Source organism: Streptomyces mangrovisoli (assembly GCF_000974985.2).
GTDB classification, from domain to species: domain Bacteria; phylum Actinomycetota; class Actinomycetes; order Streptomycetales; family Streptomycetaceae; genus Streptomyces; species Streptomyces mangrovisoli.
In genome coordinates this window covers 1-200,766 of sequence record NZ_LAVA02000026.1, presented here as the reverse complement: position 1 = coordinate 200,766, position 200,766 = coordinate 1, and the positions used below count along the sequence as shown (strand labels likewise).

The 200,766-nt window shown below is 71.8% G+C and carries 184 protein-coding genes, 4 tRNA genes, 3 pseudogenes and 1 riboswitch; of the genes and pseudogenes, 136 read left to right on the top strand and 55 right to left on the bottom strand.

What is annotated here, in order from left to right; genetic code table 11:
* Window positions 1–45 precede the first annotated feature (45 nt).
* The 10 genes from WN71_RS13365 to WN71_RS13320 all read left to right on the top strand — a co-directional run bounded on the left by WN71_RS13365 (window position 46) and on the right by WN71_RS13320 (window position 9,816).
* Window positions 46–1,014, top strand: coding sequence for a complex I subunit 1/NuoH family protein (locus tag WN71_RS13365; RefSeq protein ID WP_046583520.1), 969 nt, complete (start codon window positions 46–48; stop codon window positions 1,012–1,014).
* 2 nt (window positions 1,015–1,016) lie between these two features.
* Window positions 1,017–1,610, top strand: coding sequence for a NuoI/complex I 23 kDa subunit family protein (locus WN71_RS13360; protein WP_046583522.1), 594 nt, complete (start codon window positions 1,017–1,019; stop codon window positions 1,608–1,610).
* Window positions 1,607–2,308, top strand: a complete 702-nt coding sequence (locus WN71_RS13355; RefSeq protein WP_046583524.1) for an NADH-quinone oxidoreductase subunit J family protein — start codon at window positions 1,607–1,609, stop codon at window positions 2,306–2,308. The genes WN71_RS13360 and WN71_RS13355 overlap by 4 nt, the downstream gene beginning before the upstream one ends.
* Window positions 2,308–2,694, top strand: coding sequence for an NADH-quinone oxidoreductase subunit NuoK (nuoK, locus tag WN71_RS13350; RefSeq protein ID WP_046583526.1), 387 nt, complete (start codon window positions 2,308–2,310; stop codon window positions 2,692–2,694). Before WN71_RS13355 ends, nuoK begins: the two co-directional genes overlap by 1 nt.
* Window positions 2,691–4,685 (top strand): NADH-quinone oxidoreductase subunit 5 family protein, encoded by a 1,995-nt coding sequence (locus WN71_RS13345; protein ID WP_046583528.1) that lies wholly within the window; start codon window positions 2,691–2,693, stop codon window positions 4,683–4,685. The genes nuoK and WN71_RS13345 overlap by 4 nt, the downstream gene beginning before the upstream one ends.
* Window positions 4,686–4,691: 6 nt before the next feature.
* A complete protein-coding gene (locus tag WN71_RS13340) occupies window positions 4,692–6,293 on the top strand; it encodes an NADH-quinone oxidoreductase subunit M (protein ID WP_046583529.1) in 1,602 nt (533 codons plus the stop codon).
* A 72-nt stretch (window positions 6,294–6,365) separates the two neighbouring features.
* Complete coding sequence (locus WN71_RS13335; RefSeq protein WP_046583531.1) at window positions 6,366–7,865, top strand: NADH-quinone oxidoreductase subunit N; 1,500 nt, start codon at window positions 6,366–6,368, stop codon at window positions 7,863–7,865.
* Window positions 7,866–8,050: 185 nt separating this feature from the next.
* Window positions 8,051–8,914, top strand: coding sequence for a zinc metalloprotease HtpX (htpX, locus tag WN71_RS13330; RefSeq protein ID WP_046583534.1), 864 nt, complete (start codon window positions 8,051–8,053; stop codon window positions 8,912–8,914).
* The gene (locus WN71_RS13325; RefSeq protein ID WP_046583536.1) at window positions 8,911–9,303 is read left to right on the top strand and encodes a YccF domain-containing protein; all 393 of its coding nucleotides are present in this window, start codon (window positions 8,911–8,913) and stop codon (window positions 9,301–9,303) included. The genes htpX and WN71_RS13325 overlap by 4 nt, the downstream gene beginning before the upstream one ends.
* A 246-nt stretch (window positions 9,304–9,549) precedes the next feature.
* Window positions 9,550–9,816, top strand: coding sequence for a GlsB/YeaQ/YmgE family stress response membrane protein (locus tag WN71_RS13320; RefSeq protein WP_046583538.1), 267 nt, complete (start codon window positions 9,550–9,552; stop codon window positions 9,814–9,816).
* Between the two features lie 130 nt (window positions 9,817–9,946).
* Here the strand turns inward: WN71_RS13320 and WN71_RS13315 are convergent, their stop codons facing one another.
* Window positions 9,947–10,435 carry a YajQ family cyclic di-GMP-binding protein gene (locus tag WN71_RS13315; protein ID WP_046583540.1) on the bottom strand — a complete coding sequence of 163 codons (489 nt, stop codon included), beginning with the start codon at window positions 10,433–10,435 and terminating at the stop codon, window positions 9,947–9,949.
* 222 nt (window positions 10,436–10,657) lie between these two features.
* On the opposite strand from WN71_RS13315, the gene WN71_RS13310 reads away from it, so the two are divergent.
* A tRNA-Tyr gene (locus WN71_RS13310) sits at window positions 10,658–10,739 on the top strand.
* A 225-nt stretch (window positions 10,740–10,964) separates the two neighbouring features.
* Here WN71_RS13310 and WN71_RS13305 read toward each other — a convergent pair.
* A complete protein-coding gene (locus WN71_RS13305) occupies window positions 10,965–11,105 on the bottom strand; it encodes a hypothetical protein (RefSeq protein ID WP_240529641.1) in 141 nt (46 codons plus the stop codon).
* A gap of 442 nt (window positions 11,106–11,547) precedes the next feature.
* Between WN71_RS13305 and WN71_RS42690 the strand changes: the two genes are divergently transcribed.
* Window positions 11,548–11,760 (top strand): hypothetical protein, encoded by a 213-nt coding sequence (locus tag WN71_RS42690; protein ID WP_079177837.1) that lies wholly within the window; start codon window positions 11,548–11,550, stop codon window positions 11,758–11,760.
* A gap of 241 nt (window positions 11,761–12,001) precedes the next feature.
* Here WN71_RS42690 and WN71_RS13300 read toward each other — a convergent pair whose 3' ends face one another.
* A complete protein-coding gene (locus tag WN71_RS13300; protein ID WP_046583542.1) occupies window positions 12,002–12,658 on the bottom strand; it encodes an SDR family oxidoreductase in 657 nt (218 codons plus the stop codon).
* A gap of 78 nt (window positions 12,659–12,736) precedes the next feature.
* Window positions 12,737–14,008, bottom strand: a complete 1,272-nt coding sequence (locus WN71_RS13295; RefSeq protein WP_052742926.1) for an amidohydrolase family protein — start codon at window positions 14,006–14,008, stop codon at window positions 12,737–12,739.
* Window positions 14,009–14,274: 266 nt separating this feature from the next.
* Between WN71_RS13295 and WN71_RS13290 the strand changes: the two genes are divergently transcribed.
* The 8 genes from WN71_RS13290 (at window position 14,275) to WN71_RS13255 (ending at window position 19,401) form a co-directional block, all read left to right on the top strand.
* A tRNA-Thr gene (locus WN71_RS13290) sits at window positions 14,275–14,347 on the top strand.
* A gap of 46 nt (window positions 14,348–14,393) precedes the next feature.
* A tRNA-Met gene (locus WN71_RS13285) sits at window positions 14,394–14,466 on the top strand.
* Between the two features lie 89 nt (window positions 14,467–14,555).
* Window positions 14,556–14,720, top strand: a complete 165-nt coding sequence (gene rpmG, locus WN71_RS13280; protein WP_003948671.1) for a 50S ribosomal protein L33 — start codon at window positions 14,556–14,558, stop codon at window positions 14,718–14,720.
* A gap of 173 nt (window positions 14,721–14,893) precedes the next feature.
* Window positions 14,894–15,349, top strand: a complete 456-nt coding sequence (locus WN71_RS13275; RefSeq protein ID WP_046583545.1) for a MaoC family dehydratase N-terminal domain-containing protein — start codon at window positions 14,894–14,896, stop codon at window positions 15,347–15,349.
* A 7-nt stretch (window positions 15,350–15,356) separates the two neighbouring features.
* Entirely contained in the window at window positions 15,357–15,785 is a 429-nt protein-coding gene (locus WN71_RS13270; protein WP_046583547.1) for a MaoC family dehydratase, read from the top strand.
* 198 nt (window positions 15,786–15,983) lie between these two features.
* Window positions 15,984–16,553, top strand: a complete 570-nt coding sequence (locus WN71_RS13265) for a TetR/AcrR family transcriptional regulator (RefSeq protein ID WP_206300068.1) — start codon at window positions 15,984–15,986, stop codon at window positions 16,551–16,553.
* A gap of 113 nt (window positions 16,554–16,666) precedes the next feature.
* Entirely contained in the window at window positions 16,667–18,133 is a 1,467-nt protein-coding gene (locus WN71_RS13260; RefSeq protein WP_046583551.1) for a DHA2 family efflux MFS transporter permease subunit, read from the top strand.
* 212 nt (window positions 18,134–18,345) lie between these two features.
* Complete coding sequence (locus WN71_RS13255; protein ID WP_046583553.1) at window positions 18,346–19,401, top strand: UDP-N-acetylmuramate dehydrogenase; 1,056 nt, start codon at window positions 18,346–18,348, stop codon at window positions 19,399–19,401.
* 85 nt (window positions 19,402–19,486) lie between these two features.
* Here WN71_RS13255 and WN71_RS13250 read toward each other — a convergent pair whose 3' ends face one another.
* Complete coding sequence (locus WN71_RS13250) at window positions 19,487–20,119, bottom strand: NAD(P)-dependent oxidoreductase (protein ID WP_046583555.1); 633 nt, start codon at window positions 20,117–20,119, stop codon at window positions 19,487–19,489.
* 120 nt (window positions 20,120–20,239) lie between these two features.
* Between WN71_RS13250 and WN71_RS13245 the strand changes: the two genes are divergently transcribed.
* Window positions 20,240–20,848 carry a TetR/AcrR family transcriptional regulator gene (locus WN71_RS13245; protein ID WP_046583557.1) on the top strand — a complete coding sequence of 203 codons (609 nt, stop codon included), beginning with the start codon at window positions 20,240–20,242 and terminating at the stop codon, window positions 20,846–20,848.
* A gap of 102 nt (window positions 20,849–20,950) precedes the next feature.
* Window positions 20,951–21,622, top strand: coding sequence for a hypothetical protein (locus WN71_RS13240; RefSeq protein ID WP_046583560.1), 672 nt, complete (start codon window positions 20,951–20,953; stop codon window positions 21,620–21,622).
* Here the strand turns inward: WN71_RS13240 and WN71_RS13235 are convergent.
* Both WN71_RS13235 and WN71_RS13230 read right to left on the bottom strand, forming a co-directional pair.
* Window positions 21,603–22,643, bottom strand: coding sequence for an adenosine deaminase (locus tag WN71_RS13235; protein ID WP_046583562.1), 1,041 nt, complete (start codon window positions 22,641–22,643; stop codon window positions 21,603–21,605). The genes WN71_RS13240 and WN71_RS13235 overlap by 20 nt on opposite strands.
* A gap of 141 nt (window positions 22,644–22,784) precedes the next feature.
* A complete protein-coding gene (locus WN71_RS13230) occupies window positions 22,785–24,011 on the bottom strand; it encodes a pyridoxal phosphate-dependent aminotransferase (protein ID WP_046583624.1) in 1,227 nt (408 codons plus the stop codon).
* Between the two features lie 260 nt (window positions 24,012–24,271).
* Here WN71_RS13230 and WN71_RS13225 point away from each other — a divergent pair.
* From WN71_RS13225 to tuf, 15 genes are all read left to right on the top strand, one after another.
* Window positions 24,272–24,344, top strand: a tRNA-Trp gene (locus WN71_RS13225).
* A 106-nt stretch (window positions 24,345–24,450) separates the two neighbouring features.
* A complete protein-coding gene (secE, locus tag WN71_RS13220; RefSeq protein ID WP_046583563.1) occupies window positions 24,451–24,738 on the top strand; it encodes a preprotein translocase subunit SecE in 288 nt (95 codons plus the stop codon).
* Between the two features lie 80 nt (window positions 24,739–24,818).
* On the top strand, window positions 24,819–25,703 hold the full coding sequence (gene nusG, locus WN71_RS13215) for a transcription termination/antitermination protein NusG (RefSeq protein WP_046583565.1): 885 nt from the start codon (window positions 24,819–24,821) through the stop codon (window positions 25,701–25,703).
* 168 nt (window positions 25,704–25,871) lie between these two features.
* Window positions 25,872–26,306 (top strand): 50S ribosomal protein L11, encoded by a 435-nt coding sequence (gene rplK / locus WN71_RS13210; protein WP_046583567.1) that lies wholly within the window; start codon window positions 25,872–25,874, stop codon window positions 26,304–26,306.
* A gap of 99 nt (window positions 26,307–26,405) precedes the next feature.
* A complete protein-coding gene (gene rplA / locus WN71_RS13205) occupies window positions 26,406–27,137 on the top strand; it encodes a 50S ribosomal protein L1 (protein ID WP_046583569.1) in 732 nt (243 codons plus the stop codon).
* 200 nt (window positions 27,138–27,337) lie between these two features.
* The gene (locus WN71_RS13200) at window positions 27,338–28,261 is read left to right on the top strand and encodes an SCO4651 family lipoprotein (protein ID WP_046583571.1); all 924 of its coding nucleotides are present in this window, start codon (window positions 27,338–27,340) and stop codon (window positions 28,259–28,261) included.
* A 311-nt stretch (window positions 28,262–28,572) separates the two neighbouring features.
* Window positions 28,573–29,103, top strand: coding sequence for a 50S ribosomal protein L10 (gene rplJ, locus WN71_RS13195; RefSeq protein ID WP_046583574.1), 531 nt, complete (start codon window positions 28,573–28,575; stop codon window positions 29,101–29,103).
* 121 nt (window positions 29,104–29,224) lie between these two features.
* Window positions 29,225–29,608 carry a 50S ribosomal protein L7/L12 gene (rplL, locus tag WN71_RS13190; protein ID WP_167382925.1) on the top strand — a complete coding sequence of 128 codons (384 nt, stop codon included), beginning with the start codon at window positions 29,225–29,227 and terminating at the stop codon, window positions 29,606–29,608.
* Window positions 29,609–30,210: 602 nt separating this feature from the next.
* Window positions 30,211–33,696, top strand: a complete 3,486-nt coding sequence (gene rpoB, locus WN71_RS13185) for a DNA-directed RNA polymerase subunit beta (protein ID WP_046583578.1) — start codon at window positions 30,211–30,213, stop codon at window positions 33,694–33,696.
* Between the two features lie 100 nt (window positions 33,697–33,796).
* Window positions 33,797–37,696 carry a DNA-directed RNA polymerase subunit beta' gene (locus WN71_RS13180; RefSeq protein WP_046583580.1) on the top strand — a complete coding sequence of 1,300 codons (3,900 nt, stop codon included), beginning with the start codon at window positions 33,797–33,799 and terminating at the stop codon, window positions 37,694–37,696.
* 170 nt (window positions 37,697–37,866) lie between these two features.
* Window positions 37,867–38,562, top strand: a complete 696-nt coding sequence (locus tag WN71_RS42685) for a DUF1707 domain-containing protein (RefSeq protein ID WP_420856495.1) — start codon at window positions 37,867–37,869, stop codon at window positions 38,560–38,562.
* A gap of 397 nt (window positions 38,563–38,959) precedes the next feature.
* The gene (gene rpsL, locus WN71_RS13170; RefSeq protein WP_003948652.1) at window positions 38,960–39,331 is read left to right on the top strand and encodes a 30S ribosomal protein S12; all 372 of its coding nucleotides are present in this window, start codon (window positions 38,960–38,962) and stop codon (window positions 39,329–39,331) included.
* A gap of 2 nt (window positions 39,332–39,333) precedes the next feature.
* Entirely contained in the window at window positions 39,334–39,804 is a 471-nt protein-coding gene (gene rpsG, locus WN71_RS13165) for a 30S ribosomal protein S7 (protein ID WP_003992340.1), read from the top strand.
* 39 nt (window positions 39,805–39,843) lie between these two features.
* Window positions 39,844–41,970 carry an elongation factor G gene (gene fusA / locus WN71_RS13160; RefSeq protein ID WP_046583583.1) on the top strand — a complete coding sequence of 709 codons (2,127 nt, stop codon included), beginning with the start codon at window positions 39,844–39,846 and terminating at the stop codon, window positions 41,968–41,970.
* A gap of 157 nt (window positions 41,971–42,127) precedes the next feature.
* Window positions 42,128–43,321 (top strand): elongation factor Tu, encoded by a 1,194-nt coding sequence (tuf, locus tag WN71_RS13155; protein WP_046583584.1) that lies wholly within the window; start codon window positions 42,128–42,130, stop codon window positions 43,319–43,321.
* A 149-nt stretch (window positions 43,322–43,470) separates the two neighbouring features.
* On the opposite strand, the gene WN71_RS13150 is transcribed toward tuf, so the two are convergent.
* On the bottom strand, window positions 43,471–44,997 hold the full coding sequence (locus tag WN71_RS13150) for an MFS transporter (RefSeq protein ID WP_046583585.1): 1,527 nt from the start codon (window positions 44,995–44,997) through the stop codon (window positions 43,471–43,473).
* Between the two features lie 219 nt (window positions 44,998–45,216).
* Here WN71_RS13150 and WN71_RS13145 point away from each other — a divergent pair, with 219 nt between their 5' ends.
* The 4 genes from WN71_RS13145 to WN71_RS13130 all read left to right on the top strand — a co-directional run bounded on the left by WN71_RS13145 (window position 45,217) and on the right by WN71_RS13130 (window position 48,789).
* Entirely contained in the window at window positions 45,217–45,696 is a 480-nt protein-coding gene (locus WN71_RS13145; protein ID WP_046583586.1) for a MarR family winged helix-turn-helix transcriptional regulator, read from the top strand.
* 90 nt (window positions 45,697–45,786) lie between these two features.
* Window positions 45,787–46,140: a hypothetical protein gene (locus WN71_RS41895; protein ID WP_167382923.1), complete on the top strand. Its 354-nt coding sequence runs from the start codon at window positions 45,787–45,789 to the stop codon at window positions 46,138–46,140.
* Window positions 46,141–46,177: 37 nt separating this feature from the next.
* Complete coding sequence (locus tag WN71_RS13135; protein ID WP_240529640.1) at window positions 46,178–48,238, top strand: hypothetical protein; 2,061 nt, start codon at window positions 46,178–46,180, stop codon at window positions 48,236–48,238.
* Between the two features lie 221 nt (window positions 48,239–48,459).
* Window positions 48,460–48,789: a hypothetical protein gene (locus WN71_RS13130; protein WP_143074834.1), complete on the top strand. Its 330-nt coding sequence runs from the start codon at window positions 48,460–48,462 to the stop codon at window positions 48,787–48,789.
* On the opposite strand, the gene WN71_RS13125 is transcribed toward WN71_RS13130, so the two are convergent.
* The 5 genes from WN71_RS13125 to WN71_RS13105 all read right to left on the bottom strand — a co-directional run bounded on the left by WN71_RS13125 (window position 48,780) and on the right by WN71_RS13105 (window position 53,359).
* Window positions 48,780–50,078 carry a YrhB domain-containing protein gene (locus tag WN71_RS13125; protein ID WP_046583590.1) on the bottom strand — a complete coding sequence of 433 codons (1,299 nt, stop codon included), beginning with the start codon at window positions 50,076–50,078 and terminating at the stop codon, window positions 48,780–48,782. The genes WN71_RS13130 and WN71_RS13125 overlap by 10 nt on opposite strands.
* Window positions 50,075–50,380: a YrhB domain-containing protein gene (locus WN71_RS13120; RefSeq protein WP_046583591.1), complete on the bottom strand. Its 306-nt coding sequence runs from the start codon at window positions 50,378–50,380 to the stop codon at window positions 50,075–50,077. The genes WN71_RS13125 and WN71_RS13120 overlap by 4 nt, the downstream gene beginning before the upstream one ends.
* Window positions 50,381–52,102, bottom strand: a complete 1,722-nt coding sequence (locus WN71_RS13115) for a putative T7SS-secreted protein (protein WP_046583592.1) — start codon at window positions 52,100–52,102, stop codon at window positions 50,381–50,383. It abuts the gene before it with no gap.
* Window positions 52,102–52,752 carry a hypothetical protein gene (locus tag WN71_RS13110; protein WP_046583626.1) on the bottom strand — a complete coding sequence of 217 codons (651 nt, stop codon included), beginning with the start codon at window positions 52,750–52,752 and terminating at the stop codon, window positions 52,102–52,104. The genes WN71_RS13115 and WN71_RS13110 overlap by 1 nt, the downstream gene beginning before the upstream one ends.
* An 88-nt stretch (window positions 52,753–52,840) precedes the next feature.
* Entirely contained in the window at window positions 52,841–53,359 is a 519-nt protein-coding gene (locus WN71_RS13105) for a hypothetical protein (protein ID WP_046583593.1), read from the bottom strand.
* Window positions 53,360–53,888: 529 nt separating this feature from the next.
* On the opposite strand from WN71_RS13105, the gene rpsJ reads away from it, so the two are divergent.
* The 31 genes from rpsJ (at window position 53,889) to truA (ending at window position 71,239) form a co-directional block, all read left to right on the top strand.
* Window positions 53,889–54,197 carry a 30S ribosomal protein S10 gene (gene rpsJ, locus WN71_RS13100; protein WP_003948644.1) on the top strand — a complete coding sequence of 103 codons (309 nt, stop codon included), beginning with the start codon at window positions 53,889–53,891 and terminating at the stop codon, window positions 54,195–54,197.
* A 17-nt stretch (window positions 54,198–54,214) separates the two neighbouring features.
* The gene (gene rplC, locus WN71_RS13095; RefSeq protein WP_046583594.1) at window positions 54,215–54,859 is read left to right on the top strand and encodes a 50S ribosomal protein L3; all 645 of its coding nucleotides are present in this window, start codon (window positions 54,215–54,217) and stop codon (window positions 54,857–54,859) included.
* Window positions 54,860–54,866: 7 nt separating this feature from the next.
* On the top strand, window positions 54,867–55,523 hold the full coding sequence (gene rplD, locus WN71_RS13090; protein WP_046583595.1) for a 50S ribosomal protein L4: 657 nt from the start codon (window positions 54,867–54,869) through the stop codon (window positions 55,521–55,523).
* A complete protein-coding gene (rplW, locus tag WN71_RS13085; RefSeq protein WP_046583596.1) occupies window positions 55,523–55,942 on the top strand; it encodes a 50S ribosomal protein L23 in 420 nt (139 codons plus the stop codon). Before rplD ends, rplW begins: the two co-directional genes overlap by 1 nt.
* A 38-nt stretch (window positions 55,943–55,980) precedes the next feature.
* On the top strand, window positions 55,981–56,817 hold the full coding sequence (gene rplB, locus WN71_RS13080; protein WP_046583597.1) for a 50S ribosomal protein L2: 837 nt from the start codon (window positions 55,981–55,983) through the stop codon (window positions 56,815–56,817).
* A 12-nt stretch (window positions 56,818–56,829) separates the two neighbouring features.
* Entirely contained in the window at window positions 56,830–57,111 is a 282-nt protein-coding gene (rpsS, locus tag WN71_RS13075; protein ID WP_003992359.1) for a 30S ribosomal protein S19, read from the top strand.
* 44 nt (window positions 57,112–57,155) lie between these two features.
* On the top strand, window positions 57,156–57,503 hold the full coding sequence (gene rplV, locus WN71_RS13070; protein WP_019329637.1) for a 50S ribosomal protein L22: 348 nt from the start codon (window positions 57,156–57,158) through the stop codon (window positions 57,501–57,503).
* Entirely contained in the window at window positions 57,503–58,324 is an 822-nt protein-coding gene (gene rpsC, locus WN71_RS13065) for a 30S ribosomal protein S3 (RefSeq protein ID WP_014674374.1), read from the top strand. Before rplV ends, rpsC begins: the two co-directional genes overlap by 1 nt.
* A 5-nt stretch (window positions 58,325–58,329) precedes the next feature.
* Window positions 58,330–58,749 carry a 50S ribosomal protein L16 gene (rplP, locus tag WN71_RS13060; RefSeq protein WP_004927269.1) on the top strand — a complete coding sequence of 140 codons (420 nt, stop codon included), beginning with the start codon at window positions 58,330–58,332 and terminating at the stop codon, window positions 58,747–58,749.
* On the top strand, window positions 58,749–58,973 hold the full coding sequence (gene rpmC / locus WN71_RS13055; RefSeq protein ID WP_018564811.1) for a 50S ribosomal protein L29: 225 nt from the start codon (window positions 58,749–58,751) through the stop codon (window positions 58,971–58,973). The genes rplP and rpmC overlap by 1 nt, the downstream gene beginning before the upstream one ends.
* On the top strand, window positions 58,973–59,257 hold the full coding sequence (rpsQ, locus tag WN71_RS13050; protein ID WP_046583598.1) for a 30S ribosomal protein S17: 285 nt from the start codon (window positions 58,973–58,975) through the stop codon (window positions 59,255–59,257). Before rpmC ends, rpsQ begins: the two co-directional genes overlap by 1 nt.
* Before the next feature lie 129 nt (window positions 59,258–59,386).
* Window positions 59,387–59,755 (top strand): 50S ribosomal protein L14, encoded by a 369-nt coding sequence (gene rplN, locus WN71_RS13045; RefSeq protein WP_003998823.1) that lies wholly within the window; start codon window positions 59,387–59,389, stop codon window positions 59,753–59,755.
* A gap of 2 nt (window positions 59,756–59,757) precedes the next feature.
* Window positions 59,758–60,081, top strand: a complete 324-nt coding sequence (rplX, locus tag WN71_RS13040) for a 50S ribosomal protein L24 (RefSeq protein WP_046583599.1) — start codon at window positions 59,758–59,760, stop codon at window positions 60,079–60,081.
* Window positions 60,081–60,638, top strand: a complete 558-nt coding sequence (gene rplE, locus WN71_RS13035; protein ID WP_046583600.1) for a 50S ribosomal protein L5 — start codon at window positions 60,081–60,083, stop codon at window positions 60,636–60,638. The genes rplX and rplE overlap by 1 nt, the downstream gene beginning before the upstream one ends.
* A 5-nt stretch (window positions 60,639–60,643) precedes the next feature.
* A complete protein-coding gene (locus WN71_RS13030; protein ID WP_003948630.1) occupies window positions 60,644–60,829 on the top strand; it encodes a type Z 30S ribosomal protein S14 in 186 nt (61 codons plus the stop codon).
* 212 nt (window positions 60,830–61,041) lie between these two features.
* Window positions 61,042–61,440 carry a 30S ribosomal protein S8 gene (rpsH, locus tag WN71_RS13025; RefSeq protein ID WP_007384075.1) on the top strand — a complete coding sequence of 133 codons (399 nt, stop codon included), beginning with the start codon at window positions 61,042–61,044 and terminating at the stop codon, window positions 61,438–61,440.
* A 24-nt stretch (window positions 61,441–61,464) separates the two neighbouring features.
* The gene (gene rplF / locus WN71_RS13020) at window positions 61,465–62,004 is read left to right on the top strand and encodes a 50S ribosomal protein L6 (protein ID WP_046583601.1); all 540 of its coding nucleotides are present in this window, start codon (window positions 61,465–61,467) and stop codon (window positions 62,002–62,004) included.
* A gap of 3 nt (window positions 62,005–62,007) precedes the next feature.
* Window positions 62,008–62,391 carry a 50S ribosomal protein L18 gene (gene rplR / locus WN71_RS13015; protein ID WP_046583602.1) on the top strand — a complete coding sequence of 128 codons (384 nt, stop codon included), beginning with the start codon at window positions 62,008–62,010 and terminating at the stop codon, window positions 62,389–62,391.
* A gap of 39 nt (window positions 62,392–62,430) precedes the next feature.
* A complete protein-coding gene (gene rpsE, locus WN71_RS13010; protein WP_009190144.1) occupies window positions 62,431–63,036 on the top strand; it encodes a 30S ribosomal protein S5 in 606 nt (201 codons plus the stop codon).
* Window positions 63,037–63,038: 2 nt separating this feature from the next.
* Window positions 63,039–63,221 (top strand): 50S ribosomal protein L30, encoded by a 183-nt coding sequence (gene rpmD, locus WN71_RS13005; protein ID WP_003974250.1) that lies wholly within the window; start codon window positions 63,039–63,041, stop codon window positions 63,219–63,221.
* 2 nt (window positions 63,222–63,223) lie between these two features.
* On the top strand, window positions 63,224–63,679 hold the full coding sequence (rplO, locus tag WN71_RS13000; RefSeq protein ID WP_046583603.1) for a 50S ribosomal protein L15: 456 nt from the start codon (window positions 63,224–63,226) through the stop codon (window positions 63,677–63,679).
* A 187-nt stretch (window positions 63,680–63,866) separates the two neighbouring features.
* Complete coding sequence (secY, locus tag WN71_RS12995) at window positions 63,867–65,180, top strand: preprotein translocase subunit SecY (protein ID WP_046583604.1); 1,314 nt, start codon at window positions 63,867–63,869, stop codon at window positions 65,178–65,180.
* Window positions 65,180–65,842 carry an adenylate kinase gene (locus WN71_RS12990; protein ID WP_046583605.1) on the top strand — a complete coding sequence of 221 codons (663 nt, stop codon included), beginning with the start codon at window positions 65,180–65,182 and terminating at the stop codon, window positions 65,840–65,842. The genes secY and WN71_RS12990 overlap by 1 nt, the downstream gene beginning before the upstream one ends.
* A gap of 125 nt (window positions 65,843–65,967) precedes the next feature.
* Window positions 65,968–66,804: a type I methionyl aminopeptidase gene (gene map, locus WN71_RS12985; RefSeq protein ID WP_046583606.1), complete on the top strand. Its 837-nt coding sequence runs from the start codon at window positions 65,968–65,970 to the stop codon at window positions 66,802–66,804.
* Between the two features lie 258 nt (window positions 66,805–67,062).
* Complete coding sequence (infA, locus tag WN71_RS12980; RefSeq protein ID WP_003948620.1) at window positions 67,063–67,284, top strand: translation initiation factor IF-1; 222 nt, start codon at window positions 67,063–67,065, stop codon at window positions 67,282–67,284.
* Between the two features lie 59 nt (window positions 67,285–67,343).
* Window positions 67,344–67,457: a 50S ribosomal protein L36 gene (gene rpmJ / locus WN71_RS12975; RefSeq protein ID WP_003998809.1), complete on the top strand. Its 114-nt coding sequence runs from the start codon at window positions 67,344–67,346 to the stop codon at window positions 67,455–67,457.
* A gap of 188 nt (window positions 67,458–67,645) precedes the next feature.
* Window positions 67,646–68,026 carry a 30S ribosomal protein S13 gene (gene rpsM, locus WN71_RS12970; RefSeq protein ID WP_031167100.1) on the top strand — a complete coding sequence of 127 codons (381 nt, stop codon included), beginning with the start codon at window positions 67,646–67,648 and terminating at the stop codon, window positions 68,024–68,026.
* A gap of 64 nt (window positions 68,027–68,090) precedes the next feature.
* Window positions 68,091–68,495: a 30S ribosomal protein S11 gene (gene rpsK, locus WN71_RS12965; RefSeq protein ID WP_003956432.1), complete on the top strand. Its 405-nt coding sequence runs from the start codon at window positions 68,091–68,093 to the stop codon at window positions 68,493–68,495.
* Window positions 68,496–68,628: 133 nt separating this feature from the next.
* Window positions 68,629–69,651, top strand: coding sequence for a DNA-directed RNA polymerase subunit alpha (locus tag WN71_RS12960; protein ID WP_046583607.1), 1,023 nt, complete (start codon window positions 68,629–68,631; stop codon window positions 69,649–69,651).
* A gap of 163 nt (window positions 69,652–69,814) precedes the next feature.
* On the top strand, window positions 69,815–70,309 hold the full coding sequence (gene rplQ, locus WN71_RS12955) for a 50S ribosomal protein L17 (protein ID WP_046583608.1): 495 nt from the start codon (window positions 69,815–69,817) through the stop codon (window positions 70,307–70,309).
* Window positions 70,310–70,381: 72 nt separating this feature from the next.
* Window positions 70,382–71,239 (top strand): tRNA pseudouridine(38-40) synthase TruA, encoded by an 858-nt coding sequence (gene truA, locus WN71_RS12950; protein WP_046583609.1) that lies wholly within the window; start codon window positions 70,382–70,384, stop codon window positions 71,237–71,239.
* A 34-nt stretch (window positions 71,240–71,273) separates the two neighbouring features.
* Here truA and WN71_RS12945 read toward each other — a convergent pair whose 3' ends face one another.
* Complete coding sequence (locus WN71_RS12945; RefSeq protein ID WP_046583610.1) at window positions 71,274–72,155, bottom strand: hypothetical protein; 882 nt, start codon at window positions 72,153–72,155, stop codon at window positions 71,274–71,276.
* Window positions 72,156–72,502: 347 nt separating this feature from the next.
* Between WN71_RS12945 and rplM the strand changes: the two genes are divergently transcribed.
* The 3 genes from rplM to glmM all read left to right on the top strand — a co-directional run bounded on the left by rplM (window position 72,503) and on the right by glmM (window position 75,088).
* The gene (rplM, locus tag WN71_RS12940; protein WP_046583612.1) at window positions 72,503–72,946 is read left to right on the top strand and encodes a 50S ribosomal protein L13; all 444 of its coding nucleotides are present in this window, start codon (window positions 72,503–72,505) and stop codon (window positions 72,944–72,946) included.
* Between the two features lie 42 nt (window positions 72,947–72,988).
* Window positions 72,989–73,501 carry a 30S ribosomal protein S9 gene (gene rpsI, locus WN71_RS12935; RefSeq protein ID WP_046583613.1) on the top strand — a complete coding sequence of 171 codons (513 nt, stop codon included), beginning with the start codon at window positions 72,989–72,991 and terminating at the stop codon, window positions 73,499–73,501.
* A 228-nt stretch (window positions 73,502–73,729) separates the two neighbouring features.
* A complete protein-coding gene (gene glmM, locus WN71_RS12930; protein ID WP_046583614.1) occupies window positions 73,730–75,088 on the top strand; it encodes a phosphoglucosamine mutase in 1,359 nt (452 codons plus the stop codon).
* 196 nt (window positions 75,089–75,284) lie between these two features.
* Here the strand turns inward: glmM and WN71_RS12925 are convergent, their stop codons facing one another.
* Both WN71_RS12925 and coaA read right to left on the bottom strand, forming a co-directional pair.
* The gene (locus WN71_RS12925; protein WP_046583615.1) at window positions 75,285–76,226 is read right to left on the bottom strand and encodes a DUF389 domain-containing protein; all 942 of its coding nucleotides are present in this window, start codon (window positions 76,224–76,226) and stop codon (window positions 75,285–75,287) included.
* 16 nt (window positions 76,227–76,242) lie between these two features.
* Window positions 76,243–77,211 (bottom strand): type I pantothenate kinase, encoded by a 969-nt coding sequence (gene coaA, locus WN71_RS12920; RefSeq protein WP_046583616.1) that lies wholly within the window; start codon window positions 77,209–77,211, stop codon window positions 76,243–76,245.
* A gap of 232 nt (window positions 77,212–77,443) precedes the next feature.
* Here coaA and glmS point away from each other — a divergent pair, with 232 nt between their 5' ends.
* The 8 genes from glmS (at window position 77,444) to WN71_RS41890 (ending at window position 86,750) form a co-directional block, all read left to right on the top strand.
* A complete protein-coding gene (gene glmS, locus WN71_RS12915; protein WP_046583617.1) occupies window positions 77,444–79,291 on the top strand; it encodes a glutamine--fructose-6-phosphate transaminase (isomerizing) in 1,848 nt (615 codons plus the stop codon).
* Window positions 79,292–79,386: 95 nt separating this feature from the next.
* Entirely contained in the window at window positions 79,387–79,758 is a 372-nt protein-coding gene (locus tag WN71_RS12910) for a holo-ACP synthase (RefSeq protein ID WP_046583618.1), read from the top strand.
* Window positions 79,759–80,018: 260 nt separating this feature from the next.
* Window positions 80,019–81,455, top strand: a complete 1,437-nt coding sequence (locus WN71_RS12905) for a bifunctional ADP-dependent NAD(P)H-hydrate dehydratase/NAD(P)H-hydrate epimerase (RefSeq protein ID WP_071369839.1) — start codon at window positions 80,019–80,021, stop codon at window positions 81,453–81,455.
* Window positions 81,456–81,901: 446 nt separating this feature from the next.
* On the top strand, window positions 81,902–83,065 hold the full coding sequence (locus WN71_RS39745; protein ID WP_079177833.1) for a L,D-transpeptidase: 1,164 nt from the start codon (window positions 81,902–81,904) through the stop codon (window positions 83,063–83,065).
* Between the two features lie 98 nt (window positions 83,066–83,163).
* Window positions 83,164–84,351 (top strand): alanine racemase, encoded by a 1,188-nt coding sequence (alr, locus tag WN71_RS12895; protein ID WP_046587089.1) that lies wholly within the window; start codon window positions 83,164–83,166, stop codon window positions 84,349–84,351.
* A 165-nt stretch (window positions 84,352–84,516) separates the two neighbouring features.
* Window positions 84,517–85,758: an alpha/beta fold hydrolase gene (locus tag WN71_RS12890; protein WP_046587087.1), complete on the top strand. Its 1,242-nt coding sequence runs from the start codon at window positions 84,517–84,519 to the stop codon at window positions 85,756–85,758.
* Window positions 85,724–86,248, top strand: coding sequence for a tRNA (adenosine(37)-N6)-threonylcarbamoyltransferase complex ATPase subunit type 1 TsaE (gene tsaE, locus WN71_RS12885; protein ID WP_046587085.1), 525 nt, complete (start codon window positions 85,724–85,726; stop codon window positions 86,246–86,248). The genes WN71_RS12890 and tsaE overlap by 35 nt, the downstream gene beginning before the upstream one ends.
* Before the next feature lie 325 nt (window positions 86,249–86,573).
* Complete coding sequence (locus WN71_RS41890; RefSeq protein WP_167382922.1) at window positions 86,574–86,750, top strand: hypothetical protein; 177 nt, start codon at window positions 86,574–86,576, stop codon at window positions 86,748–86,750.
* Between the two features lie 54 nt (window positions 86,751–86,804).
* Here WN71_RS41890 and WN71_RS12880 read toward each other — a convergent pair whose 3' ends face one another.
* Window positions 86,805–87,362 carry a hypothetical protein gene (locus tag WN71_RS12880; protein ID WP_046587116.1) on the bottom strand — a complete coding sequence of 186 codons (558 nt, stop codon included), beginning with the start codon at window positions 87,360–87,362 and terminating at the stop codon, window positions 86,805–86,807.
* 138 nt (window positions 87,363–87,500) lie between these two features.
* On the opposite strand from WN71_RS12880, the gene tsaB reads away from it, so the two are divergent.
* From tsaB to WN71_RS12860, 4 genes are read left to right on the top strand one after another with little or no spacing between them, the layout of a single operon-like run.
* The gene (gene tsaB, locus WN71_RS12875; protein ID WP_046587083.1) at window positions 87,501–88,157 is read left to right on the top strand and encodes a tRNA (adenosine(37)-N6)-threonylcarbamoyltransferase complex dimerization subunit type 1 TsaB; all 657 of its coding nucleotides are present in this window, start codon (window positions 87,501–87,503) and stop codon (window positions 88,155–88,157) included.
* On the top strand, window positions 88,154–88,663 hold the full coding sequence (gene rimI / locus WN71_RS12870) for a ribosomal protein S18-alanine N-acetyltransferase (RefSeq protein WP_046587082.1): 510 nt from the start codon (window positions 88,154–88,156) through the stop codon (window positions 88,661–88,663). Before tsaB ends, rimI begins: the two co-directional genes overlap by 4 nt.
* Complete coding sequence (gene tsaD, locus WN71_RS12865; protein WP_046587079.1) at window positions 88,656–89,825, top strand: tRNA (adenosine(37)-N6)-threonylcarbamoyltransferase complex transferase subunit TsaD; 1,170 nt, start codon at window positions 88,656–88,658, stop codon at window positions 89,823–89,825. The genes rimI and tsaD overlap by 8 nt, the downstream gene beginning before the upstream one ends.
* Window positions 89,822–90,079 (top strand): hypothetical protein, encoded by a 258-nt coding sequence (locus tag WN71_RS12860; protein ID WP_046587077.1) that lies wholly within the window; start codon window positions 89,822–89,824, stop codon window positions 90,077–90,079. The genes tsaD and WN71_RS12860 overlap by 4 nt, the downstream gene beginning before the upstream one ends.
* Before the next feature lie 232 nt (window positions 90,080–90,311).
* Here the strand turns inward: WN71_RS12860 and WN71_RS12855 are convergent, their stop codons facing one another.
* From WN71_RS12855 to WN71_RS12840, 4 genes are read right to left on the bottom strand one after another with little or no spacing between them, the layout of a single operon-like run.
* Window positions 90,312–92,621, bottom strand: a complete 2,310-nt coding sequence (locus tag WN71_RS12855) for a beta-xylosidase/alpha-l-arabinosidase (RefSeq protein WP_046587076.1) — start codon at window positions 92,619–92,621, stop codon at window positions 90,312–90,314.
* 25 nt (window positions 92,622–92,646) lie between these two features.
* A complete protein-coding gene (locus tag WN71_RS12850) occupies window positions 92,647–93,546 on the bottom strand; it encodes a carbohydrate ABC transporter permease (RefSeq protein WP_046587075.1) in 900 nt (299 codons plus the stop codon).
* A gap of 4 nt (window positions 93,547–93,550) precedes the next feature.
* The gene (locus tag WN71_RS12845) at window positions 93,551–94,447 is read right to left on the bottom strand and encodes a carbohydrate ABC transporter permease (protein WP_046587073.1); all 897 of its coding nucleotides are present in this window, start codon (window positions 94,445–94,447) and stop codon (window positions 93,551–93,553) included.
* Entirely contained in the window at window positions 94,444–95,754 is a 1,311-nt protein-coding gene (locus WN71_RS12840; RefSeq protein ID WP_046587071.1) for an extracellular solute-binding protein, read from the bottom strand. The genes WN71_RS12845 and WN71_RS12840 overlap by 4 nt, the downstream gene beginning before the upstream one ends.
* A gap of 122 nt (window positions 95,755–95,876) precedes the next feature.
* Between WN71_RS12840 and WN71_RS12835 the strand changes: the two genes are divergently transcribed.
* The 4 genes from WN71_RS12835 to WN71_RS12820 all read left to right on the top strand — a co-directional run bounded on the left by WN71_RS12835 (window position 95,877) and on the right by WN71_RS12820 (window position 100,076).
* Window positions 95,877–96,929 carry a LacI family DNA-binding transcriptional regulator gene (locus tag WN71_RS12835; RefSeq protein ID WP_046587069.1) on the top strand — a complete coding sequence of 351 codons (1,053 nt, stop codon included), beginning with the start codon at window positions 95,877–95,879 and terminating at the stop codon, window positions 96,927–96,929.
* A 166-nt stretch (window positions 96,930–97,095) separates the two neighbouring features.
* Window positions 97,096–98,172: an LCP family protein gene (locus WN71_RS12830; RefSeq protein WP_206300067.1), complete on the top strand. Its 1,077-nt coding sequence runs from the start codon at window positions 97,096–97,098 to the stop codon at window positions 98,170–98,172.
* A gap of 151 nt (window positions 98,173–98,323) precedes the next feature.
* The gene (locus WN71_RS12825; protein WP_046587067.1) at window positions 98,324–98,680 is read left to right on the top strand and encodes a YciI family protein; all 357 of its coding nucleotides are present in this window, start codon (window positions 98,324–98,326) and stop codon (window positions 98,678–98,680) included.
* A 139-nt stretch (window positions 98,681–98,819) separates the two neighbouring features.
* Window positions 98,820–100,076 carry an RNA polymerase sigma factor gene (locus WN71_RS12820; protein WP_046587112.1) on the top strand — a complete coding sequence of 419 codons (1,257 nt, stop codon included), beginning with the start codon at window positions 98,820–98,822 and terminating at the stop codon, window positions 100,074–100,076.
* A 93-nt stretch (window positions 100,077–100,169) separates the two neighbouring features.
* On the opposite strand, the gene WN71_RS12815 is transcribed toward WN71_RS12820, so the two are convergent.
* A complete protein-coding gene (locus WN71_RS12815) occupies window positions 100,170–101,345 on the bottom strand; it encodes a class I SAM-dependent methyltransferase (protein WP_046587065.1) in 1,176 nt (391 codons plus the stop codon).
* Window positions 101,346–101,480: 135 nt separating this feature from the next.
* On the opposite strand from WN71_RS12815, the gene WN71_RS12810 reads away from it, so the two are divergent.
* The 5 genes and pseudogenes from WN71_RS12810 (at window position 101,481) to groL (ending at window position 106,811) form a co-directional block, all read left to right on the top strand.
* Window positions 101,481–102,542 carry a polysaccharide deacetylase family protein gene (locus WN71_RS12810; protein WP_079177830.1) on the top strand — a complete coding sequence of 354 codons (1,062 nt, stop codon included), beginning with the start codon at window positions 101,481–101,483 and terminating at the stop codon, window positions 102,540–102,542.
* 110 nt (window positions 102,543–102,652) lie between these two features.
* Window positions 102,653–103,015, top strand: a pseudogene (locus WN71_RS43340) (hypothetical protein); the annotation flags it as partial.
* 339 nt (window positions 103,016–103,354) lie between these two features.
* Window positions 103,355–103,777: pseudogene (locus WN71_RS43335) on the top strand (polysaccharide deacetylase family protein); the annotation flags it as partial.
* Between the two features lie 974 nt (window positions 103,778–104,751).
* Window positions 104,752–105,060, top strand: a complete 309-nt coding sequence (gene groES, locus WN71_RS12800; protein WP_020132158.1) for a co-chaperone GroES — start codon at window positions 104,752–104,754, stop codon at window positions 105,058–105,060.
* 125 nt (window positions 105,061–105,185) lie between these two features.
* Window positions 105,186–106,811 (top strand): chaperonin GroEL, encoded by a 1,626-nt coding sequence (gene groL, locus WN71_RS12795; RefSeq protein WP_046587060.1) that lies wholly within the window; start codon window positions 105,186–105,188, stop codon window positions 106,809–106,811.
* Window positions 106,812–106,934: 123 nt separating this feature from the next.
* On the opposite strand, the gene WN71_RS12790 is transcribed toward groL, so the two are convergent.
* Both WN71_RS12790 and WN71_RS12780 read right to left on the bottom strand, forming a co-directional pair.
* Entirely contained in the window at window positions 106,935–107,711 is a 777-nt protein-coding gene (locus tag WN71_RS12790) for a hypothetical protein (RefSeq protein ID WP_240529642.1), read from the bottom strand.
* Between the two features lie 854 nt (window positions 107,712–108,565).
* A complete protein-coding gene (locus WN71_RS12780; protein ID WP_046587055.1) occupies window positions 108,566–109,066 on the bottom strand; it encodes a DUF3293 domain-containing protein in 501 nt (166 codons plus the stop codon).
* Window positions 109,067–109,409: 343 nt separating this feature from the next.
* On the opposite strand from WN71_RS12780, the gene WN71_RS12775 reads away from it, so the two are divergent.
* Window positions 109,410–109,805 (top strand): hypothetical protein, encoded by a 396-nt coding sequence (locus WN71_RS12775; protein ID WP_046587053.1) that lies wholly within the window; start codon window positions 109,410–109,412, stop codon window positions 109,803–109,805.
* Between the two features lie 186 nt (window positions 109,806–109,991).
* Here the strand turns inward: WN71_RS12775 and WN71_RS12770 are convergent.
* The 3 genes and pseudogenes from WN71_RS12770 to WN71_RS12760 all read right to left on the bottom strand — a co-directional run.
* Window positions 109,992–110,285, bottom strand: a pseudogene (locus tag WN71_RS12770) (ester cyclase); the annotation flags it as partial.
* 172 nt (window positions 110,286–110,457) lie between these two features.
* Window positions 110,458–111,231 (bottom strand): SDR family NAD(P)-dependent oxidoreductase, encoded by a 774-nt coding sequence (locus WN71_RS12765; protein ID WP_046587050.1) that lies wholly within the window; start codon window positions 111,229–111,231, stop codon window positions 110,458–110,460.
* A 116-nt stretch (window positions 111,232–111,347) separates the two neighbouring features.
* A complete protein-coding gene (locus tag WN71_RS12760) occupies window positions 111,348–112,031 on the bottom strand; it encodes an MOSC domain-containing protein (RefSeq protein ID WP_046587048.1) in 684 nt (227 codons plus the stop codon).
* Between the two features lie 80 nt (window positions 112,032–112,111).
* Here WN71_RS12760 and WN71_RS12755 point away from each other — a divergent pair, with 80 nt between their 5' ends.
* Window positions 112,112–113,026, top strand: a complete 915-nt coding sequence (locus tag WN71_RS12755; RefSeq protein WP_046587046.1) for a LysR family transcriptional regulator — start codon at window positions 112,112–112,114, stop codon at window positions 113,024–113,026.
* A 211-nt stretch (window positions 113,027–113,237) separates the two neighbouring features.
* Here the strand turns inward: WN71_RS12755 and WN71_RS12750 are convergent, their stop codons facing one another.
* Window positions 113,238–113,567 (bottom strand): WhiB family transcriptional regulator, encoded by a 330-nt coding sequence (locus WN71_RS12750; RefSeq protein WP_046587045.1) that lies wholly within the window; start codon window positions 113,565–113,567, stop codon window positions 113,238–113,240.
* Between the two features lie 382 nt (window positions 113,568–113,949).
* Between WN71_RS12750 and WN71_RS12745 the strand changes: the two genes are divergently transcribed.
* The 4 genes from WN71_RS12745 to WN71_RS12730 all read left to right on the top strand — a co-directional run bounded on the left by WN71_RS12745 (window position 113,950) and on the right by WN71_RS12730 (window position 118,387).
* Window positions 113,950–114,561: a response regulator transcription factor gene (locus WN71_RS12745; RefSeq protein ID WP_003948568.1), complete on the top strand. Its 612-nt coding sequence runs from the start codon at window positions 113,950–113,952 to the stop codon at window positions 114,559–114,561.
* A gap of 261 nt (window positions 114,562–114,822) precedes the next feature.
* Entirely contained in the window at window positions 114,823–115,410 is a 588-nt protein-coding gene (locus WN71_RS12740; RefSeq protein ID WP_046587043.1) for a sigma-70 family RNA polymerase sigma factor, read from the top strand.
* A 210-nt stretch (window positions 115,411–115,620) separates the two neighbouring features.
* A complete protein-coding gene (gene guaB, locus WN71_RS12735) occupies window positions 115,621–117,126 on the top strand; it encodes an IMP dehydrogenase (RefSeq protein WP_046587040.1) in 1,506 nt (501 codons plus the stop codon).
* Between the two features lie 136 nt (window positions 117,127–117,262).
* Window positions 117,263–118,387, top strand: coding sequence for a GuaB3 family IMP dehydrogenase-related protein (locus WN71_RS12730; RefSeq protein ID WP_046587038.1), 1,125 nt, complete (start codon window positions 117,263–117,265; stop codon window positions 118,385–118,387).
* Between the two features lie 105 nt (window positions 118,388–118,492).
* Here WN71_RS12730 and WN71_RS12725 read toward each other — a convergent pair whose 3' ends face one another.
* From WN71_RS12725 to WN71_RS12715, 3 genes are all read right to left on the bottom strand, one after another.
* A complete protein-coding gene (locus WN71_RS12725; protein ID WP_046587036.1) occupies window positions 118,493–118,759 on the bottom strand; it encodes a hypothetical protein in 267 nt (88 codons plus the stop codon).
* A 1-nt stretch (window position 118,760) separates the two neighbouring features.
* Complete coding sequence (locus WN71_RS12720; protein ID WP_046587033.1) at window positions 118,761–119,357, bottom strand: hypothetical protein; 597 nt, start codon at window positions 119,355–119,357, stop codon at window positions 118,761–118,763.
* Between the two features lie 176 nt (window positions 119,358–119,533).
* Complete coding sequence (locus tag WN71_RS12715) at window positions 119,534–120,742, bottom strand: nucleotide sugar dehydrogenase (protein ID WP_046587031.1); 1,209 nt, start codon at window positions 120,740–120,742, stop codon at window positions 119,534–119,536.
* Between the two features lie 285 nt (window positions 120,743–121,027).
* Here WN71_RS12715 and WN71_RS12710 point away from each other — a divergent pair, with 285 nt between their 5' ends.
* Window positions 121,028–122,734, top strand: coding sequence for a glycerol-3-phosphate dehydrogenase/oxidase (locus WN71_RS12710; protein WP_079177828.1), 1,707 nt, complete (start codon window positions 121,028–121,030; stop codon window positions 122,732–122,734).
* Window positions 122,735–123,061: 327 nt separating this feature from the next.
* Here WN71_RS12710 and WN71_RS12705 read toward each other — a convergent pair whose 3' ends face one another.
* A complete protein-coding gene (locus tag WN71_RS12705) occupies window positions 123,062–124,105 on the bottom strand; it encodes a serine hydrolase domain-containing protein (RefSeq protein ID WP_046587029.1) in 1,044 nt (347 codons plus the stop codon).
* Window positions 124,106–124,274: 169 nt separating this feature from the next.
* On the opposite strand from WN71_RS12705, the gene WN71_RS12700 reads away from it, so the two are divergent.
* The 5 genes from WN71_RS12700 to WN71_RS12680 all read left to right on the top strand — a co-directional run bounded on the left by WN71_RS12700 (window position 124,275) and on the right by WN71_RS12680 (window position 135,522).
* Window positions 124,275–126,485, top strand: a complete 2,211-nt coding sequence (locus tag WN71_RS12700) for a serine/threonine-protein kinase (protein WP_046587027.1) — start codon at window positions 124,275–124,277, stop codon at window positions 126,483–126,485.
* 190 nt (window positions 126,486–126,675) lie between these two features.
* A complete protein-coding gene (locus tag WN71_RS12695; RefSeq protein WP_071369838.1) occupies window positions 126,676–129,825 on the top strand; it encodes a protein kinase in 3,150 nt (1,049 codons plus the stop codon).
* A gap of 249 nt (window positions 129,826–130,074) precedes the next feature.
* The gene (locus WN71_RS12690) at window positions 130,075–131,730 is read left to right on the top strand and encodes a serine/threonine-protein kinase (protein WP_046585749.1); all 1,656 of its coding nucleotides are present in this window, start codon (window positions 130,075–130,077) and stop codon (window positions 131,728–131,730) included.
* A 92-nt stretch (window positions 131,731–131,822) separates the two neighbouring features.
* On the top strand, window positions 131,823–133,673 hold the full coding sequence (locus WN71_RS12685; protein WP_046585751.1) for a serine/threonine-protein kinase: 1,851 nt from the start codon (window positions 131,823–131,825) through the stop codon (window positions 133,671–133,673).
* Window positions 133,674–133,788: 115 nt separating this feature from the next.
* Window positions 133,789–135,522 carry a serine/threonine-protein kinase gene (locus tag WN71_RS12680; RefSeq protein ID WP_079177827.1) on the top strand — a complete coding sequence of 578 codons (1,734 nt, stop codon included), beginning with the start codon at window positions 133,789–133,791 and terminating at the stop codon, window positions 135,520–135,522.
* A 72-nt stretch (window positions 135,523–135,594) separates the two neighbouring features.
* On the opposite strand, the gene WN71_RS12675 is transcribed toward WN71_RS12680, so the two are convergent.
* Window positions 135,595–136,551 (bottom strand): AraC family transcriptional regulator, encoded by a 957-nt coding sequence (locus tag WN71_RS12675; RefSeq protein ID WP_046585827.1) that lies wholly within the window; start codon window positions 136,549–136,551, stop codon window positions 135,595–135,597.
* Between the two features lie 72 nt (window positions 136,552–136,623).
* Here WN71_RS12675 and WN71_RS12670 point away from each other — a divergent pair, with 72 nt between their 5' ends.
* The 3 genes from WN71_RS12670 (at window position 136,624) to WN71_RS12660 (ending at window position 141,238) form a co-directional block, all read left to right on the top strand.
* Window positions 136,624–137,526, top strand: coding sequence for an MBL fold metallo-hydrolase (locus WN71_RS12670; RefSeq protein ID WP_046585755.1), 903 nt, complete (start codon window positions 136,624–136,626; stop codon window positions 137,524–137,526).
* Between the two features lie 133 nt (window positions 137,527–137,659).
* Entirely contained in the window at window positions 137,660–139,309 is a 1,650-nt protein-coding gene (locus tag WN71_RS12665) for a succinic semialdehyde dehydrogenase (RefSeq protein ID WP_046585758.1), read from the top strand.
* Window positions 139,310–139,408: 99 nt separating this feature from the next.
* The gene (locus tag WN71_RS12660) at window positions 139,409–141,238 is read left to right on the top strand and encodes a GMC family oxidoreductase (RefSeq protein WP_046585760.1); all 1,830 of its coding nucleotides are present in this window, start codon (window positions 139,409–139,411) and stop codon (window positions 141,236–141,238) included.
* 100 nt (window positions 141,239–141,338) lie between these two features.
* Here the strand turns inward: WN71_RS12660 and WN71_RS42270 are convergent, their stop codons facing one another.
* Both WN71_RS42270 and WN71_RS12650 read right to left on the bottom strand, forming a co-directional pair.
* Complete coding sequence (locus WN71_RS42270; RefSeq protein ID WP_240529639.1) at window positions 141,339–142,301, bottom strand: LPXTG cell wall anchor domain-containing protein; 963 nt, start codon at window positions 142,299–142,301, stop codon at window positions 141,339–141,341.
* Between the two features lie 897 nt (window positions 142,302–143,198).
* Window positions 143,199–143,495, bottom strand: coding sequence for a chorismate mutase (locus WN71_RS12650; protein ID WP_046585765.1), 297 nt, complete (start codon window positions 143,493–143,495; stop codon window positions 143,199–143,201).
* Window positions 143,496–143,800: 305 nt separating this feature from the next.
* On the opposite strand from WN71_RS12650, the gene guaA reads away from it, so the two are divergent.
* The gene (gene guaA, locus WN71_RS12645) at window positions 143,801–145,381 is read left to right on the top strand and encodes a glutamine-hydrolyzing GMP synthase (protein WP_046585767.1); all 1,581 of its coding nucleotides are present in this window, start codon (window positions 143,801–143,803) and stop codon (window positions 145,379–145,381) included.
* 24 nt (window positions 145,382–145,405) lie between these two features.
* On the opposite strand, the gene WN71_RS12640 is transcribed toward guaA, so the two are convergent.
* On the bottom strand, window positions 145,406–145,885 hold the full coding sequence (locus WN71_RS12640) for a pyridoxamine 5'-phosphate oxidase family protein (protein WP_046585768.1): 480 nt from the start codon (window positions 145,883–145,885) through the stop codon (window positions 145,406–145,408).
* A 221-nt stretch (window positions 145,886–146,106) separates the two neighbouring features.
* On the opposite strand from WN71_RS12640, the gene WN71_RS12635 reads away from it, so the two are divergent.
* Window positions 146,107–146,916, top strand: a complete 810-nt coding sequence (locus WN71_RS12635) for a class II aldolase/adducin family protein (RefSeq protein WP_046585770.1) — start codon at window positions 146,107–146,109, stop codon at window positions 146,914–146,916.
* A gap of 32 nt (window positions 146,917–146,948) precedes the next feature.
* Here the strand turns inward: WN71_RS12635 and WN71_RS12630 are convergent, their stop codons facing one another.
* Window positions 146,949–147,833 carry a DUF4429 domain-containing protein gene (locus WN71_RS12630; RefSeq protein WP_046585772.1) on the bottom strand — a complete coding sequence of 295 codons (885 nt, stop codon included), beginning with the start codon at window positions 147,831–147,833 and terminating at the stop codon, window positions 146,949–146,951.
* Between the two features lie 154 nt (window positions 147,834–147,987).
* Between WN71_RS12630 and WN71_RS12625 the strand changes: the two genes are divergently transcribed.
* Entirely contained in the window at window positions 147,988–149,265 is a 1,278-nt protein-coding gene (locus WN71_RS12625) for a hypothetical protein (protein ID WP_046585774.1), read from the top strand.
* 152 nt (window positions 149,266–149,417) lie between these two features.
* On the top strand, window positions 149,418–149,975 hold the full coding sequence (locus WN71_RS12620; RefSeq protein ID WP_046585777.1) for a DoxX family protein: 558 nt from the start codon (window positions 149,418–149,420) through the stop codon (window positions 149,973–149,975).
* 57 nt (window positions 149,976–150,032) lie between these two features.
* On the opposite strand, the gene WN71_RS12615 is transcribed toward WN71_RS12620, so the two are convergent.
* Together WN71_RS12615 and WN71_RS12610 are read right to left on the bottom strand one after the other, a co-directional pair.
* A complete protein-coding gene (locus WN71_RS12615; RefSeq protein WP_046585778.1) occupies window positions 150,033–150,281 on the bottom strand; it encodes a hypothetical protein in 249 nt (82 codons plus the stop codon).
* Window positions 150,268–151,656: a PspC domain-containing protein gene (locus WN71_RS12610; RefSeq protein WP_046585780.1), complete on the bottom strand. Its 1,389-nt coding sequence runs from the start codon at window positions 151,654–151,656 to the stop codon at window positions 150,268–150,270. Before WN71_RS12610 ends, WN71_RS12615 begins: the two co-directional genes overlap by 14 nt.
* A gap of 179 nt (window positions 151,657–151,835) precedes the next feature.
* Between WN71_RS12610 and WN71_RS12605 the strand changes: the two genes are divergently transcribed.
* Together WN71_RS12605 and WN71_RS12600 are read left to right on the top strand one after the other, a co-directional pair.
* On the top strand, window positions 151,836–153,128 hold the full coding sequence (locus tag WN71_RS12605; protein ID WP_046585781.1) for an ATP-binding protein: 1,293 nt from the start codon (window positions 151,836–151,838) through the stop codon (window positions 153,126–153,128).
* Window positions 153,125–153,844: a LuxR C-terminal-related transcriptional regulator gene (locus WN71_RS12600; protein ID WP_046585783.1), complete on the top strand. Its 720-nt coding sequence runs from the start codon at window positions 153,125–153,127 to the stop codon at window positions 153,842–153,844. Before WN71_RS12605 ends, WN71_RS12600 begins: the two co-directional genes overlap by 4 nt.
* Before the next feature lie 51 nt (window positions 153,845–153,895).
* Here the strand turns inward: WN71_RS12600 and WN71_RS12595 are convergent, their stop codons facing one another.
* Window positions 153,896–154,987, bottom strand: coding sequence for a C40 family peptidase (locus tag WN71_RS12595; protein WP_046585829.1), 1,092 nt, complete (start codon window positions 154,985–154,987; stop codon window positions 153,896–153,898).
* 512 nt (window positions 154,988–155,499) lie between these two features.
* On the opposite strand from WN71_RS12595, the gene WN71_RS12590 reads away from it, so the two are divergent.
* The gene (locus WN71_RS12590) at window positions 155,500–155,853 is read left to right on the top strand and encodes a hypothetical protein (RefSeq protein WP_046585785.1); all 354 of its coding nucleotides are present in this window, start codon (window positions 155,500–155,502) and stop codon (window positions 155,851–155,853) included.
* Here WN71_RS12590 and WN71_RS12585 read toward each other — a convergent pair.
* Window positions 155,831–156,835 (bottom strand): tellurite resistance/C4-dicarboxylate transporter family protein, encoded by a 1,005-nt coding sequence (locus WN71_RS12585; RefSeq protein WP_046585786.1) that lies wholly within the window; start codon window positions 156,833–156,835, stop codon window positions 155,831–155,833. The genes WN71_RS12590 and WN71_RS12585 overlap by 23 nt on opposite strands.
* Before the next feature lie 113 nt (window positions 156,836–156,948).
* The gene (locus WN71_RS12580) at window positions 156,949–158,304 is read right to left on the bottom strand and encodes a C40 family peptidase (RefSeq protein WP_046585788.1); all 1,356 of its coding nucleotides are present in this window, start codon (window positions 158,302–158,304) and stop codon (window positions 156,949–156,951) included.
* Between the two features lie 536 nt (window positions 158,305–158,840).
* On the opposite strand from WN71_RS12580, the gene pcrA reads away from it, so the two are divergent.
* Window positions 158,841–161,375: a DNA helicase PcrA gene (pcrA, locus tag WN71_RS12575; protein WP_046585789.1), complete on the top strand. Its 2,535-nt coding sequence runs from the start codon at window positions 158,841–158,843 to the stop codon at window positions 161,373–161,375.
* A 102-nt stretch (window positions 161,376–161,477) separates the two neighbouring features.
* Here the strand turns inward: pcrA and WN71_RS12570 are convergent, their stop codons facing one another.
* Both WN71_RS12570 and WN71_RS12565 read right to left on the bottom strand, forming a co-directional pair.
* The gene (locus tag WN71_RS12570; RefSeq protein WP_079177825.1) at window positions 161,478–163,241 is read right to left on the bottom strand and encodes a M23 family metallopeptidase; all 1,764 of its coding nucleotides are present in this window, start codon (window positions 163,239–163,241) and stop codon (window positions 161,478–161,480) included.
* A 142-nt stretch (window positions 163,242–163,383) separates the two neighbouring features.
* The gene (locus WN71_RS12565) at window positions 163,384–164,253 is read right to left on the bottom strand and encodes an esterase/lipase family protein (RefSeq protein WP_046585794.1); all 870 of its coding nucleotides are present in this window, start codon (window positions 164,251–164,253) and stop codon (window positions 163,384–163,386) included.
* A gap of 626 nt (window positions 164,254–164,879) precedes the next feature.
* On the opposite strand from WN71_RS12565, the gene WN71_RS12560 reads away from it, so the two are divergent.
* On the top strand, window positions 164,880–165,296 hold the full coding sequence (locus WN71_RS12560; protein WP_046585796.1) for a coenzyme B12-dependent isobutyryl CoA mutase small subunit: 417 nt from the start codon (window positions 164,880–164,882) through the stop codon (window positions 165,294–165,296).
* 293 nt (window positions 165,297–165,589) lie between these two features.
* On the opposite strand, the gene WN71_RS12555 is transcribed toward WN71_RS12560, so the two are convergent.
* Window positions 165,590–167,233 (bottom strand): DUF5691 domain-containing protein, encoded by a 1,644-nt coding sequence (locus tag WN71_RS12555; RefSeq protein ID WP_046585799.1) that lies wholly within the window; start codon window positions 167,231–167,233, stop codon window positions 165,590–165,592.
* A gap of 218 nt (window positions 167,234–167,451) precedes the next feature.
* Window positions 167,452–168,807, bottom strand: coding sequence for an SWIM zinc finger family protein (locus WN71_RS12550; RefSeq protein WP_046585801.1), 1,356 nt, complete (start codon window positions 168,805–168,807; stop codon window positions 167,452–167,454).
* Window positions 168,808–168,970: 163 nt separating this feature from the next.
* Here WN71_RS12550 and WN71_RS12545 point away from each other — a divergent pair, with 163 nt between their 5' ends.
* The 5 genes from WN71_RS12545 to sucD all read left to right on the top strand — a co-directional run bounded on the left by WN71_RS12545 (window position 168,971) and on the right by sucD (window position 177,112).
* Window positions 168,971–170,101 carry an ATP-binding protein gene (locus WN71_RS12545; RefSeq protein ID WP_046585803.1) on the top strand — a complete coding sequence of 377 codons (1,131 nt, stop codon included), beginning with the start codon at window positions 168,971–168,973 and terminating at the stop codon, window positions 170,099–170,101.
* A gap of 270 nt (window positions 170,102–170,371) precedes the next feature.
* Window positions 170,372–172,912: a DUF5682 family protein gene (locus WN71_RS12540; RefSeq protein WP_240529638.1), complete on the top strand. Its 2,541-nt coding sequence runs from the start codon at window positions 170,372–170,374 to the stop codon at window positions 172,910–172,912.
* A complete protein-coding gene (locus WN71_RS12535; RefSeq protein WP_046585805.1) occupies window positions 172,909–174,072 on the top strand; it encodes a VWA domain-containing protein in 1,164 nt (387 codons plus the stop codon). The genes WN71_RS12540 and WN71_RS12535 overlap by 4 nt, the downstream gene beginning before the upstream one ends.
* A gap of 951 nt (window positions 174,073–175,023) precedes the next feature.
* The gene (sucC, locus tag WN71_RS12530) at window positions 175,024–176,202 is read left to right on the top strand and encodes an ADP-forming succinate--CoA ligase subunit beta (protein WP_046585806.1); all 1,179 of its coding nucleotides are present in this window, start codon (window positions 175,024–175,026) and stop codon (window positions 176,200–176,202) included.
* A 25-nt stretch (window positions 176,203–176,227) separates the two neighbouring features.
* Window positions 176,228–177,112, top strand: coding sequence for a succinate--CoA ligase subunit alpha (gene sucD, locus WN71_RS12525; protein WP_046585808.1), 885 nt, complete (start codon window positions 176,228–176,230; stop codon window positions 177,110–177,112).
* Window positions 177,113–177,389: 277 nt separating this feature from the next.
* On the opposite strand, the gene WN71_RS12520 is transcribed toward sucD, so the two are convergent.
* Entirely contained in the window at window positions 177,390–178,238 is an 849-nt protein-coding gene (locus tag WN71_RS12520) for an RNA polymerase sigma factor (protein WP_046585809.1), read from the bottom strand.
* A 69-nt stretch (window positions 178,239–178,307) separates the two neighbouring features.
* Here WN71_RS12520 and WN71_RS42670 point away from each other — a divergent pair, with 69 nt between their 5' ends.
* Window positions 178,308–180,578, top strand: a complete 2,271-nt coding sequence (locus WN71_RS42670) for a cell division protein PerM (protein ID WP_071369837.1) — start codon at window positions 178,308–178,310, stop codon at window positions 180,576–180,578.
* Window positions 180,579–180,642: 64 nt separating this feature from the next.
* Here WN71_RS42670 and WN71_RS12510 read toward each other — a convergent pair whose 3' ends face one another.
* Window positions 180,643–181,488: a hypothetical protein gene (locus WN71_RS12510; RefSeq protein ID WP_046585811.1), complete on the bottom strand. Its 846-nt coding sequence runs from the start codon at window positions 181,486–181,488 to the stop codon at window positions 180,643–180,645.
* A 293-nt stretch (window positions 181,489–181,781) separates the two neighbouring features.
* On the opposite strand from WN71_RS12510, the gene purN reads away from it, so the two are divergent.
* Together purN and purH are read left to right on the top strand one after the other, a co-directional pair.
* On the top strand, window positions 181,782–182,411 hold the full coding sequence (gene purN, locus WN71_RS12505; protein WP_046585812.1) for a phosphoribosylglycinamide formyltransferase: 630 nt from the start codon (window positions 181,782–181,784) through the stop codon (window positions 182,409–182,411).
* Window positions 182,408–183,982: a bifunctional phosphoribosylaminoimidazolecarboxamide formyltransferase/IMP cyclohydrolase gene (purH, locus tag WN71_RS12500; protein WP_046585814.1), complete on the top strand. Its 1,575-nt coding sequence runs from the start codon at window positions 182,408–182,410 to the stop codon at window positions 183,980–183,982. The genes purN and purH overlap by 4 nt, the downstream gene beginning before the upstream one ends.
* Window positions 183,983–184,083: 101 nt before the next feature.
* On the opposite strand, the gene WN71_RS12495 is transcribed toward purH, so the two are convergent.
* Complete coding sequence (locus WN71_RS12495; protein WP_046585815.1) at window positions 184,084–184,632, bottom strand: RDD family protein; 549 nt, start codon at window positions 184,630–184,632, stop codon at window positions 184,084–184,086.
* Window positions 184,633–184,887: 255 nt separating this feature from the next.
* On the opposite strand from WN71_RS12495, the gene WN71_RS12490 reads away from it, so the two are divergent.
* The 5 genes from WN71_RS12490 (at window position 184,888) to WN71_RS12470 (ending at window position 190,815) form a co-directional block, all read left to right on the top strand.
* Window positions 184,888–185,742 carry a bifunctional methylenetetrahydrofolate dehydrogenase/methenyltetrahydrofolate cyclohydrolase gene (locus WN71_RS12490; RefSeq protein ID WP_046585817.1) on the top strand — a complete coding sequence of 285 codons (855 nt, stop codon included), beginning with the start codon at window positions 184,888–184,890 and terminating at the stop codon, window positions 185,740–185,742.
* 334 nt (window positions 185,743–186,076) lie between these two features.
* Entirely contained in the window at window positions 186,077–186,520 is a 444-nt protein-coding gene (locus WN71_RS12485) for a DUF3017 domain-containing protein (protein ID WP_046585835.1), read from the top strand.
* Between the two features lie 333 nt (window positions 186,521–186,853).
* Window positions 186,854–188,137: a helix-turn-helix domain-containing protein gene (locus WN71_RS12480; RefSeq protein ID WP_046585818.1), complete on the top strand. Its 1,284-nt coding sequence runs from the start codon at window positions 186,854–186,856 to the stop codon at window positions 188,135–188,137.
* Window positions 188,138–188,594: 457 nt separating this feature from the next.
* Window positions 188,595–189,584: a malate dehydrogenase gene (locus WN71_RS12475; protein ID WP_046585820.1), complete on the top strand. Its 990-nt coding sequence runs from the start codon at window positions 188,595–188,597 to the stop codon at window positions 189,582–189,584.
* 184 nt (window positions 189,585–189,768) lie between these two features.
* Window positions 189,769–190,815, top strand: a complete 1,047-nt coding sequence (locus WN71_RS12470; RefSeq protein WP_046585822.1) for a hypothetical protein — start codon at window positions 189,769–189,771, stop codon at window positions 190,813–190,815.
* A gap of 112 nt (window positions 190,816–190,927) precedes the next feature.
* On the opposite strand, the gene WN71_RS12465 is transcribed toward WN71_RS12470, so the two are convergent.
* Both WN71_RS12465 and WN71_RS12460 read right to left on the bottom strand, forming a co-directional pair.
* Window positions 190,928–191,614, bottom strand: a complete 687-nt coding sequence (locus WN71_RS12465; RefSeq protein WP_046585824.1) for a siderophore-interacting protein — start codon at window positions 191,612–191,614, stop codon at window positions 190,928–190,930.
* Window positions 191,615–191,783: 169 nt separating this feature from the next.
* Window positions 191,784–192,674, bottom strand: a complete 891-nt coding sequence (locus tag WN71_RS12460) for a bifunctional helix-turn-helix transcriptional regulator/GNAT family N-acetyltransferase (protein WP_046585826.1) — start codon at window positions 192,672–192,674, stop codon at window positions 191,784–191,786.
* 787 nt (window positions 192,675–193,461) lie between these two features.
* On the opposite strand from WN71_RS12460, the gene WN71_RS42665 reads away from it, so the two are divergent.
* The gene (locus tag WN71_RS42665; protein WP_143074833.1) at window positions 193,462–194,871 is read left to right on the top strand and encodes a hypothetical protein; all 1,410 of its coding nucleotides are present in this window, start codon (window positions 193,462–193,464) and stop codon (window positions 194,869–194,871) included.
* Between the two features lie 13 nt (window positions 194,872–194,884).
* Here the strand turns inward: WN71_RS42665 and WN71_RS12445 are convergent, their stop codons facing one another.
* The 3 genes from WN71_RS12445 to WN71_RS12435 are packed head-to-tail and all read right to left on the bottom strand — an operon-like array spanning window position 194,885 to window position 196,580.
* Window positions 194,885–195,616: an isocitrate lyase/PEP mutase family protein gene (locus WN71_RS12445; protein WP_206300066.1), complete on the bottom strand. Its 732-nt coding sequence runs from the start codon at window positions 195,614–195,616 to the stop codon at window positions 194,885–194,887.
* A complete protein-coding gene (locus tag WN71_RS12440) occupies window positions 195,610–196,083 on the bottom strand; it encodes a carboxymuconolactone decarboxylase family protein (protein ID WP_046584841.1) in 474 nt (157 codons plus the stop codon). The genes WN71_RS12445 and WN71_RS12440 overlap by 7 nt, the downstream gene beginning before the upstream one ends.
* Entirely contained in the window at window positions 196,080–196,580 is a 501-nt protein-coding gene (locus WN71_RS12435; protein WP_046584842.1) for a carboxymuconolactone decarboxylase family protein, read from the bottom strand. The genes WN71_RS12440 and WN71_RS12435 overlap by 4 nt, the downstream gene beginning before the upstream one ends.
* A 46-nt stretch (window positions 196,581–196,626) precedes the next feature.
* Between WN71_RS12435 and pdxR the strand changes: the two genes are divergently transcribed.
* The gene (gene pdxR, locus WN71_RS12430) at window positions 196,627–198,030 is read left to right on the top strand and encodes a MocR-like pyridoxine biosynthesis transcription factor PdxR (protein ID WP_046584843.1); all 1,404 of its coding nucleotides are present in this window, start codon (window positions 196,627–196,629) and stop codon (window positions 198,028–198,030) included.
* A 184-nt stretch (window positions 198,031–198,214) separates the two neighbouring features.
* Here the strand turns inward: pdxR and WN71_RS12425 are convergent, their stop codons facing one another.
* The gene (locus WN71_RS12425; protein WP_046584937.1) at window positions 198,215–199,054 is read right to left on the bottom strand and encodes a DMT family transporter; all 840 of its coding nucleotides are present in this window, start codon (window positions 199,052–199,054) and stop codon (window positions 198,215–198,217) included.
* 88 nt (window positions 199,055–199,142) lie between these two features.
* Window positions 199,143–199,236, top strand: a riboswitch (ZMP/ZTP riboswitch).
* Between the two features lie 33 nt (window positions 199,237–199,269).
* Between WN71_RS12425 and WN71_RS12420 the strand changes: the two genes are divergently transcribed.
* Window positions 199,270–200,718: a glycine hydroxymethyltransferase gene (locus WN71_RS12420; RefSeq protein ID WP_046584938.1), complete on the top strand. Its 1,449-nt coding sequence runs from the start codon at window positions 199,270–199,272 to the stop codon at window positions 200,716–200,718.
* The last annotated feature ends 48 nt before the right edge of the window (window positions 200,719–200,766 follow it).

Genomic DNA, 200,766 nt, shown 5'->3' with positions numbered 1-200,766 from the left:
GCCCCCCGACCCCGCATCCCCCGAAGACCCCGCTGGAGGCCCGCAGTGAACGACGCTCTCGACGTCGCCCTGCGACTCGTCGTCGTCTTCGTCGTGTTCCTCACCTTCCCCCTGATCGTCGGTCAGACCGAGCACAAGGTGATGGCCCACATGCAGGGCCGCCTCGGCCCGATGTACGCGGGCGGCTTCCACGGCTGGGCCCAGCTCGTCGCCGACGGCGTGAAGTTCGCGCAGAAGGAGGACGTGGTCCCCACGGGCGCGGACCGCCGTATCTTCCAGCTCGCCCCGGCCGTGGCGCTGCTGCCGTACCTCCTCGTCCTGCTCGCCATCCCGATCGGGCCCGGCGACGGCGCGGTGGGCCAGGTCCTGGACGCGGGCATCTTCTTCGTCCTCGCGGTCATGGGCGTCGGCGTCCTCGGCTCGCTGATGGCCGGGTGGGCCAGTGCCAACAAGTTCTCCCTCCTCGGCGGACTGCGCACCGCCGCGCAACTCCTCGCCTACGAGCTGCCGATGCTGCTCACCGCCGCCTCCGTGGCGATGGCGGCCGGCACGGTGTCCCTGCCCGGCATCCTCGACGCCTTCCACTGGTGGTGGGTGCCCTGGCAGATCGTCGGCGGGATCGTCTTCTTCGTGGCCGGACTGGCCGAGCTCCAGCGGCCCCCGTTCGACATGCCCGTCGCCGACTCGGAGATCATCTTCGGCGCGTACACCGAGTACACCGGACTGCGTTTCGCACTGTTCCTCCTCGCCGAGTACGCCGGGATCGTCGTCCTGTGCGGCCTGACCACCGTCCTCTTCCTGGGCGGCTGGCACGGCCCCTGGGGCGCCGACGGTCTCGGCTGGGTGTGGACCCTGCTGAAGGCGGCCGTCCTCGCCTTCGTCGTCATCTGGCTGCGCGTCACCTACCCCCGTCTTCGTGAGGACCAGCTCCAGAAGCTCTCCTGGACCCTGCTGGTCCCGCTCTCCCTCGCCCAGATCGCCCTCACGGGCGTCGTCAAGGTGGTGATCCAGTAACCATGGCCCCCATCCCCGGCTCGGGCCTGGCCAAGGGCCTGGCGGTCACCCTCCGCACGATGACGAGGAAGACCGTCACCGAGCAGTACCCGGACACCCAGCCCGACCTGCCGCCCCGGACCCGCGGCGTGATCGGCCTGTTCGAGGAGAACTGCACGGTCTGCATGCTGTGCGCCCGTGAGTGCCCCGACTGGTGCATCTACATCGACTCCCACAAGGAGACGGTGCCGCCCGCCGCGCCCGGCGGCCGCGAGCGCAGCCGCAACGTCCTCGACCGTTTCGCCATCGACTTCTCCCTCTGCATGTACTGCGGTATCTGCATCGAGGTCTGTCCCTTCGACGCGCTGTTCTGGTCACCGGAGTTCGAGTACGCCGAGACCGACATCCGCGACCTCACCCACGAGCGCGACAAGCTGCGCGAGTGGATGTGGACCGTGCCGGCCCCACCGGCCCTGGACCCCGGCGCCGAGGAGCCCAAGGAGGTCTCCGCCGCCCGGAAGACCGCCGAGAAGCTCGCAGCCGCCCAGGCCGCCGCCCAGGACACCGAGCGGCCGGCCGACGCACAAGCCACCCAGGACCAGGAGGGGGACGCGTGACGCCCACCGCAACCGCCGTGTCCGTGGCCCATGCCACCGCCTCGCGCGGTTTTCTCTCGCCGTCCGGTGTCGAGGTCGCGTTCGTCCTCGTCGGCCTGGTCACCTTCGGCGCCGCGCTGGTCAGCGTCACCACCCGTCAACTGGTGCACGCCGCCCTGTGGCTGGTGGTCGCCCTCGGCGGGCTCGCCATCGAATACCTCCTGCTCACGGCCGAGTTCATCGCCTGGGTACAGGTCCTCATCTACGTCGGTTCCGTCGTCGTCCTCCTTCTCTTCGGTCTGATGCTCACCAAGGCCCCCATCGGCCGCTCCCCGGACGCCGACTCGGGCAACCGCTGGGCCGCCCTCGCCGTCGCGGTCGCCGCGGCGGCGGCGCTGGTCTGGGTGGTCGTCGACGCCTTCCGCACCACGTGGATCGATTTCGGCGGCGCGGCCGCCGGTTCGACGAAGGCCACCGGCGCGAGCCTCTTCCAGAACTGGGTCCTCCCCTTCGAGGCCCTCTCCGTCCTCCTCCTCGCGGCCCTGGTCGGCGCGATCGTCCTGTCCCGCAAGGCGAAGGCGGAGACGAACGCTCCCCCTGTCTCTCGCTCTGTGAACTCCCGGACCGTGCCCGGTGGTTCCCCATCTGTCCCGGATTCCCGTAATCACCCGATAGAGGGAACCGGCCGGGAAGCCGCCCAGCAGGAAGGCGCCCGCTGATGCACCTCGCCTATCCCGCCGTGCTCTCCGCCCTCCTCTTCTGCACCGGCCTGTACGGCGTGCTGGCCCGGCGCAACGCGATCCTGGTCCTGATGTCGGTGGAGCTGATGCTCAACGCCGTCAACCTCAACCTCGTCGCGTTCGACGTGTGGCTCAGCAAGGCCGCCCGGGACACCCTCCACTCCGGCCAGGCACTGACCCTGTTCACGATCACCATCGCCGCCGCCGAGATCGGCATCGGCCTGGCGATCGTCCTCGCCGTCCACCGCAACCGCGGCACGGCCGACATCGACCGGCTCCGCGACACCGCCGAGGGCCACGGCCCCGACGGTGACGACGACGGCGACGCCGCCGCCGCGGCGAAGAAGGCTGAGGCCAGCGCGTGACCACGACCACCCTCGCCGTCCTCGTCCCCCTCCTGCCGTTCCTCGGGGCCCTCGCGGGCCTGCTGCTGGGCCGCACCGCCCCCGGGTTCGTCCGTCCGCTCGCCGTCGTACCGGTCCTCGCCGCCTTCGTGCTGGCGGTCCTGGTCGCCGTACGACAGGGCGGCGGCAGCCCGATCGAGGCGCACACCCAGCTCACGCCGACCGGTTCCGTCCCGATCGATCTCGCCCTGGACATCGACGGGTTCGCCGCGCTCGTCGCCGTACTGGTGACCGTCGTCGCGTCCTGCGTGCAGATCTACTCGACCGGCTATCTGCGCGACGACCCCCGCTACCCCTCCTACGCGGCGCTCGTCTCCCTGTTCACCTCCGCGATGCTGCTCGTCGTCTACTCCGGCGACCTGATGGTGCTGCTGGTCGGCTGGGAGGTCATGGGCATCTGCTCCTACTTCCTGGTCGGCCACTACTGGGAGACCCCCGAGGCCCGCGCCGCCTCCATCAAGGCCTTCCTCGTCACCAAGCTCGGCGACGTGCCCTTCCTGATCGGCCTGTTCGCCCTCGCCACCGACGCCGGCTCCTTCCGCATCACCCGGATCCTCGACACCGTCGCGCACGGCGGGCTCCACCACCCGACGGTGGTCGCGCTGCTGCTCCTGGCGGGCGTGGCGGGCAAGTCGGCGCAGTTCCCGCTGCACACCTGGCTCCCCGACGCGATGGCCGGCCCCACGCCGGTCTCCGCGCTGATCCACGCCGCGACGATGGTCGCCGCCGGTGTCTACTTCGTCGCCCGTCTCCTCCCGGTGTTCGAGGCATCGCAGGCCGCGATGGTCGTCCTCGCGGTCATGGCCGGCGTGACGATGGTCGGCTCCGGTCTGTCCGCGCTGGCCCAGGACGACATCAAGCGCGTCCTCGCCTACTCGACGATCGGCCAGCTCGGCTACATGACCGGCGCACTCGCCGTCGGCGACCGCGGGGCCGCCGTCTTCCACCTCCTCACGCACGGCGCCTTCAAGGCGCTGCTGTTCCTCGCGGCCGGCGTGATCATCCACGCCGCGGGCACCAACTCCCTGGCCGCCATGGCGCGGATGAGCGACCTGCGCCACCGCATCCCGGACGCCTACTGGACGATGACCGTGGCGCTCCTCTCACTCGCCGCGATCCCGCCGTTCAGCGGCTTCTTCTCCAAGGAGTCCGTGCTCGGCGCCGCCGAGCACGCCGTCCACGGCGACACCGCGCACGTCCCGGACGCGGCCGGCTGGATCGTCCTCGTCACCGGCCTGCTCACGGCCCTGCTCACCGCCGCCTACGCCACCCGTCTGTGGCTGCTGGCCTTCCACGGCCGCGGCGCGGAGGCCCCCGACCACGGCCGCCAGCCCCGCACCATGACCCTGGTGCTCTGGGTGCTCGCCGTGCCCTCACTGGCCCTCGGCGGGTTCGCCTACCGGACGCTGCCCGACTGGTTCGACGGGCAGGACCTCACCCCGGCCCTCACCACCTCCGTCATCGGCACGGGCGTCTCCCTCGTCGGCGTGGTCCTCGCCTACGGAGCCTGGCGGCACCTCGCCGCACGCGCCGCCGGCACCCCGCTCGGCGCCGTCGCGGCGCACCCCGAGGGCGACGCCGCGCTGGTCGAGGCCGAGGCCATCGCGAGCCACGCCGCCGCCTACGGCGACCTGGCCTCCGCTCCCGACCCCGCGGACCCCGGGCGGCTGCTGCTCGGCCCGCTGCACCGCCACGCGGCCGTCGGCTTCCACCTCGACGCCGTCTACGCGGCGCTGTTCGTCCGGCCCGTCCAGGCCGGCGCGAGCCTCGTCCGGTTCCTGGACCGCGAGGTGGTCGAGACCTACGTACGCGGCGCGGCCGCGCTGCCCCGGCTGCTCGGCACCGCCGTACGACGGTCCCAGACCGGCAATCTCCAGACCTATGTGAGCGCGCTGCTCGCCGGCACCGTCGTCCTCGCGGTCGCCGTAGTCCTCGTCGCCACGGGAGCGTGAGCAGGCGTGATCGATATCAACGAGTCCGTGATGCAGGTCCTTCTGGCGTTCGTCGTCGTCGGGCCGCTGCTCGGCGCCGTCGCCGCCCTCCTGCCGGCCCCGCCCGGACTGAAGGGGAAGTCACCCGAGCAGGCCGTGCTGCGCCACGGCGTCACCGTGACCGGCGTGATCCTCCTCGCCGCGATCGTCCTCGCGCTCGGCTTCGACCACGACCAGGCGTCGAAGATGCAGGCCACGACCGACATCAGCTGGATCCCCGCACTCCACGTGCGCATCCACCTCGGCGTCGACGGCATCTCGCTCCCCCTTCTGGTGCTGACCGCGCTGCTGACCTTCCTCTGCGCGCTGTACTCCTACTTCAAGCCGCCCGCGGGCCCCGGCCCGAAGGCGTTCGTCGCCCTGGTGCTGCTGCTCGAGTCCGGCACCCTCGCCACCTTCGCCGTCCTCGACCTGCTGCTGTTCTTCCTCGCCTTCGAGACCGTCCTCATCCCGATGTACTTCCTCATCGCCCGCTGGGGCGGCGAGGGCCGGGAGCGGGCCGCCTGGCGCTTCATCCTCTACACGGTGCTCGGTTCCGTGGTCATGCTGCTCGGCCTGCTCCTGATCGGGATCAAGGCGGGCACGTTCGACATGGTGGCACTCGCCACTGACAACGGCCGCTCGCTCAGCGCGTCCGTGCAGGTCATCGCCGTTCTGGCGATCGGGATCGGGCTCGCCGTGAAGACGCCGATGTGGCCGCTGCACAGCTGGCTGCCCGACGCCCACACCTCCGCGCCGACCGTCGGCTCGGTCCTGCTGGCCGGCGTCCTGCTGAAGATGGGCACGTACGGGTTCGTGCGCATCCTGCTGCCGGTGGCGCCGCACGGCTTCCACACCTTCGCGCCCTACCTCGCCGCGTTCGCCGTCGTCGGGATCATCTACGGGTCCCTGGCCTGCCTCGCCCTCGCCCGGCAGGGCGCGAAGGGCGACCTCAAGCGCCTGATCGCCTACTCGTCCGTCGGCCACATGGGCTTCGTGCTCCTCGGCATCGCGACCATGACCGCGACCGGCGTGAACGGCGCGCTGTTCGCGAACATCGCCCACGGCCTCATCACCGGCCTGCTCTTCTTCCTCGTCGGCGCCCTGAAGGACCGCACCGGCACCACCGACCTCGACACCCTCGCCGAGGACACCGGCCTCGCCCTCTACGGCAAGGCCCCGCGCCTCGGCGGGCTGCTCGCCTTCGGCGCGGTCGCCTCCCTCGGCCTGCCCGGCCTCGCCGGGTTCTGGGGCGAGATGCTGGCCCTGTTCGGCGCGTTCAGGCCCGCCGCGGACCTCGACCGCGGGGCCTACCTCACCTTCATGGCGATCGCCGCGTTCGGCACCCTGCTGACCGCCGCGTACATGCTCGCCGTCGTCCGCCGCGTCTGCATGGGCGCCGTACCCGAGCCCGGCCCGCACCTGGACGGCGTACCGCAACGCCCGCTCCTGGACGACGTACGGACGTACGAGTTCGCCGCGTGGACGCCGCTCGTCGCCCTGACCGTCGTCGCCGGACTGTGGCCGAAGGCCCTGCTCGGCCTGACCGACCCGGCCGTGCAGCAGCTCCTCGCGGGAGGCACCCGATGAGCTCCCACGCCCCGTTCCCCGCGGGAGGCACCCGATGAGCTCCTCCGTCCAGCTCCTCGCAGGAGGCACCCGATGAGCTCCCTCGTCCAGTCCGTCGACTGGCTCGCCATCGCGCCGCCCGTCGTCGCCGCGGCCGTCGGTCTGGCCATCCTGGTCGCCGATCTCTTCCTGCCCGACGCGCGCAAGCCGCTGCTCGGCTGGACGGCCGTCGCCGGACTCGCCGCCTCCGCCGCCCTGCTGCTGCCGCTCCTGGACCACGACCGCAGCACCTTCTGCCTGACCGGCTCCCCGCACGCGTGCAGCTACACCGCCGACCGCTTCACCCTGGTCGTCCAGTTCCTCGTCCTCGGCGGGGCCCTGCTGACCGCGCTGCTGTCCGTGACCTCCCTCAAGGACGAACGCGGCAACCTGCCCGAGGGGGAGTTCTGGTTCCTGCTGCTCTCCTCCGCCGCGGGCGCGGCCCTGCTGCCCGCCTCCCGTGACCTCGCGACCCTGATCGTCGCCCTGGAGGTCGCCTCCCTGCCCGCCTTCGCCCTGGTCGGCCTCAGGCACGGCGACCGGAGGTCCTCGGAAGCCGCCCTGAAGTTCTTCCTGTCGTCGGTCACCGCCACCGCGGTCTCCCTGATGGGCATCAGCTTCGTCTACGCCACCACCGGCACCCTCTACCTCACCCAGGTGGCCGACCGCCTCCCGCACGTCGACGGGCAGTTCCACACCCTCGCGCAGACCGGCGTCGTCCTCACCCTCATCGGCTTCGCCTTCAAGACGGCGGCCGTCCCGTTCCACTTCTGGGTGCCCGACACCTACGTCGGCGCGCCCCTGCCCATCGCCGCCTACCTGTCGGTCGTCGGCAAGGCCGTGGGCTTCTCCGGGCTCATCCTGGTCACCGTCGTCGCGTTCCCCTCGTACGCCGACGTCTGGGGCCCCGCCCTCGCCGTGCTGGCCGCCCTCACCATGACCGTGGGCAACGTCGGCGCGCTGCGCCAGCAGGCCACGCGCGCGTACAGCGCCGTACGACTGCTCGCCTGGTCCTCGGTCGGCCAGGCCGGCTACCTCCTGGTGCCGATCGCGGCCGCCGGATACGCCGACGACCCCCAGAAGGCGGTCGGCTCCACGGTCGCGTACGCCCTCATGTACGGCGCCGTGAACCTCGGCGCCTTCGCGGTCGCCGCACTGGTCGGCCGTACGACGTCCGGCAACCGGCTCGCCGACTACCGCGGCCTGTACGCCTCGAACCCCCTGGCGGCGCTGCTCCTGGCGTTCTTCCTGCTCTGCCTGGCCGGTCTGCCGCCGGGTGTCATCGGGCTGTTCGCCAAGGTCACGGTGTTCTCGACGGCCGTCGACGCGGGCCTCGGCTGGCTCGCCGTCGTCATGGCCGTCAATGTCGCGATCGCCCTGTACTACTACCTCCAGTGGACCGCGCTGCTGTTCCGCGCGCGGGAGGGCGAGCCGGTGAAGCACCGCGTCCCCGTCCCCCTCACGGCCGCCCTCGCCCTCACCGGCGTGATCGGCGTCGTCCTGTCGGGCGCACCGCAGCTGGTGCTGCGCTTCACGGCCACCGGGCTGTTCTGACCGCTCACCCGGACGGCCCACCCCGCGCCGCCGCGCACAAGGGAACTAGTGGCTCCCGCCTGGCGTTGACCAGTGCGGGAGGGTCCACTGGAAGTGACATCACCGCACCAGTGGCACCGCGGACCACGACCAGCAAGCGAGACCAAGCAAAGGGTTCCCCTGCTGCACGACTTGGAGGGCGTACCGTGCACCGCCGGCACAACGGGCTCAGGACGGCAGTACTCCTCGGCGTACTGTCCGCGCTCATCATCCTCATCGGCAGCTTCTTCGGCCGGGTGGGCCTGGTCGTCGCCCTCGTCGTCGCCCTCGGCACGAACGCGTACGCGTACTGGAACAGCGACAAGCTCGCACTGCGCGCGATGCGCGCCCGGCCGGTGAGCGAGTTCGAGGCGCCGGCCCTCTACCGCATGGTCCGCGAACTCTCGACGCAGGCGCGCCAGCCCATGCCGCGCCTGTACATCTCCCCGACGGAGGCGCCCAACGCCTTCGCGACGGGCCGCAATCCGCGCAACGCCGCTGTGTGCTGCACGGAGGGCATCCTGCGCATCCTGGACGAGCGCGAGCTGCGCGGCGTCATCGGCCACGAGCTCAGCCACGTCTACAACCGCGACATCCTGATCTCGTCGGTCGCCGGCGCCCTCGCCTCGGTGATCATGTTCCTGGTCAACTTCGCCTGGCTGATCCCGATCGGCCGCTCGGACGACGACGACGGCCCCGGCATCATCGGCCTGCTGCTGATCATGATCCTCGGCCCGCTCGCGGCCACCCTCATCCAGCTCGCCATCAGCCGCTCCAGGGAGTACGAGGCCGACGCCTCCGGCGCTCGTGTCACCGGCGACCCGTTGGCCCTGGCCAGCGCCCTGCGCAAGCTCGACGCAGGCACCAAGCAGCTCCCGCTGCCGCCCGAGCCGCGGATCGAGACCGCCAGCCACATGATGATCGCGAACCCCTTCCGCCCCGGTGAGGGGCTGTCGAAGATGTTCTCCACCCACCCGCCGATGGCGGAGCGCATCGCCCGGCTCGAGAAGATGGCAGGTCGATCCCAGTGAGAACCATCCTGAACGTCATCTGGCTGATCCTGAGCGGCTTCTGGCTGTTCCTCGGGTACATCCTCGCGGGCATCCTGCTCTGCATCACGATCATCGGCATCCCCTTCGGGATCGCGGCCTTCCGGATCGGCGTCTACGCGCTGTGGCCCTTCGGGTACACCACGGTCGAGCGGCACGACGCGGGCGCGCCGTCCTGCGTCGGCAACGTGCTGTGGCTGGTCCTCGCGGGCTGGTGGCTGGCCCTGACCCACATCGTCACGGGCATCGCGATGTGCATCACGATCATCGGCATCCCGTTCGGCATCGCGAACTTCAAGCTGATCCCGGTGTCGCTGCTGCCGCTGGGCCGCGAGATCGTCCGCACGGACGAGCCGTTCGCGGGCCGCTGACCCGCCGGTCCGCGGTCCGCCGATCCCTGGTCTGCTGACCCACGGGCCCGCCGGTCCGCTCGCCACGGGGAACCGACCGCCCTCCCGCCACGTCTCTCCCTCCGTAGGGCAACGAACACGCGCACGGAGCGGGAGAAGCGGCCCGGTGAGGTTCCGCGGCGCGGTCGGCGCGGCACACAGCCGTCGCGGACCCGATTCACAGGGACCGGACGGTGCGAACACAGCGTGGGAGGGCAGGTTCACGGCATGGGCATCATCAGTTGGATCATCCTGGGCCTGTTGGCCGGCGCCATCGCCAAAGTCCTGCTGCCGGGCCGTGACCCCGGCGGCTTCATCGGCACCACCCTCATCGGCGTCGCGGGCGCGTTCATCGGCGGCTGGATATCCAGCCGCTGGCTGGACCACCCCATCAGCAAGCACTTCTACGACGGCGCCACCTGGGTGGCCGCCATCGGCGGCTCACTGGTCCTGCTGATCGTCTACCGGCTCCTGTTCGGCAACTCGCGCGACTGAACGACCCCCGGACCGCGGCCAGCAGGCAGGAAGGGTGGGCACCGACGGGTGCCCACCCTTCTTGTGACTCCGCGGCGCGCACGATGCGGCGCACCCGGCCGTCTCGGGACGGCCTCGCGGGCGTCCGTGCCTACCGGTAGTTCACGAACTGGAGCGCGAAGTCGAAGTCCCTGCCCTTCAGCAGCGCGATGACGGCCTGGAGGTCGTCACGGCTCTTGGAGCTCACCCGCAGCTCGTCACCCTGCACCTGGGCCTTGATGCCCTTCGGGCCCTCGTCACGGATGATCTTCGCCACCTTCTTGGCGTTCTCCTGGGAGATGCCCTCCTCGATGGAGGCGAAGATCTTGTACTCCTTGCCGGAGAGCTGCGGCTCGCCCGCGTCCAGCGACTTCAACGAGATGCCCCGCTTGACCAGCTTGGTCTCGAAGACGTCGAGGACCGCCTTGACCCGGTCCTCGGAGTTCGCCTCCATCAGGATCTTCTCGCCGGACCATGAGATCGAGGCGCCCACGCCCTTGAAGTCGTAGCGCTGCGAGATCTCCTTGGCGGCCTGGTTGAGGGCGTTGTCGACCTCCTGCCGCTCGACCTTCGAGACGATGTCGAAACTGGAGTCGGCCATGTCCTGTGGCTCCTTGTGTCCGGATGTGTATCGGGGTGCGCAACGGCGTACTGGGCCGCAGCCGAGCCCGGTGTCGACCCGGGCCGCATTCGGACAAGCCTAGCCACCCGGCGTCCCCCGGGCGCAGATCAATCGAGTGGCGAAGCACCCCCACGCATCGGGTATTGTTTACGTCGTTGCCAGGGAGCGCCGCGGAACCGCGGTACGACCGGCTTCAACCCCGGCGGTGTGCCCGAGCGGCCAAAGGGAGCAGACTGTAAATCTGCCGGCTCAGCCTTCCCAGGTTCGAATCCTGGCGCCGCCACACTGGGGAAGACCCCCTTCGTTCCGTGGAAACACGGAGTGGAGGGGGTCTCTTCGTGTTGCGGGTGATGCCTCGCGTGGAATCGGCGCGGGGCGGCGAGCTGACCTGCCTCACGGCGGCTGAACCGTCGCCGCGTGCCGTCGGGCGGTCTGGGGGGGGCGGGTCCCACGGCTGGGCCGGAGGAAGGGGCCGCACCAGGCTCGGTGGGCCCCGGGAATCCGTCGGTCAATCGCCCACGGTGACGGCCCACCGCACGGTGGAGGGCGCCGTCACGCTCACGGTCCCCTGCGTGCGGGGATGCTTCAGGGTCAGCTGGTTGTAGGTGCTGCTGACTTCCCCCGCGACGCATTCCAGCGGGAAACTCATGCCGACCGGGCTGACCGTGACGGTCAGTTTCCCCTGCCCTGGCAGTTCACCACGTCCGTGCCGGAGAGGGCGAGCTGCTGGGCGAAGCGGCGGGAGCGGTGTTGTGGCTCTCGCCGTCACCGGTGCAGCCGGCGACGAGGGTTCAAGGAACTGCCCATCCGGTGGGGATCGCTCAAAGGCGGTCGGACGGTGGTGACCGTATGGCAGGGGCATGACGGAGGCGAAGGTTCCGTGTCGTCCTTGAGGAAGTGCTGAGGTTGAGGTCGGAGGGCCATTCGCCGCGACGCCGGACGCCGTCCTGTTCGGCGAATCCCTAACGCCCGATGCATGGCCGGGGATCCATGGGCGCGGTCCGGGCCGGGCGGGCTGGGCGTCGGGAGGGGGCGGTGCGATGCCTCGCGCCATGTGTGACGTGCGGTGCGCGGCAAGGCACACTGATCCCATGTCCGCGCGCCGTAGCCGTTGCCCCGAGTGTCGTCGGGAGATCGCTGTCGTCGCCGGGCGGTTCGCTCGGCATGATCCGCCCGGGGCCCGTGAGTACGCGCGGTTCGTGTCCTGTCCCGGCTCGCGTCGGTCCGCGGAACTCGACGGGCCCCAGCCGTCGTTGGACGGGTACGTCGTCCCCGAGTTCCCGGGTCAGCTGCCGCTGTTCTGACGGAGCCCTGACGTCAGGTCAGCGTGGCGCGCCCCGGCGCCAGTTGCCCAGGCGGGGCATGCCTTGGTGTCGGTGTCGGTTGCCCCGACGTGGCGCGTCCCGGTCGCTCGGTTGCCCAGGCGTGGGCGCGTCCCGGCTGCTCAGGTGTCCAGCCAGGCGTGGCGCGCCCCGGCTGCTGGGTTGCCCAGGCGTGGGCGCGTCCCGGTCGCTCGGTTGTCCGGGCCCGGCCCGTCCCGGTCTCTCAGTTGCCCGCCACCGACTTCACCGCCACCGACACCGGGGTCGTACCGCCGATCAGTTCCAGTGTCAGGCCCGCCGTCGCCGAGGAGTCGACCAGCTCCGCGAGTACGGCCGCCACGTCGTCCCGGGAGACCGGGCCGCGGCCGGTGTGCGCCTCCAGGCGGACCAGGCCGGTTCCGGCGTCGTCCGTCAGCGCGCCGGGGCGCAGGATCGTCCAGTCCACCCCGCGCAGACCGCGCACATGGGCGTCGGCCTCGCCCTTGGCCCGCAGGTAGATGTCGAAGACCTCGTCGCCCGCGTGGTCCGCGTCCGCGCCCATCGACGAGACGATCACCAGGCGCGGCACGCCGGCGGCCACCGCCGCGTCCGCGAACAGCACCGCCGCGCCGCGGTCCACGGTGTCCTTGCGGGCCGTTCCGCTGCCCGGGCCCGCCCCCGCCGCGAACACTGCCGCGTCCGCGCCGCGCAGGCGCTCCGCGACCTCCTCGACCGAGGCCGACTCCATGTCCAGGACGACCGGTTCCGCGCCCGCCGCCCGTAGGGCGTCCGCCTGCTCGGCCTTGCGGATGATCCCCGCCACCTCGTCACCGCGCCCGGCGAGCAGCCGCTCCAGCCGCAGCGCGATCTGACCATGACCTCCAGCGATGACAATGCGCATGATTCCGACCGTACGCCCACGCGGGCGCCCGCGCCGTACGACTTCCGGCCCCGGTCGGGCGGGGTCCGCCCCGCGCCGTCAGGAGACCTCGCTGCGGCCCTGTCTCGGCAGTCCCGGTTCCGCCGCCGCGGCCGAACTGCAGTACTCCCGGACCGCGCTGGTCCGCGCCACCACCCGGCCCCGGTGCACCACGATCCTGCTGTACGCCAGCGACAGCGCCCCGGCCAGCCGGTCGCCGCGGACCGCCAGCAGGTCGGCCGGGAAGCCCGCCTCCACCCGTACCTCGGGCAGGCCCAGCGCCGCCCGCGCGGACGTGCTCACCGCGTCGTACGCGTCCTCGGGGCGCAGGCCGTGCCGGGAGGCGAGGAGGTAGGCCGCCTCCAGCGGGTCCCCCCGGCCCACCGGGTTCGAGACGTCCCGCAGCGCGCCGCTGCCCGCCGCCAGCCGCACCCCGGCCGCGCGCAGCAGCCGTACCGGAGCCGTGGCCCGCCGGTTCGCGCCGGCGCAGCCGCCCTGCGGCAGGCACACCACCGTCACGCCCGCCGCGGCGAGTTGGTCCGCGGTGCGGGCCGCCACCTCGCCGGGCAGCCGGCCGAGCCCGCCGCAGGGGCTCAGCGTCACGCCGGGGCGCAGCCCGCCCGCCATCGCCGCGAGCCGGGCCAGCCGCGCCGGATCGTCCGCGTCGGTGTGCAGGTCGACCGGGCAGCCGTGCTCGGAGGCCAGTTCCAGGACCGCCTCCGCGTAGCCCGTGGGGTCGGGGTCGGCGTCCGGGCAGCCGCCCACCACCGAGGCGCCCATCTTCAGGGCGTCCCGCAGCATCGCGAGCCCGTCCGCCCCGGCCAGCCCGGTCAGCAGCCGCGGCATCGCCACGGTCGTCAGTTCGGCCAGCCCGCGCAGCGAGCGGCGCGCCCGGAGCACGGCGGCGAGCGCGCCGAGGCCCTGCACGTCGTCCACCCGCACCTGCGCGCGCAGCGCCGTCGCGCCGTGCCCCAGCTGCAGCAGGGCCGCCTCCGTCGCGCGCCGCTGGACGTCGTCGGGGTCGTACGACACCGGGCCGTCCGTGTCCGCCGACAGCGCGGTGTCGGCGTGCGCGTGCGGCTCCGCCGGGGCCGGCAGCAGCAGGTAGCCGCCGAGGTCCACCCGGGCGCACCGGCCGGTGCCGGTGCCGGCCGTGAGACTGCCGGCCGTGCCGACCGCCTCGATCCGGCCGCCGCCCAGCCGTACGTCCACGGTCCGGCCGTCGGTCAGCCGGGCCCCGCAGAGCAGGAGGGGAGCGGGCGGCGGACACGACGCGGACGATCCCGAGGACGGCGAGGACGAGTGGGGCGGCTGCGGCTGGCTGTCGGGCATCGCGCTCCAAGGGCTCGGCGGCTGCGGGCACGGGCTGGGGTGGGGACGCGTCCTGCTCCACGTCCACCACGCAAGATCACGCAGAGTGAGTCGAGCCTAGGGTGGAGATCCGCTCACGGCCGGGAGGAGCGCAATAGTCGTACCGGTGTGGTCCGCCGTGCGGGAGGGGCCGACAGGGCCGCCAGGGCCTGCTGTGACGGCCCGGAGGGGCGGCTCGAAACGGATTTGGGCGAACGGCTGCCTACCGTGTAATGTCTTCATCGCTCGCCCCAATAGCTCAGTCGGCAGAGCGTCTCCATGGTAAGGAGAAGGTCTACGGTTCGATTCCGTATTGGGGCTCTGGTGAGGGAGGTTCCCGTCGCGAGGCGGGAACCGAACACATCAAAGCGGTGTAGCTCAGTCGGTAGAGCAAGCGGCTCATAATCGCTGTGTCACCGGTTCAAGTCCGGTCACCGCTACACATAGTAGCCGATTGTGGGGTCGGTCCTCCGATCGGCTACTCTTTTTTTGCGTTCAATCTGTCTACCGTCCGTCAAGGAGCACTCACGTGGCTGCCACCGACGTCCGCCCGAAGATCACGCTGGCCTGCGTGGAGTGCAAGGAGCGGAACTACATCACCAAGAAGAACCGGCGTAACAACCCGGACCGACTGGAGATGAAGAAGCACTGCCCGCGTTGCAACGCGCACACCGCGCACCGCGAGACGCGATAAATCAGGCTCGTACACGAGGCCGCCCCCGCAGTCGGGGGGCGGCCTCGTGTCGTTTCGGCCCGGGTTACCGGCCGGTTGGGGCCACCGTGCGGCGACCGCCGTGCGGTCGGGGCCCGGATCCGGCCGCCGGGTGCCCAGAGCAGAGTTCAGGCGACAGCAGGAGGTGCCGGGCCATGGCGCTCGACCAGTCCTTCGTGGGGCGGACCTACCCGCCCACCGACCCCTACGAGGTGGGCCGGGAGAAGATTCGCGAGTTCGCGGAGGCCGTGGGTGACGCCAACCCGGCGTACACGGACCCGGACGCCGCCAAGGCGCTCGGCCACGCCGATGTGATCGCCCCGCCGACCTTCGTGTTCGCGATCACGTTCAAGGCCGCCGGCGAGGTCATCGCCGACCCGCAACTGGGCCTGGACTACAGCCGTGTGGTGCACGGCGACCAGAAGTTCGCCTACACCCGGCCGGTGCGCGCGGGCGACCGGCTGACCGTCACCTCCACCATCGAGGCGATCAAGTCGATGGCCGGCAACGACATCCTGGACGTCCGGGGCGAGGTGCACGACGAGGCGGGCGAGCACGTCGTCACCGCCTGGACCAAGCTCGTGGCCCGTGCCGCGGCCGAGGAGGCGTGAGACACCGATGACGGCGAAGATCGCTTACGACGAGGTCGAGGTCGGCACCGAGCTCCCGGCCCAGAGTTTCCCGGTGACGCGCGCCACGCTGGTGCAGTACGCGGGCGCCTCCGGGGACTTCAACCCGATCCACTGGAACGAGAAGTTCGCCAAGGAGGTCGGGCTGCCGGACGTCATCGCGCACGGCATGTTCACCATGGCCGAGGCGGTCCGTGTGGTCACCGACTGGACCGGGGACCCGGGCGCGGTCGTCGAGTACGGCGTCCGCTTCACCAAGCCGGTCGTCGTGCCCAACGACGACCAGGGCGCCCTGATCGAGGTCAGCGGCAAGGTCGCGGCGAAGCTCGACGACAACACCGTGCGGGTGGATCTGACGGCGACCAGCGCCGGGCAGAAGGTGCTGGGGATGTCCCGGGCGGTCGTGCGGCTGGCCTGACGGCCAGGTTCCGAGCCCGGTCCTGTGACGGAGCCACGTTCAGAGCCCGGTCCTGTGGCGGAGCCACGTTCCGAGCCCGGTCCTGTGACGGAGTTCGAGGTAAGGGGCGCCCTCGTTTGAGGGCGCCCCTTACTCGTCGTCAAACGTCTCCCAGAGCCCCCCTTGCGAAGTTAGTGATTGCGTACTAACTTACTTCCCATGGCCAGGATGAGTGCAGAGGAGCGGCGCGAGAGCGTCATCCGCGCGGCGACCGCCGAGTTCGCCCGTGGCGGATATCACGGCACGAGCACCGAGGCGATCGCCAAGCGCGTCGGGGTCTCGCAGCCGTATCTCTTCCGGCTCTTCCCGGGCAAGAAGGCGATCTTCCTCGCCGCCGCCGAGCGCTGCGTCGAGGACACCATCCGGACCTTCCAGGAGGCCGCCAAGGGCCTGGAGGGCGAGGAGGCGAAGCACGCCATGGGGGACGCGTACGTCGAGGTCATCGCGGAGCGGCCCGAGCGGCTGATGATGCAGATGCAGATGTACGTCGCCGTGGCCGCCGCCGAGCAGGAGGGCGACCACGAGTTCGGCGAGGCCGTGCGGGCCGGCTGGATGCGGCTGTGGGACACCGTCCATCTGCCGCTCGGCGCGGACCCGGGCGAGACCACGACGTTCCTGGCGACCGGAATGCTCATCAACACGCTGGTGGCGATGGGGTTCCCGCCCGGACACCGGGTGTGGGAAGGGCTGTTCGAGGGTCCGGGCGCCGCCTGCGGGCCCGGGGAGTAGGCGGGAGGACCGGGGGTCACGGCTCCCGGTCCGGGGTCGTCCATGATCGTAGAAGTTAGTCATCAATAACTAACCAAAGATCCCAGTCAACCAACGATCTCTCTGGGGGAGAGATGTCACAGCAGACCGAGACCGAGACCGTGGCACGCCGCGGGGGCGCCGCCTGGGCCCTCGTCATCACCAGCGTCGCCGGATTCATGGCGGCCCTCGACAACCTGGTCGTCACCACCGCGCTGCCCTCCATCCGCAAGGACCTCGGCGGCGCGCTGGACGACCTCGAATGGACCGTGAGCGCCTACACGCTCACCTTCGCCGTGCTGCTGATGTTCGGCGCCGCCCTCGGCGACCGGTTCGGGCGCCGCCGGCTCTTCCTGGCCGGGCTCACCGTCTTCACCGGGGCCTCCGCCGCAGCGGCCATGGCACCCGGCATCGACTCCCTCATCGCCGCGCGGGCGATCCAGGGCGTCGGCGCCGCCGTGATGATGCCGCTGACGCTCACCCTGCTGACCGCCGCCGTGCCCGCCGCCAAGCGGGGCCTCGCCTACGGCATCTGGGGCGCCGTCAACGGCCTCGCGGTCGCCTCCGGGCCGCTGATCGGCGGCAGCCTCACCGAACACGTCTCCTGGCACTGGATCTTCTGGCTGAACGTGCCCCTCGGCCTCGCCGTGCTGCCGCTCGCCCGGCTGCGCCTCGCCGAGTCGTACGGCACCGGCGCCCCGCTGGACGTGCCCGGCACCCTGCTCGCCAGCGGCGGCCTCTTCGGCATCGTCTACGGCCTGGTCCGCGGGCCCGCCGACGGCTGGACCGACTCCCTGGTGCTGACCGGCCTGTTCGCGGGCGGCGCGCTGCTCGTCGGCTTCGTCCTGCACGGCGCCCGCGCCGAGAACCCCATGCTGCCGATGCGGCTCTTCCGCTCCCGCGCCTTCGCCGGCATCAACGCCGCCAGCCTGCTGATGTTCCTCGGCATGTTCGGCTCGATCTTCCTGCTCAGCCAGTACATGCAGGGCGTGCTCGGCTACTCGCCCACCGAGGCGGGCCTCAGGATGCTGCCCTGGACCGGGATGCCGATGCTGGTCGCGCCGATCGCGGGCATCCTCTCCGACCGCATCGGCGGCCGCCCGGTCGTCGCCGCCGGCCTGTTCCTCCAGGCGGCCGGGCTCGGCTGGATGGCGTCCGTGGTGGCCGCCGACGTCTCCTACGCCGCCCAGCTGCCCGCCCTGATCATCAGCGGCGTCGGCATGGCCCTGTACTTCGCCCCGGCGGCCAACCTGGTCATGTCCAGCGTGCGGCCCCAGGAGCAGGGCATCGCCTCCGGCGCCAACAACGCGCTGCGCGAGGTCGGCGGCGCCCTCGGCATCGCGATCATGTCGTCGATCTTCGCGGCCCAGGGCGGCTACGCCTCCGGGCAGGACTTCGTCGACGGACTGCGGCCCGCGCTGGTCACCGGCTCCGCGGTGGTCGCGCTCGCCGGGATCGCGGCCCTGCTGATCCCCACCCGGCGGCGCGCCGCGCAGATCGTCGCGGCGGGGGAGGAGACCCCGGCCGCCGACCTGGACGACCTGGAGACGGCCGGCCGCTGAGCCCTGCCGCACCCACCGCCACACGCGCGTAGGGCCCCTTCCACGGCGAAGGGGCCCTACGCGCGCGTACCGACGTCCTCGAAGCCGTATGCGCGGACGCGTGCCCGGCCCGGTGGGGCCCGTTCGCGGGGAACCGCGAGACCAGCCCCCACCGGCCCGCGCGGCGCGTGCGCCCCGCGGTGCTGTCGGTCCCGTCTCGTACTCTTGGGCGCGTGCAGGAACTCCACGATGCCCCCCTCGCCCCGCTGACCACCTTCCGCCTGGGCGGGCCCGCGACCCGGCTCGTCACCGCGGCCACCGACGCCGAGGTGATCGCCGCCGTGCGCGAGGCCGACGACAGCGGGACCCCGCTGCTGCTCATCGGCGGCGGGTCGAACCTGGTCATCGGCGACAAGGGCTTCGCGGGCACCGCCCTCGTCGTCGCCACCAAGGGCTTCGCCCTCGACGGCACCACCCTGGAGCTGGCGGCCGGCGAGGTGTGGACCGACGCCGTCGCGCGCACGGTCGAGGCCGGGCTCGCCGGTGTCGAGTGCCTGGCCGGCATCCCCGGCTCGGCCGGCGCCACCCCGATCCAGAACGTCGGGGCGTACGGCCAGGAGGTGTCCGCCACCATCACGGAGGTCGTCGCCTACGACCGCGAGGCCCGCGAGACGGTCACCCTCACCAACGAGGAGTGCGCGTTCTCGTACCGCCACAGCCGCTTCAAGGCGCACCCCGAGCGCTTCGTCGTGCTGCGCGTCCGGTTCGCGCTGGAGGACGCGGGCGGCCTGTCCGCGCCGATCCGGTACGCCGAGACGGCCCGCGCCCTCGGCGTGGAGCCCGGTGACCGGGTGCCCCTCGATGCGGCCCGCGAGACCGTGCTGAAGCTGCGGTCCGGCAAGGGCATGGTGCTCGACCCCGAGGACCACGACACCTGGTCGGCGGGTTCCTTCTTCACCAACCCGATCCTCACCGACGAGCAGTTCGCGGCCTTCCACGCGCGCGTGGAGCAGCGGCTCGGCGACGGCACCGAACCGCCCGCCTACCCGGCGGGGGAGGGGCACATCAAGACGTCGGCGGCCTGGCTGATCGACAAGGCGGGCTTCACCAAGGGCTACGGCACCGGGCCCGCCCGCATCTCCACCAAGCACACCCTGGCGCTCACCAACCGGGGCGAGGCCACCACCGAGGACCTGCTCGCGCTGGCCCGCGAGGTGGTCGCGGGCGTGCGCGAGGCGTTCGGGGTCACGCTGGTCAACGAGCCGGTGACGGTGGGTGTGAGCCTCTAGGGCCTGTCCGGGGCGCGACCGGCCCTGGACCGGTCGTGTGCGGGTGCCCGGCCCCAGGGTCTGCCGCGCGCAGGCCCCCGTACGCCTAGTACGCCACCCCCACCCCCTGCTTCACCGTCGCCGGGTCCGCGGCCGCCGCGAGCATCGCGTGGGCCACGTCCGCCCGGCCGATGAAGCGTCCCTTGGGCGGGAAGCCGGCGATCGTCATGCGGTAGGTGCCGGTGACCGGCTTGTTCTGGAGCCGCGGCGGCCGCACCGACGTCCAGTCCGTGCCGCTGCGGGCCAGCTCCGCCTCCATCTCGCGCAGGTCGTCGTAGACGTCCTTGAGGAGCGCGGAGATCGCGCCGCGTGCGGCCCGGTCCAGCAGCCCCGCGCCCGCCGGCTCCGGGCCCACCGGGCCCGCGCTGACCACGACCAGCCGCCGTACGCCCTCCGCGTCCATGGCGCGCAGCACCGTGCGGGTCAGCCGGGTGGCCACCCCCGCGTCCTTGCGGCTGCGCGGGCCGAGGCCCGACAGGACCGCGTCCCGGCCCGCGACGGCCGGCCGTACGGTCTCCGGGTCGCCGAGGTCCGCGCGGACCACCGTGAGCCGTTCGCCCTGGACCGGCAGCCGTGCCGGGTCCCGTACCACCGCCGTGACCTCGTGTCCCGCGGACAGGGCCTGGCGGACGATTTCCTGGCCGACGCCTCCGGTGGCGCCGAAAACGGTGAGTTTCATGACTGCTCCCGTGTCCCCGCAGCGCGGCGGGTGAGAATCAGGTGGGTGAGTATTCACTCACCTCGCTTCCTCTAGAGTGGGTAAGCATTCACTCACCCGTCAACCCCTGGAGACCCCGCAATGGAGAGAACGGCCCGAGTCCGCATCCTCGACGCAGCTCACCAGCTGATGCTCACCGTGGGGCTGGCCCGCGCCACCACCAAGGAGATCGCCAAGGCGGCCGGCTGCTCCGAGGCCGCGCTCTACAAGTACTTCCCGAGCAAGGAGGAGCTGTTCATCCACGTACTGGGCGAACGGCTCCCGCAGCTGACCCCGCTGCTGCGCAGCCTGGTGGCCGAGCCGGGCCGCGGCACCCTGGAGGAGAACCTCACCGCGATCGCCCGCCAGGCGGCCCTCTTCTACGAGCAGAGCTTTCCGATAGCCGCCTCGCTCTACGCCGAACAGGGTTTGAAGAAGCGCCACGACAACGCCATGCGGACCATGGGCTCCGGGCCGCACAAGCCCATCGAGGGTCTCGACGCCTATCTGCGCGCCGAACAGGACGCGGGCCGGATCCGCCCGGGCGCGGACACCTTCGCGGCCGCCTCCCTGCTGCTCGGCGCCTGCGCGCAGCGCGCCTTCGCCTACGAGGCGAGCCCGACCGGCGAACGCCCCCCGGTGGACGACTTCGCCGCCCGCCTCGCACGCACCCTGCTGAGCGGAATCTCCGTTGCGGACGGCTCCGCCTGAGCGCGACCCTGACGCCATGGAGACAGCCCTGGAAGCAGCCAAGGAGACAGCCCTGGAAACAGCCATGGGGACAGCCAGGGAGAAAGCCATGGCGGCGGCGCCGTGCGGCTGAGGCTGCGTGAGTTCCGGCCGCGGACCGGCCCGCACGAGCACCGCGTCGTGCAGCCGCGGAGCCCGCTGCGCCACGCCTCACTGCGCGATCCGGCCCCCATCGGCACCCTCATGGCCGACCACGACGGGCTGAACCGGCTGGCCGGCCTCTTCGCCTTCGCCGCCTGCTCGCGGCACACGGTCGTACACCTGCCGCTGCGCGACGCGGTCCCGCCCGACGAGGGCGTGGGAGAGTTCGTGGACCTGGTCCTCGCGCATCACTCCTACGGGCTGCGCGCGAGCGGGTGGCCGGCGCTGCGGCGCGGGCTCGGGCCGGGCAGGCCGCTCACCGTCGAGACCGACGAGGCGCGCACCCGGCGCGACGCGGCGGCCTGGCGGGCGCGGGCGCGGCACGCGGACTTCCGGGACGACCTGCGCCACCTCACGCACGCCCGCACGTACTTCCTGTTCGGCAGTCGCGGCGTGTTCGCCGAGGCGGCCGACTCCTTCGCCCACGCGGCCGCGCGGGGGCCGTACGCCGAGCGGGTCGCCCGGGGGCACGCCTCCCTGGCCGCCAGGGTCGACGGGCTGCGGCAACCACCCGGCGGCGGTCATCCCTTCGAGGTACTGATCCTCTTCAAGGCGTATCCGCCCTACGCCCACTTCAGGCGGCCGGGCCGCTGAGCCAGTCGTCCACGCCCGACAGCAGCTTCTCCTTCACGTCCTGCGGGGCAGCCGAGGCGCGCACCGACTGCCGTGCCAGCTCGGCCAGTTCGGCGTCCGTGAAGCCGTGGTGGCGGCGCGCGATCTCGTACTGGGCCGCGAGCCGGGAGCCGAACAGCAGCGGGTCGTCGGCGCCCAGGGCCAGCGGGACGCCCGCCTCGAACAAGGTGCGCAGCGGGACGTCCGCGTGCTTCTCGTACACGCCCAGGGCGACATTGGAGGCCGGGCACACCTCGCAGGTGACCTGCCGGTCGGCGAGACGCTTCAGCAGTCGCGGGTCCTCGGCCGCGCGCACGCCGTGGCCGATGCGGTGGGCGTGCAGGTCGTCCAGGCAGTCGCGGACGGAGGCCGGGCCGGTCAGCTCGCCGCCGTGCGGCGCGGAGAGCAGGCCGCCCTCCCGGGCGATGTGGAAGGCGCGGTCGAAGTCGCGCGCCATGCCCCGGCGTTCGTCGTTGGAGAGGCCGAAGCCGACCACGCCCCGGTCGGCGTAGCGCACGGCCAGGCGCGCCAGTGTGCGCGCGTCCAGCGGGTGCTTCATGCGGTTCGCCGCGACCAGCACCCGCATCCCGAGCCCGGTGTCCCGCGACGCCGTGTCGACGGCGTCCAGGATGATCTCCAGGGCCGGGATGAGACCGCCGAGCCGGGGCGCGTACGACGTCGGGTCCACCTGGATCTCCAGCCAGCCCGAGCCGTCCTTCAGGTCCTCCTCGGCCGCCTCACGGACGAGCCGCCGGATGTCGTCCGGCTCGCGCACGCAGGAGCGCGCGGCGTCGTACAGGCGCTGGAAGCGGAACCAGCCGCGCTCGTCGGTGGCGCGCAGCCGTGGCGGCTCGTCGCCGGTGAGGGCCTCGGTCAGGGCGTCGGGCAGCCGTACGCCGTACTTGTCGGCCAGCTCCAGGACGGTGCCCGGCCGCATCGAGCCGGTGAAGTGCAGGTGGAGATGGGCTTTCGGCAGCTCAGAGACATCACGTACACGCTCCATTGGAGGATCCTGCCGTATGTCCGCGGTGTCCTGGTAGCCGTTTCCCCGAACGTGGTCTTGCTCGCACACGGATACGAGGACGACGGGCCGCCTCCCCGGAGGGAGACGGCCCGTACGCGCGCGTGCGGAGTGACCCCGAGGTCAGTCCCGCGCCTCCGCGAGGAGCTTCTGGATGCGGCTGACGCCCTCGACGAGGTCCTCGTCACCGAGGGCGTACGACAGCCGCAGGTAGCCCGGCGTGCCGAAGGCCTCGCCCGGGACCACCGCGACCTCGACCTCGTCCAGGATCAGCGCGGCCAGCTCGACCGTGTCCTGCGGGCGCTTGCCGCGGATCTCCTTGCCGAGCAGCGCCTTCACCGACGGGTAGGCGTAGAACGCGCCCTCCGGCTCCGGGCAGTACACGCCGTCGATCTCGTTCAGCATCCGCACGATGGTCCGGCGGCGCCGGTCGAAGGCCTCGCGCATCGTCGCGACGGCCTCCAGGTCGCCGGAGACGGCGGCCAGGGCGGCGACCTGCGCGACGTTGGAGACGTTCGAGGTGGCGTGCGACTGGAGGTTCGTCGCGGCCTTCACGACGTCCTTGGGGCCGATGACCCAGCCCACGCGCCAGCCCGTCATGGCGTACGTCTTCGCCACGCCGTTGACGACGATGCACTTGTCGCGCAGCTCGGGCAGGAGCGCGGGCAGCGAGGTGAACTCGGCGTCGCCGTAGACGAGGTGCTCGTAGATCTCGTCGGTGAGGACCCACAGGCCGTGCTCGACGGCCCAGCGGCCGATCGCCTCGGCCTCGGCGCGGCTGTAGACGGCGCCCGTCGGGTTGGACGGGGAGACGAACAGGACGACCTTGGTCCGCTCCGTGCGGGCCGCCTCCAGCTGCTCCACGGTGACGCGGTAGCCGGTGGTCTCGTCCGCGACGACGTCGACGGGGACACCGCCGGCCAGCCGGATCGACTCCGGGTACGTCGTCCAGTACGGCGCCGGGACGATGACCTCGTCGCCCGGGTCGAGGATCGCGGCGAAGGCCTCGTAGATGGCCTGCTTGCCGCCGTTGGTGACCAGGATCTGCGACGGGTCGACCTCGTAGTCCGAGTCGCGCAGGGTCTTCGCGGCGATCGCGGCCTTCAGCTCGGGCAGACCGCCGGCCGGCGTGTAGCGGTGGTACTTGGGGTTCTTGCACGCCTCTACGGCGGCTTCGACGATGTAGTCCGGGGTCGGGAAGTCGGGCTCACCGGCGCCGAAGCCGATCACCGGACGCCCGGCGGCCTTGAGGGCCTTGGCCTTGGCGTCCACGGCGAGGGTGGCGGACTCGGAGATCGCGCCGACTCGGGCGGAGACCCGGCGCTCGGTGGGAGGGGTTGCAGCGCTCATGAGGCCCATCGTTCCAGACCGGAAACACGCCCGGCACGCAGGTTTCACGGACTGAACAGGTTCGGGCAAATCACTGAACATCCGTCCGGATTCCCGCCCCGGCCTGGGCGATCTTCGGTCCCGTGGCCGCGCACCGGCACTTTCTGTTCGACGCCCGGCGCAGGAACACGTACACTCTCACCTCGTTGGCCTCCGACGGCCCGCGCCAGACGGTGCACATCGAGCACCCGCCCGGATGCGGTACGTTGGGGAGCAACCAAAGGGTCGTAGCTCAATTGGTAGAGCACTGGTCTCCAAAACCAGCGGTTGGGGGTTCAAGTCCCTCCGGCCCTGCTACACACACCGCCAGGATGTGTGCACATGTACGTACAGCGATGCACCGCCGTGCGGCTCCGACCGGGCGCGGCACGGCCACGACCCGGAATCAGGTGAGGATGTTATGACGGACGCCGTGGGCTCCATCGACACGCCTGATGCCCAGGACGAGATCACCGAGTCGACGAAGAAGGCCCGCAAGGGTGGCAAGCGTGGCAAGAAGGGCCCCCTCAAGCGGCTCGGCACGTTCTACCGCCAGGTAGTCGCCGAACTCCGCAAGGTTGTCTGGCCGACGCGCAACCAGCTCACGTCGTACACCACTGTGGTGATCTTCTTCGTCGCGATCATGATCGCCCTGGTGACCGTGATTGACTATGGGCTCAACCACGCGGCCAAGTACGTCTTCGGCTGAGCCAAGAGCGAAGGGCGCCGTGGTACCGGCGCCCGTTTTCGCATGTTCCAAAACTATGTATCCAGGAAGAAGCAGCCACCGTGTCTGACCAGAACCTGAACGACGCCATCGAGCCGGACGAGCAGGTCGACGACGAGCTGGACATCGTCGAAGGCGCGGACGAGGACCTGGACGAGTTCGAGGCTGCCGACGCCGAGGCGGGCGAGCCCGCCGAGGAGGCCGCGCTGAGCGTCGAGGACGAGGACGCCGCGCTGGACACGGAGACCGACGAGGCGGACGAGGACGCCGCCGACGTCGCCGAGATCGAGGCCGAGGCCGAGGAGACCGAAGAGGAGCCGGCCGAGCCGGTGGACCCGGTCCAGGCCCTGCGCGAGGAACTGCGCACCCTGCCCGGCGAGTGGTACGTCATCCACACCTACGCCGGCTACGAGAACCGCGTGAAGACCAACCTGGAGCAGCGCGCGGTCTCCCTGAACGTCGAGGACTACATCTTCCAGGCCGAGGTGCCGCAGGAAGAGGTCGTCCAGATCAAGAACGGCGACCGCAAGACGATCCGCCAGAACAAGCTTCCCGGCTATGTCCTGGTGCGCATGGACCTCACCAACGAGTCCTGGGGCGTCGTCCGCAACACGCCCGGCGTCACGGGCTTCGTCGGCAACGCCTATGACCCCTACCCGCTGACCCTGGACGAGATCGTCAAGATGCTCGCCCCGGAGGCGGAGGAGAAGGCGGCCCGCGAGGCCGCCGAGGCCGAGGGCAAGCCCGTGCCGCAGCGCAAGGTCGAGGTCCAGGTGCTGGACTTCGAGGTCGGCGACTCGGTCACCGTCACCGACGGCCCGTTCGCCACGCTCCAGGCCACCATCAACGAGATCAACCCCGACTCCAAGAAGGTCAAGGGTCTGGTGGAGATCTTCGGTCGCGAGACTCCGGTGGAGCTCTCCTTCGACCAGATCCAGAAGAACTAGCACTTTCTGGACGAACTGCTTCCGCGCAGGTCAGACAGGGGCTCACGCCCGGTCTGACCTGCTCGGTTTTTGGCCGCGCATCCATACCCGTTATCGTTGTGCGGTATGCCTGCGTTCGGGTGCTCCCCGGAAGCAGGCAGGACCCGAACCGAAAGGACCCGGAGAGCTATGCCTCCCAAGAAGAAGAAGGTCACGGGGCTCATCAAGCTCCAGATCAACGCCGGTGCGGCGAACCCCGCCCCGCCGGTCGGCCCCGCGCTCGGTCAGCACGGCGTCAACATCATGGAGTTCTGCAAGGCCTACAACGCCGCGACCGAGTCGCAGCGTGGCTGGGTGATCCCGGTGGAGATCACGGTCTACGAGGACCGCACCTTCACCTTCATCACCAAGACGCCGCCGGCCGCGAAGATGATCCTCAAGGCCGCTGGTGTCGAGAAGGGCTCCGGCGAGCCCCACAAGACCAAGGTCGCCAAGATCACCGAGGCGCAGGTCCGCGAGATCGCGACGACCAAGCTCCCCGACCTCAACGCCAATGACCTGGACGCCGCGTCGAAGATCATCGCCGGCACCGCGCGTTCCATGGGCATCGTCGTCGAGGGCTGAGCCCACACCAGTAGTCATGCGGCCCCGTAGGGCCGCGCGTGGCAGGGCCTGCTCGGCCCGTACACCCACGACTCCTTACAGCACACACAGGAGCAGATAGTGAGCAAGCGCAGCAAGGCTCTCCGCGCTGCGGACGCCAAGGTCGACCGGGAGAAGCAGTACGCCCCGCTCGAGGCCGTCCGTCTCGCCAAGGAGACCTCCACGACCAAGTTCGACGGCACCGTCGAGGTCGCCTTCCGCCTGGGTGTCGACCCGCGCAAGGCCGACCAGATGGTCCGTGGCACCGTGAACCTCCCGCACGGCACCGGTAAGACCGCCCGGGTCCTGGTCTTCGCGACCGGTGACCGTGCCGAGGCCGCGCGTGCCGCGGGCGCCGACATCGTCGGCTCCGACGAGCTCATCGACGAGATCTCCAAGGGCCAGCGCCTGAACGAGTTCGACGCCGTCGTCGCCACCCCGGACCTCATGGGCAAGGTCGGCCGCCTCGGCCGCGTCCTCGGCCCCCGTGGTCTGATGCCGAACCCGAAGACGGGCACCGTCACCCCCGACGTGGCGAAGGCCGTCAACGAGATCAAGGGCGGCAAGATCGAGTTCCGCGTCGACAAGCACTCGAACCTGCACTTCATCATCGGCAAGACGTCGTTCGACGACGACAAGCTGGTGGAGAACTACGGCGCCGCGCTGGAGGAGATCCTCCGTCTGAAGCCGTCCGCCGCCAAGGGTCGCTACATCAAGAAGGCCGCCATCAGCACCACGATGGGCCCCGGCATCCAGGTCGACCCGAACCGCACCCGTAACCTCCTCGTCGAGGAGGACCCGGCCGCCGTCTGAGCCCCGCGCTCACCCAGGTAGCCGCGTCAGGAACGCGTCAAAAAGAGGCGGGCCCCGCAACCTTCACCGGTGCGGGGCCCGTCTTTTCGTTGTGCGCCCGCCGTGAACGGCGGCCGGGCAGCCGGGCGTTAATGGGCGCGCGTGATGTCAGTGCCCGCGATTAACCTGCGTGGCACAGCGAATGCATAGGGGTGGGACGGATGAAGAGCACGACCGTGCGGGGGATGGCCCTGTCGATCGCGGTGGGGACCGCGCTGACCGGGGTGGCCGCATGCAACTCCTCCTCGGGGGGCTCCGGAAAGGCCGCGGACGACAAGGCGGTGCACCGGGGCACCACGCATGTGAGCCCGATCGCCGCGCTGCGCTCTGCGGAGCACTCCACCGACCAGGCGGACTCCGCCGAGGTCGAGTCGACGACCAGCATCGGCTCGGTGATGTCCATGACCGGCGACGGCTCCCTCGCCTGGGGCGACGGCGTCACCGGCGCGCTCACCATCACCTACACGGGTGGTACGACGGCCGAGACGATGCGCAAGCTCGGCAGCGACACCATGCAGGCGCGCTACCTGCCCGACGCCTACTACGCGAAGATGGGCGACGTCTTCGCCCAGCAGGCCGGCGGCAAGCACTGGGTGCGCTACGGCTACGACGACCTGGAGGCGCTCGCCGGCAGCTCGGGGGCGTATCTCAAGGACCAGATGCAGAACACCACGCCGAACCAGTCGGTGAAGCTGCTGCTCGCCTCCGGGGACGTCCAGAAGGTCGGCACGGCCACGGTGCGCGGCCAGGACACCACGCACTACTCCGGCACGGTGGACGTCGCGGACCTGGCGGGCAAGAACTCCGATCTCAGCGCCGCCCAGCTGAAGGCCCTCAAGGAGCAGCTGACCCAGGCCGGGGTGAGCACCGAGCAGATCGACATCTGGGTCAACGGCGACGACCTGCTGGTGAAGAAGACCGAGCGGGCGGAGATGACGGCCGGTCTGATGACCCAGACGGCGTACTACAGCCACTACGGCGTGAAGGTCTCGGTGCAGAAGCCCCCGGCGGGCGACACGGTGGACTTCACGAAGCTGGTCAACCAGGGCGACGCGAGTTCGGGCTCGGGCACCAGCGCCTCCTGATCCCGCCGAAAACGTCGTCGCGGTGGCGCCGTACGGGCGGATTTGCTCGACGGCGCCCCGTTCACGTACTCTCCTTCTGAAGCCAAAGACCGCTGGTCGTTGCCGTGTTCTCGCAAGAGGGTGCGGTAGCCGAAGGATCCGCTGAACAGTGGACGACCCGCGCAGGTGTCAGTGGAAGTGCTCCCGGAGATCGCCGCCCCCACAGGCGTGTGAACAACGGTCGAGCTACGCCCCGTGCGCCTGCGCCGGGGCGTTTTGTTTGTTCAGTCCCTTCCGAGCGGTCCCATCACCCGGAAGGAGGCCGACGCTCTATGGCAAGGCCCGACAAGGCTGCCGCGGTAGCCGAGCTGACGGAGCAGTTCCGTAGCTCGAACGCCGCCGTGCTGACCGAGTACCGGGGTCTCACCGTGGCGCAGCTCAAGACGCTGCGTCGTTCGCTCGGTGAGAACGCCCAGTACGCCGTGGTGAAGAACACGCTGACCAAGATTGCGGCCAACGAGGCCGGGATCACGACGCTCGACGACCTGTTCAACGGTCCGACGGCGGTCGCCTTCGTCACCGGTGACCCGGTGGAGTCGGCGAAGGGTCTTCGTGACTTCGCCAAGGACAACCCGAACCTCGTCATCAAGGGCGGTGTCCTTGACGGCAAGGCGCTGTCCGCCGACGAGATCAAGAAGCTTGCGGACCTCGAGTCCCGCGAGGTTCTGCTCGCCAAGCTGGCGGGCGCCATGAAGGGCAAGCAGACGCAGGCTGCGCAGCTCTTCCAGGCGCTCCCCTCGAAGCTCGTCCGCACCGTGGACGCGCTGCGCGCCAAGGTCGACGAGCAGGGCGGTGCCGAGTAACTCGGCTCGCGAAATGACCGCCGCCCGAAGGCTCCTTGCCCGGGGCGGAGGTCGTAGCGGGCCGAACGTACGCCCGCCATACATGTACATCCGGCACCAGCCGATTTAGCGAAGGGAAGCCATCATGGCTCTCACCCAGGACGAACTGCTCGCCGAGTTCGAGGGCATGACCCTCATCCAGCTCTCCGAGTTCGTGAAGGCGTTCGAGGAGAAGTTCGACGTCACCGCCGCCGCGGCCGTCGCCGTCGCGGGCCCGGCCGGTCCGGCCGCCGCCGCCGAGGCCGAGGAGGAGAAGGACGAGTTCGACGTCATCCTCACCGGTGCCGGCGACAAGAAGATCCAGGTCATCAAGGTCGTGCGCGAGCTCACCTCCCTGGGTCTCAAGGAGGCCAAGGACCTCGTGGACGGCGCCCCGAAGCCCGTCCTCGAGAAGGTCGCCAAGGACGCCGCCGAGAAGGCCGCCGAGGCCCTCAAGGGCGCCGGTGCGGCCGTCGAGGTCAAGTAACACCTCACGAAGGCCTGACGGCCTTCAGCGGGTCCTGACGGGCCTGTAACGCGCGAGCGAGAAAGAGCGATCATCCATCCGGGTGGTCGCTCTTTCGCGTTCCCGGGGGGCGCGACCACGGTCACCCTGCACCGTGACGGCGGGGGGTATGGTGATCTTCGTCGTGTCTCCGGACACCCCTGTTCGTCCTGGTTCGGGCAGGGGGTGAGTAGGGGGGCCTTGACGAACCGCACGCAGCGCGCAATTCTCAGGACGCGTCGTCACAAGGATCCGAATCCGAGGCATGGATCGACGGCGAAGAGGGCAGTATCACCGTGCGTTGAAGGCAGGCATGCCGCAGGCGTTGACAACAACGAGGGATCCCTGGAGTTGGGTTGAAAACCGGGGCTGGACATCAGTGTGCCAAGTGGCTACACTGACCCTTTGCGCTGCCTGTTAGCTGTCCCCTGCCCGTCACCAGGGGTCTGCCCTCGCCTCGGCATTGTCGACCGGACCGCATCTCACCTGGCCTCTTCGGCCGGATCGGGTGCCGTCGGCCGCGATGCGGACGGTGGGGGGCCGGTACGCGCGTAGTGAGTCCGAGCCCTCGGAAGGACCCCCTCTTGGCCGCCTCGCGCACTGCCTCGACCGCGAATACGAACAATGCCGCCAGCACCGCCCCGCTGCGCATCTCCTTTGCAAAGATCAAGGAGCCTCTCGAGGTTCCGAACCTGCTCGCGCTGCAGACCGAGAGCTTTGACTGGCTGCTCGGCAACACCGCCTGGCAGAGTCGGGTCGAGGAGGCTCTCGAGAACGGTCAGGACGTCCCCACCAAGTCCGGCCTCGAGGAGATCTTCGAGGAGATCTCCCCGATCGAGGACTTCTCCGGGTCGATGTCGCTGACGTTCCGCGACCACCGTTTCGAGCCGCCGAAGAACTCGATCGACGAGTGCAAGGAGCGCGACTTCACGTACGCCGCGCCCCTCTTCGTGACGGCCGAGTTCACCAACAACGAGACCGGCGAGATCAAGTCCCAGACGGTCTTCATGGGCGACTTCCCGCTCATGACGAACAAGGGCACGTTCGTCATCAACGGCACCGAGCGTGTCGTGGTGTCGCAGCTGGTCCGTTCGCCCGGTGTCTACTTCGACTCCAGCATCGACAAGACGTCCGACAAGGACATCTTCTCGGCCAAGATCATCCCCTCCCGGGGTGCCTGGCTGGAGATGGAGATCGACAAGCGCGACATGGTCGGTGTCCGCATCGACCGCAAGCGCAAGCAGTCCGTCACCGTCCTGCTCAAGGCGCTCGGCTGGACCACCGAGCAGATCCTCGAGGAGTTCGGCGAGTACGAGTCGATGCGCGCCACCCTGGAGAAGGACCACACCCAGGGCCAGGACGACGCGCTGCTCGACATCTACCGCAAGCTGCGTCCGGGCGAGCCCCCCACGCGTGAGGCCGCGCAGACGCTGCTCGAGAACCTCTACTTCAACCCCAAGCGCTACGACCTGGCCAAGGTCGGCCGCTACAAGGTCAACAAGAAGCTGGGCGCCGACGCCCCGCTCGACGCGGGCATCCTGACCGTCGAGGACGTCATCTCGACGATCAAGTACCTGGTCAAGCTGCACGCCGGCGAGACCGAGACGACCGGGGACTCCGGCGAGATGATCGTCGTCGAGACCGACGACATCGACCACTTCGGCAACCGTCGTCTGCGCAGCGTCGGCGAGCTCATCCAGAACCAGGTCCGCACCGGCCTGGCGCGTATGGAGCGCGTCGTCCGCGAGCGTATGACCACGCAGGACGTCGAGGCGATCACGCCGCAGACCCTGATCAACATCCGGCCGGTCGTCGCCTCCATCAAGGAGTTCTTCGGCACCAGCCAGCTGTCGCAGTTCATGGACCAGAACAACCCGCTGTCGGGTCTCACCCACAAGCGCCGTCTGTCGGCTCTTGGCCCGGGTGGTCTCTCCCGTGAGCGGGCCGGCTTCGAGGTCCGTGACGTGCACCCCTCGCACTACGGCCGCATGTGCCCGATCGAGACGCCCGAAGGCCCGAACATCGGTCTGATCGGCTCGCTCGCCTCCTACGGCCGGGTCAACGCGTTCGGTTTCGTCGAGACGCCGTACCGCAAGGTCGTCGACGGCCAGGTCACCGACGAGGTGGACTACCTGACCGCCGACGAAGAGGACCGATTCGTCATCGCCCAGGCCAACGCCGGTCTGACCGACGAGCTGCGCTTCTCCGAGGCGCGCGTGCTGGTCCGCCGCCGTGGCGGCGAGGTCGACTACGTCGCCGGTGACGACGTGGACTACATGGACGTCTCGCCGCGCCAGATGGTGTCGGTCGCGACCGCCATGATCCCGTTCCTCGAGCACGACGACGCCAACCGTGCCCTCATGGGCGCGAACATGATGCGTCAGGCCGTGCCCCTCATCAAGAGCGAGGCCCCGCTCGTCGGCACCGGCATGGAGTACCGCTCCGCCGTCGACGCCGGCGACGTGGTCAAGGCCGAGAAGGACGGTGTGGTGCAGGAGGTCTCGGCCGACTACATCACCACCGCGAACGACGACGGCACGTACATCACGTACCGCCTGCACAAGTTCTCCCGGTCCAACCAGGGCACCTCGGTCAACCAGAAGGTCGTCGTCAACGAGGGCGACCGGATCATCACGGGCCAGGTGCTCGCGGACGGTCCGGCCACCGAGAACGGCGAGATGGCCCTGGGCAAGAACCTGCTCGTGGCGTTCATGCCGTGGGAGGGTCACAACTACGAGGACGCGATCATCCTGTCGCAGCGCCTCGTGCAGGACGACGTCCTCTCCTCGATCCACATCGAGGAGCACGAGGTCGACGCCCGTGACACCAAGCTCGGCCCCGAGGAGATCACCCGGGACATCCCGAACGTCTCCGAGGAGGTCCTCGCCGACCTCGACGAGCGCGGCATCATCCGCATCGGTGCCGAGGTCATCGCCGGCGACATCCTCGTCGGCAAGGTGACCCCGAAGGGTGAGACCGAGCTGACCCCCGAGGAGCGCCTGCTGCGCGCGATCTTCGGCGAGAAGGCCCGTGAGGTCCGCGACACCTCGCTGAAGGTGCCGCACGGCGAGACCGGCAAGGTCATCGGCGTGCGCGTCTTCGACCGCGAGGAGGGCGACGAGCTTCCCCCCGGTGTCAACCAGCTGGTGCGCGTGTACGTGGCGCAGAAGCGCAAGATCACCGACGGTGACAAGCTCGCCGGCCGTCACGGCAACAAGGGCGTCATCTCCAAGATCCTGCCGATCGAGGACATGCCGTTCCTGGAGGACGGCACCCCGGTCGACATCATCCTCAACCCGCTGGGTGTCCCGTCCCGAATGAACCCGGGACAGGTCCTGGAGATCCACCTCGGCTGGCTCGCCAGCCGCGGCTGGGACGTCTCCGGCCTCGCGGACGAGTGGGCCCAGCGCCTCCAGGCGATCGGCGCCGACCAGGTCGACCCGGGCACGAACGTCGCCACCCCCGTCTTCGACGGTGCGCGCGAGGACGGGCTCGCGGGTCTGCTCCAGCACACCATCCCGAACCGCGACGGCGAGCGCATGGTGCTCCCGACCGGCAAGGCGCGGCTGTTCGACGGCCGCAGCGGTGAGCCGTTCCCGGACCCGATCTCGGTCGGCTACATGTACATCCTGAAGCTCCACCACCTGGTCGACGACAAGCTGCACGCCCGTTCGACCGGCCCGTACTCGATGATCACCCAGCAGCCGCTGGGTGGTAAGGCCCAGTTCGGTGGCCAGCGGTTCGGCGAGATGGAGGTGTGGGCCCTCGAGGCCTACGGCGCCGCGTACGCCCTCCAGGAGCTGCTGACGATCAAGTCCGACGACGTCACCGGCCGCGTGAAGGTCTACGAGGCCATCGTCAAGGGCGAGAACATCCCGGAGCCCGGCATCCCCGAGTCCTTCAAGGTGCTCATCAAGGAGATGCAGTCGCTCTGCCTGAACGTGGAGGTGCTGTCCAGCGACGGTATGTCCATCGAGATGCGTGACACCGACGAGGACGTCTTCCGCGCGGCGGAGGAGCTCGGCATCGACCTGTCCCGGCGCGAGCCGAGCAGCGTCGAAGAGGTCTGACGGGAGTCCGGCCGGAGGAACTGGTGAGGAACCTCCGGCCGGCCCCAGGACCCCCGTATCAGACCCCAAGACTTACAACCCTGAGAGGGATTGACGCATAGTGCTCGACGTCAACTTCTTCGATGAGCTCCGGATCGGTCTGGCCACCGCTGACGACATCCGTCAGTGGAGCCACGGCGAGGTCAAGAAGCCCGAGACCATCAACTACCGCACCCTCAAGCCCGAGAAGGACGGACTCTTCTGCGAGAAGATCTTCGGTCCGACCCGGGACTGGGAGTGCTACTGCGGCAAGTACAAGCGTGTCCGCTTCAAGGGCATCATCTGTGAGCGCTGTGGCGTCGAGGTCACGCGCGCCAAGGTGCGCCGTGAGCGGATGGGCCACATCGAGCTCGCCGCTCCCGTCACCCACATCTGGTACTTCAAGGGCGTCCCGTCGCGCCTGGGCTACCTGCTCGACCTGGCGCCGAAGGACCTCGAGAAGGTCATCTACTTCGCGGCGTACATGATCACGTTCGTCGACGAGGAGCGCCGCACCCGCGACCTGCCCTCCCTGGAGGCGCACGTCTCCGTGGAGCGCCAGCAGGTCGAGAACCGCCGCGACTCCGACCTGGAGGCCCGCGCCAAGAAGCTGGAAAGCGACCTGGCCGAGCTCGAGGCCGAGGGCGCCAAGGCCGACGTGCGCCGCAAGGTGCGCGAGGGCGCCGAGCGCGAGATGAAGCAGCTGCGCGACCGCGCGCAGCGCGAGATCGACCGTCTCGACGAGGTGTGGACCCGGTTCAAGAACCTCAAGGTCCAGGACCTCGAGGGCGACGAGCTGCTCTACCGCGAGCTGCGCGACCGCTTCGGCACGTACTTCGACGGCTCGATGGGTGCCGCGGCGCTGCAGAAGCGCCTGGAGTCCTTCGACCTCGAGGAGGAGGCCGAGAAGCTCCGCGAGATCATCCGCACCGGCAAGGGCCAGAAGAAGACCCGTGCCCTGAAGCGGCTCAAGGTCGTCTCCGCGTTCCTGCAGACCTCCAACAGCCCCAAGGGCATGGTCCTGGACTGCGTCCCGGTCATCCCGCCGGACCTGCGTCCGATGGTGCAGCTGGACGGTGGCCGCTTCGCGACCTCCGACCTGAACGACCTGTACCGCCGTGTCATCAACCGCAACAACCGCCTGAAGCGGCTTCTCGACCTCGGCGCGCCCGAGATCATCGTGAACAACGAGAAGCGCATGCTCCAGGAGGCCGTGGACGCCCTCTTCGACAACGGTCGTCGTGGTCGCCCGGTCACCGGTCCCGGCAACCGCCCGCTGAAGTCCCTCAGCGACATGCTGAAGGGCAAGCAGGGTCGTTTCCGTCAGAACCTGCTCGGCAAGCGAGTCGACTACTCGGCGCGTTCCGTCATCGTCGTCGGCCCGCAGCTGAAGCTGCACCAGTGCGGTCTGCCGAAGGCCATGGCGCTGGAGCTCTTCAAGCCGTTCGTGATGAAGCGCCTGGTGGACCTGAACCACGCGCAGAACATCAAGTCCGCCAAGCGCATGGTGGAGCGCGGCCGCACCGTCGTGTACGACGTCCTCGAAGAGGTCATCGCCGAGCACCCGGTGCTGCTCAACCGTGCTCCCACCCTGCACCGCCTCGGCATCCAGGCCTTCGAGCCGCAGCTGGTCGAGGGCAAGGCCATCCAGATCCACCCGCTCGTCTGCACCGCGTTCAACGCGGACTTCGACGGTGACCAGATGGCCGTGCACCTGCCGCTGTCCGCGGAGGCGCAGGCCGAGGCCCGCATCCTGATGCTGTCCTCGAACAACATCCTCAAGCCCGCCGACGGCCGCCCGGTGACGATGCCGACCCAGGACATGGTCCTCGGTCTGTTCTTCCTCACCACCGACGGCGAGCTGCGCGACACCAAGGGCGAGGGCCGCGCGTTCGGCTCCACGGCCGAGGCGACCATGGCGTTCGACGCCGGCGAGCTGGCGCTCCAGTCGGCGATCGACATCCGCTTCCCGGTGGGCACCATCCCGCCGCGCGGCTGGACCCCGCCGGCCGTGGAGGAGGGCGAGCCGGAGTACCAGACCGGTGACACCTTCCGCCTGCGCACCACCCTGGGCCGCGCGCTCTTCAACGAGCTGCTGCCCGAGGACTACCCGTTCGTCGACTACTCGGTGGGCAAGAAGCAGCTCGGCGAGATCGTCAACGACCTCGCGGAGCGCTACCCCAAGGTCATCGTGGCGGCGACGCTCGACAACCTGAAGGCGGCCGGCTTCTACTGGGGCACCCGCTCCGGTGTCACCGTGGCCATCTCCGACGTCGTCGTCCCCGAGGCGAAGAAGGCCATCGTCGCGGGCTACGAGGCCCAGGACGAGAAGGTCCAGAAGCAGTACGAGCGCGGTCTGATCACCAAGGAAGAGCGCACTCAGGAGCTCATCGCGATCTGGACCAAGGCGACCAACGAGGTCGCCGAGGCGATGAACGCGAACTTCCCCAAGACGAACCCCATCTTCATGATGGTTGACTCGGGTGCCCGAGGAAACATGATGCAGATGCGGCAGATCGCCGGTATGCGTGGTCTGGTGTCGAACGCCAAGAACGAGACGATCCCGCGTCCGATCAAGGCGTCCTTCCGTGAGGGCCTGTCCGTGCTGGAGTACTTCATCTCCACGCACGGTGCCCGTAAGGGTCTGGCCGACACCGCTCTGCGTACCGCCGACTCGGGTTACCTGACCCGTCGTCTGGTGGACGTCTCGCAGGACGTCATCATCCGCGAGGAGGACTGCGGCACCGAGCGCGGCCTCAAGCTGGCCATCGCCGAGCGCGGCGCCGACGGCATCCTGCGCAAGGCGGACAACGCCGAGACGTCCGTGTACGCGCGCTGCCTCGCCGAGGACATCGTCGTGGACGGCAAGGTGCTCGCCCCGGCGGGCGTCGACCTCGGCGACGTGCTCATCGACCAGCTGGTCGCGGCCGGCGTCGAGGAGGTCAAGACCCGCTCGGTCCTGACCTGCGAGTCCGCCGTCGGCACCTGCGCGATGTGCTACGGCCGTTCGCTGGCCACCGGCAAGCTGGTCGACATCGGTGAGGCGGTCGGCATCATCGCCGCCCAGTCCATCGGTGAGCCCGGTACCCAGCTGACGATGCGTACCTTCCACACCGGTGGTGTGGCCGGTGACGACATCACCCAGGGTCTGCCGCGTGTCGTCGAGCTCTTCGAGGCCCGTACCCCGAAGGGTGTCGCCCCGATCTCCGAGGCCCAGGGCCGCGTGCGGATCGAGGAGACCGAGAAGACCAAGAAGATCGTCATCACGCCGGACGACGGCAGCGACGAGACGGCGTTCCCGATCTCGAAGCGCGCCCGACTCCTGGTCAGCGAGGGCGAGCACGTCCAGGTGGGCCAGAAGCTCACCGTGGGTGCCACCAACCCGCACGACGTGCTGCGCATCCTGGGTCAGCGTGCCGTCCAGGTCCACCTGGTCGGCGAGGTCCAGAAGGTCTACAACTCGCAGGGTGTGTCGATCCACGACAAGCACATCGAGATCATCATCCGGCAGATGCTGCGCCGCGTGACGATCATCGAGTCCGGCGACGCCGAGCTGCTGCCCGGCGAGCTGGTCGAGCGCTCGAAGTTCGAGACCGAGAACCGTCGTGTGGTCACCGAGGGCGGTCACCCCGCCTCCGGCCGTCCGCAGCTGATGGGTATCACCAAGGCCTCGCTGGCGACGGAGTCCTGGCTGTCGGCCGCCTCCTTCCAGGAGACGACCCGAGTGCTGACGGACGCGGCGATCAACGCCAAGTCCGACAGCCTCATCGGCCTCAAGGAGAACGTCATCATCGGTAAGCTCATCCCGGCCGGTACGGGTCTGTCCCGTTACCGCAACATCCGGGTCGAGCCGACCGAGGAGGCCAAGGCCGCGATGTACTCGGCCGTCGGCTACGACGACATCGACTACTCGCCGTTCGGCACCGGCTCCGGCCAGGCCGTTCCGCTGGAGGACTACGACTACGGTCCGTACAACCAGTAAGCGGGTATCTGTTTGAACCGATGGGCGGTCACCTTCCGGGGTGGCCGCCCTTCGGCGTGTCCTGGGCCTCCCGGGCCGGCCCCTGGGCGCGTCCTGGCCAACCCATGTGCCGTAATTGCCCACTTGGCGCATCATGGAAGGAACTCGGGGGTTCCTGGGGGAGGTGCTCCGTGTCCGAACCGTCGTCGACATCGCCGGACGACCGGCCGTACGACGAGCCGTACCGGCCGTACGACCAGCCGTACGCGCCGCAGGGCCGGCCGTACCGCGCGGCCGGGCAGCCGTACCGCGCGGCCGGGCCGGGCCCGTACGCGGCCGGGCCGGGCCTGCCGCTGTGGTCGCAGGGGCCGGGTCCGGTGCAGCCGTGGGCCGGGCAGGGCGGCCCGCCGGCCGCGCCGTCGATGCTGGCCTCGCACGCCGACCGCGAGCGCGCGGTGGACGTGCTCAGGGCCGGCTACGGCGAAGGACGGCTGGAGCAGCCCGAGTTCGAGAAACGGGTGGCCCGCGCCTACGCGGCCCGCACGGTCGGGGAGCTCGCGCACATCGTCGCGGATCTGCCGCAGGGGCCGGTCCCGGTGACGGTGCCCCTGGCCGTCGTGCCGGGGACGTTCCGGCCGCAGCCGGTCCCGACGACCAACGGGAAGGCCGTGGGGGCGTTCGTGTGCGGGCTGCTGTGCGTGCCCACCGGGGGGCTCACGGCCATTCCGGCGGTGGTGCTCGGACACACCGCGCGCTCCGAGATCAGGCACGGCGCGGAGGCCGGCGACGGGCTCGCGGTCACCGGACTGGTCCTCGGCTGGATGGCCATCGGGTTCTGGGCACTGCTCCTGGTGCTGGCGCTGATGGCCGCGGTCTTCGCGGGGTGAGGTTCCACCCTCATGGCGGCAACCCGCGCGGCATGTCGTGCCGTCACTCCCCCGGAAGAGTGGCGGAGATCACCCATGCCCGCACTCACGTGCGGAAATCATGGATTCGAAGATCGATCCCGACGCATGGTCTTGACACCGGCCGTACGGCGATGCGGGCGAGGCCCATTTGTTTTGACCGTAGCTCTTGAGGTAGGTACGCTCAGACCTTGTGCCTGGGGTGTGCCCTGGCTCTCGTGCGTGCCTTCAACCGCATAGCGAGCTGTGAGTGGCCACCGCAATCTGCGCCCTTTTGCCTCGCGGCAGGAGTCTGCCGGATTCGACACACCCGACCGCGTGGGTCGGCGAATGTTCCAGGTTAGCTTTACCTATTCGGCACACAGAAACCGGAGAAGTAGTGCCTACGATCCAGCAGCTGGTCCGTAAGGGCCGGCAGGACAAGGTCGAGAAGAACAAGACGCCCGCACTCGAGGGTTCGCCCCAGCGTCGTGGCGTCTGCACGCGTGTGTTCACGACCACCCCGAAGAAGCCGAACTCGGCCCTGCGTAAGGTCGCGCGTGTGCGTCTGACCAGCGGGATCGAGGTCACCGCTTACATTCCGGGTGAGGGACACAACCTGCAGGAGCACTCCATCGTGCTCGTGCGCGGCGGCCGTGTGAAGGACCTGCCGGGTGTTCGCTACAAGATCATCCGTGGCTCCCTCGACACCCAGGGTGTCAAGAACCGCAAGCAGGCCCGCAGCCGCTACGGCGCCAAGAAGGAGAAGTAAGAATGCCTCGTAAGGGCCCCGCCCCGAAGCGCCCGGTCATCATCGACCCGGTCTACGGTTCTCCTCTGGTGACCTCCCTCATCAACAAGGTGCTGCTGAACGGCAAGCGCTCCACCGCCGAGCGCATCGTCTACGGCGCCATGGAGGGTCTGCGTGAGAAGACGGGCAACGACCCGATCATCACGCTGAAGCGCGCGCTGGAGAACATCAAGCCGACCCTCGAGGTCAAGTCCCGCCGTGTCGGTGGTGCGACGTACCAGGTCCCGATCGAGGTCAAGCCCGGTCGTGCCAACACGCTCGCCCTGCGCTGGCTCGTCGGTTACTCCCGCGCCCGTCGCGAGAAGACCATGACCGAGCGTCTGCTCAACGAGCTCCTCGACGCCTCCAACGGCCTGGGTGCCGCTGTGAAGAAGCGCGAGGACACGCACAAGATGGCCGAGTCCAACAAGGCCTTCGCGCACTACCGCTGGTAGTCGCAGTCCACATCGAGACCGAGAGAAGACTGAAGCCTCATGGCTACCACTTCGCTTGACCTGGCCAGGGTGCGCAACATCGGCATCATGGCCCACATCGACGCGGGCAAGACGACCACCACCGAGCGGATCCTGTTCTACACCGGCGTTTCGTACAAGATCGGTGAGGTCCACGACGGCGCCGCCACCATGGACTGGATGGAGCAGGAGCAGGAGCGTGGCATCACGATCACCTCTGCTGCCACCACCTGCCACTGGCCGCTGGAAGACGTCGACCACACCATCAACATCATCGACACGCCGGGTCACGTGGACTTCACCGTCGAGGTGGAGCGCTCCCTGCGCGTGCTCGACGGTGCCGTGACGGTGTTCGACGGCGTCGCCGGTGTCGAGCCCCAGTCCGAGACTGTCTGGCGTCAGGCGGACCGCTACGGCGTTCCGCGTATCTGCTTCGTCAACAAGCTCGACCGCACGGGTGCCGAGTTCCACCGCTGTGTCGACATGATCTCCGACCGCCTGGGCGCTCAGCCGATCGTCATGCAGCTCCCGATCGGCGCCGAGGCGGACTTCAAGGGCGTCGTCGACCTGGTGACGATGAAGGCGTTCGTCTGGTCCGCCGAGGCGACCAAGGGCGAGATGTACGACATCGTCGACATCCCGGCCACGCACACCGAGGCTGCCGAGGAGTGGCGCGGCAAGCTGCTCGAGGCCGTCGCGGAGAACGACGAAGAGATCATGGAGCTGTACCTGGAGGGCGAAGAGCCTTCCGTGGAGCAGCTGTACGCCGCGATCCGTCGTATCACCATCGCGTCCGGCAAGGGCACGGGCACCACGGTGACCCCCGTGTTCTGCGGCACCGCGTTCAAGAACAAGGGCGTCCAGCCCCTGCTCGACGCGGTCGTGCGCTACCTGCCGTCGCCGGTCGACATCGAGGCCATCGAGGGCCACGACGTCAAGGACCCGGAGACGGTCGTCAAGCGCAAGCCGTCCGACGAGGAGCCCCTGTCGGCGCTGGCGTTCAAGATCATGAGCGACCCGCACCTCGGCAAGCTCACCTTCGTGCGCGTCTACTCCGGCCGCCTCGAGTCCGGCTCCGCCGTGCTCAACTCGGTCAAGGGCCGCAAGGAGCGCATCGGCAAGATCTACCGCATGCACGCGAACAAGCGTGAGGAGATCGAGTCGGTGGGCGCCGGCGACATCGTCGCCGTCATGGGCCTGAAGCAGACCACCACCGGTGAGACGCTGTCCGACGAGAAGAACCCGGTCATCCTGGAGTCCATGGACTTCCCGGCGCCGGTCATCCAGGTCGCCATCGAGCCCAAGTCGAAGGGTGACCAGGAGAAGCTGGGCGTCGCGATCCAGCGCCTGGCCGAGGAGGACCCGTCCTTCCAGGTCCACTCGGACGAGGAGACCGGCCAGACCATCATCGGCGGCATGGGCGAGCTGCACCTCGAGGTGCTGGTCGACCGTATGCGCCGTGAGTTCAAGGTCGAGGCCAACGTCGGCAAGCCGCAGGTGGCCTACCGCGAGACGATCCGCAAGGCCGTCGAGCGCGTCGACTACACCCACAAGAAGCAGACCGGTGGTACCGGTCAGTTCGCGAAGGTGCAGATCGGCATCGAGCCCATCGAGGGCGGCGACGCCTCGTACGAGTTCGTGAACAAGGTGACCGGTGGCCGTATCCCGAAGGAGTACATCCCTTCGGTCGACGCCGGTGCGCAGGAGGCCATGCAGTTCGGCATCCTCGCCGGTTACGAGATGACCGGCGTGCGCGTCATCCTGATCGACGGTGGCTACCACGAGGTCGACTCCTCCGAGCTCGCCTTCAAGATCGCCGGCTCGCAGGCCTTCAAGGAGGCCGCGCGCAAGGCTTCGCCCGTGCTCCTCGAGCCGATGATGGCCGTCGAGGTCACCACGCCCGAGGACTACATGGGTGAGGTCATCGGCGACATCAACTCCCGCCGTGGCCAGATCCAGGCCATGGAGGAGCGGGCCGGTGCCCGCGTCGTCAAGGGCCTCGTGCCCCTGTCGGAGATGTTCGGCTACGTCGGCGACCTCCGCAGCAAGACGTCGGGTCGCGCGAGCTACTCGATGCAGTTCGACTCCTACGCCGAGGTTCCCCGGAACGTCGCCGAGGAGATCATCGCGAAGGCCAAGGGCGAGTAACGCTCCGCGTTCCCACGCCGTAGGCTTGACCCCGGAGCCTCTCGGGGCGAACCACCGCAAACCGTGGCGGTCCGCCCCGGGGCCCGGGACCTGACAGCAAAGATCACCTGGCGCCGATGAAGTAAGGCGTACAGAACCACTCCACAGGAGGAACCCAGTGGCGAAGGCGAAGTTCGAGCGGACTAAGCCGCACGTCAACATCGGCACCATCGGTCACATCGACCACGGTAAGACGACCCTCACGGCCGCCATTACCAAGGTGCTGCACGACGCGTACCCGGACCTGAACGAGGCCACCGCGTTCGACAACATCGACAAGGCGCCCGAGGAGCGCCAGCGCGGTATCACCATCTCCATCGCGCACGTCGAGTACCAGACGGAGACCCGTCACTACGCCCACGTCGACTGCCCCGGTCACGCGGACTACATCAAGAACATGATCACCGGTGCCGCGCAGATGGACGGCGCGATCCTGGTTGTCGCCGCCACCGACGGCCCGATGCCGCAGACCAAGGAGCACGTGCTCCTGGCCCGCCAGGTCGGCGTTCCGTACATCGTGGTCGCCCTGAACAAGGCCGACATGGTGGACGACGAGGAGATCATGGAGCTCGTCGAGCTCGAGGTCCGTGAGCTTCTCTCGGAGTACGAGTTCCCGGGCGACGACCTTCCGGTCGTGCGCGTCTCGGCGCTGAAGGCGCTCGAGGGCGACGCCCAGTGGACGCAGTCCGTGCTCGACCTCATGAGCGCCGTCGACACCGCGATCCCGGAGCCCGAGCGCGACGTCGACAAGCCGTTCCTGATGCCGATCGAGGACGTCTTCACGATCACCGGTCGTGGCACGGTCGTCACCGGTCGTATCGAGCGTGGTGTCCTCAAGGTCAACGAGACCGTCGACATCATCGGCATCAAGACCGAGAAGACCACCACCACGGTCACCGGCATCGAGATGTTCCGCAAGCTGCTCGACGAGGGCCAGGCCGGTGAGAACGTCGGTCTGCTGCTCCGCGGCATCAAGCGCGAGGACGTCGAGCGCGGCCAGGTCATCATCAAGCCGGGCTCGGTCACGCCGCACACCTCGTTCGAGGCCCAGGCGTACATCCTGTCGAAGGACGAGGGTGGCCGTCACACCCCCTTCTTCAACAACTACCGCCCGCAGTTCTACTTCCGTACGACGGACGTGACCGGCGTCGTGACCCTCCCCGAGGGCACCGAGATGGTCATGCCGGGTGACAACACCGAGATGTCGGTCGAGCTCATCCAGCCCATCGCCATGGAAGAGGGCCTGAAGTTCGCCATCCGTGAGGGTGGCCGGACCGTGGGCGCCGGCCAGGTCATCAAGATCAACAAGTGATCTGACTGACCAGGTAGGTCTCTGGAAGGGCCCGTACGACTTCGGTCGTACGGGCCCTTTCGTGTGCGCGGGCCCATGCAAGGAAAAGACGCGTCCCGCCCCCGATTCCTCGGGGGCGGGACGCGTCCGTGTGCGGTGCGGGCCGGGCGTCAGTGGGCGGCCGCGGCCGCGCCCTCCGGGGCGCCGTGACCGTTCGGACGGGCGACGACCAGCAGGCCGGAGACGACCGCGGCGATCAGCATCGCGCCGACGCCCCACCAGATGGCCTGGGTGTACCCGTGGACGATGCCCTCGCTCAGGACCTGCGCCTTGCGGGAGGGGTCCGTCAGATGCGTGCCGACGTACGTCGTGGTCGCCGAGGTGGCGATCGTGTTCAGCAGCGCCGTACCGAGCGAACCGCCCACCTGCTGCGAGGTGTTGACCATCGCGGAGGTCACGCCGGCGTCCTGCGGCCGGACCCCGTGGGTCGCGGTGGAGAAGACCGGCATGAAGGTCAGGCCCATGCCGAGGCCGAGCAGCAGCTCGGCGGGCAGGACGTGGGTGGCGTACGCCGAGTCCACGCCGAGCTGGGTGAGGACCCCGAGGCCCGCGGCGGCGAGCAGCATGCCCGGCACCATGAGCCGCCGCGGCGGCGTGGTGGGCAGCAGCCGCGCGGAGATCTGCGTCGAACCGATGATGATCATCGCGGACATCGGCAGGAACGCCAGGCCGCTGCGGACCGGGGAGTAGCCCAGGATGCCCTGGAAGTAGTACGTCATGAACAGGAACAGGCCGAACATGCCGATCGTGGCCAGGCCCATGGTGAGGAAGCAGCCCGCGCGGTTCCGGTCGGCGAGGACGCGCAGCGGCAGCAGCGGGTGCTTGGCCCGGGTCTGCCAGAAGACGAACGCGGCCAGCAGGACCACGCCGCCGATCAGCAGCGCGAGCACCCGGCCGTCGCCCCAGCCGCGCGGCTCGGCCTCGGAGAAGCCGTAGACGACGGCGACCAGGCCGCCGCAGCCGAGGATCACGCCGGGGATGTCGAGCTTGGCCTCGCTGTGCCCGGGGCGGTCGTGCAGCAGGATCAGCGCGCCGACGACGGCGATGGCGGCGATCGGCACGTTCACGTACAGACACCAGCGCCAGTTCGCGTACGACGTGAGCACGCCGCCGAGCAGCAGGCCGAGCGCGGCGCCCGCGCCGGCGATGGCGCCGTAGATGCCGAACGCCTTGCCGCGCTCGCGCGGGTCGGTGAACGTCGTCGTCATCAGCGACAGCGCGGACGGCGCGAGGACGGCGCCGAAGACGCCCTGGAGGGCGCGGGCGGCGAACAGCACGCCGGGGGTCTCGGCCGCGCCGCCGATCGCGGAGGCGAGGGCGAAGCCGATCAGGCCGATGATGAACGTGCGCTTGCGGCCGACCAGGTCGGCGATGCGGCCGCCGAGCAGCAGCAGGCCGCCGAAGGCGAGGGTGTAGGCGGTGATGACCCACTGCCGGCTGCCGTCGGACATGTCCAGCGCCTTCTGGGCGGACGGCAGGGCGATGTTCACGATGGTCGCGTCGAGGACCACCATCAACTGGGCCAGGGCGATGACGACCAGACCCCACCAGCGGCGCGGGTCGGCGGTGCCGGCGGTCGGGTGGTCGGGGGAGGACGGGGCCGTCCGTATGGCCTCGGCCGGGGGTGAATCGCTCATGACGGGATGGTCGCTTTCCTTGGCTGGTCGAGTGGGACGGGTGGGGCGGTGCCGGGTACGGTTCCGGGCTGGTCCGGGCTGGTCCGTGTCGATCGGGGCCGGTCCGTGGCGGTCCGTGACATGTCCCCCTGGCCCCTGCGCCGTGCGCGCGCCCCCGCATCCATCACCACTGGAGATCATCAGCAGTGCTGATTGTCGGTGCCAGTGTACGCTTTGCGTATGAAGGACGTGCAACCGCCGGATGTCCTGGCGGGTCGCCTCGGGTATCTCCTGAAGCACGCCTATGTGGCGCTCGCGGCCGAGCTGGAGCAGGCGCTCGCGCCCTACCGGCTCATCCCGCGGGAACTGGGCGTGCTGGCGTTGATCGCCTCCGCCGGGCAGCAGCTCTCCCAGCTGGAGATCGCCGAGAGCCTCGGCGTCGACCGCACGACGATGGTCGGCGTCGTCGACTCGCTGGAGAAGAAGGGCTACGTCGAGCGCCACCGCAGCGACCGGGACCGGCGCCGCAACGTCGTCACGCTGACGCCGGACGGCGAGCGCAACCTGGCCGACGCGGAGCAGGCCCGCGAGCGGGTCGAGCGGGACTTCCTGGCCCCGCTGGACGATACGGCCGCACAGGCGCTGACGAGCGCTCTGCTCGCCCTGCACCTGTCCCGCCGTCAACTCGGCGCAGCCCAGACCCACCGTGACACACCGTGACAAAGTCCTGCGTGCGCCGGTTGAAGGGTCGACGGGCCGTCGGCCCGGTGCGGCACATCCGGCGCGGTGCGGGACGGGACGGTGGAGTACGTGGTGGCAGTCGGCGCCCGATCGAAGGACCTGGCCTCCTCACCGGCTGAGAAGCGGGCCGCGGCCCGCGCCCTGGAACGGCACATCGAGCCCGACACCGGGCGGGCGGGCCGGTGGGCGGAGGAGGAGACCGCGGCCGCGGTGCGGGCCTTCGGCACCCGGGACGGCGACGGCTGGCTCACCTCCGCGGCCCTGCGCGGGGCGCACGAGACCTGGACCGGCCAGGTGCGCGACCTGCTGCACCGGCTGTCCGCCGAGCGGGAGTCCCTGCACGGCGCGAACGTGCTGCTGACCGACGCGGACCTGACGGCGGCCTCGGCGGCACGCCGGGTGTCGGCGCTGGACCGGTACTGAGACGGCGGCGCGGGCGATGCCGTCGTACCACGAGATCATGACCGCCGACCTGGCCGCGCTGACCACCGCGGCGGAGCGCTGGGACGGCATGGCGGGGGAGTTCGCCCGCCAGGAGAAGGCCTACCGCCGGGATGTGCACGGCGTCGTCATGGGACCGGCCTGGCAGGGCCTGAGCGCGGACGCGGCGCACGCGCGCTTCGAGATCACGCTCAAGGAGTTCGGGTACGCCCAGACCGAGGCCAAGGCCGTCGCCTCGCTGCTGCGGGACGCGCACGCGCAGTTCACCGAGTTGCGCGGCCGGGTGGTGGCGGCACGGAGCGAGGCCCGGGCGGCGGGGATGCTGGTCTCCGAGCGCGGGCGGGTGACGCTCGGCCTGCTGGAGGCGGAACAGGCGGAACGGGCGACGGTCCACGGGGACGCCGACCACTCCAAGGCCCTGCGGCACTGGCAGGACCGTATCGACAAGGCGGTGCGGGACGTCGCCGACGCGGACGCCGGGGTGCGGCTCGCCCTGAAGGCGGTGGTGGCCGACTCGGACGTGATCGCGGGCGGGCGCGGCTTCAACGGCCGGGCGGTGGGCGACATCGAGCGCTACGAGGCGGGCCGCGCGCGGGATCTGCTGCGCGGCCTCGCGGACGAGGACCGGCTGTCGGTCAATCAACTCCACGAGCTGGAACGCCTGTTCAGGGACAACGACCTCGACACCGGCTTCTCCCGCACGGTTCTGGACGGCCTCGGCCCGGCCGGCACGATCACGTTGACGAACACTCTGGACGACCTGATGCACGGGCCGGCCGCGGGCGCCGGCGCGGCGGCGGGCAGGGCGGGGGACTACGCGTCACTGGAACGCGGCCTGGCCGACGCGCTGGCGACGGCGACCAAGGACACGCGGTCGCCGTGGTACCGGAAGTGGCGGGCGGGGATGCGCAGGGCGGGCGTACGGCGGTTCGCCACGCAGGCCCAGGGCGCCCGTCTGGACCAGGCGGTGGGCTACCAGTCGCTGGTCACGCTGCTGCGCAAGGGCCACGGGTACGCGCCGCGGGTGCTGACGGATCTGACGGACGACATGATCGCGGCGGAGCGGCGGGAGCCGGGCATCTGGCGGCTGAAGGAGGCCTGGGCCGGCCGGGACGGGGGCTGGTTCGCCAACGACCCGGTCGACGGGATGCTCGGCGTGATGAGCCACCACCCGGAGACGGCGGCGCACTATCTGAGCACCGGCGACCACATGAAGTACCTGGTCAGGGACCGCGACTGGAACGTCGTCCTGCACGCGCACGACGGCGTGAAGGCCGACCTGTACACCGCCGGCCCGGACCGCGACGACCGCGCGGGCCTCGGGGCGGCGCTCCAGGCGGCGGCCACGGGCATCGACCCGTCGTCCCGCGCGGGCCACTACGTGGCGCACACCCCCGCGAACGGGGCGGTGCTGCGCTCGGCGGTCGAGCACCTCGCCGCGACGGGCGACGACTTCCCGCCGTCGCTGCGGCGGCCGATGGCGAACATCCTGGTCAACCACGGGGCGACGGTGCACGCGGCGATGAGCGAGGTGGACATCTCCAGGTCCCCGCTGAACCAGCACGAGCTCTTCGAGGTGACGAAGCAGGTGTCCAAGTCCGAGGGGGCGTACGGGACGTTGAACGGGGGGTTGAACCAGGCGATGGTCTCCGCGATTCACGGTCACCACACGGACTCCCCGGAGCCGCTGGTCCGCGCGGGCCGCACGGTCGGCTTCCTGGAGGAGGCCCGAACCCAGGCCCAGGGTGACCCCCAAACAGCCGAGTTCAAGGACAAGCCGCTGTTCGACAAAGCGATTGGCTTCATCCCGGTGGTCAATGGCCAGGTGCAGCAGGGGTTTGACTATGTGACGGAGCGGTGGTTGGCGGATGAGCAGAAGCGGTTGGACGACGGTGCTTCCAAGGAAGCCGTGTCTAGCTATCAGGATCGAAACGGTCAGCTGACGGCCCTCGCTGCGGAGTGGGCGAAGACGCATCAGCAAGGTGGTCGGCAGCCTTATGAGCGACAGGACCTGGTGGAAAAGTCCGCCGAAGCCGGAATTGACCACGCACGGGGTGTTTCCGGGGGCGTCGGTAAATGAGCCGCATCGCGAAGACCGTGCTCACAGCGACGCTGCTCGTATGTCTTGGCCTTGCTGCCTCGTACATCAGCCGGCCCAGCCACGAGTCCTCGCCTCGTTCGCTGTGTGGAACTGCTGTGAGTCGAAGCTTGGCCAAGCCGCTCCTCCGAGTGGGAACGGTCGTCGAGCGGAACCGCGTGAGTCGTCAGAATCCTCAGCCTTCGGCGTACTGCGAGGTCCTCGTGGATGACGAAGCGCAGCTCATGATGAGATTCGCCTGGCACTCGGACCAGGTGAGCCCCCTGCACATTGCGAGATCGGTCAATTCCGTTTCTCTTCTCGAATCGCCCACGCTGCTTGATGCTGACTACGAGACGGCTGTGGGTGACAACGGGGCAATTTCTACAGCCCCCTGCAAGACCAAAGGTGGCAACTACTTCACCCTCACCCTCCAGCTCCCCCAAGTCCCCCCAGGTACCCGTTCGTACCGGCACGACATCGAACGCTTCATGCGCGCCTACTTCCCCGCCACCCTCAAGACGCTCGGGTGCCGGGATGCGGGTCAGCGGTAGCGGATGACGTGGAGGCGGTGGACGCCGGTCGGGTCGAAGGTGAACGGGGCGTCGGAGGAGCCGTCGATGACCAGGACTCCCTCCTCCCGGCGTACCGCGTTGAGCAGCAGGCCCACCGCCTCCCGCCCACGCCCGTCCGTGCGGCGGATCCAGACCAGGCTCCGGGCACCGACCGGCAGCGCCGCCAGCGCGTTCATCGCCGTCTGCCAGTCCGGGTGCTCGGAGGTGGACAGCACCTGGCCGAGCTGCGCGAGCGTGGGTTCGAACCAGGACGCGTGCCCCGGAGCCGGAGGCCGCGGCAGGTCCGCCGTGCCGGGGGTCTCGCCGGCGTCCCAGCGGGCCAGCCAGGCCCAGGGCGCGGTGTTCGGCAGACCGAAGGGCGCGCTGTCGTCCTTCGGTACGACCACCGTGGCGTCCAGCATGGCGTGCTGCCAGTTCCCGTCGCCGAGGAAACGCCTGCTGTTGCAGGAGAAGACCCAGGCGCGCAGCGTCTCGTCCTGCGCGGTGGGCCGGTCCAGGTCGACCTGCCCCTTGTAGGCGTCGTCGAGCCAGTGCCGGGCCTTCGCGACGGCGGAGGCGAAGTCGGGGGCGGCCTGCTGCCAGGGGGCGCGCGGAGAGGAGGACGCGCCCGGCACCGCCCGCAGCAGGACCAGTTCGCGCAGCAGGGGCGGCACGTCCAGGCGGGCGAGCGAGGACGTGAGGCCGTCGAGGAAGACGACCTGGCCCTTGTTGTTGTGCGCGTAGAGAAGGTTGCCGCTGGCCTCGTGACCGCCGATCTCGCGACGGACCCAGATGACACCGCGGGTGTCGGGGCCGGTCGCCGCGACGGCCTTCACCAGGTCGTCCCAGTCCCCGACGGGAACCGGCTGGAACTCCGGGAAGTACCGACGTCCGAGCCGGTCCCACCAGCCGGGGGCCTCGTCGGAGGGGCGCCAGGGCAGCGGTACGGACGGGGTGCCGTTGATCGCGCAGTGCATGGCGACGACACAGCCGCGCGCGTTGATCCGCCGGGCCTGGCCTTCGGCGCGGTTGGCCGCTTCACCGGGCGGCGCCGGCTCCAGGTCGCCGAGCGGCATGCTGGGCGCCGGATGGAAGGGACAGCTGCCGTCCTTCGGCACCACCAACGAGCCCGCGAGCATCGGCGTGGCGGGATATCCCGGCTGCGTCAGGGTGCGACAGGCGTACAACCAGGCCGCAGCCGTCTCGTGCACCGGCCGAGGGGACGCGAGTTCGACGAGGCCGCCATAGGTGTCGTTCAGCCACGTAGTCGCTTGGCGGACGGCGCTCATCGCGGAAACTCCTTCGGCGGCCATTCACCGGACGCGCGTCGATTCATGTAATCGGCAACGGGAATGATGCTCGGCGGGAAGTGGGCCTTCCCGCCGTCGTGCGGGACGACCACGACGGTGGTGACGGGGGACTGGAGCCAGTCGCCTGTCTCGATGTGCTGCGCGAAGTCGAAGGAGATCAGCCAGCCATATGGATGGTCGACGCTCTTCTCCGGAAACAGAACGATGGAGTCCGCCTTTTCGGGATACACCCTCCGGAGAAGCGTAGTGGCGGATTCCACCGCATCCAGCCGACTGATCATCTACGGTGCTCCCTTGCCATAGGGCACGTGCATTATTTCCTTTGCGTCCTTCTCCAACGTGCCGAGGGTTCCGCTCTGACCATCGAGGAAGACGACCCCGTGCTCGGTGTTCACCGCGTTGAAGAAGTGACCCGAGCCTGTTCGTCCGACAAATACCGCGCTTCTCGCGCCCTCGCCACGGGCTTTGAGGTCGCGGATGATGTCATCGTAGCTGTCCACCTTGTGCCAGGCGGTCGCCGGATCCTTGACTCCGAGGGGTTCGAGGGGAAGCTGACCAGGGCCTTCCCGGCGCGCCGCGCTGACCTCGATGCCGTCCAGTCGATGGTTCACGGAGACCGTCGTATACGCACAGTTCTCGGTATAGCCGTCTTCCCAGCGGTTGTTGACGTCCTTCAGCCAGGGGTATTGATCGTCGAGGAATTCTTGCGCCGTCTTCGGGTCGACCGAGTCGTAATGGATCGCCTTCTCCGACACATGCTCCGTAGAGCTCGCCAGATCCCCCCACTTGCTCGCCCCGGCCGCCTGGCCGCCGTATTCCGCGCTCTCCTTGGCCACGTTCACGGCCGTGAGTTCCGCGCCCTCCTCGGCCGCCATGCGCAGCCCCCCGGCCGCGAGGCCCGCGCCGTCGGTGCCGAGGAGTTGCGGGACCAGTCGGCCGGCGAACTCGGACGGGTCCTTCTCGAAGCCGTCCACGACGGCCTTGAGCGTCCGCTCGGGGTGCGCCGCGGTCGAGACCAGGCCGGAGAGCGTCGTGGAGACGCCCTGGAGGTACTCGGCGGGGTGGGTCAGGTTGTACGGGTCCATCGGGTCGAGCCCGCGTACGAAGTTGACCAGGCCGGCCGTGCCCTTGATGATCCCGCCGGTGAAGTGGGTCAACTCCGTGTTGGCTGCCTGGAATCCGTCCACGAGGTCGTTGCCGAGTCGGTCCAGCGGCGGCGGCTCGGCCGGGGCGTGCGACAGGGCCCCCTTGATCCGCGCGTTGGCGGCCGTCGCGGCGGAGTTGCGCTGCTTGCGCGCCTCCGCGAGCTTCTGCCGCGCCGCCGCGATGCCGGCCTTGCCCGGGTCGTGAAACGGCTCGGGCTCGGGCCCGGGGTCCTCGTTCGCCTTGATCTTCGCGTTGTAGGCGTCGATGCGCTTGTTGTACGCCTCGACCGCCTTCTCGGACGAGCTCTTGCCCTTGGCATACAGGTCGATGGCGTCCTGCGCCTGCGCCTGCGCCCACTTCACGGTCGTCGCGTAGCTCTGCAGCGCGCCCGCGGCGGTCTCGCAGGCGTCGGCCGCGTGCAGCCACTTCGCCGGGTGCACGCCCAGCTTCTTGCGGAAGGCGTCGCCGCCCTCGCCCTTCCAGCCGGTGGAGTCCACCCGCTTCAAGCCGGTGCTGACCTTCTCGAAGGCGGTGAAGAACGCCGTCAGGTGCTTCGCGGTCCCCACGATCCTGTCGTGGTTGCCGTGGACGAGGTCCTTGGGATCGTCGCTCTCGCCGAGCTGCTGTTCGCCGGGTGTCGCGCCGAGGTCCGAGGCGAGTTCGTCGCCCCAGTCGTCCACCGTGTCGGCCGCGCCGTGCAGACCGACGCGGTCCAAGCCGTCGCCGAGCTTGTGGGCGCCGTAGTCGATGCCCTCGCCGACCGCCTTCTTGCCGTCGTCGACGAGCTTGCCGCCCTTGTCCAGCGCCCAGTTGGCGCCGTCCTCCAGGCTGTTGCCGAGGTCCCCGAGAATCCCCATCAGCCCGCGGCACCGTTCTGCTGCGTCCGGGCCCGCTCCTCGGGGGAGGGGCCGAAGGTGTCGTCGAGGAAGTCGTCGTACTCGCTGTCCGACACGCCCAGGGCGCTGTGCAGGTTCTCCGGGTCGAGCCCCAGGGGCCCGACAGTGTGCGAGGTCATCACGTCCCGGCCGGCGTCCTTCCAGCCCTGGAGGCTGTTGGCGTACGCCTGGTCGAACGACTCCTTGCTGTAGTCCGCGTGCGCGGACTGGGTGGCTATGTCGCCCCAGCCCTGCTGGGCGACCGCGTCCTCCGAGGCGTGCGGATTCCCGACGAGCGAGTTCAGCCCGATCTTGAGCGTGCCCTCGACGTACTGGTCCGTCTCGTAGTACGTGCCGGCCGACATGCCGGTCTTCACGGCCAGGGTGTTGCCCTCGTTGATCAGCGACCGTACGCCCCACTCCCACCGCTCGCAGAAGGACTGGAACGTCGCCGTGAGCGTCTCCTCGCCGAGTTCGAGGCCGGACAGTTCGAGCTCCCCGAAGCCCCGGCCGGTGCCCGCGGTGCCCACCATCCCGAGGTCCCCGAGTTCGCCCAAGGCCAGCGTCAGCCCTTGCGCTATCTCGTCGAGCCCTCCGGTGGCGAGGTCCTTGCCGTCCGGCTGTCCTCCCATGCCCCCGTTCACCACTGCCCCTCCCGGCCGGTCACGACCGCTTCGTCGACATCCATCACGCCCGTCTTGTCCAACGCGCGGGCGTGGCTCACCTGTTCACCGCGCAGGCGTCGGGAACGATTCCGGTGACGGGCGGGAGCAGCAGCGCCCGCTCCGCTCCGTCGGCCGCGTCCAGCGCCACTCCGCACGGCAACCCGGCCTCCGGGACCGCGACATCGAGAAGTCGGGCCCCGAGCACCGTCTGATACGCCCACTCCTCGCGGCCCTCGCCCCTGGCCAGGGCGTAGCGCGCGAGGGCCGCCTCGTCCGAGAAGGCGAGAATCCAGCGGACTCCGCCGAAGTCGGCCGTCAGCCAGCCGTTGTCCCGGACGGGCACGAGCACGGCGGTCTCCCGGAAGGCCTCCAGCGCCCCGGCGAACCGGCGCCGACGCGCGTCGGTCTCGGCCGGGGAGGCGGGAGTGGTCGGTGAGGAGGGAGGGGTCGCGAGCGGCCGCGGGTCGCCGAGCGGTGCGTGCGGCGCGTCATCGGCGGGTGCCGTCATCGCCGCGTAGTCGGCCAGCTTCGAGCGTCGCCGCGGCGCCTGAGCGCCGCCCCCCGGTTCCGTCATACCGGCACCGTGGCACACCGGCGCTCTTCGTCTCCACCCGGTCGCCGGGAAGGTCTGTTCCTGCCCGGGGGTGTTCACCGAAGCTCCACACCCCGGCCCCCGCCACCCCGTGTTTGACCTACGTCACTCCCGGGGTATTCTCTCCGGCTCGATTGGCGGGACCCCCGCCCCATATGGCAGACTGTCCGAGTTGCTCGGTCGAGTGTTGATGCTGCGCGCCTCCCGCCGGGAGGACCGAAAGCGAGTCCCACAGTACTCGTCGCCCTAACTGCCTCACGGCAGCGCTGGGGCGGACGTACGGGAATCTTTCGGGAAGTGTAGGTGCGGCACCGGCCAGGCACCCGGTGGGTTTTTCGCCCCCGGTCTGCGGTTCCGGTAGGGCCGTGTGCAGTCCCCGCAGGGATGTGGATGTTCGGACAAGGGACATCCGTGTCAGCGGGAGCGCGACACGCCCGACCGCGTGGGTCGGAGAAGAAGGTATGGAACACCGGGTTCCAGAGCGTTACAGAGACAGGACTACTGAGTAGCCATGGCGGGACAGAAGATCCGCATCCGGCTCAAGGCCTACGACCACGAGGTCATCGACTCCTCGGCGAAGAAGATCGTCGAGACGGTGACCCGCACTGGTGCGTCGGTCGCGGGCCCGGTGCCGCTGCCCACTGAGAAGAACGTGTACTGCGTCATCAAGTCGCCGCACAAGTACAAGGACTCGCGCGAGCACTTCGAGATGCGCACGCACAAGCGTCTGATCGACATCCTCGACCCGACCCCCAAGACCGTTGACTCTCTGATGCGACTCGACCTCCCGGCCGGTGTCGACATCGAGATCAAGCTCTGAGGGCCGGTGATCTGAAGATGACGAAGCAGATCAAGGGCATCCTGGGCGAGAAGCTCGGCATGACGCAGGTGTGGGACGAGAACAACCGTGTTGTTCCGGTCACCGTCGTCAAGGCCGGCCCCAACGTCGTCACCCAGGTCCGTACGAACGATGTCGACGGCTACGAGTCGGTCCAGATCGCCTTCGGCGAGATCGACCCGCGCAAGGTGAACAAGCCCCTCAAGGGCCACTTCGCCAAGGCCGACGTCACCCCCCGTCGCCACCTCGTCGAGATCCGCACCGCGGACGCCTCCGAGTACACGCTGGGCCAGGAGATCACCGCTGAGGTGTTCGAGGCCGGCGTGAAGGTCGACGTGACCGGCAAGAGCAAGGGCAAGGGCTTCGCCGGTGTCATGAAGCGTCACAACTTCAAGGGCCTCGGCGCCGGACACGGCACCCAGCGCAAGCACCGCTCGCCCGGTTCCATCGGTGGCTGCGCCACCCCGGGCCGCGTGTTCAAGGGCCTCCGCATGGCGGGTCGCATGGGCAACGAGCGGGTCACCACCCAGAACCTGACCGTCCACGCCGTTGACGCGGAGAAGGGTCTGCTGCTCATCAAGGGCGCTGTCCCCGGTCCGAACGGCGGCCTCGTCCTGGTCCGCACCGCGGCCAAGGGGGCCTGAGGTACCGATGAGCACTGTTGACATCCTTTCGCCTGCCGGCGAGAAGACCGGAACCGTCGAGCTCCCCGCGGAGATCTTCGGCGTGGAGAAGATCAGCATTCCGCTGATCCACCAGGTCGTCGTCGCGCAGAACGCGGCTGCCCGCCAGGGCACGCACAAGACGAAGACCCGTGGCGAGGTCCGTGGTGGTGGCAAGAAGCCTTACCGCCAGAAGGGCACCGGTCGCGCCCGTCAGGGCTCGACCCGCGCTCCGCAGTTCGCCGGCGGTGGCGTCGTCCACGGCCCGCAGCCGCGTGACTACTCGCAGCGGACCCCGAAGAAGATGAAGGCTGCCGCCCTGCGTCACGCCCTCACCGACCGGGCCCGCGCCAACCGCATTCACGTCGTCTCCGGCGTGATCGCGGGTGAGACCCCGTCCACGAAGGCCGCCAAGAGCCTGTTCGGCAAGATCTCGGAGCGCAAGAACCTGCTCCTGGTCGTCGAGCGCGCCGACGAGGCCGCGTGGCTGTCCGCCCGCAACCTGCCCCAGGTCCACATCCTGGAGCCGGGCCAGCTGAACACGTACGACGTGATCGTCTCGGACGACGTGGTCTTCACCCAGGCCGCTCTCGAGTCCTTCGTCGCCGGCCCGAAGGCCAACGACACCGAAGGGACCGAGGTCTGATGGCTACCCGTCACCCGAGCATCGCCTCGAAGGCGGCCAAGGCCGCCAAGGCCGCGCGCGTCGCCAAGGCGAAGCGCCACGAGGCCGAAGGCAAGAACACTGTCGAGACCCCGCTGAGCAAGTCGTACACGGACCCCCGTGACGTGCTGCTCAAGCCGGTCGTCTCGGAGAAGAGCTACGCGCTCCTCGACGAGAACAAGTACACGTTCATCGTCGACCCGAACGCCAACAAGACCCAGATCAAGCAGGCCGTCCAGGCGGTCTTCGACGTCAAGGTCACCGGGGTCAACACGATCAACCGCCAGGGCAAGCGCAAGCGGACCCGCACGGGCTTCGGCCAGCGTGCCGCCACCAAGCGCGCGATCGTGACCCTCGCCGAGGGCGACCGTATCGACATCTTCGGCGGTCCGACCGCGTAAGCGGGTCGGATCGTCCGATATCGGACGAGGACTGAGAAATGGGAATCCGCAAGTACAAGCCGACTACGCCGGGCCGTCGTGGCGCCAGCGTCGCCGACTTCGTCGAGGTCACGCGGTCCACGCCGGAGAAGTCGCTGGTCCGCCCGCTGCACAGCAAGGGCGGCCGTAACAACGCCGGTCGTGTGACCGTTCGCCACCAGGGTGGCGGACACAAGCGCGCCTACCGAGTGATCGACTTCCGTCGTCACGACAAGGACGGCGTGCCGGCGAAGGTCGCGCACATCGAGTACGACCCCAACCGCACCGCGCGCATCGCGCTGCTGCACTACGCGGACGGCGAGAAGCGCTACATCCTCGCCCCGCGCAACCTGCAGCAGGGCGACCGGGTGGAGAACGGTCCCGGGGCCGACATCAAGCCGGGCAACAACCTGGCCCTCCGCAACATCCCGGTCGGTACCACGGTCCACGCGATCGAGCTCCGTCCCGGTGGCGGCGCCAAGTTCGCCCGTTCCGCGGGTGCCTCGGTGCAGCTGCTCGCCCGTGAGGGCGCCATGGCGACCCTCCGTATGCCGTCCGGCGAGATCCGCATGGTGGACGCGCGCTGCCGCGCCACCGTCGGTGAGGTCGGCAACGCCGAGCAGTCGAACATCAACTGGGGCAAGGCCGGCCGCAAGCGGTGGCTGGGCGTTCGCCCGACCGTCCGTGGTGTCGTGATGAACCCGGTCGACCACCCGCACGGTGGTGGTGAGGGCCGGACCTCCGGTGGTCGCCACCCTGTGTCCCCGTGGGGCAAGAAGGAAGGCCGTACTCGTTCGCCCAAGAAGGCGTCGAACAAGTACATCGTCCGCCGCCGCAAGACGAACAAGAAGCGCTAAGGACGGGTTGAGATGCCTCGTAGCTTGAAGAAGGGGCCCTTCGTCGACGACCACCTCATCAAGAAGGTGGACGCCCAGAACGAAGCCGGCACCAAGAACGTCATCAAGACCTGGTCCCGCCGCTCGATGATCGTCCCGGCCATGCTGGGTCACACCCTCGCGGTGCACAACGGCAAGACCCACATCCCGGTGTTCGTCACCGAGTCGATGGTCGGCCACAAGCTCGGCGAGTTCTCGCCGACCCGCACCTTCCGGGGCCACGTCAAGGACGACCGGAAGTCGAAGCGCCGCTAACAGCGGATCGCATTCAGACACGTAAGTAACTGAGAGGGACAACCATGGAAGCCAGGGCCCAGGCGCGGTACATCCGCGTTACGCCCATGAAGGCCCGCCGCGTGGTGGACCTTATCCGTGGCATGGATGCCACGGAGGCTCAGGCTGTTCTGCGATTCGCTCCGCAGGCAGCCTCCGTGCCGGTCGGCAAGGTGCTCGACAGCGCCATCGCCAACGCCGCGCACAACTACGACCACACCGACGCCGACAGCCTCTACATCTCCGAGGCGTACGTCGACGAGGGCCCGACCCTGAAGCGGTTCCGGCCGCGCGCCCAGGGCCGTGCCTACCGGATCCGCAAGCGGACCAGCCACATCACCGTGGTCGTCAGCAGCAAGGAAGGAACCCGGTAATGGGCCAGAAGGTTAACCCGCATGGGTTCCGGCTCGGTGTCACGACCGACTTCAAGTCGCGTTGGTACGCCGACAAGCTGTACAAGGACTACGTCAAGGAAGACGTCGCCATCCGTCGGATGATGACGTCCGGCATGGAGCGCGCCGGCATCTCGAAGGTTGAGATCGAGCGCACCCGTGACCGCGTGCGGGTGGACATCCACACCGCTCGTCCGGGCATCGTCATCGGCCGCCGTGGCGCCGAGGCCGACCGCATCCGCGGCGACCTCGAGAAGCTCACGGGCAAGCAGGTCCAGCTGAACATCCTCGAGGTCAAGAACCCCGAGACGGACGCTCAGCTCGTGGCCCAGGCCGTCGCCGAGCAGCTCTCCTCCCGCGTCTCCTTCCGTCGGGCCATGCGCAAGAGCATGCAGTCCGCCATGAAGGCCGGCGCCAAGGGCATCAAGATCCAGTGCGGTGGCCGCCTCGGCGGCGCCGAGATGTCCCGCTCGGAGTTCTACCGCGAGGGCCGCGTGCCCCTGCACACGCTCCGCGCGAACGTGGACTACGGCTTCTTCGAGGCCAAGACGACCTTCGGCCGCATCGGCGTGAAGGTCTGGATCTACAAGGGCGATGTCAAGAACATCGCCGAGGTCCGCGCCGAGAACGCTGCGGCCCGTGCGGGTAACCGCCCGGCCCGCGGTGGTGCCGACCGCCCGGCCCGTGGTGGCCGTGGTGGCGAGCGGCGCGGTCGCAAGCCGCAGCAGGCTGCCGGCGCCGAGGCCCCCAAGGCCGAGGCTCCCGCCGCCGCTCCGGCTGAGAGCACCGGAACGGAGGCCTGACCGACATGCTGATCCCCCGTAGGGTCAAGCACCGCAAGCAGCACCACCCGAAGCGCCGCGGTCAGGCCAAGGGCGGTACGACGGTCGCGTTCGGCGAGTACGGCATTCAGGCCCTCACGCCGGCGTACGTGACCAACCGCCAGATCGAGGCGGCCCGTATCGCGATGACCCGCCACATCAAGCGTGGCGGCAAGGTCTGGATCAACATCTACCCGGACCGCCCGCTGACGAAGAAGCCTGCCGAGACCCGCATGGGTTCCGGTAAGGGTTCTCCGGAGTGGTGGATCGCGAACGTGCACCCGGGCCGGGTCATGTTCGAGCTGTCCTACCCCAACGAGAAGATCGCCCGTGAGGCCCTCACTCGCGCAGCCCACAAGCTGCCGATGAAGTGCCGGATCGTCAAGCGCGAGGCAGGTGAAGCGTGATGTCGGCCGGTACCAAGGCGTCCGAGCTGCGCGAGCTGGGCAACGAGGAGCTTCTGGGTAAGCTCCGCGAGGCCAAGGAAGAGCTGTTCAATCTCCGTTTCCAGGCGGCGACCGGACAGCTCGAGAACCACGGCCGTCTCAAGGCGGTCCGCAAGGACATCGCGCGGATCTACACCCTGATGCGCGAGCGTGAGCTGGGCATCGAAACGGTGGAGAACGCCTGATGAGCGAGAAGAACGTGACTGAGACTGCAGAGGCGCGCGGGTTCCGCAAGACCCGTGAGGGTCTCGTCGTCAGCGACAAGATGGACAAGACCGTCGTCGTCGCCGTCGAGGACCGCGTCAAGCACGCGCTGTACGGCAAGGTCATCCGCCGTACGAACAAGCTCAAGGCGCACGACGAGCAGAACGCCGCCGGCGTCGGCGACCGCGTCCTCCTGATGGAGACCCGGCCGCTTTCCGCCAGCAAGCGGTGGCGCGTCGTCGAGATCCTCGAGAAGGCCAAGTAAGCAACTCCCGCAAGGGAGTTCTTAAGCAGGGTTCCTGCGGGGCATCCCTCGCAGGACAGTTCCGCCAGGCTCCGGGAGCCGCTTCGCTGAGCGGCTCCCGGGGAACCGGCAGACACACAGGAGATAGACGTGATCCAGCAGGAGTCGCGACTGCGCGTCGCCGACAACACTGGTGCGAAGGAGATCCTTTGCATCCGTGTGCTCGGTGGCTCCGGTCGCCGCTACGCGGGCATCGGTGACGTCATCGTCGCCACCGTCAAGGACGCGATCCCCGGCGGCAACGTGAAGAAGGGTGACGTCGTCAAGGCGGTCATCGTTCGCACCGTCAAGGAGCGCCGCCGTCCGGACGGCTCGTACATCCGCTTCGACGAGAACGCCGCCGTCATTCTGAAGAACGACGGCGACCCTCGCGGCACCCGCATCTTCGGCCCGGTCGGCCGAGAGCTGCGCGAGAAGAAGTTCATGAAGATCATCTCGCTCGCGCCGGAGGTGCTGTAAGCATGAAGATCAAGAAGGGCGACCTGGTTCAGGTCATCACCGGTAAGGACAAGGGCAAGCAGGGCAAGGTCATTGCCGCTTACCCGAGCGACGAGCGCGTCCTGGTCGAGGGTGTCAACCGGGTCAAGAAGCACACCAAGGCCGGTCCGACCGCTCGCGGTTCGCAGGCCGGCGGCATCGTGACCACCGAGGCCCCGATCCACGTCTCCAACGTCCAGCTGGTCGTGGAGAAGGACGGTCAGAAGGTCGTCACGCGTGTCGGTTACCGCTTCGACGAAGAGGGCAACAAGATCCGCGTTGCCAAGCGGACGGGTGAGGACATCTGATGGCTACCACCACCACTCCGCGTCTGAAGACGAAGTACCGCGAGGAGATCGCGGGCAAGATGCGTGACGAGTTCAAGTACGAGAACGTCATGCAGATCCCCGGCCTCGTCAAGATCGTGGTCAACATGGGTGTCGGCGACGCCGCCCGTGACTCGAAGCTGATCGAGGGCGCGATCCGCGACCTGACCACCATCACCGGTCAGAAGCCGCAGGTCACCAAGGCTCGCAAGTCCATCGCGCAGTTCAAGCTGCGTGAGGGCCAGCCGATCGGTGCCCACGTCACGCTCCGTGGCGACCGCATGTGGGAGTTCCTGGACCGCACCCTGTCGCTCGCGCTCCCGCGCATCCGCGACTTCCGCGGCCTGTCCCCCAAGCAGTTCGACGGCCGTGGCAACTACACCTTCGGTCTCACGGAGCAGGTCATGTTCCACGAGATCGACCAGGACAAGATCGACCGTACCCGGGGCATGGACATCACCGTGGTCACCACGGCGACCAACGACGCTGAGGGCCGCGCGCTCCTTCGTCACCTCGGCTTCCCGTTCAAGGAGGCGTGAGCGAGATGGCGAAGAAGGCTCTGATTGCCAAGGCTGCTCGTAAGCCCAAGTTCGGTGTGCGTGGCTACACGCGCTGCCAGCGCTGCGGCCGCCCGCACTCCGTGTACCGCAAGTTCGGCCTGTGCCGCGTCTGCCTTCGTGAGATGGCTCACCGTGGCGAGCTGCCGGGCGTGACCAAGAGCTCCTGGTAATCCCCACTTTCAGGGATTCCGGAGTCTCTCGGTAAGCATCTGGGTGGGCAGGGGCCCTTCTCCGCATGCCGTAGGCTTGTGGGGTTGGGCGCCTGCTGCGCCCGTACGACTTACTACGCCGTAGGTCCACCGCGCCGCACCCGTCCCGTCTCGGATCGGGGAGAGGGATGGCGCACCAGGAAACCCCGGCGAGAGAGGCCGAAGGCCAATTCATGACCATGACTGATCCGATCGCAGACATGCTTACGCGTCTGCGAAACGCGAACTCGGCATACCACGACTCCGTGACGATGCCGGCATCGAAGATCAAGTCGCACATCGCGGAGATCCTCCAGCAGGAGGGCTTCATCACGGGCTGGAAGGTCGAGGACGCCGAGGTCGGCAAGAACCTCGTTCTCGAGCTGAAGTTCGGCCCGAACCGTGAGCGCTCCATCGCGGGCATCAAGCGGATCTCCAAGCCCGGTCTCCGGGTGTACGCGAAGTCCACCAACCTGCCGAAGGTGCTGGGCGGCCTCGGCGTGGCGATCATCTCCACGTCGCACGGGCTCCTCACCGACAAGCAGGCCGGCAAGAAGGGCGTGGGTGGGGAAGTCCTCGCCTACGTCTGGTAGCGGAAGGGAACGGAGGAAACAGCTATGTCGCGTATTGGCAAGCTCCCCATCACGGTTCCCGCCGGCGTGGACGTCACCATCGACGGCCGTACGGTCAAGGTCAAGGGCCCCAAGGGCGAGCTGACCCACACCGTCGTGGCGCCGATCGAGATCGTCAAGGGTGAGGAAGGCGTTCTGAACGTCACCCGCCCGAACGACGAGCGTCAGAACAAGGCCCTGCACGGCCTGTCCCGCACGCTGGTGGCGAACATGATCACCGGCGTGACCCAGGGTTACGTGAAGAAGCTCGAGATCAGTGGTGTCGGTTACCGCGTGACCGCCAAGGGTTCGAACCTCGAGTTCGCGCTCGGCTACAGCCACCCGATCACCGTCGAGGCCCCCGAGGGCATCACCTTCAAGGTGGAGGCCCCCACCCGGTTCTCGGTCGAGGGCATCGACAAGCAGAAGGTCGGCGAGGTTGCGGCCAACATCCGCAAGCTGCGCAAGCCTGACCCGTACAAGGCCAAGGGCGTCAAGTACGAGGGCGAAGTCATCCGCCGCAAGGTCGGAAAGGCGGGTAAGTAAGCCATGGCATACGGGCAGAAGATCCTCAAGGGCGACGCCTACAAGCGCGCCGCGATCAAGCGCCGTCACATCCGGATTCGTAAGAACCTTTCCGGTACTGCGGAGCGTCCCCGCCTGGTCGTTACCCGCTCCAACCGCCACATCGTGGCCCAGGTGATCGACGACCTCAAGGGGCACACCCTTGCGTCGGCGTCCACCCTGGACACCACGATCCGCGGTGGCGAGGGTGACAAGTCGGCCCAGGCCAAGCAGGTCGGCGCGCTTGTCGCCGAGCGTGCCAAGGCCGCGGGCGTCGAGGCTGTCGTGTTCGACCGTGGTGGCAACCAGTACGCCGGGCGCATTGCCGCTCTGGCGGACGCCGCCCGCGAAGCCGGGCTCAAGTTCTGAGCCTGCCGTAGCTAGCGGAAACAGAGAGAGGTAATTCCAATGGCTGGACCCCAGCGCCGCGGTGGCGGTGCCGGTGGCGGCGAGCGGCGGGACCGGAAGGGCCGTGACGGCGGCGCTGCTGCCGCCGAGAAGACCGCGTACGTTGAGCGCGTTGTCGCGATCAACCGCGTCGCCAAGGTTGTGAAGGGTGGTCGTCGCTTCAGCTTCACCGCGCTGGTCGTGGTGGGCGATGGTGACGGCACCGTCGGTGTCGGTTACGGCAAGGCCAAGGAGGTGCCGGCCGCCATCGCCAAGGGTGTTGAGGAGGCCAAGAAGCACTTCTTCAAGGTCCCCCGTATCCAGGGCACCATCCCGCACCCCATCCAGGGTGAGAAGGCTGCCGGCGTCGTCCTGCTCAAGCCCGCGTCCCCCGGTACCGGCGTCATCGCCGGTGGCCCGGTGCGTGCCGTGCTCGAGTGCGCCGGTATCCACGACGTGCTGTCGAAGTCGCTCGGCTCCGACAACGCGATCAACATCGTGCACGCGACCGTGGAGGCCCTGAAGGGTCTGCAGCGTCCCGAGGAGATCGCGGCCCGCCGTGGTCTGCCCCTCGAGGACGTCGCTCCCGCGGCTCTTCTCCGTGCGCGTGCCGGGGCGGGTGCGTAATCATGGCGCAGCTCAAGATTACGCAGGTCAAGTCCTACATCGGCAGCAAGCAGAACCACCGTGACACCCTGCGTTCCCTTGGTCTCAAGGGCATCAACACGCAGGTCGTCAAGGAGGACCGCCCCGAGTTCCGCGGCATGGTGCACACCGTCCGCCACCTCGTGACGGTCGAGGAGGTCGACTGATCATGGGTGAGCAGAACCCGCTCAAGATCCACAACCTTCGTCCCGCCCCGGGCGCCAAGACCGCCAAGACCCGTGTCGGTCGTGGTGAGGCGTCGAAGGGTAAGACGGCCGGTCGTGGTACCAAGGGTACGAAGGCCCGTTACCAGGTTCCGGAGCGCTTCGAGGGTGGCCAGATGCCCCTCCACATGCGCCTCCCGAAGCTGAAGGGCTTCAAGAACCCCTTCAAGGTCGAGTTCCAGGTCGTGAACCTCGACAAGCTGGCCGCGCTCTACCCCGAGGGTGGCGAGGTCACGGTCGAGGGTCTGGTGGCGAAGGGTGCCGTTCGCAAGAACAGCCTCGTCAAGGTCCTCGGCCAGGGCGAGATCACCGTGGCGCTCCAGGTGACGGTCGACGCCGTCTCCGGTTCCGCCAAGGAGAAGATCACCGCCGCCGGCGGCACGGTCACCGAGCTCGTCTGAGTCCTTCAGGCGCCTCTATGACCTAGAACGACCCGACCGGGGATACCTCACAATGGGGTATCCCCGGTTGGTCGTTCCTAGGGGGGCAGTGTCGCCGGTAAGGTGGCCTGCACTGTTGTTTTCCTCATTCGTCGAACCTCAAGACCGTCACCCTTGACGCACTTGCGCGGGGGTCGCAGGAGGCACCGTGCTCACCGCGTTCGCCCGGGCGTTCAGGACGCCCGACCTGCGCAAGAAGCTGCTCTTCACGCTGGGCATCATCGTGGTCTACCGGGTCGGTACCCACGTTCCGATCCCCGGCGTCAACTACAAAGCCGTCCAGACGTGCGTCACGGAGGCGTCGGGCAACCAGGGTCTGTTCGGCCTGGTCAACATGTTCAGCGGTGGCGCGCTGCTGCAGATCACGGTCTTCGCGCTCGGCATCATGCCGTACATCACGGCCAGCATCATTCTTCAGCTGCTGACCGTCGTGATCCCGCGTCTGGAGGCCCTCAAGAAGGAGGGTCAGGCCGGCACGGCGAAGATCACCCAGTACACCCGGTACCTGACGCTGGCGCTCGCCATCCTCCAGGGCACGGGTCTGGTGGCCACCGCGCGCAGCGGTGCGCTCTTCTCCGGCTGCACCGTCGCCACGAGCATCGTCCCGGACCAGGCGATCTTCACCACCATCACGATGGTGATCTGCATGACCGCCGGCACCTGTGTCGTGATGTGGCTCGGCGAGCTGATCACCGACCGCGGCATCGGCAACGGCATGTCGATCCTGATGTTCATCTCGATCGCCGCGACCTTCCCGTCCGCGCTGTGGTCGATCAAGAAGCAGGGCAAGCTGGCCGACGGCTGGATCGAGTTCGGCACGGTGATCCTGATCGGCCTGGTCATGGTCGGCCTGGTCGTCTTCGTCGAGCAGGCCCAGCGCCGCATCCCGGTGCAGTACGCGAAGCGGATGATCGGCCGCCGTTCCTACGGCGGCACGTCGACCTACATCCCGCTGAAGGTCAACCAGGCGGGTGTCATCCCGGTCATCTTCGCGTCGTCGCTGCTGTACATCCCGGCGCTGGTGGCGCAGTTCTCCGGCGGCAACTCCAGCTGGAAGACGTGGATCGAGCAGAACCTCACCAAGGGTGACCACCCGATCTACATCGTCTCCTACTTCTTGCTCATCGTGTTCTTCGCCTTCTTCTACGTGGCCATCTCCTTCAACCCCGAAGAAGTCGCCGACAACATGAAGAAGTATGGTGGCTTCATCCCGGGCATCCGGGCTGGCCGACCGACCGCTGAGTACCTCTCCTACGTGCTCAACCGGATCACCTGGCCGGGTTCGCTGTACTTGGGTCTGATCGCTCTTGTTCCGACGATGGCGTTGGTTGGCTTCGGGGCAAGCCAGAACTTCCCGTTCGGCGGTACCAGCATCCTCATCATCGTGGGTGTCGGTCTGGAGACGGTGAAGCAGATCGAGAGCCAGCTCCAGCAGCGCAATTACGAAGGGTTCCTCCGCTGATGCGTATCGTCCTCGTCGGGCCGCCGGGCGCCGGTAAGGGAACGCAGGCTGCGTTCCTCGCCAAGAACCTGTCGATCCCGCACATCTCCACGGGCGACCTCTTCCGCGCCAACATCAGCCAGCAGACGGAGCTCGGCAAGCTGGCCAAGTCCTACATGGACGCGGGCAACCTGGTGCCGGACGAGGTCACCATCGCGATGGCCAAGGACCGCATGGAGCAGCCGGACGCCGTGGGCGGCTTCCTGCTCGACGGGTTCCCGCGCAATGTCTCGCAGGCCGAGGCGCTGGACGAGCTGCTGAAGACCGAGGGCATCCGGCTGGACGCGGTGCTCGACCTGGAAGTGCCCGAGGAAGAGGTCGTCAAGCGCATCGCGGGCCGCCGCATCTGCCGCAACGACTCCGCGCACGTGTTCCACGTGACGTACACGCCCCCGAAGAAGGACGGCGTCTGCGACATCTGCGGCGGCGAGCTGTACCAGCGCGACGACGACTCCGAGGACACGGTCCGCACGCGGCTGGAGGTCTACCACACGCAGACCGAGCCGATCATCGACTACTACAAGGCCCAGGGCCTGGTGGTCACGATCTCGGCGCTCGGCAAGGTGGACGAGGTCACCGCGCGGGCCATGGAGGCGATAAAGCGCAAGGACGACGACCGGTAGGTCGACGGATCGTCTCGGCCGTGGCGCCCGGCCCCCGGGTCCTTCCCGGGGAAACCCGGGCGCCACGGCCGTACTGTTGGGTACGTAACCGGTGGACGCGAGTGACGGAGAGCGCAGGACCCCCCATGGTGCAGATCAAGAGCCCCGAGCAGATCGCCAGGATGCGCGAGGCGGGGCTGGTGGTCGCCGCCATCCACGCCGCCACCCGTGAGGCCGCCGTGCCCGGGGCCACCACCCGGGATCTGGACCAGGTCGCCCGCAAGGTGCTCGCCGAGCACAACGCCAAGCCGAACTTCCTCGGCTACGGCGGCTTCCCGGCCACCATCTGCACCTCCGTCAACGAGGTCGTGGTCCACGGCATCCCCTCCGACGAGGTCGTCCTGAAGGACGGCGACGTCATCTCCATCGACTGCGGCGCGATCATCGACGGCTGGCACGGCGACGCGGCGTACACCGCGTTCGTGGGCTCCGGCCACGCGCCCGAGCTGATCGAGCTCTCCCGGGTGACCGAGGAATCGATGTGGGCGGGCATCGCGGCGATGAAGCAGGGCAACCGGCTCGTCGACATCTCCCGCGCGATCGAGACGTACATCCGCCGCCAGCCGAAGCCCGGCGGCGGCAAGTACGGGATCATCGAGGACTACGGCGGCCACGGCATCGGCACCGAGATGCACATGGACCCGCATCTGCTGAACTACGTCGACCGCCGCCGCGGCAAGGGCCCCAAGCTGGTCCCCGGCTTCTGCCTGGCCATCGAGCCGATGGTCTCCCTCGGCACCGCGCGCACGAAGGTCCTCGAGGACGACTGGACGGTCATCACGACCGACGGCACCTGGTCCTCCCACTGGGAGCACTCCGTCGCCCTCACCGAGCAGGGCCCCCTGGTCCTGACGGCCCCCGACGGGGGCCGGGCGAAGCTCGCCGAGCACGGCGTCGTCGCGGCGCCGGACCCGCTGGCCTGAGGGCCGGCCGGAACCCTGTCCCACCGGCCCGAGCGGCCGGTGGCGCGGAGGCGCGCCCGCTCTCGGCGGCGGGCGGAAGCCCTCTCTCGAACAAAGCCCGCATGGTGATCTCCGACATGGGGCAGACTTTCTCGATTCGTCTTTCCGGGTGCGCTGACGTAGACTGACTCGTCGGCTCTCGTGCACCCGCATGTCCGCATGCGCCCGTAAGGGAAACGCAAGTGAGTCGATCAAGGTAGTCGATTCGAAGGGCGAAGCGTGGCCAAGAAGCAAGGTGCCATCGAGATCGAGGGCACTGTCGTCGAGTCTCTTCCGAACGCCATGTTCAAGGTCGAGCTCCAGAACGGCCACCAGGTCCTGGCACACATCAGCGGCAAGATGCGTATGCACTACATCCGCATCCTCCCTGACGACCGGGTCGTGGTGGAGCTGTCTCCGTACGACCTGACGCGTGGCCGGATCGTCTACCGCTACAAGTAGATCTTGCCCGCGCCTCGTTCCGGCGAGGCGGTGGCACTGACCCGGAGAACCTCAATCCCATGAAGGTCAAGCCGAGCGTCAAGAAGATCTGCGACAAGTGCAGGGTGATCCGCCGTCACGGTCGGGTCATGGTCATCTGCGAGAACCCGCGCCACAAGCAGCGCCAGGGCTGACGCAGGACCGATCCCTCTGCACGATTCGCAGAGATTCGCGCGACGCAAGCTGAATTGTTCATACGCAGAATCCGAGCCCTCGTGGCTCGACACCCCCGGTTCGGAGGCCGGGGACCCAGTCCGTACCTCGTACGGCGGCTGGGAGCCGGTTCTGCGGAAGACCTCCGAAGATCAACTGGAGCCATTGAATGGCACGCGTTTCCGGTGTTGACATCCCGCGCGAAAAGCGCGTGGAGGTCGCCCTCACCTACGTGTTCGGCATCGGCCGCACGCTCTCCCAGCAGACGCTGGCCGAGACCGGCATCGACCCGAACACTCGCGTCCGTGACCTGACCGAAGAGCAGCTGGTCGCGATCCGCGAGTACGTCGACAACAACATCAAGACCGAGGGTGACCTCCGTCGCGAGATCCAGGCCGACATCCGCCGCAAGGTCGAGATCGGCTGCTACCAGGGTCTGCGTCACCGCCGCGGCCTGCCCGTCCGCGGTCAGCGCACCAGCACCAACGCCCGCACCCGCAAGGGCCCGCGTCGCGCCATCGCCGGCAAGAAGAAGCCGGGCAAGAAGTAGTCCGCAGCGGACACCTGTCCACGGTCTTCGCTGTAGGACCGACCACCTCCCGTAGGAGTTAAGGATGCCCCCCAAGGGTCGTCAGGGCGCTGCCAAGAAGGTGCGCCGCAAGGAAAAGAAGAACGTCGCTCACGGCCACGCGCACATCAAGAGCACGTTCAACAACACGATCGTCTCGATCACGGACCCGTCCGGCAACGTGATCTCCTGGGCCTCGGCCGGCCACGTCGGCTTCAAGGGCTCCCGGAAGTCCACGCCGTTCGCCGCGCAGATGGCCGCCGAGTCGGCTGCCCGCCGCGCTCAGGAGCACGGCATGCGCAAGGTCGACGTGTTCGTGAAGGGCCCGGGTTCCGGTCGCGAGACCGCGATCCGCTCCCTGCAGGCCACGGGCCTCGAGGTCGGCTCCATCCAGGACGTCACCCCGACCCCGCACAACGGCTGCCGTCCGCCGAAGCGCCGCCGCGTCTGACGCGCGTCGCTCCGCGGATTCCGCGGTTTCGGGTTCCGGGCGGTACGACTCCGAAAGGGGCGTACCGCCCGTACCCTTGCAGTACAGAGTCGGGCGTCAAATAGCGGGCGCCCCTGACTGAAGGATTGACTTCATGCTGATCGCTCAGCGTCCCTCGTTGACCGAAGAGGTCGTAGACGAGTTCCGCTCCCGGTTCGTGATCGAGCCGCTGGAGCCGGGCTTCGGCTACACGCTCGGCAACTCGCTCCGCCGTACCCTCCTGTCCTCGATCCCGGGTGCCGCCGTCACGAGCATCCGCGTCGACGGCGTCCTGCACGAGTTCACCACCGTGCCGGGTGTCAAGGAGGACGTCACCGACCTGATCCTCAACATCAAGCAGCTGGTCGTCTCCTCGGAGCACGACGAGCCGGTCGTGATGTACCTGCGCAAGCAGGGCCCGGGTCTGGTCACCGCCGCCGACATCGCGCCCCCGGCCGGTGTCGAGGTGCACAACCCCGACCTCGTCCTCGCCACGCTCAACGGCAAGGGCAAGCTGGAGATGGAGCTGACCGTCGAGCGCGGTCGCGGCTACGTCTCCGCCGTTCAGAACAAGCAGGTCGGTCAGGAGATCGGGCGCATCCCGGTCGACTCGATCTACTCGCCGGTCCTGAAGGTCACGTACAAGGTCGAGGCCACGCGTGTCGAGCAGCGCACCGACTTCGACAAGCTGATCGTCGACGTCGAGACCAAGCAGGCGATGCGTCCGCGTGACGCCATGGCCTCCGCCGGTAAGACGCTGGTCGAGCTGTTCGGTCTCGCCCGCGAGCTGAACATCGACGCCGAGGGCATCGACATGGGTCCGTCCCCGACGGACGCCGCCCTGGCCGCCGATCTGGCGCTGCCGATCGAGGAGCTCGAGCTCACCGTTCGGTCGTACAACTGCCTCAAGCGCGAGGGCATCCACTCCGTGGGTGAGCTCGTCGCCCGCTCGGAGGCCGACCTGCTCGACATCCGCAACTTCGGTGCGAAGTCGATCGACGAGGTCAAGGCGAAGCTGGCCGGCATGGGCCTCGCGCTCAAGGACAGCCCGCCCGGATTCGACCCCACGGCTGCGGCTGACGCCTTCGGCGCGGATGACGACGTGGATGCCGGGTTCGTCGAGACCGAGCAGTACTGATCGCTCCGCGAGGATCGGCAGCACTGCCACTGCGGGTCGGCTGTGGCTGGTCGCGCAGTTCCCCGCGCCCCTCTGGGGCGCGGGGTCTCCGACAGACAACCGTCTGCTCGGATACTGACCTCGGTACCTGACACGGCCGGGGCAGACACACAGGAGAAGAACCATGCCGAAGCCCACCAAGGGTGCCCGTCTGGGCGGCAGCGCCGCGCACGAGAAGCTGCTCCTCGCGAACCTCGCGAAGGCGCTGTTCGAGCACGGCCGTATCACCACCACCGAGGCGAAGGCCCGCCGCCTGCGCCCGTACGCCGAGCGTCTGGTCACCAAGGCGAAGAAGGGCGACCTTCACAACCGCCGTCAGGTGCTCCAGGTCATCACGGACAAGAGCGTCGTCCACACGCTCTTCACCGAGATCGGCCCGCGCTACGAGAACCGCCCCGGTGGCTACACCCGCATCACCAAGATCGGTAACCGCCGTGGCGACAACGCGCCCATGGCCGTCATCGAGCTGGTCGAGGCCCTGACCGTCGCCCAGCAGGCGACCGGTGAGGCCGAGGCCGCCACCAAGCGTGCGGTCAAGGAGACCGAGGCGGCCAAGGTCGAGGAGACCCAGGTCGACGAGGTCACCGAGGACGCGGCCGAGGAGTCCAAGGACGCCTGAGGCTCTGCCTTGCAGTGAACGGGTCCGCCCCTCGGGGCGGGCCCGTTCCGCGTTTCCTGAGAGGATCCAGGGGTGAGTGACGAAGTACAGCCCGGACACGTTCGTATTCGGCTCGATCTGTCCTACGACGGGGCCGGCTTTCACGGGTGGGCCAAGCAGGCCGGTGGCAAGCGGACCGTGCAGGGGGAGATCGAGGACGCGCTGCGGACGGTGACGCGGTCGGGGGAGACGACGTACGAGCTGACCGTCGCCGGGCGCACCGACGCCGGGGTGCACGCGCGCGGCCAGGTCGCGCACGTGGACCTGCCGGCCGGGCTGTGGGAGGAGCACCGCGAGAAGCTGCTGAAGCGGCTCGCCGGGCGGCTGGCCAAGGACGTCCGGATCTGGTCGCTCACCGAGGCCCCCGCGGGCTTCAACGCCCGCTTCTCGGCGATCTGGCGGCGCTACGCGTACCGGGTCACGGACAGCCCGGGGGGCGTCGACCCGCTGCTGCGCGGGCACGTGCTGTGGCACGACTGGCCGCTCGACGTCGACGCCATGAACGAGGCCGCCCGGCGGCTGCTCGGCGAGCACGACTTCGCGGCGTACTGCAAGAAGCGGGAGGGCGCGACCACCATCCGCACGCTGCAGGAGCTGAGCCTGGTGCGTGGCGAGGACGGGATCGTGACCGCGACCGTGCGGGCCGACGCGTTCTGCCACAACATGGTGCGCTCGCTGATCGGCGCGCTTCTGTTCGTGGGTGACGGGCACCGCGGTCCCGAGTGGCCGGGCAAGGTGCTCGCGGCGGGCGTACGGGACTCGGCGGTGCATGTCGTACGACCGCACGGGCTGACCCTGGAGGAGGTCGGCTACCCCGCCGACGAGCTGCTCGCGGCGCGCAACAAGGAGGCGCGCAACAAGCGGTCGCTGCCCGCGGCGGGGTGCTGCTGAGAGGGGTCCGGCCCCGGTCGGGGGCCGGAACCGGTCACTGGGCGGCGGCCGACGCCTGGGCCTGACCGCGGCGGGCGATCTGGCGGAAGGTGAACTCGGCCAGGTCGTCGCCGGCGGAGAAGACCTTGGTGTCCTTGGTCGTGACGTCCTTGCCGTTGGTGAAGCCGGCGAGGGTGAAGTAGTCGTAGCGGCCGTAGGAGTTCGTGGTCGAGCGGCAGATCGCGGAGTTGCAGAAGGACTTCACGCCCTCCCCGGCGACCGCCTTCACGATGCTCTTGGTGTCGGCCTGCCCCTTGGCCTTGGTGGCCTGCGCCTCGGTGTCGAAGACGGCGACACCGACGGTGACCGCGACGCCGTCCTTGACGTACGTCACCCGGATCACGCGGGTGCAGTGGTTGGCGGTCAGGACCTTCGCCAGGGTGCCCTGCACGGCCGAGGCGCACTTCTGCGTGTCGGCGGTGGCGCCCTTCTTGTAGACGGTGTCGCCCACGGTCAGCTGGGTGCCCGGGAAGAGGGTGTCGGCGCTCAGCGGGGCCGTGTCCTTCTTCACATCGGCGATGAAGTCCTTGGGGTCCAGCGGAGGCGGCGCCGTGGTCGGCTCGAAGGACGGCGCGGACGAGGCCGAGCCGCTGGGTATGGAGCCGCTCGCGGGCAGGTCGCTCGGACCGTTCGACGCGTTGTCGTCGCCGTTCGCCGAGACCACGCCCATGGCGACCGCGGTGGCGATGCCGACCGTGGCGAGGACGCCGCCCCCGATGAACAGCAGCTTGCGCCGCTTGTTGCGGTTGTCGCGCTCGTCCGCGAGTGCGGCCCAGTCCGGGGTCTGGTCGCTGCCGCCCTCACCGGTCCAGGGCTGCTGCGAATTCGGTTTCCAGGGATCCCACTGTGACTGAGGTCCCCCCTGCCCATAGCTCATGGGGCGCATCTTAGACGTGGGTACGGGGGTGCCGGTGGGCCCGTACCGGAGGTGATAGAGGACCTTTGGCGCAGGGCGGACCATCTCGCCCACGGACCCGTGGCGAGGGGTGTCCGACGTGGCCGCCGGGAGCTCGTTTTGACCCGTACGGGGACTCACCGGTATTCTGCTTCTTCGTTGTGTATTGGCTTGGCTCTTCTCACGGACCCGGCCCTTACACCGGTCCACCGGGCCGATGACCAGCGACCAGCACGCGGTTTGCGTCACCGCAGTGCAGTCAGGGCTGTCGTGATCGTCTTCGGTGACCTTGTCAGGACCATTCTCCGAAGAAGCGAAGGCTACGAACCGTGCGTACGTACAGCCCCAAGCCCGGCGATGTGACGCGCCAGTGGCACGTCATCGACGCTCAGGACATCGTCCTGGGCCGTCTCGCCTCCACCGCAGCGTCCCTCCTCCGGGGCAAGCACAAGCCGATCTACGCCCCGCACGTCGACACCGGTGACTTCGTCGTCATCATCAACGCCGACAAGGTGCACCTCTCCGGCAACAAGCGGACGCAGAAGATGGCGTACCGTCACTCCGGCTACCCGGGCGGTCTGCGCTCGGTGCGCTACGACGAGCTGCTGGACAAGAACCCCGAGAAGGCCATCGAGAAGGCCGTCAAGGGCATGCTCCCCAAGAACACGCTGGGCCGTCAGATGCTCTCGAAGCTGAAGGTCTACAAGGGTGACCAGCACCCGCACGGCGCGCAGCAGCCGCAGCCGTTCGAGATCACCCAGGTCGCGCAGTAGTTCCGGCCACCCCCTAAGACTGAAGAGAATCTGAGGAGCATCGTGGCCGAGACCACTGCCGAGCAGCCGCTCGAAGAGATCGACATCGACAGCTACACCACCGAGTCCGAGGTGCCCGTCGAGGGCGAGTACACCTCCGAGTCGCTGGCCTCCCGCTTCGGCGAGCCCCAGCCGGCCGCCGGCCTGGGCCGTCGCAAGAACGCCATCGCCCGCGTCCGGATCGTTCCGGGCACCGGCAAGTGGAAGATCAACGGTCGCACCCTTGAGGACTACTTCCCCAACAAGGTGCACCAGCAGGAAGTCAACGAGCCCTTCAAGGTGCTCGAGCTCGAGGGCCGCTACGACGTCATCGCCCGCATCGCGGGTGGCGGTGTCTCCGGTCAGGCCGGTGCGCTCCGTCTCGGTGTCGCCCGTGCGCTGAACGAGGCGGACGTCGACAACAACCGCGGCCCGCTCAAGAAGGCCGGCTTCCTCAAGCGCGACGACCGCGCGGTCGAGCGCAAGAAGGCCGGTCTGAAGAAGGCCCGCAAGGCCCCGCAGTACAGCAAGCGTTAATCTCGCTGCCTGCTCGTACTTCTCGAACGCCCCGGCGGCACGCCAGTGCCACCGGGGCGTTCGTCTATCGCTCGGCGATGGAATATCACATGAACATGGGTCTTTGGCACAAGATGGTCAGAGACTTGTGTGATCGGATGCTCGGGCATGGAATGCCTGGGATGCGAAGTCGCGTGCGCGGGCCGCACCGGCGCTGCTTCGGGTACTGACGCTTTCTCGGGAGGACAAGTGGGACGACTCTTCGGCACGGACGGTGTGCGCGGTGTCGCCAACGCGGATCTGACGGCAGAGCTCGCGCTCGGCCTCTCCGTGGCGGCGGCGCACGTGCTCGCCGAGGCGGGCACCTTCGCCGGCCACCGGCCCACCGCGGTGGTCGGCAGGGACCCGCGCGCGTCCGGGGAGTTCCTCGAGGCCGCCGTGGTCGCCGGACTGGCGAGCGCGGGCGTGGACGTCCTGCGGGTCGGCGTGCTGCCGACGCCCGCCGTCGCGTATCTGACCGGCGCGCTCGGCGCCGACCTCGGCGTGATGCTGTCCGCCAGCCACAACGCGATGCCCGACAACGGCGTCAAGTTCTTCGCCCGGGGCGGCCACAAGCTGGCCGACGAGCTGGAGGACCGGATCGAGGCCGTCTACGAGGAGCACCGCACCGGCGCGCCCTGGCAGCGCCCGACGGGTTCCGGCGTCGGCCGGGTGAAGTCGTACGAGGAGGGCTTCGACCAGTACGTCGCCCATCTCATCGCGGTGCTGCCCAACCGGCTGGACGGGCTGAAGATCGTCCTGGACGAGGCGCACGGCGCGGCCGCCCGGGTCTCGCCGGAGGCGTTCTCGCGGGCCGGCGCCGAGGTCATCACCATCGGTGCCGAGCCGGACGGGCTCAACATCAACGACGGCTGCGGCTCCACCCACCTCGACAAGCTGAAGGCGGCCGTCGTCGACCACGGCGCCGACCTCGGCATCGCGCACGACGGTGACGCCGACCGCTGCCTCGCCGTGGACCACACGGGCGCGGACGTGGACGGCGACCAGATCCTCGCGGTGCTCGCGCTGGCCATGCGGGAGCGTTCGGTACTGCGTTCGGACACCGTTGTCGCGACGGTCATGTCGAACCTGGGCTTCAAGCTGGCCATGGAGCGCGAGGGCATCCAGCTGGTGCAGACCGCGGTCGGCGACCGCTATGTGCTGGAGGAGATGAAGCAGCACGGCTTCGCCCTCGGCGGCGAGCAGTCCGGCCATGTCATCGTCCTGGACCACGCCACCACCGGCGACGGCACGCTGACCGGTCTGATGCTGGCCGCGCGGGTCTGCCAGAGCGGCCGTACGCTGCGCGAGCTCGCGTCGGTGATGGACCGGCTGCCGCAGGTGCTCATCAACGTGCCCGACGTCGACCGCACGCGGGTCAAGACGTCGGCGGAGCTGGCGGCCGCGGTCTCCGACGCGGAGCGGGAGCTCGGCGAGACGGGGCGGGTGCTGCTGCGGCCCTCCGGTACGGAGCCGTTGGTGCGGGTCATGGTCGAGGCGGCCGACATCGACCAGGCCCGGTCTGTCGCCGGGCGGCTGGCCGATGTCGTCAAGTCGGCCTTGGGGTAGTCCTCTTGGGCCCCGGGGAGTCTCCTGGGGCCAGTCCCCTTCGGGGTGGCGGGGAACGTGCGTGACGGGTCCGACGGTACGTCGGGGCTGGTCGCGCAGTTCCCCGCGCCCCTTTTCGGGGCGGTGCGGATCGCGGTGAGTCCGCGGGTTCGTCGTGGCCGGTCGCGCGGTTCCCCGCGCCCCTTGGGGGCGCGCCCTAGTGGCCGGAGCTGTTGAGGGCGCGCTGGCGGGACCAGAGCCATTTCTGGGTCAGCAGGGTGCAGACACCGGCCAGGACGATGCCCAGGAGGTTCAGGCCGAGCTGTTCGGTCGAGCCCCAGGCCTGCCGGTACTCGCCGAAGGAGAAGGCGACGGCCGCGTTGGCGGCCGCCGGGACCGTCGTCACCGAGATCGCCACGCCGACCAGCGCACCGGACTTGGCGGAGGTCAGCGAGAGCATCCCCGCCGCGCCCGCCAGGGCCGCCACCACGAACGAGAAGGCGTCCGGGCGGTAGATGAAGTTGGTGTTGGGCCGTTCCGCCTCCAGCTGGACCTTGGTGAACAGACCGGCCGCCTCCATGGCGAACGTGAAGCCGACCGTCACCAGCATCGCCACGGCGAAGCCCGCCACCAGCGCCACCAACGAGCGCCCCGCGAGCCGCGGATGGCGCTGCACCAGCGCGGTGCACACCCCGGCGAGCGGCCCGAACTCGGGGCCGACGGCCATCGCGCCCACGATCAGGATCGCGTTGTCGAGCACCACACCGCACGCGGCGATCATCGTGGCGAGCGTGATGAAGGCGACGTAGGTGGCCGAGAGGGTCGACTCCTCGTGCGTCGCGTCCGTCAGGTGCTCCCACAGCACCGCGTCCGCGGCCTCGCCGGGCGCCTCCTCCGCGGCCCGGTCGGCGCGCCGGGAGAGCGACAGGTCGATGTCCTCCACGGCGATCGAGCCGGTGTCGTCGATGCCCAACCGGCGCAGCCCGGCCAGGAGTTCGTCCCCGGCCTCGCGGGCGACGTCGCACAGGACGAGGTCCCCCGCGGGATCGCGGGCGGCACCGGGCAGCACCACCAGGTGCGTGGTGCCGACCGTCTCCTCGATCAGACGTACCACGTCGTCCGTGGCCCCGGCCGGTGTGATCAGACGCAAGTGCAGCATGGCCGCAGCGTAGAGGTCAGAGCTTGCGGAGCCTGAGGCGCTGGACCTTGTGGTCGCTTCCCTTGCGGATGACGAGCCCGGCGCGGCCCCGGGTGGGGGCGATGTTCTCCACCAGATTGGGCTTGTTGATGGTCCGCCAGAGCGTGCGCGCGTAGTCGAGGGCCTCCTCCTCGGAGACCTGCGTGTACTTGCGGAAGTAGGAGTCGGGGTTCTGGAACGCGGTCTGCCGCAGTTTCCTGAACCGGTTGAGGTACCAGCGCTCGATGTCCTCGGTGCTCGCGTCGACGTACACGCTGAAGTCGAAGTAGTCGGCGAGGCCCACCCGGGTGCGGCCGTCGGTGCCGGGCAGGGCGGGCTGGAGGACGTTGAGCCCCTCGACGATCAGGATGTCGGGCCGGCGCACCGTCAGCCGCCGGTCCGGCACGATGTCGTAGATCAGGTGGGAGTACACCGGCGCGGTGACCTCGTCCTTGCCGGCCTTGATGTCGGCGACGAAACGGGTCAGGGCGCGCCGGTCGTACGACTCGGGGAAGCCCTTGCGCGACATCAGGCCGCGGGCCTCCAGTTCGCGCGTCGGCAGCAGGAAGCCGTCCGTCGTCACCAGTTCCACGCGCGGATGCTCGGGCCAGCGCGACAGCAGGGCGCGCAGCAGGCGGGCCACGGTGGACTTGCCGACCGCCACCGAACCCGCCACGCCTATGACGAACGGCGTACCGGACTGGGAGCCCTTCTCGCCGAGGAAGGTGTTCAGCGCCCCTCTGAGGCCGTCGGTGGCCCCGACGTACAGATTGAGCAGCCGGGACAGCGGGAGATAGATGTCCCGCACCTCGTCGAGGTCGATGACGTCGCCGAGGCCGCGCAGCTGCTCGACCTCGTCGGCGGTGAGCGGCAGCGGCGTCTTGTCGCGCAGCGCGCTCCACTCGGCACGGGTGAGGTCGACGTAGGGAGTCGCCTCCGGCCGCTGCCGGTGGGCGCTCCGGGGCATCGAGGAGACCGGAGAGATCACAGTCCATTGTTAACGGAGTTTGAACGCCGTGGCGGGTGGGGTCGGTCACGCTCCGCCGGGACGCGAGCCGCGGTCGTCCGCAGCCGGGCGTCGGCACCCCCGGCGCGCGGGCGCGTTCGGCGGAGTTCGGGGGGCGTACGGCGGTGGGAATTTCCGATTTCGGGCACGGAGAGCCGGGTATCGGCGGCCGAACGCCCGTAGGCTGCCGCGCATGTGCGGAATCGTGGGATACGTGGGGCCTCAGTCGGCGCTCGATGTCGTGACGGCCGGACTGAAGAGGCTGGAGTACCGGGGCTACGACTCGGCGGGCGTCGCGGTGCTCGCCGACGGCGGGCTCGCCGCCGCGAAGAAGGCGGGCAAGCTCGTCAACCTGGAGAAGGAACTGAGCGACCGGCCGCTGCCGACGGGCTCGACCGGCATCGGGCACACGCGCTGGGCCACGCACGGCGGGCCGACGGACGCCAACGCGCACCCGCACCTCGACAACGCGGGCCGGGTCGCCGTCGTCCACAACGGCATCATCGAGAACTTCGCGGCGCTCCGCGGCGAGCTGGCCGGGCGCGGCCACGACCTGGCGTCCGAGACGGACACCGAGGTGGTCGCGCACCTGCTGGCGGAGGAGTTCTCCGTCACCGGCGACCTCGCGGAGGCGATGCGGCTGGTGAGCCGGCGCCTCGAGGGCGCCTTCACGCTGGTCGCGGTGCACGCGGACGAGCCCGGCGTGGTCGTGGGCGCGCGCCGCAACTCGCCGCTGGTGGTGGGCGTCGGCGAGGGCGAGGCGTTCCTCGCCTCGGACGTCGCCGCGTTCATCGAGCACACCCGCTCGGCGATCGAACTGGGCCAGGACCAGGTCGTGGAGCTGCGCCGCGACGGGGTGACGGTGACCGGCTTCGACGGCACCCCGGCCCAGGTCACGCCGTACCACGTGGACTGGGACGCGTCGGCGGCGGAGAAGGGGGGCTACGACTACTTCATGCTCAAGGAGATCGCCGAGCAGCCGAAGGCGGTCGCGGACACCCTGCTCGGCCGGATCGACGCGTCCGGCTCGCTGACCCTGGACGAGGTCCGGATCTCCGCCTCGGAGCTGCGCGAGCTGGACAAGGTCGTCATCGTCGCGTGCGGCACGGCCTTCCACGCGGGGATGATCGCGAAGTACGCCATCGAGCACTGGACGCGCATCCCCTGCGAGGTGGAGCTGGCCAGCGAGTTCCGCTACCGCGACCCGATCCTCGACTCGCGCTCCCTGGTGATCGCCATCTCCCAGTCCGGGGAGACCATGGACACCCTGATGGCGCTGCGGCACGCGCGCGAGCAGGGCTCCAAGGTGCTGGCGATCTGCAACACCAACGGTTCCACGATCCCGCGCGAGTCGGACGCGGTGCTGTACACGCACGCCGGTCCCGAGGTCGCGGTCGCGTCCACGAAGGCGTTCCTGACGCAGCTGGTGGCCTGCTACCTCGTCGCGCTGTACCTGGGTCAGGTGCGCGGCACCAAGTGGGGCGACGAGATCCGCGCGGTCATCCGCGACCTGGCGTCGATCTCCGGCTCGGTCGAGCGGGTCCTTGAGACCATGGAGCCGGTACGGGAGCTCGCCCGCTCCCTCGCGGACAAGGGGACGGTGCTGTTCCTGGGGCGGCACGTGGGTTACCCGGTGGCGCTGGAGGGTGCGCTGAAGCTCAAGGAGCTGGCCTACATGCACGCGGAGGGGTTCGCGGCGGGCGAGCTGAAGCACGGCCCGATCGCCCTGATCGAGGAGGACCTCCCGGTGGTGGTGGTCGTGCCGTCGCCGCGCGGGCGGTCCGTGCTGCACGACAAGATCGTCTCCAACATCCAGGAGATCCGGGCGCGGGGGGCGCGCACCATCGTGATCGCGGAGGAGGGGGACGAGGAGGTGGTCCCGTACGCCGACCATCTCATCCGCATCCCCGTCACACCGGTGCTGCTCCAGCCGCTGGTGGCGACGGTCCCGCTCCAGGTCTTCGCCTGCGAACTGGCCACGGCCCGCGGCAACGAGGTGGACCAGCCGCGCAACCTCGCGAAGTCGGTGACGGTGGAGTAGCTCCGCCGGGATCTCGGCGGCGGGGTGTCCGGGTCCCGACGCGTTCGAAGATCTTCGCGGGGCCCCGGCCCGTCGCCGGCCGTAGGGTGCTGACCATGAGCATCATCGGGGTCGGCATCGACGTGGCCGAGATCGAGCGGTTCGAGGCGTCGCTGAAGCGCACGCCCGGGATGGCCCGGCGCCTGTTCCTGGACAGCGAGCTGCTGCTGCCCAGCGGGGAGCGCCGGGGCATCGCCTCCCTGGCCGCCCGCTTCGCCGCGAAGGAAGCGCTGGCGAAGGCGCTGGGGGCGCCGGCGGGGCTGCTGTGGACCGACGCCGAGGTCTACGTCGAGGACAGCGGCCGCCCCCGGCTGCGGGTGAAGGGCACGGTGGCCGCACGGGCCGCGGAACTCGGGGTCGTGTCGTGGCACGTCTCGCTCAGCCATGACGCGGGGGTGGCGTCGGCGGTGGTGATCGCGGAGGGGTGAGGCCGACGGGCCGGATGCGCGCGGGGTGATCGGCGCGGGGGCGGACCGGGGCGCCGGAATGGCCCGGGCGCCGGACCGGCCCGGGCGCCGGACCGGCTGGGGTGATCGGCGAGCGGCGAACGGGGCGCGCCGGACCGGCCGGGTGATCGGCGAGCGAGGAATGCGGCGTGTCGGGCGTGCTGGGGTGATTGCCGAGCGGTAAATGCGGCGCGTCGGGCGCGCTGTGGTGATCGCCTCGCCGGGCGGGCAGACTCGACGGCATGCGGACTGCGTACAGCGTCGACACCGTCAGGACGGCCGAACGGGAGCTGATGGCACGGCTCCCCGAGGGCACACTCATGCAGCGCGCCGCCGCCGGGCTCGCCGCCGCCTGCGCCGATGTCCTCGGCAGGGTCTACGGCAGCAGGGTCGTGCTGCTCGTCGGCAGCGGCGACAACGGCGGTGACGCCCTCTACGCCGGCGCCCGCCTCGCCCGGCGCGGCGCCGGCGTCACGGCGGTGCTGCTCGCCCCCGACAGGACCCACCCCGGCGGACTCGCCGCGCTGCGCCGGGCGGGCGGCACGGTGGCGGCCCCCGAGGCGGGCGGCGCGCTGATCGACCGCGCGGACCTGGTGCTCGACGGCATCGTCGGCATCGGCGGGAAGGGCGGGCTGCGGCCGGACGCGGCGCCGCTCGCCGAGCGCGCGGCACGTTCACGGGCCGCCGTCGTCGCGGTCGACCTGCCGAGCGGGGTCGAGGCGGACACCGGCGAGGTCCGCGGCGCGGCGGTACGCGCCGATCTCACGGTCACCTTCGGCACCCACAAGCCGGGCCTGCTCATCGACCCGGCGCGGGAGAACGCGGGCTCCGTCCGGCTCGTCGACATCGGCCTCGAACTGCCCGACGAACCCGACCTCGAAGCGCTCCAGCACGCGGATGTGGCCCGGCTGCTGCCGGTCCCCTCCGCCGAGAGCGACAAGTACCGGCGGGGCGTCGTCGGCATCGCCGCCGGGTCCGCGCGGTACCCCGGCGCGGCGGTGCTCGCCGTCTCCGGCGCGCTGCGGGGTGGCGCGGGGGCCGTGCGCTATGTCGGTCCCGCCGCCGACGGGGTCATCGCCCGCTTCCCGGAGACCCTGGTCTCGGACCACGGTCCGGCGAAGGCGGGGCGGGTGCAGGCGTGGGTGGTCGGACCCGGCGTGGGCGACGACGCGGCGACCGTGGCGGAGGTGCTCGCGGCGGAGGTGCCGGTCCTGGTCGACGCGGACGGTCTGCGCCTCGCCGACCTGGACGCGGTGCGCGCGCGTACGGCGCCGACGCTGATGACCCCGCACGCGGGGGAGGCGGCCGCGCTGCTCGGCGTGGCGCGCGAGGAGGTCGAGTCGGCGCGGCTGGAGTCCGTGCGCGAGCTCGCTGCCCGCTATGGGGCGACGGTGCTGTTGAAGGGCTCGACGACGCTGGTGGCGGACGCGCCGGGCGGTCGTACGGGGGTGCGGGTGAACGCGACGGGCACGTCCTGGCTGGCCACGGCGGGCAGCGGGGACGTCCTGTCGGGTCTCGCGGGCTCGCTGCTGGCGGCGGGCCTCACGGCGCTCGACGCGGGGAGCGTGGCGGCGTATCTGCACGGGCTGGCCGGCCGGTACGCCTCGGACGGTGCGCCGGCCGGTGCGCACGATGTGGCGGAGTCCTTGCCGGAGGCTTGGCGAGACACCCGCGGCTGACCTCCGGTCGGGTCTGTGGCGGCCTGAACTTCGGTCGGGTGTTTGTCTGCGGTCCGGTGGGGGCCATTCGCGCAGTTCCCCGCGCCCCTGGAGGGGCGGTTGGCCTTCGGTCGGGTTTTTGGCTGCGGTCCGGTGGGGGCCATTCGCGCAGTTCCCCGCGCCCCTGAGGGGGTGCTGGGCGAGGCCCCCCAGGGGCGCGGGGAACTGCGCGACCAGCCACGACGCTCCCGCACGGGGTATGGAAGGGGCGCGGGGAACTGCGCGATCAGGCACGACGCTCCCGCACGGGGTATGGAAGGGGCGCGGGGAACTGCGCGAACGCCTCCACCAACTCGCCGCCCCCCATCACCGCAGCCACCCGTCTGCTGAGCCAACGCGCCGCCGTCCCGGTGACCCCTCCGCGCGCCAGACCCGGAGCCGACCGGCTGGCGGGTTTCTCTGATCGCATGATCAGTGGACGAGATGCCCGCCGCCCCGCCCCCCGCCGCCGCGCCGCCCCGCGCGGCACGGCGCTGCTTCTGGCCGTCGTCGCCCTGCTCCCCGCCGGTACCGCGTACGCGGCCGCGCCGGTGCCGCCCGCCCCGGGCGCCGAACCCGGAGCCGGGCGGGTGCCGGGGGCGCCCCCGGGGCCGCCTCCGGAACCCGAACAGCCCTGGCCGGACGGCGCCCCCGGTCAGGCGCCCGATCCGGATCAGCCCTGGGGGACCGACCCCCTCGGCGAGCTCCAGTCCCAGTCCCTGTCTCAGTCCCAGTCGCAGTCGCAGTCCCAGGCCCCGGCCCGAGCCCCGGCCCCGGCGCCGGAGACCTCCGGTCAGACAGCCACATCGAGCCCCACCACCCAGGTCACGACACCGGACACCCCCTCCGCCCAGCCGCCCGCCCAGGGCCCCGGCTCCGGTACCTCCGCCCAGCCGCCCGCCCAGGGCACCCGCCGGACCCCCCACGCCGTAGCCGCGAAGGCCCGTTACCGGCCCGCGTACGACGTCGAGGAGGCCGTGCCCGCCGGGCAGGCCGTGGGCGGGACGGCGTGCACCAAGCTGACCGGGCCCTATCAGCGGCAGGTCGAACGGTGGCTCGGGCTGAAGGCCGACGGGCGGCAGTCCGCGGCCGACTGCAAGGAGATCGCCGCGTTCCAGAAGGACCAGCGGATCAAGCCCGCCGTCGGCTACGCGGGCCCCGCCACCTGGTCCCGGATGATGCTGCTGGCCGCCCGCGAGGCCCCGAACGCCGCCGGCAAGTGCCCGGTGCGCACCTACCGGGTGGCCTGCGTCGACCTCGACCGGCAGCTCACCTGGGTGCAGAAGGGCGAGAAGGTCGTCTTCGGGCCGGTCCCCATGCGCAGCGGCAAGGCCGGCTACCGCACCCGGCGCGGCTGGCACACCGTCTACTGGAAGCACAAGAACCACTGGTCCACGCTGTACAACTCGCCCATGCCCTACGCCCAGTTCTTCGACGGCGGACAGGCCTTCCACGCCGTCTACGGCAGCATCTTCACCACCGTCGGCTCCTGGGGCTGCGTGAACCTCACCCTCGGCGACGCCAAGAAGCTGTGGAACGTGCTGAAGAAGGGCGACCATGTCTATGTGTGGGGGCGACGCCCGGGGACGTAGCGCATGGGCCCGTCACGGGGACCGGCCGGGCGCGCCGCACGCGAGCGCGGCCCCGGTGCCTCGGGGCCCTCGCGCGGCTCTGAGAGACTGGGGGCGCCATGACTGAGAATGCATCCGCGCCGGCCGAGCCCCGACGCGCCCGCGCCGAGATCGATCTGGCCGCCCTGCGGGCCAACGTGCGTGCCCTGCGCGCGCACGCGCCCGGCGCCGCCCTGATGGCCGTGGTGAAGTCCGACGCCTACGGCCACGGCGCGCTCCCGTGCGCCCGCGCGGCCGTCGCCGCGGGCGCGACCTGGCTGGGCACGGCCACCCCGCACGAGGCGCTCGCCCTGCGCGCGTCCGGCCTGCTGCCGGACGACGTACGGATCATGTGCTGGCTGTGGACGCCCGGCGGCCCCTGGCAGGAGGCGATCGAGGCCCGCCTCGACGTCTCGGTCTCCGCGCTGTGGGCGCTGGACGAGGTCACCGCCGCGGCCCGCCGCGCCGGACGCCCCGCGCTGGTGCAGCTGAAGGCCGACACCGGCCTCGGCCGCGGCGGCTGCCAGCCCGGCGCGGACTGGACGGAACTGGTCGCCGCCGCGCTCGGCGCCGAGGCCGAGGGCCTCGTGCGGATCACCGGCCTGTGGTCGCACTTCGCCTGCGCCGACGAGCCCGGACACCCCTCGATCGCCGCCCAGCTCGCCCTCTTCCGCGAGATGGTGGCCTACGCGGAGGGCCGGGGCGTGCGCCCCGAGGTCCGGCACATCGCCAACTCGCCCGCCGCGCTCACCCTCCCGGAGAGCCACTTCGACCTGGTCCGCACCGGCATCGCGGTGTACGGCGTCTCGCCCAGCCCCGAACTCGGCGCCCCGGCCGACTTCGGACTGCGCCCGGTGATGACCCTCACCGCCTCGCTGGCCCTGGTGAAGCAGGTCCCCGGCGGCCACGGCGTCAGCTACGGCCACCACTACGTCACCCCCGGCGAGACCACCCTCGGCCTGGTCCCGGTCGGCTACGCGGACGGCGTCCCGCGGCACGCCTCCGGCACCGGACCCGTCCTGATCGGCGGGAAGTGGCGTACGGTCGCGGGGCGGGTCGCGATGGACCAGTTCGTCGTCGACCTCGGCGGGGACGAGCCCGCCGCCGGCGAGGAGGCGGTCCTCTTCGGGCCGGGTGACCGGGGCGAGCCCACCGCCGAGGACTGGGCGCAGGCCGCGGGCACCATCGCGTACGAGATCGTCACCCGGATCGGAACCCGCGTGCCGCGCGTCTATGTGGACGGGGAGCAGGACGGGCGGAACGGGTGACCCGCGCGGTCACTCGTCCCTTCCGGTACCGGGGACCGGCCGTACGGCGTCCCTGACCCCCGAAGTGGGCAGTACGGCAGGGGCACCGCGGCAACAGCGGTCCGGCAACGGCGGATCGCGGCACCCGCGGTCCGGCAACGGCAGCACGGCGACAAGGAGCGGTTCGTGAGCGAGAGCAGCGCGGAGGCCGTCGCGGCCGTCGCCTCCGCCGTGGGGGAGTCCGGCGGCTGGCGCAGGGCGACCGGCATCGCCGGCGCCGCGATAGGCGTGATCGCCGCCGGTGCGGCCGTCGGCGTGGGCATCGAGCGGATGACCGTCGGCCGCGGGATGCGGATGAAGGCGCGGCTCGCCCTGGACTCCACGGGCCCCTACGGCTCACTGCGCGGCACGTCCGGCAGGGCGTACGCCGACGACGGCACCGAGCTGTACTACGAGGTCGACGACCTCGACCCGGCGGCGGCCCCCGCGCTCTCGCCCCGCCGCCGCCGGCTGTTCGGCCGCAAGGCGCCCGCCCCGGTCACCGTCGTCTTCAGCCACGGCTACTGTCTGAACCAGGACTCCTGGCACTTCCAGCGCGCGGCCCTGCGGGGCGTGGTGCGCACGGTCCACTGGGACCAGCGCAGCCACGGCCGGTCCGGGCGCGGGGTCGCCCAGACCCAGGACGGCGTGCCGGTCAGCATCGACCAGCTCGGCCGCGACCTGAAGGCCGTCATAGACGCCGCCGTGCCCGAGGGCCCGATCGTGCTGGTCGGGCACTCGATGGGCGGGATGACGGTGATGGCGCTCGCCGACCAGTTCCCCGAGCTGATCCGGGACCGGGTCGTCGCCACCGCCTTCGTCGGCACGTCGTCCGGGCGGCTCGGCGAGGTCAACTTCGGGCTGCCCGTCGCGGGCGTCAACGCGGTGCGCCGGGTGCTGCCCGGAGTGCTGAAGGTGCTCGGGCAGCGGGCCGAACTGGTGGAGCGCGGGCGCAGGGCGACCGCCGATCTGTTCGCCGGGCTGGTCAAGCGGTACTCGTTCGCGTCCCGGGACGTCGACCCGGCGGTCGCGCGGTTCGCCGAGCGGATGATCGAGGGCACGCCCATCGACGTGGTCGCCGAGTTCTACCCGGCCTTCACCGATCACGACAAGACCGAGGCGCTCGGCTGTTTCACGGACTTCCCGGTGCTGGTGCTGGCCGGCGTGCAGGACCTGGTCACGCCCAGCGAGCACAGCGAGGCCATCGCCGGGCTGCTGCCGGAGGCGGAGCTGGTCCTGGTGCCGGACGCCGGTCATCTGGTGATGCTGGAGCACCCCGAGGTGGTCACCGACCGCCTCGCCGACCTGCTGACCCGCTCGGGCGCGGTGCCCGCAGGGGCTACCGTAAGTGGCTATGGAAGCACCAGCAGCACCGCACAGCCCGGCTGACCGCCCGGCCGACGTCCGGCTGACCGTCAACGCTCCCGAGCAGATGCGGGAGCTCGGCCGCCGGCTGGCCAAGCTGCTGCGCGCGGGCGACCTCGTGATGCTCAGCGGGGAGCTCGGCGCGGGCAAGACCACGCTCACCCGGGGCCTCGGCGAGGGCCTCGGCGTGCGCGGGGCGGTCACCTCGCCGACGTTCGTCATCGCCCGGGTGCACCCGTCCCTGGGCGACGGCCCGCCGCTCGTCCACGTCGACGCCTACCGCCTGGCCGGCGGGCTCGACGAGATGGAGGACCTCGACCTCGACGTCTCGCTGCCGGAGTCGGTGGTCGTCGTCGAGTGGGGCGAGGGGAAGGTCGAGGAGCTGACCGACGAGCGGCTCCAGGTCGTCATCCACCGCGCCGTCGGCGACACCGCGGACGAGTCGCGCCGGGTGACGGTGTCGGGCCTCGGCCCGCGCTGGGCCGGCACCGACCTCGGCACGCTGTCGGCCTGACCGCGACCGGCCACCCGCCGGCCGCCGGCCTGACCGCGACCGGCCACCCGCCGGCCGCCGGCCTGAGCGCGACCGGGGCCACCCGTCGCCCGCCGGTCGTCCGATCCAGCCGCCGCCGCGCCGGGCTCGCCGACTGCCTCGTCGCGCCGTCGCCCGTCGCCCGCCGAACTCCTGATTCCGCCGGTTCTGCGCCCGATTCCGCGTGGTGTTCCGACAAGTCGTCGGCAAGATGTTGCGCCGGGCGGCCGGGGCGTGGTCGTATGGTACCCAGTTCGTAGTTAGGTGTGCCTAAGTACGTCCGCCCCCGCCCGTCAGGAGGCGTTTCATGTCCGCACCGGAACGAGACGAGACGCCGGCCCGCGCCGTGCCCGTGGTGACGATGCGCGAACTGCTGGCGTCCTGTGCCGCCGCCGCGGCGGTCTCCACCCCGCCACGGCTCCCGGACCCCGCGCCCCGCACCTGCCCGGGTCCGCGCCCGCACGACCATCGCGAAGCCGCCTGACCCCGCGCGCCAGGTCGGACGGGCCCTACCCGGTCCGCCGGGGTCGGACCGGCCCTAGCGGACCACCACGACCGTCTCGCCGATCGTGGCGAACTGCCACATCGCCTCGCCGTCCGCGCGGGACTCCCGGATGCCGCCCGTCTTCGCGTCCGGGTCCGGTGCGCCGGTCGGCTCGCCCACGGCCGTGCTGAAGCCGATGGTCACCCCGTCCACCGCGGTGAAGCGGACCACGTGCTGGATGGGCCTGCCGTCGGACCCGGTCACCGCGTTCGAGCGGGAGGTCACCGCGTACGTGCCGGGGCGCGGGTCGACATCGCCCGGCAGCACCTCGAAGGTGCGCCGCACCCGGCCGTCCGCCTCGACGAGCCACACCCGGTCGGTGCCCACCGCGTACACGACCCGCTCACCCCTGCCCGAGCCGACGGGCAGCGCCTTGGGATCGCGCCGCGCGCGCGGCGCGGCGCTCACGCTCACCGAGGGCGCCGCCCCGGCGTGCGGCCTGCCGCCGAACGAGGCCGGGGCGGTCGCGGAGGCCTGGTAGGCGAGGACGCCGACCGTCGCGACGGCCGCCACGGTGAGCGCGGCCACGAATCCGGAGCTGCTGGACACCAGCCTCACCCACCTTCCGCGTCACGTCGGCGGCCGCCCGCCGGGAGGGTAGTCGTACGACTACTCGTGGTGACGGTAGCAGCCGGTGCCCGCCCTTCCCGGGCGGCCGTGCCGGGGCCGCCGGAGCCGTAGGCTGTTCGCGTGCTCTTGCTCGCTCTGGATACCGCCACCCCCGCCGTCACCGTCGCGCTGCACGACGGCACGGACGTCATCGCCTCCTCGTCCCAGGTGGACGCGCGCCGGCACGGCGAGCTGCTGCTGCCGGCCGTCGACCGCGTGCTCGCCGAGGCCGGACTGAGACTCGACGCCGTCACCGCGGTCGTCGTCGGCACCGGCCCCGGCCCCTACACCGGGCTGCGCGTCGGACTGATGACCGCCGACACCTTCGGGCTCGCGCTCGGCGTGCCGGTGCACGGACTGTGCACGCTGGACGGCCTCGCCTACGCCGCCGACATCGAGAAGGGCCCCTTCGTCGTGGCCACCGACGCCCGGCGCAAGGAGGTCTACTGGGCGACGTACGCCGACTCCCGCACCCGGCTGACCGACCCGGCGGTGGACCGGCCCGCCGACATCGCGGACCGGGTGCGCGGCCTGCCGGCCGTCGGCGCGGGCGCGCTGCTCTACCCGGACGCCTTCGCGAAGGCGCACGCGCCCGAGCACGTCTCCGCCGCCGCCCTCGCCGCCCTGGCCGCCGAGCGGCTCGCGGCGGGCGAGGAACTGCCCGCGCCCCGGCCGCTGTACCTGCGCCGCCCCGACGCCCAGGTGCCCAAGAACTACAAGGTGGTCACCCCGAAGTGACCTCACCCGCCCTCCCCCGGCTGCGCGAGCTGCGCTGGTGGGACATCGACGCCGTACTGGAACTGGAGAAGAGCCTCTTCCCGGACGACCCCTGGTCGCGGGGCATGTTCTGGTCCGAGCTGGCGCACGCCCGGGGCCCCGAGGCCACCCGCCGCTATGTCGCCGCGGAGGACGCGGACGGGCGCGTGGTCGGCTACGCGGGCCTCGCGGCCGGCGGCGAGCAGGCCGACGTGCAGACCATCGCCGTCGCCCGCGACCACTGGGGCACCGGCCTGGGCGCCGTGCTGCTCACCGAACTGCTGCGCGCGGCCACGGCCTTCGACTGCGCCGAGGTCATGCTGGAGTGCCGGATCGACAACGTCCGCGCGCAGAAGCTGTACGAGCGCTTCGGCTTCGAGCCCATCGGGTTCCGGCGCGGCTACTACCAGCCGGGGAACGTGGACGCCCTGGTGATGAGCCTGACCGACCCCTCGCAATCAGCACAAGGAACCGAGATCAATGGCTGACGAACCACTCGTCCTCGGCATCGAGACCTCCTGCGACGAGACCGGCGTCGGCATCGTCCGCGGCCACACCCTCCTCGCGGACGCCGTCGCCTCCAGCGTCGACGAGCACGCCCGCTTCGGCGGGGTGGTGCCGGAGGTGGCGTCCCGCGCGCATCTGGAGGCGATGGTCCCGACCATCGAGCGCGCGCTGAAGGACGCGGGTGTCAGCGCCCGCGACCTCGACGGCATCTCCGTGACCGCGGGCCCCGGCCTCGCCGGGGCGCTGCTGGTCGGCGTGTCCGCGGCGAAGGCGTACGCCTACGCGCTGGGCAAGCCGCTCTACGGCGTCAACCACCTGGCCTCGCACATCTGCGTGGACCAGCTGGAGCACGGGGCGCTGCCCGAGCCGACCATGGCGCTGCTGGTCAGCGGCGGACACAGCTCCCTGCTGCTGTCCACCGACATCACCTCCGACGTCCGCTCCCTCGGCTCGACCATCGACGACGCGGCCGGTGAGGCGTTCGACAAGATCGCGCGGGTGCTGAACCTCGGCTTCCCCGGCGGTCCGGTCATCGACCGCTACGCCCGCGAGGGCGACCCGACGGCGATCGCCTTCCCGCGCGGCCTGACCGGCCCGCGCGACCCGGCCTACGACTTCTCCTTCTCCGGACTGAAGACGGCCGTCGCCCGGTGGATCGAGGCGAAGCGGGCCGCGGGCGAGGAGGTCCCGGTGCGGGATGTCTCCGCGTCCTTCCAGGAGGCCGTCGTCGACGTGCTGACCCGCAAGGCCGTACGGGCCTGCAAGGACCAGGGCGTCGACCACCTGATGATCGGCGGCGGCGTCGCGGCCAACTCGCGGCTGCGCGCGCTCGCGCAGGAGCGCTGCGAGAAGGCGGGCATCCGGCTGCGGGTGCCGCGTCCGAAGCTGTGCACGGACAACGGCGCGATGGTCGCTGCGCTGGGCGCGGAGATGGTGGCCCGGGGGCGGGCCGCGTCCGACTGGGACCTGTCGGCGGACTCGTCCCTGCCGGTGACCGACCCGCACGTGCCGGGCCGCGGCCCGCAGCCCGACCACGACCATGGCGGCGGGCACGGCCACGGCCACGACCATGGCGGCGGCCTCGGCAGCGAGCTCGACCACGGGCATGTGCACCAGAGCGGTGACGGGAACCTCTACCCGTGACCGTCGCGCTGATGTGGGAGGCGCGGGCGGTTCCCGGCCGGGGGGACGACCTGCTCGCCTGGGCCCGCGCGCAGCGCCTGCCCGCCGAGCCGCTGCGCCGGGAGATCCTGCGCGCGCCGCAGGACCGCGTCCTGGTCATCACCTGGTGGGACGCGGCCTACGACGCCGCCGTGCCCGAACTCCCGGAGCCTGCCGCCGACCTGGTCACCCGGCCGGTGCACCGCTGGCGATTCGAGTCGGTAGCGGCCGACTGAGGAACTCCCACCTGCGGTCCGGTGGGGCTTGCTCGCGCAGTTCCCCGCGCCCCTGAGGGTGTTCCGGTCTGTTGTTGTCCGCGGGCCGGTGGGGGCTGATCGCGCAGTTCCCCGCGCCCCTTCCAGGGGCTTCGTCGGCGTGCCCCGTAAGGGGCGCGGGGAACTGCGCGAAGGGGCCCCACCGGCCCGCGGGTGTCCACGGACCCCACGGACCCAGCCCACCCCCCGGGGGTCAGCCGGCGGCCGTCACCTCCGTCTCGCAGACGAGCCGCCGGTCGCCGCCGACCACCCGCACCGGACCCGTCAGGGTCAGATCGGCCGTGTTCCGGACGTCCGCAGCGGAGGCGCCCAGGCGGAGCTGGAGCGCGCCCGGCTCCACCACCCGCTCCCCGGAGCGCCCCGTGAACGCCGACAGATCCGCGTGGAAACGGAAGGTCACCCGCCGCGCCTCGCCCGGCGCCAGCCCCACCCGCCGGTAGCCCACCAGACGCACATCGGGCCGGGTCACCGAGGCGACCGGATCGTGCAGATACAGCTGGACGACCTCCGCCCCGGCCCGGTCGCCCGTGTTGCGGACCGTGACGGACAGGTCGTAGGAGCCGTCCGTGCCGATCTCCGGCGTGCCCCCCTCGACGTCCTCCCACGCGAACTCCGTGTAGGAGCGCCCGTGTCCGAACGGGTACAGCGGGGTCGGGTCCAGGTTGCTGACCTCGCCCGCGAGGCCGAGCGGCGGCTGGAGGTAGGTCCAGGGCTGCCCGCCCGGGTGCCGCGGCACGCTCACCGGCAGCCGGCCCGAGGGGTTGACCCGCCCGGAGAGCACGCCCGCGACCGCCGGTCCGCCCTCCTCGCCGGGGAAGAACGCCTGCACCACGGCGCCGAGCCGGCCGTCCCAGCGGCCGAGGGCGTAGGGCCGGCCGGTCAGCAGCACGAGTACCACCGGCACCCCGGTCGCCACCAGCGCGTCCAGCAACTCGCCCTGCACACCCGGCAGTCCGAGGTCCGCCGCGTCGCAGCCCTCGCCCGAGGTGCCGCGCCCGAACAGCCCCGCCCGGTCGCCGAGCACCGCCACGCACACGTCCGCCTCGGCGGCCCGTGCCACGGCCTCCTCGAAGCCGGCGGTGTCCGGCTCGGAGACCGCGCAACCCTCCGCGAACGTCACCTTGGCGTCCGGGAGTTCGGTGCGCAGCGCGTCGAGCACGGTCGGGATGTCGATGCCGAGCGGCACCTCGGGGTGGTGGCTGAGGACGTGCGGCGCGAAGGCGTAGCAGCCGAGCATCGCCAGCGCGTCGGCGGCACGCGGGCCCACGACGGCGATCCGGGTGTCCGGGGCGAGCGGCAGCAGCCCGTCGGGGTTGTCGAGCAGCACCACCGACTCCTCGGCCAACTCCCGTGCCACGGCACGGTTCTCGGCCGAGTCGAGGTCGATCGGGCCTTCGGGCTCCGGGGACCAGTCCGCGTCCAGCAGGCCCAGTTCGCACTTCTGGGTGAGCACCCTGAGGGCCGCCCGGTCCACCAGCTCCTCCGGTACGGCGCCCGCGCGCACCGCCGCCACCAGCTCGTCGCCGTAGCAGCGGACGGTGGGCAGTTCGACGTCGATGCCCGCGGCGAGCGCCAGACCGGCCGCCTCGGCGGGGGTGCCCGCGACCCGGTGCAGGGTCTGGAGGAATCCGACACCGAAGTAGTCGGCGACCACGGTGCCGGTGAACCCCCATTCCTCGCGCAGGAGGTGCGTCAGCAGCAGTGGGTCCGCGGAGGCGGGCACGCCGTCGGTCTCGTTGTACGCGGCCATCACCGAGCGCGCCCCGCCGTCGCGCAGCGCCATCTCGAACGGCGGCAGCGTGACGTCGGCGAACTCCCGGACGCCCGCACGCACCGGGGCGAGATTGCGGGCGCCCGCGGAGGAGGCGTACCCGGCGAAGTGCTTGAGCGTGGCGACGACCCCGGTGGACTCCAGGCCCCGGACGTACGCCGTGCCGATGGTGCCGACCAGGTACGGGTCCTCGCCGATGGTCTCCTCGACGCGGCCCCAGCGCAGATCGCGGACCACGTCCAGGACCGGCGCGAGACCCTGGTGGACGCCCACCGCGCGCAGGTCGCCGCCGATCCGGCGGGCGGCGTGCTCCACCAGGTCCGGGTCGAAGGTGGCGCCCCAGGCGAGCGGCACCGGGTAGGCGGTGGCGCCCCAGGCGGTGAAGCCGGCGAGGCACTCCTCGTGGGCGACGGCGGGGATGCCGAACCGGCCCGAGGCGGCGATCCGGCGCTGGGCGCGGGCCAACGCCTGCGCGCCGAGCCGTGGTTCGACCGGGGCGGTGCCGAAGCTGCGGGTCAGCTGGCCGAGCCCGTGGGTGATCAGCTCGTCGAAGTCGACCAGCTCGGTGGTCATGTCGTGCTGGTGCGGGGCGACCCCGCCGCCGTCCGTGGTCGCGCCCACCCACACGCCGTAGAGCTGTGCGGTCTTCTCCTGAAGGGTCATCCGGCCGAGGAGGTCGCGGGCGCGGGTCGCGGCGGGCAGGGCGGGGTCGCGCCAGGGGGCGGTGGTCATGAAGCTCCTGTACGAGTAGTGGTGATCACTTGCCCCCCACACCCATCAGTCCGCCCACCAGCGAGCGCCGGGCCACCAGGTAGACGGCGAAGATCGGGATGCCGGAGAGGACGACCGAGGCGAGCAGGGCGGGGATGTTCACGCCGAACTGGCTGACGTAGTTGAACAGTCCGAGGGTGAGGACCCGGGGGCCGTCGGACTGGGTGAAGATCAGCGGGAAGAGGAAGCCGTTCCACGCCTGGAGCGCGCTGTAGACCACGACCGTGCTGATGCCGCCCTTGGTCATCGGGATGACCAGCTGGAACAGCATCCGGGTGGGGGAGGCGCCGTCCAGCGCCATCGCCTCGTACAGCTCCTCGGAGATGTCGCGCAGGGTGCCGGTGAGGATCAGCACCGACACCGGCATCGCGAACGCGGCCGTCGGCAGGATCACCGCGAGCAGGCTGTCGTAGAGGTTCAGCTTCGCGATCATCAGATACAGCGGTACGACGACGGCCTGCGCCGGGATCGCGATGCCGAGCAGGAACAGCCGGAAGGCCGCGCCCGACCAAAAGGTCCGGGTGCGTACGGCGACGTAGGCGAGCGGGACGCACAGCACGAGGACGAGCGCCACGACCGCCGCCGCCACCAGCACGGTGTTCCAGAGGAAGTGCCCGAACCCGTTGTGCAGGACGGTGTTGTAGTTGTCGAGGGTCGGATGCGTGGGCGGCTTCAGGGCGTTGTGGCCGAGCGCCTGGTCCTGGCTGGTGAGCGAGGCCGAGATCATCGCGTAGATCGGAATGATCACGATCGCCAGCCAGATCAGCGAGCCGAGGCCGGCCAGCGGGTTGGCGCGCCGGGTCCAGTGCCGTCGCCTGCGGGCGGGCGCGGCCGGCCGGTCCGGCTCGGCGGCCTTCACCGGGCGGGGCAGCGTGTCGTGTGACATCGCGTCACATCCCTTCCCTGGTGCTGCGCATGGAGCCGAAACCGGTCAGCCTGACCAGTAGCAGCGACAGCGCGGTGGCGGCGACGACGAGGAAGGTCGCGATGGCGCTCGCGTAGCCGAAGTCGTAGCTCTTGAAGCCCGCCTCGTACATCAGGTACGGCAGGATCGCGGTGTCGGTGCCGGGGCCGCCCTGGGTGAGGATCAGCACGGTCTCGAAGTACGTCAGCGAGCCGACGATCATCAGCACGCTGGAGGTGGTCGCCGTGTTGCGCAGCTGGGGCAGCGTGATGGAGAAGAACTGGCGGTAGCGGCCCGCGCCGTCGATCGCGGCCGCCTGGTAGAGGACTTCCGGGATCTGCCGCGCCCCGCCCTGGTAGATCAGGGTGTGGAAGGGGATGAACTGCCAGCCGCCGACGAAGACGATCGCGAGGAACGCGCCCTTCGTGGAGCCGAGGGTGTCCTGCCGGATGATGCCGAAGTTCGGGTCCAGCAGGGCGTAGAAGAGCAGCGCGATCGCCGTGGACGACAGCAGGAACGGCACGAAGAAGATCGCCGAGAGGATCGCCCGGTTGCGCTGGCGGCCTGCCGCCCAGACGCCGAGCAGCAGCGAGACCACCGTCTGGAACGCCCAACTGACCACCGTGAGAAGGACGGTGATCGTGAGGGACTGGATCAGCCGGTCGTCGGAGAGCAGCCTGCGCCAGTTGTCGAGGCCGACCGGCTGAGGGTCGCCCAGGCCGTTCCACTTGGTGAAGGAGAGGTAGACGGCCAGCGCCATCGGCGCGACGGCGAAGAACGTGAAGAACAGGACGCCGGGGAGCACCCAGGCGGCGTGCGGGCGACCGGCCCGCGCGCCGCCCTGCCGGGCGCTCCCCTTGCCCGTGACCGGGGTCGAACTCACTTCAGCCCCTTGACCGCGGACACGAACTGCTCGGGCGTGGACTGGCCGACGAACAGCTTGTTGATCTCCGTCAGCATCGGGGTGGAGACGTCCGGGTCGACCGCCTGGTCCCAGCTGAGCGTGAACGACGGGGCCTGCTGCACCATCTGGTACTGGAACTTGGCGAACTCGGGGTTGGGGGACTTGTCCAGCAGCGCCTCCGCGTTGGACGTGGTCGGGATGTCGCCGTTGGCGACCAGTTCGCTCGCGTACGTCTTCGAGGCGCTGTCGCGCAGGAAGGCGATCGCGGCGTCCTTGTTGCCCGTGTGCGCGTTCACGGACCAGTAGTTGGTGGGGTTGCCGACGACGTTGCGGATGTCGCCCGCGCCGCCCTCGACGGTCGGGAAGGCGCACCAGCCCAGGTCCTTCTTGGCGAAGTCCGGGAACTTGCCGAGCTGCGTGGAGTACTCCCACGAGCCCATCAGGTGCATCGCCGCCTTGCCCTTGGCGAAGACCGCGGGGGCGCCGCCGTTGGTGTACGCCACCGAGCTGAAGCCCTTGCCGAACGCGCCGTCGTCGATGAGCTGCTTGACGGTCTGGGCGGCCTTGAGAACCGCCGGGTCGCCCCAGCCGGAGGTGTCGCCGTTCTTGATCTTGTCGAAGACGGCGGGGCCGCCGATCCGGTCGGTCAGGTACTCCAGCCACATCAGCTCGGGCCAGATGTCCTTGCCGCCGAGCGCGAACGGCGTGATCTTCGCCTTCTTCAACTTGGCGTTGATGTCGAGCAGTTGGTCCCAGGTGGTGGGCGCGGTGAGCTTGTGCTCGGCGAAGAGGGTCTTGTTGTAGAAGAGGATCACCGGCTGCATGCCGCGCATCGGGACGCCGTAGTTGTGGCCGCTGAGGCCGCCGGCGCTGATGACGCTCGGCAGGAAGCCGTCCTTGAGCGCCGAGTCGGAGGTCAGGATGTCGGTCAGGTCGAGGAGCTGGCCGGCGTCCTTGTACGCCTTGATCGAGCCGCCGCCCCAGTTGAAGAAGATGTCGGGCGCGTTCGGTGAGCCCATGGCGGTGCGCAGCTTCGCCGGGTAGTCCGCGCCCGGCACCTTCTCGAGCTTGATCTTGCCGCCGGCCTTCTTCGCCGCGGCCGACGCGTTGAACCGGTTGACAGACTTGACCTGTACCTTCACCGCGTCGTCGCCGTATACGAACGCGGTGAGCGTGCCGCTGCTCCCGGACCCGCCGCTCGACCCGCAGGCGGTGAGGCCGACGGCCGAGGCGAGAGTGGTGGCGCCGGCGGCGCCGAGGAACCAGCGCCTGCTGTAGGTCTCCATGGACGGTACCTCTTCTGTTTCAGGCGATCACCGAATGTTTCGGCGATAAACTCGAATGTTCCGGGAAGCTATGTCCAGATGGGGGCTTCGTCAAGAGGTCGCGCAGAGATACGATCGCCGCCATGACATCCCCGGAATCCGCTGAAACCCCGACGGCCGGACGGTCCAGCCAGACCGCGACGCTCGCCGAGATCGCCCGCGAGGCAGGAGTGTCGGCTCCGACTGTTTCGAAGGTGCTCAACGGCCGCGCCGATGTCGCTCCCAAGACCCGCACCCGGGTGGAGGAGTTGCTGCGCACGCACGGCTACCGCCGCCGCCGCGCCGAGGCGTCCCGCTCGCCGCTGATCGACCTGGTCTTCCACGAGCTGGAGAGCGCCTGGGCGATGGAGGTCATCCGGGGCGTCGAGAACGTGGCCCGGGACGCGGGCCTGAGTGTCGTGCTCTCGGAGAGCGCCGGCCGGCTCACCCCGGGCCGGACCTGGGCCGACCAGGTGGCCGCCCGTCGTCCGCACGGTGTGATCCTGGTCCTCTCGGGCCTCGACGAGTCCCAGCGCGCCCTGCTGACCAGCCGCTCCATCCCGTTCGTGGTGATGGACCCGGCCGGCGACCCGGGTGCCGACGTGCCCTCGATCGGCGCGACCAACTGGCAGGGCGGCCTCGCCGCCACCCGGCACCTGGTCGAACTGGGCCACCGGCGCATCGGCGCGATCAGCGGGCCCTCGCGGATGATGTGCAGCCGGGCGCGGCTCGACGGCTACCGGGCCGCGCTGGAGACCGCGGGGCTGCCGGTCGACCCCGCGCTGATCATGGGTGGCGACTTCCACCACGAGGCCGGCTACCGCATCGGCCTCGAACTCCTCGGTCGCCAGGACCGCCCCACGGCCGTCTTCGCGGGCAACGACCTCCAGGCGCTCGGGCTGTACGAGGCCGCCCGCGAGCTGGGGCTGCGCATCCCCGACGACCTCAGCGTGGTCGGCTTCGACGACCTGCCGATCGCCCGCTGGGTGGGGCCGCCGCTGACGACCGTACGGCAGCCGCTCACCGAGATGGCCGAGGCGGCGGCGCGGCTCGTGCTGGACCTGGGGCGCGAGCAGGAGACGCCGGTGGCGAAGCGGGTGGAGCTGGCGACGAGCCTGGTGGTGCGGAGCAGTACGGCGGCGCCGGCGGGGCGGTAGGGGTCCGCGGCGGGGCGGGTGACGTCTTCGAAACTTTCGAGATTCCGGACGCGCCCGGGGCCGGCGAGGTCACTGTGGGTATGAGAACAGTGAGATTTTCTGAAGAAAACACATTCTCACGCCAGCTCTAACAGTCCCCTAATAATCCGCACTTACGTTCCTCCCCGTGACGGGACACGACGGGAACGGCGAGGGCGGCGAGGGCGGCACGGGCGGCAGAAGGCCGGGCAGGCGGTCGGCGGTGCTGAAGGCCGTCGGAATCAGCCTGGCGGGCGCACTGGTGCTGGGCACGGCCGCGGTGGGCTACGCCTACTGGCACCTCGACAACAACATCAAGAGCGTCGACATCAACGGCGCGCTCGGCGACGACCGTCCGGCGAAGGCGGTGACGACGCCGACCACGACCGCGTCGGCGTCCGCCTCGGCCGAACCGCTGCCGAGCGGTTCGGTGAACATCCTGGTCCTCGGCTCCGATTCGCGCAGTGGGGCGAACCAGAAGCTCGGCGGCGGCAACAGCTCCGGCGCCCGCTCGGACACGGCGATGGTGGTCCACATCGACGAGGGCCGCAAGAGCGCGACGGTGGTCAGCATCCCGCGCGACACCCTGGTCACGCGGCCCTCCTGCCCGCTGTCGTCGGGCGGTTCGACGGCGGTGGCGTACCACGCGATGTTCAACAGCGCCTACTCCGTGGGCGGTCCGGTGTGCGCGGTGAAGACGGTCGAGTCGCTCACCGGGGTCCGGATGGACCACTACCTGGAGATCGACTTCTCCGGCTTCCGGAAGCTGGTGGACGCCCTCGGCGGGGTCACGGTGACCACGAAGGAGGACATCGACGACGACAAGAGCCATCTCAAACTCAAGGCCGGCACCCACCATCTGACGGGCAAGCAGGCGCTGGCCATGGCCCGCACCCGGCACGGCATAGGCGACGGCAGCGACCTGGGCCGCATAGGACTCCAGCAGACCCTGGTCAAGGCGATGCTCACGCAGATCTCCACCAAGGACCTGCTGACCGACCCGGCCAAGCTGTTCGAGGTCGCCGACGCGGTCACCGGCAGCCTGACGACCGACACCGGCCTGGACTCCCTGAGCGAGCTGATGACCTTCGCGAAGAGCATGAAGGGGCTGGACGCGGACGACGTGAAGACGGTGATGATGCCGGTCGTCACCGCCCCGAGCGACCCCAACCGGGTGGTCGCGAAGGAACCGGCGGCGACCGACCTGTGGGAATCACTGCGGTGACACCGCGCTGACCTGCGCAGACGTGACTCCGGGGCGGCCGGGCAAAAAAATCTTCGGAAGAAATCGGCGTGTCTGTCGATACCGGCGGCCCCCGATCGACGCATGGATGAGAGGCGGGAAGCAAGGTCCCGCCCCGACCGAAGGAGTCACCATGCCGCGCTACCTGTCGCTGGTCCGTATCGACGAGTCCTCCGCGCCCGCAGAGGGCCCGAGCCCCGAGCTGATGGAGCGGATGGGCCACCTGATCGAGGAGATCACCAAGGCGGGGGTGATGCTCGACACCGCGGGGCTCACACCGACCGCCCAGGGCACCCGGGTGACCTGGGAGGGCGGCAGCCTCTCCGTCACCGACGGCCCCTTCACCGAGTCGAAGGAGGTCATCGGCGGCTACGCGATCATGCAGTGCAAGGACAAGGCCGAGGCGCTGGAGTGGACCAAGCGCTTCCTCCAGGTCCACGAGGACTTCTGGACGGTGACCTGCGAGGTGCGGGAGATCGCCGAGGGCTGAGCGTCCTTGGCGCGGCGCCGCGCGGGGTGTTCGATGGGGAGTTGTGGAATCCGATCCCGATCCCCGGAGCGACACCCCGCGGGGCCGCGCCCCGGACGACGCGGCGGGCGGGGCCGCCGCCGCCCCCGCCGCGCACGCCATCGAGACCGTCTTCCGGCTGGAGTCGCCGCGGGTCATCGCGGCCGTCGCGCACGTGGTGCGGGACGTCGGCATCGCGGAGGAGCTGGCGCAGGACGCGCTGGTCGCCGCCCTGGAGCAGTGGCCGCGCGACGGCGTGCCCGACAACCCGGGCGCCTGGCTGACCACCACCGCGCGGCGCCGCGCCGTCGACCTGGTCCGACGCCGGGAGAACTACGCCCGCAAGCTCCAGGAGATCGGCCGCGACCTGGAGACCGCCGCGCCGCCGGAGGAGCCGGCCGACCCGGACGACATCGACGACGACCTGCTGCGCCTGGTCTTCACCGCCTGCCACCCGGTGCTGCCCGCCGAGGGCCGTACCGCGCTCACCCTGCGCCTGCTCGGCGGCCTCACCACCGCCGAGATCGCCCGCGCCTTCCTCACCCCCGAGCCCACGGTCGCCCAGCGCATCGTCCGGGCCAAACGCACCCTCGCGACGAGGAACGTCGCCTTCGAGGTGCCGTACGGCCCCGACCGCGAGGCCCGGCTCGGCTCCGTCCTGGACGTCATCTACCTGATCTTCAACGAGGGTTACGCCGCCACCGCGGGCGACGACCTGCTGCGCCCCGCCCTCTGCGAGGACGCCCTGCGGCTGGCCCGCCTGCTGGCCGGGCTGATGCCGAAGGAGCCCGAGGTGCACGCCCTGGCCGCGCTGCTGGAGTTCCAGGCGTCCCGCACGGCGGCCCGCACCGGGCCCGACGGCGCGCCGGTCCTGCTGGAGGACCAGGACCGCCGCCGCTGGAACCGGATGCTGATCGCCCGCGGGGTCGCCGCGCTCGGCCGCGCCGAGGCGACGGGGGATGGCGCCCCGGGGCCGTACGCCCTCCAGGCCGCGATCGCCGCCTGCCACGCGCACGCGTACCGCTACGAGGACACCGACTGGACGACGATCGCCACCCTCTACGGCCTGTTCGCGGCCCGCTCGCCCTCCCCGGTGGTGGAGCTGAACCGCGCGGTGGCGGTGTCCATGTCCGAGGGGCCCGAGGCCGCCCTCGCGATCGTCGACGCGGTGGCCGACGACCCCGCCCTGCGCGGCTACCACCTCCTCCCGAGCATCCGCGCGGACCTGCTCGCCCGGCTGGGCCGCACGGAACAGGCCCGTACGGAACTCACCCGCGCGATCGGCCTCACCCGCAACGCCCGGGAGCGCGAACTTCTGACGACCCGGCTGCGCGACCTGGACCGGCCCGGGGGACGGCCCGGCGACCGGGCGCCGTGACGGCAACTCGGCCACCACGCCGGTGAGGTCGTCAGCTGCCGCCGCCGAGGTCGTCAGCTGCCGCCGCTGGGGAGCACGGTCACGCGGTGGCGGTCAGCCCTTCGCCGGCGTGCCGATCAGCATCGTCGGGGCGCCCGCGACGCGAGTGAGGAACACCGTTGCCGCGTTGGGGCCTTGGGGCTTCACCTTGCGGCGGATCTCCTCCGGTTCCACGGCCGAGCCACGCTTCTTCACGGTCAGGTTGCCGACCTGGCGTTCGCGCAGCAGCGCCTTCAACTTCTTCAGGTTGAAAGGGAGTCGGTCGGTGATCTCGTACGCGGTGGCGTACGGGGTCGGGCGCAGGTCGTCCGCGGTGATGTACGCGATCGTCGCGTCGAGCAGCCCGCCGTCGAGCGACTCGGCGACCTCGGCGACCAGGTGGGCGCGGATGACGGCGCCGTCGGGTTCGTACAACCAGCGTCCCACGGGCCGTACTTCGGGGTCCGGCAGGGCGCGGGAGAGCAGGGAGCGCGGGCCCGGGAGCAGGGTCGCGCGGATCGCGCCCGGGTCGGTGCCGAACCACAGCACCGCCTCCTTCACGTCTCCGCCGTCCGAGATCCACTCGGCCTCGGCCTGCGCGGGGACCGCCTCGTGCGGGATGCCGGGGGCGATCTTCAGGGCGGCGCGCGGTGCCTTCAGCGCGGTCCCGACCGCCCAGGACAGCGGGGGCGAGTACGCCTCCGGGTCGAAGATGCGGCCGCGGCCGCCGCGCCGCGCCGGGTCCACGAACACCGCGTCCCAGCCGGCCGTGTCCACCTCGGTGACGTCCGCCTCGCGCACCTCGATCAGGTCGGCGAGGCCCAGCGCGTCGGCGTTGGCGCGGGCCACGGCCGCGGTCAGCGGGTCGCGGTCCACCGCGAGCACGCGGATCCCGGCCCGCGCGAGCGCGATCGCGTCGCCGCCGATGCCGCAGCACAGGTCGGCGACGGACGTCACGCCGAGCGCCTTGAACCGGCCCGCCCGGTACTCGGCGACCGCGGTCCGGGTGGCCTGCTCCACGCCGTTCGCGGTGAAGAACATCCGCTGCGCGTCCGCCGCCCCGAACTTGGCCTCCGCGCGTTGCCGCAGCCGGGCCTGGCCGAGCGCCGCCGACACCAGGTCCGCGGGGTGGGTGCGGCGCAGCCGCGTGGCGACGGAGAGTTCCGCGGCCGGTTCGGTGCCGCGCACCTCGTCGAGCAGGGCACGCCCCGCGGGGGTGAGCAGGGCGGCGAAGGCGGAGAGGTCGTTCACCGGCTCATTGTGGGCCAGTCGGTGGACCGTGCGCGTCCGGTGGCGGTGTCGGCCCCGGCCCACCGCCCCGACCTGCGAAGATCCGGCGTCATGCGAGTGGTCGTACAAAATGACAAAAATGGGGCACCCGCACGGATGGGTGCGCGGCCGGGTGCGCGGGTCGGCGAGCGGGCCGGGGTGCGGGTCGGCGCGCGGGCGGATGAGCGGGCCGGGGTGCGAGTCGGCGCGCGGCCGGGTCGGCGGCTCGGGGTGCGGCCGGGGCAGCGGGTCGGGCAGCGGCTCGGGGTGCGGGTCGGCGTGCGGGCCGGTCTCGGCGTTCTGGCGGTCGCCGCCCTCGCCTCCGGATGTGCGCAGCCCGCCTCCGGCAAGGCCGCCGCCCCGGCGGCCGGTCCGGTGGCCGGGGCGGCCGCGGGGGCGCACGCGCTGCGCGGTACCGCGGCCCGCGCGCTGGACTCCTACGCCACCCGGCTGCGCGCCGCGTACGCCGCCCGGGCGGCCGCCGCGAAGCGCTGGGGCCTGCGGCGGGTGCCGCTCACGCCCCCGGCGCCCCCGGCCCGCAAGCCGCACATCACGGTCCGCAAGGGCTTCGAGGTGGACGATCAGGAGGAGCTGAACCTGCCGCCGGTGTTCACGACGATCCCCACCGACGAGAAGATCGTCTTCCTCACCATCGACGACGGCGCCGAGAAGGACCCCGCCTTCCTGCGGATGATGCACGACCTGAAGATCCCGTACACCGCCTTCCTCAGCGACTTCCTGGTGAAGGACGACTACGGCTACTTCCGGCAGATCCAGTCCGACGGCCACACCCTCAACAACCACACGCTCACCCACCCCTACCTGCCCGCCCTCGGCTACGCGGAGCAGAAGCGCGAGATCTGCGGGATGCAGGACGTGATGGAGAAGCAGTTCGGCAGGCGCCCGACCGTCTTCCGCCCGCCCTTCGGCAACTACGACCAGGACAGCCTGCGCGCCGCCAAGTCCTGCGGCATCGAGTACGCGCCCATCTGGAACGAGGAGGTGTTCCCCGACCACTGGGAGTACCGCGACGGCGAGCTGCACCCCGGCGACATCGTGCTGAGCCACTTCCAGGGGCCGAAGGAGTGGAAGGGCACCATGCCGGACATGGTCCGCCGGTTCCTGGACAAGGTCACCGCGGAGGGGTACGCGGTCGCCCGGCTGGAGGACTACCTGTGAGGCGGCGGGGGGCCGACCGCCGGGTGGCGGTGCTCGGCCGGCGGGGGGCCGACCGTCGGGTGGCGGTGCTCGGCTGGCGGAGGGCCGACCGTCGGGTGGCGGACCGTCGGGTGGCGGTGCTGGGGGCGGTGACGGCCGCGCTCCTGGTCTCGCTCCTGGCCGGCTGCGCCCAGTCCGTCGACCCCATCGAACGGCTCGGCAAGAAGGCCGCGCTGCGCGTGCACCCGCCCGCGTACCGCCGCTGGGGCCTGGCCGCCCCGCTGGCGCCCGCCCCGAGGCCGTCGCGCGCGCCGTCCGCGCGGGCGGCGGGCCCCGGGCTGCCGCCCGCCGTGGACCACGTCCGCACCCGAGACCGGGTCGTCTTCCTCACCTACGACTTCGGCGCGGCCCACGACGCGGATGCCCACCGCGACCCGCGCTTCGCCGACCTGGTCCGCGAACTCCGGCTCCCGGTGAGCGTGTTCCTCACGGACACCGGCGCGGGCGACGGAACCGGCGCCCCTACGAGGGGACCGCGGGGCCTCGCCACGGGGCCGGGCGCCTCCGGCGGGGGGCGGCACGGCTCGGCCGCCGGGCCGGGTGCCTCCCGTGCGGGGTCGCGTGGCTCGGCCGCCGGGCCGGGTGCCTCCGGCGCGGGGCCGTGGGCCTCCACCTCGCGGCCGGGAGCCTCGACCGCAGGGCCGCAGGTTTCCACCACGGGGCCAGGGGCCGCAGCGACCGCCTCCGATCCACGGGCCGCCGCGGCGGCCCCCGGTCCGCAGGGCACCGCGACCGCCTCCGATCCACGGGGGGCCGCCGCGACCGGGCTCCGCGGGGAACTCGCGAAGCTGCGCTCCGCGGGCGCGGTGATGCAGAACCGTGGCGTCGGCCGACCGGCGCTGCGCGGCCTGCCGTACGCCGGCCAGCGTGCCCGGATCTGCGGCCAGCAGCGGCGGCTGCGCAGCCGGTTCGGCGTGCGCCCGAGGCTGTTGCGGCCGCCGTACGGCAGGTACGACACGACGACCCGCCGCGCGGCGGCCGACTGCGGTATCGCGGAGGTGGTCCTGTGGCGGGCGGCGATGACCGCGCACGGCCTCGCCTACCGCAGCGGCGAGGAACACCTCCGCCCCGGCGACATCGTCCTGGTGGGCCGCGACGATTCCAGGGGCCCGACGCTCGACGAGCGCACCGTCCGCCTGCTGAACGAGGCACAGGAGGCAGGGCTGACGGTGGCCCGCCTGGAGGACTACCTGTAGGCGACCCCGGCCCTGACCGCCACGGCCACCGCCGGTGCGGCACGGCCGGAGCACTGCCGCACGCCACGGCACGCAACACGGCCCCGAGCTCCGCGCCAAGCGCCCGGCGCCCGACGCCCGACGACCCTGCGGGGAACGCGGCCTCGCGCCAAGCGTGCGCCGGCGCGGCAGGGAACGCGGCTCCGCGCCCCGCGCCAAGCCGCTGACTGCCCCGCGCCCGGCAGTGCGGCAGGGCCTGCGGCCTCGCGCCATGCGCAAGCGCTCGGCGCCCGGCGGTCCCGCGCCCTGCGGCGCAGTGGCGAACGCAGCCCCCGTGCCAAGGGCCCGGCGGCAGGGCCCGGGCCCGGCCGGGATCGGCGCGGGGGCCGCCGGTGCGGCACGGCCGGAGCGCTGCCGCACGTCACGGCACGCAACACGGCCCGAGCCCCGCGCCCGGCAGCCTTCGGCCCCGGGCCAAGCCCGGCGGTCGGCGGCCCCGCGTCCGGCCGGCGGTGGGGAACGCGGCCCCGTGCCACGCATCCGGCGGCCCGCCGCCCAGGCTCAGGTCCCGGCCGGGATCTGCGCAGGGAGGCCACCTGCGCGGTGCGGTCGGAGCGCTGTCGTACGGCAGGGGGGAAACACGGTCCGCGCCGAGCGCCGCGCGCCGAGCGGCCTCGCGCCGACGGCGCGGCGGAGAACGCGGCTCCGCGCCCCGCGTCCGGCCCCCGCGCCCAGCGGCCCGCGGCCCGGTGGCCCACTGCCCCGCGCCCCCCCGGCCCGGTGGCCCGAAAGCACCCCCATCCGGCGACGCGCCGCAGGCAATTGGCACTCCGCTTGACCGAGTGCTAATCGCGGTCATAGTCTCGGCTCTGGCACTCCCCCCTGGAGAGTGCCAACAAAGCGACGGGCAGGTCCGGCACCCGCGACGACGGATCCACCTGGTCGCCACCTCAGACAGTTAACCCCGTGAGATCTCCGAAGGGGGAGGTCGGATCGTGACGACCACCAGCTCCAAGGTTGCCATCAAGCCGCTCGAGGACCGCATCGTGGTCCAGCCGCTCGACGCCGAGCAGACCACCGCCTCTGGCCTGGTCATCCCGGACACCGCGAAGGAGAAGCCCCAGGAGGGCGCCGTCCTCGCCGTGGGTCCGGGCCGCTTCGAGAACGGCGAGCGTCTTCCGCTCGACGTCAAGGTCGGCGATGTCGTGCTGTACAGCAAGTACGGCGGCACCGAGGTGAAGTACAACGGCGAGGAGTACCTCGTCCTCTCGGCTCGCGACGTTCTCGCGATCATCGAGAAGTAGTTCACCCGGAGCACATTCAGTTGCTCGGCGCTGCGCCCCTGGCCCCCGTGACCACATAAGAACCCGGGCGCCCAGGGGCGCGGCGTTTTTTTCCACCCACAGATTTCGAGAGGGCTCCCGCTGTCATGGCGAAGATCCTGAAGTTCGACGAGGACGCCCGTCGCGCCCTCGAGCGCGGCGTCAACAAGCTGGCCGACACGGTCAAGGTGACGATCGGCCCCAAGGGTCGCAACGTCGTCATCGACAAGAAGTTCGGCGCGCCCACCATCACCAACGACGGTGTGACCATCGCCCGCGAGGTCGAGATCGACGACCCGTACGAGAACCTCGGCGCCCAGCTGGTGAAGGAGGTGGCGACCAAGACCAACGACATCGCGGGTGACGGCACCACCACCGCCACCGTGCTCGCCCAGGCGCTGGTGCGCGAGGGTCTGCGCAACGTCGCCGCCGGTGCTTCCCCGGCCGCCCTGAAGAAGGGCATCGACGCCGCCGTCAAGGCCGTCTCCGACGAGCTGCTCGCCTCGGCCCGCCCGATCGACGAGAAGTCCGACATCGCCGCCGTGGCCGCGCTGTCCGCCCAGGACCAGCAGGTCGGCGAGCTCATCGCCGAGGCGATGGACAAGGTCGGCAAGGACGGTGTCATCACCGTCGAGGAGTCCAACACCTTCGGTCTGGAGCTGGACTTCACCGAGGGCATGGCCTTCGACAAGGGCTACCTGTCCCCGTACTTCGTCACGGACCAGGAGCGCATGGAGGCCGTCCTCGACGAGCCCTACATCCTGATCCACCAGGGCAAGGTCTCCTCCATCACGGACCTGCTGCCGCTGCTGGAGAAGGTCATCCAGACCAACTCCTCGAAGCCGCTGCTGATCATCGCCGACGACGTCGAGGGCGAGGCCCTGTCGACCCTGGTGGTCAACAAGATCCGCGGCACGTTCAACGCGGTGGCCGTCAAGGCCCCCGGCTTCGGCGACCGCCGCAAGGCGATGCTGCAGGACATGGCGATCCTCACCGGCGCCACGGTCATCTCCGAGGAGGTCGGCCTCAAGCTCGACCAGGTCGGCATCGACGTCCTCGGCTCGGCCCGCCGCGTGACGATCACCAAGGACGACACCACGATCGTGGACGGCGCCGGCGAGACCGCCGACGTGCACGGCCGCGTCGCCCAGATCAAGGCCGAGATCGAGAACACGGACTCCGACTGGGACCGCGAGAAGCTCCAGGAGCGCCTCGCGAAGCTGGCCGGCGGCGTGTGCGTGATCAAGGTCGGCGCCGCCACCGAGGTGGAGCTGAAGGAGAAGAAGCACCGTCTGGAGGACGCCATCTCCGCGACCCGCGCCGCGGTCGAGGAGGGCATCGTCTCCGGTGGTGGCTCCGCTCTGGTCCACGCCGTCAAGATCCTCGAGGGCAACCTCGACAAGTCCGGCGACGAGGCCACCGGCGTCTCCGTCGTGCGCCGCGCCGCGGTCGAGCCGCTGCGCTGGATCGCCGAGAACGCGGGCCTCGAGGGCTACGTCATCGTCTCCAAGGTCGCCGAGCTCGAGAAGGGCAACGGCTACAACGCCGCCACCGGCGAGTACGGCGACCTGGTCAAGGCCGGCGTCATCGACCCGGTGAAGGTCACCCGCTCCGCCCTGGAGAACGCGGCCTCCATCGCCTCCCTCCTCCTCACGACCGAGACCCTGGTCGTCGAGAAGAAGGAAGAGGAAGAGCCGGCCGCCGCGGGCCACGGCCACGGCCACTCGCACTGAGCTGACGCATAGCCGCCCGGTCCGAGACCGGTCCGGCACCGCCGAAGGCCCGGCACCCTTTCTGGGGTGCCGGGCCTTCGCGCGCAGGCCGAAGACCCTGCCACTCTGCGGCTGCGCCCCTGGTCAGGTCGGCAGCCGACGCACCGCGTCGTCGTCCGTCACCAAGTACACGTCGATGTGCAACAGGCGGCGGACATGGCCCGGTACGCGCTCGACGGCCTTCAGGGACGAGGTCGGCACGACGAGCGCGTACCGTGTCCGGGCGTCCTGGCTCGTCATGCGGCGCAGCAACTGCCCGTAGGCGATGTCGGCGTCGATGCCTTTCTCGCTGGTGCGACCCTTGGCCTCGCAGATCAGTCGTTCCCCGTCGCGCACCGCTTCGAGGTCGGTCCAGCGGTCCTCCGGTTCCACCGGTGTCCAGCCCTCGGCCAGCAGCCAGGTACGGAAGGTGTCGAGCACCCGGTCCTCGTCGCTCGCCCTGGCCAGGATCTTCCGCAGGGCGGCCAGGTCGGACTCCTCGTTGCGGCGGAGCCGCCCGCGTCCGTCCGCGTCGAGGTCGGCGGGCCGGACCACGACGAGCCGCAGGCCGTGGGCGGGGATCTCGCTCTCCCGGCGCGCGTCGTACAGCGCCCGCTGCTCGCCCCGGTGGACCCCGCTGACGGTTATCCGGTCCGGCTTGTCGAAGTGCGGTACCGGCCGGTCGTGCTGCAACTCCCGGTACTCGACGACCAACTGGTGACCGGGCCAGTACGCGTCGACCGGAAGCCTGACCCGTCGGCCCTCGGCGCCGGGGTCTCCCAGCAACCAGTCGAACCTGTGTTGCGTTAGGGCCGTCTCGCCGAGGACCTGATCGCACAGCCCGACGACGTACGCCTCGTCGCTGGTGTCTCTCGCTGCCACGGCAGGCATCCTGCCGTGCCGACGCGACGGCGGGAAGGCGCCCGGGACCGGATCGTCCACTGGGCGCCGTAACAGGCGAGCGCCGAACGCCGGGCCGCATCCACGCCGGAGGGCGTCATGGGTGAAGGCGCACGCGCCGATGTTGGCTCGTTCGGCGGTACGCGAGAGAGGTTCGCGTGCCCCCTGCGGGAGGGAGAGTTGCCAGGTGAGGAGGCGGACCGCGACCGACGACAGCCGGGGGTGCCGGATGATGTCGTGGGAGAGCTGGGTGAAGGCGCGTGCGGGCGCGATATGGTGCCTGTACATCACGGGTGGAGTCTCTTTCCACTGGTGGTTCAGGCCCTCGCGAACGGTGCCAGCCGTTGCGGGGGCCGTATTTGTGCTGACCGTACAGCACGAAGAGTGCTCATTTGGACGCGTTGAGTGAAGAAACCTTTCGTGAGGCTTTCACTCACACGAATCAACTTGCCTGGTCGTGCGCGTGGTTGACGTACTGGCGTCCGAGGCCGCGGTCACGGAGCGTGGGGGCGGCGGCCGAGGGTGAGCCGTAAGGGACGCGGGTGCGGAACGGACTCGGGCACAGCGTTCCTGCGATGCTTCGGGCGCGCGCCGGATGAAGCTACCGCGGGCCCTCCACGTACGGCCGGGCCCGACGGCCCAGCGGCGATGTCCTGTCCCACACGTGCCGGCGCGCCCCGCACACCGGATCGGTCTCGTACGTCACCTCCGCCGGGAAGCCGTCGGCCTTGACCCGCTCCGACGGCGGGTCGGCGTCGGCAAGGCGTCTGCCGCACCGGGGACAGTGTTCCGGCGTGCGCATCGGGTACGTGCCCATCACTCTGCTCCAGCCCTTTTCAATGCCTGCTTGCGGCGGTCGAGCGGTTGCGCGTCTCGAACGCCGCCCAGCCACGGGCCGCGGTGACGCCGCCGTCGCACGTCAGGAGCCGCCACGCGTCGGGGGTCCACGCGAAGATCGCGTCCTGCCCGAACCGGCGGCCCAGTCCGAGGGCGGCCGCATCGTCGAGACCGACCACGGCGACGCTCTCCTCGCGGTGCATGCCCTGCTTGTCGCGGCCTTCCGCGGGCCACCAGGTCGGACCGAGGCTCCGGACCTCGGCGAGGAGCAGGCGGTGGGCGCGCGCGTTGGCGGCGAAGGACGCCGTACGGCCAAGGGGGTTCCAGGCGGTGATCACGTGAACCGTGGCGCCTTGGGCCGGACCCGGAAAGGGGCCCTCGGCCACGCCCGGGGAACGTGGTTCGACGTGGACGACGCGGTCCTCGAACCGGATGTCGACGACCGCGGCCAGATACAGGTCCCAGTTACGGGGTGCGGCGGACGCGTCGAACGTGTGCACAGGGGCCTCCTCGAAACGAAGACCCCCTTACAACTCGTGCAGGGAGATCGGTGCTTGTGCCAGACCTCGGCGAACTCGGCCGGGGATCGGTCAGGGCGGCAACATTTCATGATCGCGGCCCCGAGGCAAGGGCTTGTGAAGATCTTGCGGAAGATCAACGCCGGTGTTAGCTTCGCGCTCGGTCGCGTGATCCGGCGTCAAACCCTGGCGCATCGGACCGCATTGCACCCGGAGCGAGAGCCCTCCGTGTGGCGGCCGACCCGCGCGCGGTGCGCGGGAACGCGCAGATCACCGGGGTGCGGCAGTGCGCTACCGGGGTCCTTGACTCCGGAGGCCGCCTGACATGCCCGTATCTTCCGACGCGGAGCCGGACCTCGTGGATCTCCCGGTCATCCGTCTCGACGCCGCGCGGGAGCTGTTCCGCACGAGCGAGTCGAGCGGCCTTGGCAGACCAGGCACCGACGAGGTCTTCGACGAGTGGCTCCGCGTCCATGAGGGCATCGCGTTCTACCGCAACGCGGACCGGCCCGTACAGGCACGCCCCATCGTGTCGGGCGACGAGATTCCGGAGTGGCTGGACAACAGCCGCATCGGCAGAGCGCGCCTGGAAGCCGTCTGCGTCACCTCGTGGTGGCCTGCTTCCGCGCAAGCCGTGGAGCGGCCCGAGGGGTTCGTGGACGCCGACGAGGACGACGACGGGCGCTACGACGAAGCCAACGACACGGAAACCTGCACCTAGGACGGCATGTCCGGCCTCTGTCTGACCTGCGAGCCGTCCCCGTCCCGCCATGCGAGGGTCGACCGCCCTCGCACCGCGGACTCCTCGTGCGTCCTCCGGCTCGTGAACGCCTACGCAGGAGGGATGGCGGAGGATCCTTCCTTCGGTGGGTCGCGACGCCGTGCGGGGCTGTCCGGGTTCGGGCTACAAGCGCTCGTCCCGCATCACGTCCAGGTCCGTGAAGGTCGGGGTCTCGTCGCAGAGGGCGACCATCTCCTGGAAGATCCTGTCGGTCTCCGGGAGGCCCGAGTTCTTCATCGCGTCCTCGTACGACGGGAACTCGACGATCTCGACCATGCGCGTCGCGTCCGAGCGGTCCCGGCCCACCATGGCGTGGGTCGCCGTCCGCTTCCCCTTGGTCTGCTCGACCCATGTGTCCATCAGCCGGTTCATCTCGTCCATCCGGCTGGTCCTGCACTCGATGATCTGCACGAAGGCCATGACGGCACCTCGGTCCGTGGGGTCCGGTGGGAACGGCTCCATTTTCCCACCGGGGCGCCCCGATGCCCTGCTCAGCCACGGCACCCCGCCGTCGGCGGACGGTCCGCGAGCAGCAAGAGGCGAGAAGCGACAGCCAATAAGCGCTGGGCGAGAAGTCCCGCGTCCCGCTCGGCTACTGCGGGCCGTACTTCCGGCCGGTCCGCGAGGTGATGCCGCCGAGCAGCGCGCGGGGCGTCACCTTCACCACGCCCATCAGGGTCTTGTAGCGCGGGTCCGGGACGGACAGGGACTTGCCGCGGGACAGGTCCTGGAGCGCCGCCGCCACCAGCTTGTCGGCGTCCAGCCACATCCAGCCGGGGATGTTGTCCGTCCCCATGCCCGCCCGCTCGTGGAACTCCGTCCGTACGAACCCCGGGCACAGCGCCATCAGCCGTACCCCGCTGCCGGCCATGTCCCGCGCCGCGCCCTGCGTGAACTGCACGACCCACGCCTTCGACGCCCCGTACGTGCCGCGCGGCACGAACGCCGCCACCGACGCCACGTTCACGACCCCGCCCCGGCCCCGCTCCCGCATCGACTCCGCCGCGGCCGACGTCAGCCGCAGCACCGCCTCGCAGTGCACCTTGAGCATCTTCAGCTCGTCGGCCATGGAGACGTCCAGATAGCGGCCCTTGTTGCCGAACCCCGCGTTGTTGATGAGCAGGTCGACAGGGTTCTTGCGGTCCGACAGGCGCGCGGCGACCGACTCGATGCCGGAGTCCTCCGCGAGGTCGGCCGTCAGCACCTCCGCCTCGATGCCGTGCCGGTCGTGCAGTTCCGTCGCCTGGCCGCGCAGCCGGTCGGTGTCCCGGGCGACCAGGACGAGGTCGTGCCCGTCAGCCGCCAGCCGCCGCGCGAACGCGGCACCGATCCCCGCGGTCGATCCCGTAATCAGAGCCGTTGTCATGCACCAAGACTAGTTACGAGCGGTCATCCGGAGGACGCCGTCCCGGGTCTACGCGCGCAGCCCGGACCCTCGACGTCTCCGTGCACTTCCCCTCGACATTTCTGTGCGGCACGCCTCTACATCTCCGCGTACTTCTCCGGGTACTTCGCCACATACGACCGCGCCTGCTCCAGCGCCTCCGGATGCAGCGCGCCGCCCGCCGCCACCAGCCGGGGCAGCAGCGTCCGTTCCGTGGTGACCGCGCGGAACTGCAGGGCCACCGTCACGTCGTGGTCCGGGCGGTGCACGACCTCGATCGGGTCGCCCGCGCGGATCTCGCCGGGGCTGATCACCCGGAGATACGCCCCCGGCGCACCCTTCCGGGTGAATCTCTTCACCCAGCCCTGCTCGCCCAGATGGCTCTGGAAGGTGCGGCAGGGTATGCGCCCGCTGGTGACCTCCAGGACGACCTCCGCGCCGACGCGCCAGCGTTCGCCGATCAGCGCCCCGGAGACGTCGAGACCCGCCGTGGTCAGGTTCTCCCCGAACGAGCCGTTGTCCAGCGGGCGGCCCAGTTCGCGCGCCCAGTCGTCCAGGTCCTCGCGGGCCACCGCGTAGACCGCCTGGTCGTCGCCCCCGTGATGGCGGGTGTCGCAGACCGCGTCCCCGGCGAGCCCGCTGCCCGCGGACCCCTTGGGACCCGGCGCCGCGACCCGCACCGGCCCGTCGGCCGGCCGCTTGTCGATGCCGGTCAGGCCGTCCGGCTGGTCCGTGTACGGCACCGCCCGCGCGCGGCCCAGATTCACCGAGAGAAGCTCCATGACCGCACGGTAGCCACCCGCACCTCAAAGCGTCGAGTCATTTTTCGGCGGCGTACCCAAGTTGTGCTTATGCTCAAGGGGTGATCGAGGCCCGTCATCTGCGCGTGCTGCGCACCGTCGCCGTCACCGGCTCCTTCTCGGCGGCCGGCCGCGAGCTGGGCTGCACCCAGCCCGCCGTGAGCCAGCAGATGAAGGCCCTGGAGGCGTCCGTGGGCACGCCGCTGCTCGTGCGCAACGGGCGCGCCATGCGGCTCACCGAGGCGGGCGAGGCGCTCGTACGGCATGCGACGGGCATCCTCGCCGGGCTCACCGCCGCGGAGGAGGAGGTCGCCGCCATCGCCGGGCTGCGGGCCGGGCGGGTGCGGCTGGTGTCGTTCCCCAGCGGCAGTTCCACCCTCGTGCCCACCGCCCTCGCCGCGCTGCGCGCCGCCCACCCGGGCACCCGCGTCTCCCTTGAGGAGGCCGAGCCGCCGCAGTCCGTGGAGATGCTGCGCGCGGGCGACTGCGACATCGCCCTCGCCTTCCGGTACGAGGCCGCGGCGGACGATCCGCAGGAGTGGGACGACCTCGTCGTACGGCCGCTGCTGACGGACCGGCTCGTCGCCCTGGTGCCCGAACGGCACCGGCTCGCGCGAGCGGAGGCCGTCGCCATCGGGGAACTGGCCCGGGAACCGTGGATCGCAGGCTGCCCGCGCTGCCGGGGACGGCTGGTGGAGGTCTGTGAGAGCGCGGGTTTCACCCCGCGCATCGACTTCGCCACCGACGACTACCCGGCGGTGGTCGGCCTGGTCGGGGCGGGCCTAGGCGTCGCCGTCCTGCCCCAGCTCGCGATCGAGTCCGTACGGCCCCGGGGCGCGCGCACCGTGACCCTGGAGCCCGCGGTGCGGCGGGAGGTCGTCGCGCTCACGCTGCCCGACCTGGCCCGGGTCCCGGCCGTCGCGGCGACCCTGGACCGGCTGGCCCGGGCGGCGGGCCGCACGCCCGCGCCCCGCTGACCCTCCGCGTCGGCCCCGCCGAGTCCTGGGAAAAGTACGGGCACGCGTCTGCGTGCCCCGTGTGCTGTCGTGAACGGCCGTGGTGACCGGCCGTGGTGACCGGCCGTGGTGACCGTGGTGCGGTCGATCGCGCCCCGGTCGATCGTCTTCGGTCGATCGTGCTGTGGGTCGATCGTCGTGTAGGTCGATCGTTGTGTGAAGAAACGTTCCTTCAGGTGTTCGAGACGCCGTCCCCGCTGGTGGTCGATGCCGACACCAGCCGGTTCCGCGCCCGGCCCATCAACTCTTCGCGCTCGTCCTCGGTCAGTCCGCCCCAGACGCCGTACGGCTCGCGCACCGCCAACGCGTGCGCCGCGCATTCCGCACGGACCGGGCACCTCATGCAGACCTCCTTGGCCGAGTTCTCTCGAGCACTCCGAGCCGCACCGCGCTCACCCTCCGGATGGAAGAAGAGCGAGCTGTCGACCCCACGGCAGGCAGCCAGGAGCTGCCAGTCCCACAGGTCCGCGTTCGGTCCGGGAAGGCGGGAGAAATCTGCCATTGCGTGACCCCTTGCAGCCGTTCATGGGCGGATACGGTGCCAACGACCGTACATCTCCGTTGTAAGGAGATGAAAATATGACTCATTGCGAATCTAGCCCCAGACACTGAGAAACGGGAAGAAAAAGGGCTGAACGGGGCACGGGTTGTGATGAAAAGTTGAGAGTCGGTACGGCATGTCTGCACCGTGTCCGTGCCCTCACGTAGAGTGCCGAAGTTGGCACATGCCCCCGTAACTCTTTCGAGTGACCGTCGTTGAGAGTGCGGAGGCGGTTGAAAACACAAGCGCTCGGGCAGGCGTCCGAGGCGGTCGACCGCACAGGTGACGATTTCGTACCAGCCTGGAGGCACAAGGTGACCCGCATCAGCTGCGGAGGACGGCCATGACTTCCGTTCTCGTCTGCGACGACTCCCCGCTTGCCCGAGAGGCGCTCCGCCGCGCGGTCGCGACCGTGCCCGGCGTCGAGCGCGTGACGACGGCGGCCAACGGCGAGGAAGTCCTCCGCCGCTGGGGCGCCGACCGCTCGGACCTGATTCTGATGGACGTACGCATGCCCGGCCTGGGCGGCGTCGAGACCGTGCGGCGGCTGCTCTCCGCCGACCCCGGTGCCCGCATCATCATGCTCACCGTCGCCGAGGACCTCGACGGTGTGGCCCTCGCCGTGGCGGCGGGCGCGCGCGGGTATCTGCACAAGGACGCCTCGCGCGCGGAGCTGCGCGCGACCGTCACGCAGGCCCTCGCCGACCCGACCTGGCGGCTGGCCCCGCGCCGGCTGCGCTCCGCCGAGATGGGCGCCGCGCCCACGCTCACGGCGCGTGAGATCCAGGTCCTGGAGGGCATGAGCCACGGCCGCTCCAACGCCGAGATCGGCCGCGAGCTGTTCCTCTCCGAGGACACGGTCAAGACCCACGCGCGCCGGCTCTTCAAGAAGCTCGGCGCGTCGGACCGCGCGCACGCGGTGGCGCTGGGCTTCCGGTGGGGCCTGGTCCGTTAGGCACGGTGTGTCACGGCGGGGCACCGGACTCCCCGCCTGACGCAGGGTGGGCGGGGCCGCTTCGGAGCCCCGCCGGGCGCCCGCTGCTCGTTTCGCCGCGGATGCCGCATCCTTGAAGGTGTGGAGTCTCTCGGGGACGAGTCGGTCGAGCGGAAGGGGAGGGCGCAGGAGATGAGTTCCGGCGCACCTGCTCATAACGCTTCGGTGCACAACCAGGAGCACGCCGCGGCGGAGCCCGCGGCCACAAGGCACCATGGACCGATGCGGGACGACGAGGCGGCCACGGCCCCCGGGGCGATCGGTGCCCTCGTGCACCGTGCCGTCGACGGGGACGAACAGGCCACCCACGACCTGCTGGCCCATGTCCACCCCCTCGCGCTGCGTTACTGCCGCACGCGTCTGTCCCGGCTCCCGGGCGACGCGCGGCACTTTGTGGAGGACCTCGCGCAGGAGGTCTGCGTGGCCGTCCTGCTGGCCCTGCCGCGCTACCGGGACACCGGCCGCCCCTTCGAGGCGTTCGTCTTCGCGATCGCCTCGCACAAGGTCGCCGACCTGCAGCGCGCGGCGATGCGGCACCCGGGTTCCACGGTGGTGCCCTCCGACGAGATGCCGGAGCGCCCCGACGACTCGCTCGGTCCGGAGGAGCGCGCCCTGCTCAGCAGCGACGCCGAATGGGCGAAGAAGCTGCTGGCCAACCTGCCGGAGAACCAGCGGGAGCTGTTGCTGCTGCGGATCGCGGTGGGCCTCACGGCCGAGGAGACCGGTCAGATGTTGGGAATGTCACCCGGGGCGGTCCGCGTCGCCCAGCACCGGGCGCTGAGCCGGCTGCGCGCACTCGCGGAGCAGTAGCCGGCAGGCTCCCGGACAGGCCCCGCGCGAAGCCCCGATCACGTCACGCACCCGTCTCGCCTTGAACAGGCGTCACGGCGATTCCGTACGAACATACGAAGCCGGAAGTCGCTCGCGACCGTGGAATCCTCCGCAACCGCGGAATTCGGGAGGTGTGCTTCCCGTTAGCATGGACATCCGCACCGATCAAGGCCATTTGGGGAAGGTGTCATGACTGCCAACGTCGACGGAGTGCCCGGAAAATTCGCGACACTCGGGCTGACCTACGACGACGTGCTGCTGCTGCCGGGTGCATCCGAGGTGCTCCCCAACGCGGTCGACACCTCGTCCCGCATCTCGCGCAACGTCCGGGTCAACATCCCGCTGCTCTCGGCGGCGATGGACAAGGTGACCGAGTCCCGCATGGCGATCGCGATGGCGCGCCTCGGCGGCGTCGGCGTGCTGCACCGCAATCTCTCGGTCGAGGACCAGGTGAACCAGGTCGACCTGGTCAAGCGGTCCGAGTCCGGCATGGTCACCGACCCGATCACGGTGCACCCGGAGGCGACCCTCGAGGACGCCGACGCGCTGTGCGCCAAGTTCCGCATCAGCGGTGTCCCGGTCACCGACCCGGCCGGCAAGCTGCTGGGCATCGTCACCAACCGCGACATGGCCTTCGAGTCCGACCGCACGCGCCAGGTCCGTGACGTCATGACGCCGATGCCGCTGGTCACCGGCCGCGTCGGCATCACCGGCGTCGAGGCCATGGAGCTGCTGCGCAAGCACAAGATCGAGAAGCTGCCGCTGGTCGACGACAGCGGTGTCCTCAAGGGCCTGATCACGGTCAAGGACTTCGTCAAGGCGGAGAAGTACCCCAACGCCGCCAAGGACGCCGAGGGCCGGCTGCTCGTCGGCGCGGCCGTCGGCGCCAGCCCCGAGGCCCTGGAGCGCGCCCAGGCGCTCGCCGACGCCGGTGTGGACTTCCTGGTCGTCGACACCTCGCACGGCCACAACAGCAACGCCCTGAGCTGGATGTCGAAGATCAAGTCGAGCGTCGGCGTCGACGTGATCGGCGGCAACGTCGCCACCCGCGACGGCGCCCAGGCGCTGATCGACGCCGGTGTCGACGGCATCAAGGTCGGCGTGGGCCCCGGCTCGATCTGCACCACGCGCGTGGTCGCCGGCATCGGTGTCCCGCAGGTCACGGCCATCTACGAGGCGTCCCTCGCGGCGCGCCCGGCGGGCATCCCGCTGATCGGCGACGGCGGCCTGCAGTACTCCGGCGACATCGGCAAGGCGCTCGCCGCCGGTGCCGACACGGTGATGCTGGGCAGTCTGCTGGCGGGCTGCGAGGAGTCGCCCGGCGAGCTGCTGTTCATCAACGGCAAGCAGTTCAAGTCGTACCGCGGCATGGGCTCGCTCGGCGCCATGCAGTCGCGCGGCCAGGCGCGGTCGTACTCGAAGGACCGCTACTTCCAGGCGGAGGTCTCCTCCGACGACAAGCTCGTCCCCGAGGGTGTCGAGGGCCAGGTGCCCTACCGCGGTCCGCTCTCCAACGTGCTGCACCAGCTGGTCGGCGGTCTGCGCCAGACCATGGGCTACGTCGGCGCGGCGACCATCGACGAGATGGAGTCCAAGGGCCGCTTCGTGCGGATCACGTCCGCGGGCCTCAAGGAGAGCCACCCGCACGACATCCAGATGACGGTCGAGGCGCCGAACTACAGCCGTAACGCCTGATCGCGGCGGCGCGGAAGGTGTGCCCGAGGGGCGGTTCCCGGACTCCGGGGGCCGCCCCTCGGCACGTGCGGGAGCCGGTGTCACAGCCGTCGGCGATACTTGAAGGCGCTGAAACGCAGAGGGAAAGGCCACAGACGTGACTGAGATCGAGATCGGGCGCGGCAAGCGCGGCCGCCGGGCGTACGCCTTCGACGACATCGCGGTCGTCCCCAGCCGCCGTACGCGGGACCCGAAGGAGGTCTCGATCGCCTGGCAGATCGACGCCTACCGCTTCGAGCTGCCGTTCCTGGCCGCGCCGATGGACTCGGTCGTCTCGCCGGCCACCGCGATCCGCATCGGTGAGCTCGGGGGCCTGGGCGTGCTCAACCTCGAGGGCCTGTGGACGCGGTACGAGGACCCGCAGCCGCTGCTCGACGAGATCGCCGGGCTGCCCGCCGAGGCCGCGACCCGGCGGCTCCAGGAGATCTACTCCGCGCCGATCAAGGAGGAGCTGATCGGCGCGCGCATCAAGGAGGTCCGCGACTCCGGCGTGGTCACCGCCGCGGCGCTGTCGCCGCAGCGCACGGCCCAGTTCTCCAAGGCCGTCGTCGACGCGGGCGTGGACATCTTCGTCATCCGCGGTACGACGGTCTCGGCGGAGCACGTGTCGGGCTCGCACGAGCCGCTGAACCTCAAGCAGTTCATCTACGAGCTGGACGTCCCGGTGATCGTCGGCGGCTGCGCCACCTACACCGCGGCCCTGCACCTGATGCGCACGGGCGCGGCGGGCGTGCTGGTCGGCTTCGGCGGCGGCGCGGCGCACACCACGCGCAACGTGCTGGGCATCCAGGTGCCGATGGCGACGGCGGTCGCCGACGTGGCCGCGGCCCGCCGCGACTACATGGACGAGTCCGGCGGCCGGTACGTGCACGTGATCGCGGACGGCGGTGTCGGCTGGTCCGGCGACCTGCCCAAGGCGATCGCGTGCGGCGCCGACTCGGTGATGATGGGCTCCCCGCTGGCGCGCGCGACGGACGCGCCCGGCAAGGGCCACCACTGGGGCATGGAGGCGGTCAACGAGGAGCTGCCGCGCGGCAAGAAGGTCGACCTGGGCACGGTCGGCACCATCGAGGAGGTCCTCACCGGCCCGTCCCACACCCCGGACGGCTCGATGAACTTCTTCGGCGCCCTGCGCCGCGCGATGGCCACGACCGGCTACAGCGAACTCAAGGAGTTCCAGCGCGTCGAAGTCACGGTGGCGGACTCCCAGCACAAGCGGTAGTCCCTCCGGCCGGGCCGGCGTCGGTGGCGCCCGGATCGTCGTGACAGGAGAAGGGCCCCCGGCCGGACGGCCGGGGGCCCTTCCCGTTGTCCGGCCAGGGCGCGGTCAGCGGGCGGTGAGCAGTTCGAGGACGCCGCCGAGGAGCGGCAGGAGGCCGCAGACGGCCACGAAGGCCGCCACCCACCGGAAGTTCATCCCCTCGGACCAGTGGGGCGCCGGGTGGAGGTCGCCGAGCGTCAGCGGGCGCGCCTCCCGGGTGCGCCGCCGGAAACCGTCGATCGCCGCCGCGGAGCCGCGGACGTCGAACGCGACCCAGGCTCCGGCCGTCACCGCCGGGAGCCCGAGCAGTATCAGGAACAGCCAGACGGGCACCTCAGCCCGCCGCCTTGCTCGTGCTCCGGAACGCCGCGTAGGCCCCGATCGCGAGGAAGACGAAGCTCAGCAGGGCGACATCGTCCTGCCAGGCCGACTGGACCAGGCCGAAGTGGTCGAAGAAGACCGTGCCGAAGCCGACGTGGGCCTCCTTGGCGATCAGCATGGCCTCGCCGATCAGCTGCCCGAGGTAGATCGCGGCGACGGTGACGATCACGCTGATGACCGGCAAGGTCTGGCTGCGACCGCCCACGCGGCCCGTGACGACGCCGACGAGGAGGCCGACGCCGACGGCCGCGTAGGCGAACTCGCGTTCGCTGATGCCGATGACGACGCCGTACAGGATCGCGGCGGTCATGCCCGTGCCGGTGGCCGCGGCCAGACCGAGCAGGGCGTTGCCGCGCGAGGGCGCGGGCGGGGCGGCGGGCGCGACGGTCCGGGGCGCCCCCGGAGGGACGCTCTGCGCCATGGCCCGGCGCGCGGGCTGCCGCGGGACGGCCGGCGCGAGGGCGGGCGCGTCGGCGGGTGCGCTCGTCGACGGGCCGTCGCCCGTCGCTCCGTCGGCCGGTGGACCGGTCGTCGGTGTCGTCTGGCTCATGTGGATCCCCCCAGGGATGCGGGCACGGGTGTGCCGTGCGCGTGAGACGGCGTCGCACAGCCACCGACGCCCGGGGGCGTCGGCGAACGGGTGTGCGAGAGTTGCCGCAGATTAGCAGGGGGATCGGTGATCGGCTAGATGGTTTTCCCTGCTCAGAGCAGGTGTGTCCGGCCGGATCACAGCCGGTGGGCCGCGCCGGTCGGGGTCGCCCCCCGGGTGTCCAGCAGGAGCTGCGCCTTCACCGACAGGCCCTGCATGTCGTACGTGCGGTGGTGCTGGAGGAGGATCGTCAGGTCGGCGTCGGCGGCGGCCTCGTAGAGGGAGTCGGCGCGGGGGATGGGACGGTCCAGGACGTTCCACGCGGGTACGTGCGGGTCGTGGTAGCTGACCGAGGCGCCCAGCTCCATCAGGCGCAGCGCGATCTCCCGGGCGGGCGTGCCCTGGAGGTCGGCCAGGTCGGCCTTGTAGGTGATGCCGAGCAGCAGGACGCGGGCCCCGCGCGCGGACTTGCCGTGCTCGTTCAGGAGCTGGGCGGCGCGCTGGACGACGTAGTGCGGCATCCGGCTGTTGACCTGCTGGGCCAGTTCCACCATGCGCAGGGCGCGGCCCGCCTGCCCGGTCAGGTCCTGCGGCACGGTGTGGCCGCCGACGCCGGGCCCCGGCCGGAACGCCTGGAAGCCGAACGGCTTGGTCTCGGCGCACCGGATGACGTCCCACAGGTCGACACCGAGGTCGTGGCAGAGCACGGCCATCTCGTTGACCAGCGCGATGTTCACATGCCGGTAGTTGGTCTCCAGCAGCTGCACGGCCTCCGCCTCGCGGGTCCCGCGGGCGCGCACCACCTTGTCGGTGATCCGGCCGTAGAACGCGGCGGCCGACTCCGTGCAGGCCGGGGTCAGGCCGCCGATCACCTTCGGCGTGCCGGCCGGGGTGATGTCGCGGTTGCCGGGGTCGACCCGGCTCGGTGAGTAGGCGAGATGGAAGTCCCGCCCGGCCCGCAGCCCGGAACCCTCCTCCAGGAGCGGGCGCAGGAAGTCCTCCGTCGTCCCGGGGTTCACCGGGGACTCCAGGATCACGGTGGTGTGCGGGCGCAGTCGCCCGGCCAGGGTGCGGGCGGCGGTCTCCACCTGACCGAGGTCGAGACCGCCGTCCGCGCCGCGCGGCGTCGGTGCGCAGATCACCGCGGTGCGCACCCGTCCGAGCTCGGCCGCGGCGGTGGTCTGCCGGAAGCCCCCCGAGAGCATCCGGCGTACCTCCGCGGGGCTGAGCGAACCCGCTTCCGGGCCGGTCGGGAAGCCGATCGTGGGGATACCGGCGGCCACCGCCGCCTGGGCGAGGGGCAGGCCGAAGGGGCCGAGTCCGATGACGGCGAGATCTGCGGGCATGGCGTGGGCCGTCCTTCCCAGTAACCGATGCGGGACCGGCGCGCAAGTGCTGTGGACCGGAGGAGCTAGTGCAATGTCACACTAGGAGTAAATATGACCGTTATGCGGGATTGATCGTTGGCGTTTCCGCGAGTGTTGTCCACAGGCTGGGGGCGGGGTGTTGTCCACAGGCCGGGGCGAGTGGTGGCTGAAGTCGGGCAAGCCGGTCAGAATTTGGGCAGGGGGAAGACGTGACGGGCTTCGCCCACCGGGTGCGGCCGACGCGAGCGACAGCGGGAGGCAGCGGTGAGGACAGCGACACTGGGGCCGGTGCAGCGCGCCGAATCCCTGGCGGGCATGGCCGAGCGCGAGCTGGACGTGCTGGTCGTGGGCAGCGGTGTGGTGGGCGCGGGCACCGCCCTGGACGCGGTGACGCGCGGCCTGTCCACCGGACTGGTCGAGGCGCGCGACTGGGCCTCGGGCACGTCCAGCAGGTCCAGCAAGCTCATCCACGGCGGCCTGCGCTACCTGGAGATGCTCGACTTCGCCCTCGTCCGTGAGGCGCTGAAGGAACGCGGCCTGCTGCTGGAGCGCCTCGCCCCGCACCTGGTCAAGCCGGTGCCGTTCCTGTACCCCCTCCAGCACAAGGGCTGGGAGCGCCTCTACGCCGGTTCGGGCGTCGCGCTCTACGACGCCATGTCGATGGCCCGCGGCCACGGCCGGGGCCTGCCCATGCACCGCCACCTCAGCCGCCGCCGCGCCCTGCGCGTCGCCCCGGCCCTGCGCAAGGACGCCCTGGTCGGCGCCTTGCAGTACTACGACGCCCAGATGGACGACGCCCGCTTCGTGGCCACCTTGGTGCGGACGGCCGTGTCCTACGGCGCGAAGGCGGCGAACCGCGCCCGCGTCACCGGCTTCCTGCGCGAGGGCGAACGGGTCGTCGGCGCCCGGGTCCAGGACGTCGAGGGCGGCGGGGAGTACGAGATCCACGCCAAGCAGATCGTCAACGCCACCGGGGTGTGGACCGACGACACCCAGGCCATGGTGGGCGAGCGCGGCCAGTTCCACGTGCGTGCCTCCAAGGGCATCCACCTGGTCGTGCCCCGCGACCGCATCAACTCCTCGACCGGGCTGATCCTGCGCACCGAGAAGTCCGTGCTCTTCGTCATCCCCTGGGGCCGGCACTGGATCGTCGGCACCACCGACACCGGCTGGGACCTCGACAAGGCCCACCCCGCCGCGTCCAGCGCCGACATCGACTACCTGCTGGAGCACGTCAACTCCGTGCTGGCGGTGCCGCTCACCCGCGACGACGTCCAGGGCGTCTACGCGGGCCTCAGGCCCCTGCTCGCCGGCGAGTCGGACGCCACCAGCAAGCTCTCGCGCGAGCACACCGTCGCCCACCCGGTGCCGGGACTCGTCGTCGTGGCCGGCGGCAAGTACACGACCTACCGGGTGATGGCCAAGGACGCCGTCGACGAGGCCGTGCACGGACTGGACATGCGGGTCGCGGAGTGCGTCACCGAGGACGTCCCGCTGCTGGGCGCGGAGGGCTACTCGGCGCTGTGGAACGCGCGGGCGCGCATCGCCGCGCGCACCGGCATCCACGTGGTGCGCGTGGAGCATCTGCTGAACCGCTTCGGCTCGTTGGCCGAGGAGGTCCTCGACCTCATCTCCGCCGACGCCTCGCTCGGCGAGCCGTTGCAGTACGCCGACGACTACCTGCGCGCCGAGGTCGTGTACGCCGCCTCGCACGAGGGGGCGCGGCACCTGGATGACGTGCTGACCCGGCGCACCCGCATCTCGATCGAGACCTTCGACCGGGGCACGCGCAGCGCCCGCGAGGCCGCCGAACTGATGGCGCCGGTGCTGGGCTGGGACAAGGACCAGATCGAACGCGAGGTCCAGCACTACGAGAAGCGGGTCGAGGCCGAACGCGAGTCGCAGCGCCAGCCGGACGACCTGACGGCGGACGCGGCCCGCCTGGGGGCACCGGACATCGTGCCGCTGTAGGGGACCGGCCGGGCGACCGCGGACCCTTTCGGTGAAGCCCGGGAGTGGCCGGTCGCCGAAGCCGGAACCGGACGCCCGCCTTCCGGGCCGGCCGGCCGACGGTGGCAGGTCCGCTGATGTCCGGGCCGGCCGGGCCGACGGTGGCCCGTCCCGCCGGTGGGCCGCCCGGCGGGCCGCCGGGGGGCCCGGGGGCCGGGCGGTCGTCGAGGCCCCGCCGCGCGGCACCTCCCCGCCGAGGCGCCGCCCAGGCACCCCGCCGCCGAGCCGATCGGCAGATCACCCGTACGAGTGGCCCCGGGCGGGATCTCCGTCCGGGGCCCGGTCGTTCTACGTGGTGCGGGGGCAGAACTCGGAGGCGAGCAGCGCGGGTTCGAGACCGGGATCTGCCATCTCGTCCGTGTTCACCCGGAAGGTGAGGACACGGCGCCCGTCCACGGTGGCCGCGGTGCGCACGTAGCTGCCGGGGATGCGCCCGTTGTGTCCCCACACCGTGGTGCCGCACGGCAGCTTCACGGGAAACAGGCCCATGCCGTACGAGCCGTCTGCGGCACGGGTGTCGAGCATCGAGTGCAGCAGCCGAGGGGACAGCAGTGCGCCGCCGAGCAGCGCCGCGTAGAAGCGGTCCAGGTCGGCGAGCGTGGTCACCAGCTCACCCGCAGCGCCGGCCACGCGCGGGTCGAGGGCGGTGACATCGGTTCCGTCGGCCGCGTAGGCGCGGCCGTGCGGAGAGGGCAGCGAGGTGCGGGAACCGGGGAAGGAGGTGCCGGACAGACCCAGCGGACGGATGATGCGGCGCTCGGCCTCACCGGCGTAGGAGTCGCCGGTGACCTGCTGGATCACCATGCCGAGCAGGACGTAGTTGGTGCTGGAGTACGCGTAGCGGCCGGGACGGGCCGGAGGGAGGGCGAGTGCGATGCGGACGGCCTGAGCGGGAGTCAGGGGGACGGAGCCCCGGGTGACGGTGGTGAAGTCGGCGAGGCCGCTGGTGTGGGTGAGCAGGGCCCGCAGGGTGATGCCGCGGCCGTCGTGACCGGCGCCGCGCAGCAGTCCCGGCAGATGCTGCTCCACGGTGTCGGACAGCGACAGCCGCCGCTCGCCGACGAGTTGGAGCACGATCGTCGCGATGAAGGTCTTGGTGATGCTGCCGGCCCGGAAATGGTCGGCCGGGGAGATGCCCGTCCCGGCCGAGCCGTAGAAGGAGCCGGTCGCCCGGTCCTGGACCAGCAGCGCGGCGGCGGGCGCGCGGCCCCGGGTGACGAGCAGCGGCAGGACGGCGTCCGCGGCGCCGGCCCGGGGCGCGGCGCTCGCCGCCACCGGGCAGAGCAGGGCCAGAACCGCCGGAACGGCCAGCAGGGAGCGCAGTGATGGCATCGTGGGCTCCCCTCGTCGACCCCATCATCCCGGTGTGCGGAGCGTGCCGGTCAGGGGCCCCTCTGTCACCGGAGGCCGCCGCAGGCCCCCTGAGGCACCCTGGGCGTCGGGCACTTGTCGGGTGAGGGACAATGGAGGCTCTGTCAGGGCGGGTTGCATGAGGGGACGCATGTCGGAGGCGGAGCGGGCGGGGGCATCCCGTCAGGACAAGAGCGGACGTCTCCTCGCCGGGCGGTACCGGCTGGGAGCAGTGCTCGGCCGCGGCGGCATGGGCACGGTGTGGCGTGCCGAGGACGAGACCCTGGGCCGGACGGTCGCGGTCAAGGAGCTGCGGTTCCCGACGAACATCGACGAGGACGAGAAGCGGCGCCTGATCACGCGCACGCTCCGCGAGGCCAAGGCGATCGCGCGGATCCGCAACAACAGCGCGGTGACGGTGTTCGACGTGGTCGACGAGGACGACCGGCCGTGGATCGTGATGGAGCTGGTCGAGGGCAAGTCCCTCGCCGAGGCCATCCGTGAGGACGGTCTGCTCCAGCCGCGGCGCGCGGCGGAGGTCGGCCTCGCCATCCTCGACGTGCTGCGCTCCGCGCACCGCGAGGGCATCCTGCACCGGGACGTGAAGCCGTCCAACGTGCTGATCGCCGAGGACGGCCGGGTCGTGCTCACCGACTTCGGCATCGCGCAGGTGGAGGGCGACCCGTCCATCACCTCCACCGGGATGCTCGTCGGCGCCCCCTCGTACATCTCCCCCGAGCGGGCCCGCGGCCACAAGCCGGGCCCGGCGGCGGACCTGTGGTCGCTCGGCGGCCTGCTGTACGCGTCCGTCGAGGGCGCCCCGCCGTACGACAAGGGCTCGGCGATCGCCACCCTCACCGCGGTGATGACCGAGCCGCTGGAGGAGCCGAAGAACGCGGGCCCGCTCAGGGACGTGATCTACGGCCTGCTCACCAAGGACCCCGACCAGCGGCTCGACGACACCGGTGCCCGCGCCATGCTCAACGCCGTGCTCCACGCGCGGGAGCCGGAGCCGGTCGACGCCACGAAGGTGGTGCCGTTGCCCGCGCAGCCCGACCGGCGCGCGGAGCAGGCGGCTTCGAATCCGCCGGGCACCAAGCGCGGCGAGGAGGCGGCGGAGAAGCTGCGCGGGGCGCTGCGTTCGGTGCGCAAGGCCGCGGTGGCGGCCGGAGCGGCCACCACGTCGGTCGCCTCGCGGGCCAAGAGCGCCGGGAGCGACGCCGGTTCGGCGGGCGCGGCCACCGGTTCGGCGTCGGCGGCCGGTCCCGGTACCGGTGCGCCTTCGGTGGGCGGTCCGGCGGCGACCGCCCCGGCGCCCCGGGACGGTTCCGGGGCGGCGGCCGCGAGCGGTGCCGGGGCGAGTGGTGCCGGTGCGGCGGGCAGGCCCTCCGCGCGGAGCGGCTCGGTGGGCACGGCCAAGGGCACAGGCACGGCTACGGGCGCGGGAACGGGCACAGGTACCGGCGCGGGCGGCAACGCCTCGGCCGGCGGGCGGAGTTCCGGGTGGCCCGTGATGTCGCCGCCCGACGACCTGCCGGACCTGCCGCCGCGCAGCGCGCCGCGCGCGCCGATCACCGATGTGGTGCCGCGCAGGACGCTGGTGATCATCGCGCTCGTGGCGGTGCTCGCCGTCGTCGCGGTCGTGCTGGCCGTCACGCTCTCCGGAGACGGCGACGCCAAGGGCACGGACGACAAGAGCGGTGCGCGCAGCACGTCCACGGCGAGCGCGAAGTCGAGCACGAAGGCGGGCGCCACGTCGGGCGCGAAGGGCGACGACACCAAGGGCGGCGACGCCTCCTCCGCCGCCGGTGACGACGACAGCGGAACCCAGGCGGACGGCAGCAGTTCGGCCGGTTCGCAGGACAGCGGCTCGTCCGACGACGCCGCGGGCTCGGACGACTCCTCCGGCACGAGTGGCTCCGGCGTGGGCGCGGCGACGTCGACGTACCGCGGGAGCCAGGGCTTCTCCATCGGGCTGCCCGCCGGATGGAAGTACACGACGACCGACTCCGCCGGAGCGCGGTTCACCGGACCCCGGGGGCAGAAGCTGCTCGTCGCCTGGACCAGCACGCCGAAGGACGACCCGGTCGCGGACTGGAAGAACCAGGAGCGCTACATGACGCGCTCGCAGTACCACCGCATCCGCATAGAGAAGGTGGACTACCGCTCCTGGAACACCGCCGACTGGGAGTTCACCTCCGTGGACGACGGGACCAAGTTCCGCACCATCGACCGCGGTTTCGTGGTGAACGACCACCTCGGCTACGCGCTGATGTACTCGGCGAAGGCGGCCGACTGGGACACCGCGCTGCGCAAGAACACCTGGAAGACCCTGACGGCCACCTTCGAGCCCGCGTCCTGAACCAATCCCCCGAGCGACACCGAAGCGGGGCATACGACCCTGTACGGTGCGTGACATCCGGCATCCTCGCATTGCAGGTCGCCTCCGGCACGTATCGTGAGTGGTTGCGGACCGTACGCATTTAGATGTGTGTGCGGAACGGGTCGCAGGGCGAACGGAATTGACCGACCGGACGGCCGGGGGAGGCAACGTGGACGACTATGCGGGCCGGGTTCTCGCCGACCGCTACCGCCTGCCGCTGCCGCCCTCCGACGAGTACGAACTCACCGAGACCCGCGCCTTCGACACCTACAGCGGCCAGGAAGTCCTGGTCCGCCAGGTGCCGTTGCCCGAGATCGTCGAGGCCGAGGTGCTCGACGCGGACGGCCTGCCCGACGGGTTCACCGCGCGCGAGCGCGGCGCCCGGCGCCGGTCGTCCTCGCGTACGGCGACCCGGCGGCCCACCGACCCGGCGGTGCGGCGCGCCGTGGAGGCCGCGCAGGCCGCCGCGCGCATCCCCGACCACCCCCGGCTGGACCAGGTCTTCGACGTGTTCGCCGAGGGCGGTTCGCTGTGGGTCGTCAGCGAGTTGGTGGCCGCCCGGCCACTGGCCGCGCTGCTCGCCGAGAAGCCGCTGACGCCGTACCGGGCGGCCGAGGTCGCCTCCGACGTCCTGATGGCGCTGCGCGTGCTGCACGCGCACGGCTGGGTGCACCGCAACATCACCGCCCGCACGGTCCTCGTCTGCGACGACGGCCGGGTGATGCTCACCGGCCTCGCAGTCGGCGCGGCGGAGGAGGCGCTGTGCGGGTACGACCCGGTCCCCGCCCAGGACGGCGACACCGGGCCCGTTCCCCGCGGCCACGCGCCCGAGGGCACCCACCCCGGCGGAACGGGCCCCGCGGACCGGTCCGGTCCCGGCGCCGCGTACGGCCTCCAGGGGGCGGGCGCCGCGGACCCCGAGGCGGCCCGGCGCGCCGCGATCCAGGCGCGGGAGGCCCGCGGTCTGCCGCCGGTGCAGCCCGACGGGCCGGGAGCCGACGCGGGCTCCGCGCCGCCGGACCGGCGCGCGCTGGAGACCGGTGACGACATCAGGGCCGCGCGGGCCGGGGCGATCGCCGCGTACCGGGCGGGCGCCCGCGCCGCGGCCCGGGTGCAGGAGGCCCAGCAGAACGGGCGGGCGGCCCTGCCCGGCGCCCGCACCCCGGCCGAGGGCACCCCGGCGGGCCGGTCCGGCGGTCCGGAGCGGCCGCCCTTCCCGGCGGGCGAGGGCGCGCCACGGCCACCGTTCCCCCTCGGCGAGGGCCCGGCGCAGCAGGCGTACCCCCTGGACGAGGGGCCGGAGGTGCAGCGGTACGACACCGGTCATGGCGGCGGCCAGCCGTACGAGAGCGGTTCTGGCGGCGGCCGGCCGTACTACGAGACGGGTCGAGCGGGCGGTCAGCCGCAGCCGTACGACGCGGGTCACGGGAGCGGTCAGTCCTACGACGCGGGCCACGGGAGCGGCCGGCCGGAGTACGACACGGGCGGGAGCGGCCGGCCCGTGTACGACACGGGCTACGGGAGCGCGCGTCCGCAGTCCCCGGGCGGCGGCGACGGCATGGCCCGGCAGCCGTACCCGGACGGCAACGGCGGGGCTCAGCCGCCGTACGCGGCGGGCAACGGCATGGGTCCGGCCTCGTACGCGGGCGGCAACGGCGTGGAGCGCGCGGCCGAGGGGAGCGCGCCGCCGGGACGGATCGCCGACCCCTACGGCGTCCGCGGCAAGCCCTCCGGATGGTTCGGGGCCAACCCCGTGCCGCCGTCCCCGGCGCCCGGCACCACGCAGGAGCGCTCCGCGCTGCCGCCCGGCGGCGCGCAGCCCGCGCTCGGCCGCCCGCCGCGCCAGTCCGGCCCCGCCGGGGCGCTGCCGCCGGCCGTCGGGCCGGCGTCGCGCGACGCGGGACCGGCCCCGGCGCTGCCCTCGTCGGTGCCGCCCGGCCGGTGGGACGACCTGGCCGCCGGTGCCCCGGCGCGCCGCGGGCCCGCGACCGCGCTGGACGCCGAGCGGGCCCGGCAGGCCCGGATGACCGTGGTGGGACCGGTGACCGAGCGCTGGGCGCCCGAGCAGGCCGGACCCGTGCACGAGAACTGGCAGCTGGCCGCGCCCATCGGCCCGGCCACCGACCTGTGGGCGCTGGGCGCGCTGCTGTTCCGCGCCGTCCAGGGGCACGCGCCCTACCCGGAGGACTCGACGGCCGAGCTGGTGCAGCTGGTGTGCGCCGAGCCGCCCGCGTTCGCCGAGGAGTGCGGGCCGCTGCGGCCGGTGGTGGAGTCGCTGCTGCGCCAGGACCCCACCGACCGGCTGGACTTCGAGGAGCTGCGCGGCTGGCTGCGCTCGCTCGTGCGGTCCGCCCCCGAGCCCGAGGCCGGGGCCAACGTGGTCGCCGCCCCGCCCGCGGACCCCAGCAGGCTGCCCATCGTCCGGCGCCGGGGCGAGCTGGTGCGCAGGCGGCGCGCCGGGCTGCCCGCGACCAGTGCGCGCGGACGGCACAAGCGGGCGGTGAAGGAGGACCGCGCGGCCCGGCCGGTCCGCCCGGAGCGCCCGGTCCGTCCGGAGCGCCCGGTCCGTCCGGAGCGCACGGCGCGTCCGGCCGGGTCCCCGCGCCGCCTCGGCCGTACGTTGCTGCTGCTGGTCCTGCTGCTGCTGGCCGGCGCGGTCGCGTACGCGATGCTCTTCATGCCGAAGGCCGGCGAGGACGGCGCGGCGGGCGGGCAGCGCACCGGAGCCGCCGGGCAGGAGAGCCCGGCACCCGGCCACAGCAGCGCCGCGCCCAGCGCCACGCCGACCACCGGCACGTCCGGATCCGGTAACAGTCCGTCACAGTCGGCGGGTTCGACCTCGGCGCAGACCGCCGACTCCGACGTGGCCCCCGGGTTCACGCTGCGTCACGACCCGGACGGTTTCGAGGTCGCCGTGGCCAAGGGCTGGACCCGGACGCCGAAGAACGGCAAGGCCCAAGTGGTCTACTCGCACGCTGGCTTCGAGCTGATCGTCGTCGCGGGCCGGGACAGCGCGTCCACCTACGGCAGCGACCCGATGACCTACCAGCGCGACAAGGAGCCCGAGCTGGCGCCGTACCGGAACTCCAGCTGGGCCACGGCGACCGGGCTGCGCACCATCACGGTGGGCGGACAGACCATGGCCGAGGGCCAGTTCACCTGGACCGACGACGACGGGGACGACCTGTTCGTGCGCAATCTCGCGATCCTGATCGGCGGCCGCTACCACGTGCTCCAGGTGCGCGGCCCGGACTCGCAGCGCGACGAGGTGACCCAGCTGTACGAGCAGGCCTCCTCGACCTACCGGTACACCGGCTGACGGCACGTCAGGGAATTCGGACACCGCCGCCGGACCGGCGCGTCACCGCCCGCCGCTGCCGCGACCGGACACGTTCCGTACCCGCAGTGACGGCCGCGACGCAGCCCGCAGTTGGCCGGGCGGTTCCCTCGTGTCACCGGAAGCGACAACCGTCACAGTGCGGTCTCCGTGCCGCCCCGCTTGTTCCCTGGCGGCAGGGGTGTCCCTACGCTGGCCCTGTCAAGAGCATTGCGGGGAAACGTGAATCAGATGCAGGGCCTGCTCCTCGCGGGCCGCTACCGGCTGGCCGACTCCATAGGCAGCGGCGGGATGGGCCGGGTGTGGCGCGCCCACGACGAGGTGCTGCACCGGACCGTCGCCATCAAGGAGTTGACGGCCGCGCTCTACGTGTCCGAGAGCGACCGGACCGTGCTGCTCGCGCGCACCCGGGCCGAGGCGCGCGCCGCCGCGCGCGTCAACCACTCCGCCGTCGTCACGGTGCACGACGTGCTGGAGCACGACGGCCGCCCGTGGATCGTCATGGAACTGATCGAGGGCCGCTCGCTGGCCGACGCGGTCAAGGACGAGACCCGGCTGGAGCCGCGCGAGGCCGCGCGGGTCGGCCTGTGGGTGCTGCGCGCGCTGCGCGCCGCGCACGCCGCCGGAGTCCTGCACCGCGACGTCAAGCCCGGCAACGTCCTGCTCGGCCACGACGGCCGGGTCCTGCTCACCGACTTCGGCATCGCGCAGATCGAGGGCGACTCCACGATCACCCGCACCGGTGAGGTCGTCGGCTCCGTCGACTACCTCGCCCCCGAGCGGGTCCGCGGCCACGACCCGGGCCCCGCCTCCGACCTGTGGGCGCTGGGCGCCACGCTGTACACGGCGGTCGAGGGCAGGTCCCCGTTCCGGCGCACCTCGCCGCTGTCCACCATGCAGGCGGTGGTGGAGGAGGAGGCCGGGGAGCTCCGGTACGCGGGACCGCTCGGCCCCGTCATCGTCGCGCTGCTGCGCAAGGACCCCGCCCAGCGGCCGGACGCGGCGGAGACCGAGCAGATGCTCGCCGAGGCCGCGGAGGGCCGCAGCCCCAGCGAGGCCCAGGCGTTCGTGCCCACGCAGCCCTACGACACCCGGCACCACCGCACGCCCTCGGGACCCTACGACTCGGCGTCCCGCCCGCTCCCGCGGTCCGGGACCGCCGCCCCCGGCCCGCAGGCGCCCGGCGCGACCCTGGTGGGCGGCTCGCCCGGCGTGCAGGGCGCGCCCGTCGGACGGCGCCGGCTGCGCACCCTGGCCCTCGTCGTGGTGCTCGCCGCGCTGATCGGCGGCGGCACCGCGGTGGCCCTCCAGAAGTGGCACGGCAGCGCCGACGCGGGCAGCGGCAACGCGGCCTCGCAGAGCGGCGACGCCGGCCCCGGCGGCAACCCGTCGGCCTCCGCGTCGGCCGGTGCCGACTCGAACCTGCCCAGCGGGTGGATCCGCTTCGACGACCCCCGCGGCTACAGCCTCGCCCTGCCCTCCAAGCAGTGGACCCGCAAGGTCTACGACGCCGACCAGGTCGACTACAGCCCCGACGGCGGCGAGCACTTCATCCGCGTCGCCGTCGACCCCTCCTCCGACTTCGACAACGGTCACGATCACCAGCTGGACCTGGAACAGCAGTTGCAGCGGCTGGTGGACTACAAGCGGGTGAAGCTGGAGGCCAACACCTACCGGGACCGGCCGGGTTCGGTGTGGGAGTACACCTGGACCGCGACGGCGAACAGCGGAACGCTCCCCGGTCCGCGCCGGGCCACCGAGGAGACGTACTTCTCCCGGGAGGGCGTGGAGTACGCGATCTACATCTCCTCCCCGGCCGCGGACTGGGCGACCACCAGCCAGGAGTTCCGCACCGTGCTCCAGAGCTGGCGGCCCGACGGCGGCTGACCGCGGCCGCGCCCGGCGAAGCTCCGTGTGGGGCCGACCACTTGGCCGGTCGGCGACGCGGGTGCGGGGTGCGGCTGCGGCATGATGGGCGCATGGGGACCGAGGGGGCCGCTGTCCGGGTGATCGCCGGGCGGTACCGGCTGGAGGAGCGCATCGGCCGCGGCGGCATGGGCATCGTGTGGCGTGCCACCGATCAACTGCTGGGCCGGCGCGTGGCGGTGAAGGAGATAGCGCAGGACGACTCGCTCCCCGACACGGAGGCGCGGCGGCATCGTGACCGCACCCTCCGTGAGGCGCGTGCGGTCGCGCAGCTGCGGCACCCGCATGTCATCGTCGTGCACGACGTCGTCGAGCAGGACGAACGGCCGTACATCGTCATGGAGTTGATCGACGGCGGTTCGCTCGCCGACCGCGTCTCGGCCCATGGGCCGCTGGACGCGCGGGAGGTCGCACGCATCGGCGTCGACCTGCTCGGCGCGCTGCGCACCGCCCACGCGGCGGGCGTGCTGCACCGCGACATCAAACCGGCGAACGTCCTCGTCGACTCCGGCACCGGCCGGGTGGTCCTCACCGACTTCGGCATCGCGCAGGTCGCGGGCGCCACGACGCTCACCGAGACCGGGTCGTTCGTGGGCTCGCCCGAGTACACCGCGCCGGAGCGGATGTCGGGCGCCCGGACCGGCCCCGAGTCCGACCTGTGGTCGCTCGGCGCGCTGCTGTGCACCGCCCTGAGCGGCGAATCGCCGTTCCGCCGCGACTCGTTGGGCGGCATCCTGCACGCGGTCGTGTTCGACGAGATCCGTACGCCCGCGCAGGCCGCGCCGCTGCTGCCGGTGGTGCGGGGGCTGCTGGAGCGGGACCCCGACCGGCGGCTCGGCGTGGCGGAGGCGGAACGGCTGCTGCGCGCCTTCCTGGACACCGGCCGCACACCCGCCACGCGGGCGTCCGGCTACACACCGACCCGGCGCGACGCTCCCCGGCCGGGCGGGACCGCACCCGCCGACGCGGTCCCCGCGGCCGGCTCCGGTCCCGGCTCGGGCGCGGGCTCCGGTTTCGGCCAGGGTGCTGGTGCCGGTGTCGGTCATGGCGTCGGCGTCGGGCATGGCATCGGTGTCGGGCACGGTGCCGTTTCCGGTCATGGCTCCGGGGCCGGTCATGGCTCCGGTTCTGTTTCCGCCACCGGTTCCGGTTCCGCCACCGGTTCCGCCACCGCCGAGGCGTCCGCCCTCGCGCCCCGGCACTCCACCCGGGGCCTGCTGGTGGCGGCCCTGCTGGTCGCCGCGACGGCCGGGGCGGGGGTGTCGGCGGCGGCCCTGCTGATGCAGGGCGGCGGCGGGGGCGGGCGGCCCGTGGCCTCGACCCACACCGGCGCCACCGAGGCCCCGGGCAGGTCCGCGTCCCGGTCGCCCTCCTCGTCCGGCGGGGCGACGACGGCCGTGCCCACGGCGACCGTGACCGTCACCGGCGCGGCCTCGGCGCCGGGCACCTCCGGGACCCGTACCGCGCCGTCCGGCTACCGTCTCGCGCGGGACCCGGAGGGGTTCTCGCTCGCCGTGCCGGAGGACTTCACCCGCGATCCGCAGGGCGTGCGGATCTTCTACATGTCGCCCGGGGAGACCTTCCGGATCGGCGTCAAGGTCGCCGCCCCGGGGTCCGGCGGCCCGCTCGCGGTGATGAACCGCTCCGCCGCCGCGGGCCCGGACAACAACCCCGGCTACCGCGACGGGCAGGTCACCGCCACCACGCACGACGGGCACGACGCCGCGCTGTGGGAGTTCACCTGGGACGGCTTCAGCGCCGCGGAGGGCCCCCGGCACACCTACGACCTCTGCTGGGAGGAGGCCGGGCGGATGTACGACGTGTGGGTGTCGGCCCCGGTCGGCAAGGTGCGGGAGGCGAAGGAGTACTTCGACGTGGCCCTGGACACCTTCGCGCGGAGCTGACGCGGCCGCCGGGTCCCGCGCCCGGGGCCCCGTACACCGGGCTGAGGTCACGGGTCTGTGACTGGTGGGCGACGGCGGTGGCTGCGGTGGCGGGTGCCGCGATACGAATGGGTCCATGAGCAGTGACGGGGGAGTCCCATACGGCTCGGACGAGCCGACCAGTTTTGTTCTGCAACCGCCCGACCCGGCGGCGGCCGTGCCCGCACCCGCGCCCGCGCACCTGCCGACACCAGCGCAGGCGCCGGCAACCGCACCAGCGCAGGCGCCGGCCACCGCACCCGTGCCCGCCACCGCACCCGTGCCCGCCGCCGTACCGTCGCCCGCGCCGCGGGCCGAGGCGCCGCACCCCGCGGGGGAACCCGGCGCCGGCCGTCTGATCGCCGGCCGCTACCGGCTGCTCGCCAAGCTGGGCCACGGCGGGATGGGCACGGTCTGGCGGGCCCAGGACGAGACCGTGGACCGCGAGGTGGCGGTGAAGGAACCACGCGTCCCCGACCACCTTCCCGAGCGTGAACAGGCCAACGCCTTCGAGCGGATGCGGCGCGAGGCCCGCGCCGCGGCCCGTCTCGACCATCCCGCGGTGGTCGACGTGCACGACGTCGCCGTGGTCGACGGCCGGCCGTGGATCGTCATGGAGCTGGTGCGCGGCCGCACCCTCGGCGACGCCCTCCAGGAGGGCACGCTCGGCGCGCGCGAGGCCGCCCGCGTCGGCCTGGAGGTGCTGGGCGCGCTGGAGGCGGCGCACGCGGCGGGCGTCCTGCACCGCGACGTCAAACCCGACAACGTGCTGCTCGGCCGGTACGACCGCGTCGTGCTCACCGACTTCGGGATCGCCCAGATCGAGGGCGAGACCCGGCTGACGGACACCGGCGGCTTCGTCGGCTCGCCCGAGTACATCGCCCCGGAGCGGGTGCTCGGCCAGCGGCCGGGCCCGGCGAGCGACCTGTGGTCGCTGGGCGTCGTGCTGTACGCGGCGACGGAGGGCGTGTCCCCGTTCCGCCGCAGCAACACCCCGGCGACCCTCCAGTCGGTCCTGAACGCCGTGCCCGCGCCGCCCGCGTCCGCCGGCGGCCCGCTCGCCGAGGCCATCAACGGACTGCTCCACAAGGACCCGGCGCACCGCCCGGACGCGGCGCGCGTGCGCACGCTGCTGGAGGCGGCCGCCGATCCGCCCGCCCCGGCGCCGACCCAGGCCGCGCACCACATCCAGGAACCTGCCGGGCGGGTGCGGCGGTTCGGCCGCGCCGTGTGGCTGGGCGTGGGCGCCGTCGTGGCCGCGGCCGCCGTGACGGCGTACCTGGTGCTGGCCGACCCGTTCGCGGGCCCGCTGCCGGACGGCTGGAAGACCAGGGCGCAGCCCGGCCTCGGCGTGAAACTGGCGGTCCCGGCGGGATACCTCAAGCAGGTGCCCGCCAAGGACGACACGGACAGGCACTGGGTGACGTACTACGACAGCAGCGGCGCGATCTGGATCAATCTGCACCTGTCGAAGAAGTCCGAGGACACCTCGAACGAGATCAAGAACTCCGCCGCGGCGCAGATGTACGACGACAACGAGGCGTTCAAGGGCAGCGGCGACTACACCCTGAACATGCCCAAGGGCCCGAAGACGGTGACGGTCGACGGCCTCGACTACCACGGGCGCAAGGCGGCCCGGAACACGGTCACCTACACCAGCACCGACAGCCAGAGCCCGCAGCCGCGCGAGGTCCAGATCTTCTACTACACCGCGAAGTCGGGCGACCTCTACAAGCTGACGGTCGGTTACCCGGACCGCAGCGACTTCACGGAGCGGGGCCGCGAGGTCGCCAGGACCGCGATCGCGAACCTGGACATCGAGAAGCTCTGAGACGCCGACGCCGACGCCGACGCCGACGCCCGAGCCCGAGCCCGAGCACCGGGGGCGGGGCCGGGTGGCGTCTCACCCGGCCCGCAGCGCCTCCCGGTAGCGGCCCGGCGTGACCCCGAACTCCCGCCGGAACGCGTGCGACAGGGCGTACGGGCCCGCGTAGCCGGTCTCCCGGGCGACCGCTGCCAGCGGCGCGTCCGTGTCCCGCAGCCGGGTGGCGGCCAATGTCAGCCGCCACCAGGTCAGATAGGCCATCGGCGGCCGGCCCACCAGCGAGCCGAACCGCCGTGCCAGGGTGGCCCGGGAGACGCCCGCGGCCTGCGCGAGGCGGTCGTTGGTCCAGGACGCCGCCGGGTCGGAGTGCAGGGCGCGCAGGGCCGCCGTCGTCACGGGGTCGCCGAGCGCGCCGGGCCAGACACCGCTCTCCGCCTCGTCCAGCCACGCCCGCACCATGTAGATCAGCAGCAGGTCGAGCAGGCCCGGCAGGGCCAGACAGGCTCCCGGGCGCCGGTCGTCGAGCTCACGGGCCAACAGGTCGACGGCGGACCGGAGTTCGGGGTGCGCGCCGAGCCGGTTCGGCAGATGGACGACCTGGGGCAGCTCCGCCATCAGCGGATGCATCCGGCCCCGGTCCAGGCGGTACTTGCCGCACAGCAGCTCGACGCAGGGGCCGCGCGGCCGTACGTCCTGCCCGTGCCGCAGGTCCTGCTCCTGTACGCCGTGGTCCCGTACGTCGTGCCCCCGTACGTCCTCGAAGTCCACGGCCCGCGCCAGTTCCGCCGCCGTGACCGGTCCGTCCGACAGCCAGTGGCCGGCGCCGTGCGGCAGCAGCACCACGTCCCCGGTGCCCAGCGGCACGGGCTCGCCGCCCGCCTCCGGGACCAGCAGGCAGCCCCCGCCGAGGACGACGTGGAACCCCGCGCCGTCGTACGGGGAGAGCCGTACGCACCACCGGCCCCGCACCCGCAGCCGGCGGGAGGAGGGCCGTCCCGTGCGCACGGTGGAGATCGCGTCGCTCACCACGTCCATGAGACGCAAGCGTATCCGGATGAGCCGTTCGGGCATTGGAAAGCTCAGGGGCGCGCTTCTAGCGTGGTGGGCATGGCAGATGACAGCGCACAGCGATTCGTGCTCGGCGACGTCGAGATCCTCAGGGTCGTCGAGTGGAGCGCCCCCTACGCCCCCGCCCCGGTCCTCGTCCCGGGCGCCGGACCCGGCCTCTGGAAGGAGAACCGGGACCTGCTCGTCCCCGACCACTGGGACCCCGACGGCGACCGTGTCGTGGTGGCCCTCCAGACCTGGGTGCTGCGCAGCGGCGGCCGGACCGTCCTGGTCGACACCGGGGTGGGCAACGGCCGCGAACGGCCCGGCAACCCCCTCTTCCACCACCGGGAAGGGGACTTCCTCCAGCGCCTGGAGCGGGCCGGGGTGCGTCCCGCGGACGTCGACGTGGTCGTCAACACCCACGTGCACGGGGATCACGTGGGCTGGAACACGCACGACGTCGACGGCGCGTGGGTGCCGACCTTCCCCCGGGCCCGCTATCTCGTGCCCGCCGCCGACGACTTCCACTTCGGGCCCGAGGGCGGATACGGCGGCGGCACACGCGCCGACGACCGGCTGACCTACGAGGACAGCATCGCCCCGGTGCACCGCGCGGGGCAGGTGGAGCTGTGGGAGGGGGAGTACCGCATCGACGACCACCTCACCCTGGAGGCCGCGCCCGGCCACACGCCCGGCTCGTCCGTGCTGCGGCTCGCCTCGGGCGGCGAGCGCGCGGTGTTCGCCGGAGATCTGTTGCACAGTCCGGTGCAGATCCTCCGTCCGGAGTGCAACAGCTGCTTCTGTCTGGCACCGGAGCAGGCGGCGGACACCCGCCGCCGGGTGCTCGGGCGGGCGGCCGACGAGCGGGAGCTGCTGATCCCCGCCCACTTCGGCGGAAGCGGGGTGGTGGAGGTCGGACGGGACGGGTCGGCGTTCCGCTTCGGACGGTGGACGCCGTAGAAGTTCGGGCGATCGTCGACAACGCGCTGATCAGCGGGTTTGTTGCCAGTGGTCACTGGCGCCGTGTGAGCACTCGGTGAAGTCGCGTTACCGACGGGTACCCAAAGGCTCCGGACGGGCATACCCTGCGGCCATGACGGACTCGCAGGCCACAGATCAGGCCCCGGAGACGACCGGCGTCGGCACCCCCGAGCAGACCGGCACCAACCCGCTCGCCCCCGCACCGGCGCGCGCCCGCACCGCGGCCGACGTGGTCACGCCCGAGCTGGTCGCCCAGCTCACCAAGGGCGTCGTCGGGTCCGGCCGCACCGCCAACCACACCCCGTTCACCGGGGAGAAGCTCGCCGACCTGCCCGAGTCGACCCCCGAGGACGTCGAGAAGGCGTTCAAGGCGGCCCGCGCGGCCCAGCAGCTGTGGGCGCAGGTGCCCGTACGGCAGCGCGCCGCCGTGCTGCTGCGCTTCCACGACCTGGTGCTGGCCCGCCAGGCCGAGGTGCTCGACCTGATACAGCTGGAGACCGGCAAGGCCCGTCTGCACGCCCACGAGGAGGTGCAGGCGGTCGCTGTCGCCGCCCGCCACTACGGCCGCAAGGCCCCCTCCTACCTGAAGCCCAAGCGGCACGCCGGCGCCATGCCGACCCTGACCAAGGTCACCGAGCTGCGCCACCCGCGCGGTGTCGTCGGGCAGATCGCGCCGTGGAACTACCCGCTCGAACTGTCGGTGGGCGACGCGCTGCCCGCCTTCGTCGCGGGCAACGCCGTCGTGATGAAGCCGGACACGGAGACCTGCCTGACCGCCCTGTGGGCCCGTGACCTGCTGATCGAGGCCGGGCTGCCCGCCGAGGTCTTCCAGGTCGTGCTCGGCGACGGCCCGGTCGTCGGCCCCGAGGTCGTCCGCCACGCCGACTACGTGTCCTTCACCGGCTCGACCCGCACCGGCCGCGAGGTCGCCCAGGGCGCCGCGGCCCGCCTGGTCGGCGTCTCCCTCGAACTCGGCGGCAAGAACGCCATGCTCGTCCTCGACGACGCCGACATCGACAAGGCCGCCGCCGGCGCCGTCCGCGCCTGCTTCTCCTCCGCCGGCCAGCTCTGCATCTCCATCGAGCGGCTCTACGTCCACGAGTCGATCGCGGACGCCTTCCTCGCGCGCTTCACCGAGCGCACCAAGGCGCTGCGCCTCGGCACCAGCCTCGCCTACGGCGCCGACATGGGCTCGCTGGTCGGCGAGCGCCAGCTGGAGACCGTCAAGCGGCATGTCGAGGAGGCCGTCGCCAAGGGCGCCAAGGTCCTCGCCGGCGGGGTGGCGCGCCCCGACGTCGGCCCGTACTTCTTCGAGCCCACCATCCTCGACGGCGTCGAGGCCCCGATGTCCGTGTGCACCGAGGAGACCTTCGGCCCGGTCGTCTCCATCTACCGCTTCTCGACCGACGACGAGGCCGTCGACCACGCCAACTCGACGCCGTACGGACTCAATTCGTCGGTGTGGACGAAGAACGGCGGGCGCGGGCAGGCGGTCGCGGCCCGGCTGCGCACCGGGACCGTCAACGTCAACGAGGGCTACGCGCCCGCCTACGGCAGCGTGCAGTCCCCGATGGGCGGCATGAAGGACTCCGGTCTCGGCCGCCGTCACGGCTCCGAGGGCATCCTCAAGTACACGGAGGCCCAGACGGTCGCCCAGCAGCGGCTGCTGCCGATGGCCCCGTCGCTCGGCATGGACGACGAGAAGTACGCGGAGTTCATGAGCCGCAGCCTGAAGGTGATGAAGGCCTTCCGCTTCCGGTAGGTCACGTGCGGGGCCCTGCTGCGGGGCCTGTCCGGCGACAGGCCCCGCGAGCCCCGGAAGGTCAGCCCGCCCGCACCCCGTTCTCGACGAGGAGAGCACGTGTCGCAGGAGAACTCCGTCCAGCCCCAGGCAGCGCAGGAACAGGACGACCGGTACGACTACGACGTGGTCGTCGTGGGGTCGGGCTTCGGCGGCTCCGTCACCGCCCTGCGCCTGACCGAGAAGGGGTACCGGGTCGGGGTCCTGGAGGCCGGCCGCCGCTTCACCCGCGACACCCTCCCGAAGAACTCCTGGGACCTGAAGAACTACCTCTGGGCGCCCAAGCTCGGCATGTACGGCATCCAGCGCATCCATCTGCTCGGCAATGTCATGGTCCTGGCCGGGGCGGGCGTCGGCGGGGGCTCCCTCAACTACGCCAACACCCTCTACGTGCCCCCGAAGGCCTTCTTCGACGACCCGCAGTGGCGTGACATCACCGACTGGCAGAAGGAACTGGAGCCGTACTACGACCAGGCGCGGCGCATGCTCGGCGTCCGGCTGAACCCGACGATGACCCCGTCGGACGTGCATCTGAAGGCCGCCGCGCAGCGCATGGGCGTGGGCGACACCTTCCACATGGCACCGGTCGGCGTGTTCTTCGGCGACGGCGAGGACGCGGACGGAGCGGCGAAGGCCCGGCCCGGCGAGGCGGTGGCCGACCCCTACTTCGGCGGGGCGGGCCCGGACCGCAAGGCGTGCACCGAGTGCGGCGAGTGCATGACGGGCTGCCGCCACGGCGCGAAGAACACCCTCAACGAGAACTACCTGTACCTGGCCGAGAAGGCCGGCGCGGTCGTCCACCCGCTCACCTCGGTGGTGTCCGTCACGGACGACTCGCGCGGCGGCTACGCGGTGGCCACCCTGCCCACCGACGACCGGAAGAAGGGCCGGGGCCGGACCGTCACCGCCCGCCGTGTCGTCATCGCGGCCGGCACCTACGGCACCCAGACCCTGCTGCACCGCATGAAGGCGAACGGGCAGCTGCCGTACCTCTCCGAGCGGCTCGGTGAGCTGACCCGCACCAACTCCGAGGCCCTGGTGGGCGCGCAGACCGACTTCCGCCGCTACCGCAAGGCCACCGGCACGGCGCGGGCCGACTTCACCAAGGGCGTCGCCATCACCTCGTCCGTCCATCCCGACGAGAACACCCACATCGAACCGGTCCGCTACGGCAAGGGCTCCAACTCGATGGGCGGTCTGTCCATCCTCCAAGTGCCCTTCACCGAGGGCGGTTCACGCGTCGCGGCCTGGCTGGCGAACGCCGCCCGCCACCCGCTGCTCGTGCTGCGCTCCCTGTCCAACCGGCGCTGGTCGGAGCGGACCATCATCGGTCTGGTGATGCAGTCGCTCGACAACTCCCTGACGACGTACCTGAAGCCGGACGGCGTCGGCAAGGGGCTGCTCACCGCCCGCCAGGGCCACGGCGCCCCCAACCCCCTCCAGATCAAGGCGGCTTCGGAGGCCGCGTCGGCGCTGGCCGCGGAGATCAACGGCTTCCCGGGCTCCAACGTCGGCGAGTTGATGGGCACCCCGCTCACCGCCCACTTCCTCGGCGGCTGCCCCATCGGCGGCTCGCGCGAGACCGGCGTCATCGACCCGTACCACCGGCTCTACGGCCACCCCGGCATCTCCGTCGTCGACGGCGCCGCGGTCTCCGCGAACCTCGGGGTCAACCCGTCGCTGACCATCACCGCGCAGGCCGAGCGCGCGATGTCGTACTGGCCGAACAAGGGCGACGCGGACCCGCGCCCGGAGCAGGGTGAGCCGTACCGGCCCCTCGACGCGGTCGCCCCGCGCGAGCCGGCGGTCCCGCCGGAGGCGTTCGGCGCGCTGCGCCTGCCGTTCCTCGGAATGCCGGCGGTGCCGCCGAAGCAGACCTCGCAGGAGTGAGCCGGAGCGAGTACGGCGAAGGACCCGCGCCCCCCTCCGAGCGCGGGTCCTTCGGCGTACGGGTCCTGCCTGGTGCTGCCGTACGGGTCCTCCCTGGTGCTTACGCGGTCACGCCCGCCTTGCGGCGCCGCGCCACGACGATCGCGCCCGCACCGGCGACGACGGCGGCACCGCCGACGAGACCGATGACCGGCAGCGCGGAGCTGGAACCGGTCGAGGCGAGGCTGCCGTCGACCTGCGGGGTGTTGCTGTCCGGCTTGGTGTCGGTGACCGGGGCCTCGCCGCCTTCCTGCGGCTTGGTGCCGGAGGTGTCCGAACCGGAGGACACGATCTGGAACTTGTACGAGACCTCGCCGTACCCGGTGCACTGGGCGTCGTCGTCGCCGTAGATCGTGGCGCCGAGCGAGAAGCCGGAGCCGACCGGGGCGGACGACTTCACGTTGACGCGGAGCGGGATGTCGACCTCGTAGTCGGGCTTGAGCTCGTCGGTGTAGCCGACGTAACCGACCGCGTAGCCGCCCTCGTCGAGGTCCTCCCAGGTCTTGTCGTCCGGGTTGTAGGCCTGGAGCTGGACCTGCTTGCTCTTGAAGAGGTCCTCGCCGTCCTTGTCGGCGGAGGCGCCGGCGAAGAAGTCGAGGTCGTTGAGGGTCGAGTCGGAGTTGTTCAGCACGTTCAGCGAGAACTTGTGCCAGCCGCTGCCCGCGGCGATCTTGCCCGGCAGGCCGCTGATGCTGACGTCGACCTTCGTGTCCTCGCAGACCGACGGCTCGGGGTCGGGGGACTCCGACTCCTCGGGCTCGGAGCTGCTGGGCGCCGGGGAGGACGCGCTGGCGGAGGCGCTCTCCGGGGCCGACTCGGTCGGGGTGGAGCCGGCCGTCTCGTCCGAGGTGGGCGTGGACTCACCGGTGGACTCGGTCGCGGAGGCGGACGCGGAGTCGGTCGGGGTGGGCGCGGTCTCGCTCACCGTGGCGGTGGGCGAGGAGGTGTCGTCGTCGGCGAACGCGGCCGGGGCCGAGAGCAGGGCCAGGGGGGCTATCGCTGCCGTCGCGGCCGCTGCTGCCATGGCACGGCGAAGCTTCATGAAGACCTCAGAAGTCCGGTGTACTGCGCGGTCGCAGTACGAACGTTTGGGGATGCGGCCAGCGCGTGTGGGGCGCGGCTGTGGCCCGTGGTTCTGCAGGTGTGACCCGTGTGGCGGGTGAAGGGTTGCACCGCAACTCACAGAATTCTTATGTGGCTTGGGTCACAGGTTCACGGCGGGTGAGATCTGCGGGATGCGCGCCGGGGTGAGAGATCCGGACAGGCGAGAGGTCCGGAGAGGCGAAGGGCCCCGGACAGGCGAAGGGCCCCGGACAGGCGAAGGGCCCCGGACAGGCGAAGGGCCCCGCGGGACGGAGCCGCGGGGCCCTTCTTTCGTCAGCACCGACGTCAGGGCAGCGTCGGTGCCTGGAAGCGGCGCCGGGGGGTTGCGCCGCTGGTCCTCGTGCCACCTTTCCGTGCCCCGGTCGGCGCCCCGGCGCACGGGAGCGCGCGCGGGTGGTCTCGACCTCTGGCAGTCGGGCGGTGCAGCACAATGCAGTTGTCTGCTCAGGGACTTGAGCGTGTGGGGGCTTCTAGGCATCGTGCTGGATCGCTGCGGCCTCCGCAACCGTTTGACCCAGCCTTGTGCATTTTTGCAGTTTCCGCCGATCGGCCCCGGGCGTCCCCGAGGCCGACCGATCTCTTGTGTGACCGGGCTGCTGTCCCCTGCCGTCCGGTCACCGGCTGGAACGAGGTCCCACGACGCACGGCACGATCCGCACGTCTCATCGCTCCAGTGAGCCACGCGTGGACTTTCGGGCCCGCCCCTGGCTGGCACGGACATCACACTCAACGAAGGGCCGCACGGGCCGTCACGCGCCGTACGGGTGAGAGCGGGCCCGAACTCAGATGCGACGCCCGCGCGGTGCGGTGCGGTGTTTCAGATGCGGCCCCGGCACAGTTCGAGCAGGGTCATCGCGAGCGCGGTGCCGGGCTTGCCCAGCGCGTCCCGGTAGTGGCCGAGGACCTCCATCTCGCGGGAGAGGTTCACCCGGCGGCCGCCGGAGGAGATCCGGGCCTCCTGGATGACGGCGGAGACCGCCATGCGCTCCTGGATCAGGCCGATGATCCGGTCGTCGAGCGCGTCGATGCGCTCCCGGGCGCCGGTGATCAGGCCGGCCGCCTCGGGGGTGCGGGCACCGGTCACCTCGGTGGGGGTGGCGGGGGTGGTGGTCATGGCGGGGCTCCTCGGAGGACGGGGTGCCCCGGAGCGGCAAGGCCCGGAAACGGCAGGCGCCCCGGGCCTTGTCGGCCCGGGGCGCCTGGGAAGTCGCTTGTCAGTTGCTCAAGCAGCACGACCATGGCAGCCGGTGGGCCGGTTGCCATAGGTAAACAGGAAGGTCGAGTGCGCGAACATGCGGGCAGTATGCCACGGGCCGCGACCGCCGGGGCGGGCCCGACCACATGGCGGACGGGCCCCCGTCCGCCACCCCGGTAGAATTGGCCAGCACAGAGACCCCGCCCCACCGCCGGAAGGCTCCCGTGTCACCAGCGACTCCCGCTGCCGCCGCCCCCGACACCGTCCTGGTCGTCGACTTCGGCGCGCAGTACGCCCAGCTCATCGCCCGCCGCGTCCGCGAGGCCCGGGTCTACAGCGAGATCGTGCCGAGCACCATGCCGGTCGCTGAGATGCTCGCCAAGAACCCGGCGGCGATCATCCTCTCCGGCGGCCCCTCGTCCGTGTACGAGGAGGGCGCCCCCCGCCTCGACCGCGAGCTGTTCGAGGCCGGCGTCCCCGTCTTCGGCATGTGCTACGGCTTCCAGCTGATGGCTCAGATCCTCGGCGGCACCGTCGACAACACCGGCGCCCGCGAGTACGGCCGTACCGACCTGCACGTCTCCAAGTCGGGCTCCACCCTCTTCGAGGGCACCCCGGACGAGCAGCACGTGTGGATGTCGCACGGCGACGCCTGCTCCGCCGCCCCCGAGGGCTTCGCCGTGACCGCGTCCACGGACGTCGTCCCGGTCGCCGCCTTCGAGAACGACGAGAAGAAGCTCTACGGCGTCCAGTACCACCCCGAGGTCATGCACTCCACGCACGGCCAGCAGGTGCTGGAGCACTTCCTGTACCGCGGCGCCGGCCTGAAGCCCGACTGGACGACCGGCAACGTGATCGAGGAGCAGGTCGCCCTCATCCGCGAGCAGGTCGGCGACAAGCGCGCCATCTGCGGCCTGTCCGGCGGCGTGGACTCCGCCGTCGCCGCGGCCCTCGTCGCGCGGGCCATCGGTTCCCAGCTGACCTGCGTCTACGTCGACCACGGCCTGATGCGCAAGGGCGAGACCGAGCAGGTCGAGAAGGACTTCGTGGCCGCGACCGGCGTCAAGCTGGTCGTCGTGGACGCCGAGGAGCGGTTCCTGACCGCGCTCAAGGGCGTCTCCGACCCGGAGGAGAAGCGGAAGATCATCGGCCGCGAGTTCATCCGCGTCTTCGAGCAGGCGCAGGCGGAGATCATCGCGGACGAGGGCCCGGCCGTGGAGTTCCTCGTCCAGGGCACCCTCTACCCGGACGTGGTCGAGTCCGGCGGCGGCACCGGCACCGCCAACATCAAGTCCCACCACAACGTCGGCGGCCTCCCCGAGGACCTCGAGTTCCAGCTGATCGAGCCGCTGCGCAAGCTGTTCAAGGACGAGGTCCGGATGGTCGGCCAGGAGCTCGGCCTGCCGGAGGAGATCGTCCAGCGCCAGCCCTTCCCGGGCCCCGGCCTCGGCATCCGCATCGTCGGCGAGGTCACCAAGGAGCGCCTGGACCTGCTGCGCGACGCCGACGCCATCGCCCGTGAGGAGCTGACCGCGGCCGGCCTCGACCGCGAGATCTGGCAGTGTCCCGTGGTGCTGCTCGCGGACGTCCGCAGCGTCGGCGTCCAGGGCGACGGCCGCACCTACGGTCACCCGATCGTGCTGCGCCCCGTCTCCTCCGAGGACGCCATGACCGCCGACTGGTCCCGGCTGCCCTACGAGGTCCTCGCGAAGATCTCCACCCGCATCACCAACGAGGTCCGCGACGTCAACCGCGTCGTCCTCGACGTGACCTCGAAGCCCCCGGGCACCATCGAGTGGGAGTAGCCCTCCCGCCGCCGGTGACGGCGGTCAGGTCCGCTTGAGCGTGCGCACCGGCGCTCCGGGCTTCCAGATCTGGACGACGAGGTACTTCTCGTCCTCGACGTAGGTCCGCACGACCTCCGTCAGCTCGGTGCGGAAGAGGTGGAACGGCCCCTCGGGCGGTTCCACCTCTTTCGCGTATCCGGCCTTCGCGGCGCCGTCCTCGACCTCCACCGCGCGCCCGCTGATCCGCACGTCCCCGCCGCCCATCGACGTGCCCTCGCCCGGGTTCGCCTGGAGCGCGAAACGCGGATCGCGGAGCAGATCGAGCGCCTTGAGGGAGTCCGGCATCATCCCGAGCCACAGCTCCCCGTCGAGGAAGCGCGTCTCCAGCCCACTGGTGCGCGGCGAGCCGTCGCGCCGCAGCGTGGCGAGGACATGGTGGGTGTACGCGCCGAAGCGCTCTTCGGCGATCGTGGCGAGCTCCGGCTCGGCCGCGGCGAAGGCCGCCCAGTTCACAGGGGTCATGCAGCCACCTTCGCGCAGATACCGGACATCTTCTGTCGGGTATCTGCGCGACACGACGGAAAACCCCACCGGCTCCCCGCCGGAAGGAGCGCCGACCGCACGCGGAGGAATCGGCGACCGCACGTAACAGTTGTGCAAGCTCTTCCCGGAATGGGCCTGTTCTCCTGCGCTGACCGGCGGTAACTTCCGACCCCACAGCAACCCAGTGCCGGAGGACGAACATGCACGGGACCCCCGGGGCCGGGCCCACGCCGCCCCTGCCGCTCCCCACGGACCAGCTGAGATTCGCGATGCCGCCCAGGCACGACTCCGTCGACGACGAGCGCCGGCACCGCAAGGAGCGGCTCGCGGGCGCGCTGCGGCTGTTCGGGCGGCTCGGCTTCGAGGACGGGGTGTCCGGGCACATCACCGCCCGCGACCCCGAGTTCAGCGACTGCTTCTGGGTCAACCCGTTCGGGATGCCGTTCAAGCACGTCACCGTCTCCGACCTGGTCATGGCGAACCAGGACGGACAGGTCGTCCAGGGCCGCTACCACGTCAACCAGGCCGCCTTCACCGTGCACGCCCAGGTCCACGCCGCCCGCCCCGACGTCGTCGCCGTCGCCCACTGCCACTCCGTGCACGGCCGCGCCCTGTCCGCGCTCGGCGACCTGCTCGACCCGATGACCCAGGAGAGCTGTGCTTTCTACGAGGACCACGCCCTCTACGACGCCTACTCCGGTGTCGCCGTCGACGCCGAGGAGGGCCGTCGCATCGCCGCCGCGCTGGGCTCGCACAAGGCTCTGGTGCTGCGCAACCACGGCCTGCTCACCGTCGGCGACTCGGTCGACGCGGCGGCCTGGTGGTTCCTGTCGATGGAGCGGTCCTGCCAGGTGCAGCTGACGGCGCGGGCGGCGGGGCGGCCGGTCCTCATCGACCACAAGGCGGCTTCCGCCACGCGCGAGCAGCTCGGCACCGACCTGGTGGCCTGGATCAACTACCAGCCGCTGTGGCAGGACGTCAGCCGCAGCGAGCCGGACCTGCTCGGCTGACCGCACCCGCGCGGCCCGCGGGCCCGCGCGGCTCAGAAACCCCGCAGGACGGCCGCCTTGGCCAGGGTGAACTCCTCGTCGGTGAGCACGCCGTCCCGGTGCAGCTCGCCCAGCTCCCGCAGCCGCCGTAGCAGTACGTCGTGGTGGTCGGCCGGCACCACCGCCGGGAGCGCCGCCCCGTCCGGGTCCGCGGGCCCCTCGCCCGTGCGGGTGGACGGATGCGGCAGCCGGGCCGTGACCGCGGCGGCGATCTGCGCGGTCAGCATGTCCCGGCGCGTGCTGCCCCACAGGTCGAGCGCGTACGGATCCTTCTCCGGCGGCAGCTTGGTGAACACCGTCTCCTGGGTCGCGAAGCGCAGGAACCCGTTCCCGTAGCCCGAGTTGGGCAGCCATTCGACCTGGACCAGCTCGGCCACGGAGATGATCCGCGGGCCCGTGGCCCGCTTGATCCGGTCGGAGGTGTCGGCCCAGTCGATGCGCACCTGTGTGCCGTCGAAGGAGACCGTGCCGTCGGAGGAGCGCACCGAGACCGGCACCGGCGGGCCCGGCAGCAGATACGCCGTCGTCGGCTCCCCGGGTACCTGGTCCAGCAGCAGCCCGTGGCGGATCTCCTCGGCGACGTACTCCGCGACCCCGCCGCGGTCCGTGTCCACCGCCAACCGGTAGGGGTCCGCCGCCTCCGGCAGCCGTCCGCCGGTCGCCTGGAGCAGCGGGTCGGCGCCCTCCCGCAGCAGCATCCGCAGCCTGCCCCGCCTGCGCTCCGGCTCGAAGGCGACGCTCGCGATCGCCTCCAGCGGCACCGTGATCTCCCCGTACGCCTGCCGGAACAGCGGAACGGAGCGGTGCAGTCCCGGCGTGATGCGCACCGAGCTGCCGTCGAAGGCCCAGGTCCCGTCGCGCTGGATGATCTCGGCCACGGTCACATTCTCGCAGCCAGGTCAACACGGCGCGGCCGACCCCACCCGCCCTGACCGGACCTGCCGGGCGGGAGCGGGGTGGCGTAGGGCACAATTCGCAGACGTCGTTGGGGAGTTGCGGTCCTGTTCGGGCAGGGGAAGGCGGGCGTCGGGCGTGGCGGTGCAGGAGGCGAGACAGGGCGCGCACATGAGCGCCCACGAAGGGGGCTGCACCTGCGGAGACTGTCCGCACGGGGCCCGCGAGGGACACCGGCGCGCGGTCGCCGCGTTCCTCGTCAAGCGCGACGAGTACGCGGCCGGGCAGGGCCTGCCGGCCGCGGTGGCGCACTCGGCGTCCGCCTCCCGCCAGTGGGTGTCGGAGGAACTGACGCAGTCGGCGGAGGTGGTCGCCGAACGCGGCCGCGCCGAGGGCCAGGCCTGGCTGACGCGGCTGTGGCGCCGCACCACTGGGGCGGTGTGGGGCCTGTTCGTGCTGCTGCTCCTGGCGCAGTCGCTCACCGCGATCGGCGCGGGCTGGACCGCCGCCCGCACCGCCGGGCTGCTGGCCGCGCTCGTGGTGGCGCTCGCCCTGACCACCGCGTCCTGGTTCCACCGGGCCCGCGGCGGCGCGCTCGCCCCAGTGATCGGCGAGGACAACCGGCTGTCCACGTCCCGCGCGGTGGCCGCCTCGTGGGTGCTGCTCACCGCCTACTCCGTGCTGGTCCTGGTGGGCCGGCTGGCCGCGGCCTCCGCCCCCGGCGACCGCGACCGGATCGTCTCCGGTCTCGACCTCGCCCGCGGCGCGGGCCTGGTGACCGTGCTCGCGGTGGTCTGCGGCATCGCCGTGCTGGTCCGCCGGGTGGTGGGGATGCGGGTGCTCGGGCAGCGGCTCCAGAAGGTGCGCGCGGACCGCCCGCGCGCCGCCGACCTGCTGACCGACGACTCCGGTCGGGGCACCTTCGCCGACATCCAGTACGTCGTGATCGTCGCCGTCGCCCTGGTCTTCGCGGCCGTGCGGCTCGCCCGCCGCCCCGACCAGCTGCCCGACCTGCCCTGGGGGCTCGCGGTGGTGGTGCTGATCTCGGCGGCGACCTACCTCACCGGCAAGTACGCGGAGGGCGGCCGTCCGGTCATCCTCTCCGTCGTCCGCGCGCGGGAGGCCGGCGACCTGGACGCGCCGATCCGCACCGGCGACGACATCGAGATCCGGGGCGCCGGTTTCGTGCCGCCCGGCGCGCAGGCCGCCGACCGTCTCTCCCGCATGGTCGTGCGGATCGGCGCCGTCCATGTGCATGTCCCGCTGGTCCCCGTGACCGGCGGCTTCAGCAACCCCACGGACACCCTGCTGACCGTGCCCGTGCCGGCCGACGTCGAACCCGGGCGCGTGGAGGTGCAGGTCGTCACCACCGCCGGGGTGGAGACGAACGCCTGCGTGATCGATGTGACGGACTGAGGCCTGCGCGGACACGGAACACCTCCGACACCTGTGGGACGAGACGGGCGAACCCGGAAATTGCGCCTGGGGGCGATTGAGCGTCACCCGTTCGTCGTACGTATGGTCTGTTGAGGAGTCTCTGCACGGCGGGCGAGAGGCGGCTACGAACGATGACTCATGGCATACGGACGGACACGGCGACCTCCTACGGGAGCGGCAACCGGGGCTGGCGCGACACCGCCGGCCACTATGCGCTCCTTCCTCTACGGATCTTTCTGGGCGTCACCTTCATCTACGCGGGCGTGGACAAGCTGACCGACAGCGCGTTCATGAAGTCCGGCGGCAGCGGGTCCATCGGCGACACGATGCGTTCGGCCCGTGACTCCTCGGCCATCCCGGCCCTGATCGACCTGGCCCTGAAGAACCCGGTCGGGTTCGGCTACGCCATCGCCTTCGGTGAACTCGCCGTCGGCATCGGCATCCTGGTCGGACTCCTCGGCCGGCTGGCCGCGCTCGGCGGGGCGTTGATCTCCCTCAGCCTCTGGCTGACCGTCAGCTGGGCGGCCGATCCGTACTACTACGGCAACGACCTCGCCTACCTGATGGCCTGGCTGCCGCTCGTCCTCGCGGGCACCCCCTACCTGTCCTTGGACGCGGCCCTGCACTCCCGGCGACGGCAGCGCTCCGGAGGCGGCCTCGGCAGCGTCGGGGTCGGCAGCTACCGCTAGACACCTCTGGTTCCCCTGGTGCCGCGGTGCCGCGGCACCAGGGACGCGGGCTTCGCGTCAGCCGGGCGTGTGCGTCGTGGCCTCGGCCGCGCCACGCGCCCGGCTCCGCGCGCGGCGCCTGCGCCGTATGCCCCCGTTGACCAGGGCGACCAGCCCGGCCAGGAACAGGCCGACGACGACCAGGGGGATCACCGCGAACCACGGCGTCCGCCAGGCGCCGGCCGCGTCCCCGGCATAGAGGGCGCCCGCCCCGGCGAGGAACAGTCCGGCCACCAGCTTCCCGGGCTGGAACTCATGACGCAGCACGGCTCACCTCCGCCTGTCCCGCGCCGACCTGGAGGTCGAGCACGACGGTCCCCACGGACTTGGTACCGCTCGCCGGTGCGAGGGTGACCTGCCGGCGCTTGTCGGGCTCCACGTCCACGTCCTTCTTCTTGTCCCCCGGCAGCTGGATGTCTCCGACACCGACCTCGATGTCCGCCTTCACCGTCACGTTCTTCGGCACGATCACCACGAGCCGGCCGAGGCCCACCTCGGCCGCCGTCGATATCGACCGGCCCCCGGACAGTGCGACCCGGGACAGGTCCAGCGTGCCGACCCCCGTGCCGATCTCGTACTTCGGCCGGACGTCGGCCACCGTGGCCGGCCGCCACTCGGTGCGCGTCCAGTGGGTGCCGATGTTCTCGGGCAGCGCCGCCGAGGCCGCCAGCAGGGCCGCGGTGATCAGGGCGAGGAACACCGAACCGCCCCCCGTGCGCCCCAGGAACGCGCTGAACGCGATGCCCAGGCCGAAGACGCACAGCGCGCACGCCAGGCCCGTCTGCAGACTGGTGCCCAGCGCGTGGTCCTGCCAGGTCGCTGCCGTGCCCGCCGCGCCCGCCAGCAGTGCCAGCAGGAACACCCAGCCGCCGATCCAGCGCGGCCCGCGCGGCTTCGGCGCCGGCGGCCCGGGGGCGTACGCGAGGTCGAGCGGCGTCCGGCCCGTGCTGTAGCCGATGTTGATGGCCGCCGCGATGTCCCGGTCGCGGGACTGCGCGGGCCCCCACAGGTAACCGGTGCCGCCCTCGTGCGTGCCGTCCTTCACGATGGGGTCCCGCCACCACGACGGGTACGCGGCGGGCACGGGCGGCGCCTGCGGCTCCGGCGGGGCGTCGGCCACCGCCTGCGCGGCCAGCGGATCGGGGTCGGGCTCGCCGCGCCGCTGGGACCAGTACCCCGCGCCCGCGAGCAGCAGGGAGAGCACGACCGCGAAGGCCAGCACCCCGCCGTTGTTGATCATCGTCAGGAAGACTCCGCAGCCGACCAGCGCGAACAGCACGGCCGTCAGCGCCTGCCCGTCGACCCGGCCGGTCAGCAGCTTGCGGACCTCGTTCTCCTCGTCGTCGTCGTACGGCACGAACAGCCAGGCGAAGCCGTAGAAGAGCAGACCGATGCCGCCGGTCGCGGCCAGCACGGCGAGAGTGATGCGGAAGATCACCGGGTCCATGTCGCACTGCCGCCCCAGCCCCGCGCACACGCCCGCGAGCATCTTGGTCCGGCGCTCCCGCCGGAACCGGTGCGGCGGCCCCGCGAGCCCGGCCGGGCCCGCGGCGGGCGCGGCATCCGCCGGCCCCTCGCCCCGGCCGGGACGCGGGCCGGAGCCGGGTCCCGGACCCGCCGCGGCGTGCTGGTGATCAGTCATGAGTCCATGGTGACGGCCGAAGCGGCCCGGCGGCAGTCGGGACGACCCTGGCCGGACCCTGATATCGGCCCCGAGCCGGAGCGGGGGAAGCGTTCGACGACCCGCCGCGCCGAAGATCAGGGGAGTATCGGGGGCCGACCCTGATGCCCGGCCCCTGCCGCCGTGTGAGGATCGGTGCCATGCCGGAAGCCGCAAGCGCGCCCCTCGCCGACCCGCGGCCGCCGCGCAAGCTCTACCGCAGCAGCGACGGACGCTGGCTCGGTGGTGTGGCGCGGGGCCTCGCCGGGCATCTCGGGCTGCCCGTCGTCTGGGTGCGGCTCGTGTTCGTCGGCCTGTTCATGGCCGACGGCCTCGGCGCCCTGCTCTACGCGGCGTTCTGGTTCTTCGTGCCGCTCGGCGTCGGCGGCGTCGGCGGGCAGAAGTCCCCGTCCCTCGTCTCGACCGAGATATCGCCCGACGGGCGCCGCCGGCTCGTGGCCCGCAGACCCGACAAGGGCCAGATCGTCGCGCTCCTGCTCATGGTCGTCATCGCCATGGTCTTCGTCGGCAGCGTCAACGTGGGCAACGGCGCCAAGGCCTACCTCTGGCCGGTCGTCCTCGTCGGCGCGGGCGTCGCCCTGGTCTGGCGCCAGGCGGACAACGCCCGCCGGGCCCGCTGGGTCGAGGTCGGCCGCCGCAAGCGCACGCTCTCCCTGCTGCGGGCCGGCGCCGGCGTCCTGCTCGTCACCACCGGCGTCTCCGGCGTGGTCGTCCTCCAGGGCTCCACCGCCCACCTCGGCTCGGTCCTCCAGGCCGCGCTCGCCGTCCTCGTCGGGATAACGCTCCTCGCGGGCCCCTATCTCGTGCGGATGACCCAGGACCTCTCCGAGGAGCGCCTGATGCGTATCCGCGCCCAGGAGCGTGCCGAAGTCGCCGCCCATGTCCACGACTCCGTGCTGCACACCCTCACCCTGATCCAGCGCAACGCGGAGAACGCGGGCGAGGTGCGCCGGCTCGCCCGCGCCCAGGAGCGCGACCTGCGCACCTGGCTGTACAAGCCCGAGGGCACCGGCAAGGACGAGGCCGACGAGCCCACCACCCTCGCCGACGCGGTCCGGCGCAGCGCGGCCGAGGTGGAGGACAAGCACGGCGTCCCCATCGAGGTGGTGGTGGTCGGCGACTGCCCGCTCGACGAACGGACCGGCGCCCAGATGCAAGCCGCGCGCGAAGCAATGGTGAACGCCGCCAAGTACGGTGGCGACGGCGGCGCCGTGCAGGTCTACGCCGAGGTGGAGGGCAGGACGGTCTTCGTGTCCGTCCGTGACCGCGGCCCCGGCTTCGACCTCGACTCGATACCCGCCGACCGGATGGGCGTCAGAGAATCGATCATCGGCCGCATGGAGCGGCACGGCGGCACGGCCCGGCTACGGGCGGTGCCGGACGGCGGCACGGAGGTCGAGCTGGAGATGGAGAGGGCGGAGAAGACGTCATGAGCGATCCGACCGACGCGAACACGCAACCCGCGGAGACCACCGGCGGCGCGGGCGGCCGCCATGTGCGCGTGGTCCTCGTCGACGACCACCGCATGTTCCGCACCGGGGTGCAGGCCGAGATCGGCCAGACGGTCACGACCGGGGTCGAGGTGGTCGGCGAGGCCGCCGACGTCGACCAGGCGGTCACCGTCATCACCGCGACCCGCCCCGAGGTGGTCCTGCTCGACGTCCACCTGCCCGGCGGCGGGGGCGTCGAAGTGCTGCGCCGCTGCGCCGGGTTGATGGCCGACGCCGAGCAGCCCGTGCGCTTCCTCGCGCTGTCCGTCTCGGACGCGGCGGAGGACGTGATCGGGGTGATCCGCGGCGGTGCGCGCGGCTACGTCACCAAGACGATCACCGGCACCGACCTCGTGGCCTCCGTCTTCCGCGTGCAGGAGGGCGACGCCGTGTTCTCGCCGCGGCTGGCCGGGTTCGTCCTCGACGCCTTCGCCTCGACCGACGCCCCGCCGGTCGACGAGGACCTCGACCGGCTCACCCAGCGCGAGCGCGAGGTCCTGCGCCTCATCGCCCGGGGGTACGCGTACAAGGAGATCGCCAAGCAGCTGTTCATCTCGGTGAAGACCGTGGAGTCCCATGTCTCCGCCGTCCTCAGGAAGTTGCAGCTGTCCAACCGTCACGAGCTGACCCGCTGGGCGACCGCGCGACGCCTGGTCTGAGGGCGGGCCCGCCGGTGTCGCGACCGGTCCGGGAGGCGGGCCGGTGACCGCTCACACCACCCGCGTCGCCCCCGCGAACGGCATCTCGTCGACCGGGGCCAGCTTCACGGGCTCGGACGGGTTGGGCGCGTGGATCATCATGCCGTTGCCGACGTAGATGCCGACGTGGCTGATGCCGGAGTAGAAGAACACCAGGTCGCCCGGCTCCAGTTCGGAACGGGAGACGCGTCGGCCCGCGTCGATCTGGGCGTACGTCGTGCGCGGCAGGGAGACGCCGGCCGCGCGGTAGGCGGCCTGCGCCAGGCCCGAGCAGTCGAAGGCGCCGGGCCCCGTCGCGCCCCACACATAGGGGCTGCCGAGCTTGGAGTAGGCGTACGAGACGGCCGCCGCCGCCCGCGAGCCGGTGGCCGTGGAGCCGCCGGACCCCGGGTCCCCCGGGTCGTCCGACGAACCGAGCGAGGCCCGCGGGTCCGTGTCCGAGCGCGAGGCACGGCCCGTGCCCGAGGCGCTGCCGCCGGTGATCCCGGCGCGCTCCTGCGGGCTGAGCCGTGCCATCAGCTCCCGTGCCTCGGCCAGCTTGCCGGTGATCGTCTTCTTGTTCCGCTTCAGCTCCGCCTGGCGCGACCGCAGCGACGTCAGCTCCACATGGGCGGCGCCGCGCAACTGCTCGATCTCCCTGAGCTGGTTGCGCACCCGCGTCACGGCGTGCGCCTGCCGGTCGCCCGCCCGTTCGGCGAACGCTGCGTCGTCCAGATACGCGTCGGGCCGGTCGGAGAGCATGAGTTGCAGCGCCGGGTTCAGGCCCCCGCTGCGGTACTGGGCGCTGGCGATCGACCCCAGCGCGTCGCGGGCCGCGTTGAGCTTGTCCTGCCTGCGCGCCGCCTCGTCCCGCAGCTGCTTGAGGTGATGCTCGGCCCGGTCGGCCTTCTCCTTGGCGCCGTCGTACTTCTGGGTGGCCGCCTCGGCCTCCTGGTAGAGCTTGTCCACCTTCGCCTTGACCTGCGTGGCGGTCAGCTGCGGCTCGGCGTTCCCGACCCCTTCGAAGGCGGTCGCCGTCGCCGCGCCCGCGAGGGCGATGGTGACGGCCGTACGGGCCGTGCCGCCACCGAGCGGGCGCTGTCGGGACCTGCGGTGCGCTGCCACCAGAACCGTCACGTTCCTTTCGTACGCCCGCCTCGTCATACGGCGTCCGCACGGTCCGCCGGGTGAGCGGACCCACGGCCGCCCGGGGGAGCGGCTGACGCGTCCGGCGGCGGCTCGCACAGGGGGAGCTCGCCGCCGCCGGACTTTCTCGGCGGTGGTGTCCGACTGCCGTCCCTGGCCCGGACGGCGGTGGGGAGCCGGGCACCTGGGGGAGGACGCTAAACCTCTCTGTGTCGGCTTGGTAACAGCATGTACGGAAATGGCGTGAGGGGACCGACTGGTGACCGTATGCGACCGTGACGGCGGACAGCGGCCGCGACTTCGCGCGGTGCGATGACCGTTGCGGTGGTTGCCGTGCGGGCGGGTGGCGGCCGGTGCTATGGGGCGCATATATGCGGCCCGCGCGCCGACCTGCCCGTCCACGCGCCGCGCGGCCCGGTTCGGGAGACGCCCGCCGTCCGTACCGGACCCGTGTGCGAGCGCTCCAGGGGCGCTGGCTAGGCTCCCGCCTCATGGACGTACTCATCCATCTCTTCGTCGGCCTGCACATCATCGGCATCGCCGCGCTGCTCGGCGGCTTCCTCACCCAGATGAAGGCGATGGGCCAGGGCAAGGCCCGCTTCGTGCCGGGCATGCTGCACGGCGCGCTGACCATGCTGGTCACGGGTGCGATCCTGGTCGGTCTGGTCCAGGCGGACGGCCACGACATCAACACCGTCAAGATCGGCATCAAGCTGGCGGTGCTGGTGGTGATCCTCGGCCTGGTCTACGTCAAGCGGGACGAGGAGACGGTCGACAAGAAGCTGTTCGGCCTGGTCGGGCTGCTGACCATGGTGAACATCTTCATCGCCGTCCTGTGGACCTGATTCCCCGGTGCCTCGGCGGCTTCCCGCCGAGGTCGTCGCGGGCGGCCCGGACGGCTCCGGCCGCCACCACGACGCCCGCCAGGACCGAGACCCACAGCAGCGCCTGACCGAGGTCGTGGAGCCACGGCACGTCGTCCACGTCGGCGATCGACAGCGCGGCCACGGCCGTCATCCCCATCGGGAACACCGTCGCCCAGCGCAACTCGTCGTAGCGCAGTCGCGGGCGGGCCGCCTCGGCGACGACGAGCACCGCCCAGCAGCACAGGTCGAGGACCAGCAGCGCGACGGCCATGTAGCGCAGGACGCCGGCGTCGTCGTCGTTCCACAGGTACGCGATCGAGTCGTCCACGGCGAGCAGCCGCGACCCGGCCAGCGACGAGATGGCGAGCGCGCCGCCCGCGATCCACTGGTCCCCGGCCCCCTCGATCACCTGCCGCCGGTCGAACCGGGGCAGGGCGAGGCAGTAGATCACCAGCCCCAGCCAGAACAGCACCAGCGCGGTGTGCGCGAGCCACTCCGACGACCGCGCCGCGGCCAGTACGGCGGCCAGCACGGCGAGCCCCTCCGTGGCCACGCAGCCGAGGAACACCGTCCCCGGCATCCGCCACTGCCAGTTCCGTACGACGGTGAGCAGCAGGCCGGGCCACAGGAGCGCGGAGAGCGCGAGCAGCACCGCGGCCAGCGGCTGCCAACCGAGCAGCGAGAACCGCGCGCCGAGCACGGCCGTCGCGGCGACCGACGTCAGCGCGCCCGGTGTCGCCGCCTCCGCCATCCAGCGCTCGCGCTCGCCGAGCAGCCGTACGGCGAAGTTCACCGCGAGCCCGAGCCAGGTGGCGCAGGCGAGGACGAGGGCGATGCCGGACAGCACCTCGTAACCGGTCAGCCGCAGACCGATCGACATGATGCCGACGGCCATCACGGCAGCCCCGGCCGCGGGTGAACGCTGCGACCACCAGGCGCGCAGAGGTGAGGTGCCGGACATGCGCCCGATGCTAGGGAGCTTCGCGCACCGGGCACGCGGGCCACGCGCGCGGCCCGGCGAAAACCGCACGGGTGCGGGACACCGGGCGGCGCCGACGGCACCCGGGGCGGGTGTCAGGCCACCCGCACCACGCTGTGAATGATCGTTTCGCCGAGGTGGTGGACCGAGTCCTCGCGGACGTAGGCGCCGGGGTTCGGGGCGTGGATCATCATGCCGTCGCCGATGTGGATGCCGACATGGCCGATGCCGCCGTCGAAGAAGATCAGGTCACCCGGGCGGGCATCGGCGAGCGGGACCGCGACGCCGGCGCGGGCCTGGTCGTGGACGGCGCGGGGGAGCGCCACACCGGCGGCCTTCCAGGCGGCCTGGGTGAGCCCGGAGCAGTCGTAGGATCCGGGGCCGGCGGCGCCCCAGAGGGACGGCTTGCCGAGCTGCGCACGAGCGAAGGCGACCGCCTGCTCCGCCTTCGCGGCGTCCCACGCGCCGCCCGGGTGCGCGGGGTACGGCGATGCGCCCGGGGCCGCGGGGTACGGGGCTCCGGCCGTCTCCGTGCCGTAGGGGGTTCCGGCCGTCTCCGTGCCGTACGGCGCTCCGGGCGTCTGCGTGGCGTAGGCGTAGGGCGAGCCGACCGCCTGCGCCGCCGCGTACGGGGCTCCGACCGCCTCGGTGGTGTACGGCGACGCGGCCGTCCCCGCCGCCGGGTAGGGCGCTCCGACCGGACCCGCCCGGTCCGCCGGGTCCGGCGACCGCGGCGGGACCCGGCCGGCGCCGACGGCGTCCAGCTTCGACAGCAGTGCCCGCGCGTGGGCGAGCTTCTTCTGGACGGTGGACTTGGCGGTGACCAGCGCGTCCCCGTCCCGCGACTCGGCCGGCGGCTCGACGCCGCGCCGCGCCCGCCCCGGCTCCCGTGCGGCCGCGGGCTGCCGTACGGCTCCCGCAGCCGCCCGCCGCCGCGGGTCCTCGGCCGCCGCGGGCTGCTGCGCGGTGCCGCCGGTGTCGACGGCCTGCTTCTGCCGCTCGGTCAGGCGGCTCATCAGCTGCTCCTGGCCGAAGTAGTCCTCCGGGGTGTTGGCGAGCAGCAGGGCCGCCGTGTCCTGGGCCGAGGTGTCGGTGCGGTACTGCGTGCCGGTGAGGGCGCCGAACCGCTCCCGGGCCGTGTTGAGCATCTGGGTGCGCTTGGCGACGTCGTCGAGCAGGGCCGAGACGAGCGTGCGCTGCTTGCCGGTCCGCTCCCTGGTCGCCTCGGACCGCACCGCGGCCGGCTCGCTCTGGAGATAGAAGGCGTCGATCTTCTTCCCGACCTCGGCGAGGCTCGGCCCGCCCTCGTCCTCGGGGGCGGTGCCCTCGGAGGCGGCCTCGGCGGCCCGGGAGACCAGGTCGGCATAGGCCGACGCGGCTTCGGCGGCGGCGGAGGTGCCGGGGCCGGTCACGCGCTGTCCGAGGGGACGCGACTTGCGATGCGACGCCAAAGGAGGCGACTCCTTCCATGGTCCGCCCACCGAGCCGGCGGTGGGTGCCCCGGGCCGCCCAGGCGCCCGGGGGAGGGAACGGGCGGGCGGGTTCGGAGGGTCCGCCCTCCGACTGCCCTGCGACCGGGTCCCTCGGCAAGGGCCGTGCGGCCCGGCGACGTTCACCGGAAGGGGCCGTACGACTTGATCGGAACCGTAACCAACGCGTGTGGCTCGTGTGAAGGTTGATGTTCGATATGCCCGATACGTTTTCGTGACCTTTGCCCAAGGCTCGCGCACCGTGATCGTCGCGGGATGGACCGTGACCGCCGACGGCTCGACCGTGACCGGTCGGGGGCGGACCACGACCGGTGCGGAACGGGCCGTGACCGGCCCGGAGAGGCGCGGGGGTGTGATTTCGGTCGCTGCCGGTGGCGCCCGGTCCGCCGCCCACGGGCGCTCCGCCGGGGTGCGGCCGTCGCCGGTCGGCGCTCTCCCGGGTGGAGTTCTCAAGGCGGCGGCCGGCTGTCAGTGCGGCGCCCTAGACTCGGAGAGCGATGAGCAGCCTCTTTGACGACAGCTTCCTGGCGGACCTCCAGGCCCCTCGCGGGCACGCGGAGGAGCACCCGCCGCCGCCCGAGGACGATCACGAGGACGGCCACCCGGCGGAGCCGGTCCCGCACGATCTGTTCGGCGGGAAGTTCGACCTGCCCCCGGACCGCGAGGAGTACTACCGCGACGGCGCCCCGCGCCCGGTCCTCGACGCGGCCACGCTCCTGGAGGGGCTGAACGACAACCAGCGCGCCGCCGTCGTGCACGCCGGCTCCCCGCTGCTCATCGTGGCCGGCGCCGGTTCCGGCAAGACCCGTGTGCTCACCCACCGCATCGCCCACCTGCTGGCCGAGCGGAGCGTGCACCCGGGCCAGATCCTCGCGATCACCTTCACCAACAAGGCCGCGGGCGAGATGAAGGAGCGCGTCGAGCAGCTCGTCGGCCCGCGCGCCCACGCGATGTGGGTCATGACGTTCCACAGCGCGTGCGTGCGCATCCTGCGCCGCGAGTCGAAGAAGCTCGGCTTCACCTCGTCGTTCTCGATCTACGACGCCGCCGACTCCAAGCGCCTGATGGCCCTGGTCTGCCGCGATCTGGACCTCGACCCCAAGCGCTACCCGCCGAAGTCGTTCAGCGCCAAGATCTCCAACCTCAAGAACGAGCTGATCGACGAGGAGGACTTCGCGGCCCAGGCCGCCGACGGTTTCGAGAAGACCGTCGCCCAGGCGTACGCGATGTACCAGTCGCGGCTGCGCGAGGCCAACGCCCTCGACTTCGACGACCTGATCATGACGACGGTCAACCTGCTGCGCGCCTTCCCGGACGTCGCCGAGCACTACCGCCGCCGCTTCCGGCACGTCCTCGTCGACGAGTACCAGGACACCAACCACGCGCAGTACGCCCTCGTGCGCGAGCTCGTCGGCACCGCCGAGCACCCGGTGGACGTGCCGCCCAGCGAGTACGACCTCCAGCCCGCCGAACTGTGCGTGGTGGGCGACGCGGACCAGTCGATCTACGCCTTCCGCGGCGCGACCATCCGCAACATCCTCCAGTTCGAGGAGGACTACCCGAACGCGACGACGATCCTGCTGGAGCAGAACTACCGCTCCACGCAGACCATTCTGAGCGCCGCCAACGCGGTCATCGAGCGCAACGAGTCGCGCCGCCCCAAGAACCTGTGGACCAACGCCGGCGCGGGCGCCCGGATCACCGGCTACGTCGCCGACACCGAGCACGACGAGGCCCAGTTCGTCGCCGACGAGATAGACCGCCTGGTCGACGCGGGCGACGCCAAGGCCGGCGACGTCGCCGTCTTCTACCGCACCAACGCCCAGTCCCGGGTCTTCGAAGAGGTCTTCATCCGCGTCGGCCTGCCGTACAAGGTCGTCGGCGGTGTCCGCTTCTACGAGCGCAAGGAGGTCCGGGACGTCCTCGCCTATCTGCGGGTCCTGGCCAACCCGGAGGACTCCGTCCCGCTGCGCCGCATCCTCAACGTGCCCAAGCGCGGCATCGGCGACCGCGCGGAGGCGATGATCGACGCCCTCGCCCAGCGCGAGAAGATCAGCTTCCCGCAGGCGCTGCGCCGCGTCGACGAGGCCTACGGCATGGCGGCCCGCTCCACCAACGCCGTCAAGCGTTTCAACACGCTGATGGAGGAGCTGCGCACGATCGTCGAGTCGGGCGCCGGACCGGCCACCGTCCTGGAGGCGGTGCTCGAACGGACCGGCTATCTGGCCGAGTTGCAGGCGTCCACCGACCCGCAGGACGAGACCCGTATCGAGAACCTCCAGGAACTCGCCGCCGTGGCGCTGGAGTTCGAGCAGGAGGGCGCCGAGAGCGCCGAGGCCGCGGGTGCCGAGGGGGCCGCGGGCGCGGCCGCCCCGGCCGCCACGCTGGCCGACTTCCTCGAACGGGTCGCCCTGGTCGCCGACTCGGACCAGATCCCCGACGAGGACGAGGACGGCAGCGGCGTCATCACCCTGATGACCCTGCACACGGCCAAGGGCCTGGAGTTCCCGGTGGTCTTCCTCACCGGCATGGAGGACGGCGTCTTCCCGCACATGCGCTCTCTCGGCCAGACCAAGGAGCTGGAGGAGGAGCGGCGCCTGGCGTACGTCGGCATCACCCGCGCCCGGGAACGGCTCTACCTGACCCGGTCCGCGCTGCGCAGCGCCTGGGGCCAGCCGTCGTACAACCCGCCGTCGCGGTTCCTGGAGGAGATCCCGGCCGCGCACGTCGAGTGGAAGCGCACCGGCGCCACGGCCGCCGTCCCCGCGGGACCGGTGTCCGGCGTGGCGTCCTCCCTGTCGTCGTCCCGGTCGCGTTCGTCGGCCGCGGGCGCCTCCGGGTTCGCGACGCGGCGCGCCGCGGAGAAGCCGGTCGTGTCGCTGGCCGTCGGCGACCGCGTCACGCACGACCAGTTCGGCCTCGGCACGGTCGTCGCGGTGAAGGGCACGGGCGCCAACGCCGAGGCGACGATCGACTTCGGCGACAAGCCGAAGCGGCTGCTGCTGCGGTACGCGCCGGTGGAGAAGCTGTAGCTCCGGCCGCGGCCGCAAGGCGGCCGTGGCTGTGCCCTTGGCCTCGGCTGACGCCGTGGCCCGGGGAGGGGCCTTCGCTCCGGTGCCGGAGCGGCGGCCTCGTCAGGTCGGGTCGAGCCCGTGGCTGCGCAGCCACGGCAGAGGGTCTATCGGCGAACCCCCGGCCGGACGGACCTCGAAGTGCAGGTGCGGGCCCGTGGAGTTGCCGGAGTTCCCGGAGTACGCGATGGGGTCCCCGGCCTTGACGGTGGTTCCGGCGGCGACGCGGTAGCTGGAGAGGTGGCAGTACCAGGTCTCCGTGCCGTCCTTCGCCGTCACGATCATCATGTTGCCGTAGGCGCTGTTCCACTTGGTGGAGACCACACCGTCCGTCGCGGCCATGACCGTCGTGCCGTACGACACCGGGAAGTCGATACCGGTGTGCACGGACATCCAGTTCACGCCCGCCTGGCCGAAGTAGGCGCTGAGCCCCTTCTGGGTGACCGGGATCGCGAACTTCGGCCGGAGCCGTTCCTTGCGGGCCGCTTCCTCCGCCGCCTTCTTCTTCTCGGCGTCCTGCTCGGCCTTGAGGTCGATGCGTTCCTGGGTGCGGCTGGCCCGGTCGGCGAAGTCGTCGGCACCGGCCGACACGCTCTTCAGCTGGGCGTCCAGCTTGTTGTTCGCGGCGGACGGCTTCACCGACTGCGCGTCGGAGGCGGAGGCCGAGGTGTCCTTGTCACCGCCGGCGAAGGGGCCGACGTTGGCGGCGGCGATACCGGCCACGCCCATCACGCACACCGAGGGCACGGCCACCGTCAGCAGCGCCGAGCGCTTCGCGGGCGAACGGCGCCGCGAGCGGGACGCGGCGCGGCCGCCCGGCCGGGCCGCGGGGGTGAACTCCTCCTGATCCTCCAGGAGTTCGGTGACCGCGGGCAGTTCGCCGGTGTCGCCGGGGCCGTCCTGCGGGCCCGGATCGGCGTCGTCGTGCCCGGCGGCCTGGTCGTACTCCCCGGCCTGGTCGTACTCTTCGGCCTGCCCGTAGTCAGTGGCCTGCGGGTGGTCGGCGGCCTGTCCGTACTCGGTGGCCTGCTCGTGGTCCGAGGTCTGCTCGTACTCGGTGGTCTGGCCGTATTCGTCGGAACCGGCGTGGTCCGTGGGGCCGCCGTCGGTGTTCCACTGCGTGGTGTCGTAGGCGGCGGTCTCGAAGGTCTGGGTGCCCCACTCCCAGTGCTGGGTGGCGTCGGCGGTGCCGGCGGGCTGCTGCCAGCCGCTCGCGTCCCACTGTCCGGACGGGTCCGCGGGCGCGGCCTGCGGCGGTACGGCGGCGAGCCCCTGCCGGCCGGTGGCCCAGGCCGTCGCGTCGTAGGCGCCGCTGTCGTATCCGGCACTGTCGTATCCGGCGGTGCCGTACGCGGAGGCGTCGTAACCGGAGGTGTCGTAACCGGAGGTGTCGTAGCCGGTGCCGGCGTAGGCGGTGTGCTGCTGGGCCGCATAGGGGTCGTGCTGCGCGGACTGCCCTCCGTCGGAGGTCCACGCCGCGTTGCCGTACGCGTCCACGACCGGGGTCTGGCCCTGCAGGTCGCCGAAGAGCGGATCGGCCGCATAGGCCGTGGTGGCGTGGCCGGTGGCGTAACCGCCGGTGTCGTAGCCGCCGTACGTGGTGAAGTCGCCGTACTGGGCTTCCTGGCCGCCGTACGCGTAGGGCGTCGAGGCGGCGGCGTCGGAAGCCGGTGCCGGGGAGGTCATGGTCCCCGACGGGTGACGGTCGTTCACCAACTTCTCTTTCGCCTCGACTACAGGGGCCGGCAGAGCAGTGCGGCGACTGTACCCGGCGGTATGCGGGCGCGACAATCTTCCACAGGTTTCGTGCCCGCAGGAAACGGGCATTCGGCCGTGTTTCGGGGGACCACGGGCAAGGGTTTGGCTCTGTGTTCGAAGATTGTTCGAGGCTGTGAGGGGTCTTTGGGGCCTCTGAGCGCCCCGGGACGGGTGTCTCGGGGCGGTGTAGGGGTACGCCGTCGGGCCGCTGTCAGGCGACGGTCAGGCCGCCCTTGCCATGCCCGGCCGTCGGTTCTCCGGGGTGCGCGGTGTCGAGGGCCTGCCGTATGCCGGTCGCGACCGCCGGATGCACCGGGAGGGCGAGATGCCCCACGCCCGTCACCTGCACGTTCTGCACCAGGAGATCCGGGTGGTCGATCTGGGCGGTCTCCAGCGGGTCCATGAGGTGGTCGAGGTCGCTCCAGAAACTGACGAAGTGCGTACGGCATCCGGGTGCCGGGCGGGCCAGCTCCTCGACCAGATCCGAGCCGGGGCGCATCTGCCGGACGATCGGGTGGGCGTTGGCCAGCGGGGCGACCTTCGTGCCCGAGTGCGGGGTCCCGAGCGTCACGAGGGTGCGGACGCGCAGGTCACCGCCGAGCCGCTGGACGTAGTACCGGGCGATCAGGCCGCCCAGGCTGTGCCCCACGACGTCCACGTGCCGGCTGCCGGTGCGCTCGCAGATGTCCTCCACATGGCGGCCGAGCAGCTCGGCGGCGGCCCGGATGTCGCAGGTCAGCGGCGAGTAGTTGAGGCATTCGACGCGCTGTCTGCCGTGCTGGGCGAGGCTGCGCCGCAGCATCACGAAGACCGAGCGGTTGTCGATGAAGCCGTGCAGCAGGACGACGGGCGGCTTGGCCTCCGTCGGCAGCTGCGCGGTGCCCTCGGGCGGGTCGAGCAGCGGCCCGGGGCCGCGGCGTTCCTGGACGATGCCGGCCGGATAGAGGAAGAGGTGTCCCGCCAGGATGGCGATCTCCAGCGCGGTCGCCTTGAGGAGGGCCAGGGACAGCCCGGTCAGCCTGACCGGAAGCAGGCGCCGGCAGAGGGGAACGAAGGGCTGCACCACCCGGGTGACCATCATGGCCGACCTCCTGTCGGCACGCGTGAGGACGGCTTCGTCCCCCGTGTGCCCTCGTGGGAGACCACGGCGGAGGTGACCGACGGCGCGCGGACGGTCCGCGTGAGCTGGGTGCGGCAGGTGGCGCGGGTGGCGCCGGTGGTGCTGCGACGAGGTGGCCTGCCGGTGGGACGACGGGTTCCCCCGCTGTCCCGTCCAACCAGTTCTGCGTGCCCTTCGTGCACTCGTCGAAGTGCCGCACCAGCCGTCCGCGCGGCCTGCGGCGCGGTGCTGCGGCGACTCCGTTGCGGCTCCTGATGCGCTGGCTCCCGGCGCGGTCCGCGGTCCGCAGGATCATGCGGCCCGTGGGCCGCGAGGTCCTGGAGCGGAGCGCGGCGAACGTGTCCCACCGTGTGATTTCCCCCTCGGTCCGCGCCGCGAAACTGCCGGTTGCGGGATGCTGGAGATAACGTTCGTTCACTTGACCGGCCGGTGGCCTGTGAGGGGCGGATGGTACGCCTCGAGCGGTTTACGTGCCATGAGAGATATGCACGGCATGGGGCAAGTGCTCGACATGCGCCGAGCTTCTCGGTACGGATGGATCCGGTAGATCCGGTACGGATGGATGTAGTCGCTTCATGGAGGCAGTGATGGGTGTGGCAGCCGGTCCGATCCGCGTGGTCGTGGCCAAGCCGGGGCTCGACGGCCACGACCGCGGGGCCAAGGTGATCGCGCGGGCGCTGCGCGACGCCGGCATGGAGGTCATCTACACCGGGCTGCACCAGACGCCCGAGCAGATCGTCGCCACGGCGATCCAGGAGGACGCCGACGCGATCGGCCTGTCGATCCTCTCCGGCGCGCACAACACGCTCTTCGCGGCGGTGATCGACCTGCTCGCGGAGCGCGAGGCGGGGGACATCCTCGTCTTCGGCGGCGGCATCATTCCCGAGGACGACATCCCCGCGCTCAAGGAGAAGGGCGTCGCGGCGATCTTCACCCCGGGGGCGACCACGCAGTCCATCGTGGACTGGGTCCGGGCGAACGTCCGCCAGCCGGCCTCGTCCTGACCGAAGCGATCCGGCTGATCCGGCCGATCGGGTTGAACGGGCCGATCCGGCGGGGCGGGTTGATCCTGCCGGCTGGGCCGACTTGACCGACTTGGCCCACCTGGCTGACCTGGCCCACAGGGCTGCCCTGACCCGCCGGGCCGACCTGACCGATCGGGCCGACCTCACCGATCGGGCTGACCCGGCGGACCCGGTGATGTGGGGCGGGCGGGGTGCGGCCAGGTCGGCCCGGGCGGCTACGGCCGTCCCGGCGACGGGCGTGGGTCCGCCCTGGTCCGCGCGGGGGTGTTCCGCTACGGCCCCGACGGGCGGGGCGGGGCGAGTTCCTCGGACATCGTCGCGCGCAGCCGCAAGGTGGTCATCAGCCGCTGGAACGCCTCCGCCCAGTAGCCGCCGGCTCCCGGCGCGGCGTCCTCGGACTCGTCCGGGACCGCGAGCAGGCCCTCCAGCCGGCCGGCCTCCGCGGGGTCCAGACAGCGCTCGGCCAGCCCCATCACACCACTGAAACTCCATGGGTAGCTCCCCGCGTCCCGTGCGATGTCGAGGGCGTCCACGACGGCCCGCCCCAGTGGCCCGGCCCACGGCACCGCGCACACCCCGAGCAGCTGGAACGCCTCGGACAGTCCGTGCGTCGCGATGAACCCGGCCACCCACTCGGCCCGTTCGGCGGTGGCGAGCGTGCCGAGCAGCTTGGCGCGCTCGGCCAGGGACACCGCCCCCGGCCCGCCCGCCTCCGGCGCCGACGGGGCGCCGAGCAGCGCCCGGGACCACTCGGCGTCGTCCTGCCGCACCGCCGCCCGGCACCAGGCGGCATGGAGCTCCGCCTGCCAGCCGTCGGCCACCGGCAGCGCGACGATCTCCCGCGGTGACCGCCCGCCGAGCCGCCGCGACCACGACCCGAGCGATGCCGCCTCCACCAACTGGCCGAGCCACCAGGATCGTTGACCACGGCCCGTGGGCGGCTTGGCCACCACACCGTCCCGCTCCATGCTGGTGTCGCACTCGAGCGGGGCCTCCACGACGATCGCCGGTACGTCCCGCGTGCGGTCCACGGACACGCAGGAGCCGGCCCGCGCCGCCATCCGCCGTGCGAGGGCCGACGCGGGCAGCGCCGACAGCAGCTCCGCCGCCGTCGCCCGCACATTGCGGCTGCGGTCGGACAGGGCCGCCTCCAGGAACGGTTCGTCGTCCGCGTAAAGCCCGGTGCGCAGCGAGTCGAGGAACATCAGCCGGTCCTCCGCCCGCTCCGTCGCCCACGACGCCACGAGCAGTTCGCGCGCCGCGGCGGCGTCACGGGAGCGGAGCGCCGAGAGCAGGGCGACCCGCTCGGAGAACAGCCCTTCCTCCCACACCTGCCGGACGCGCTCGGGAGTGTCCGGACCGGGCGCCGCGGCGCCGCCCGGCGCGGCCCGCAGGGCGAACCGCCAGTCCGGGTTGAGCCGGGCCAGCCACAGTGCCCGGGGCCCGGCGAACGTCAGCGCCGCGGGCCGCAGGTCGGTCCGCCCCCGCGCCGCGTCCAGCAGGGCGGGCAGCGACTCGGCGGGGGCGGCGTAGCCATGCCCGTTCGCCGCCGCGAGCCATTGCGGGAGCAGTTCCTTCAGGTCCGGCGAGGTGCCCCGGCGGCCGCCCGAACCGGTGCCGGGGCGGTCGGCGAGCAGCAGCGCGAGGCGGCGGGCCGCGGCGGCCGGGAGGGCGGGCCGCGGGTCATCGGCCGCGGGGTCCGGGCGCCGTACCGCCGGTGCGGCGCGCAGACCGGCCCGCCGTCGTACGGTCTCCAGGGCCGCCGCGTCCAGCAGGGCCACCGGGGCCGCGCGGCGCGGCCCACCGGTGGCGGGTGGGCGGCGGTCGGTGCCGAGCAGCGCCGAGGTGACCAGCTCCTCCCAGGCGGCCGGGGCCGCCTGGGCGGCGGGTCGGTCGGGAGCGGACGTCCTGTTCACGCGGGTCCCTTCCTGGTCGATCGGCGTTGCCTTCGGAGCCGGAGCCGGAGCCGGAGCCGGAGCCGGAGCCGGAGCCGAAGGTGAAGCCGCAGCGGAAGTCGAAGCCGGAGTTGAAGGTGAAGCCGGGGTCGGGGCTGAGGCTGGAGCTGGGGCTCGGGCCGTGTCTCCGGCCGTGTCCGTCGCCCCGGGTGGCCTCTCCCCGGCGTCCCGCGTCCGGGTCAGCACAGCGCCACCGCCTCCCCCGTTTTCTCCGGCCAGGCCGTCAGCGGGGTGAATCCCCGGTGGCCGCACTCGCCGAAGACCGTCACCGGTGCGCCGCCCGACAGCGCGGCCAGCCGCCACAGGCCCGGCCGGGACAGGGCCGCGGGGGCGAGCGGCAGCGCCGTGTCCCCGTCGGCGTCCGCCAGTTGCCAGGAGTCGCCGTCCGGCGCGGGGATCACCCGCTCCAGGGTGACCGGGACCGCGTCCAGCCAGGGGTCGTCCCGCAGCGCCTCGCCGTACCGTGCGACGGCCTCACGCGGGGTCCTCCCCGGCGGCCGCACCGAGGTCGGGGCGGGGGCCGCGAACTGCTCGCCGAGGGCGGCACGCGGCTGCCCGGCACCCGGATAGGCCGACAGCTCCGCCTCCAGCGCCAGCCCCACCGGCAGCGCCAGTTCGGGGGAGCGGCCGGCCGCCCCATAAGAGAGGAGCAGCGCGTCACGGCCCGAGCCGACGCCGTGCAGCCAGATCCGCCGGGTCGTCAACTTCGCGTCGGCCGTGTCGTACTGCGCGAGGACCAGCCAGGTGTCGCGCACCGGCGGACCGTCGGCGGAGGCGGGCAGGCCGATACGGGAGCGGACCGTCGCCGCGAGACCGGCGGGCAGCCGGTCCCGGCGCAGCCAGCCCTGGTCGAGGAGGTGGAGCAGCGCGCACTCCTCCAGCAGCCGTACCGGCCAGCCCGGCCCGGAGTCCGGGATCGCGCCCAACTCCCGCGCTCGGGCGGCGAGTCCGGGTGCCTGCGCGTCGACCATGCGGGCCGCGGTCTCCTCCCACAGGCCGTACCCCCGCTCGCCGGCGGTCGCCAGGCCGGCGCGCAGCAGGTCGGAGAGGCGCTGCTCCAGCTCTGTCGCCCCCGCGGTGACCCGCTCGGCGCGGCGCTCCGCCCGGCGTCGCGCCGCCTCGGGATCGGCGGATCCGGCCGATGGACCGGCCGCCGCCTCTCCCCTTTTACTCTCGGCCCGTTTGCGGCGGCCTTCGAGCCACTGCTCGGCCCACCCCGGCGGCTCGGCCGTCGGCACCGCGCCGGGGCCGCCCGCCCACAGCAGCAGCAGTCCGATCGCGTGCTTGCACGGGAACTTGCGGCTCGGACAACTGCACTTGTACGCGGGCCCGGCCGCGTCCGCGATGTCGACGACCGTCTGGTACGGCTTGCCGCCGCTGCCCCGGCACAGCCCCCACACCGTGCCCTCGTCGGAACTCCCGGCCTCCGACCACGGGCCGGCCGCGCCGAGTTTGCTTCCCGCTTTGCGTGACGAGTCGTCAGGCGCCAGTGCCAGCACCTGGTCCGCCGTCCAGCGCACCCCCTGCTGAGTCATGTCCCCGACGGTAGGTCCCGCCACTGACAATCGGCCGGGCAGCCGCCCCGGCGAACGCGTTCTCGCAGGTCACATCGCATTGTCAGTGGGGTGGTGCACGGTGGGTGACAGATCCGAACCGGCCGAGCTGGAGGGGACCTCAGCCATGTCAGCCACGTCAGCCATGTCGCGGTCTGTCGCACAGACCACCGCGGACGCGTCCGCGCCCGAGCGGTCCGAGGCGTTGCGACCGCACGCCGAGGACGCTTTCGCCACCGAACTCGCGGCGCTGGCCGCCCAGGACGACCGGCCGCGCCCGGCCCGCTGGAAGCTGTCGCCGTGGGCGGTGGCGACCTATCTGCTGGGCGGCACGCTGCCGGACGGCACCGTGATCACACCGAAGTACGTGGGGCCGCGCCGCATCGTCGAGGTGGCCGTCACCACGCTCGCCACCGACCGGGCCCTGCTCCTGCTCGGCGTGCCCGGCACCGCCAAGACCTGGGTGTCGGAACACCTGGCCGCGGCGGTCAGCGGGGACTCGACGCTGCTGGTCCAGGGCACGGCGGGCACACCGGAGGAGGCGATCCGCTACGGCTGGAACTACGCGCAGCTCCTCGCCCACGGCCCGAGCCGCGCCGCGCTCGTGCCCAGCCCCGTGATGCGGGCCATGGCGGAGGGCATGACGGCCCGGGTCGAGGAACTGACCCGTATCCCCGCCGACGTGCAGGACACGTTGATCACCATCCTGTCCGAGAAGACCCTGCCGATACCGGAGCTGGGGCAGGAGGTGCAGGCGGTCCGCGGCTTCAACCTCATCGCCACGGCCAACGACCGCGACCGCGGGGTCAACGACCTGTCGAGCGCGCTGCGCCGCCGCTTCAACACGGTGGTGCTGCCGCTGCCGGAGAGCGCCGACGCCGAGGTCGAGATCGTGGCGCGCCGCGTCGACCAGATCGGCCGCTCCCTCGATCTGCCGGCCGCGCCCGACGGCGCCGACGAGATCCGCCGCGTCGTCACCGTCTTCCGTGAGCTGCGCGACGGGATGACGGCGGACGGACGGACCAAGCTGAAGTCGCCCAGCGGCACGCTGTCCACCGCCGAGGCGATCTCCGTGGTGACCAACGGTCTCGCGCTCGCCGCCCACTTCGGCGACGGCGTGCTGCGGCCCGGCGACGTCGCCGCGGGCATCCTCGGCGCGGTGGTCCGCGACCCGGCCGCCGACCGGGTGGTCTGGCGGGAGTACCTGGAGACGGTCGTGCGCGAACGCGACGGCTGGAAGGACTTCTACCGCGCCTGCCGGGAGGTGAGCGCGTGAGCACCCCCGCGATGACGACGATGACGACGAAGAGGACGAAGGCGATGAAGACGGCGGCGGTGACGACCACAGCGGTGACGACCACGGCGGTGACGACCACGGCGACGACCGGGGCCCCGGCTCCGGAGTGCCGGAAGGAGGGCATGGTGTTCGACGACGACACGCGCTGGCCGCAGCGGGCCCACCGGGGTCCGCGACCGCACGGAGCCCGACGTCCGGGACGGCGGGCAGGGCGGGCGGCCGGGGGTCCCGCGGTGCGAGGGGGACGGTGTGGCGGGCGCTGAGCGCGCGGGCGGGGGGCCGCTGCTGCTCGGGGTGCGGCACCACGGACCGGGCTCGGCGCGCGCCGTGCGGCGGGCGCTGGCCGCGGCCCGCCCCCGGGTCGTGCTGATCGAGGGCCCGCCCGAGGCCGACGCGCTGATCCCGCTCGCCGCCGACGAGGAGATGCGCCCGCCGGTCGCGCTGCTCGCGCACGCCGTGGACGAGCCCGGCCGTTCGGCGTTCTGGCCGCTGGCCGAGTTCTCCCCCGAGTGGGTCGCGATCCGCTGGGCCCTGCACCACGGCGTCCCGGCCCGCTTCATCGACCTGCCGGCCGCGCACACGCTGGCGGAGGACGTGCTGCACACCCTGACGGAGGAGCACGCACGGACGCCCGCGGCGGACGGCCCGCCCGACGACGACGGCGGTCCCGCCCCCCATCCCGATCCTGACCCCCATCCCGATCCCGATTCCCATCCGCATCCCGGCGCCGACGTCCGGGTCGATCCGCTGGCCGTCCTCGCGGAGACCGCCGGGTACGACGACCCCGAGCGCTGGTGGGAGGACGTCGTGGAGCACCGGGGGGCCGGGGAGCCGGACGCCTTCGCTCCGTTCACGGTGCTGGAGGAGGCCATGGGCGCGCTGCGCGAGACGTACGGTCACGGCGGCCACGCCCGGGACCTGGTCCGCGAGGCCCATATGCGGCTCCAGGTGCGCGCGGCGCAGAAGGAGTTCGGCGCGGACGAGGTCGCCGTGGTCTGCGGGGCCTGGCACGTTCCCGCGCTGCGCGCCAGGAGCTCTGTCGCCGCGGACCGGGCCCTGCTGAAGGGCCTGCCCAAGGTGAAGGCGGACCTGACCTGGGTGCCCTGGACGCACCGCAGGCTGGCCAGGGCGAGCGGCTACGGCGCCGGCATCGACTCACCGGGGTGGTACGGGCATCTGTTCGCGGCGCCCGACCGCCCGGTCGAACGGTGGCTGACCAAGGTGGCGGGCCTGCTGCGGGACGAGGACCGGATCGTCTCCTCGGCCCATGTCATCGAGGCGGTGCGGCTGGCCGAGACGCTCGCCGTGATGCGCGGCCGTCCGCTGCCCGGCCTGGGCGAGACCACCGACGCGGTGCGGGCCGTGATGTGCGAGGGCTCGGACGTGCCGCTGGCCCTCGTGCACGACCGGCTGATCGTGGGGGACGTACTGGGGGAGGTGCCCGAGTCGGCGCCCGCGGTGCCCCTGCAGCGCGACCTCACCCGCCTCCAGCGCCGGCTGCGCCTGAAGCCGGAGGCCCTGGAGCGGGAGCTGGAGCTCGACCTGCGCAAGGAGACCGACGCCGAGCGCAGCGGACTGCTGCACCGGCTGGGTCTGCTGGGCGTCGGCTGGGGTGAGCCGGCCGCGTCCCGCGGCAGCACGGGGACGTTCCGGGAGACCTGGCGGCTGCGCTGGGAGCCGGAGCTGTCGGTGCGGGTCGCCGAGGCCGGGGTGTGGGGCACCACGGTGCTCGCCGCCGCGACCGCGAAGGCGGAGTCCGACGCCGTCGCCGCGCGGGCGCTGGCCGATGTCACCGCGCTCGCGGAGCGGTGCCTGCTCGCGGGGCTGGCGCGGGCGCTGCCCGTCGTCATGCGGGTCCTCGCCGACCGGGCGGCGCTCGACACGGACGTCGGCCGGCTCGCCGAGGCCCTCCCGGCGCTGGTCCGCTCGCTGCGCTACGGCGATGTCCGCGGCACCGACACCGCGGCCCTGTCCGAGGTCGCCGCGGGCCTGGCCGAGCGTATCTTCGTCGGTCTGCCCCCGGCCTGCGCCGCGCTGGACGCGGACGCCGCCGAGGCGATGCGCGGCCACGTGGACGCGGTGCACACCGCGGTGGGCCTCCTGGACGAGGCACCCGCGACCGGCCGCGCGCAGCTGCGCGACCGGTGGCGGGCCGTGCTGCGCGTGCTGTCCGGGCGGGACACCGTGCCGGGCGTGATCCGTGGGCGGGCCGTACGGCTCCTGCTGGACGAAGGGGAGCTGGCGCAGGACGAGGCGGCACGGCTGATGGGCCATGTGCTGTCGCCGGGCACCCCGCCCGCGGACGCGGCCGCGTGGATCGAGGGGTTCGTGGGCGGCGGCTCGGGCGGCGGGATGCTCCTCGTCCACGACGAACGGCTGCTCGGGCTGGTCGACGCATGGCTGACCGGGGTGCCGGCGGAGGCGTTCACCGACGTGCTGCCGCTGTTGCGCCGCACCTTCTCGGCGTACGAGCCGGGCGTCCGCAGAACGCTCGGCGAACTGGTCCGGCGTGGCCCGGGCGAGGGGCCGCGGGCGGCGGCCGCCGGCACCGGGGCCCTCCCGGGCTTCGCCGCCGAGTCCGACCCCGGCCGGGCGGCGGCCGTCACCCCGGTGCTCCGCCTGCTCCTCGGCCTGGACGACCCGGACACCCTCACCGACACGGGGACCGAAACGGTCGGTACCGACATGATCGGTGCCGAAACAACCAGTACCGAAACAATCAGTACCGAAACGATCGCTACCGACACGATCAGTACCGACGACAACGACCTCGCGGGGGTGGGCGGATGACGGACGAGGTGGCGGACCCGGCGCAGGAGCGGCTGCGGCGCTGGCGGCTGGTGCTCGGCGGCGGTCGGGCGGACGGTGTCGGTCGCGCGCTCTCCGCTCAGGACGCCGCGATGGACGGGGCGCTGACCGCGCTCTACGGCAAGGAGGACGGACGGCGCGGCGCCAAGGACCGCTCGGCGGGGCTCGGGGCGTCGGCGCCGGCCGTGGCGCGCTGGCTCGGTGACATCCGGACGTACTTCCCGTCCTCCGTCGTACAGGTCATGCAGCGCGACGCGATCGACCGGCTCGGGCTGGCCTCGCTGCTGCTGGAGCCGGAGATGCTGGAGGCGGTCGAGGCCGACGTGCACCTGGTCGGCACGCTGCTCTCGCTCAACAAGGCGATGCCGGAGACCACGCGCGAGACGGCGCGCGCGGTGGTGCGCAAGGTCGTCGAGGACCTGGAGAAGCGGCTGGCCACCCGTACCCGGGCCACGCTCACCGGCGCGCTCGACCGCAGCGCGCGCATCGCCCGGCCGCGCCACCACGACATCGACTGGAACCGCACGATCGCGGCCAACCTCAAGCACTACCTGCCGGAGTACCGCACGATCGTGCCCGAGCGGCTGATCGGCTACGGCCGGGCGGCGCAGTCGGTGAAGAAGGAGGTCGTGCTCTGCATCGACCAGTCCGGTTCGATGGCGGCGTCGGTCGTCTACGCCTCGGTGTTCGGGGCGGTGCTGGCGTCGATGCGGTCGATCCGGACCCGGCTGGTCGTCTTCGACACGGCGGTGGTCGACCTGACCGACCAGCTCGACGACCCCGTGGACGTGCTCTTCGGCACCCAGCTCGGCGGCGGCACGGACATCAACCGGGCGCTCGCCTACTGCCAGTCGCAGATCACCCGGCCCGCCGAGACCGTGGTGGTGCTGATCAGCGACCTCTACGAAGGGGGTATCCGCGACGAGATGCTGAAGCGGGTCGCGGCGATGAAGGCGTCGGGGGTGCAGTTCGCGGCGCTGCTGGCGCTGTCCGACGAGGGGGCGCCGGCGTACGACCGCGAGCACGCGGCGGCGCTGGCCGCGCTGGGCGCGCCGGCCTTCGCCTGCACGCCCGATCTGTTCCCCGAGGTGATGGCGGCGGCCATCGAGAAGCGGCCGCTGCCGATACCCGAGGCCGGCTGAGGCCCGCCGGAGGAACCGCCCGAGGAACCGCCCGGACCCGGCTGCGTCGCCGCGCACGGTGAGAGCGTTGGCGATATGCCGACTTATTGACGAGAAACGGCCGGAAGGCCGGAAAGTGGACATGCCTACCCATCGGTAATGGGGGGCTTGCGCAACCCCGGGCGTCCCGTAAAGATCGCTGTCTCGTACCAAGTGATCCTTTCGCCCCTGTTGCGTCCCGTCCCGCCGCCCGGCCTCCCGCCCGCGGCGTGACTGCTCCGTCGCGTACCGGGCACAGGGTCACCGACGTCGCGCCGGGCGACGGGACGCCGTAGGGCCGCCGCCGGGCGGGTCTCGCGTGCTCCGCCCGCACCCGTGCGGGGAGCGCAACCGCACCCCGCGAAGGCAATGCGTGCAGTCGCCGTGGGTGCCGTCGCGCGGCGCGTGCAGAGGACTCCGCGGGGGCGACCGCCCGGACGGCCGAACGCCATCGGCCGGCTCCGGACGGGTCCGCGCGGACGGGGCGGGTGGTCTCCATTGGGGTGGGGATCAATCGTTCCGAGTTCCGGGGAACCCCCTGATCGGGGCGCCCTTCCGGGGCTGAGCACGGGGCCTCACCGGGTCAACCCCAGCCCGGTGAGGCTTCATCCCGGCCCCGCCGCGACCCCCTCGCGGGCGGGCCGCCGGTCGTGTCCCGTTCCCCTCCCGTTCGGATCGGGGACCGCTTCCCACCCGGTGCCCGCGGCACGGGGTGCCGTAGAAAACGGCATCATGTGACAGGTATCACCGCGGCCGTGTGACCCTCGATTTAGGGACCTTCGGCAAGCGGCGATAACCTGCGAGACGGACATGCCGCGCGCTCGGACACCGTGTGCGCCCCCCTTGTGACACACGCGGACGTCACGTTGCCCTTCGCGGCACGCCCACGCATCCAACGAACCGCGACGAGATCACTGATAGGGACGGAAGCGCGTGGACCTGTTCGAGTACCAGGCGAGGGACCTCTTCGCCAAGCACGATGTACCGGTGCTGGCCGGTGAAGTCATCGACACGCCTGAGGCGGCGCGCGAGATCACCGAGCGGCTCGGCGGCAAGTCCGTCGTCAAGGCGCAGGTGAAGGTCGGTGGTCGCGGCAAGGCCGGTGGCGTCAAGCTGGCCGCCTCCGCGGACGAGGCCGTCGCCCGGGCGACGGACATTCTCGGCATGGACATCAAGGGCCACACGGTCCACAAGGTCATGATCGCCGAGACCGCCCCGGAGATCCTCGAGGAGTACTACGTCTCCTTCCTCCTCGACCGTGCCAACCGCACCTTCCTCTCCATCGCCTCCGTCGAGGGCGGCATGGAGATCGAGGAGGTGGCGGCCACCCGCCCCGAGGCCGTCGCCAAGACCCCGATCGACGCCATCGACGGCGTGGACGAGGCCAAGGCCCGCGAGATCGTCGCGGCCGCCAACTTCCCGGCCGAGGTCGCCGACAAGGTCGCGAACGTCCTCGTCAAGCTGTGGGACACCTTCATCAAGTCGGACGCCCTCCTGGTCGAGGTCAACCCGCTCGCGAAGGTCGCCTCCGGCGAGGTCATCGCGCTCGACGGCAAGGTGTCGCTCGACGAGAACGCCGAGTTCCGCCACCCCGAGTACGAGGAGCTCCACGACAAGGACGCGGCCAACCCCCTCGAGGCCGCGGCCAAGGAGAAGGGCCTCAACTACGTCAAGCTCGAGGGCGAGGTCGGCATCATCGGCAACGGCGCGGGTCTCGTCATGAGCACCCTGGACGTCGTCGCGTACGCCGGTGAGAACCACGGTGGCGTCAAGCCCGCCAACTTCCTCGACATCGGTGGCGGCGCGTCCGCCCAGGTGATGGCGAACGGCCTGGAGATCATCCTCGGCGACCCGGACGTCAAGTCCGTCTTCGTCAACGTCTTCGGTGGCATCACGGCGTGCGACGAGGTCGCCAACGGCATCGTGCAGGCTCTGAAGCTCCTCGAGGACCGCGGCGAGAACGTGACGAAGCCGCTCGTCGTCCGCCTCGACGGCAACAACGCCGAGCTGGGCCGCAAGATCCTCACCGACGCCAACCACCCGCTGGTGCAGCGCGTCGACACCATGGACGGCGCGGCCGACAAGGCCGCCGAGCTGGCCGCCGCCAAGTAAGCACAAGGACGAGGACACCAACACCATGGCTATCTGGCTCAACAAGGACAGCAAGGTCATCGTCCAGGGCATGACCGGCGCCACCGGCATGAAGCACACCAAGCTCATGCTGGGTGACGGCACCGAGGTCGTGGGCGGCGTGAACCCGCGCAAGGCGGGTCAGAAGGTCGACTTCGACGGCACCGAGGTACCCGTCTTCGGCACCGTCAAGGAGGCCATCGAGGCCACCGGCGCCAACGTCTCCGTCATCTTCGTGCCGGAGAAGTTCACCAAGGACGCCGTCGTCGAGGCCATCGACGCCGAGATCCCGCTGGCCGTCGTGATCACCGAGGGCATCGCCGTGCACGACACGGCCTCCTTCTGGGCGTACGCCGGCAAGAAGGGCAACAAGACCCGGATCATCGGCCCGAACTGCCCCGGCATCATCACCCCGGGCCAGTCGAACGTCGGCATCATCCCGGGCGACATCACGAAGCCGGGCCGCATCGGCCTGGTCTCGAAGTCCGGCACGCTGACGTACCAGATGATGTACGAGCTGCGCGACATCGGCTTCTCCACCGCCGTCGGCATCGGTGGCGACCCGATCATCGGCACCACGCACATCGACGCGCTGGCCGCCTTCCAGGACGACCCCGACACCGACCTGATCGTCATGATCGGTGAGATCGGCGGCGACGCCGAGGAGCGGGCCGCGGCCTTCATCGCGAAGAACGTGACCAAGCCGGTCGTCGGCTACGTCGCGGGCTTCACCGCGCCCGAGGGCAAGACCATGGGCCACGCGGGCGCCATCGTCTCCGGCTCGTCCGGCACCGCCCAGGCGAAGAAGGAGGCCCTCGAGGCCGCCGGCGTCAAGGTCGGCAAGACGCCGACCGAGACGGCGAAGCTGGCCCGCGAGATCCTCGCCGGCTGATGCGGCTTCCCGTGGCCTGATCCGGGCCCCGAGCCCGGACGCCCGGTCCACACGGAAGGGCCCGCACCTCACGGGGGGTGCGGGCCCTTCCGTGCGTCCGTGGACATGCGTCGCGCGGCCCCGTCGTGGCCGGTCGCGCAGTTCCCCGCGCCCCTCGGAGGTGCGGTCGGTGCGCCCCGTCGGGGCCGCGGGGAACTGCGCGAACAACCCCCACCGGCCCGCGGCCGAACACCTCGCGCGGCCGTCACGCGGGTGACCCCTCGGAGGGGGGCTCGCGTCAGCGGTCGTCCGGCAGCAGCCGTTCCGGACCCTTCGCCGACTCCCGGCGGAGCTTGTCCCGCAGGCGCTGCTCCGCGTGCGACAGCGGCCCCATCGCCTCTTGTGGCGGCAGCCCCTGGACGGCCACGCCCGGCCCGACCGGCCGCTCGTAGTGGGTCGGCGCCGTACGCACCGTCAGGGTCGTCGCCCCGGCGATCGCGACGGTGAAGGCGATCGCCGCCCGGGTCCAGAAGCGCGTCCTGCGCTCGCCGACGCCGCGCACCCGCGGCGGCTGGGCGGCGCCGAGCCGCTCGTTCGACGCCAACTGGACCATCCGCCGGTGCAGTTCACCGGGTCGGGCCAACTCCGGCAGCCGCGCCGCGACCGCCTCCCGGGCGTGCAGCAGCCGGTGCGCCGCGGCCGGTGTGCTCGCCTCCGTCTCGGCCGCCGTCTCCGGCAGGCCGAGACCGACACCGTCGTAGAGCAGCAGCGTGCGGCGGTACGACGGCGGGAGCGTCTGGAGCACGTCCATCAGGGCGCGGTCGGCCGCCTCGGCGGGGGGCGGCTCGGGGTTGCGGTAGCGGGGCCGGAAGCGGTGCCAGGGGGCGAGCGCGATGTCGTACGCCACCGACCGCACCCAGCCCGCCGGGTCCCGGTCCTGGGCCACGTCGGGCCAGCGCTCCCAGGCCATGTGGAACGCCCGCTCCACGGCCTCGCGCGCGAGTTGCCGGCGGCCGGTGAGCAGATAGGTCTGGCGTACGAGGGCGGGTGCGCAGAAGGCGTAGAGGGCGTCGAACGCCTGAGCGGGCGTCAGGTCGGACGTGAGCTGACCTTGCGTCACCGGGCCCCCCTCCACAGGAAAAAGCACATAAACGTATCTTGGGCGACACTGCGAAGGTTCGCCTGTTACGACGGAAAAGCGCGTGTCGTTGGGAGCATGACCGTCGTGATCCACACGACCGATCGTCGACGACCGCCGTTGCCGCTCCTGTTCACCCGGATGCGCGGCCGATCACCGGGCCTGGCCGCGGGCCTCCTCGGCGGGGTGCTCGCGGCGGCACTGGGGCTCGGCTCCTTCGCGGTGCTGGTCACCGTGGTGTGGATCAGCTCCCCGTACCCCGACAGCGGGCCGGGCGGCGCGCTGCATGTCGCGGCCGCGCTGTGGCTGCTGGCGCACGGCGTGGAACTGGTCCGCACCGACACCCTCTCGGGTGCGCCCGCGCCGGTGGGCGTCACCCCGCTGCTGCTGCTCGCGCTCCCCGTGTGGCTGGTGTACCGGGCGGCGCGGGACGCGGTGCTGCCACCCGGCGACGAGAGCGACGAGAGCGACGAGCGCGCCGAGCGCGCCGAGACGACCCGGGGCACCGGCCGGCCGCGCCGGGAGGCGCCCCCGGTGCCCCCGGTGCCCGCGCGGACCGCGTGGACCGGCGTGCTGGTCGGCTACCTCGCCGTGGGATGTGCCACCGCCCTCTACGCCACCGGGGGCGAGCTGCGCCCGGAGTGGTCCCGGGTGGCGGTGTGCCTGCCGCTGCTGGTCGGCGCGGCCGCCGGGGTGGGGGTGTGGTCGGCGTACGGGCGCCCGCGCGACCCCGTGCTCAGCGTGCTGGTGCTGCTGCCCGGCAGGCTCAGGCGGCTGGTTCTCGGGCCCGCCGCACCCGTCCGCCCGGCCGCCGCCGCCCGCGCCGCGGCGGCCGGTACGGCGGTGCTGGTGGGCGGAGGCGCGCTGCTGGCCGCGGTGTCCCTCGCCTGGCACGGCGGGGCGGCGCGCGGGGCGTTCACCCATCTCACGGACGGGGTGTCCGGTCGGTTCGCGGTGCTGCTGCTGTGTCTGGCGCTGGTGCCGAACGCGGCCGTATGGGGGGCGGCGTACGGCGTCGGGCCCGGGTTCCTGCTCGGCGCCGGGCACGCCGTGGGCCCGCTCTCCTCGGCCCCCGCCCCGCTGCTGCCGCCGTTCCCGCTGCTGGCGGCGGTGCCGGAGGCGGGCTCGGGCGGGCCGCTCAACTGGGCCGCCGCACTGGTGCCGGTGGCGGCCGGGGTGACGGTGGGATGGTTCACGGCGGGGGCCGCGGTGGCGAGGCGGCGGGAGCCGGTGCGCGACGAGCGGACGCTGCCGCTGCGGCGCCGTGCGCCGGGCGGCATGCGGGTGCCGGTCTGGTCGGTCGGCCGCACCGCCACGACCACCGCGCTGGCGGCGCTCCTGTGCGGGGTCGCGCTGGCCGTGCTCGCCGCGCTGGCCGGCGGGCGGCTCGGGGTCGCCGCGCTCAGCGGTTTCGGGCCGGTGTGGTGGGCGACCGGCGCGGCGACGCTGGGCTGGCTGACGCTGGTGGCGGTACCGGTGGCGCTGGCCGGGCGCCTGGTACGCCTCCGCGCCCGCGGGGGAGAACCCGAACCGCCCCCGGCCGACGCCCGCAGACGGACGGGCACCCCGCAGACGGCACAGACGGCACAGACGGCGCGGCCGCCCCAGGAGAAGCCCCACCCGGCCGTGACGGCACCCGGCGGCCGGTGGTTCCGTCGTCTGCGGCGGCCGGCCGGGCCCGGTGCGGCGCAGGTGGCGCGTACGACACGGGAGGAGACCGGTCCGGACGGGGCACCGGAGCGCCGGTGGTCCCGGCGTCCGCGGCGGCCGCTTCGGCCGGGTGCGGTGCAGCCGGCGGGTGCGGCGCGCGGGGAGTCCGGTCAGGGCGCGGCGGCATCGGGCGGCGGGTGGTGGTCGCGGCGCCTGCGGCGGCCGGCCGGGTCCGGTGCGGCGCGGAGCGTGCATGCGGCGCGCGGGGAGTCCGGTCAGGGCGCGGCGGCCCCGGGCGGCGGGTGGTGGTCGCGGTATCTGCGGCGACCGGTCGCGTCCGCTGCGGCGAAGGCGGCGCCCACGGTGCGAGAGGAGCCGGGTCCGGACATGGCACCGGAGCGCCGGTGGTTCCGGCGTCCGTGGCGGCCGGACCGGCTGCGGCGAGGGGAACGGCGGCCGGGCGGCGGTCCGCGCCTGCCGTCACCGGGCCGCGCCCGGCGGGACCGGAGCGCTCCGCCCGTGCCCACCCTTCCGGCACCGACACCGCCCGAGCCCGACTTCTACGACCACGAGGAGTCGTACGACATCCTGCCCGCGGAACCGCCGGACGGCGGCCGCGGGCACGACGGCTCCGACGGCCCCTGGTGGGCCGCCCCGCCGCACGTGCCCCGCCCACCGGAGCCCCCGCGGCAGAGCTGATCCGCCCACCGGAACCCCCGCCGCGGAGCTGATCCGCCCGGGGGCCGGCCCGTGGGCGGAGCGGTCAGCCGTCGGTTCCCAGCACGCCCCGCAGCTGCTCCGGCAGGAGGTGGGTGCAGGACTGCCGCGCCTCGTTGGTGAGGGCGTCGTTGGTGCAGGTGTAGTAGTCGCTGTAGACCAGCTGGGCCGTGAACGTCGCCGCCACCAGCATCAGGGCCAGCAGCGCGGTCACCAGACCGCTGATCGCGGCCGTGACCTGCGGGCGGCCCTGCGGCTCGGGCGCCGGGTTGTCCGGGTCGGGCCGGCGGGGCTTGGCGCGCAGCGCGCTGCCGCCCCAGTACAGGGCCAGCGCGCCGAGCAGCAGCGCCACGTACGGCCAGCTGAACAGCGCGAAGAAGAAGGCCCACATGCCCGACAGCAGCGAGTAGCGGGCACGCCGCTGGACCGGGTCCGTGGGGTCCCAGCGCAGCTGCGGCCCGGGGGCGCCGCCGCCCGGACCCTCGGGGCCGCCGGGCCCCGCGCCGGGGCGCTCGCCGAAGCCGCCGGGGGAGCGGCCCGGCTGGCGGTCGCTCCACTGGCTGCCCCACGGGGAGGAGTCCTTGCCCTGCGCGTCGCCGTCCGGGCCGCCGGCGGGCTTGCGCGGCTGCCAGGGGCGGTCCGGGGTGCCCTCCGGCGGCGGGGCGAACGGGTTGTCGTCCTGACCCTCGCCGTCCCGGCCGGACGGCGTGCCGCCCTGGCCGCCCGCGGGCGCGCCGGAACCCGAGCCCGCCCCGCCCGCGGAACCGTCCGGGCCGTGCGAGGGCGCGTCGGGCGGCGAGGCCGGCCGTTCGCGCAGCAGCACGGCACCCCGTGCCCCTCGCTGCGCCGACTGCGGGGGGAGCGTGAGAAGTCGCGGGCTGCGATCCGGCATCAAGATGAGCGTCTTCCCCTAGATGGATACGGCTGACGGACGTGCATGGTGTGGGCTGTCACTCCGGGAACGCGCCGCAGGACCACGGCGTTCCCGATACCCACTCCCCGCAGACGCTACCTTCCGGCCACGCCCCCGTCCCGTGGGGGCCGTCCGGTGTGCCGGTATCGTTGCTGACGGTCGGCCGCTTCGTAGACTTCCCCGTATCCCGGGGCGCGAAGCATTCGTATGAATGTACAAGGCAGCTGCGGTCCGGCCGCCGACCGAACGCTTCCCCGAGAAAGGGCCCCATCGTGGCCGCCAAGCCCGTGGCCAAGCGCCTCGTCGTGCTGGTCTCCGGATCAGGCACCAACCTGCAGGCGCTGCTCGACACCATCGGACAGCTCGGGCCCGAGGAGTACGGCGCCGAGATCGTGGCCGTCGGCGCCGACCGCGACGGCATCGAGGGGCTGGCCCGTGCCGAGCGCGCCGGGATCCCGGTGTTCGTCCGGCGGGTGAAGGACTACGACAGCCGCGAGGAGTGGGACGCCGCCCTCGCCGAGGCCGTCGCCTCCCACGCGCCCGACCTGGTCGTCTCCGCCGGGTTCATGCGGATCGTGGGCAAGGAGTTCCTCGCCCGGTTCGGCGGCCGGTTCATCAACACGCACCCGGCCCTGCTGCCCAGTTTCCCGGGGGCCCACGGCGTACGGGACGCGCTCGCGTACGGCGCCAAGGTCACCGGCTGCACCGTCCACTTCGTCGACGACGGCGTCGACACCGGACCGATCATCGCTCAGGGCGTGGTCGAGGTCCGGGACGAGGACGACGAGAGCGCTCTGCACGAGCGCATCAAAGAAGTCGAGCGAAGGCTGCTCGTCGAGGTCGTGGGGCGGATCGCCCGCAACGGCCATCGCATCGAGGGACGAAAGGTAGTTATCCAGTGACCGCCGAGAGCATCGAGAGCGGCAAGCGGGCCATCCGTCGCGCGCTCGTCAGCGTCTACGACAAGACCGGCCTCGAGGAGCTGGCGAAGGGCCTGCACGCGGCGGGCGTGGAGCTGGTCTCCACCGGTTCCACCGCCTCGCGGATCGCCGCGGCCGGCGTCCCCGTCACCAAGGTCGAGGAGCTCACCGGCTTCCCCGAGTGCCTGGACGGCCGGGTCAAGACCCTGCACCCCAAGGTCCACGCGGGCATCCTCGCCGACCTGCGGCTGGAGAGCCACCGGCAGCAGCTCGACGAGCTGGGCGTCGCGCCCTTCGACCTCGTCGTCGTCAACCTCTACCCGTTCCGGGAGACCGTCGCCTCCGGCGCCTCGCCCGACGAGTGCGTCGAGCAGATCGACATCGGCGGTCCGTCGATGGTGCGCGCCGCGGCCAAGAACCACCCCTCCGTCGCCGTCGTCACCAGCCCCGAGCGGTACGCCGACGTGCTCGCGGCCGTCCAGGGCGGCGGGTTCGACCTGACCACCCGCAAGCGGCTGGCCGCCGAGGCGTTCCAGCACACCGCGTCGTACGACGTCGCCGTGGCCTCCTGGTTCGCCTCCGAGTACGCCCCCGTCGACGAGTCGCGGTTCCCCGACTTCCTCGGCGCGACCTGGCAGCGCGAGAACACCCTGCGCTACGGCGAGAACCCGCACCAGCCCGCGGCGCTCTACGTCGACGCGAGCGGCGCCGGCCTCGCGCAGGCCGAGCAGCTGCACGGCAAGGAGATGTCGTACAACAACTACACGGACACGGACGCCGCCCGCCGTGCCGCGTACGACCACGACGAGCCCTGTGTCGCGATCATCAAGCACGCCAACCCGTGCGGTATCGCGGTCGGCGCGGACGTCGCCGAGGCGCACCGCAGGGCGCACGCCTGCGACCCGCTGTCCGCGTTCGGCGGTGTGATCGCCGTGAACCGCCCGGTCAGCAAGGAGATGGCGGAGCAGGTCGCGGAGATCTTCACCGAGGTCATCGTCGCTCCGGCCTACGAGGACGGCGCCCTGGAGGCGCTCGCCAAGAAGAAGAACATCCGCGTGCTGAAGGCCGCCGGCGCCCCGGCGAACCCGGTCGAGGTCAAGGCGATCGACGGCGGCGTGCTGCTCCAGGTCACCGACCGGCTCCAGGCCGACGGGGACGACCCGGAGAACTGGACGCTGGCCACCGGCGAGGCGCTCTCCGAGGCCGAGCTGCGCGAGCTGGCGTTCGCGTGGAAGGCGTGCCGCGCGGTCAAGTCCAACGCCATCCTGCTCGCCAAGGACGGCGCCTCGGTCGGCGTCGGCATGGGCCAGGTCAACCGGGTCGACTCCGCGAAGCTCGCGGTGGAGCGGGCGGGCGCCGAGCGCGCCCAGGGGTCGTACGCCGCCTCCGACGCGTTCTTCCCCTTCCCGGACGGGCTGGAGATCCTGACCGAGGCCGGCGTGAAGGCCGTGGTGCAGCCCGGCGGCTCGGTCCGTGACGAGCTGGTCGTGGAGGCCGCGAAGAAGGCGGGCGTGACGATGTACTTCACGGGCACGCGGCACTTCTTCCACTGAGCCCCGGGTCCCGAAGGGCACATCGGGACCTACGCGCAAGCGGCCCGCCGCCCCCGTTCACGGGGGCCGCGGGCCGCTTCCGGCGCGGGTTCAGGCGCCGCTCACTGCGAGCGGATGACGATGGAACCCATGATCTTGTCGGCGAAGGTCTGACGCTTGGCGTCCCACGCCGGCCACAGCCAGCCCAGGTAGCAGGCGACGCTGTCCACGAAGTGGGCGATGCGGCGGACGAAGGCCATGCCGACCCCCAGCGGCTGGCCCGTCTCCTCCTTCACCAGGCGTATGCCGAGCGCCTTCTTGCCGACGGTCTGGCCGGTGCGGCCCTCCTGGATCAGCTGCCAGATCGCGAGGCCGATGATCGCGAGGAAACCGATCGCCAGCAGCGCGCCGTTGTCGCGGCCCACGAGGATCAGGATGTACGGCACCAGGAACACGAGGCCGTCGACCAGGGTGCCCAGGAAGCGCTGGCCCCAGTTGGCGTACGGCGGCTGGGCGCCGTAACCGGGCTGCGGGTAGCCGTAACCGCCCTGCTGCGGGACACCGGGGGCCTGCTGCGGGTAGCCGTAGCCGGGCTGGCCCTGCTGGGGGTAGCCGTACTGGGCGTTCGGGTCCTGCGGTTGACCGTAGGGGTTGGGCGAGCCATAACTCATGGCGTGATTCCTCCGTTTGCGACCAGGGACGACGCGGGTGGCGCGGAGGAACGTCAACAGGCTGAGCGGTGTTGCCCCCCAACACTTACCGCGGTACTGCGCCGTTCATCGTCGTGGCAGAGACGAGTCCTTGTCCAGCCGCTTTCCAGAGGTGTTGTGCAAGTGCAACATCGCCGATCATGGCCGGATCGCTCGGGCGCCGCCCGGGGGTACCCGGATTGAACCGGCGGCCCGCGATCCGGGAGGATGGGAGCCATGACCGCCCAGATTCTCGATGGCAAGGCCACCGCAGCAGAGATCAAGTCCGATCTGACCGCCCGCGTGGCGGCGCTGAAGGAGAAGGGCGTCACGCCCGGCCTCGGCACGATCCTCGTCGGTGAAGACCCCGGCAGCCAGAAGTACGTGGCCGGCAAGCACCGCGACTGCGCCCAGGTGGGCATCGCCTCCATCCAGCGCGAGCTGCCCGCCACCGCCACGCAGGAGGAGATCGAGGCGGTGGTCCGGGAGCTGAACGAGGACCCGGCCTGCACCGGCTACATCGTGCAGCTCCCGCTGCCCAAGGGCATCGACGAGAACCGCATCCTCGAACTGATGGACCCGGACAAGGACGCCGACGGCCTGCACCCGATGAACCTCGGCCGCCTGGTCCTGAACGAGCCGGCCCCCCTGCCCTGCACGCCGAACGGCGTCCTCACCCTGCTCCGCCGCTACGGCGTCGAGCTCAAGGGCGCGGAGGTCGTGGTCGTCGGCCGCGGGGTGACCATCGGCCGCCCGATGCCGCTGCTGCTGACCCGGCGCAGCGAGAACGCCACGGTGACCCAGTGCCACACCGGCACCCGTGACCTCTCGGCGCATCTGCGGCGCGCGGACATCATCGTCGCCGCCGCGGGCTCCGCCCACCTGATCCGGCCCGAGGACGTCAAGCCGGGCGCGGCCGTCCTCGACGTCGGCGTCTCGCGCAGCGCGGAGGGCAAGATCGTCGGCGACGTCCACCCCGGTGTGGCCGAGGTGGCCGGCTGGATCTCCCCGAACCCGGGCGGCGTCGGCCCGATGACCCGCGCCCAGCTGCTCGTCAACGTGGTCGAGGCGGCGGAGCGCGGTGTCGCCTGACCCCGAGCGGACGGCTCCCGAGCGCCCGGCCCCGGCCGGGGGTGCTGCGGTCGGCACGGATCCCGCGGAGCCGGCCCCCGCGATCAACGGCGCACGGGCGGCGCGGGACATCGCCGATGCCGCCGACGCGTCCTCCGACGTGTCCGCTGTGTCCGCCACGGCCGACGCGTCCTCCGGCGCGTCCGGTACGGCTGACGCGTCCTCCGGCGTGTCCGAAGCCGCCGCCGGAGCCGGAGCCGGAGCCGCCGCCGATGTCGACGCCGCCGACGCCGAGTCCGCCGACGCGCCCGACGTCGAGGCGCACGCGCACGCCGACGGTGCGGGTGAAGAGGAACTGACCGTCCGCGACGCCATCAGCGCGCCCGACGCCGAGGGCCGCCCCCGGCGGGCCACGCGGCGGTTCCCGCTGTTCACGAAGGACACCGCCCGGCCCGAGGGCGGCGGCCGGGCCGCACCCGGCGACGCCCCGGCACCGGCCCGCCAGTGGCCCGTGCTGCTGGTGCTGGGCCTGGCCGCGATCGGCCTGCTGATCACCGCGCTGGACCAGTTCCGGGCCGGCACCCTGGTGGTCGGCGTCGCCCTGCTCGGCGGCGCGGCCATGCGCTGGGTGCTGCCGAGCGTCGGGATGCTCGCGGTGCGCTCCCGCTTCACCGACATCGTCACCTACGGCCTGCTCGGCGTGGCCATCGTGGCGCTCGCGCTGATGGCCCAGCCGCACCCCCTGCTGGAGATCCCGTTCCTCAAGGACACCCTGCACTTCACGGTGAGCAACAGCTGACCCGCTCGCCCGCGCCGCGACGGACGGGCCGTCCCCATCCCCCGAGAAGGACGGCCCGCCGCCGGGACCAACCCTCCAGCACCCCGGAGCGGCCGTTCAACGCCTGTCCGCGCGCTGTGGCACGGAAGTGACGGTTCCGGCACCCGCCCACCGCTGTGTCCCAGGACGTGTCCTGAGTCGTGCGGGGTTACGCGCGTGTGTCCGATGTGTTGATGTATCGACAAGTTCGGGGAAGTGCCCCAAGCCCGCGTTCGACCGGGCTACCGTGGCCGCAGCATGTGCGCGGCCGCGGGGGGAGACTGCGGTGCGCGCCGGGGTAAGAGGGGGGAACCTATGCCTCGTTGGAGGGCTCTGCCCGATGAACTCGACCCACAGGTGGCCGAGTTCGCGGGTCAGTTGCGTCGGCTGGTGGACCGCAGCGGCCTGAGCGTCGCCTCGGTCTCGGACCGTACGGGCTACAGCAAGACATCCTGGGACCGCTATCTCAACGGCAGGCTGCTCGCGCCGAAGGGAGCGATCGTCGCCCTGGCCGAGGTCACCGGCGCCGACCCGGTCCATCTCACCACCATGTGGGAGCTGGCCGAACGCGCGTGGAGCCGTTCCGAGATGCGGCATGACATGACCATGGAGGCGGTACGGATCTCGCAGGCGCGCGCCGCGCTCGGCGAGTTCGGGGCGGCGCCCGGGGCCGGGCCCGCCGTGAACGGCAGGGCGGCCCGCGCGGGCACCGCCGTCCCGCCCGCCGTCGCGGGACCCGCGCCGACGGTCCCGGCACAGCCGTCGGCCGCCGACACCGACGTCCGGGAGACGACGGGCGACGGCGCGGACGCCCCGGACGGCGCCGAGGGCGCGGCGGGCTCCGGCGCGGTCGACGCGGTCAACTCCTGGAAGGTCGCCGGGTACAAGGGGCCCTCACCCACCGCGCAGGGCCCGCAGGCGCCCGCCGAACCGGGCGCGTTCGGCGCACCCCCGCAGATGCCTGCCCAGGGGGAACGTTCCGGCGCCGGTGCCGGTACCGGTCTCAGTGCGGGTGCGGGTGCGGGTGCGGGTGCGGGTGCGGGTGCGGGTGCAGGGGCGGGGACAGGGCCAGGAGCCGGGGCGGGTGTCGGTACCGGCGCGGGAAGACGGCGTCTGCTGATGTTCCTGGCCGGGGTCGTCGGCGTGCTGATCGTGGTCGGGGTCGCGATGCTCCTCACGGGTGGCGACGACGGCACGAAGGGTGCGGGAGCCCACCGCTCGGCCACGCCGTCGGTGAGCGCCGACCCGAACCTGCCGGCCGGGGTGAAGTGCAGCGGCGCCGCCTGCACCGGCAAGGACGCGGAGGCCATGGGCTGCACGAAGGACGCGGACGCGGTCACCACGGCCAAGAGCGTGACCGTCGGCACCACCCTGCTGGAGGTGCGCTACAGCAAGGTCTGCGGGGCGGCCTGGGGGCGGATCACGGCGGCCGGGCAGGGGGACAGCGTCCAGGTGAGCGCGGGCGCGCTGAAGGAGTCCGACGCGATCACCACGGCGGGGGACACCATCGCGTACACGCCGATGGTGGCGGTGCGCGACGCGAACACGGCGAAGGCGTGCGTGACCCTGGCGTCGGGCCGCACGGCCTGCACCCGCTAGCCCGGCCCGGCGGGATGTCCGGCCGCCTGCCCGGCCCCCGGCCCCCGGGCGAAAAACACAGGACATGCCGCGCATGAACCTCGACCCGCCGGGCAGGCGATCCATACCCCCACGGGAGTCCGGTCAGCCGGTGCCCCCAGACCGGCGGCCGTACCGTCCCCACCTCTCCCGGACGGGCGGCCGCCGATTTCTCGCTCTCCCCGCGGCGGCCGCAGGCTCCCGCGCGGCCCGGCCGGGGTGGTCCGTGGGGTGGTCTGTGGGGTGGGCCACACGGACCCGGACGTCCGGGATGCCGGATGCGCGATAGCCTGACCGCTGGATCTCTCTTGACGCCAAGAGATCGATCAAACGTACCCGTGATCGATCATCGCGGCGGGCACCGGTCACCAGCCGGGGCGGGGATCCCGTACCCCCGGGGCAGGGACGCCCCACCGTCAGCTGTCATACGGAGAACGCCATGACCCGCACTCCCGTGAACGTCACCGTCACCGGCGCCGCCGGCCAGATCGGTTACGCCCTGCTCTTCCGCATCGCCTCCGGCCAGCTGCTCGGCGCGGACGTGCCGGTCAAGCTTCGCCTTCTCGAGATCACCCCGGCGCTCAAGGCCGCCGAGGGCACCGCCATGGAGCTGGACGACTGCGCGTTCCCGCTGCTCCAGGGCATCGACATCAGCGACGACCCGAACGTCGCGTTCGACGGCGCCAACGTCGCCCTGCTCGTGGGCGCCCGCCCGCGCACCAAGGGCATGGAGCGCGGTGACCTGCTCTCCGCCAACGGCGGCATCTTCAAGCCGCAGGGCAAGGCCATCAACGACCACGCCGCGGACGACATCAAGGTCCTCGTCGTCGGCAACCCGGCCAACACCAACGCGCTCATCGCGCAGGCCGCCGCCCCGGACGTACCGGCGGAGCGCTTCACCGCGATGACCCGTCTGGACCACAACCGCGCGCTGACCCAGCTCGCGAAGAAGACCGGCACCACGGTCGCCGACATCAAGCGCCTGACCATCTGGGGCAACCACTCCGCCACCCAGTACCCGGACATCTTCCAGGCCACGGTCGCGGGCAAGAACGCCGCCGAGGTCGTCTCCGACGAGAAGTGGCTCGCCGAGGACTTCATCCCGACCGTCGCCAAGCGCGGTGCCGCGATCATCGAGGCCCGTGGCGCCTCGTCGGCCGCCTCCGCCGCCAACGCCGCCATCGACCACGTGCACACCTGGGTCAACGGCACCGCGGACGGCGACTGGACCTCCATGGGCATCCCGTCGGACGGCTCCTACGGCGTCCCCGAGGGCCTCATCTCGTCCTTCCCGGTCACCACGAAGGACGGCCGCTACGAGATCGTCCAGGGCCTGGAGATCAACGAGTTCTCCCGCGCCCGCATCGACGCCTCCGTCAAGGAGCTCGAGGAGGAGCGCGAGGCGGTCCGCGCCCTCGGCCTCATCTGACGGTTCCCCGGTCTCCGTACGCGACCTGACGGTTCCTCGGTCTCCTTGCGAGGCCTGACGGTTCCCGGTTTCGTCACGAGCCTGCGCGGGCCCCGTTCCGGTTCCGTCCGGAACGGGGCCCGCGCCCGTTTTCGCCGCTACCGTCAAGAGCGGTACCCACCAGGGTGATTCGGGGGGTTTCGCGATGAGCGGACGGTACGAGTACGACGACGCCGGGTCCGGGCCCGAGCGGGAACCGAGCGAGGAACGGGGCCGGGCCGCCTGGTCCGGCGGGGAGACCGGCGCCGTGCCGCCGTGGGCCTCGGCGCAGACCCAGGCGGGCGGTGCCGCGCCACCGCCGTGGGCGTCCGCGCAGACCCGGTCCGGCGGCGGCCCGCCCCCGTCCTGGACGAGCCCGCCGCCCCCCGCGTCCGGCCCGCTGCCGCCCCCGCCGGGCACCGCGCACGCCACACCTCCGGGCACCCCGTATCCCACCCCGCCGTACACCCTGGCGCCGGGCGTGCCGCCCGCGCGCCCGGCCCGGCGGACCGGCCGGCTGGTCGCGGCGGTGGTGCTGACCGTGGTGGTCGGCGCGGGGGCCGGGGCGGGCGGCTGGTATCTGACCCGCGACCACTCCACCGGCTCCGAGGCGGGTGCGGGCACCACGGTCTCGGCCCCGCCGCAGTCCTCGGCGCCCGGCTCCACCCCGCCCGCGAGCCCCTCGGCCACGGACGCGTCCGACGCGGGCACCGGCCCGGCGAGCACCCCGGCCTCCGGCCCCGCGACGGCGTCCGCGGCGCCCGGATACCGCACCGCCGACGATCCCATCGGCTATCGCGTCCAGATCCCCGAGGGCTGGACGCGCCGGGAGAAGCAGGGCGAGAAGGCCCCGGTCGTCACCTACGAATCGCCGGGCGACGGGCGGCAGTTGCAGATCTTCCGGGTCACCGAGCCGACCCCGGCGGCCTCCCTGGAACTCGCCGAGACGGCGCCCGGCTACGGCTTCGCGCACCAGCGGGGCTACCAGGTGCTCGACCGCGCCTCCGGAGACGGCTGGTCGGAGCTGACGTACCGCTACGACGACAAGGACGAGGGTGCCCGGCGGGTCGTCGACCACCGCTTCGAGGCCTCGGACGGCACGTTGTACGCGATCCGGGCGAGCGGTCCGGAGAGCCTGGGGGCGGACCTGGTGGGTGAGCCGCTCACCACGGCGGTGGCGTCCTTCTGCCCGTCGGGGGCGCAGTGCGGGTGAGCCTGCCGGCGGCTCCGTCTCGTTCCGGGTCGTGTGGTTCACCTGCGGGCCGGTGGGGGCTGGTCGCGCAGTTCCCCGCGCCCCTTCCGGGGCGGCCCGGCAGGGGCGCGGATCACTCCAGGCCGCGCTTGCCCGGTGCCCAGAACGGTTTGGTGAGCACGGAGCGCCGGTCCCAGCCGGCCTCGCGCAGCACCTGCCGCACCCGCTGCACGGTCCGCGCCTCCCCGGCGACATACGCGATCCCGCCCGGCTCGGGCGCCAACTCCCGTACGGCGTCGGGCAGTGCGGTGGTGCCCCGGACCAGCCAGCCGATCCGGTCGCCGTGGGCGAGCGGCAGCCGGTCGGCAGCCGACCCGGTCTCCACGCAGCCGGCGACCCGGGCCGACGCGGGCAGCGCGGCGAGCATCGCGCCGAAGGCGACGGCGGCGGTCTCGTCCCCGGCGAACACATGGTGCGTGGCGTCGGGACGCACGGTGAACGACCCCTCCGGCCTGCCCAGCCGGACCTCGTCGCCCACCGCCGCCGCCCGCGCCCACAGCGCCCCCGGCCCGGCACCGGGATGGTCGAGCACGCACAACTCCAGGGCGCCCTCGGGGTCGTAGCGCCATATCGAGTACGTACGGCGGGTCAGCCCGCTCGTGACGTGCACCCGCACCTGCTGCCCGGGGCGCACGTCGAGTCCCGCGAGGGCGTGGCCCTCCAGGCGCAGCCGGCGCATCCGGGCCGCGACGGGCGCGGCCTCGGTGACCGTGGCGCGCAGCGTCAGCAGGTCGAGTACCGGGTCGAGAAGTGCGGGCATGGCCGCTCCTTGCCGTTCAGTGGTGGGGGCGCAGGGGACGCACGGGTGGCGAAGTCGGCCGGGAGGCGCGGGAGTTGCACCGCGCCGTCGAGCCGGACGCGATAGTACGCGTTCCACGCCGGACGCGACAGTACGCGACGTGCCGCGGCCTCGCTCCTCGAAGCCGCCCCTACACCCGCTTCTCGAACCAGAACGCGGCGTACACGTTGTCGTCGTAGGCGGGGATCTCCCGGTACCCGCACGCCCGGTACATCGCCTGCGCCTCGGTGAGCACCGCGTGCGTGTCCAGTCGTACGACGTCCAGGCCGCGCGCCGCCGCCTCCCGCTCCAGCGCGCCCAGGATCCGCCGGGCCAGCCCCAGCCGGCGCGCGTCCGGGGACACCCACACGTGCCGGATCTCGCCCACGCCGTCCGGCTGCCGGCGCAGCGCGCCGCAGCCCACCGGGCGCCCCTCCTCGTACGCGACGAAGAACGCCCCCGCCGCCCCGGACACCTCCTGCGGCGACACCAGGGCGGCTCTGTCGAACCCCTCGGGGAAACGGGCGCCGATGTCGGCCGCGTAGGCGTCGAGGCAGGCGCGGGCGTCCGGCGAGCCGCCGTCGACCGGGTCGACCGTGATCGCGGCCAGCCGCAGCAGCCGCTGTGCCGTGTCCACGGCCTCGGTGAGCCGGGTGCGCTGGTCCCCGGTGAGCCCGTCGATCAGCCCGGCGGCGAGCGCGTCGGCCCGCCGGTTCTGCTCCGCGACCTCGGTCCGGCCCGCCGCGGTCAGCTCGACCGTGCGCAGCCTGCTGTCGTCCGGGTGGACCGCCAGCCGGACCAGCCCGTTGCTCTGGAGGGACTTGGTCATCCGGCTCAAGTATCCGGCGTCCAGGTCGAGTTGTGCGCGCAGGGTCCGCAGCGGGACCCCCGCCGGGTGCCGGGCGATCTCGAAGAGCAGCCGGGCCTCGCCCAGCGGGCGGTCCTGGCCGAGATAGTGATCGTCGAGGACGCCGATCCGGCGCGTGAAGTAACGGTTGAAGCGGCGCAGCGCCGCGACATCGGTGGCAGACACGGGCTCCATATTTCTTTGACTTTAGTCAAAGGTGTCCGGTTCGTCCAGGGGATGCGCGGGAGTCGCGCTGTGCGCATTCCGCTGTTCCCGTCACCATCCGTCCCCCTATGCTGAGGATTCGCCGACACGGCCCCGGACGAGAGCGTTCCGGTCGGGCCGGGAACGGCGTTCACCCGCTGGGGAGCGGGACACAGGGGCTACGGGGGGCGTGGTGGTCGACGGACCGCGGTACTGGAACGAGGAGACCCAGCGCTGGGAGGGCGCCGACGACACGGGGGCGACTCCGTCGGGGTCGGCGGCTTCGGTCGGTTCAGCCGGTTCAGCCGGTTCGGCCGGTTCGGCTGCCGAGCCCGAGCCGCCGGTGGGGGTGCCCGCCTGGGTCGCGGCGCAGACGCAGACCGCTCCGGCCCCGCCGCGACCGGCGGCCCCCGCGGCCGTGACCCCTCCGGCGGCCGCCCCGGCGCCCGCGACGGACCGGGCCCCGACGCCCGCACCCGCGGGAAGCCCGGCGCCCGCACCCGCGGGGAGCCCAGCGCCCGGCACGCCCGAGCCGCGGGCCACTCCGGCCTCCGACGCGTCTGTGCCGGGGGTGGCTTCGGTTTCCGACGCGCCCGCGGAGGGGGTGGCTTCGGTGTCGGGCGTGCCTGCGCCGGGGGTGGCTTCGGTTTCCGACGCGCCCGCGGAGGGGGTGACTTCGGCGTCGGGCGCGGCTGCGCCGGGGGTGGCCTCGGCGTCCGTCACTCCTGAGCCGGAGGCGGTTCCGGCGTCCGTCACTCCTGAGCCGGGGGCGGCTCCGGTGTCCGACACGCCCGCGCCCGCGTCCGCGGTGGTGTCTCCCGCGTCCGACGCGACCGTTCCCGAGGGCGGTTCGGCGGCAGGGGGCCGTGCGCCCGGCCGCGGCCCCTCCCTTGCGAAGACCCCACCCCCGGCCCCCGCGACGGCGCCCGCGACGGCGCCCGCGGCGGCCCCCGGGGAGCCGCTCCCGTCCGACCAGCCGTACCCCTCGGATCAACCGATCCCGCCCCACCAGCCCCACCCGCCGCAGCAGCCCTACCCGTCGGACCAGCCGTACCCGTCGGACCAGCCCTACCCGTCCGGCCGGCCGATCCCGTCAGACCAGCCCATCCCCTCCGACCGGACCCCGTCCTCCCACGAGACCCCGCCCGCCGGGGCGGTTCCGGACGCGTCCTCGGCCTCCGCGGCCCCCTGGTTCCAGGTGCCGCCCCCGGAGGACCCCCTCCCGCACGCGCTGACCGCGCCCGACCTCGCCGCGCCGCCGCCGTACGGCGCCCCGCCGGCCCCGCCCGCGGCCTACGGGTCGGTGCCCCCGCCGCCCCCGCCCTACGCGGCCGCGCCGCCGCACGGCCCCGCGGCCACCCCGCCCTGGGGCGCCGCCCCCGCCGGGGCGCAGGGGGCCGGAGCGCCCTGGTCCACGCCCGAGTGGCCCGCCGGGCCGGGCGGCGGCACGCCCCCGTACGCGGTGCCGGGGGCCGCGCCCGCCGCCCCCGCCGGGCACAGCCGCAGGCTGGTGTGGTCGGTGGTCGGCGGGGCCGCCGTCGTCGGGGTGGCCGTCAGCCTGGTGCTGACCTTCGTGCTCGGCGGCGGCACGGGCTCGCAGGCGGACACCAGCCCGCCCGTCACGCCGCTGAGCACCGGTCCCGAGACCCCGGGCGACAGCACCCCGCCGTCCTCCCCGAGCCCCTCGCCGTCCGCGACCCTGCCCGCGGGCTACGCGTCCTACGAGGACCAGGAGGGTTTCCGCATCGCCCACCCCACCGGCTGGAGCCGGTCGACCAGGGCGTCGGCGTACGGCATGGACGTGGTCAACTACCGCAGCCCGGATCGCACTCGCCGGATCCAGGTCTACCAGGTGGCGGAGTCCTCCCCGGACGCGTCGTTCGACCTGTTCCTGTCCGACGCGACGCCGAAGAACGCCGCGTTCCAGAAGCTCTCCCTGGACAACCTGGACCACGACGGCTTCACCGGCTCCCGCCTGGAGTACACGACCGGCCCCATCAGCGGGGAGCCGGACGTGGGCACGTGGCACGTCTTCGACGAGCGGTTCGTGGCCGCCGACGGCGACATCTACGCCGTGGCCGTCTACGGCCCCGACGACGACACCGGCGCCGACAGCCTCGAACTGCTCACCACCGCGGTGGACTGGTTCTGCCCGGACGGCGCGACCTGCCCGGCCCCGACCGCGTGAGACGGCCCGTGCCTCAACTCGGCCGCGGCAGCAGCCCCTCGGCGATCTCCGAGAGCGCCGCGGCCGCCCGGCGTTGCAGACCCGGCCCGAACGTGATCCGGGTGGCGCCCCGTTCGCCGAGCTCGGCGGGCGTGGGCCCCGTGCCGTCCAGCCGGGCCAGCGCGTTGACCGGGCCCTGGATGCCCGACCGCAGCAGCGGCAGCAGCTCGGCCGGGGCGAAGATCGGGTAGATGCAGTCGGCGCCCGCCGCGACGTACGCCGCGGCCCGCGCGATGGCCTGTTCCGGGTCGCCGTCGCCGTACGCGAAGGTGTCGACGCGGGCGTTGACGAACAGCTCGCCCCCCGCCGCCGCGACGACCTCGGCGAGCCGGTCCGCGTGCCGGTGCGGGTCCTGGAGAACCCCGCCCGCGGAGTCCTCCAGATTGCAGCCCACCGCCCCGGCCTCCAGCAGCCGTTCGACGAGCTCCTTCGGCGGCAGCCCGTAGCCGCCCTCCACGTCGGCCGACACGGGCACGTCCACGGCCCGGCAGATCCGCGCCACCGCGGCGAACATCTCGTCGGCCGGGGTCTGCCCGTCGGCGTGCCCGAGCGCCGCCGCGACCCCCGCGCTCGGGGTGGCCAGCGCCGGGAACCCGGCGTCGGCGAACACCCGCGCGGAGACGGCGTCCCACGGTCCCGGCAGCACCAGCGGGTCGCCCGGGGCGCGGCGGTGCAGCGCGCGGAAGGTCTCCGCCCCGGTCACCATCGCGTGCTCCCGGCGGGGATGCGGCGGCCGACCATCAGCCGGTTCCAGCTGTTGACGACGTTGATCAGGCCGACGAGGTGGGCGAGGCGCGGCTCGTCGAAGCGGGCGGCCGCGGCGGCGTACACCGCGTCCGGCACGAACCCCGACGCCGTCGGCACGGTGACCGCCTCGGTCAGCGCGAGCGCGGCCCGCTCCCGCTCGTCGAAGACGTCACCGGCCTCCTCCCAGGCCTCCAGCAGATCCAACTTCCTTTCGCTCACGCCCACTTCGCGGGCGACCGTGAGATGCATGTCCAGGCAGAACGCGCAGTGGTTGAGCTGTGAGGCGCGGATCTGCACCAGTTCGGCGAGGGCCGGGTCGCCGAGGCCCTTCCTCGCGGCCGCGCCCGCCGCCCGGAGCGCGGCGCGCACCCCGGCGTCCAGCAGGGTCGTGCGCGCGGTCGCCGCTGCCCCCGTGCCGGCCGTCACCGGTGCTGCCCCGGCGTGTAGTGGCCGGGCACCATCCGGGTGGTCACCGCGAACCGGTTCCACGCATTGATCACCGCGATCGCGGCGATCAGCTGGGCCAGTTCGGTCTCGTCGAAGTGGATCGCGGCGCGCTCGTACACCTCGTCCGGCACGAAGCCGTCGGTCAACACCGTGATCGCCTCGGTGAGTTCGATGGCCGCGACCTCCTTCTCCGTGTAGAAGTGCCGCGACTCCTCCCAGGCGCTCAGCTGCACGATCCGCTCCACGCTCTCGCCCGCGGCGAGCGCGTCCTTGGTGTGCATGTCGAGGCAGAACGCGCAGTGGTTGAGCTGCGAGGCGCGGATCTTGACGAGTTCGCCCAGCTTCGGGTCCAGGCCCTGACGGGCGGCGGCGTCCAGCCGGACCATCGCCTTGTAGACCTCGGGGGCGTGCTTGGCCCACTGCATACGGGGGGTGTGCTCGGGGGCGTACTCGATGCGCTCTTCGGTCGTCGTCATGGTTCGACCCTAGGAGCGGGGCAGCCCAGGAGTATGGTCCATTTACATGGCGAATCCTTGGGCCACTTTGGGTGTCGACCTGCATCTGGAACCGGTCGGGCCGGGGGTGCGGCGCGGGCTGACCGACGCGCTGCGCGAGGCCGTGCGCACCGGGCGGCTGGCGCCCGGCACCCGGCTGCCGTCCTCGCGCGTGCTCGCCGCCGACCTCGGCATCGCCCGCAACACGGTCGCCGACGCCTACGCCGACCTGGTCGCCGAGGGCTGGCTGACCGCCCGCCAGGGCTCCGGCACCCGGGTCGCCACCCGGGCCGCCGCGACCGGACCGGCTCCCGGCCGGGGCACCGCCCGCCCGGTCCACCGCCGCGCCGCCGCCCGCCCCGCGCACGACCTCGTGCCCGGCACCCCGGACCTCGCGGCCTTCCCGCGCGCCGAGTGGCTGAAGGCGGCCCGGCGCGCGCTCGCCGCCGTCCCGGGCGACGCGCTCGGCTACGGCGATCCGCGCGGCCGCCCCGAACTGCGCTCGGCGCTCGCCGGATACCTCGCCCGCGCGCGCGGCGTACGCGCCGACCCCGAGCGGCTCCTCGTCACCGCCGGGATCTCGCAGGGGCTGCGGATCCTCGGCACGGTGCTGCGCGAACGCGGCCTGCGCACCATCGCCGTCGAGTCGTACGGACTGGAGGTGCACTGGCGGATCCTGGAGGCGGCCGGGCTGCGCACGGTGCCGCTGCCGTTCGACGGACTCGGCACGGAAACGCGAGGGTTGACGGAGTTCGGGGCCGTACTCCTCACGCCCGCGCACCAGTTCCCGATGGGGGTGCCGCTCCACCGCGACCGGCGGGCCGCCGTCGTCGACTGGGCGCGGCGCACCGGCGGTTACGTCCTGGAGGACGACTACGACGGCGAGTTCCGCTACGACCGCCAGCCCGTCGGCGCGCTCCAGGGCCTCGACCCCGACCGGGTCGTGCACCTCGGCACCGCCAGCAAGTCCCTGGCGCCGGCGCTGCGCCTCGGCTGGGCGGTGCTGCCGCCGGACCTCGCGGAGGACGCCGTACGGACCAAGGGCGGCACCGACAGCTGCGGGCTGTTCGACCAGCTGACCCTCGCCGAGTTCCTGGTCTCCGGCGCCTACGACCGCCATGTGCGCGCCTCCCGCCTGCGCTACCGGCGGCGCCGCGACGCCCTGGTCGAGGCGCTCGCGACGCGCGCCCCCGCGGTGCGGGCGACGGGCATCGCGGCCGGACTGCACGCGGTGCTGCGGCTGCCGCCCGGTACGGAGGCGAGCGTGGTCCAGGCGGCCGCCTGGCAGGGCCTGGCCCTGCACGGCCTGGCCTTCTACCGCCACGACCGGTCCACGCCGCCGCCCCTGGACGCGCTGGTCGTCGGCTACGGCACCCCGTCGGACCACACCTGGCCGGGCGCACTGGACGCCCTGTGCCGGGTGCTTCCGTAGCGCGTCGGCGGTCGGCCGGAGCGGACGGGTGGGCGGCAGCCGGCCGGTGGGGGCTGGTCGCGCAGTTCCCCGCGCCCCTTTGGGGCGTGGCTGCGACGAGCCCCTGAAAGGGGCGCGGGGAACTGCGCGACCAGCCACGACGCACCCGCAGAGCCCTCGCCACCGGCAGGGGACCCCCGCAGACTCAGCCGCCGGCAGGGCCCCCCGCACGGGGCTCCGGGGCCTCCCCGAAGCGGGCCAGCGCCAGCGCCCCCGCGACTGCCACCAGGAAGCCCAGGACCGCCAGCCAGGCCAGGCCCTCCCGGGTGCGGTCGCCCAGCCAGATCACGCCCACCGCCGCGGGCCCGATGGTCTCGCCGACCACCATCCCGGCCGTGGCCGCCGTCACCGAGCCGCGCTGGAGCGCCGACGTCAGCAGCAGGAACCCGGCCGCGCCGCCCAGCAGCAGCGCCCACAGGGCGGGGTCGGTGAGCAGGTCCACCACGCCGAAGGAGTCGATCAGCCGGACGGACACCTCGACCACCCCGAACCCGAACCCCGCGCCGAGCCCCAGCACCAGCGAGCGGAACCGCCCGCCCAGCCGGCCCGCGCCGAGCGCCAGCAGCACCATCGCGGCGCCGATCGCGAGCATCGCGTACGCGAGGGCCGTCGAGCCGCCCTCCTCGCCCTCCGGCCCGGCGGCCAGCCCCAGCATCGCCAGCCCGGCGCACACCACGCCCACCGCGCCCCACTCGGTGCGGCTCAGGCGCGCCTTCAGCAGCCGGGCCGCGACCACCGCGGTCACCGCGAGGCTCGACGCGAGCGCCGCGCTGACGGCGTAGATCGGGATCGAGCGCAGCGCCGCGATCTGGAACACGAACCCGAGCCCGTCCAGCGCCAGACCGGCCAGGTACCGCCACTGCCGCAGCGCCCGCAGCAGCAGCGCCGCCTCCCCGCCGCCCCCGCCCCCGGCCGCCCGCGCGGCGACCGCCTGCAACACGGTCGCCGTACCGAAACAGACCGCGGCCGCCAGCGCACACACCATCCCGAAGAGCACACGGTGAGCCTAGGGCCTGTCGTCGCTCGCATGGTGGACGCCGGACCTGGGCGGATCGCCCCGCCCGGTACGCTGATCCACGGGCCGTGACTGGCGCGCTGGGATGGGACGGACCATCGGGGAGCGGCCCGGCAGGAAGCGATCGAGTGCCGTGCGCCTGGGCCGAACCCGTGAACTGTGTACGCACGCCTCCGGAGGTCCTCATGTCAGAGCAGCCCCTCTCCACCGAGTCCACCGCCTTCCGTGCCGCCCTCGACGTGGTCCGCGCCGTCGAGCCGCGCGTCGCCGACGCCATCGGTCAGGAGGTCGCCGACCAGCGCGAGATGCTCAAGCTGATCGCCTCGGAGAACTACGCCTCCCCGGCCACCCTCCTCGCGATGGGCAACTGGTTCAGCGACAAGTACGCCGAGGGCACCATCGGCCGCCGCTTCTACGCCGGCTGCCGCAACGTCGACACCGTCGAGTCGATCGCCGCCGAGCACGCCCGCGAGCTGTTCGGCGCCCGCCACGCCTACGTCCAGCCGCACTCCGGCATCGACGCCAACCTGGTCGCCTTCTGGGCGGTGCTCGCCGACCGCGTCGAGGTGCCCTTCCTGGAGAAGACCGGCGTCCGCCAGGTCAACGACCTCTCCGAGGCCGACTGGGCCGAACTGCGCCAGGCGTTCGGCAACCAGCGCATGCTCGGCATGTCCCTCGACGCCGGCGGCCACCTCACCCACGGCTTCCGCCCGAACATCTCCGGCAAGATGTTCGACCAGCGCTCCTACGGCACCGACCCGGCCACCGGCCTCATCGACTACGACGCCCTGCGCGCCCAGGCCCGCGCGTTCAAGCCGCTGATCATCGTCGCCGGCTACTCCGCCTACCCCCGTCTGGTGAACTTCCGCGTCATGCGCGAGATCGCGGACGAGGTCGGCGCCACGCTCATGGTCGACATGGCCCACTTCGCGGGCCTGGTCGCGGGCAAGGTGCTGACCGGCGACTTCGACCCGGTGCCGCACGCGCAGATCGTCACCACGACCACCCACAAGTCCCTGCGCGGTCCGCGCGGCGGCATGGTGCTGTGCGACGACTCGCTCAAGGACCAGGTGGACCGCGGCTGTCCGATGGTCCTCGGCGGCCCGCTGCCGCACGTCATGGCCGCGAAGGCGGTGGCCCTGGCCGAGGCCCGGCAGCCCGCCTTCCAGGACTACGCGCAGCGCATCGTGGACAACTCCCGCGCGCTCGCCGAGGGCCTCATGCGGCGCGGCGCCACCCTGGTGACCGGCGGCACGGACAACCACCTCAACCTGATCGACGTCGCCGGCTCCTACGGCCTGACCGGCCGTCAGGCGGAGGCCGCGCTGCTGGAGTCGGGCATCGTCACCAACCGCAACGCGATCCCCGCCGACCCGAACGGTGCCTGGTACACCTCCGGCATCCGGATCGGCACCCCGGCGCTCACCACGCGCGGCCTCGGCACGGCCGAGATGGACGAGGTCGCGGGCCTGATCGACCGCGTCCTGACGACGACCGAGCCGGGCACCACCAAGTCGGGCGCCCCCAGCAAGGCCGCCCACGTCCTGGACGAGAAGATCGCCCAGGAGATCGCCACCCGAGCCACCGACCTGGTGGCAGGCTTCCCCCTCTACCCGGAGATCGACCTCGGCTGACCAACCCCGAGGCATGGCGCCCTGAAAGGGGCGCGGGGAACTGCGCGA

What these genes read in the sequence shown, in the direction of transcription:
- WN71_RS12680 (WP_079177827.1), top strand. Translation starts at nt 133,789, where the DNA reads ATGAGCAGTGACGGGGGAGTCCCATACGGCTCGGACGAGCCGACCAGT.
- WN71_RS42270 (WP_240529639.1), bottom strand. Translation starts at nt 142,301, where the DNA reads ATGGCAGCAGCGGCCGCGACGGCAGCGATAGCCCCCCTGGCCCTGCTC.
- WN71_RS12945 (WP_046583610.1), bottom strand. Translation starts at nt 72,155, where the DNA reads ATGAGCTATGGGCAGGGGGGACCTCAGTCACAGTGGGATCCCTGGAAA.
- WN71_RS12535 (WP_046585805.1), top strand. Translation starts at nt 172,909, where the DNA reads ATGACGGACGAGGTGGCGGACCCGGCGCAGGAGCGGCTGCGGCGCTGG.
- WN71_RS13120 (WP_046583591.1), bottom strand. Translation starts at nt 50,380, where the DNA reads ATGATCAGTCGGCTGGATGCGGTGGAATCCGCCACTACGCTTCTCCGG.
- WN71_RS13305 (WP_240529641.1), bottom strand. Translation starts at nt 11,105, where the DNA reads ATGAGTTTCCCGCTGGAATGCGTCGCGGGGGAAGTCAGCAGCACCTAC.
- pdxR (WP_046584843.1), top strand. Translation starts at nt 196,627, where the DNA reads ATGGCGAATCCTTGGGCCACTTTGGGTGTCGACCTGCATCTGGAACCG.
- WN71_RS12640 (WP_046585768.1), bottom strand. Translation starts at nt 145,885, where the DNA reads ATGACCCCTGTGAACTGGGCGGCCTTCGCCGCGGCCGAGCCGGAGCTC.
- WN71_RS13360 (WP_046583522.1), top strand. Translation starts at nt 1,017, where the DNA reads ATGGCCCCCATCCCCGGCTCGGGCCTGGCCAAGGGCCTGGCGGTCACC.
- WN71_RS12550 (WP_046585801.1), bottom strand. Translation starts at nt 168,807, where the DNA reads ATGACTCAGCAGGGGGTGCGCTGGACGGCGGACCAGGTGCTGGCACTG.
- rplQ (WP_046583608.1), top strand. Translation starts at nt 69,815, where the DNA reads ATGCCGAAGCCCACCAAGGGTGCCCGTCTGGGCGGCAGCGCCGCGCAC.
- WN71_RS12675 (WP_046585827.1), bottom strand. Translation starts at nt 136,551, where the DNA reads ATGGACGTGGTGAGCGACGCGATCTCCACCGTGCGCACGGGACGGCCC.
- WN71_RS12720 (WP_046587033.1), bottom strand. Translation starts at nt 119,357, where the DNA reads ATGAGCCAGACGACACCGACGACCGGTCCACCGGCCGACGGAGCGACG.
- rplO (WP_046583603.1), top strand. Translation starts at nt 63,224, where the DNA reads ATGGGTGAGCAGAACCCGCTCAAGATCCACAACCTTCGTCCCGCCCCG.
- rplJ (WP_046583574.1), top strand. Translation starts at nt 28,573, where the DNA reads ATGGCAAGGCCCGACAAGGCTGCCGCGGTAGCCGAGCTGACGGAGCAG.
- rplP (WP_004927269.1), top strand. Translation starts at nt 58,330, where the DNA reads ATGCTGATCCCCCGTAGGGTCAAGCACCGCAAGCAGCACCACCCGAAG.
- WN71_RS12760 (WP_046587048.1), bottom strand. Translation starts at nt 112,031, where the DNA reads ATGGAGCTTCTCTCGGTGAATCTGGGCCGCGCGCGGGCGGTGCCGTAC.
- WN71_RS13265 (WP_206300068.1), top strand. Translation starts at nt 15,984, where the DNA reads ATGGCCAGGATGAGTGCAGAGGAGCGGCGCGAGAGCGTCATCCGCGCG.
- WN71_RS12810 (WP_079177830.1), top strand. Translation starts at nt 101,481, where the DNA reads ATGGGTGCGCGGCCGGGTGCGCGGGTCGGCGAGCGGGCCGGGGTGCGG.
- rpmC (WP_018564811.1), top strand. Translation starts at nt 58,749, where the DNA reads ATGTCGGCCGGTACCAAGGCGTCCGAGCTGCGCGAGCTGGGCAACGAG.
- WN71_RS13105 (WP_046583593.1), bottom strand. Translation starts at nt 53,359, where the DNA reads ATGACGGAACCGGGGGGCGGCGCTCAGGCGCCGCGGCGACGCTCGAAG.
- WN71_RS13250 (WP_046583555.1), bottom strand. Translation starts at nt 20,119, where the DNA reads ATGAAACTCACCGTTTTCGGCGCCACCGGAGGCGTCGGCCAGGAAATC.
- WN71_RS12420 (WP_046584938.1), top strand. Translation starts at nt 199,270, where the DNA reads ATGTCAGAGCAGCCCCTCTCCACCGAGTCCACCGCCTTCCGTGCCGCC.
- pcrA (WP_046585789.1), top strand. Translation starts at nt 158,841, where the DNA reads ATGAGCAGCCTCTTTGACGACAGCTTCCTGGCGGACCTCCAGGCCCCT.
- secE (WP_046583563.1), top strand. Translation starts at nt 24,451, where the DNA reads ATGACGGACGCCGTGGGCTCCATCGACACGCCTGATGCCCAGGACGAG.
- rplD (WP_046583595.1), top strand. Translation starts at nt 54,867, where the DNA reads ATGAGCACTGTTGACATCCTTTCGCCTGCCGGCGAGAAGACCGGAACC.
- rpsM (WP_031167100.1), top strand. Translation starts at nt 67,646, where the DNA reads ATGGCACGCGTTTCCGGTGTTGACATCCCGCGCGAAAAGCGCGTGGAG.
- WN71_RS12835 (WP_046587069.1), top strand. Translation starts at nt 95,877, where the DNA reads ATGACATCCCCGGAATCCGCTGAAACCCCGACGGCCGGACGGTCCAGC.
- WN71_RS13030 (WP_003948630.1), top strand. Translation starts at nt 60,644, where the DNA reads ATGGCGAAGAAGGCTCTGATTGCCAAGGCTGCTCGTAAGCCCAAGTTC.
- WN71_RS42670 (WP_071369837.1), top strand. Translation starts at nt 178,308, where the DNA reads ATGACCGTCGTGATCCACACGACCGATCGTCGACGACCGCCGTTGCCG.
- WN71_RS12840 (WP_046587071.1), bottom strand. Translation starts at nt 95,754, where the DNA reads ATGGAGACCTACAGCAGGCGCTGGTTCCTCGGCGCCGCCGGCGCCACC.
- WN71_RS12620 (WP_046585777.1), top strand. Translation starts at nt 149,418, where the DNA reads ATGACTCATGGCATACGGACGGACACGGCGACCTCCTACGGGAGCGGC.
- WN71_RS12475 (WP_046585820.1), top strand. Translation starts at nt 188,595, where the DNA reads ATGACCCGCACTCCCGTGAACGTCACCGTCACCGGCGCCGCCGGCCAG.
- WN71_RS12460 (WP_046585826.1), bottom strand. Translation starts at nt 192,674, where the DNA reads ATGGAGCCCGTGTCTGCCACCGATGTCGCGGCGCTGCGCCGCTTCAAC.
- rplE (WP_046583600.1), top strand. Translation starts at nt 60,081, where the DNA reads ATGGCTACCACCACCACTCCGCGTCTGAAGACGAAGTACCGCGAGGAG.
- WN71_RS12715 (WP_046587031.1), bottom strand. Translation starts at nt 120,742, where the DNA reads ATGCCCGCAGATCTCGCCGTCATCGGACTCGGCCCCTTCGGCCTGCCC.
- WN71_RS13260 (WP_046583551.1), top strand. Translation starts at nt 16,667, where the DNA reads ATGTCACAGCAGACCGAGACCGAGACCGTGGCACGCCGCGGGGGCGCC.
- rplW (WP_046583596.1), top strand. Translation starts at nt 55,523, where the DNA reads ATGGCTACCCGTCACCCGAGCATCGCCTCGAAGGCGGCCAAGGCCGCC.
- WN71_RS12670 (WP_046585755.1), top strand. Translation starts at nt 136,624, where the DNA reads ATGGCAGATGACAGCGCACAGCGATTCGTGCTCGGCGACGTCGAGATC.
- WN71_RS13235 (WP_046583562.1), bottom strand. Translation starts at nt 22,643, where the DNA reads ATGGAGCGTGTACGTGATGTCTCTGAGCTGCCGAAAGCCCATCTCCAC.
- WN71_RS12510 (WP_046585811.1), bottom strand. Translation starts at nt 181,488, where the DNA reads ATGCCGGATCGCAGCCCGCGACTTCTCACGCTCCCCCCGCAGTCGGCG.
- WN71_RS12910 (WP_046583618.1), top strand. Translation starts at nt 79,387, where the DNA reads ATGAGCATCATCGGGGTCGGCATCGACGTGGCCGAGATCGAGCGGTTC.
- glmS (WP_046583617.1), top strand. Translation starts at nt 77,444, where the DNA reads ATGTGCGGAATCGTGGGATACGTGGGGCCTCAGTCGGCGCTCGATGTC.
- WN71_RS12855 (WP_046587076.1), bottom strand. Translation starts at nt 92,621, where the DNA reads ATGACCACCGCCCCCTGGCGCGACCCCGCCCTGCCCGCCGCGACCCGC.
- rpsE (WP_009190144.1), top strand. Translation starts at nt 62,431, where the DNA reads ATGGCTGGACCCCAGCGCCGCGGTGGCGGTGCCGGTGGCGGCGAGCGG.
- WN71_RS12570 (WP_079177825.1), bottom strand. Translation starts at nt 163,241, where the DNA reads ATGCCCGTTTCCTGCGGGCACGAAACCTGTGGAAGATTGTCGCGCCCG.
- WN71_RS12585 (WP_046585786.1), bottom strand. Translation starts at nt 156,835, where the DNA reads ATGTCCGGCACCTCACCTCTGCGCGCCTGGTGGTCGCAGCGTTCACCC.
- WN71_RS12705 (WP_046587029.1), bottom strand. Translation starts at nt 124,105, where the DNA reads ATGCCATCACTGCGCTCCCTGCTGGCCGTTCCGGCGGTTCTGGCCCTG.
- tsaE (WP_046587085.1), top strand. Translation starts at nt 85,724, where the DNA reads ATGGAAGCACCAGCAGCACCGCACAGCCCGGCTGACCGCCCGGCCGAC.
- WN71_RS13125 (WP_046583590.1), bottom strand. Translation starts at nt 50,078, where the DNA reads ATGAGCGCCGTCCGCCAAGCGACTACGTGGCTGAACGACACCTATGGC.
- rpsK (WP_003956432.1), top strand. Translation starts at nt 68,091, where the DNA reads ATGCCCCCCAAGGGTCGTCAGGGCGCTGCCAAGAAGGTGCGCCGCAAG.
- WN71_RS12990 (WP_046583605.1), top strand. Translation starts at nt 65,180, where the DNA reads ATGCGTATCGTCCTCGTCGGGCCGCCGGGCGCCGGTAAGGGAACGCAG.
- WN71_RS12765 (WP_046587050.1), bottom strand. Translation starts at nt 111,231, where the DNA reads ATGACAACGGCTCTGATTACGGGATCGACCGCGGGGATCGGTGCCGCG.
- rplK (WP_046583567.1), top strand. Translation starts at nt 25,872, where the DNA reads ATGCCTCCCAAGAAGAAGAAGGTCACGGGGCTCATCAAGCTCCAGATC.
- WN71_RS12565 (WP_046585794.1), bottom strand. Translation starts at nt 164,253, where the DNA reads ATGATGGTCACCCGGGTGGTGCAGCCCTTCGTTCCCCTCTGCCGGCGC.
- rpsS (WP_003992359.1), top strand. Translation starts at nt 56,830, where the DNA reads ATGCCTCGTAGCTTGAAGAAGGGGCCCTTCGTCGACGACCACCTCATC.
- rplR (WP_046583602.1), top strand. Translation starts at nt 62,008, where the DNA reads ATGGCATACGGGCAGAAGATCCTCAAGGGCGACGCCTACAAGCGCGCC.
- rplF (WP_046583601.1), top strand. Translation starts at nt 61,465, where the DNA reads ATGTCGCGTATTGGCAAGCTCCCCATCACGGTTCCCGCCGGCGTGGAC.
- rpsJ (WP_003948644.1), top strand. Translation starts at nt 53,889, where the DNA reads ATGGCGGGACAGAAGATCCGCATCCGGCTCAAGGCCTACGACCACGAG.
- WN71_RS12740 (WP_046587043.1), top strand. Translation starts at nt 114,823, where the DNA reads ATGCGGGACGACGAGGCGGCCACGGCCCCCGGGGCGATCGGTGCCCTC.
- WN71_RS13315 (WP_046583540.1), bottom strand. Translation starts at nt 10,435, where the DNA reads ATGGCCGACTCCAGTTTCGACATCGTCTCGAAGGTCGAGCGGCAGGAG.
- WN71_RS12685 (WP_046585751.1), top strand. Translation starts at nt 131,823, where the DNA reads ATGGGGACCGAGGGGGCCGCTGTCCGGGTGATCGCCGGGCGGTACCGG.
- rpmJ (WP_003998809.1), top strand. Translation starts at nt 67,344, where the DNA reads ATGAAGGTCAAGCCGAGCGTCAAGAAGATCTGCGACAAGTGCAGGGTG.
- WN71_RS12850 (WP_046587075.1), bottom strand. Translation starts at nt 93,546, where the DNA reads ATGTCACACGACACGCTGCCCCGCCCGGTGAAGGCCGCCGAGCCGGAC.
- rplB (WP_046583597.1), top strand. Translation starts at nt 55,981, where the DNA reads ATGGGAATCCGCAAGTACAAGCCGACTACGCCGGGCCGTCGTGGCGCC.
- guaB (WP_046587040.1), top strand. Translation starts at nt 115,621, where the DNA reads ATGACTGCCAACGTCGACGGAGTGCCCGGAAAATTCGCGACACTCGGG.
- WN71_RS12635 (WP_046585770.1), top strand. Translation starts at nt 146,107, where the DNA reads ATGCACGGGACCCCCGGGGCCGGGCCCACGCCGCCCCTGCCGCTCCCC.
- WN71_RS12905 (WP_071369839.1), top strand. Translation starts at nt 80,019, where the DNA reads ATGCGGACTGCGTACAGCGTCGACACCGTCAGGACGGCCGAACGGGAG.
- WN71_RS13110 (WP_046583626.1), bottom strand. Translation starts at nt 52,752, where the DNA reads ATGGGAGGACAGCCGGACGGCAAGGACCTCGCCACCGGAGGGCTCGAC.
- WN71_RS12960 (WP_046583607.1), top strand. Translation starts at nt 68,629, where the DNA reads ATGCTGATCGCTCAGCGTCCCTCGTTGACCGAAGAGGTCGTAGACGAG.
- WN71_RS12435 (WP_046584842.1), bottom strand. Translation starts at nt 196,580, where the DNA reads ATGACGACGACCGAAGAGCGCATCGAGTACGCCCCCGAGCACACCCCC.
- WN71_RS12490 (WP_046585817.1), top strand. Translation starts at nt 184,888, where the DNA reads ATGACCGCCCAGATTCTCGATGGCAAGGCCACCGCAGCAGAGATCAAG.
- WN71_RS12425 (WP_046584937.1), bottom strand. Translation starts at nt 199,054, where the DNA reads ATGGTGTGTGCGCTGGCGGCCGCGGTCTGTTTCGGTACGGCGACCGTG.
- WN71_RS41890 (WP_167382922.1), top strand. Translation starts at nt 86,574, where the DNA reads ATGTCCGCACCGGAACGAGACGAGACGCCGGCCCGCGCCGTGCCCGTG.
- rpsG (WP_003992340.1), top strand. Translation starts at nt 39,334, where the DNA reads ATGCCTCGTAAGGGCCCCGCCCCGAAGCGCCCGGTCATCATCGACCCG.
- WN71_RS12925 (WP_046583615.1), bottom strand. Translation starts at nt 76,226, where the DNA reads ATGCTGCACTTGCGTCTGATCACACCGGCCGGGGCCACGGACGACGTG.
- WN71_RS12610 (WP_046585780.1), bottom strand. Translation starts at nt 151,656, where the DNA reads ATGACTGATCACCAGCACGCCGCGGCGGGTCCGGGACCCGGCTCCGGC.
- WN71_RS12545 (WP_046585803.1), top strand. Translation starts at nt 168,971, where the DNA reads ATGTCGCGGTCTGTCGCACAGACCACCGCGGACGCGTCCGCGCCCGAG.
- WN71_RS13115 (WP_046583592.1), bottom strand. Translation starts at nt 52,102, where the DNA reads ATGGGGATTCTCGGGGACCTCGGCAACAGCCTGGAGGACGGCGCCAAC.
- WN71_RS12775 (WP_046587053.1), top strand. Translation starts at nt 109,410, where the DNA reads ATGCCCGTATCTTCCGACGCGGAGCCGGACCTCGTGGATCTCCCGGTC.
- WN71_RS39745 (WP_079177833.1), top strand. Translation starts at nt 81,902, where the DNA reads ATGATCAGTGGACGAGATGCCCGCCGCCCCGCCCCCCGCCGCCGCGCC.
- nuoK (WP_046583526.1), top strand. Translation starts at nt 2,308, where the DNA reads ATGCACCTCGCCTATCCCGCCGTGCTCTCCGCCCTCCTCTTCTGCACC.
- WN71_RS12700 (WP_046587027.1), top strand. Translation starts at nt 124,275, where the DNA reads ATGTCGGAGGCGGAGCGGGCGGGGGCATCCCGTCAGGACAAGAGCGGA.
- WN71_RS12495 (WP_046585815.1), bottom strand. Translation starts at nt 184,632, where the DNA reads ATGAGTTATGGCTCGCCCAACCCCTACGGTCAACCGCAGGACCCGAAC.
- rpsQ (WP_046583598.1), top strand. Translation starts at nt 58,973, where the DNA reads ATGAGCGAGAAGAACGTGACTGAGACTGCAGAGGCGCGCGGGTTCCGC.
- rpsC (WP_014674374.1), top strand. Translation starts at nt 57,503, where the DNA reads ATGGGCCAGAAGGTTAACCCGCATGGGTTCCGGCTCGGTGTCACGACC.
- WN71_RS12445 (WP_206300066.1), bottom strand. Translation starts at nt 195,616, where the DNA reads ATGGTGACCGGGGCGGAGACCTTCCGCGCGCTGCACCGCCGCGCCCCG.
- WN71_RS12605 (WP_046585781.1), top strand. Translation starts at nt 151,836, where the DNA reads ATGCCGGAAGCCGCAAGCGCGCCCCTCGCCGACCCGCGGCCGCCGCGC.
- WN71_RS12690 (WP_046585749.1), top strand. Translation starts at nt 130,075, where the DNA reads ATGCAGGGCCTGCTCCTCGCGGGCCGCTACCGGCTGGCCGACTCCATA.
- WN71_RS12590 (WP_046585785.1), top strand. Translation starts at nt 155,500, where the DNA reads ATGGACGTACTCATCCATCTCTTCGTCGGCCTGCACATCATCGGCATC.
- WN71_RS13270 (WP_046583547.1), top strand. Translation starts at nt 15,357, where the DNA reads ATGACGGCGAAGATCGCTTACGACGAGGTCGAGGTCGGCACCGAGCTC.
- alr (WP_046587089.1), top strand. Translation starts at nt 83,164, where the DNA reads ATGACTGAGAATGCATCCGCGCCGGCCGAGCCCCGACGCGCCCGCGCC.
- WN71_RS42690 (WP_079177837.1), top strand. Translation starts at nt 11,548, where the DNA reads ATGTCCGCGCGCCGTAGCCGTTGCCCCGAGTGTCGTCGGGAGATCGCT.
- rplX (WP_046583599.1), top strand. Translation starts at nt 59,758, where the DNA reads ATGAAGATCAAGAAGGGCGACCTGGTTCAGGTCATCACCGGTAAGGAC.
- map (WP_046583606.1), top strand. Translation starts at nt 65,968, where the DNA reads ATGGTGCAGATCAAGAGCCCCGAGCAGATCGCCAGGATGCGCGAGGCG.
- rpsH (WP_007384075.1), top strand. Translation starts at nt 61,042, where the DNA reads ATGACCATGACTGATCCGATCGCAGACATGCTTACGCGTCTGCGAAAC.
- WN71_RS13145 (WP_046583586.1), top strand. Translation starts at nt 45,217, where the DNA reads ATGAAGGACGTGCAACCGCCGGATGTCCTGGCGGGTCGCCTCGGGTAT.
- WN71_RS12745 (WP_003948568.1), top strand. Translation starts at nt 113,950, where the DNA reads ATGACTTCCGTTCTCGTCTGCGACGACTCCCCGCTTGCCCGAGAGGCG.
- WN71_RS12600 (WP_046585783.1), top strand. Translation starts at nt 153,125, where the DNA reads ATGAGCGATCCGACCGACGCGAACACGCAACCCGCGGAGACCACCGGC.
- WN71_RS12650 (WP_046585765.1), bottom strand. Translation starts at nt 143,495, where the DNA reads ATGACCACCACCCCCGCCACCCCCACCGAGGTGACCGGTGCCCGCACC.
- WN71_RS13245 (WP_046583557.1), top strand. Translation starts at nt 20,240, where the DNA reads ATGGAGAGAACGGCCCGAGTCCGCATCCTCGACGCAGCTCACCAGCTG.
- WN71_RS13200 (WP_046583571.1), top strand. Translation starts at nt 27,338, where the DNA reads ATGAAGAGCACGACCGTGCGGGGGATGGCCCTGTCGATCGCGGTGGGG.
- WN71_RS13135 (WP_240529640.1), top strand. Translation starts at nt 46,178, where the DNA reads ATGACCGCCGACCTGGCCGCGCTGACCACCGCGGCGGAGCGCTGGGAC.
- rplC (WP_046583594.1), top strand. Translation starts at nt 54,215, where the DNA reads ATGACGAAGCAGATCAAGGGCATCCTGGGCGAGAAGCTCGGCATGACG.
- WN71_RS13320 (WP_046583538.1), top strand. Translation starts at nt 9,550, where the DNA reads ATGGGCATCATCAGTTGGATCATCCTGGGCCTGTTGGCCGGCGCCATC.
- WN71_RS12470 (WP_046585822.1), top strand. Translation starts at nt 189,769, where the DNA reads ATGAGCGGACGGTACGAGTACGACGACGCCGGGTCCGGGCCCGAGCGG.
- coaA (WP_046583616.1), bottom strand. Translation starts at nt 77,211, where the DNA reads ATGCCCCGGAGCGCCCACCGGCAGCGGCCGGAGGCGACTCCCTACGTC.
- WN71_RS13295 (WP_052742926.1), bottom strand. Translation starts at nt 14,008, where the DNA reads ATGCCCGACAGCCAGCCGCAGCCGCCCCACTCGTCCTCGCCGTCCTCG.
- sucD (WP_046585808.1), top strand. Translation starts at nt 176,228, where the DNA reads ATGGCTATCTGGCTCAACAAGGACAGCAAGGTCATCGTCCAGGGCATG.
- fusA (WP_046583583.1), top strand. Translation starts at nt 39,844, where the DNA reads ATGGCTACCACTTCGCTTGACCTGGCCAGGGTGCGCAACATCGGCATC.
- rpmD (WP_003974250.1), top strand. Translation starts at nt 63,039, where the DNA reads ATGGCGCAGCTCAAGATTACGCAGGTCAAGTCCTACATCGGCAGCAAG.
- WN71_RS12750 (WP_046587045.1), bottom strand. Translation starts at nt 113,567, where the DNA reads ATGGCAGATTTCTCCCGCCTTCCCGGACCGAACGCGGACCTGTGGGAC.
- tsaD (WP_046587079.1), top strand. Translation starts at nt 88,656, where the DNA reads ATGGCTGACGAACCACTCGTCCTCGGCATCGAGACCTCCTGCGACGAG.
- groL (WP_046587060.1), top strand. Translation starts at nt 105,186, where the DNA reads ATGGCGAAGATCCTGAAGTTCGACGAGGACGCCCGTCGCGCCCTCGAG.
- WN71_RS12560 (WP_046585796.1), top strand. Translation starts at nt 164,880, where the DNA reads ATGGGTGTGGCAGCCGGTCCGATCCGCGTGGTCGTGGCCAAGCCGGGG.
- WN71_RS13300 (WP_046583542.1), bottom strand. Translation starts at nt 12,658, where the DNA reads ATGCGCATTGTCATCGCTGGAGGTCATGGTCAGATCGCGCTGCGGCTG.
- WN71_RS13335 (WP_046583531.1), top strand. Translation starts at nt 6,366, where the DNA reads ATGAGCTCCCTCGTCCAGTCCGTCGACTGGCTCGCCATCGCGCCGCCC.
- WN71_RS12480 (WP_046585818.1), top strand. Translation starts at nt 186,854, where the DNA reads ATGCCTCGTTGGAGGGCTCTGCCCGATGAACTCGACCCACAGGTGGCC.
- WN71_RS13150 (WP_046583585.1), bottom strand. Translation starts at nt 44,997, where the DNA reads ATGAGCGATTCACCCCCGGCCGAGGCCATACGGACGGCCCCGTCCTCC.
- WN71_RS12825 (WP_046587067.1), top strand. Translation starts at nt 98,324, where the DNA reads ATGCCGCGCTACCTGTCGCTGGTCCGTATCGACGAGTCCTCCGCGCCC.
- WN71_RS13230 (WP_046583624.1), bottom strand. Translation starts at nt 24,011, where the DNA reads ATGAGCGCTGCAACCCCTCCCACCGAGCGCCGGGTCTCCGCCCGAGTC.
- WN71_RS12465 (WP_046585824.1), bottom strand. Translation starts at nt 191,614, where the DNA reads ATGCCCGCACTTCTCGACCCGGTACTCGACCTGCTGACGCTGCGCGCC.
- WN71_RS13275 (WP_046583545.1), top strand. Translation starts at nt 14,894, where the DNA reads ATGGCGCTCGACCAGTCCTTCGTGGGGCGGACCTACCCGCCCACCGAC.
- WN71_RS12665 (WP_046585758.1), top strand. Translation starts at nt 137,660, where the DNA reads ATGACGGACTCGCAGGCCACAGATCAGGCCCCGGAGACGACCGGCGTC.
- rplV (WP_019329637.1), top strand. Translation starts at nt 57,156, where the DNA reads ATGGAAGCCAGGGCCCAGGCGCGGTACATCCGCGTTACGCCCATGAAG.